This is a genomic window from Streptomyces sp. NPDC043896, assembly GCF_056435605.1.
In genome coordinates this window covers 124,577-355,262 of record NZ_JBWKEE010000008.1, presented here as the reverse complement: position 1 = coordinate 355,262, position 230,686 = coordinate 124,577, and the positions used below count along the sequence as shown (strand labels likewise).

The window sequence follows — 230,686 nt, the reverse complement described above, 5'->3', positions numbered from 1 at the left end:
GCTTCGCGCGGGAGGGCGCACTGGTCCCGCGGTCCTGGAACGCCACGTGGGACAGGACGCCGCTCCGCTGCACCGCGGGGGTGGGGGTCGTGCTGGCGGCGGCCGCGGCGGCCCTGTTCGCCTCCTGCTGGTGGACCCGCGAGCGCAACTGGCAACGCGCCTACTGGCTCGCCGATCCGTCGGGGGCCGCCCGGGAGTTCAAACGGGTCCAATTCCTCCAGGAGTTCGCCTACATCGGACTCACCTGGGCCTACGCCTACGCCTGGCTGCTGGCGGGCATCGCGCTCCTCGCGCTGCTGCACTCGCGCGTCATGGCACGGCGCCGCGCATCCGACGGCGCGGAGCAGCGGGTCTCGCTGGGGCCTGCCGGAGTCGACCTCTTCCTGACGGTCGCGGTCTTCGCCCTCGCCGTGGGACTGAGGCAGGTCGAATTCGCCGGTTCCAACGTGCTGTTCGGATTCTGGCTCCTGATGGTGATCGGATCCCTGTACGCCGTGGTCGCGGCCGGCCGGCGGTTCTCCGTGCTCGGCCGTACGGGAGAACAGTTCTGCATCCGGAGGCTGGGCACGAGGCGCCGCCGGAACGCGTTGCTGACGAAGGCCCACGAGTTCCGCACTCTGCACCACCAGCTCTACTCCCTCGACCGCGGCCGAGGAGAGGAGGGGCTGACGCGCGAGGAGCTGGAGGGCAGGCTGGACGGCCTCCACCAATGGCTGTTCGACGGGTGGGGGAGGGGGCACCCGCCGCCCCAGATCTCCGTGCTGGACACCGCTCTCAGCTGGGGCCCCGGCCAGGACTGGTGGGACAACGCCCGGCACGGCGCACGCCTCGCCTTCTGCTTCGGGTTCCCGGCCAGCCTCGCCCTCGTCTGGCAGAGCTACCTCTGGGACTCCCGCACCCAGACGGCCACGTTCCAGAGCCCCGTCGGGCTGCTGGAGATCGCGGCGAAGTTCGCCGCCTGGCAGGTCGCGTGGGCCGGTGCCGGCCTGGCCCTCGGGGCGCTGTGGCGCCTGCTGCCCGGACGCCGCAGCCCGGTGCGCGCGCTGGTCCTGACCGCCGCCCACGCCCTCCCCATCTCCGTCGGGGCCCTCATCACCCAGATCACCGACACCGACCTCGGCTACGTCTTCCTCCACGTCGCGCTCATGCTGCTGGTCCTCACGCTCACCAGCATCTGGATGGACATGGCGACCTTCAGCGAGGAGATGCGGTTCTGGCCGAGCCGCGTCGGGCTGCTCCTGTCCGTCTACCAGCTGCGCGGCCTGTCCACCCAGGTCGCCTACCTCGCCGCGCAGCTGGCCATCGTCGTCGGCGTCTGGCGCACGCTGGCCGGCAGCCCGTCCGCGCCGAAGTAGCTCCCCCGTCCCGTCCCTCAGTCCGCCGCGTCCCGCAGCCGCTCCTCCACCGTCTCCACGAGCCCCGCGATCACCCCGTCCGGCGACGGGCTGTAGTGCGGAACCGCCCAGCGCGTGATGCGCGCGTCGATCAGCGAGGGCCGGCCCGAGGACAGGGCCGCGCGGAACGCCTCCTCGAACTCCTCCAGCGTCTCGACCCGGTAGCCGTCCGCGCCGCACGCGCGCGCGTACGCGGCGAAGTCCGGGTTCCGGAACTCCACCAGCGCGGACTCGCCGTACGTGACGAGCTGGAAGAGCTTGATCAGCTTGAACTGGCCGTCGTTGAAGACGACCCAGATGACGGGGATCTCGTTCTCGACGGCGGTCATCAGCTCGAAGCCGGACAGCGAGTAGCACCCGTCGCCGCAGCCGACGACGACGGTCCGGTCCGGGTGGGCGACCTTCAGGCCGATGGCCCCGTTGACGTGCCCGGCCATCGGCCCGAAGGAGCCGGCCTTGCGGAAGTTCTGGCCCTCCTCCAGCTCCACGTAGTACCCCAGCCACGCCAGATGGGCGCCCGCGTCGGCGAGGAGCACCGCCCGGGGCGGCAGCATGCGGCCGATCGACTGCGCGAGCTGTCCGGGGTGGATCCCGTCCGTCAGGTGGACGATGTGCCGGGCCTCGTAGTCCCGTCCGCGGACCTCCGCCGGCGGCACCTCGCCGACCCTCCGCTCCAGCGCCTCGACGAGCGCTGCCACCGCCGGACGCGCGTCGGACAGCAGCGCGTGGTCGGGCGGGTAGGCCTTGTGGAACTCGCCCTCCGAGATGTTCACGTGGATGAGCACCTTGTTCTCGAAGAGGTCCGCACGGTAGTTGAACGTGGCGTGCTGGTTGAGGGAGTTGCCGACGCACAGCACCACGTCCGCCTCGCGGAAGGCCTTCCACGCGCTGGAGTGGCCGCTGTCCGCGAAGACCCCGACGGCGAGCGGATGGCTCTCGGAGACGATGCCCTTGCCGTCGAGGGTGGTGAGCAGCGGGATCCGGAAGCGTTCGATCAGCCGCTTGATCTCCGGGCCCGCCCCGCTGCGCACCGCGCCGAAGCCCACGAGGGCGACGATCCGCTTGCGCCGCGCGAGGGCGTCCGCCAGTACCTCCGCGATCTCCTCGACCCGCGCGGGGTCGGGCCGGACCGGTGCCACGTCGAGCTTCGGCGGCCGGAAGTCCCGGACCTCGACGCCCCGGTGGGTGAGGTTCTCGGGCACGTGGATGTGCACGGGTCCGGGCCGTCCTCCGAGGGCGGTGTTGACCGCCTCCTCCAGTACGTCGCAGGTGTCGGCGGCGTCCGTGAGCAGGAAGGACTTCTTCGTCGTGGCGGCGAACATGGCCCGGGAGTCCGGTGTGCCGTTCAGGCCGGAGGTCTCGTTGAGCGAGCCCCAGCCCTGCCATTCCATCGACGCGTACCCGGAGACGGCCAGGACCGGATAGGAGTCCGACATGGCCACGGCCAGTCCCGAGAACAGGTTGAACGCCCCCGGTCCGGCCGTCGCGAAGCAGAAGCCCAGCCGGTTCGTGTACATGGCGTAGCCGCAGGCCATGAACGAGGCGGCCTGCTCGTGGCGCGTGATGACGGGCCGGATCAGCCGCGAGTGCTTCAGCGCCACCATCAGGCCGGCGGCGTTCTCCCCGGCCCCGCCGAAGGCCGCGCGGACGCCGACGTCCTCCAGCCCCTTGACGATGGCCTCGTAGACCCTCATCGCCCATCCGCCTCTCCGACTCTCCCGGTCGGTACCGCTACGCGTCCCAGTGCGCGGCGTGCCGGCGGTGCGCGTCGGTCAGGCCGCCCCGGAAGAACCGGTCGTAGTACTCGGTTTCGACGTGGTGCGCCTGGAGCCAGACGCCGGGCACGTGGATGGCGTCGGTGTGCGCCGGGAACCGGCCGTGGGTCTCGTGGATGTACACGCAGACGTCGCGCGCGCAGTCGATCACCTGCCGGTCGTACTCGCTCGCCTCGGCGAGGTAGCGCCGTGCGTAGTCGTCCTTGTAGATGCGGGAGAAGAGTTCCTTGTCCGCGTAGATGCCGTCCCGGCCGAACTTCGACCGCACCACCGAGTCGACGGCGTCCGCCATCGAGGGGTGGTTGGGCGGGCAGGCGGCCTTGATGAGGTGTTCGCCGCCGGCCCGCAGCCCCACGGGGTGGGCGCGCAGGGCGGCGTACTTCGGCAGCGGCACCTGCCAGCGCAGGACGTCGGCCGGGCGGAACCTCGGGGTGACGAAGTCGAAGCCCAGCATGCGTCCGTAGGCGCGGGAGAACTTGGGGTCGCCCAGCATGATCTGCGGGCTGATCGTCGCGTGGATCCAGGCACCGAGGCCCATCGCGTCCGCGACCAGCATCATGTTCTGCAGCAGGAGATCGGCCTCGATCTGGGTGCGCATCGGGCCCAGGGCCCCGAGCGGCATCTTGACGGCGGGGTTGAGGAAGCCGCGCCGCACCCACGTGCGCACCCCGGCCGGGCGGTGGAAGTTGCGGTCGTCGACGAGGGTGGGCCGGGCCCCGTCGGGCTGGGTGAGCAGGTACATCAGCGCGTTGACGTACTGGTGGGAGAGGTCGACCACCGGCAGGAACAGGGTGGTGCCGGGCAGGTTGGACAGGAACCGGTTGGAGTCCAGGTACGCGGGGAAGTCGCGCATGCCCTCCGCGACGTCCAGCCGGTGGTCCAGCACCCGCACCTTCGCCAGGCGCGCCCGCTCGACCAGCGTCTCCGGGTCGAAGGCGGCCTCCGGCGCCGGGGGCAGCTTGCGCAGGAAGTACGTGCCACTGTCGTTGATCATGAAGAAGTGGGTGGCCTGCGCGTTGTCGGGGCTGCCGGCGGTACGCCCGGTCATGTTCAGGTTGGGCTTGGCCATGATCGGCTTGTGGTCGCGCGGATCCTCGAAGGGCCGGTCGGGCATGGTGAGCCCCGAGGAGCCGGTGAGCGCGATGAGCACCGCCTCCTCCAGCTCGCCCAGCGGCCGCGGCGGGTGCGGGGAGGTGTAGCTCATCGAGCCGGCGGGCACGGAGGCTCCCCTGCTGACCCGGTGGGTGCGCCGCTTGAAGACCGACTCCAGCAGCGGGCGGGCGAGCAGCTCCTCCAGGCCGTCGTGGCGGCGGCCGGGTCCGTCGGGTGCGGGCACGGGTTCCTCCGCTCAGCCGCGGCCGGAGCCGTCGTGGTTTCGGACGGGCTGGACCGTCCGCCAGGGCGCGAACGCGCTCGCCCCGCGCGGCAGGACGCTCGCCAGCTCGGGGCAGTGGCGCAGGACGACGCTCGTCATGCCGTTCCGGGCGATCCAGTCCATGCCGAGCGGGGTGTAGATCTCGGGCCGGAAGTCGACGGTGAGGAAGCGGTCGCTCTGCAGCCGCCGGCTCGCCATCAGGATGAAGACGCGGAACGCGGTGTCGCTGAACCCGAAGCCCGCGGGCGGGTTCTCGGCGAAGAGCCCCACCACGGTGTCGACGTCGTCCACCGAGCGGTAGACGTCCCGCAGCCGCGCCACCGTCTCCGGATCCTGCGAGAGGTCCTCGAACCGCTTGATCCGCGGTTTGTGCAGGCCGGCCCGGAAGTCGTTGTAGCGGGGGACGCCGCGCCGCCGGGTGCGCACCAGGTCGACCACGGACAGGTCGATCACCTCCCCGTCGCGGTGGAAGGCCTGGAGCGCGCGCGGGAAATTGTGCAGGGTGATGGCTCCCGGGTGCGCGATGCCCAGCGAGTACAGGGAGTTCACCAGACCGGTCTTGCGGATGAGCGGCTCCGCGGCGGCTCCCTGGAGGTCGGTGAAGCCGAGGGTGTCCAGCCGGCGGCCGAAGCGGTGGTCGACGAACTCGTAGTCGTCGGGGATCAGCGGGTGCATCCGGTAGACGGTGACGAACTCCTCCGTCAGCGCGTACGGGGCCCCGTGGTGGTCGGGCAGGGTCCGCGGGATGCCGTCCTTCCCGTTGGCCTCCAGCAGCCAGACCCCCAGCTGGTCCAGCCAGTTCTTCGGCGGTCCCTGCCAGTTCGTCCTCATGCCGATGTCGAGCGTCTTGGTGGCCAGGATCGCCGGTGTCCACTCCACCGTGTGGATCTTGGCGATCAGCGCCGAGACGATCAGCCGCGCCGTGTGGTAGATCCGCTCCTCACCCAGGTGCGGGTACTCGTGCCGCAGCGCCTCGCACACCGCGTTGTGCTCCCGGGCGAACAGGGTGTGCACGGCACTGAGACCGAGCCACCAGTTGTCGCTGAACCCCGTCACCGGCAGCCCGTCCGGGCTCGTCGGCAGGTGCCCCCGCTCCAGCCGCAGCCCCGCGCCGCCGTCGGGCTCGCGCAGCGACGTCGCGACGGCCTGGTCGCCGCCGTAGACCTCCGAACCGTCCCACCAGTGCGACACGCCGCCCGCGAACACGACCGGCGGCCGCCCGCTCCCGGCCTGGTCCAGCGGCTCGTCGTCACCGAAGCGCATCACCTTCTCGTACGGCCCGTCCGGAGTGTTCTGCCAGGTCGTCCCCGGCGGCAGGGGCACCTCCACGCTCTTGGTGCCCACCGGGAACCGCCGGTGGTTGACCCAGTCGTGCACCTGGAACTGGATCCACGCGGCCGCGATCAGGTTCAGCGACCTCGCCGGGATGAAGGCCTCGCGCCGCAGCAGCTCCCGGCTCACGGTCACCGGATTCGGCTCGTCGAAGGACTCCGGCCGGTACACGGGCGGCATCGAGCGGCCGAAAGTCGCGCCCACGGCACCCATCCGCGGCGCCGACAGGTCGTTGTGGCTCCCGTCGTAACTGCGCCTGACCAGCAGCTCCTCGTCCACCGGCGGCTCCACCGGCCCGGCCTGGGGCGGAGCCTCGTGCGCCTCCGTGTCGATGAGGTTGTGCCGCCTCAGCGTCTGCCGGAACGCCATCAGGTTCAGCAGGGCGACCGGGGTGGGCAGACGGTGCCAGGGCACGACGCGGTTCACCGAGCGGAAGACGGCCCGCAGCGGAGTCCCCAGCAGGGTGTTGCGGCGCGGCTCCACGGTCAGGAAACGGCGGCCCAGCCGGTGCGCGCTGCTCGCCTCGTACGCGGCCTTGCGGGCGCGGTTCAGGTTGCCGAGGGGGCGGAAGTCCGCCGAGGTGTGCCACGGGTTGAAGGCCAGCAGGTCGACCCGCGCCTCCGCGGCCCGCGCCTCGGCGGTGTGCACGTCCTGGCGCGGGACGGTCAGCGTGGCCACGGGCACCACGGGCGCGTCCCGCTCGTGCCACTCCGCCGCCCCGTCCTCGATCGGGGTGCGCCGCGGGTCCACGTACCGCTGGACGCACAGCTCGAAGACGACGTCCCCCTCCCGCAGCCGCCCCGCCAGCTCGTGCCGCAGGCCGTCGGGGCCCGTCGGCGCGGGCGTCGCGGCCGGGGCGGCGTCCGGCGCGGGCCGCAGCTGGTAGCGGACCGGTCCCGCGCCGCCCCACAGGATCGCGCCCCGGCTCCAGTACGTCTCCAGCGCCAGGCTGGACACGGTGCGCCCGGTCCCCGCCATGACGTTGCGCCGCATCCGGCCGGCCGTGGACCAGCCGACCGCCAGCGGCAGCCTCACGTACAGCGCGAACCCCTGGGCGGGCCGCGACGTCGCGCCCGCCATGGCCTTCGCGAAGGCCACGAACTCGCGCGCGTCGCGGGCGTGGGAGACCGGGAAGCTCGTCATCAGCAGGTCGTGGGCCTCCCCGGGCCCCGCCTCGACGCGCAGCGCCGCCCCCCGCAGATCGGGCGCCGAGTCGGGGCGGCGGATCCCGCCGGCGTTCGACAGCCGGACCGTGACGGGATACTCGGCGCCGGGCCGGGCGAAACCCGCCCGCAGGGACTCGGGGAGGTCCTCGCGGAACCGCAGCCGGGCGTTCTCCACACCCAGGACCGCCTTGGCGTGGAAGGTCCGCTCCAGGGAGCCGGCGCCGCTGCGCCTCTTCACCTTGAGCTGCACGCGCAGGAGCTCCTCCGCCAGCCGTTCGAAGAGCAGCCGCTCGGCTTCCGGGCTGCCGCCGGCGTATCGCTCGTACCGCTCGACCTCGTCCATGCGTGCCTCTTCACCAAGGGGACGGAAGGGGGAGGGGGCTACCCCGCACTCCCCTCGACGGTTCCGCACGGGCGCGGCCCTGTCGTGCCGAGCGGGGCAGACGGGTTCCCCGGTGGCCCCTTCGAGTGGCCGGGGCCCGGGGGGAACGGAGTGGCGGCCGCGCCCGCGGGAGGGGCAGGCTGTACTCATGAGGGCGCCCTTGCGCTCGCCCCCGGGACCGGGAGCCGGCGGTCACCACCAGGTTCTTTACGTCCTCGCGGAGTGCGTGCCCTTCGCGATCGCCCTGCTGGTGCTCCTGATCGAGCTCACGCCCGCGCACGTCGTCTACACCGGCCCCCTGCTGGTGGCGACGCCCGCCCTGGCGGCGGTGACGATGGGCCCCCGGGGCACGCTCGCGGCGGTGGGCGTGGCCGTCGTCGTCAGCGTGATCACCGCCACCCACAACCAGGCCTGGGGCGGCCAACAGGTCTACACCAACTTCCTCGCGCTGTCGCTGGTCTCGGCCGCGAGCCTCATCACCAGCCGCGCCGCCCGCGCCCGCCGCGAGAGCCGCCTCAACCAGCTCAGACGGATCGCCACCGCCGCCCAGGACGTGCTCCTGCGGCCCGTCCCGGACCGGCTGGGCCCCGTACGGGCCGCCAGCCTGTACCTCGCCGCCGAAGCCGGCGCACAGATCGGCGGCGACCTGTACGACGCCGTCCAGACCCGCTACGGCGTGCGGATGATCATCGGGGACGTCCGGGGCAAGGGACTGCCCGCCGTCCGCGCCGCCGCCGTCGTCCTCGGCGCGTTCCGCGAGTCCGTGCACTACGAAGAGGACCTCGCCGAGGTCGTCGACCACTGCGCGGCGGCCCTCAGACGCGACTCCGCCCTCCCCCGCTCCGGAGCCCGCACGGAGCTCGACGCCGGTGACGACGCCCTCCTGGAGGGATTCGTCACCGCCCTCGTGGCCCAGATCCCCGACGGCCCCCGCGTCGAGGTGATCAACCGGGGCCACCCGCCGCCACTGCTCCTGCACGACGGCACCGTCCGGCCCCTCCTGCCGGGCACCCCGCTGCCGCCCCTCGGCCTGGAGGACCTCCTCACCGGACCCACAGGCCACCCCGACACCCACCCCTTCACCCCGGGGGACCGGCTCCTGCTCCACACCGACGGCGTGAGCGAGGCCCGCGACCGCGACGGCACCTTCTTCGACCCGGCCGCCACCATGACCAGCCTGCGCCACCACACCCGCCAGGGCTTCCTGGAGGCCCTGCGCCACGCCCTGCTGCGCCACACGGACGGCCGCCTGGCCGACGACGTGGCCCTCATCCTCGTGGACCGGCACGAGGCCGGGGACCCGTAGGCCGTGGCCAGGGAGCGGTCCGCCCGTGTGCACACGCCCGGACCGGGGCGTACCGTCGATGACGTGCGAAGGGGAGAGCAGATGGCACGACACCCACGCGTACGAACCGCCCTGAAGCGGAAGCTGTCGCTCTGCACCGCCGGAGGCGCCGTGCTCGCCGCGGTCCTGGCCGGTGCCGCCGGCCCGCAGGCCCACGCGGCGGCCGGCGACGACCGCGCGGAGCGCAGCGCCGAGGTCCTGCGCGCACTGGTCCCCACCGCCGACGGCCCGGGCTGCGCGGCGGCGGTCGGCGAACGCGGGAACGTCGTCTGGGAGGCGGGACGGGGAAAGGCCGACCTGGCCACCGGACGCGCCATCACCCCGCAGACGGTCTTCGACATGGCGTCCAACTCCAAGCAGTTCACCGCCGACGCCGTCCTCCTGCTGGCCGGCCGCCACCGGCTGGCGCTGGACGACCCCCTGTCCGACTACCTCGACGACCCGCCCGCCTGGTCGCGCGACGTCACCCTGGGCGACCTGATGCGCCACACCAGCGGCATCGCCGACTACCAGGACCTCCTGGAGGACAAGGGCGTCACACTGACGGACCCGGCCGGGCAGAAGGAGGCCATCGACGCCATCCTCGCCTCACAGCCGCAAGAACCGCCGGGCAAACGCTTCTCCTACTCCAACTCCAACTACATCCTCCTGGCGGACGTCGTCGAGAAGGTCACCGGCCGGCCGTTCCCGGCCTTCCTCCAGCAGGAGTTCTTCACCCCGCTGCACCTGCGCATGGTCCTGTCCCCGGCCGCCGACGTCCCCGGCAAGGCGAAGTCGTACGACGAGAAGGACGGCCGCTTCACCGCCAACTCCTCCCCCTGGAAGCAGTACGGGGACGGCTCCGTCCAGACCACCCCCGGGGAGTTCGTCCGCTGGGCCGACAACTACCGCACCGGCCGCGTCGGCGGAACGGCACTGCTCACCGCGGTCACCGAGGACGCGGTGAGCGTGGGCGACGTCCTGCGCCAACGCGGCATCGAAGAAGGCCGCTACGGGGCCGGGATCCTCCTCCTCCCCGACAAGAGCCTGGTGCACCGCGGCGACTGGGAGGGCTTCCACAGCACCTTCAAGGTGAGCCCGGACCGCGACACCGCCGTCACCGTCGTGTGCAACACGGACGCCCCCGACCACTTCCGGGCGGCCGACGAGCTCCTGGACATCTGGTCCGGCTGACCGCCGCTCCGTCCCCGGCGGGCCCTCGACACACCGCCTCGGCGCGGGCGTTCACAGCCCGTGCCGGTCGAGGACGGCCATCAGTTTCCGCTTGCGCTTCTGGTCGGTGCGCAGGGCGGCGAGGTAGGTGGCGAACTCGGCTTCGGCACCCAGGGCGCGATGACAGGCGCGGGCGCTGAGCAGCAGCTCCGCGAGGCGTTCGTACGCCGCGTCACCGGTCTGCTTGCGCAGCGGCTCGATCCAGCGGAGGTAGACGGTCAGGGCGTCGGCCGGTTGCCGGTCGCGGATCCGGTCGGCCAGGGCGAGCCACTGCCGCTGGTCGGCGCAGCCGTCGGTGGCTGCCTGCCAGGCCGCCTGGAGGTCGTTGTCGTCGAGGAGGGCGTCGACCAGCACGGAGCCGCCGTACCAGCGGCCCTGCTCGGGGCGTGCGACGGCCTTGAGCACCTCCAGGGCTCCTGAGCGCTCGCTGCTCTCCCACGTGCCGGCGGCGCGAGCCGCCGTACGCAGCTGTTGGTAGGCCGAGAGCGAGGGACGAGCACGCAGCACGTCCCGGCGGACCGCGACCACGTCGGCCGGGCGACCGGCCCGCTGATGGCGCTCGCAGACGAAGGCGACCAGATCGCTGTCAGGGCCCCCCTCGGCTCCAGTCTCGCGCAGGCCGCGTTCCGCCCACTCCATGGCTTCGTGCGCACGGCCCGCCGCCTCCAGCTGTCTCGCGATCACCAGGTGGGTGTGGCCGTTCGGGGCGAGGTCCGCCGAGTGGACCTCGACCAGCGCGTCCACGGCGTCACCGTCGGCCTTCAGCAGGCTCTCCATGAGGTACTTCTCCGCCCACCCCTTGGGGTTGGCCCGCCAAGCGGCCACGACCAGCGTGCGCGCCCGGGCCAAGCCCGGGTCGCCGAGCACGTCCCGATAGGCGAAGAGATCGATGTCGGTGGCGTCGTTCGCCGGGTCCAGCAGATGTGCCACCAGCCACTCGGCGGTCTCCGCCGGGTCGGGCCGGGCAGTCCGGCAGGCTTCGAGGTGGGCTTCGGCCAACTCTGCGGTCAGGTCCCCGACCAGGCCGTCCGAGTCGTCGATCTCCCCGTACGCGCGCCCCAGAGCGCGGAGGGCCTCGCGGGCCACCTCGACCGCGTCCGCCGCCCGGCCGCTCGCCGTCAGTGCTCGCAATGCGGTGACGGCCTCTGCCGCCTGCCTGCCGTAGGCGTGGGCGTCGGCGTACTCCACGTAGCCGTAGCGGGTGAAGGGGCGCGTGTCGAGGAGGTGCAGGACGCGCTCCCGGACCACGCCGGTGTCCTCACCGGCGGCGGCCGCGCGCAGCTCCAGGCGGCGCCGCAGATCACGGTCGTCGGCAAGCTGCTCGCGGACCAAGGCGAGCAGTTCCTCCCGGGTGCGGGACTCCAGCCAGCCGTCCAGCAGCCGGGTGCGCGTGGCGGCGGCCGACCGCTGCCCCGGTACGGAACCGGCCTGCCCCAGGACCGTCAGGCCGACCGCCACGCAGTGCTTGCAGAAATTGCCCTCCCGGCCGTACGGGCAGTCGCACCAGCCGGTGAGCCCGCTGTCCTCGTCCTCGGTCAGCTCCACCTCGTAGGCGTCGCTGCCGTCGACGGTGGCGGTGATCGACTGGTCTCCGACCTCGAGCCGCGCGACCGCGGACAGATAGCCGAGCCCCCGCTCGAAGGAGCGTCCCCCCGCCAGCCGACGCAGATCCTTCTCGGTAAATCGCAGAGCATGTGTCACGGCATCCACTCAATCGCACGCGAAGCCGCCTCCGGCATGCCTTGCCGAAAAAACGGGCATCTGGCATCTGCCGCTCGCACACAGGGCTGAATGTCCTGCGCAGCGGGAACTCAGCCTGTGCTGGACGCGGGCCCTCAGGAAGCCGCCTGGCAGGCCTTGCCCCTCAGTGGGGCCAGGCAAACGGACGGAGCTCCGGGCGCCCACCTGATGGCGTGTCGGAGAGGTCGGCCATCGGTCGGCGTGAGTCCGGCAAGACCGGGCGACAGCTGACCGGACATGCGAATCGTTGTACGCTGCCGGGACCGCCCTTGACCTGCAATGAGCAGGCAGGGAGCAGACGAAACGGGAGTTACCTCGTGTTGCGTACCATGTTCAAGTCCAAGATCCACCGGGCCACCGTCACGCAGGCCGACCTGCACTACGTCGGCTCCGTGACCATCGACGCCGATCTGCTCGACGCCGCCGATCTGCTGCCCGGGGAGCTCGTCCACATCGTGGACATCACCAACGGCGCCCGGCTGGAGACCTACGTCATCGAGGGCGAGCGCGGTTCCGGGGTCATCGGGATCAACGGGGCCGCGGCCCACCTCGTGCACCCCGGGGACCTGGTCATCCTGATCAGCTACGCGCAGGTCGAGGACGCCGAGGCGCGGGCGCTCAAGCCGCGCGTGGTGCACGTCGACGGTGACAACCGCATCATCGAACTGGGCGCGGACCCGTCCGCCCCGGTACCCGGAACGGACCAGGAGCGCAGCCCCCACGCGGTGGCTGTCTGAGCTGAGGGGGAGCGGGTCATGGCGATCGAGCTGGTCGACGAGCGCAGGGCCGGGCGGCTGCTGGCGGTCGAGGACCGCCGGGTGGTCGGGTTCATCGCGTACTTCGAGCTCTCCGCCGAGCCCCGCGCCCTGGTGGCCGTGCACACCGTCGTCGAGCCCGGCCACGAGGGCCGGGGGATCGGCGGGGACCTCGTGAAGGGGTTCTACGGCATGGCCGCGGACGAGGGCGTGCCCGTGGTGCCGCTGTGCCCGTACGCCGCCGCCTGGGCCGCCCGCCATCCCGACAGGGCGCCCGCCGCTCCGGAGGCCGTGACCGAGGCCGCCAGGGCGCAGCTGGAGCGGGACGCCGACCTGTGGTGAAGCGGCTGACGCTGCTCCACACCGCGCAGGTCCACGTCCCGGTCTTCGACGCCCTCCGCGACCGGGACCACCCGCGGGCCGTACTGCGCCACCTGGTCGTCCCCGCCCTGCTGGACCGGGCCCGGGAGGCGGGTCCGGAGTCGGTGGTCCCGGAGCTGCGCGGCCTGCTCCGGGAGGCCGGCGGCCCCGTGCTGGTCACCTGCTCGACGATCGGGGCGGCCGCGGAGGCCCTGGCCCCCGGCCTGGGCTTCCCGGTGCTGCGGGTGGACCGGCCGATGGCGGCCGAGGCCGTCCGTACGGGCCCGCGGGCCGTCGTACTGGCCACCGTGGAGTCGACCTTCGCCCCGACCCTGGCCCTGCTGGCCGAGGAGGCCGGCGGGCGGCCCCTGGCCGTCCGTACGCGGCTCGTGCCCGGCGCGTGGGAGCGCTTCGAGGCCGGTGACACGGGCCGCTACCTGGCCGCGGTGGCCGAGGCGGTCGACGCCGTCACGGACGCTGACGTCATCGTCCTGGCCCAGGCCTCCATGGCCGGCGCCGCCGGCCTCGCCCGTACCCGCCTCCCCGTGCTGTCCAGCCCCGCCCCGGGCCTGGCCGCCGCCCTCGCCGAGGGGCGTACCGGCTGAGATCGGGGGAAGGTGGGGCCTATGGTGCGAAACCCAGAACAGACGCAGCCGCCGGTCCCCGACCCCGAACCGGCCCCCGACCCGTTCCCGCCCCTGCCCGACCCCGGTCCCGTACCGCGTCCGGTACCCCCGGTGCCGCCGCCCTTCCCCGAGCCCGACCCGGTGCCCCCGCCCCCGGGACCCGCGCCCATCCCGCAGCCGGGGCCGCTGAGCTGAGGGTCAACTGGGGCTGCGGGACGGCTGGTTGTCGCCCTTGTCACGTCATCGGGCCGCCGTTAGGTTGTGCGGTTACTGATGTCGTCAAGGGGGGCTCCCATGGGTGTACGGGGCCGGCATCGCCGGTACCAGCCGAGCAGCATCAACCGGGCCTCGCTCGCCGTCACCGCGGGTGGCGCCGGGTTGGCGCTCCCCCTCATCGGTGCCGGAGACGCGCAGGCCGCCTCCGTGGACACCTGGAACAAGGTCGCCGCCTGCGAATCGACGAACAACTGGCAGATCAACACCGGCAACGGCTACTACGGCGGGCTCCAGTTCAGCCAGAGCACCTGGCGCGAATTCGGCGGCACCGCCTACGCCCCGCGCGCCGACCTCGCCACCAAGGCCCAGCAGATCGCGGTGGCCGAGAAGGTCCTCAAGGGGCAGGGGCCGCAGGCCTGGCCCGCGTGCGGCCCCCAGTCCGGGCTCAGCCGCAGCGCGCCGGCGCCCGTCCTCGACACCAAGGCGTCGCCCAAGACGTCGCCCAAGCCGGCGGCGAAGCCGGCCGCGAAGCCGGCCGCGCAGGCCCCCATGGACCGGATCCAGCCGACCAAGGCCACCACCCCGGCGCCCGTCAGCATGCCCCGCCCCACCGGGACCTCCGTCCTGCCGAACCCGTACGTCGTCGCGCCCGGGGACTCCCTCTCGACGATCGCCTCCGAGCAGCGGGTGGAGGGCGGCTGGCAGGCCCTGTACGAGACCAACCGGTCCACCGTCGGCGGAAACCCCAACCTGATCTTCCCGGGCCAGCGGCTCACCCTCAGGATCACCACCGCCCCGCCCGCCCAGAACCCCGAGAAGCCGCCGAGCACCGCCGAGCCGGTCAAGCCCGTGGAACCGGCCGCTCCCAAGCCGGAGCAGGCCAAGCCCGAGCAGGCCAAGCCGGCCGAGAAGCCGAAGCCCGAGCAGGCCAAGCCCGCCGAGCAGCCCAAGCCCGAGCAGGCCAAGCCCGCCGAGAAGCCCAAGCCCGAGCAGGCCAAGCCCGCCGAGAAGCCCAAGCCCGAGCAGGCCGCCAAGCCCGCCGGCAAGCCCGCCTCAGCGCAGCAGAAGCCCGCCTCGGGCGGCGGCGCCTTCACCGCCCCCGTCGACTCCGGCATCGGCACCGCCTACCGCGTCTCCGGGTCCTCCTGGTCCAGCGGCTACCACACGGGCGTCGACTTCCCGGTGCCGACCGGCACCAGCGTCAAGGCGGTCGGACCCGGCACGGTCGAGTCGGCCGGCTGGGCCGGGGCGTACGGCTACCAGGTCGTCATCAAGCACGCCGACGGCCGCTACTCCCAGTACGCCCACCTGTCCGCGCTCGGCGTGAAGGCCGGCCAGCAGGTCTCCGGCGGCCAGCGGATCGGCCGCTCCGGCTCGACCGGCAACTCCAGCGGCCCGCACCTGCACTTCGAGATGCGCACCGCCCCCGGCTACGGCTCCGACATCGACCCGCTGAAGTACCTCAGGAACAAGGGCGTCGGAATCTGACCCCCGCACGTGCGGCGGCACGGCCGTGAGCAGGACCAGGCCGGCCGCCGCCAGTGCGCCGCTCGCCAGCGCCGCCACCGCCCCGGCGGTCCCGTACCGGAAGCCCTCGTCGAACAGCGAGATCCCGACCGCCGCCGCGACCACCGGGTTGACCACCGTCACCGTGGCCAGCGGCGCGGTCAGCCCCGCGCCCCGGTAGGCGGCCTGCGACAGCAGCAGCCCGGCGGCCGCCAGTACGGCGATCGCCGCCAGGTCCGGCCCCGGGGCACCCGGCGCACCCTGGGAGAAGGCCTCGGCGACCGACTTGGTGAACACCGAGCCCATCCCGAAGGCCGTACCGGCCGCCGCGGCCAGCAGCACGCTGCGCAGCACCGCCCGGCGCGCCCGCCGCGCCGCCAGGAACAGCGCCGCCGCCCCGGCCGCCGTCACGGCCAGCAGCAGGGTCCGCTCACCGCCCGCCAGGGCCTGGCCCCCGCGCCCGTCCCCGCCGGTCAGGGCGAGCAGCCCGGCCAGGCCCGCCGTCGCCGGCAGCGCCCCGCGCCACGCCGCCGCGCCCGCCCGGCGGTGTACGAACACGGCCGCCATCGGCAGCGCGAAGACGATGGTCAGCGCGCCCAGCGGCTGGACCAGGCTCAACGGCCCGTACGCCAGCGCCACCACGTGCAGCAGGGCGCCGAGGCCGTTCAGCGCGACCGCCGCCCACCAGCCGGCCCGGCGCAGCGGGGCGTAGGGGCGGTCCGGCGTGCTCGCCGCGACGCGTTCCTGGACGATCGCCCCGCCCGCGTAGGCGACGGCGGAGACCAGGCAGAGCAGAACCGACAGGGCCAGGGCACTCATGTGATCCACCATGCCCCACCCGGACGCGCTCCTCATCCGCCCGGAGACCTCTTGATCACGGGCCGAGTCATCCTCCTGGCATACACCAGCGGGAGTACGCGCAAGCCGCGCGGCGGGGACGAAGGGGCGTGATCCCCTCCATACCGTGACAGCGTCCTCGCGGTCCGTGAAGCGGGCGGGGACGGGTTTGGTCCCGGGCGTGTCGGATCCGTACAGTTTCCGTTTTGGGGACTTCCGCAGCAGGCGGACGCGGACGAGCGAGCAAGGAACGGCAGCGGCCATGACGGTGACCGAAGACAACCACGCATACGGGCCGGGCATCGACCCCGAGCGCCTCGCCGTCTGCCTCAGCGTGCTCGACGAACTCGACAAGATCGACGTCGACCACCCGGACGCCATCACCGTACGCCGCGCCACCGCCGGCATCTACCGGACGGTCAAGCAGCGCCGCCGCCAGGAGCGCCGCGCCGCCAAGACCGCCAACGACAAGGCCGTCACCGAGGCGACCGCGACCGGCTCCGCCGAGCGCATCGACGACGAGACCGAGGGCCTGCTGCCCTCCTCCGTCACCGAGGCGGGCCGGATCGCCGGGATACTCCAGCGCCCGCGCTCCTGCTACGTCTGCAAGACGCGGTACGTCGAGGTCGACTACTTCTACCACCAGCTCTGCCCGAGGTGCGCCGCCGAGAACCGGGCCAAGCGCGAGGCCCGCGCCGACCTCACCGGCAAGCGCGCGCTGCTCACCGGCGGCCGGGCCAAGATCGGCATGTACATCGCGCTGCGGCTGCTCCGCGACGGCGCCCACACCACGATCACCACCCGCTTCCCCAAGGACGCCATCCGCCGCTTCAAGGCGATGGAGGACTCGGCCGACTGGATGCACCGCCTGGAGGTCGTCGGCATCGACCTGCGCGACCCCGCGCAGGCCGTGGCCCTCGCCGACCAGGTCGCCGAGGCCGGCCCGCTCGACATCCTCGTCAACAACGCCACGCAGACCGTGCGCCGCCTGCCCACCGCGTACGCGGCCCTGGTCGAGGGCGAGAGCGCCCCGCTGCCGGCCGGCGAGCTCCCCGCCCACCACGTCATCGGCGCCTTCAACTCGGGCGCCGTCGACGGCCTGGCGGCGCTGCCCGTCGGCGTGAGCGGCCTGGAGGCACAGAAGGTCGCCGACCTCGCCCTGGTCGCCGGCAACGCCAGCCTCGAACGGCACATCGCCGGCACCGCCATCGACGCGGGCGGCCTGCTGCCGGACGTCGTCGAGTCCAACACCTGGGTCCAGACCATCGACCAGATCTCCCCGGTGGAGCTCCTGGAGACCCAGCTCTGCAACTACACGTCGCCGTTCATCCTGATCAGCGCGCTGCGGCCGGCGATGGCCGCGGCCGCCCGGCAGGCGGCAAGCGGCCGCGCGTACGTCGTCAACGTCTCGGCGATGGAGGGCGTCTTCAGCCGCGGCTACAAGGGCGCGGGACACCCGAACACCAACGCCGCCAAGGCCGCGATGAACATGGTGACGCGGACCAGCGGCCAGGAGATGTTCCAGAGCGACGGCATCCTGATGACCTCCGTCGACACCGGCTGGATCACCGACGAGCGCCCGCACTTCGACAAGCTGCGCCTCGCCGAGGAGGGCTTCCACGCGCCCCTCGACCTGGTGGACGGCGCCGCCCGCGTCTACGACCCGATCGTCCGGGGCGAGGCCGGCGAGGACCTCTACGGGGTCTTCCTGAAGGACTACGCCCCCGCGAACTGGTAGACCGGCCGACTGCTGAACCAGTCAACTGCCGAACCGTCCCGCACCGGACACCCCGAGGGGCCGGCCGTCTCCCCGAGACGGCCGGCCCCTCACTCGTACGGGCGAACCCCGCCCGGGATTCCGTAGGCCCCGGCGGCGACCAGTTCCAGCACCGGCCGCCAGTCCTCCACGACCCCGGCGTCCAGGCCCGACGCCGGGCCCGAACGCACCGCCTGCCGCAGCGCGTCGGCGGCCGCTCCGCCGTCCCCGCCGGGGCCGTGAGGCCGTACCAGACGGGCCACGCGGTCGCCCAGCAGCGGGCGGACCGCCTCCGCCGCGTCGCGCCCGCCGGCCGCCAGAAGCGGGCCCAGGCCGTGGACCAGACCGGCCACTTGGAGCTCCTTGTCGAAGGGGTGCGAGCGGCGCAGGAGGGCCGCCGTCTGGAGGCCGATGCCGCTCCGTTGCGCGTGCAGGAGCTCCATCAGTTCGTCGACACTGTCGATCGTGGGCAACCCCGACATAGCCACAGCGGCTCCCTCCGTCGTCCGCGCGCACGCGCCACCGCCGTCGAGCAGATCAGCCCCGGCGGACACGCCGACGTACGACTTCCTGAACTCGGGGCGAAAACAAGCGGTCCAGGGCGGATTTTACCGTTCCATCGAGCGGACCCCCGCTCATATGTGTACCCTAAGGCGCAAGGAGCCCCACCCGGGCCCCGCTCCAACAAGGCGCCACCGCGTCCGGACAAGCTACTCAAATCCCCTTTCCGGCGCGCGGTCCCGCCCGCCGGGTTACGCGACACAAGGGAGTGCGCGGTGACTGAGACGAAGAAGCAAGACCCGACCATGGAGCTCACGGGGCGGAAGGCGAGCACGCGGTCCGACGAACTCGGCAGCCTCGAGGTCTGGGCCCGCTCCGCACCCATCCGGCTGGCCGGCTACGAGGACGACCTCGCGGAGCCGCACATCCTGCCCGGCATCGACTGACCCCGGCACGGCCGCCGGCCCCCGGCCCCGGCCCACCGTCGGAACCGCGCCCCCGCGCCCCACGGCGACGGGGGCGCGGCACGAGCGCGACGAGCCGCCCGCCCGGTCCCCCGGAGCGACGGGACCGCCGGCCCGGTTCCCGCAGGGCGTACGCCGTGAGCGTCATCGCTGACGGCGATCACGCCTTCCGCCGCCGGGCCGCGCCCGGCAGGGTCGGGGCATGAGACTCCTGATGCTGGGTGGCACCGAATTCGTCGGGCGCGCGATCACCGAAGACGCCCTGGACCGCGGCTGGGACGTGACCGTCTTCCACCGGGGGCACCACGCGCCCCCGCCCGGAACCTCCGCGCTGCACGGGGACCGCACCGCCCCCGGCGGCCTCGCGGCCCTCGCCGAGGGGGAGTGGGACCTGGTCGTCGACACCTGGAGCGGCGCTCCCACCGCCGTCCGCGACAGCGCCCGGCTGCTCGCCGGCCGGGCCGGCGGGTACGCGTACGTCTCCAGCCGCTCCGTGTACACCTACCCCGCCTCCGCCGCGCGCGGCGAGGACGCCCCGGTGGTCGAGGGCTCACCCGACGCCGGCTCCACCGCCTACGCCGAGGACAAGCGCGGCGGCGAGCTCGCCGCCCTCGACGCCTTCGGCGACCGCGCCCTCCTCGTACGCGCCGGACTGATCCTCGGCCCGTACGAGAACGTCGGCCGGCTGCCCTGGTGGCTGGACCGCACCGCCCGGGGCGGCCCGATGCTCGCCCCCGGCCCCCGCGACCTCCCGCTCCAGTACATCGACGTCCGCGACCTCGCGCGATGGACCCTGGACGCGGCCCGGGCGGGCCTCGGCGGGCCCTACGACCTGGTCTCCCCGCCCGGCCACGCCACCATGGGCGCCCTCCTGGAGGCCTGTGCCGCCGCCACCGGCGGCCGGCCGGACCTGCGCTGGACCGACGCGTCGGTGATCCAGGAGGCCGGGATCGAACCCTGGACCGAACTGCCGATCTGGCTCCCCGAGGGCGAGCTGCACGCGTACATGTTCGGCGGCGACGTCACCAAGGCCCTGGGGGCGGGCCTCACCTGCCGGCCGGTCGAGGAGACCGTCGCCGACACCTGGGCCTGGCTCCGCTCGATCGGCGGCGTCGCCCCGCAGCGCCCCGACCGGCCGCGGAAGGGCATCACCGCGGAGCAGGAGGCGGCCCTACTCGGGCTCTGACGAGGCGGCCTCCGCGAGCCGGGTCGGCGGCAGGTACTCCCGCAGCAGCCGGCGGTGCCACCAGGCGCCCGTCTCGCGCAGCTCCCGCCAGGTGGTGAACCGGTAGCGGTACAGCCTGGCCCGCACGAAACGCGGCGGGGCGTCCGGGAACGGGTTGTGGCGGATCAGCCGCAGCGTGTCCCGGTCGCCCGCCAGCAGCCGCTCCACGAACGGCCCGAACCAGTCCCGGGCGTAACCGGGGGAGAGGGCCGCGAACCACATCAGCCAGTCCAGCCGCAGGTGGTAGGGGGCGAACTGGCGAGGGATCCGGCGGAGTTCGGTCGGCTTGCCCTTGAAGCCGTACTCGCGCCAGTCGCCGTCCTCGTGGGGGACGCGGTCGGCGGTCCCCTCGACCACCACCTCGTCGCGGATCCGGCCGACGGTGCCGAAGGCCCCGTACGTGTTGACCAGGTGCAGGGAGTCGAAGGAGCGGTTCATCACCTGGCGGCGCGAGACCAGGTTGGCCACGGGGTGCCGGCTGAGCACCAGCACCAGCACGGTCGCCGCGCACACCAGGACCACGTACCAGACCGGCGCGCCCCGGGAGGCGGCGGCGGGCGGCGGACCCGCGATCCGCGTGAAGTCCACGGCCGAGAGGGCGAGGGCGATCGTCAGCCAGTTCAGCCAGGCGAAGTTCCCGGACAGCACCAGCCACAGCTGGGTGGCCACCATGACCCAGGCCGCGTACGAGGCCACCGGCTGCGGGGTGAACAGCAGGACCGGAACCACCAGTTGCGTGAAGTGGTTCGCCGCGCACTCCGCCTTGTGCAGCGGCTTCGGCAGGTGGTGGAAGAACCAGCTCAGCGGGTTCGGCATCGGCTGCGTCTCGTGGTGGTAGTACAGGCACGTCAGCCGGCGCCAGCAGGCGTCGCCCCGCATCTTGATCAGCCCGGCGCCGAACTCCACCCGGAACAGCACCCACCGCAGCAGCCACAGCACCAGCACGGGCGGCCCGGCCCGGGCGTTGCCGAGGAAGACGGCGAGGAAGCCGACCTCCAGCAGCAGCGACTCCCAGCCGAACGAGTACCAGGTCTGGCCGACGTTGACGATCGACAGGTACAGCAGCCACAGCAGCGCCCACATCCCCATGGCGGCGCCCAGCGGCACCAGGTCCCCCACCCCGGCGGCGAGCGCCGCCGCCAGGGCCGCCCCGGTCCAGGCGCAGCAGGCGAAGAGCCGGTCGGAGTAGCGCAGTTGGAACAGGCTCGGGGCGTGCCGGAAGGGCACGTACCGCACGTAGCGCGGGACGGGCAGCATGCCGTTCGCCCCGATGAGTGCCCGGAACTGCAGGGCGGCTCCGACGAAGGCGAAGAGGTAGACACCGGCCAGGGCCCGCTGGAAGACCAGCCGGGCGAGCCAGGAGCCGGGCGCCGTAAACCAGTCCATCCCCTCCAGTATCAGCCGGAGGCGGCCGGGGCGCGCAGCCGGCGGCCTTTGAATGCGTTCAAGTCACGGTTCGCCGTCGGCGGGGCCCTTCGGGCGTCCGGGCGGCCGCCCCCGCAGCCCCCGCCGGCCGCTCCGGTTGCGGGCCCGGGGGACATGCGGCAGACAAGAGGGAGCAACCGGGGCGAAAAGGGAGAGCAGCGTGAACGACCTGAACGACGTGCCCGCACCGACATCCCGTCAGGCAGCGCGCCGTCAGGCACCGCGCCGTCACGCTCCGGCCCGTACGGCCGTCTTGGCCCTCCTCGGCCTGATCGCCGCCGGCTGCGGCGGCACCGGCCCCGAACAGACCAACGGCCCCGTCCCCGAAAGCCAGGCGCTCACCCTCCAGCCCGTCGGCGCCGCCGGCCCCGACCCCTTCACCCCCTCCTCCGCCACCGCCGAATCGGCCCCCGTACAGCCCCCGCTCCCCAACCCGACCGGCCGGGGGATCCGCACGGTCGGCGCGGCCACCCCCGGCCTGTACGGCGGGACCAGCCGGCTCGGCAGCTGCGACGTCGAACGCCAGGTCGCCCTCCTCGCCTCGGACGACGCCAAGGCCCGCTCCTTCGCCCAGGCCTCCGGGATCGAAGCGGAGAAGCTCCCCGACTTCCTGCGCGGCCTCACCCCGGTGGTCTTGCGCGCCGACACCCGCGTCACCAACCACGGCTTCCGCGACGGCCGGGCCGACGGCTACCAGGCCGTGCTCCAGGCCGGCAGCGCCGTCCTCGTCGACGACCACGGCATGCCCCGGGTCCGCTGCGCCTGCGGGAACCCCCTCGGACCGCCCCGCTCCGCCAAGGGCAGCCCGGTCCTCAAGGGCGACCAGTGGAACGGCTACCAGCCCCACCAGGTCATCGTCATCGAGCCGACCATCCAGGTGATCAAACGGCTCGTCATCGTCAACATCGCCGACAACACCTGGATCGAACGCAAGGCCGGTGACGACGGGGCCCAGGACAAGCCCCCGAGGGCGCTGCCCCCCTACGACCCCGCCGACGGCATCCCCAACGCCCCCGCCACCCCCGCCGAGGACCCGCCCTCCGACCCCTGCGCCCCCACCGGCCCCGACAGCCTGGCCCGGACCACCCCGCCGCAGCCCCCGCAGGCCGCGCCCTCCGGAGCCCCCTCAGCCGTGCCCGCCGACCCGCCCACGCCGGGCACCCCCTCGGCCGTGCCCTGCCCGCCCGGGGCAGGCACCGTGCCCCGCGCGCCCGCCTCCCCGCAGGACGCCCCCGGCGGCAACCCGCCCCCGTCCGACGGCCCCGGCGCCGCCCCGGCCGACCCGAACGGGGACCTGCCCGGCGACCTGCCCGGCACCGGCCCGTCCGACCCCGGCATCACCCTGACCCCGGACGACGGCCCGGGCACCGGCGGTGACCCGGCCCTGCCCCCGGACGCGGCCGATCCCGCCGCCCCGGACGGCTACCCGGACCAGCTGCCGGCCACGGACGAGCCCCCGTACCTGGAGAGCGCCTGACGCCCCGCTGTGTCATGGTGGACCGGTGCCGAGCACCGTATCGCTGCCGGAGGACTGGCCCGCACACGCCGACCGTTCCCTGTCGCTGAACCGGATGGGCAGTTTCGACTGGGACCTGGTCACCGGGCTCATGCACATGGACACGGCGGCCCTCGAGGTATTCGACACGACCCCGGACGAGTACGACGGACGGCCGGGATCGCTGTCCCCGCGCGTCCCGGCCGCCGAGTCGGCCCGGCTGGACGCCCTCGTCTCCAGCGCCCTCAAGAGCGGCGAGGACACCTACGGCGCGTACTTCCGGATCCGCTGCCGCGACGGGACCCTGCGCTGGACCCACACCCAGGGCCGCGTCATGCGGGGCCCGGACGGCCGCCCGTACCGGATCATCGGCATCGTCCGCGACGCGACCGAGGAGCTCAGCCACTCCGCGGAACGCCTCGGGCTCGACGAGGAGCGGCAGCGCCAGACCTCCGTCGTGGAGAGCACCACCGCCGCCCTCGCGCACGCCCGGACCGTACGCGACGTCATCGACGTCATCGGCGACGCCCACGGGCTGGAGCGCCTCGGCTCCATGGGCATGGTGATGGGCCTGGTCGAGGCCGGCCGGATCCACCTGGTGGCCGAGGGCCCCGCCGACAGCTTCGTCCCCGGCACCCGCTACACGCGCGTCGACGAGCAGTACCCGATGAGCGAGGTCGTCCGCTCGCTCCAGCCCCGCTTCCTCGACTCCGCGGAGGAGTTCGCCGAGGGGTACCCGGACCTCTGGTCGAAGATCTCCTCCATGCGGATATCGGCCGCCGCGTACCTGCCGCTCATCGCGCAGGCCCGGCCGATCGGCGCGATCGGGCTGCTCTACCAGGACAAGGACGGCTTCACCCAGGACGAACGGAACCTGCTGGTCGCCCTGGGCAGCAGCATCGCCCAGAGCCTCCAGCGGGCGATGCTGCTGGAACAGGAGCACGACCTCGCCGAAGGCCTCCAGCAGGCCATGCTGCCCCGCCGGATCCCGGCGGTCCCCGGGGCGCAGATCGCCGTGCGCTACCGGTCGGCCCGGATGGGCCAGGACATCGGCGGGGACTGGTACGACGTGATCCAGCTCCCCGGCGGCCGGGTCGGCGCCGTCATCGGCGACGTCCAGGGCCACGACACCCACGCGGCGGCCGTCATGGGCCAGCTCCGCATCGTGCTGCGCGCCTACGCCGCCGAAGGGCACTCCCCGGGCACCGTGATGGCCCGGGCCTCGGTGTTCCTGTACGAACTGGACACCGACCGCTTCGCGACCTGCACCTACGTGGAGGCGGACCTCTCCACCGGAGTCCTCCAGATCGTGCGCGCCGGACACATCGACCCGCTGCTGCGCACCCTCGACGGGGAGTGCCGCAGGCTGCCGGTGGAGGGCGGGATGCCGCTCGGCCTGTCGGCGGAGTTCGGCCGGCTCGAATATCCGGTGACCACCGTGGAGCTGGACCCGGGGGAGACGCTCGTCCTGTGCACCGACGGGCTGGTGGAACAGCCCGGCGCGGACCTCGACGACGGCGTCAGCCTGCTGACCTCCCTGGTCCGCGGCGGCCCCGACGACCTCCAGCGGCTCGCCGACCGGCTGTGCGAGGTGGTCGACGACCGGGGCGGCGACGACGACATGGCCCTGCTCCTGCTGCGCCGCCAGGGCGAGGACACCCGGCCCGGCGCGGGCCGGCTCCAGCAGCACGTGGCCCCCGGGGACCCCGAGGCGCTCGTCGCCGCCCGGCACATGATCGGCGCGGCGGTCCGTTCGTGGGGCGCGCGGGAGCGGGCCGACGAGATCGAACTGGTCGCGGACGAGCTGATCGTCAACGCCCTGATGCACACCGACGGCCCGGCGATCGTGACCCTGCGCGTCCTGGCGGGCGCGGAGCGCCGGCTGCGGGTGGAGGTGGAGGACCGCTCCAGCGCCCTCCCGCGCCGCCGCGAGGCGGGCGAGGCCGGGGTCTCGGGGCGGGGCCTGATGCTGGTGGACCGGCTGGCGGACGTCTGGGGCGTGGAGCCCAGGGGCAGCGGCAAGTGCGTGTGGTGCGAGTTCGTGATGGGCTGAGCACCCCCGGCCGCTCCGCCGCGTGCCGTTCTGTTCCGTGCCGCTCCGGTCGCGGGCGGCGGCGGGCGGCGGGAGGCTGGGAGGGTGCCCGAGCTGCCGGAGGTCGAGGCCCTGAGGGAGTTCCTCGACGAGCACCTCGCCGGGCGGGTGGTCGAACGCGTCCTCCCGCTCGCGGTCAGCGTGCTCAAGACGTACGACCCTCCCCCCACCGCCCTCGAAGGGCAGCCCGCCGGCCCCGTCGCCCGGTACGGCAAGTTCCTCGCCCTGCGCGCCGGCGGGCTCCACCTGGTCACCCACCTCGCCCGGGCCGGCTGGCTCCGCTGGCGCGAGGAATTCCCCGCCCGGCCGCCCCGCCCCGGCAAGGGGCCGCTCGCGCTGCGCCTCGTACTGGAGGGCGGCGGAGGCTTCGACCTCACCGAGGCGGGCACGCAGAAGCGGCTGGCCGTGTACGTGGTGCGCGACCCCCGGGAGGTGCCGGGCATCGCCCGCCTCGGCCCCGACCCGCTCGCCGAGGGCTTCGGGCGGGACGCCTTCGCGGCGCTGCTGGCGGGGGAGCGGCGGCAGATCAAGGGAGTGCTGCGCGACCAGGGCGTGATCGCCGGGATCGGGAACGCGTACAGCGACGAGATCCTGCACGTCGCACGCGTGTCGCCGTTCAAGCTGGCCTCCTCCTTCGACGAGGAGCAGGTCACCCACCTCTACGGGGCCGTGCGGGACACCCTGCGGGCTGCCGTCGAGCGGGCCCACGGGCTGGCGGCCCAGGATCTGAAGGCCGAGAAGAAGAGCGGGATGCGGGTCCACGGGCGGGACGGCGAGCCGTGCCCGGTGTGCGGGGACACCGTCCGCTCGGTGTCGTTCGCGGACTCCTCGCTCCAGTACTGCCCCACCTGCCAGACCGGCGGCAAGCCGCTCGCGGACCGCAGGCTCTCCCGCCTCCTCAAGTAGCCGGCGCGCTGCGTAGACTCCGGCTCCATGGCCGAGCAGCAGCCGCCGCCCCGGCGGGAGACCGTCACCGGCGTTCCGCGCGGCGCCCGCCGCCGCCCGCCCGCGCACACCCCCGCCCGCTCGGAGATCTCCGAGCAGACCAGCCTCGGCGCGACCTACGTACGGGCCCTGATGCGCAGCCAGCTGCGCGCCGGGCTGGGCGCGCTCACGGTGCTGGCCCTCGTGCTCGGGCTGCTGCCGCTGGGCTTCCTGCTGCCCCGGCCGGCCGCGGGCCCGCTCGTGTGGCTCGCCCTCGGGCTGGGGGCGTACCCGGTGATGTGGCTGATCGCCCGCTGGTACGTGCGCCGGGCGGAGCGCAACGAGGCCGACTTCACGGGCCTGGTGACGGACTCGGCGGACTCGGCGGAGTCGGCGCGGTAGCCGGCGCGGGGCCGCCCCGGCCGGCTCGGCGCGGGTCCGGGCCGGCGGGCCGTGCGGTGGGCGGGCCGTCGGGCGGTTCAGAAGAGGTGCATCGCCAGGTGTCCCAGCGGCAGGCCGAGCTGCCACGCGGGGGTCCACACGCGGACGTTCTCGTCCAGGGCGGGCGGGGTGTCGCCGCGGCCGGAGCGGCCCGGGTCGAGGTTGGTGGCGAAGAGCTCCGTGCGGTCCAGCCACCGCCACGCCGCCCGGGCCAGTTCGAGGTCGGGGTCCTCGCCGCGGCCGCGCTCGCGGGCCTCCTCGCCCAGCGCGAGGAACCGGGTGTGGACCCAGTCGCGCCAGGGGTGCCCGTACGCCGTCAGGGAGAGCCACTCGTCGAGCTGCGACACCACCCGGATCCCCGACAGTTCCCCGGCCGCGTCCGAGAGGTAGATCGTCAGCGCGAGCGTGTCGCGTCCGGCCCGGAACTCCAGCGTGCTCACCGGGATCAGCCGGCCCGTGCGCAGCAGTTCGTCGGCGATGTACTCCGCGTAGAGCCACGCCATGGGCACCGCCAGTCCGCCGTCACTGGTGCCGTTCATACCCTCGGGCTGCACCGTTCCACCTCTCCCGCGCGTCGAGCCTGCCGCCGTCATCCCCGAGCCTTCACCGGACGGCTCGCGGAACGGGGGATGTTTACTCAACTTGCACGGACTGGTGCCGATATCGGTGTGCTCCGTGTCCGGATCGTGTGCATCGAGGGCGTTCCTTGAGTGTTTCCCGAGGGACTCTGCGGCGCGTCTCCAGGGCCCGGAGGGGCGTTCAGGCGCCGAGTCCGTACCCCTGGAGACCCTTCCGCAGGGCGCGCAGGGCGTAGTACGTACGGGACTTGACCGTTCCGGCGGGGATCCCGAGCTCAGCCGCGGCCTCGGCCACCGAGCGGTCCTGGAAGTAGACCTGCATCAGCACGGCCCGGTGCTCCGGTCCCAGGCTGCCCACCGCCCGCCGGACGTCGATCGCCGTGACCGAGCCGGCCACCGCGTCCTCGGCGGCGGGCGCCTGCTCCAGACCGTCGGGGTCGACCTCCTGCGGCCGCGAGAGCCGCGCCCTCCGGGCGTCGATCGCGAGCCGCCGGGCCACCGTGAACAGCCAGGGCCGCATCGACTCGTGCCCGCTCGCCAGCACCTCCGGGTGCTGCCAGACGCGGACGAGGGTCTCCTGGACGAGGTCCTCGGCGCGCTGGGCGTCCCCGGCCGTGAGGCCGAGCAGGAAGCCGAACAGGGCCCGCCCGTGGTCTCGCTGGAGTTCGGCGAGCGCCTCGGGTTCCGTGCGCTGGAGGGTGGGGGAGGGCGACACGAGTGGCTCCTTCCGGGTCCGGGGTCCGCTGGGGCGCCGGGGCCGCGGGCCGGGCACGAGGGCCCGGGCCGGCGGCTCGGCCGAGGGGCCCGGCCGCGGGGCCGGCGGTGGGCGTCCCACTCACCCTCACCTGCACGGAGCCGCCCGGGAACCGTCCGGCGGGGGCGTTGCGCCCAAGGCCCCGGGTGGTCCGGTGGGCGGCCGCGCCGGGCGACGAACGGTCGAACGGCGCGGCGAACGGCCATGGGCCGTCGGGGTGGGAAGCGGCCGGAGGCCGGTGCCGCTCCTTGACTCGGAACCCCTTCTCCTATGGATTTCATCTCATCCGACAGTGCTACGAAGTGGGAGCTGGGAGAGATGACCAAGCGCACCCGGCACGTCCTCGTCCTGCTGTCGGCCCTGCTGCTTCCCGCGGCGGCCGGCTGCTCCGCTCCCGGTGACCGGACCCCGGCCCGCCTCGGCTCCAGCGCGGCCGGCGCCCCCGCCGCCACCGCCCCCGCCCCGAAGGGGTTCACCCTGGTGGCGAGCGGCGACGTACTGCCGCACACCTCGGTGATCAAAAGGGCGGCGGCCGACGCCGGCGGCGAGGGGTACGACTTCCGCCCCATGTTCTCGAAGGTCAAACCGGTGGTCTCGGCGGCCGACCTGGCCCTGTGCCACATGGAGACCATCTACGGCGAGGACGACGGCCCCTTCAGCGGCTATCCCGCCTTCGTCTCCCCGCCCACCATCGCCGACGCCCTCAAGGACGCCGGCTACGACGGCTGCTCCACCGCCTCCAACCACACCCTGGACGACGGGGCCGAGGGGCTGAAGCGCACCCTCGACCGCTTCGACGCGGTCGGCCTCGGGCACGCGGGCTCCGCCCGCACGGCGGCCGAGGCGGCGAAGACCACCCTCTACACGGCGGGCTCCGCGAAGGTCGCCCACCTCGCGTACACCTACGGCACCAACGGCTACCCCATGCCGGACGGGCAGCCCTGGGCGGTCAACCTGATGCGGCAGGACGAGATCGTCGCGGACGCGCGCGCCGCCCGGAAGGCCGGCGCCGACGTGGTGCTGGTCAGCATCCACTGGGGTACCGAGTGGCAGACCGAACCGGACGGGACGCAGCTGTCGCTGGGCAAGGCGCTCACCGCCTCCGCCAGCGGCGGACGCCCGGACATCGACATGATCCTGGGAACGCACGCCCACGTCCCGCAGGCCTACGAGAAGGTCAACGGCACCTGGATCGTCTACGGGATGGGCGACCAGGTCGCCGGGGAGATGTTCAACCACTCCGGCGCCCGCGACCTGCGCGGCAACTACGGCTCCATCGCCCGCTTCGCCTTCGCCCCGCCCGCCGCCCCCGGGCAGCGCTGGCAGGTGGTGAAGGCCGAGTTCGTCCCGCAGATGATGGACCTGTCCATCGGCCGGGTCGTCAACCTGCCCGCCGCCCTCGCCGAGGACCCCGGCGACGAAGCGTACGAGAGCGCCGACGAGGCCGTCACCGAGGCCGTGCTCGGCCGGGGCGCCGCCAAGGACGGCCTGAAACGGGCCGGGTGACGGCCGCCGGCGCCACGGAACGACCGTCACCGGCCGGACGTCCACCAGGGCCGGCAGCACGTTCCGGCGCCGCGCCGGCCCCGCCGCGTACGCCGCCGCCCGGAGCGAGGACTCCGGGCCGTCAACCCCGGCGAGGACCACCTCCGGCCCGTCGGTGCCGCACCCGCATCCCGTGTCCACGTGCTCCTTCACCCTCCCGGGGCCATCCGGTTCGGCGCGCGGACCGGCGCGGCCCTCCCTACAGTGCCAAGCATGAGTGCCACGCTGGAGGACACCCGCGGGACCCGCAACCGCTTCCTGCACCGGGTCCCGGACGCCTTCGGGGCGTTCTTCGGAACGCTGGGCCTGGTCTGCGCCCTGCTGGCGCTCTCCCCGACGCTGCGCAGGCTGCTGCGGCCCGTGGTGCGCTTCCTCGACGACTTCGTGGTGCCGGTCAGCGAGAACCTCGCGTACGCCGTCTTCCTCTTCCTCCTCGCCGCGGCCCTCGGCACCCGCAAGAAGATCGCCTGGTGGATCGTCGTCACCTATCTGGCCCTGCTGATCCTGGTCGACCTGCTGATCATCGCCGACGGGGACCTCTGGGTCGGCGGCGTCTCGATGGTCCTCGCGGTGGCCGCCCTCGGCGTGCTCGTCGCCGCCCGCAAGGAGTTCTACGCGGCCTCGCGCCCGGGCGCGATCTGGCGGGCCATGCTCGTGCTCGGCCTCGGGCTGCTCGGCGCCGTCTTCCTCGGCTGGGCCCTGGTCGCGCTGTTCCCCGGCACCCTGCCCAAGGGGCAGTGGCTGGACTGGTCCGCCAAGCAGGTCTTCGGCGGCCTCTTCTCCGCCCGGCAGTTCGACGGCCGCCCGCCCCGCCCGCTCTACTTCCTGCTGGGCCTCTTCGGCGCCCTCGCCCTGCTGAACGCGGCCGCGACCCTCTTCCGTTCCCAGCGGCTGACCGCCGCCCTGCACGGGGACGAGGAGCCCCGGATCCGCGCGCTGCTGGGCGCCTACGGGCGGGCCGACTCCCTCGGCTACTTCGCCACCCGGCGCGACAAGGCCGTCGTCTTCGCCCCGAACGGCAAGGCCGCCGTCACCTACCGGGTGGAGGCCGGGGTCTGCCTGGCCAGCGGTGACCCGGTGGGGGACCCCGGAGCCTGGACCCCCGCCATCGACGCCTGGCTGGGCGTCGCCCGCCGCCACGGCTGGCAGCCGGCCGTGATGGGCGCCTCCGAGGGCGGGGCGACCGCGTACGCCCGCTCCGGGCTGAGCGCCCTCCAGCTCGGCGACGAGGCCATCCTGCACGTCGCCCACTTCGACCTCGACGGCCGCGACATGCGGGTCACCCGGCAGGCCGTCAACCGGGTCAAGCGGGCCGGGGCCACCACGGTGATCCGCCGCCACTCGGCCCTCACCGAGGAGGAGATGCGGACCATCGTCGACCGGGCCGACCGCTGGCGGGACACCGAGACCGAACGCGGCTTCTCCATGGCCCTGGACCGGCTCGGCGACCCCGCCGACGGGGACTGCCTGCTCGTCGAGGCCTTCGACGCCGGCGGCGAGCTGATCGCGTTGCTGTCCTTCGTTCCCTGGGGCAAGGACGGGATCTCCCTCGACCTGATGCGCCGCGACCGCGCCGCCCCCAACGGGGTCATGGAGTTCATGGTGGCCCAGCTCTGCGCGGCCGCCCCCGGCCTGGGCGTACACCGGATCTCCCTCAACTTCGCCGTGTTCCGCTCGGCCTTCGAGGAGGGCGGGCGGATCGGCGCGGGCCCGGTGCTGAAGCTGTGGCGCAGGCTGCTGCTGTTCTTCTCCCGCTGGTGGCAGCTGGAGGCGCTGTACCGCTCCAACGTCAAGTACGGGCCCGAGTGGTACCCGAGGTTCCTCTGTTACCAGGACGCCGGCTCCCTCGCCCGGGTCAGCCTCGCCTCCGGCATCGCCGAGGGCTTCGTCTCCGTGCCGAGCATGCGCAAGCTCTGGGGCAACGGACACGCCAAGGGCCTCACCGCCCCCGCCAACACCGCCGACCTGCCCTCCATCGAATCCCTGGGCCTGGACCTCGTCGGGGAGGAGGACGGCGGCCGGGGCCCCGCCGAGCGGATGCCCGAGCAGGTCCGGGTGCGCCACGCCAAGCTGGAGCGGATCCGGGCCGCCGGTACCGACCCTTACCCGGTCGGGATCCCGCAGCGCACCCACACCGTCGCCGCCCTGAAGGCCGCCCACCCCGGCCGGGTCGCCGGCGGCCGCAGCGGCGAGCGGGTCACCCTCGCCGGACGGGTGATGGTCGTGCGCGACCTCGGCGGCGTGGTCTTCGCCGTACTGCGCGACTGGACCGGCGACACCCAGCTGATGTTCACCCGGGACGAGTCCGGGCCGGACGTACTGGACGCCTTCACCTCCCAGGTCGACTTCGGCGACCACGTCGTGGCCACCGGCGAGGCCGGAGCCAGCCGCAGCGGCGAGCCGTCCGTCGTGGTCGCCTCCTGGCAGCTCACCGGCAAGTGCCTGCGCCCCCTCCCCGACAAGCGCAAGGGCCTGGCCGACCCGGAGGCCCGGGTCCGGCGCCGCTACCTCGACCTGGTCGCCAGCCCCGAGGCGCGGGACGTCGTACGGGCCCGTTCCAGTGCGGTGCAGGCCCTGCGCCAGGGGCTGCTGGACCGCGGCTACCTGGAGGTCGAGACCCCGATGCTCCAGCAGATCCACGGCGGCGCCAACGCCCGGCCCTTCCGCACCCACATCAACGCCTACGACCTCGACCTGTACCTGCGCATCGCGCCCGAGCTGTACCTCAAGCGGCTGTGCGTCGGCGGCATGGAGAAGGTCTTCGAGATGGGCCGCACCTTCCGCAACGAGGGCGTCTCCTACAAGCACAACCCCGAGTTCACGATGCTGGAGGCCTACCAGGCCTTCGCGGACTACGACGTGATGCTCGACCTCACCCGGGAGCTGATCCAGGGCGCGGCGACGGCCGCCTTCGGCTCGCCGGTCGCGCACAAGGCGGGCCCGGACGGCAAGCTCGTCGTCCACGACATCTCGGGCCCCTGGCCGGTCAAGACGATGTACGGGGCCATCGGCGAAGCGCTCGGTGAGGAGGTCGACGCCGACACCGAGGAGCACGTCCTGCGCGTGCTGTGCGACCGCGCGGGCGTCCCGCACGCCCCCGACGACACCCGGGGCGACGTGGTGCTGGAGATGTACGAGAGGCTGGTCGAGGAGCGGACGAAACTCCCCACCTTCTACAAGGACTTCCCGACCGACGTCTCCCCGCTCACCCGGCAGCACCGCAAGGACCCCCGGCTGGCCGAGCGCTGGGACCTGGTGGCCTTCGGCACCGAACTGGGCACCGCCTACTCGGAGCTGACCGACCCGGTCGAGCAGCGCCGCAGGCTGACGGCCCAGTCGCTGCTGGCGGCGGGCGGGGACGCCGAGGCGATGGAGCTCGACAACGACTTCCTGGACGCCCTGGAGTACGCCATGCCGCCGACCGGCGGACTGGGCATCGGGGTCGACCGGCTGGTCATGTTCCTCACGGGCCTGACGATCCGCGAGACGCTGCCGTTCCCGCTGGTGCGCCAGGGCTGACCAACGGGGTGGCTGGTCCGAGGGGGTGACGGGGACGGGGCGCGTCCGCGCCTCTCGACATCTCCGGCGATCTCGTTGATACGTAGTAATAATGAAAAATGACGAGCCGACAGTAGGGCGACGCGTGCTCCTGCGTACCGCCGTCTTCCTCGGAATCGCCGCCGCCTCCGGACTCCTCAGCGCCGGCGAGGGCGGCCCCCAGGGCGGCGCCACCGCCGGCGCACCCGCGCCCGGCGGCCCCGCCCCCGCCCCCGGTGCCCCCGGGCTCCGCCCCGAAGGCCCCCCGGACAAGTCCTACCGGCTGCGGCCCATGACCGCCGAGGCGCCCGCCCGGCCGCCCGTCGCCAAGCCCGCCGTCCGCACCCGGCCCATCCTGGAACTGCCCTCCGGGGCGGACACCGGCAACGCCATGGTGCTCACCTTCGACGACGGCCCCGACCCCCGCTACACCCCGGCCATCCTCGACACCCTCGCCCGCTACGGCGTTCGCGCGATGTTCTTCGTCTGCGGGGAGATGGCCACCGAGAACCGCGACCTGCTGCGCCGGATGACCGCCGAGGGCCATGTCATCGGCAACCACACCTGGACGCACCCGCTCATCCCCAGCCTGTCGAGGTCCGCCCTGGAGGCCGAGATCGGGCGCACGAGCGAGGTCGTGCAGCAGGCCGTGGGGCAGGCCCCACTGTGGTTCCGGGCGCCCTACGGGGCGTGGAACCGGGCCGCCTTCGAGATCGGCGCCGACCTGAACATGGAGCCCTTCGCCTGGACCGTGGACACCCTCGACTGGAAGGAGCCGGGGAGCGCCACGATCATCTCCCGGGTGCTGTCGGGGGCCGGACCCGGGGTGATCGTGCTGAACCACGACGCCGGCGGCAACCGCTCGCAGACCGTCCGGGCGCTGGAGGCGTACCTCCCCCAGCTGCTCGGGCAGGGCTACCGGATGACCCTGCCGGCCCGCTGAGGCCGCCGGCCCGGCCCGCTCCCACCGGGGGGACGGGGGAGCGGGCCGCGTGGTGAATCGTTTCGTCAGCGGGTCGCCACCATCCGGGCGAAGGCGACCACGTTGCCGTCGTACCCCTTGGCCTTGGAGTAGCTGCCTCCGCAGGTGATCACCCGCAGCTCCGGGTGCCCGGTGTCCCCGTACACCCGCGAGCCGGGGAAGGCCTCCTTCGAGAACACCTCCACGCCGTACACCTCGAACACGGCGGTCCGTCCGTCGTAGCGCTCCACCTCGACGCGGCTGCCCGGCTTGAGCGAGCCCAGCCCGTAGAAGACCGCCGGGCCCTGCGCGTTGTCCACGTGCCCCACGATCACCGCGGAACCCTGCTGGCCCGGCGAGATGCCGTTGAGGTACCAGCCCGCCAGGTTGCGGTCCTGCGGGGGCGGGGCGTCGATCCAGCCCTGGGCGTCCAGCCCGACCGTCATCACGGGCGCGTCCACGTTGATCGCCGGGATCCGGATGCGCTGCACCGACGAGTGCTCCAGCACCTCCAGGTCCGCCGGCGGCGTGGGCGCCCGGGCCGGCAGCTCGTCCGCGCGCGCGACCGCAGCGGCCGCGGCGGGCTGCGGCGGGCCCGCCTCCGCGTTCGCCCCGTTCCTGATCATGGCGAGGCCGCTGAGCATGACCAGCGCGAGCGCTCCCCAGGGGGAGCGTCTCCTCGGCCGCTGCTCGTACTCGTCCTCGGTCATGGCTCTCCCTTCCCGACGCGGGGGTCCCGACCCGCGTTCCAGTCCCTCCCCGGTACGCCCTTCTTCACGCACGCTAAGGGTGCACGCCCGCGACGGCGATCCGGAGGAGGGCGAACGGGTGGTGCGTCCGGTTGGGGTGCGTCCATCCAGGTATTCGTCACATAAATGCCTGACGCCTCATGACCTGCGGATCCGTCAGATGATCAGTCCGCGCTTCGGCGTGTCGCTCAACCGGGCGGCCCAAAGGCGGAAATGCGCTGGTTGCGCGGCGCACCGAGGGTTCGTGATGGGAGGCGTTCTCGTCGATCTGCCCGGGCCACCGCTCCGGGGCGCTTCCCGCTGGAGGTTCCACCATGCGTGTTCTGCGCGCTCTCACCGTGACCGCGGCCGCCTGCGCCGCGATCGGTCTCAGTGCCCCGTTCGCCGACGCGAACTCGCCGCAGGGCGGCGGCAACGGGCCCAGCAACGTCACCGTCAACCCGTACTCCGTGCACCAGGGCGCCTCGATGCAGGTCAGCGCCTCGGGCTGCGGTCACGGCGGCACGGTCTGGTCGAACGGGAACTTTCCGCAGACGAACCTGTCGGCCGGCTCCATCGGCTTCGCGACCGTCCGGATCTTCAACCACGCCTCGCCCGGCAACCACACGCTGTCGGTCAAGTGCCACGACAACAGCCTCGTCGCCACGCACCGGTTCACGATCCTGCCGGGCAACGGTGCCCAGGGCGGCATCGGCGGCTCCTTCGGCCCGTCCACCGCCGAGACGGCCATCGGGGCGGGTCTGGTGGGCATCGCGGCGCTCGGCGCGGGCGCTCACGTGATCCGTCGCCGCCGTCCGGCCGGTTCCCGGGGCTGACACCCCCCGCAGACCGCCGCCGCGGCCGGCCCCGGGTCCCGGACCCGGGGCGACCGGCGGTGGCCGGGGCCGGCCGGGGGAGTTTGCGGGTGAGGGATCAGTGGCCGCGGGCCGGGCGGCGCCGGCGCAGGGCGTACACCGTTCCGCTCGCGGCCGTCACGAAGAGCGCGGCGCCCACCCCGAGTTCCACGGGGTCCAGCCCGGCCACGCTGCCGCCGAGGCCGCCCCGCACCCCGAGGGTGGCCGGCGCCGCGCTGCGGGAGGCTCCGGCGGAGCCGCGCGCGGTGGGCGTGATCCGGGCGGGCGGGGTGATCCGGGCGGGCGGGGTGGTGCGGGCGGCGGTGGGCGCGGTGGTCGGGGCGACGGGAGCGGGGGTGGTGGCGACGGGAGCGGCGGTGGTGGCGCGCGGGCGGGCACCCGTGGTGGCCTCCGCTGAGGGGGTGCGCCGGGCGCCTGTGGTGGAGCTGGTGGTGGGAGCCGTCGTGCCGCCGGCGATGGTGAGGTCGGCGGAGCCGTTCTCCCCGTTGCAGGTGAAGGTGACGGAGTACAGGGCCCCGCGGCGGGCGTCGCGGTCCACCGTGACCCGGACGGTCTGGCCGCGCGCGATGCTGACGGTGTCGAAGACGCCGGAGGAGGCGGTGGCGTACGCGGCGTCGCAGTCGCTGACCGAGAGGATCACCTGGCCGCCGGGGGCGACCGTGGAGGGGATGACGGCGAAGGCGAAGGAGGTCACGGGCGCGGCCTCGGGCGCCAGGGCGGCGGGAGCGGCCCCGGGTGTCATGGCCGTGGGCGCGCAGGACGCGCCGAGCGCGAGGAGGGCGCCGGCGCTCAGCAGGGCGGTGACGGAGCCGCGTATCGCACCCATGGTGGGTCCTCCGGATCCCCGAGGCGCAGTCGCGCGGAATGTCCGCACGTGGGGGGTCGTGCACCTCGATGTCCGCCACGCTAGGCGCGGGTGCGGTGACCCGCGATCAGGAGCGGGCGAATGGGGCACGGCCGTAGGCCGAACCGGCGAAGGGAGGCCCGCCCCCGGTTTCCCGGGGGCGGGCGGGTGCTCAGTCCTTCAGTCCCAGGTGCGGGAACTGGACGAGGAACGGTTCGGCGGTAGCGGCGATTCCGCGCCCGAAGGGTGAGTCGAAATCCCAGATGAGGAAGAGCAGGAAGGCGATCAGCGCGCTGAAGAGCCCGGCGAGCAGCATCTCGCGGAACGAGCGCCGGATCTGCAGGGTGAAGATCAGACCCACCGTCACCAGTGCTCCGGCGATCAGCCCGAACCACACGACGCCGGGCATGGTGGCCCCGGCGCTCTGGCCGCGTGAGTTGCGGGCGTCGTCCACGAGCGCGACCTGGTCGACCAGCGGCTGGTAGGCCTGCCCCTCGTGGTCGGTCCGCGGCTCGTAGTCGGTGACGTCGCGGCGGATCTTCTCCAGCAGCTCCCCGCCGCGTCCGGTGATCTCGCCGCTGTCGGCCATCTTCCGCCACTCCGTCTCGACGACGTAGGTCACGTACGCGTCGACGTCGGAGCGGATCCTGCTCCGCACCTCGGCCGGGTAGACCTCGGAGCGGACACTGATCTCGTGCAGGGCCTGGGCTTCCTGGCGCACGTACTCCTGGGCGGCGCCGCGGCCCTCCCATACGCCCGCGATCGCCAGGCCCAGCACGATCGCGTAGATCACCCCGATCATCATCGTCATGTACTCGATGACGTCCGGGGTCTCGTTCGGATCGTCGTCCTCGCCGATCCTGCGGTGGTTGAAGAAGGCGATGGACAGCACCACGGCACAGGCCGCGGCCATCGCGAGGGACAGGACGAGCCATTCCGACAAGATGACTCCCAATCGATGAGCTGTGGATGCGGCCGGGCGGCCGGGCGGGCCGTGCGGCCTAGCGCGGGCGCAGCGCGACGATCGCGAGCACGGCCGGGGCGGCGGTCATGAGGGTGAAGGTGACCGGTGAGATGTGGCGCTCCACCGGTTTGCGGGTCGGGGCGTGGTAGGCGGGACGGGCGACCGGCTTCGGCGCGGGGGCCGGAGTCGTCGCCGGGGTGGGCGGCGGCTCGGGTGCGGGCTTCGGCGGTGGCGGGGCGGGTGCCTCGTACACCCGGGGCGCCGGGGGCGGTGGCGGTGGCGGTGGCGGCTTGGGGGCCGGCTGGGGTGGCGGTGGCGGCGCGGGGGCCGGCGGGGGAGGCTCGGGCGCCGGCTTCGGCGGCGGCGGTGTGGGCTTGGGCGGTGGCGGTTTCGGCGGTGGCGTGGGTGGGGGCGGCGGCTTGGGCGTCGGCTTCGGCGGGCACGGCGGGGGCGGCGGCGGGCAGTGGTGCGCGTGTCCCTTGCCGCGGTTGCCGCAGGCGTGCCCGTGGCCGTGGCCGCCGTGATGTCCGCCACCCCGGCCGGCTCCGGCGCCGCCGTTTCCGGCGAACGCGTACACCTCGACGGAGGCACCGCCGTCCCCGGCGCCGATCGTCGCGTAGGCGCAGCTATCGGCCACGGCCGGAGTGGTGGCGAGTGCCGCCCACAACAGGACCGGGACCGCCAGCAGGCGTCTGGCACAGGCTCTGTTCACCCGGGGAGCATGGGCCCGCGCGCGCCCGCGCACGCGAGGCCGGGCGTCGGTTCGCCTGAACGGGTGGAGTGTGGAGCCTAGAAGTTTGAGCCAGTTCCGGATCGTTGTGGACTGCTTCTGATCGTTCGAAGTCGAAATCTCAAATGGTATTTGTCGGATTCCTTGCCGCAGGCAGCGGGGCCCGCACGTGCCTTTGGTGTGTGACCAAGAACGGACCGCCAATTTCCGCTTTTGCTCGCCCTGTTGGGAAATGATCAGTACATTCGGCTCGGACAGCAGTCCGACCACCGTCCCGCCCCCCGGACGGAACCCGCCCGACCACGGCACGACGAGGCTTGGAGACCCCGATGGAACGCCCCGCCTGGGCCCCGCCAGGCATCGACATATCGGTGCCCAGTGTGTCCCGCATCTACGATTACTACCTGGGCGGCTCCCACAATTTCGAGGTCGACCGCCAGGCCGCCCGCCGCGCCATGGAGTTCATGCCGGGCCTGCCCAAGATCATGCAGGCCAACCGGGCCTTCATGCGCCGCGCCGTCCGCCACGCCGTGACCGAGGGCGTCACCCAGTTCCTCGACATCGGCTCCGGCATCCCGACGTTCGGCAACGTCCACGAGATCGCCCGCGCCGCCACTCCCGAGGCCCGCGTCGTGTACGTGGACCACGACCCGGTCGCCGTCGCCCACAGCCGCGCCGTCCTGGCCGGGGACGACCGCACCGGGGTCGTCACCGCCGACCTGCGCAAGCCGAAGGACATCCTCGGTTCCCCCGAAGCCGGCCGGCTGCTGGACTTCGACCGGCCCGTCGCCCTGCTGCTCGTCGCCGTACTGCACTTCCTGGAGGACGCCGACCGGCCCTACGAGGCCGTCGCCGAACTGCGCGACGCGCTGGCGCCGGGCAGCGTGCTGATCCTCACCCACGCCTCCTACGAGGGCATCCCCCTCACCCAGGAGGTCGCGGGCGGGGTCGTCGACGTCTACCGGGACATCCGCAACCCGCTCGTCATGCGCAGCCACGAGGAGATCGCCGGCTTCTTCGACGGGTTCGAGCTGCTGGAGCCGGGCCTGGTGTCGATGCCCGACTGGCGCCCCGAACGTTCCGGGCCCCTCGCGGACGGCGAGGATCCGGAGGATCCGTACGCCTTCTCCGGCTACGGCGGCGTGGGGCGCAAGGCGTGAGACTCCCCGCTCCGGCTCCCCGGCCCGCCGGCCCCGCGGAGCCCGCGCCCGCCGGACGGCCGACGCCCCGGCCCGGCCCGGCGAACCCCCGCCCGGCGGACGCGCGCGTGCGGACGGGCCCGGCGGACCCCGTCGCACAGCCCGGCCCGCACCAGGGACCGTCGCCGGTGCGCGAGCTGCGCAGCGGGCTCGAAGACCGCATCGCCCGCTTCGCCACCATCTGGGGCCGGGCCATCTTTCCCGTCACGGCGACCTCCCTGACCCGCCCCGAGTTCGAACGGCACCTCGTCCCGCTCACCCGGACCCTGACCGAGGCCCTGCACGCCCGCCCCTTCGACGCGGGCGTCGCCCAGCGCGTCGGCGAGGAGCTCGTCGCCGTGCACTGCACCGACCCCGAGGCCCTCGCCGGCACCCTGGGGGTGGTCGAGTCCTACCTGGTCCTCTACTGCGGCCCCGACGGCGCCGGAACCGAGGGCACCGAGGAGTACCGGTCCCGCTGCGCCCGGCTCCAGCACGGCATCGCCGCAGGCTTCGCCCGCGCGCTCCGCGAGCGCACCCTGCGCGAGCAGGAGGCCATCGCCCGCTCCGCGCTGACGGCCCGCACCGACGCCCAGCAGGCCCTGCACGCCAGCGAGGAACGCTTCCGGGCGGTCTTCGAGGGGGCTGCCGTCGGCATCGGCATCGCCGACCTGGAGGGCAACGTCCTGGAGGTCAACGACACCCTGCTCAAGATGTTCGGCGGCCTGGAGGGCCACGTCCGCAGCCGCAACGTCAGCGAATGGGGCCACCCCGACGACACCCCGCACGTCTGGAAGATGTACGGGGAACTCGTCCGCGGGGAACGCGAGCACTACCGCGTCGAAAAGCCCTACTACCGCCACGACGGCACCGTGCTGTGGACCAACCTCACGGTGTCCCTGCTGCGCGACGCCGACGGCGTCCCCCAGTACCAGCTGGCCCTGATGGAGGACACCACCGAACGCCGGCTCCTCAACCTGCGGCTGCGCTACGAGGCCACCCATGACGCGCTGACCGGGCTGCCCAACCGCACCCTGTTCTTCGAACGGCTGGAGAAGGCCCTGGGCGGAGCCCCCGGCAGCCGCTTCGGCTTGTGCTACCTCGACCTCGACGGCTTCAAGGCGGTCAACGACAGCCTCGGCCACTCGGCGGGCGACCGGCTCCTCGTCGAGGTCGCCGACCGGCTGCAGAGCTGCGCCACCGGCCCCGGCGAGGTCGTCGCGCGGCTGGGCGGCGACGAGTTCGTCGCCCTCACCACCGGCCCCGCCGCCGGCACCGACGAGGAGCCCGGGGAGAAGGTCACCGACCTGGCGGTGCGGATCCTGTCGGCGCTGTCCACCCCCATCCGGCTGGAGGGCCGGGAGCTGTCGGTCCGCGGCAGCATCGGCATCGTCGAGGGCCGGGCGGGCGAGCGCACCCCGGCGGAGGTGCTCCGCAGCGCCGACATCACCATGTACCGGGCAAAGGCGGCCGGCGGCAACCGCTTCGAGTTCGCCGACGCGGAGGCGGACGCCCGCGCGATCACCCGGCACGGCCTGACCAACGCCCTGCCGGCGGCGCTGGAGCGGGGCGAGTTCTTCATCGAGTACCAGCCCCTGGTGCACATGCACGACGGCAGCGTGCACGGCGCGGAGGCGCTGGTGCGCTGGTCGCACCCGCAGTACGGGGTGCTCGGCCCGGACCGCTTCATCCCGCTCGCCGAGCGGACCGGGCTGATCGTGCCGCTCGGCCGCTGGGTCCTGGAGGAGTCCGTCCGCCAGGCCCGCACCTGGCAGCGCCAGCACGGCGGGGCCGCCCTGCGCGTCAACGTCAACCTCTCGCCGACCCAGCTCCACCACCCCGGCCTCGTCGCCGACACCGTCCGTGTGCTGGAGTCCTCCGGGCTGGCGCCGGGCGCCCTGTGCCTGGAGGTCACCGAATCGGCGCTGATCGGCGCCGACGACGAACTCCTCGAACCGCTGCGGCGGCTCGCCGCGCTCGGCGTGGACATCGCCCTCGACGACTTCGGCACCGGCTACTCGAACCTGGCCAACCTGCGCCGCCTCCCGGTCAGCGTCCTGAAGCTGGACCGCTCCTTCACCCAGGGGATGCAGCAGCAGCCGGCCGACCCCGTCGACGTCAAGATCGTGGAGGGCATCGTCTCCCTGGCCCACAGCCTCGAACTGGCGGTGACGGTGGAGGGGGTGGAGACCGGAGCCCAGGCGGCCCAGCTCCGCGCCCTCGGCTGTGACACCGCCCAGGGCTGGTACTACGCCCGCCCGGGTGCCCCGGACCGCATCCACGCCCTCTCCCTCTCGGACGCCGTCCCCACCCCCTGACCCGAGCCCCCCGGTGTCGGCGGGTGGCGGGCCACGGCCGGGGCCGTCCCGCCCGGCCCCGCGAGGGGCGGGCGGCGCCGGGAGCGGCAGGTGCCCGAGGGCCGGCCCGGATCAGCCCATGCCGGCCTCCGTCCCCCGGCCGGGCACGCGCACCGCGGCCATGACCCGCCGGTGCCGCTCGGAGGTGTCCGCCAGCACCCGCGCGGCCTCGGGCAGCCGCTCGGTCCCGTACACGTCGAGCGCCTGTGCCCCGGCTTCCCCGGTGAGGGCCGCGCCCAGCGTCCGGCCGAGGGCCACCGCGTCCTGGATACCGGTGTTCATCCCGAGCCCGCCGGCCACGGAGTGGACGTGCGCGGCGTCCCCTGCGAGGAAGGCCCGGCCCTCGCGCATCCGCGGTGCCATCCGGACGTTGACCCGCCAGGTGGAGAGCCAGGTCGCCCGGGCCAGCCGTATGCCCTCCATCCGGGCGTGCCGGTCGAAGAGCCGCTGGAAGCCCTCCAGTGACGGCGGCACCGGCGCGCCGTCCTCGTCGAGCTCCGGGGAGGCCTGGAGCTGGAACGACGGTGTCCCCGGTATCGGACAGAGCATCATGGCCCCGCCGTCCGAGGTGAACCACTGGTGCCAGCGGTCCCGGCTCAGGCCCGGCGCCTCGACGTCTCCGATCACCATCACCTGGGTCTCGTCCGTGGTCCCCTCGAAGGGGATGCCGAGGAGCTTGCGGGTCGTGCTGTGCCCGCCGTCGCACCCGGCGAGGTACCCGGCGCGGATCGAGCGGCCGTCCGCCAGCCGCGCGGTGACCCCCTCGGCGTCCTGGTCGATCCCGGTGACCCGGGCGTCGTACTCGACCCGGACGCCGAGGGCGGCGAGGTGCTCGCGGAGGATCTCCTCGATCTGCCACTGGCCGATGAAGAGGCCGCCCCCGGAGGGGGTGTCGTTGACGTACGCGCCGTCGAAGTACTTGCGCAGCACCAGCCCCCGGATGCCCGCGGCGGACAGCCGCTCGCCGAGGCCGAGGCCGGCGAAGACCTCGAGGCTTTCCGGGTTGAGGCCCTTGCCGCGGGATTCGCGGTGCGGGCCGGTCCGCTGGTCGAGCACGCGGGCCGGGATGCCCCGGCGGGCCAGGTCGCAGGCAAGGGTGAGTCCGGTGGGGCCGGAGCCCACGATCAGTACGTCGGTCATCGCAGTGTCCTCTCGTCCTTCAGTGCCCTCGGTGGGTCGATGACTCAAGGAAAGCGCGACCCGGGCAAAAATGCAACCCGGTCACGAAATTGACTTGGTTGTTTTTTCGTGTCACGCTGGAGGCATGGAGAACACGACGGGTCCGCGCACGGGACTGCGCGAGAGCAAGAAACTGCGGACGAAGAACCAGCTGGCGGCCACCGCGCTGGAGCTCTTCCTCGAGCGCGGCTTCGATGCCGTGTCGGTGGCCGACGTCGCCGCCGCGGCCGAGGTCTCCAAGCCCACCCTGTTCCGGTACTTCCCGAGCAAGGAGGACCTCGTGCTGGACCGGTTCGCCGACCACCAGGACGAGGCGGCGCGCATCGTGCGGGACCGCCCGGCGGGCCTGACCCCGGTGCGGGCGGTCCACGAACAGTTCCTGGCCGCCCTCGCCGAGCGGGACCCGATCACCGGGCTCTGCGACCACCCGGACGTCCTCGCGTTCCAGGGGCTGCTGTACTCGACCGCCGGCTTGGAGACCCGGCTCGCCCACTACACGGCGCGCGAGGTCGAACTGCTCGCGGCGGTCCTGGAAGCGGAGTCGGTGCCCTCGTTCACCGCCCGGCTGGCGGCCCGGCACCTGGTGACCGTCCGCCAGGAGCTGGGCCGGGAGAACTGGCGGAGGATCTCGGCGGGTCGGAGTGCCGATGAGGCCTACCCGGAGGCCGTCGCCGAAGCCGACCGCGCCTTCGCCATGCTGGCCGACGGACTCGACCGGACCCTGGGGCCGCTCATACCCTCCTGACGCCGGCGTACGGGATCTTCGCCGGCGCCCCGGATCGCGGAGGCGGGAGTGCGCATGGGTGCCAGGTATGTCACCGAGCTGATCGAGGCGTTGGAGCGGCACGGGGTACGGCCTGCCATCGGTGCCGGTGCCGGTGCCGGTGCCGGTGCTGGTTCTGGTGTGGGGGCCGGGGCCGGGGCCGGGGTCCTGTGCTTCTCCGAGGTGCTGGACGCCGTGTACCGGCTGGCCGGGGTGCTGGACGACGCCGGCGTCGGGCGGGGGACGGGGCTGGCCTGTGTGACGGGCGGCAACCGGCCGGAAACCCTGCTGGTCCGGCTCGCCGCGCACCTGCTGGGCGCACGGCTGACCCAGGTCGTGGGTGGCCCCGCCGTCCACGGCGTGGACTTCATCCTGCGGGACTGCCGTCCGGGCCTGGTGGTGCACGACGTCCCGGTCGCGGCGACCGGAGCGCCGGCGCTCGGCCTGGACGGCCTGCTCGCCGCGGCGGCCGCACGGGAGACCGTCGAGCTGCCGGTCCGGGCGCGGGAGGAGGACATCGCCCGTGTCACCTACACCGGGGGCACCACGGGGCGGCCCAAGGGCGTGGCCTCGACGTTCGGTGCGATGGCCGCGCGTGACGGCGGCCGCGGGGGCCGGTGGGCCGAGTCCGTGTACCTCTCGGTCACCACCCTCGCCCAGCGCTCCGGCGGGCGGTGCCTGGAGCAGCTCCGTGCCGGGGGCAGGGTGGAGATCCTCGACCCCTTCGAGCCGGAGGAGTTCGCGGCCGCCTGCCGGCGCCTGGGGCGGGTGTCCACGTACCTGACGCCGCCGATGCTGTACCGGCTGCTGGACGATCCGGCGACCGCGCGCGGGATCCCCGGGCTGGAAGCCGTCTCCTACGGAGCCTCGGCCGTCCTCCCGGCCCGCCTGGCCGAGGCGGTGAGCCGGTGGGGCGTGCGGTGGCGGCAGGGCTACGGCATGAACGAGGCGGGGGTGATCTGCCGGCTCACCCCCGCCGACCACGACGCGGCGGTGGCCGGACGGCCCGGGCTGCTGGCCTCCGTGGGCCGCCCCGTCACGGGCGTGGAGCTCCAGACGCGGGACGGGCGGGGCGCCGTACTCCCGGCCGGAAGCAAGGGGGAGGTGTGGGTCCGCTCGGAGACGGTGATGGCCGGCTACTGGAACCAGCCCGAGCTGACGGCCGGGGTACTGCGGGACGGATGGCTGCGCACCGGCGACGTCGGACACGTCGGCGAGGGCGGATATCTCTACCTGGACGACCGGGTGAAGGACATCGTGATCGTCAACGGCGCCAACATCTACTGCCTGCCCGTGGAGGCGTCGCTCGCGCGGCATCCCGCCGTGGCGCAGGCCGTGGTGGTCGGACGCCCGAGCCCGCGCACGGGGGAGGAGGTGTGTGCCTTCCTGGTCCCGGCCGCCGGGTGGGAGCCGAGCCGGGCGTTGGCCGACGAGGCCTGCGCCCTGGTGGAACGCGAGCTGGCCCCGGCGCACCGGCCGACGGCCGTGTTCTGGGAAAGGGAGATTCCGCTGACGGACCGGGGCAAGCCGGACAAGCGGCGACTGCGGGATGCGGCCGGGCGCCGCCACGGGTGAGCGACCGCGGGCGGCGTGCGGCCGCGCGGGGCCGGTCTCCCGCCCGCCCCTGCATCGCCCCTCCACCGCTCCGCTCCCAGGGGCTCCGCCGCCGGCCCCGCGCCCCACCACCGGCGAGGCTCGAACGGTCAGTTGAGCAGGACGCGTTTCAGTTCGCGGGCCGCGCGCGGGGGTGCCACGTCCGTGCGGTGGGCCAGGGCGATCGTGCGGCGCAGCGGGGAGCCGACGAGGGGGGTGGCGCGCAGGCCCGGGCCGGCGTGGTCCACGACCATGTTCGGGACCACCGCGATGCCCAGCCCGGCGCGTACGAAGCCCAGGACCGCGTCCATCTCCCCGCCCTCCACCGTGAACACCGGCTCGAAGCCCGCCGCCCGGCACGCCCCCACCGTCAGGTCCCGCAGGTCGTAGCCGTGCCGAAACATCACCATCGGCTCCTCGCGCAGGTCGGCGATGGTCAGCTCGCGGCCGCCCGCCGGCGGCGGGAGGTACGCCGACGAGACCACCACCAGGTCCTCCGTCAGCAGCTCCACCGTCGTCAGCGCGGGCGCCGACGGCGGCAGCGGCAGCGCGATCAGGGCCAGGTCCAGAACCCCGCGCGCGAGTTCCCGTACCAGGTCCAGCGAGCCGCTCTCCTCGATCAGCAGCTCGATGCCCGGGTGCGCCGTGTGGAAGGCGCGCAGCACCGCCGGCAGCAGCCCCGTGCACACGCTCGGGGTGGCCCCCAGGCGTACCCGGCCGCGCCGCAGCTGTGCCAGCTCCTGCACTTCCAGCCGCGCCGTGTCGGCGTCCGCGAGGATCCGTCGCGCCAGCGGCAGCAGCGCCTCGCCCGCGTCGGTGAGCGCGATGTTCCCCCGTGCCCGGCTGAACAGCTCGGCCCCCAGTTCCCGTTCGAGCGCCTTGATCTGCTGGGACAGCGACGGCTGGGCCACGTGCTCCCGCTCGGCGGCGCGAGTGAAGTGCCGGGTCTCGGCGACGGCCACGAAGTAGACCAGCTGCTGGAACTGCATGGCCCCAGGCTAGCGCCCTTCATAGGCATTGCCTATCGCGATCAGCTCCGCCATGTCTTGGACCTCTCAGGACCTTGGTCCTTACGGTCAATGGCATGGCTCTGGCAACGCGGACGGATCGACGGCCGTCCACCACGCGCACGCTCTGGGACTCCACCGTCGGCAAGAAGTCCGTGATGGCCGTCTCCGGCCTGGTCATGCTCGGCTACCTCGTCGTGCACATGCTCGGCAACCTGAAGATCTTCTTCGGGGCGGACGAGTTCAACGGCTACGCCCACTGGCTGCGCACCCTCGGATCCCCCTTCCTGCACCACGAGTGGGCCCTGTGGATCGTCCGCGTGGTCCTGGTCGCCGCCGTCGTCGCCCACGCCGTCTGCGCCTACCAGCTCAGCCGCCGCGACATCAAGGCGCGCCCGGTGAAGTACGCCCGCAAGCGCCGCCGCGCGAGCTACGCCACCCGCACCATGCGCTGGGGCGGTGTCATCCTCGGACTCTTCATCGTCTGGCACCTCCTCGACCTCACCACCCTCACCGTCAACGAGCGCGCCTGGGCCGGTCACCCGTACGAGAACGTCCTCGCGACCTTCTCCACCTGGTACGGCAACACCGTCTACCTCCTGGCGATGGCCGCCCTCGGACTGCACGTCCGCCACGGCTTCTGGAGCGCCGCCCAGACCCTCGGCGCCGGCAGCGCCCGGCGCGACCGGACGCTGAAGTCCCTGGCCAACGCCCTGGCCCTCGTCCTCTTCGCGGGCTTCGTGTCCGTGCCCGTCGCCGTCATGACCGGAGTGGTGAGCTGACCATGAGCACCGAGTACGCCGCCTACACCACCGGCGAGCCCCTCCGCGACACGAAGGCCCCCGACGGCCCGATCGCCGAACGCTGGGACCGCCGCCGCTTCGACGCCAAGCTGGTCAACCCGGCCAACCGCCGCAAGCACACCATCATCGTCGTCGGCACCGGCCTGGCGGGCGGTGCCGCCGGCGCGACCCTCGCCGAGCAGGGCTACCACGTGGTCCAGTTCTGCTTCAGCGACTCCCCGCGCCGCGCCCACTCCATCGCCGCACAGGGCGGCATCAACGCCGCCAAGAACTACCGCAACGACGGGGATTCCGTACACCGCCTCTTCTACGACACCGTCAAGGGCGGGGACTTCCGCGCCCGCGAGTCCAACGTCCACCGCCTCGCCCAGATCTCCGTCGAGATCATCGACCAGTGCGTCGCCCAGGGCGTCCCCTTCGCCCGCGAGTACGGCGGACTCCTCGACACCCGTTCCTTCGGCGGCGTCCAGGTCTCCCGCACCTTCTACGCCCGCGGCCAGACCGGCCAGCAGCTGCTGCTCGGCGCCTACCAGGCGCTGTCCCGGCAGATCGCCGCCGGGAACGTCGAGATGCACGCCCGCACCGAGATGCTCGACCTGATCACCGCCGACGGGGTGGCCCGCGGCATCGTCGCCCGCGACCTGATCACGGGCGAGATCTCCACCCACTACGCGGACGCGGTCGTCCTCGCCAGCGGCGGCTACGGCAACGTCTTCTACCTCTCCACCAACGCCATGAACTCCAACGCGACCGCCGTCTGGCGGGCGCACCGGCGCGGCGCGTACTTCGCCAACCCCTGCTTCACCCAGATCCACCCCACCTGCATCCCGCGCACCGGCGACCACCAGTCCAAGCTCACCCTGATGAGCGAGTCCCTGCGCAACGACGGCCGCATCTGGGTCCCCAAGGCCAAGGGCGACACCCGTCCCGCCGCCGAGATCCCCGAGGACGAGCGCGACTACTACCTGGAACGGATCTACCCCTCCTTCGGCAACCTCGTCCCCCGCGACATCGCCTCCCGCGCCGCGAAGAACGTCTGCGACGAGGGACGCGGCGTCGGCCCCGGCGGACAGGGCGTCTACCTCGACTTCGCCGACGCCATCCGCCGCATGGGCAGGGACAAGGTAGCCGAGAAGTACGGCAACCTCTTCGAGATGTACGAGCGGATCACCGCGGAGAACCCGTACGAGGTCCCGATGCGGATCTACCCGGCCGTCCACTACACGATGGGCGGACTGTGGGTCGACTACGACCTCCAGACCACCGTGCCCGGCCTGTTCGCGGTCGGCGAGGCCAACTTCTCCGACCACGGGGCCAACCGCCTCGGAGCCTCCGCCCTGATGCAGGGGCTCGGCGACGGCTACTTCGTCCTCCCCTCCACCATCAACGACTACCTCGCCCGCCACCCCCACCGGCAGTCGGTGGACGACACCCACCCCGAGGCGCGGGAAGCAGTGCGCGAGACCCGCGAGCGGCTGGAACGGCTGCTGGCCGTCGACGGCGACCGCACCCCCGACTCCTTCCACCGGGAGATCGGCGAACTCATGTGGGAGTACTGCGGGATGGCCCGCACAGAGGAGGGGCTGCGCAAGGCCCTCGCCCGCATCCCCGAGATCCGCGAGGAGTTCTGGCGGCGCGTCAAGGTCCCCGGCACCGGCCAGGAGTTCAACCAGTCGCTGGAGAAGGCCAACCGCATCGTCGACTACCTCGAACTCGCCGAGCTGATGTGCCTCGACGCCCTCCACCGCGCCGAGTCCTGCGGCGGCCACTTCCGCGAGGAGTCCCAGACCCCCGACGGCGAAGCCGCCCGCCGTGACGAGGAGTTCGGCTACGCCGCCGCCTGGGAGTACGCCGGCACCGGCGCCGCCCCCGTCCTGCACAAGGAAGACCTCGTCTTCGAGTACGTCCACCCCACCCAGCGGAGCTACGCATGAAGCTCACCCTGCGCGTCTGGCGCCAGCAGAACGCCGACGCCCCCGGCGCCATGGCCTCCTACGAGGTCGACGGCATATCGAAGGACATGTCCTTCCTGGAGATGCTCGACACCCTCAACGAGGACCTCATCCTGCGCGGAGAGGACCCGGTCGCCTTCGACCACGACTGCCGCGAGGGCATCTGCGGAGCGTGCAGCCTCGTCATCAACGGCGACGCCCACGGCCCCGAGCGGACCACCACCTGCCAGCTCCACATGCGGTCCTTCGACGACGGCGACACCATCGACGTCGAGCCGTGGCGGGCCTCGGCCTTCCCCGTGGTCAAGGACCTCGTGGTGGACCGCAGCGCCTTCGACCGCATCATCCAGGCCGGCGGCTACATCACCGCGCCCACCGGCTCGGCCCCCGAGGCGCACGCCACGGCCGTGCCCAAGCCGGCCGCGGACTCCGCCTTCGAGCACGCCGAGTGCATCGGGTGCGGCGCGTGCGTGGCTGCCTGCCCCAACGGCTCCGCGATGCTGTTCACCTCCGCCAAGATCAACCACCTGAACGTGCTCCCGCAGGGCTCGCCCGAGCGCGAGACCCGGGTGCTGGACATGGTCGCCCAGATGGACGGCGAGGGCTTCGGCGGCTGCACCCTGACCGGCGAATGCGCCACGGCCTGCCCCAAGGGGATCCCGCTGCCGTCCATCGCCGCCATGAACAGGGAATGGCTCCGCGCCCTGCGCAAGGCCTGACCCCCGCGGCCCCGCCCGGGAGCCGCCCCGACACCCCCGTACGGGCACCCCCGGCCCCCTGCCTGGGCCGATCGGCTGACCCGATCCGCCGACCGGGCGCTCGTACGGGCCGTACGCCGCGCCGTGACCCGGCCCCGTCCGGGGCGTGGGGTTCAGTGGACCCCATGCCCCAAGCCCCCGCCGCCGGGTCCGGACCGCGCCGCCGCACCGCGCTGGCCGCCGCCCTCGCCTGCCTGGCCGCGGCCGGCTGCACCGCCGAGGACACCGCGGCCCGCAAGAGGCCGCCCGGCCCGGCCCCCGGCGGGCCCGCCGCCAAGGACGCCCTCGTCATGCTCATCCGGCACGGGGAGAAACCCTTCGCCGGAGCCACCGGCGAGGACGACGAGGGCAACGAGGACCCCGGCTTCCTCGCCGGCCGGGGCCGCCGCCGCGCGGAGGAACTGCCCCGGCTGTTCGGCCCGGCCCACAGCGCCCGGCTGCCCCGGCCCGCCGCGCTGTTCGCCGCCGGCGGGCCGGAATCCGCCCCCGCCCGGTGCAAGCAGACCCTGGCACCCCTGGCCGCCGCCCTGCGGGTACCCGTACGCACGCAGTTCGCCAACGGGGCCGAAACGGACCTGGCCCGGGCGGTGCTTACGGCCCGGACACCCGTACTCGTGTGCTGGGAGCCCGCCGGGATCCCCCGCCTGGTCCGCGCCCTCGGAGCCCGCCACGTCCTCGGCGTCCCCGCCGCCTGGCCCGACCGGTACGACCTCGTCTGGACCCTCACCCGCACGCGCGGCGAGTGGGCCTTCCGTGAACTCCCGCAGGACCTGCTGCCCGGTGACGCCTGAGCCCGCTAGGGACTGTCGTGCAGCCCCAGCGCCCTCGCCAGGTACGGGGCCGTGCGGGAGCCCGGCGCGGCGGCCACCAGCGGCGGCGGACCCGCGACCGTGACCCGGCCGCCCTCCGTCCCGCCGCCCGGACCCAGGTCGATCACCCAGTCGGCCCCCGCCACCACCTCCATGTCGTGCTCCACGACCACCACCGAGTGCCCCGCGTCCACCAGCCCGTGCAACTGCCGCAGCAGCACCCGCACATCGGCCGGGTGCAGCCCCGTCGTCGGCTCGTCCAGCAGGTACAGGGTGTGGTCGCGGCGCAGCCTCTGGAGTTCCGTCGCCAGCTTGATGCGCTGCGCCTCCCCGCCCGACAGCTCGGTCGCGGGCTGCCCCAGCCGCAGGTAGCCCAGGCCGATGTCCTCCAGCGCCCGCAGGCTGCGCGCCGCCGCCGGAACCTCCGCGAAGAAGCCGGCCGCCGCCTCCACCGTCAGCCCCAGCACCTCCGCGATGTTCAGCCCCGCGTACCGCACCTCCAGCGTCTCGGCGTTGTACCGGGCACCCGCGCACTCCGGGCACGGGGCGTACGTACTGGGCAGGAACAGCAGCTCCACCGAGACGAAGCCCTCGCCCTGGCAGGTCTCGCAGCGCCCGCCCGGCACGTTGAAGGAGAACCGGCCCGCCTTCCAGCCGCGCGCCCGGGACTCCGGGGCCGCCGTGAACAGTTTCCGCACGACGTCGAACAGCCCCGTGTACGTGGCCAGGTTGGAGCGCGGCGTCCGCCCGATCGGCTTCTGGTCCACCTCCACCAGCCGCCGCACCGGGAAGTCCGCCTCGGCCAGCCGTCCGGCGACCTCGCCCGCCAGCACCTGCCCCACCAGCGTGGACTTTCCCGAACCGGACACCCCCGTCACCGCCGTGAACACCCCGAGGGGGAACTCCACGTCCACGTCGCGCAGGTTGTGGCGGTCGACGCCCGACAGCCGGATGGCGCCGGTGGCCGCGCGTTCCGGCCGCTCCCGGCCGGGTGCGGCCGCCGCGAACAGGTGCCGGGCCGTCGCCGACTCCGCGACGGCGGCCAGGCCGTCCGGCGGCCCGCTGTACAGCACCCGCCCGCCGTGCTCCCCGGCCAGCGGACCCACGTCCACGACCCAGTCCGCGCTGCGCACCACGTCCAGGTGGTGCTCCACCACGAACACCGAGTTCCCCGCCCGCTTCAGCCGCTCCAGTACGCCGAGCAGCGCCTCGGTGTCCGCCGGGTGCAGACCGGCCGACGGCTCGTCCAGGACGTACACCACCCCGAACAGCCCCGACCGCAGCTGCGTCGCCAGCCGCAGCCGCTGGAGCTCGCCCGCCGAAAGGCTCGGCGCGGTCCGGTCGAGGCTGAGGTAGCCGAGCCCGAGCTCCGTCACGGGTGCGATCCGCGCCCGCAGGTCCCCGGCCAGCACCCGCGCCGCCTCCTCCTCCAGGGGAGCGTCGGCCAGTACGCGGTCCAGGTCGCCCAGCGCCAGCGCCGCCAGCTCCGCGATGGTCCGGCCGGCGAAGGTCACGGCGAGCGCCTCCGGCCGCAGCCGGCGCCCCTCGCACACCGGGCACGGTGCGTCGGTGAGGAACTTCTCGGCGCGGGCCCGCAGGGTGGCGCTCTTGGTCTCGGAGAAGGTCCGCATCACATAGCGGTGGGCGCTCATGTACGTGCCCTGGTACGGCCGTTGGATCCGCTCGGCGTCCCGCACCGGGTGCACGGTGACCACCGGCTGCTCCTCGGTGAACAGGATCCACTCGCGGTCCTTCGCCGGCAGCTCCCGCCAGGGCCGGTCCACGTCGTGGCCCAGCACCTCCAGGATGTCCCGCAGGTTCTTGCCCTGCCAGGCCCCGGGCCAGGCGGCGATGGCGCCCTGACGGATCGACAGGCCGGGGTCGGGGACGAGGAGTTCCTCGCTGGTGCGGTGCACGCGGCCGAGCCCGTGGCAGGAAGGGCAGGCGCCGGAGGCCGTGTTGGGGGAGAAGGCGTCCGAGTCGAGCCGTTCGGCGCCGGGGGGGTAGGTACCGGCGCGGGAGTACAGCATCCGCAGGGAATTGGAGAGCAGGGTCACCGTCCCCACCGAGGAGCGCGAACCCGGCGCGGACCGGCGCTGCTCCAGGGAGACGGCGGGCGGCAGCCCGGTCACCGATTCCACCTTCGGGGCGCCGATCTGGTGGATCAGCCGCCGGGCGTAGGGGGCCACGGACTCGAAGTACCGCCGCTGGGCCTCGGCGTAGAGGGTGCCGAAGGCCAGGGAGCTCTTACCGGAGCCGGAGACGCCGGTGAAGACGGTCAGGGTGTCGCGGGGGATGTCCACGTCGACCCCCCGGAGGTTGTGCTCGCGGGCGCCGCGTACCCGTACGCAGGGATCGGGGGCGTCCGGCCGGTCGGCGGGGGTCTCGGGGGAGTGGTGCATTCGCCCCAGTTTAGAGCCCGGCCCCCGCCCCGGCCGCCCGGCCCGGCTGCCTAGCCCAGCCCGGCGATGCCTGCCAGCCGGGTGAAGGAGTCCAGCAGGGCGGTGCGGTCGTACGTGGACGTGGTGACCAGCAGCTCGTCCGCCCCGGTGGCCTCGGCGACCTCCGCCAGCGCCGCCGCGACCTGCTCCCCGGTCCCGGCGACGTGCCCCGCGAGGGCGCTCTCGTACAGCTCGCGCTCCTTCGGGCCCATCTCCAGCGCCTCGACCTCCTCCGCCGGGCGCAGGGGCGGAAAACTGCCCCGGGTGCGGGAGTGCGCGAGGGCCCAGGCCTCCGGCAGCAGGATCCGCCGGGCGGCCTCCTCGGTGGCGGCGACCGCGACCGTCCCCGAGACCACCACGTACGGCTCGGCGGCCCACGGGGAGGGCCGGAACTCCTCGCGGTACCGGCGGACCGCCTCCCTGACCTTGGCGCGCCCCCGCAGGTCGCCGACCACCACCGGGAGCCCCGCCCGCGCGGCGATGCCCGCGCCCTCGCCGGTGGCCAGCACGAAGGGCGGGATCCGCAGCCCCTCCGCCGGGCGGGCGTGCACCTGCGGGTGGGCGCGCTGGCTGCCGTCGATCCAGCCCAGCAGTTCGGCCAGCTGCTCCTCGAAGCGGTCGGCGTCCGCGGTGTCGCGGCCCAGGGCGCGGCGGATGCCGCCGGTGAAGCCGACCGAACGGCCGAGCCCCATGTCGATCCGGCCGGGGAAGAGGGCCTCCAGGACCCCGAACTGCTCGGCGACGACCAGCGGCTGGTGGTTGGGCAGCATCACCCCGCCGGTGCCGACCCGGATGTGCCGGGTCGCGGCGGCCACGGCGGCGGCCAGGACGGTGGGCGCGGAGCCGGCCACCCCGGGCACGCTGTGGTGCTCCGACACCCAGAAGCGGTGGTAGCCCAGTTCGTCCGCCGCGCGGGCCAGTTCCACGGTGTCGCGCAGGGCCTCCGGGGCGGGGTGCCCCTCGCGGGTGCGGGACCGGTCGAGTATCGAGACTTTTCGGATCACGTACGTCTCAACGCGCGGCGGCGGCGGGGATTCCCCGGCCGGTGCCGCCGCCGGACCGGGCGCGGCGCTGTCGGACCCGCGATCTAGGCTGCGTGGATGACCGATACCCCGTCCCGCCGGCCGCTGGCCGTCTTCGACATCGACAACACCCTCGCGGACACCAGTCACCGCCAGCACTTCCTGGAGCGCCGCCCCCGCGACTGGGCCGGCTTCTTCGGGGCGGCTCCGGCCGATCCGCCGCTCGCCCGGGGTGTCGCGCTGGCGGTGGAGAGCGCCGCCGACTGCGAGGTGGTGTACCTGACCGGCCGGCCGGAGCGCTGCCGTGCGGACACCGACGCATGGCTGGCCCGGCACGGGCTGCCCGAGGGCCGGGTGTGGATGCGCGGCGACCAGGACCGGCGCCCGGCCCGGATGACGAAGCTGGAGGTGCTGCGCCGCCTCGCCCGGGGGCGTGAGGTGCGCGTGCTCGTCGACGACGACGTGCTCGTCTGCGACGCCGCCCGTGCGGCGGGCTTCCGGGTGCTGGTGGCGGACTGGGCCGCGGAGGCGCCGGAGCTGAAGCAGGCCCAGGAGGGCGAGGGCCGGACCTGAGCCCGGGGCGCGCGTCCGTCCGCGGCCCCGGGCCCGGCCCCGGGCCCGCGCCGGCGGGGCGGGCCCGGGGCCGCGTACGGCAGCGGCAGCCGCAGCCGGGGTCGTCAGTCCTCGCCGTCGAGGCGGAAGCCCACCTTCAGCCCGACCTGGTAGTGCGCGATCTCCCCGTTCTCGATGTGCCCGCGCATCTGCGTGACCTCGAACCAGTCCAGATTGCGCAGGGTCTGCCCCGCGCGCGCGATCCCGTTCCGGATGGCTTGATCGATTCCCTCGTGGGAGGTGCCGACGATCTCGGTCACCCGGTAGGTGTGGTTGGACATGGGGTCTCCCGCCAGTCGTCGCTGTTGCCTTGTTCCACGGTGCCCCAGTAAGGCCGGGTCCGCGAACTATGCGTGAACAATCCCGGGTGAAAGGGGGTTGACCCGCCCATTGGTCTATGCCAATTTCAAGCCATCTGAGATCCATCCCCAGAAGGTGACCCCTCGTGAAGATGCGCTTCCTCGCCGTGTGCACGGCCCTCGCGGCCGCGACCGCCCTGACCGGCTGCGGCCAGTCGGCGGGCGCTGACGGAGGCTCCGACAAGGTGACCCTCTGGCTGATGAAGGGCAGCGCCTCCGACGAGTTCATCGCGCGGTTCACCGCCGACTTCGAGAAGCAGCACCCCGGCATCGACCTGGAGGTGAAGATCCAGGAGTGGAAGGGCATCGGTGACAAGGTCAACGCCGTCCTCAGCGGCAAGGCCAAGGAGGGCGCCGACGTCATCGAGGTCGGCAACACCCAGGTCGCCCAGTACGTCGAGACCGGCGGCGTCTCCGAGGTCACCTTGGAGGGCCTGCGCGCCTGGGGCAGCAAGGACTGGCTCAAGGGCCTGTCCGACCCGGGCAGCGTCAACGGGGCCCAGTACGGAGTCCCGTGGTACGCCGCCAACCGGGTGGTGATCTACAACAAGGACCTGTTCGCGGCGGCCGGGATCAAGACCCCGCCCAAGAACCGCCAGGACTGGATCGCCGCCACCCAGAAGCTCGACAAGGGCGACCAGCAGGGCATCTACCTGCCCGGCCAGAACTGGTACGTCCTCGCCGGGTTCGTCTGGGACGAGGGCGGCGACCTCGCCGTCGAGACCAGCGGCCAGTGGGTCGGCGCCCTCGACGACGAGAAGGCCCTCGCCGGGATGGAGTTCTACAAGCAGCTCCAGGCCCTCGGCGACGGCCCCAGGGGCGGCGACGAGGAGACGCCCCCGCAGTCCGGGGTCTTCGCCCGCGGGCAGGTCGCCCAGATCATCGCCCCGCCCGGCCAGGCCGCCCAGATCGAGGCCGCCAACCCGGCGCTCAAGGGCAAGCTCGGCTTCTTCCCCATCCCCGGCAAGACCTCCGACAAGCCCGGAGCCGTCTTCACCGGCGGCTCCGACCTCATCATCCCGGAGAAGACCCGCAACCGGGCCCGCGCCGTGGACGTGATCACCGCCCTGGTCAGCGAGAAGTGGCAGACCGAACTCGCCCGCGGCATGAGCTACGTCCCCAACAAGACCACCCTCGCCCGCGTGGTCGAGGGCAACGACGGCGCCGCCGCCATGGCACCCGGCGCCGCCCAGGGCCGTGCCACCCCGAAGTCCGCGCGCTGGGCCGAGGTCGAGGCCGACAACCCGATCAAGCCCTACATGACGGCCGTGCTCGGCGGCCAGGACCCCCGCCTGGCGGCCAAGACCGCCTCGGACGCCATGAGCAGGGTCCTCAACTCCGACCGCTGAGCCCCCGTCCGGGCGACCCGCCCGGACGGCACCCGCCGAGTTCAGCCCCCGCACATCCGGGGGCCGCCGGTCGGTCATGTCGAATCCAGCCGGTCACGGAAGAAGTAGAGGAGCCGGGCCCGCCACCTGCGGCCCGGCTCCCCGTGCCCGGATCAGGAGCAGCCATGACCATCGCCCCCCTGTCCCCGTCCCCCCTCGCACACCCATCCCCGGCCGCCGCCCCCACGGCCCCCGCCGCCCCCACGGCGCCCGCCGCCCCCACGGCGCCCCGCTACACCGTCCGCCTCGCCCGCGACGAGGACGAGGTCCGCGCCGCCCAGCGGCTGCGCCACCAGGTCTTCGCCGGAGAGCTCGGCGCCCGCCTCGAAGGACCCGAGCCCGGCCTGGACTCCGACGCCTTCGACGCCTACTGCGACCACCTGCTGGTCCTGGACGAGGAGACCGGCCAGGTCGTCGGAACCTACCGGCTGCTGCCCCCCGAGCGCGCCGCCGTCGCCGGCCGCCTCTACTCGGAGGGCGAGTTCGACCTCTCCGCCCTGGCCCCGATCCGCCCCGACCTGGTCGAGGTCGGCCGCTCCTGCGTCCACCCCGACCACCGCAACGGCGCCGTCATCGCCCTGATCTGGGCCGGCCTCGCCCGCTACATGGAGCGCACCGGCCACAACTGGCTCGCCGGGTGCTGCTCGATACCGCTCGCCGACGGCGGGGTGCTGGCCGCCGCCACCCGTGAGACCGTCCTCGCCCGCAACCTCGCCCCGCAGGAGTACCGCGTCACCCCGCACCTGCCCTGGAGCCCCGAGGGCATCACCGTCCCCGGCCGCATGGAGCTGCCGCCGCTGCTGCGCGGGTACATCCGCCTGGGTGCCTGGGTCTGCGGCGAGCCCGCCTTCGACGCCGAGTTCGGCTGCGCCGACCTGTACGTGCTGCTCTCCCTGCGCCGGACCAACCCGCGCTACCTGAACCACTTCCTCTCGCTCGCCCCGGGCGCATGAGCACCTGGCTGCCCGTCTCGCCCTGCACCCCCGAGTCCTGCGCCGGGCACCCGGGGAAGGCCGCGAGCCCGGCCCGCGCGGTGCTCCGGCTCGCCACCGCCCTCGCGCTGGTCCTGCTCGCCGTCGTGGCCGCCCCGCCGGTCAGGCTGCTCCCCGCCCGGCCCCGGCGCGCGCTGGTCCGGGCCTGGTCCGCCGCCCTCGTACGGTCGATGGGGATACGGATCACCGTGCACGGCACTCCCGGCCCGGACGGCGGCCGCCTCGTCGTCGCCAACCACATCTCCTGGCTGGACGTCCCGCTCGTCGCCGCCGTCCTGCCCAGCCGGATGCTGGCCAAGAGCGAGATCGGCGCCTGGCCCGTGCTCGGCCGGCTCGCCGCCGGGGCGGGCACCCTGTTCATCGAACGCGACCGGATCCGGGCCCTGCCCCGCACGGTCGAGACCCTCGCCGGAGTGCTGCGGGCCGGCGACCGCGTCACCGTCTTCCCCGAGGGCTCGACCTGGTGCGGGCGCGCCCAGGGGCCCTTCCGGCGGGCCGCGTTCCAGTCGGCGCTGGACGCGCGGGTACCCGTACAGCCCGTCCGGATCGCGTACCGGCTGGCGGACGGGGAGCTCGCCGGGGCGCCCGCCTTCGTCGGAGAGGACCCGTTGACCGCCTCCCTGTGGCGGCTCGCCCGGGCGCGCGGGGTACGGGCCGAGGTGCGGCTGCTGCCGCGCATCCCGGCCGGCCGCCACACCGGCCGCCGCGAACTGGCTGCGGCGGCGCGGCAGGCCGTACTCGGGGCCCCCGGGCAGGAACCGCCGCTGCTGACGGGCGTACCCGCGCAGCAGCGGCCCGGCGGAAGGCCGGATCAGCCCTCGGCCACCGACAGGGACAGCGCGAAGCGGCCCGCCGCGTCCGTCCACCAGTGCGTCAGCTCCAGCCCGGCTCCGGCCAGTTCCTTGCGCACCCCGTCCTGACGGAACTTCGCGGAGACCTCCGTCAGGATGTCCTCACCCGCCTCGAACGGCACCAGCAGGCCCAGGGCCCGGACCTTGACCGTCACCGCGGACCGGGCGCGCAGCCGCATCTCGATCCACTCGTGCTCCCTGTTCCACACCGCCACGTGCTCGAAGTCGGCGGTGTGGAAGTCGGCGCCCAGCTCCCGGTCGATCACCGCCAGCACGTTCTTGTTGAACTCCGCCGTCACCCCCTGGGCGTCGTCGTACGCCGCCACCAGCACCGCTTCGTCCTTCACCAGGTCGGTGCCCAGCAGCAGCGCGTCCCCGGGCGACAGCATCGCCCGTACGGACGCCAGGAACACCGCCCGCTCCGGAGGCAGCAGGTTGCCGATCGTGCCGCCCAGGAACACCACCAGCCGCGGCCCCTCGGAGTCCGGCAGGTGCAGCGGAGCCGTGAAGTCGGCCAGCAGCGCGTGCACCCGCAGGCCCGGATGCTGCGCCGGCAGCAGCTCGCCCGCACCCGCCAGGGCGCTCTCGCTCACGTCCACCGGTACGTACGTCCGCAGCGCGGGCATCGCCTCGATCAGGTGCCGGGTCTTCTCCGAGGAGCCCGAGCCCAGCTCCACCAGGGTGCGCGCCCCGCTCACCGCCGCGATCTCCCCGGCCCGCTCCAGCAGGATCTCCCGCTCGGCGCGGGTCGGGTAGTACTCGGGCAGCCGGGTGATCTCCTCGAAGAGTTCACTGCCCCGGGCGTCGTAGAACCACTTCGGCGGCAGCTCCTTCGGGAAGCGGGTCAGGCCCTTCAGGACGTCCTCGCGCAGCGCCTTGTCGGCGGCGTCCTCGTCCAGGGTCCGGGTCAACTGGAAATCGCTCACGGGGAGGTCTCCTTGAGGGGGGTCAGGGCGACCCGCGTGCGGGTGGCGGTCAGCAGGGTCCGGTCGGGCACTTCGCACCAGCGGGCGTCGTCGTCATGGGGCTCGGACGCCACGACCACGCGTCCCGCCACCGGGTCGGCCAGGTACCAGAGGGAGTCGCCCCAGGCGGTCGCCGCGATCGTGGCGCCGTCGGTCAGCAGCAGGTTCAGCCGGGAGCCCGGAGCCGCCGTGGACAGCTCGCGGACCGGCTCGGCCAGGGCGGTGCCCATGTCGTCGCCCGCCCGCAGCCGGTGCAGCACCAGCGCCCAGACCAGCGCCGAATCCGTGCGCGCCGCCAGCTGGAGCAGCTCCCTCGGCGGCAGGGCGGCGGCGAGCGGGCCCGCCGAATCCGGCCAGTCCCGCACGGCCCCGTTGTGGCTGAACAGCCACGGTCCCGAGGCGAAGGGGGCCGCGGCGGCCTCCCCGTCCGCCCCCGGGAGCGTGGCGTCGCGTACGGCGGCCAGGAACGCGGCGCTGCGCACCACGCGGGTGAGGTCGGCGAAGGTCAGGTCGCCCCAGACGGGCCCGGCACGCCGGTAGCGGGCCGGCACCGGATCGCCCTCGGCGTACCAGCCGACGCCGAAGCCGTCGGCGTTGACGGTGCCGAACCGCTGGCGGCGCGGCCGCCAGGACTGGTGGACCAGGGAGTGCCCGGGCTCGCTCAGCAGCCGCTCCAGGGCCACGGGCGGCCCCAGGTAGGCGAGGTGGCGGCACATCAGGCGTCCCTCGCGGTGCGGAAGCCGGAGAAGATCTGCCGGCGCACGGGAAGGTCCCAGTTGCGGAAGGTGCCCCGGCAGGCCACCGGGTCCACCGCGAACGAGCCGCCGCGCAGCACCTTGTGGGCCGGGCCGAAGAACACCTCCGAGTACTCCCGGTACGGGAAGGCGCGGAAGCCCGGGTAGGGCAGGAAGTCCGAGGCCGTCCACTCCCACACGTCGCCGATCAGCTGGCGGACCCCGAGCGGGGAGGCCCCGGCCGGGTAGCCGCCCGCCGGGGCCGGGCGCAGGTGGCGCTGGCCCAGGTTCGCGCGGTCGGGGGTCGGGTCGGCGTCGCCCCAGGGGTAGCGGCGGGAGCGGCCGGTCACCGGGTCGTGGCGGGCGGCCTTCTCCCACTCCGCCTCGGTGGGGAGCCGTCGGCCGGCCCAGCGGGCGTACGCGTCGGCCTCGTACCAGCTCACATGCAGAACCGGTTCTTCATCGGGGACGGGCTCGGTCACCCCGAACCGGCGGCGCAGCCACTGCCCGCCCTCGCGGTGCCAGAACAGCGGCGCCCCGATGCCGTGCGCCCGGATCTGCTCCCAGCCCTCGGCGGCCCACCAGCGGCGCTCGCCGTAGCCGCCGTCCGCGATGAAGGCCTGGTAGGCGGCGTTGGTCACCGGCACCGTGTCGATCCGGAAGGGGGCCACCTCCCGTACGTGCGCGGGCCGTTCGTTGTCCAGGGCCCACGGCTCGGTCGAGGTGCCCATGGTGAACGGGCCGCCGGGGACGAGGACTTCGGGGGCCTCGGGGGGAGGGCCCAGCGGCGGAGCGGGGTCCGGTGCGGCCAGCACCGGGGATCCCGCCCGCAGCTGATGGGTGATCAGCATCGTCTCGTCGTGCTGCTGCTCGTGCTGGGCGATCATCCCGAAGGCGAACCCCCGGTCGAGCAGGGCCGTTCCCTCCAGCGGAGTGCTCTCCAGCAGGTCGAAGACGCGTCCGCGCACCTCGGCCGCGTACCGGCGGGCCGCCTCCGGGCCCAGCAGGGGCAGCTTCGGCCGCTCGGAGCGGGGGTGCTCGAAGGCGTCGTACAGGGAGTTGATCTCAGGGTGCATGGACTCCCGGCCTGCGACCCGGCCCAGCAGCCACAGCTCCTCCTGGTTCCCGATGTGCGCCAGGTCCCACACCAGCGGGGACATCAGGGGGGAGTGCTGGGCCGTCAGGTCCTCGTCGCTCACCACGTCGGTCAGCGCCGCGGTGCGGGCGCGGGCGGCGGTCAGCGCGGCCGCGGCGCGCTCGCGCAGCCGCTCCGGACGGATCTCTGTGGTCATGAGCGCGGTCCCTTCGCGGCGGGCGGCCTTCGCCGCTCTTCCCCGGTACGGGCGTTGACGGAGGGTGCCCCGGCGTCGTCGGCCGGGCAGCGGCCGCGCCGTACGTAGCGCTCGGCGAAGGAGCCGACCGCGTCGAGGACGTACGTGTCCGCCCCGAGCCGGGGCAGTGCCCCGGCCGCCGCCCGGAAGCAGGCGGCCGCCGCGGTGCGCAGCTCCGGATCGGCCAGCCCGTCCCGGGCGGCGGCCCGCCACAGGGGGTTGCGGGGCGCGCGCTGGGCTCCGTACGCGTCGGCCAGCGCCTTGACCGCCCGGTAGGCGGTCTCGGCGGCCTCCGGATCGTCGAAGAGCGCGTGCACCAGCGCCACCGGGACCAGCCAGCCGTCCTCGCCGGGCTGCGCGTCGATCATCCGCAGTTCCAGGTGGCCGCGCGGCCGGACGGGCGGGAAGAGGGTGGTGAGGTGGTACTCCAGGTCCTCGGCGGTGGGCCGCCGCCCGCCGTCCGCGCGCAGCCAGTCGCGGAAGCTCAGCCCGTCCGGCACCGCCCAGGGGCCGCCGTCGGGCGAGCGTACGCACATCACCTCGGTGTCCAGCGCGTGCCGGACCCAGCCGGCGCGCGGCTCGGCTTCCATCGGCGGGGCGAGCGCGCGACGCGGGTCGATGTCGCTCCAGATCCCCTGCCGGGCACACCGCCAGCCCCGGTACGGGCCCTCGCGGCCGGGGGAGTTGGCGAAGGCGGCGACCAGTACGGCGCCCAGCAGGTGGGCGAGATGCCAGCGCCGGCCGTGCCCGAGCGGGCCCGGCTCCTCGTGGCCGGCGTCCACGCAGACCTGGACGGAGGCGGAGGTGCGCATCATGGCGCGCCCGGCGGGGCCGGTGCGGTCGAAGTAGGCCTCCATCGCGTCGTAGCGCGGGCTGGCCAGCAGCCGGTCCAGGGGGCCCCGGGGGTCCTGGCCGAGGCCGCGCAGGAGGAGGCCCTGGCCGCGCAGGGCGTCGCGGACGGCGGTGAGGTCGGCGCGCAGGCCGTCCAGGCAGGCGGCGAGGGAGTCGGCGGGGGCTGAGCTGAGCTCCAGCTGTCCGCCGGGCTCGACGGTGAGCCGGGAGTTCAGGGGCAGTGCGCGGGCGGCGTCGTGGGCCGCGGTGAGACGTTCGGGGGACAGGGGCAGCCAGGGCCGCTCGGCGTCCAGGACGAGCCATTCGAGCTCGGCGCCGAGGAGGCGGGGCGGGCCGGTCTTGAAGCAGATGCCGTGGACCAGGTCCTCGGCGGCCGCCTCGGTCAGGGGGTTGTGCTCGGCGTGCTGGGCGAATGGAGCGGGCGAGTTCTCGGGCATGACCGGAACCTCGTCTCCTGTCGTCGGCCGTGATGTCACCCGTGCCTACCCGTCATCGGAGCGCCAATTCCTCTGCCGCGCGCATCGGAAGCGCTAATTCCTTTGCCCTCCCGGATCCTTCGCCCGAGGATGGCGGCGTGAGCAGCAGATTGCGTGAGATCGCGCGGGAGAACGCGCTGATCGCGGCGTCCGGGGAGTACCGGACGCGGTCGGGGCGGCGTGTTTCCCTCGCCGCCGCTCTGGCGGAAGCCAGGGCCGGAACCAGGATATATGGGCCAAACCGGGTCATCCCAGACGGGGAGGCCGTTGGAGGGGGTCGGGTCACGGCGTTCGAGGTCACCGGCGAGAGCAGCACGGTCGCCGCGCGCCGCCTCGCCACGGAGGGCGGCGAGGGTGCGGTGGCGGTCCTGAACTTCGCCTCCGCCCGCAATCCCGGGGGCGGATACGTCCGCGGGGCCAAGGCGCAGGAGGAGGCCCTGTGCCGTGCCTCGGCCTTGTACGAGACCCTGCTGGAGGCCCCCGAGTACTACGAGGTCCACCGCGCGGGAAAGAGCACCTTCTACACCGACCGGGTGATCCACTCCCCGGGGGTGCCGGTCTTCCGCGACGACCGGGGCGTACTGCTGGACACCCCGTTCCGGGCCGGCTTCCTCACCTCCCCGGCCCCGAACGCGGGCACCATCCGCCGCCAGGAGCCGGACCGGGCGCACGAGATCCCGGCCGCCCTGCTGCGGCGGGCCGAGCGCGTCCTGGAGGTGGCCGCGCTGCACGGGTACCGGCGGCTCGTGCTCGGGGCCTGGGGGTGCGGGGTGTTCCGGAACGACCCGGCGGAGGTGGCGGAGGCCTTCCGGGCGCTGCTGACCGGCCGCTTCGCGGGGGTCTTCGAGCGGGTCGTGTTCGGCGTCCTGGACCGGGACCCGCGCACTCGCGAGGCCTTCGCGGCGGCCTTCGCCGGGTGCTGACCGGCCGATGGGGTGACGGGCCGGTGGGGTGACGGGCCGGCCGGGCCCGCCGCCCCGGGCGCGCGGGTCAGCGTACGACCTTGATCCCGAAAGGGGTCCCGAAACCGAGGGCGAAGCCGATCGCGCTGTGCAGGTGGGCGTACATCTCCATGCCGCGGGCGGACACGAGGGGGCCGAGGTCGAGGACGTCGCTCCAGCCGTAGGCCTTCAGCAGCTCGGTGACCCGCTTCTTGGCCTCGTCGTCCGCACCGGCGAGGAACATCGTGTGGTCCCCGCCGTTGACCCCGCCCGGGCTGACCACGGTCTCCTGTTCCTGGGTGACGAAGGACTTGACGACCTTGGTGCGGGGCAGGGCGCGCTGGATCTGCTCGCCGAGGCTCGGTGCGGGCCAGGGTGGCCTCGACGTCGCGGGTGCCCACGTAGACCTCGTGTCCGAGTCCGAGCAGCCTGGCCGTGTGGGCGCGGGCGCCGCCGCCGGTGCCGAGAACTGCGATCTTCATGGGGAATCTCCTGTTTCGCTCCGTTTGAGTCATTCCAAGGTAGGAGCACTTCAGGACAGCCCGTGTCCTTTGACACGGGCAGAGTGGAACGCATGACGAGTGACATGACCGTACGGATGCTCCGGCTGCTGTCCCTGCTCCAGACCCGGCGGGAATGGCCCGGCACCGACCTGGCCGACCGGCTGGAGGTGACCGTCCGCACCGTACGCCGCGACATCGACCGCCTCCGGCAGCTCGGCTACCCCGTCGACAGCACCCGTGGCCACGCCGGCGGCTACCGCCTGGCGGCCGGCACCGACCTGCCGCCGCTGCTGCTGGACGACGAGGAGGCCGTCGCCGTCACCGTCGCCCTGCGCACCGCCGCCGGGAGCCTCACCGGCATGGAGGAGACCGCCCTGAGGGCACTGGCCAAACTGGAACAGGTCCTCCCGCGCCGTCTGCGCGGCCGGGTCGGCGCCCTCCAGTCCTCCTTGGCCGGTATCAGCTGGGAGGCGGAGGACCGCGGCCCCCGGGTCGATCCGGCCCTGCTGGCCACCCTCGCCGTCGCCTGCCGCGACCACGAGGTGCTGACCTTCGACTACACCCCGCGCCAGGGCCCGGCCGCCGCGCCCCGCCGCGTGGAGCCCTGCCACCTGGTCGCCTCCGGCGGCCTCTGGTACCTCCTGGCCCACGACACCGCCAAGGACGACTGGCGCCTCTTCCGCCTCGACCGCATCACCGGCCCCACCGCCACGGGCCGGCGCGTGCCGCCGCGCGAGGTCCCCGGCGGCGACCCGGCCGCCTTCACCGCCCGGCGCCTGTCGGCGGCCCCCACCCGCCACCGGGCCGTCGCCACCGTCGGAACCCCGGCCGAGCGCCTGCGTCACCTGGGCGGCCGCGTCCGGCCCGTCACCGCCACCACCTGCCGCGTCGACGCCTCCGACGACTTCCTGCCCCGCGTCACCCGCACCCTCGCGGGCCTGGACGCCGACTACACCCTGGACGCCGACCCGGCCGTCCTCGCCCACCTGCGCACGGCGGCACACCGGATGCTGGCGGCGGCGGAGGGCGGGGGAGCGGAGTGCCAGGGAGCGGCGGCCGGGGGCGTGCGATCATCCCGGCATGCGCCTGACAGCTGACGGAACCACTCCGGTCGACCGGACGGTACTGGTGCGGGAACTGGAGACGGACGACGGTTACGCCTTCGAGTTGACCGGCCCGCTCTTCCTGCTCGCAGGCGACCGGGTCGGCTTCCAGGACGGCCGGTTCGTCGTCGAGCGGGCCGACGGCCGGCGGCTGACGCCAGCCGGAGGCTGGGCGACCCGGTGCCGCCGCCGGCCCGCCGCTCCCCGGCCGGCCGGCTACTGCCAGCCGTAGCGTTCGCGCAGGCGGTCCACCACCCGTCGGAACCGGGGGAAGTCCAGGGCGCAGGCCTCGCGGCGCATCCCCGACTCGTGGACGCGCAGCACCCGGTCCACGTCCACCCAGGACTCCCGGCCGGCGCCGTCCCAGGGACCCGAGCCGATCGGCACCCACTCCCGGTCGTGGTCGTGCCGCTTGCTCGACAACTGGACGGCGAGCAGCGTCGCCCCGCCCGCCTCGCGCGCCACCACCAGCACCGGGCGGTCCTTGCCGCGCCCGTCGTTCTCCTCGAAGGGGACCCAGGTCCACACGATCTCCCCCGGGTCCGGATCGCCGTCCGGGTCGGGGGCGTACTCGGTGCGGACCGGGCCGATGGCGCGCGGATCGGCCTCGGCGGTGGCGGTGGGACCGTCCCGGCCGGGTTGCTCAGAGTAGCCGTTGGTGTGCTGCGAAAGTGCCGTCATTTCGGGGAGATTACCGGGTTTCAGCCCCCCGGCGCAGAGATGCCAGTCACGCTCCGCACTGGCTGAGCGTTCCGCAGTGGACGTCAATGAGCACATCCATGGACCCAGGGACTGCCGAAGACCGCATCGGAAGTGCTGCCGCATCTATCCTGCCGAGGCGCCCCGTTGAACGGTGCGGGCTCATCTGGCCTTGGTTTTCCGGATCCTTCCCCAGAGTTCTGTCCCCCCGTTGTCCCCCGTGTCCCCCAGACGGGCAGAAGCAGCGGCCTACGGGGTTGGGATGGGGAACGAGCCCGGCCTGAGCTGCGCAAACGCATAGGGGTGACCGCCGCAATTGGTTCGCGACCCTTCAAGGACTTGTGGGCGATCCGACCTCATGCGAGAAGGATCATGCGCTGCTGTTCCGGGTGCCACACGCACTCGGCGTAGAGGCGGTTGTAGTCGTGCGCGGCCCCTTCGTCGGTGGCGTTGCAGGGTTCGGCCCGGCCGGCCGTGACTCGGTAGTAGAAGCCGTACTCCTCGCACTCGTCGGTGCCAGGCCAGCGGCCGGACCAGAGGGTGAGGCAGGTGACGCCGGGGTGGCAGTAGCCCCGCTGGCGGCCGGTGAATGCGCAGCGGGCGACATCGCACAGGTTCGAGTGCAGGGTGCCGGGGTGGGCGTGGCACACGGGGCATCTGTCGGTGCTGGGGCTGGCTGAGGTTTCCTGCGGGCCGGCGGCGAGTTCGCCGAGCCAGAGGGTTTGGAGGTGTTGGTTGAGTTCGTGGCCGTCGGCGATGGAGTGGAGGTTCAGGGCTCGGTGGAGGAGTTCGCGGAGGTGGAGGGTGGGGAGCTGGGCGAGGGCCCAATGAAGGGTGAGGTCGCCGGTGGGGCGGCGGTTGATCCAGCGGGTGTGGGTGCGGCTGCGGGTTGTGGCGGTGATCCTTATGTCAGAGTTCAAGGTGAGTCGGGTGATTCGAGCGCCGTTCTTTTCCAGCCATTTGTTGGCCGTGTCAGCGTGCAGGTTGATCAGTATTCGGCGTGCTATGCCCGCATTCTCTGCTGCTCCCTGACTCAGGTCGACGACGAAGCCGTCTCGGGAGTCGTAGTGGGTCCGGGCTGGCTTGGCCTGGGCTCGGTCGGCGGTGAGGCGGAGTGTGTGCGGCGTGCCGAGGATCGTGAAGGTCTCGCCGTCGCGGAGGGTCTTGGCGGGGTTGGTCGGGGCCTGGTCGCGGAGCCTGGTCAGTTCTCGGTAGACCCAGTGCTTGCGGCGCGTGACGAGGGCGCGGGCGTCGTCGTCGGTGAGGGTGTGCGGGCCGCGGACGGTGATGCCGGTGTCGTGGGTGACGGTGAGGTCGGTGGTGGTGCGGTCGCTCGCCTTGATGGTGACGGCGATGTCGCCGAGGTTGATGCTGCGGGTGGTCTTGCCGCTCATCGCTGATGGTCTCTCTGGTGGTGGGGTGACGGTGTCGACGTCACCACTAATCGATATTCTGCTACCCATGGGGGGTGGGTGCGGTGTGCAGACCCACCCCCGGGGAGGGCGTCTACTTCTTCTTGCGGGCCGGCCGGAACCGCTTCAGTCCGTCGGCATGGACCTCGGCTTCGACCTCGCTGAGGGTGTAGCCCTGCTTCTTGAGGAAGCTCAGCCAGGTCACGCAGCTTTCATCGACGTGCCGCCAGGCGCCGTCGTGCATGTTCTCGGATTCGTACATGGCCGCCACCTGGGCCAGTAGCAGCCGCCAGCGGCGGGACTTCGGCGTGGTCGCGATGAGGTTGCCGTAGGGGTTCTTCACCCGACTCCACTTGGTGTGGTCCTTGTTGGGGTCGGGGACGCCGAGGAAGGCGCTGGTGAGTTCGGTCTTCGGGTTGCTGGCGTGGCGCCCGTAGTCGTTGGACGTGCCGGTGATCACGGTGAGGATCAGCGTCCAGGTGGCGTCGTCGGCTTCGCCGTTGGCCGCGCACATCTTGGTGATGAACTCCTGGCGGACCGTCCTGGCCGTACGCCACGCCTTGTTGTACCGGATGATCCTGCGGCGGTCCTCCAGCTCCTCGGGGCTCGACTTGCTCTTCTTGGAAGCGGCGGCGGCCTGGTCGGTCAGCTCGTGCCCGAACCGCTTCCAGTCCGTGCAGACCCACTCGACCTCTGTCTCGCCGGGGGGCAGGGCTGCGGCGTGGCCTCCGCACTTCGTGTGCTGTTCGGCCGTCATCGGGTTGCCGATCTCGGTCACCAGGTCGGTGAGCCGGCGGGAGAGGTCGTTCTCCCGGTGCGCAAGCCAGGCGACGACCCGGACGCCCTGTTCGGCCAGCTCCTTGACGACGCGTTCCCTCTCCTGCCGTTCCTGCTGTTCCTGCCGCAGTTCGGCCAGGGCGTGGGCCCAGTTGCCCCGGTTGGCGTCGCCTGCCTTGGTGTCGCGGGTCTTGGCGTACCGGAGCTTGGACAGGGCGCCGGATACTTCCTCGACGGTCTGGTAGTCGGCCATCTCCACCAGGTCGAAGGCGGCTGTGGTCGCCTCGCTGAGCGCCTTGTCGCTGAGCTTGGCTGCCTGGGGGGCTGCCGTGATCTCCTCGGGTGTGATCCCCAGGGCTCGGGCTGCCCGTTCACGCTTGAGCTTGCCCACCGGCATGAGGGCCAGCTGTTCGGCAGCGTCGAGTACGTCGAGGGTGGTTGCCTCTCGCCGGTGGACGTTCTCGATCACGGACAGGGCGAGCGCCTCGTCGTCGGTGTCACGCAGGTCTTCGCGGACGATCGCGGGCAGCATCTTCACGGGCTCGCCGGCCGAGATTGCCTTCTCGGCCGCGATCAGGGCGGCCTTCATCCGACGCTGCCCGAAGACGACGCCGAGCAGCCCGTCCTGCGCGCCGGTCTGCGGGCGCAGGAGCAGCGGGGTGTGAACGCCGAACTCGATGACGGATTCGATGAGCGCGGGGTCGGGCTCGGTCCCGTTGTCGTCGTCGCCGCGCTTCTTGCGGTGGTTGTAGGGGTCGATGACGAGTTCGCGGGGGTCTACCCAGATGAACTGCCCGGTGAATGAGGTGGTGGTGTCCTGCGCGGTGTCGGCGAGGTTGGGCTCGATGGCGGTGGCGGTCACGTCTGGCTCCTTCGGAAGAGGGGGTGCGGGCGGTGGGTTGGCCCGCACCCCGTGGTCTGGATGGGTCAGGCGGTGGTGGCGGGCTTGGTCTTGCGGGTGGCGGACCGCCGCGCGGAGGCCTTCTTCGTGGCCGCCGGCGCGGCCGCTGTGGCCGTCTTCCTGGCGCGGGGCCGGGCCTTCGGCGCCGCAGTCTCGGCGGGTGCCTGGACCTCGCCCTCGCCGACGGCCGACGTGGTGTCGGGCTGGTCGGGCCCGGCGGGTGCGGGCTCCTGCACCTCGGGTTCGGTGTGCTGCTCCTCGCCGGCCGCCAAGGTCTCCTGCGGCTCGGTGTTCTTCGGCGGGTGAGGGGTTCCGTTTTGGCGGAGCTTGGGGCGGTGGCCGTTCATGGCGGGCAGGAGGCGCGTGGTGATGACTTCCATGAGGCTGTCGTCGACGGAGGTGTCCTCGCGGAAGGTGACACCGGCGTTGTACGCGGGCTCGCCCTCGGTCAGGAGGTAGGTCTGGGCGGCGGCTCCGTCCCAAAGGTGCCGGATGCCGAGTACCGCTCCGGTGGGGTGGTGGCCGTAGCGGATCGTCTTGGGGTCGGGGCTGGTCTCGATGCGAGTCCAGTCCGGCCCGAGCCGCTCGGCGAGGGGGTCGGCCAGGAGGAGCAGGTCGATCAGGGAGATCCGGGCGGCGGTCGTGGTCATGGGGATGCTCTCCAAGAGGTGTGCTGGGACGGGTGTTCGTCTACGGCTGGGGGCTGGCCTGGCGGATCAAGGCGGCCGCGCCGTTGGGCAGATCGGTGATCTCGCCGGTCGCGGCGGTGTAGCCGACGAAGAGAACGTCGCCTTCGACGAGGGCGGGCGTGGGCAGGCCGAGGATGTCCAAGGCGAGACCGGCACAGAAGTTCAGGTCCTCGCCGGCACGGTGGACTCGGGCGAGCATCAGGATGGAGGGAATGCCCTTCCACTCGATGCGTTCGACTACTTCGACGTTGTCGAGCAGAGCGCGGCCGATCACTCGGCGCTGGTGGTCGCGGTCGCTGCCGAGGTTGTATTCGCGGATCTGTCCGTCCATGTCGATGCGCAGGGCGGTGGTGGTGCCGGTCATGGTTCCTCCTGTGTTTGTCGGCCTTGGGTGCCCCCCTCAGCTTTTATCTAAATTCTACTACCCATTAGGGGGGCGTCAAGCTTGTCCGTGCAGGTCAGATGGGTGGGGGCTCCCTAGGTCGTGCACCATCCGGAGTCGCAGCCGGGATCGAATGGCAGCTCATCCTGGGCTGCGCTGATCGCGTCGGCCAGCGGCCGGCCGGTCCGCGTCAGGAACACGTCGTCCCGGCCGAGCGCCGCGCGGCGGGCGTTCAGCGTCTCCTCGAGGTCGCACGCCCGGCTGAACAGGCCTGGACGGTCCCGGGCCAGTTCCGACCAGCCCGCCAGCGACTTCAGGGGGCAAAACCAGCACGCCGACTTGGGAGGCGCCTCCAACCCCTCGTCCGCGATCAGCCCCAGGCAGTCCGTGCGCCGCATGCGCAGGTCCAGCAGCGGATAGGTCACCTGCTCGTGCGGCTCGCCCCGGCGCGAGGCCGCCCGGCCGATCTCGTCCAAGGAGATGCCGACCCCCACCTCGGCCGGTGCCCCGCGGCGTGCTCCGTTCGTTCGCAGCCAGCGCCCCGTCACGTCGATCTTGAAGGACTTCGTGCAGCTGCGAGTCCCTGGGGCGCCGTTGCTCATCCGGACAGGAATGGGCAGCGACCTGGACCCCGGGCGCATCAGCCGCTCCCACAGGGTCTCGTGCCGTCCGGCGGTCCGCCGGTGGAGGATGTGCAGGCGAAGGCCGTGTGCCTGGGCGTAGGGGGCGGCAACCCGCGCGATGTAGTCCAGGGTGCGCGGGTCCTCGCTGTCGTCGCCGACGTTGGCGAACAGGAAGTCGCGGTGCGGGATTTCTCCGCGAGCGGCCAGCACCATCAGGCTGGTGCTCTGGACTCCCCCTCCGTAGCTGATCGTTTTCACGCGGCCGCCGTCGATTCCAGCAGTGCCTGCGTCTGGCGGACGGCGGCGGTCATGCGGGCCGTTCCCATCACCCGGTCGCGGTGGGCGATGACGGCCCGCGCGTGGGCGCGGGCATCCTCGACCGCGCGGGGGTTGGACAGGGAGTTGTCGCAGGCCACCACCACGTTGGGGCCCAGCCCCCAGACGATCGCGTTCACGGCGCCGCAGGCCGCCGCGATGGCGTCCACGTCAACCATCGACCACTGGAAGGCGGCCGGGTCGAGGCCGCGCCAGCGCAGGGCCTGCGCGGCGGCGCGCAGCATGCCGCCGCTCCCGCCGGCCGGGTCGTGGATGTGCTGACCTGGTTGGGGGTCCTGGAGCTCGAATGCGGCGGTGGCCGAAAGGTTGGTCAGCAGGACTTCGCCCATCATGTCCGTCACGGAGGGCGGGGTGTGGAACTCGCCCAGGCCCTGCCGTGCACCACGGCTGCGCAGGAGCATGATCACGTGCGACAGGGCGTCAGCCCGGGAACGCTCCATAGGGTCGCTGTGTCCGGTCAGGTCGAGGATCCCCGCCTTCAGAGCGGCCTCGGTCACCACCTTCACGCAGTACGCGCGGTGGTCGTCGATCTCGTCCGGGGAGTTGAGCCACTCGTGCAGGACGCGGGCCCGGTCGATCAGGTCGGGACGGGCCTGCCAGTGTCCGGCCCATATCTGCTGGAACATCTCGACGAGCTCGCGCGGCTTCTGGGCAAGGATCTGCGCCTTGAGGTCCGGGCCATCAGCGTCGCGCTGCCGGATCAGCGACAGGGCGGCCACGAGTCCGATCGGTACGGCCATGTCCGGGCCGCCGTGCGCCCGGTGCCAGGCGTCCGCGACTGCTTCACCCAGGGCGGCCGCCGTTTGGCGGGCGGCCTCGTCGGACATCCTCCGGCCGCCGGCAGGCTTCGCGCGGGGTGCTGGAGCCGGAGGGGGTGTTGGGGCGGAGGCGCGGCGGGCGGGCCGGGTGGTGGACGTCGCGGGGGGCTTGGCGGGGGCAGGCTTCGCGGACTCGGCCTCCTCTGCGGCGAGTGAGGCGAACAGGTCGAGTTGCAGGTCCATGGTGACTCCCTACGAGGGGGTGCTTGAACGGGCCGACCCGCCCCGCAGGGGTGCGGGGCGGGTCGGGGTCGAGAGGCGGCGCCCCCCAACTGATATCGAATTTCTACTATCTAATGGGGTGGGGTCAACTCCTCCCACCTGCCGAAGCGGGGGCCCGGGGCTCAGCCGTTGTCGAGCCAGAGCAGGCCGTACGGGGTCCGGATCAGGGTCGACATCGCGGCCTTGTGGACGTCGGCGCCAAGCTCTTGCCAGTTCACCTCGTCGAAGCCGTCGCGGTAGGCCCCGATGTCCACACAGTGCGGCGTGTCGGCGGCCGTCATTACCTGGGCCAAGCTCGTGCCGAAGCCGATCACCTGCTCGCGCATTTCCTGGTGGGTCTCCTCCAGGCGATCTCGCCATCGGTCCCCGCGCCGTTCCCACCCCGCGGCGATACCTGGCCGCCACCCGCGATAGGGGGACACGAGGCCGACCTCGGCCAGTGCGGCCCACGCGATGGCGCGTTCCCGGTGCAGGAGCTGCGGCAGGTAGGTCAGCTCGTACAGGTCGGCGCCCGCCCAGAAGTCCGGGCCCAGGTGGGTAGCGTCGCGGGCGGCTGCCAGTGCTGTCTGGGCCTCGGCCCATCGTTCCGTGCGCAGGCGTCGGGAAGGGATCAGGGTCCGGTACTCGTGTGCCGTCGCCGGGTTCCGGACTCGGGCGAGCCAGGCCCCGCTGGTCGTGAAGTGCGGCCGGTCGGCGGCGCTCACAGCATGCCTCGCAGGTGCCTGGGCGTGACGGACTGCTGCCAGCGGTCGTACTCGCGGCGCCACGCGCGCAGTTCTCTTAGATGCAGTGCGGCCTGCGCTGCGTGCGCCGCGCGCTCGGCTTCGGTCAGGGGTGTTTCGACGCGGGCGCTGCGCCACCCGGCCGGCCAACTCGGGCGGGTGGACTGCGGGGCGGCCATCGCCAGGTGCCAGTCCAGGTTGGCGATCAGGGTGTTCGCAGACTGCTCGGAGATGGGGTCGGCGTCCATGTGGTTGATGAAATCGGGGTGTGCCGGGGTGGCGTGGACGCTGGCCCGCGACGAGTCGGCGGGCATCTCCACCCACACCTTCTGCCCGTACACGGGGTGATCGCTGGTGTGGACGACGTACCGGTTCACGGCCAGGCAGGTGCCTCGGGTCTTCGACAGGTGCAGGACGGAGACGCGGTCTCCGATCTTGAACGGCTTCATCGTGCCGCCTTTCGTGGGTGTGGTCAGGAGCGGGGGAAGGCGCGCCGCGCCGCGCGGCCGCGGCGGGCTGCGGCGGGGCAGGGTCCCAGGAGTCGTTCGGCAAGGAAGAGGGCCTGCTCGCGGGCACCGTCGGCGTGCGCCGAGCCGAGGAGTACGGCAGCCTCGTGGAACGCCTCGGCGCTCACGGCGTGCGGCTGAGTGCACGCGCAACTGCCCCTGGCCGTCGCTCCGAGCTGGTGGAGCCGTTCGGCGATCTCTCCGATCGGGATGCAACCTGCGTGGCGACCTTTCGGGCGGGCGCGGCGGAGGTGGCTGTAGAAGCGGAGGCCGTCCCAGCCGCACAGCAGGCACCTCACCGGCCACAGGACGTCCGAGCCCGGGTATCCGCCGCGAGGTGCCCAGCCGAGTTCGCCGACCCGGGCCAGCGCCATTGCCGCGGAGGTGATGTTGCGGGTGCTGGGTGGAAGTTCGTGCAGGTACTGGCCCAGGTAGCCGTCATCGGTCATGGTTCCCACTCCTTCGTGATCGTCGGGGCGGTGAGGGGATGGGGCCACCCCCTCACCGCATATCTAAATTCTACTATCTATCGGGGTGGGGGTCAACCTTCTGTCCTTCCCCGGGGTGGGGGGCTACCCGGCCAGGGGCAGGAGCGGGGCCGCCACCTTCTCGACGGCCGCCTTGGCGGGCTCCTCGGGAACAGCCTCCGGCTTCGGCTGGATGGTCCGCACGAACCCGTTTCGGTCGCGGGACAGCTTCCAGTCGCCCTCGCCGCACACGTAGCCGCGCTCGTCGAGGATCCTCGCGATCTCCTCCTGGAGCGGGCGGGACCAGACCGACCGGTGGAACTTCGCGCCCTCCTTGGCCGTGATCGTCACCGGCTCGAAGTCCTTGTGCGGGCGGCTGTTTCCGTTCCACCACGTCAGCGTCGCCTCGGCCCCGCCGAGCGGGCAGGTGACGTAAACCCGCTTCGCAAGGTTCGGGTCGCTGGTGGACTTCGTCGCCTTCGGCTTCGGCTTCGCCGCCTGTGCCTTGCGGACGGCGCCCGCCGGCTGCTCCTCGGACGCTGCCCGCGCGGCCTTCGTGCCGGGCACCTTCCCGTCCGCGCGGAAGGCGGCCATCGCTTCCTCCGGGCAGCGGGCCCGGACCTTGGTGTAGTCGACCGTGTGGGTCCAGACCCGACCGCGCTCGGTGGCGTCCTCCAGCGTCATCACCTGCAGAGGGGCGAGCCGCAAATTCCACGCGATGCTCAGCGTCTTCGGGTTCACCCGGGCCACCTGGTACCAGGACCCCAGGCACACGACGTAGTCGCCGGGGGCGAAGTCGTCCGGGCCCCAGACCTTGACGCCCTCGGCCTCCGCCTTCTCGACGACCTCCTCCCAGTGCTCGATCTCCTTGCGTATGTCCCGGATGAGGCGGGCGTGCCGGTCGACCGAGTCGTAACCCTTCTCGAGGGCTTCTACGTGGTGCCGCTCCTGCTGGCGGAGGTCGGCTCGCAGCTTCTCCAGTCGCCGCAGGGTGCGGTACGGGTCGTTCCGGTGCTCCTTGTACGACTCGGCGGCCTGAGCGCGGTCGGACCAGTACCCGGCCCGCTTGTTCTCCTCTATCGACTTCCGCATGTTGTCGTGCATGCGCTCCTGGTCGCGGCGGGCGCGGCGCTCGCTGTGGTGGCCGACGAGGATCGGCTGGCCGAACTCGAACCGCCGGCTGATGTCGTGGGCCGCGCCGCGCCGGGCGGTGGAGGCCGCGGCGGCGCGGCCCGCGCGGTCATTGAACCGCTCGGCCCGGTCCTCGGCGCGCTCCTCGCGTGCCTCTTCGATCTCGGCGAAGGAGCGGTCGTCGTCCTCGTTGATCTCGATCGTGACCGTGTGGCCGGCCGCGCGGAGGGCGTCAGCCGCCCGGTTGATCCACCAGTGCTGCGCCTCCTTGTCCCGTGAGCCGCGGATGTAGATGCCGACGTTCCGGGAGTAGCGGAAGCCGTGCTGCTGGACGATCTCGTAGACGCCGTCTCCCTTGCGGGAGCCGTGGAGGATCGTTCCGTCGGCGCGGGTGTGTTCGATTTCGAGGGTCATGAGTGCGTCAGTCCTTTCAGGTGCGGATGAGCCGGGCGAGGGGGTGCCACCCGGCGTACAGGGCGTTGATGAGCGGGTCGTGGGCGGCGAGCAGGTAGACGGGGCCTGTGGCGCCCACCGTGGTCTCGATCACCTCGAATGCGGCTGCCGCGTCCGTTCGATCGCGGACCGGTGCGTCGTCCGCCTGGCGCAGCCAGACGCGGGCGCCGCTCTTCACATCCACCGACCCGGGATGCGCTGGGCGAGCAGCAGCGTGGCGACGAGGGAGGTCGGGATGTCCTCACGGTCGAAGGCCAGTGACTGGGCGGTCACGAACGGAGGAGTGACCTGGTGCACGAAGTCGTCCCGCCGGGTCGCGCCGTACGATGCCGCGTCGGCGGCTGCCTCGGAGAAGTACCCGGCGTAGCGGGCCGCGTCGTCGTCGGCTTCGCCGGTGAACCGGCCCCGGGCCTCCCACGCGGCCTGGAGCAGCAGCATTCGGCGAAGCTCCGGGGTTGCCTGCTTCCACATCTCCAGCACGCCTGCCTGCGTGGCGAGTTCGAGCGGTGTGCGGTGCTCGGCCTGCACGCGGAGGAGGTTCGCAGTCACGATGAGGGCTGTGCGGGTGGCATAGAGGTCGAGCACATCGGGCTCCAGGTTTTGGTGTGGGTAGTGGCGGGACGGCCAGGTCATCGCGGCCGTCCGCTGTGCGTGGGCTGGTGCACCAAGCGGGAGGCTTCCGTCAGGAGCAGCGCATCGCGGTGGCGGCCCAGCGTGAGCAGGGCGCCGACCTCGAACATCGTGAGCCAGGCGCAGTCAGTGACGGTCGCGGCGAAATCCGCGTAGGTCTGGCCGCTCTTGTGCGGCGGCCGTCGCCGCCAGGCGCTCTGAGTCACCCGGTGCGCGAGGTTGGCCGCTGCCGCGGTCTGCTTAGGGCTGAGGTTCAGGGTCCCGATGATCTCGGCGGTGCCGAGAAGGGGAAGGTGCTTGAAGGACATGGATCGTTCCAAGAGGTGTAGCAGGGCGCCCCGCGAGGGCGCCCCAGTGCAGGTAACAGGTCAGTAAGAGGCCCAGCCGAAGAACAGCCAGCCATCCCGGCCGTCGTCGAGGACGACCGGCAGCGCGCCGGCCGGGCCCCACTTGTCGGCGATGCGCTGGTCGCTGTCCAGCAGCTGGGAGGCGCGTTCGTACGCCTGGTCCGTGCCGGTGCGGGGTTCGCCGAAGACCAGATAGGTGGCCTTCTCGGCGATGCTGCCGGTGTAGCGGCCGTGGCCGTGCTCGTGCAGGGCGGCTTCCCGGGCTGCGTGGAAGGCCTGCTCGACGTTCACGCCGGCTTCGATGTGGTCGAAGTCAACAGCTCCCATGGATGTCTCCGATTCGGTGTTGGGGTGGGGTTGGCGTGGCCCGGCCCGCCCCCGGTGGAGCGGGCCGGGTGGTTCTCAGCGGATGTGGACGCGGGTCCGGTTGGTCCGCAGGGGGCTCGCGGGGCGGCGGCGGCAGACCGGCGCGGTTCGCACGTCGCGCAGGAGCTGTCCCACCGGGTCGAGGACCGGGGCGGGTGCTGCGGCGACCTGCGCCACGGCACCGTCGAGGCAGGCGGTCCGCACATGCGGGAACTGCTGGTTCCAGCGGCCCATCGCGTCACCGTCGGCCGGGTCCAGGCCCGCTTCGAGGGCGAAGTCCTCCCACTCCAACGTCATCGCGACCGCGGCCCAGGTCAGGACAACCTCGGCCTGGACCTCGCTGATCGCGTAGTCGCGGGAGACGGCCAGCACGCTGATCGGGTCGGGCATCGGGGTGTGCATCGCGGATCCTTCCGATTGGAGCGGGTCGGGGCTTCCCCCTTCCTCTTAACTGAATTCTACTATCTACAGTGGGGGTGTCAATATAAACCCGCAGGTCAGAGGGGTGGTGCTAGCCCTTCGCGGCGAGGGGGCGGCGGGCGCTCCTCGCCCCCCGCTTGCGGATCGTCGCCGCGCCGGCCGCCCTCGACTCCGACCGCTGGGCTGTGACCCGGCACTGCCCGCACAGCGGCTCCCCGGCCCGCCGGTGACCGCGCACGCCGCTGGGCTCGCCGCAGACCCCTGCTCGGGAGACGAGGGACTTCGGCAGCGGCGGGGCGCCGAGAGCGCGCGCCGCCTCCTGTCCGTTGATCCACAGCCGCCCCGCGCAGACGCCGTCGAACTGTGACCCCTTCGGCCGGACCCGGTCGTAGCACTCGTTGAGCACGGGGCAGACGAGGCAGACGCGCACCAGTGGCTCAACCGCCTTCACCAGCCGCTCGGCAGGCTCTTCGGTTTGGCCTGCGGACAGGACGTAGCCCTCGGAGCCGGCGCAGGCGGCCTGCTCCAGCCAGGTGGTGGCAGCGGTCGAGTTGATCACGGCGGGTCCTTCGTGGGGCGTGCAGAAGCGGTCAGAAAAGGGGCGGCTGGGGCCGCGGCGCCGGGAGGATGGCGTCCTTCGCGGCCTGGGCGCGCAGTTCCAGCGAGGAGGCCGTGCGAGCCCACGGCCGGTAGAAGTGCTCCTGCCAGGCGTCCGCGTCGCGGAACGGCGCCGGTCCGGGGGAGTAGGAGCGGCGATGCGCGGCCTCGGCGGTGACCGCCTGGCGCAGCGCGCCGTACCGCACGGGGGTCGGGCGCTCATCGGCCAGCTGGGAGACCTGCCGCCAGCTGACGTCGCCGGAGCGGGCGCCGCCGACGGCATCCACGCTGTACCTGAAGCCGCCCGGCCTCCACGTCCAGCTGCACATGGCTCCGGCCTCCGGCTCGCCGGGCGTTCTGCGCAGGCGCATCCCCTGCATTCCCCGCTCCCGGAGTAGCTGACCGGCCCGCAGGGTCCGTGAGTCGGTGAATGGCAGGTCCGCGAACTCCAGCAGCTGGGCCGGATTGAAGAAGTCGCGGGCGGCCATGGCGATGTCGTTGTCGGTGAGCTTCATCAGGTCGTCCAGTGCCAGAGGGCGTCAAGCCCATGCGTCGTCGATAGTCGATGGCCTATTTATGGCCCCATCGGTCTACGCGTGTTCCGGCCTTCCTCGCGGGGGCGGCGTGGCCGGGGGTGCCGCATCGGTCTGCATAGACGGCGCCTTGCTTCGTTCATGTCCATCTCCAAGAGGTTGCCGGCCCCCGGGTGGGGTGGTTGCCGCCGCGCCAGGATACAGAAAGATGATGGCCTATTTTTCCTGCCGCGTCGTAATGCCCGTCCGGCCGCGCTTGGCTCGGATCTCGGAGATCGCCTGACGCGCCACGTCCGAGAGTGTGGAGAACGGCTGCGCGCCCTCAGCGATCACCTGGGCATCCCGAGCACGCTGCCGGACTTGCGCCTCCTGCCGCGCTGCCGACTGTTTGGCCTGACGAAGCTGCCGGGGGCTCGTACCGCAGCCACGGCACCCGCGGCCCGGCCCGTCGGGATGCACCGAGCACCCGTCGCCGGCCGGAGGGTGCGCCGGTGCCTCTTCGCGAACAGCGGCAGCAGGTCCCCCCGCTGCGCCAGCTGCGGGGGTTAGGGGGTTCTTCTCTGAGTACTGACTCTGGTTACTACCTATAAACCCGGGCGAACCATCGCTCGGAGAGCCGGACACCGGGGAACCGAAGCCCGGAAACCCGGTTTCGGTGGCCTCCAGCGATTCCCCCTCACCCGCGCCCGGAGCTGCCGTCTGCTTCTTCTGGTGGCGCCGGGCCAACCGCTTCTCCTCCAGCTTCCGAAACTCCTCGGCAGCCCAGTCCTGCGCCTGGTCGTACACCTCGGTGATCCGCCGCAGCGTGCCGTCCGCCATCCGCTCCGTCACGACCCGGTAGTAGCCCGCGTCCTTCAGCTCTCGCAGGGCCGTACGCACGGCCTCCACTCCCTCCTTGCCCGCCTTCGCGAGCCGGTCCGCAGCCACCCGCCAGGTGTCGGGCTTCGCCAGCAGGTAGGCGAGGATGCCGCGGGCGCGGAAGCTGAGGCGGGCATCCTCAAGGGTGGCCGTCGGCAGCGCCGTGTAGCCGCTGCTGAGGTGGCGGCGAAGGATGGTCATGGAAGATCTCCAGAAGGTGTTGTGCGGGTCGTGCGGAGGCCGGGCGGCCCCGACCTCAGGTCCGGGCCGCCCGGCGGTCTCAGGTGGTCTTGCGGGCCGCGGAGACCTTGATCGAGCGGGAAGTCTGCTGACCGGCCGCGCGGCGGACGGGGATGACGAAGCCGGCCCGGCGGAGGATCTCCACCATGGCCTTGGCGTCCGGCACCATCGGCACGACCAGGTCAGCGTCCTCGAACATGCCCACCATGGCTGGCACGTCCGTCTCCTCCTTGTCGCTACCGCCGCTCCAACCGAGATGGTTGGCGCCGTAGTTGCCCTCCGGCGAGGCGTCCAGCATCTTGCGCAGCAACTTCTTCTCGTCGTTGGCGGCCCGCCAACGTTCGTGCGCCTTGACGTAGTCGGCCAGCGCGCGGGCCCGGTCGGCGTCGTCGTGCACCAGGGATGTCTGCGCCGGGACCCCCGGGGCGACCTCGGGCCAGCACGACGTGATGAACGGGCAGTTGTCGCACACCTTCGACAGCCCCGGACCGTCATGGTCCCGGCGCAGCTCCTCGGGGGACTCGGCCTCAAGGACGCGCTCCACCCACCAGCGGGCTTCCTCGGCGAGCCACGGATCGAAGGGGAACTCCTGGACGTGCTCCTCGCCGGTGTCGCGGCATACGAACCGGAACCGGATCCGCTGCACGTCCAGCGGCCCGAGCCGGTGCAGGTACCGCTGTCCGGGGATGTCCGCGAACCCGACCTCCCGCAGCATCAGCGCGTACAGCAGGACCTGCCGCATCTCTGCGGCCGTCGGACCGAACCGCAGCACGCGGTCCCAGATCCGGGAGGACTTGGTCTTGATGTCCTCCACCGTCACGACCTCGGCCGGCACGAGCGGCCGATGCCGCTTCGGCACACGGGCGGCAGCCTCCGCGTCCAGGTGGACGGCATCGATGTGGCCACGGAGTACGTCGTTGGCGGCGACGCGTTCGACGAGCCACCCGTACTCGCGGCGGGCGTCCTCCAGCAGTCCCCGGTGGATGTACGTGCCGAGAATCGCCGCCCGCTTGTCGGCGAAGGGGTTCTTACGTTCGGCGCCGGCGAGGATGTACCCGGCACGGCGCTGGCAGATCGTGTCGGAGGCGCCCAGCTGCGTCTGGACTGAGCGGGGCCGTCGAGCATCAGCGTCGTGCGCGGCGCCCCAGATCGACCCGGGCAGGACAGCCGTCGTCATCGTGGTCATGAACTTCTCCCAGAGGTGGCGGGGCCCGGACGTGCGGGCCCCGCAGGCGAAGGGCTGGTCAGGCGGCGGCCGAGTCGAACTCGGCGTCTGCCTTGCTTTCGTCGCGGACCTGCTCAGCAGCGGCTCGCAGCCGTGCGGCATCGCTGGTGGGGTCGTCCAGCTTCTTGGGGTTCTCCAGCTCGGCGGCCTTCCGCTCGATCGCGTTGCGGATGATGGCAAGCTCCTCCCGGTCGAGGCCGGGCTCCTTCTCGGCGTCCCGCCACAGCTTCTTGAGGACTTCCACCCCGCCTGCCGCCGCCTCCTTGACCTTCGGCTCCCACACCTGCGCCAGATCGCCCGTGAGCTCCGGCGTAGCCTTCGGCTGGTTGTGGATGGCGCACCCCATGAGCCCGAACACCAGCTGCTCGACGGAGAACTTCGGCACGTGCATCGGTTTCTGCGTGCTGCGAGGGACGGTGAACTTCAGCGACCGGGCGCCCACAATCTGCGGGTCGGTATCCCGGCGCAGGCGCACCCACACGGTGGCGTCGTACGCCAGTGACTTGTGCCCCTCGATCCGCCAGTCCGTGGCCTGAGTGCGGGGGATCGGTTCTCCACGATCGTCCAGAGCCGCAACCTCCTTGCCGCGGGCAAGCAGGATCACGATGCCGGGCATGGTGCGCACCAGGTACATCACCCTCGCCCACCTCTCCCCGGCGTCGTTCCACAGGTTCATGGTGGGCTTGATCTCCGCGTCCGGGTCAGCCTGGAGCTTCCTGCGGCCGACGTTGGAGCGTTGTGCACGGACCTGGGTCCAGTTCACGAGCATCCGCCACAGGTTTGAGACCGAGTCGATGACCAGGACGACCGGCTTCTCCTTCGCCCGAGCCGCGCGGACAGCCTCCGCGTGCACGGCCTCGATCTGGCCGAGGATGTCGCGGAAGGACCCGTTGTGCTCGATCAGCTCGTAGTCCGCTCCAGGGACGTTGATGTACTCCTCAGCGGTCTCCTCGCCCAGCTCCAGCCAGTACGCCTGTCCGGTCTTCTCTGAGCCGGTGAACGCGGCGGCGGTGTGGGATTTGCCTGCCTTCTCCTCGCCCTCGATCAGGATCACGGGCCAGGGGATGACGCCGGTCGGCTTCCGAGTGCGGAGCTTCGGCGGGGACGGAAAATTGGACATCACGACTCCAAGAGATTTATAGAAGATGGCCTATTTTTAGGCGCTGCGAAGACCGCGCACCTCGAAGACGGAACTCCACTCGGGGTGTCGCTTCAGCAGCAACCGGACGTAGCGGGACCGGAAGTTGTTGTTCAGCCTCCAGGTGTCGCCCCGGGTTGCGCGGCCGTACTCGTACCGCAGCACTTCGAACAGCATGCCGATCCCGACGCGATCGAGGCCGCGCTCCACGCAGTCGGCCGTCATGGACTCCAGCGTCGCCAGAATCCACGGGTTGAGCTCGTGGAACGCCTCGAAGCGTTTCTGGATGCTCAGGTTCTTGCCGGCCGGGTCGAGCTGGCGCAGCGGGGCCATCGGCAGCTCAAGCTGCGTGGTATCCATGATCCCTCCGGAGATAGATGGTGGCCTATTTTTACGCCATGAGCGCGGCCCGATCCAAGCGGACCGGCTGACCGATAGCTAAATTCTACTACCTTTGGTGGGGGCGTCAACCACCCGTGAACGGAGCGAGAGGTCCGGCCGAACCCGGCCGGAGCCCTCAACTTCACGCCACCGTAGTGCCGTTACGCACCCTCTGGAGCTGAGTCCGTCTCCGCAGCCTTCTTGCCCCGCTCCTTGAACGACGAGCCAGGCCCTGCATACCGGCCCTGCCGCAGATCCTCGACGACCGCAGGCCGCAGCCGCCAGGCGCCCGGGTTTCTCCGCGCACCCTTCGACACCTGCTCGGTGTGCTCCGCACCCGCCAGGACCGCCTCCAGGAGCCACAGCGGCGACCCGGACAGCTCATAGTCCGCCGGCGGCAGCATCCCCTGCGCGCTCTTCGTAGCCTGGCTCGCCTTCACCTGGTCGACACCGAACATCTCCGCGACCTCCTGGAGCCCGACGATGCGCGGCAGCTCGCCCTTCGACTTCGGCCGAACGCGAGCACCCTGAGCGGCTTCCAAGGCCTCCAGTCGACCCACATCGAGCTGCCGGCCCCGCCCGCCCTCGGGCAGCGCAAGCTCAACCACCAGCCCGCCCGGCCAGAACGGCTTACCCGAGACGATCACTGCGTCCTCGTAGGAGAGTGTCCCCCTCGGGATCCACCGGTCGCTGACGGCTGTCGGCGCGATGTTGTACACGTGCGCGATTTCCTTGCGGCCCATCACCAGCGGCTTAGCCACGGCAACCCCTCCGATCCTCTCCGGTATGCGAGATAGCAGAATACGGGTATGAGCGGGGGTGCTGCCGACCGGGGCCCCGTAGCGTGAAGCCCGCGCCGCTAGACTGAGACCACACTTTCCAAGAGGTGTACGCGAACCCCCGACCATCCTCTGATGGTCGGGGGTTTCGCCGTCCTCGGAGCGAACGCCACCGGCCGCCATCCCGAGCCGCTACTGAACGTTTCCTCCTCTGCCCATTTCAGCGCCGCGGACCCGCCACCCCAGCCGATCAAGCACTCATGGCCCCTCGCTGTACTCCAGGTACCGCGTGCCCCCCGTCTGCCGAGCCTCCACCACGGCGCACAGCCGACGGAATGCCGGCCCGCTCAAGTCCGGCCTCCACCCTTCGACCGAACGGACCTGCAGCTCGGAGTGCTCACCCGGGTCGAGGACGATCGCCTCGACCTGCTCGTCACTCAGCCGTCCCCCGTCGAAGACGAACCCCACCTTGTTCACCGTCCAGGCCCCGACCGGCGGGAGGAAGTGCATGGCCAGGAGCCGAGGCAACCCGTCACCACCAAGCTCGAGGCCAGTCTCCTCCAAGGCCTCCCGCCGGGCGCACTCCCAGGGGCTCTCGCCAGCGTCCATGTTGCCGCCTGGCCACTGCCACGCATCCGGATACCGTGCCGCCCTCAGCTGGATCGGCCGGTCCTGCCCATCGGTGAAGAAGAAGCAGCCGTCGACGGTTGCCTTCGGCAGAGTCGCGATGTACTGCTCCGGCGGGAGCCAGACCCCCGTCACGGGGACTCCACCCCCTCGGCCTCATCCAGGGACGGCTGCGTCGGCGCAGGGAAGCGGCTCGACTTCTCGGCCAGCACGCTCGCGAAGAACTCAGCGGCGTCAGGCCGCATCCGGGCCAGCGTGACAAGCGCGGTGATCGCGGTGTCCGCCACCTCCGCCTGCACATCCAGCCACGAGTGCGAAGTGCCCTTCCACGGACTCGCGCCCTGCACGCCGATCACCGCCTGCGCGGCCTCCCCGAACTCCTCACCGATCTTGAGGACCTGGAGCAGCCACTGCTGCTCGATTGCCACCCCCCGCTCGTCATCCCGCGCCGAGAACTTCCGGGCGAGCGCGTCGATGGTCTTCCACACGACATCCATGGGACTCCTGCCTTGATCCGGATCGGGAACGTGCACGTGCGGCGGTGCCGGCCCCGCCCCTCACACAGCGGCGCCGGGCTGTAGCCGGGGACAGGGACGGCCTCGGCCTGGGCGATCGGGTCGATGAGACGACGGGCGGCGGCATAGTCGGGGGCGATCGTGAGAGGCTCCCAGGTGAAGCCGTCCCAGCGGACGATGACCCGTGGACGATTTGGCTGGACGTGGCTTCCCCGGGTCGAGCCTGCGGTGAGCGGGATTGCCCGGACCACGCCCACTTGAGGTCTGCGCCCTTCCCGGCGCGCCGCCCACGCCGCCAGAGGTTCGTCACTTGGCTCGTCCGCGTCGAAGTCCACGGTTGTACTCCTGCTCCGTCTCGGGTGCGAGGTGCGCCCGCCGTTCGCCAAAGTGCCGAAGCCGCCCCGGCAAGGGGGCGGCTTCATGGACAGTCCACTCGATCGGGGCGCCGCCCGGACGTACAGCCTCCGTCCGGCCGCTCTGCGCTACTCCGCAGCTTGCTCCAGGAAGCTGGCGCTGGCCTTGACGTCGTGGCTCAGGAGCACGTCATGCCGGGGGAGATCCGCGATACGCGACGCCAGGTCCTCCTGAGTGGCGCGGTCTTGGACCGTGCCCGGTGCGAGGCCGAAGACATCGGGGTAGCGGTCCTCCGTCGACGCGTTGAAGTAGTCCGCTGCCGTCAGGGCCCGGCCGTCGCCCAGGATCCTGGGCTCCGCGAACGGCTCGATCCGGGGGAAGACGATCCGAGCAGCCTTTCCGGACGTGGCGAGCGTGAGGCCCAGCCAGGACGCCAGCTGGTCCGGGAAGAACTGAGGCTTGCGCTCCTTGCCGCTGCTGTCCCGGAGGGGCAGGCGCCGGCCGTCGAGGAGCGCCTGAGTGACGGTCTGGTGCTGCGTCGGGTGCAGTTGCTGGCCGTCGATGACACGGCCGCGGACCTCATCGTAGAGCCCGAGGGAGTCCAGGAGCCCGAGCCCGATCGCGGCGGCCGACGGCCACGGCAGGACATCCACGCCGCCGTCGGCATCGGGCCGGACGAAGACCCGGTCATTGGCCAGCAGCTCCCACCCGGCGCGCGCCAGGAGGAGGGCGGTGGAGGTCTTGCCGGCGCCCTTGTCCCCGAGCGCGAGCACCGTCCTTCCCTCCTTCACCACGCCGGAGGCGTGCAGGACGCTCCAGCCAGCAGCGATCAGCTGAGACCGCAGAAGCTCGCGAGCCAGCCGGGCGGCAGCCAGCGCCACCGGCACCTCCTCGCAGCTCACGATCCGCAGCAGCCCCGGCTCGTAGCGGTAGGCGATCCGCTCGGACGGCTGCGCGGCGGCCACGATGCCGTCCGTGCCGCGGGCGAACTGCATCGGCGCGTTCGCGTACGTCGTTTCCTCGTGCGGCTCCTCCCCGATCTGCTGGGAGATGTCTACGACCTCCGTCGGCGCGATGTCTGCGGAAACGACCGGACCGAGGAACGGGCGCTCGGCCCTCGCGGCGTGCCACCAGGGCCCGAAGTACCGGAGCGCCCAGTCGGACACGGCGGCGGACTCGCTGGTGACGGTGACGGACAGGCCGTCGGTGGTGATACGGGTCGCATGGGTCACGGTGTGTGTTCTCCTTCGACGAGATACGAGATGGTCCTGCACGCGGTGTGGATCTTGTGTTCGGCTGCGGCGAGCTGCTGCCGCTCCGATGGGTCGAGGACGGGCAGGCGTACCCGGGGCCGACCCGAGACGAAGCTGATGGGCAAGCCGAGCTGCGCGCCCTCGTAGTCGACGGACAGCTCCACCACCCTGTTGGTCAGGCCCAGAGCGGCTTCCAGGGCGGTCACGACCGCACCAGCGACACCCGCACGACCGCGCCCGATGCCGGCGTTGATGCGCCGGGGCCGCTCTGCCAGTTCTTGGCGCACCGCCTGGGACGGGATGTCTACGCTCTCCCCCGCAACTCGGGTGGACGAGGCGCACAGCACCGCCGCGTCCCCGTGCTCGCCCAGAACGTGGCCTTGCACCTGGTCGGCGGGCACGGTCAGCAGCTGCGCAACGGCCAGTCGGTATCGGGCGGTGTCTGTGGCGGACCCGATGCCGAACACCCGGCTGGCTTGGGAAGCCCGTGCGAAGAGCCAGGTCATCGGGTCCACCGGGTTGGTGACCACGACGGCCACGCCCTGAAATCCCCTGAGTTGGCGCCCGATCGCCGCGATGAGCGGCGCGTTCGCCTCCAGTCCGGCCATCCGAACGTCACAGGTCTGGAGGTTCGTGAACGCCGCACGCGGGCAGACCACGATCGCATCGCAGTCCACCATGCCGCCGACCGAGCCCACCTCGGCGTGGGCCGCAGAGCCCGACAGCACCGCCATGTCGTTGATGTCGGTCACCAGGGCCTCAGCCGAGGCGCCGGAACCGGACGCAATGAGCAGGCGCCCCGCCCACCCAGCGGCCGTCAAGAGCATCGCCGCCGACTGCCCCACGGCCCCCGCCCCGATGATCCCTACCGAGCAATGCACCCTCATCGGCTGGCCGCCGTTGCTGCGCTGTCCAGGGCCAGGCGCCAGGCCGTGTCGCCGTCCACGGAAGCGGTGACGAGGACGGCGGACATCCGGTCGAGCAACGTGCACACCACATCCGCCTCCCTGACCATGGACCGTGCCACCTCCGGAAGCGGCAGACCGGGCGGGGCGGTGAGGTAGGTGGTGAAGATGTTGACCGTGTCCATCAGCCACAAGATCACCAACTGCCGAAGCCACGCAGCACGCTCAGCCCCCCTCAGGGAGTACGTGACCACGTCCACGTGCTCCGCCACCCCATCCAGGACAACCCGGGGCCCGGCGGACGGCGGGTTGCCGAGCAGCCCGAGCACGAGGCGCGACACCAGCTTGGCGAGATCAGCGGCAGGGTGAGCCAGGGCCAGGCCCGGGTCCAGGAACACCGGGCGCCCATCCGGGCCATCCGGAAACACCACGTGTTCCGGCTTCAAGTCGCCATACACGACGACGCCGGTGTAGGCCCCTGACAACCGCAACTTCGTCAGCCTGGCCACCACCGTTTTGAGGACTGCGGTGACGGGCCCGCATAAGTCCAGATACGTGGCGCCGCTGATTCCGTTGAACTTGCGGGCGAAGGTGCCCTGGATGGCTCTCTCCGCCATCGGCGTCTCAGCGACCGCCCTCCCGACTTCGGGCCGCTGCAAGGCATACAACTCATCCCTGACCCCCGCCAGAAGATCGGCCGTACGATCCGGCTCGCCGCAGATCACCTCACCCAGCGTCATACCGGGGACCGAGGAGGTGAACAGCACGCCACCCGCGTGGGTGATCACCGGTGCGACCTGAAGGCCGACCCTGAACATCAGGGCATACTGGGCGGCCTCGCGCTCAAGCAGCGCACCCGGAGCCACGGAATATGCCGCCTGACGGGCTCGAACGTCGTCCCACGTTCCTTGAGTGCCGCGCAGGACCGACGCCAGGGACACGCCAAGCAGCGACAGCTTCGCGAACATCTCCTGACCGTCCGCCTTGATCCTTCGGACGTAACCCGTCACCGACGGCACACGTGCGCCCAGCTCGACCCGGTCACCACGGCGGCCCCAGCTCGCCGCCTGCCAGATCTGCTCATCCGCCCAGCGGAACACCTCGCCTGGATCCACGACGGTCCCGCGCCCCGGCCCGCACGCCACTCCGAGGCCCTCATACCCGGTGCCCGACACCACGGCCAGCCCACTGTCCATGTTCGATTTGCCCATCCTGCTCTCCCTGACGGTCTGGCTTCCCGCCGGCGCCTCCACCGGCGTCCGATGCAGCGAGCTACAGCAGCCCGGCGGCGAAGGCCCTGGTGATCAGATGCGCGTCCGTCTGGGCGCCGAGGCGAGCGCGAAGCTCGCCCCGCCGCCTGCGCGCCGTGCGTGCGTCACAGCCCAGGTGTCCAGCGATCTCGCCATTCCGATGTCCGGCCGCGAGCAGCTTGATCACCACCAACAGCTCCTCGGGCAGCGGCTCATCCAGCGCCTCCGGCTGCGGCGCCTCCAGCAGCAACACGGTGTAGGCAGTGCAGACGAGCGCGGGCACCGTCCTCGCCCTGGCGTGGAGCCTCGCCTTCTCGATGTGGCGTTCCACCGTTCCCGGGAGGATCCGCAGGCGGGCCGCGATGTCGGCACGGGCAACACCTTCAGCCAGGAGACGAGTCACCTCCCGCTGTTGCCTGGTGAAGTCGAGGGCCTTGACACGCATTGTCTCGTTCATGCCGCCGCCGGCCCGGTTCGGTGCGGCATGATGATCTGGCCGTCGGGCAGCAGTTCGCCGGTGTCCTCGAAGAGCAGGATCCCGTTGCACAAGAGGCTCCAGCCCTGCTCCGGGCGCCGGTGGACGGCCACGGCAGCCTCGCCGTCGGCGTCCTGCGAGCTCGGGCAAGGCGGCTGGTGGTTGCACATGTTTCCTCGTTCCGAATCCGTAGCGGACGGTTACCGGCGAGCGACTTCGGCCGTGAGGTCGACCTCGGTCGTTCCCAGCAGCACCGCGCACTGCTGGGCTGCGACGATCCACCGGGCACGCCGGTCGCCGTTACCGATGAACGCGCTGCCGGCCCGCTGGGGCCTGCCGTGCGCATCCGGCTCGTAGAGCTGACCAAAGACCCCCGCGAACTCGACGTCCTTCACCCGCAAGGCAGTGAAGCCTTCACGGAGTGGGCGGCAGAACCGAACCGCCTTCGGCGCGCAGGTGAGGCATACCGGGGGATGCGGGGTGAACTCCTCGCCCGTGGAGCCAGGCTCGGGCGGAACCGCAGAGGCACCGGCCGGCAGGAGCCAAAGCGTCCCCACCTCGTTGCGGTCGGAGGGCCCGCCACACACCTGACACAACTGCCTGAGCATGGCCCTGCGCTGCCGCATCGGGTGGACCCCGCTGAAGTCCGGCCGTCCTCGCCGCTCAACCGAAAGGGTCAGGCGCCGGTCCCACAGCACCCCGAGGTTGTCCCGATCGAAGGCACACTCGTCCGCGTACGCGATGCCCAGCTTGCGCGAGTTCAGGACAACCTGCACCTCGTGATGCGTCTCCGCGACCCCCGGAGTGATGAACGGCACCGGGACCGCACCGGTCCCCGTCACACCGCATCCTCGGGATCGGGTTCCTGAGGCGCCGGGCCCTTCACTCGCGAGCGGAGCCCGCACGCCACAGCGGTCAACATGTCGCGCTCGACCGGCTGAAATGGCTTCGGCTTCCTCCGCTGCCAGCTGTCGCCCCTGACCCGCTGCGGCAACTTCGGCCGCGGGCCGTTCACCTGCTCGGTCATCGTCTCCTCGACTTCCTTCCGTTGCGAACCAGTAGGCGACCATCAGCCCGACGTAGAACCCGACGATCAACAGCTGAAGCAGCCACTGCCTCCAGCCCCAACGTCGAGGCGGTTTGTCCATCCACCGCTGCCGGTCGACCCACCGAACTAACTCCGCCATCACCAGCGGCTCCGAGAGGAAGCCCGTGCGTAGGCCCGCAGGCCGGAAGGCGTACGGGGTATCCCCTCGGGCGCCGAGTGCGCCACTTCGCGGAACGTGGTCATGACCCCATCGGACCGCTGAACCAGACGTGGTGACAGGGGAAACGGGAGGGGGAAAACCTGTCAAGGGGGAACTCGCGTGGGAAACAGCGGGCCATGATGGAGGCACGCCCACCAACAGAGGTCACACTCATGCCAGCAGACTTCGGCCGCCTACTTCTCCAGCTCCGCCTTGCCGCCGGGCGCACGCAGGAGCAGCAGGCGGCCGCGATCAACGCGGTCTCCGGCCGGGACACCACGACGCGCCGTGAGATCAACCGCTACGAGCACGGTGAGAACATCCCGACCAACCACACCCTCGCCCACATCGCGGTGGCCTGCGGCATACCCCCGAAGCAACTACAGCGGGAAGCGGCAGCTGCCCGTGCGCGACGGAGGAACCCGGGACAGAGTGAGGGGGAGGAACGAAGCGACGTGCTGAACCGCCGCACCCTGATCAACGGGGCCCTCGTCGGTGCCGCCGCGGCCGCCGAACCATGGGGTCGTCTGGCGTACGCACTTGGGAAGGGATCCAGGATCGACAGTGAGTCCGCCGACTCGCTGACCCAGAGAGCCAGCACCCTGCACATCAGCGAACATCACCTGACCGCCCAGCAGCTCCGCGGACAGGTTGAAGCGCACCTCGACGCGATCACCGCCGCGCTTCCCCAGGCTGGCCAACACGAGCGGGCCCTCACCGTCGCCGCTGGCGAGACAGCAGCCCTAGCCGGGTGGCTGGCGTGGGACCTAGGCGACCACCAAACCGCACACGCCTACTACAAGGTCACCACGGACTGCGCCACCGCCGCCGGCCACCCCCCACTCCGCGCCCTCGCCCTCGGCTACGCCAGCTACGGGTCCAACACACCCACCCGCGCGGTCGAGCTCCTCGCCAACGCTGCCCAAGATGTACGCGGGCCCGGGAACGGCGCCGCCGCCGCCTGGATCCACGCCCGTCACGCAGAAGAGACCGCGACTACCGGTGACACCACAGCCGCCCTCCGTGCGCTCGACCGCGCCCTCGTCGCCTACGACTTCGCCGACTACACCGCCGAACAGGCATGGGTCCAGTTCATGACCCCCGCCCGAATGGACTCGCTCGTCCTGTCCGTGTACGGCCAGCTGGGCCACCAGCAGCTCTCCGAGGCAGCAGCCGACACCATGCAGCGCCTCGGCCGCAACCTGTCCGACTCCGGCGTCGTCATCCTCGGAGACCTCGCGCACGCACTCCTACGCGGAGGCGACATCGGCCACGGCAGCCACGTGGCTTACCAGTTCGCGGCCGCGGCTCAGGTACGCCCCAACACCATGGGGCGGACCCGAGCCGCCGCCGTGGCCGCACGGCTGCCCATCTCGGAGCGCGAACTCGCACACCACCTGCAAGAGCTCGCCGCCTGAAGTCGGCTCGCCGCAGCGGCGAGCTGCGCCCGAAGTGGCCGTACTAGCGCGGGGTGGTCTCCTCGGCCACCCACTTCAGGTAGGCCTCCGAGCCGCCCGTGACCGGCACGGTGACCCACTCGGGGACCTCATAGGGGTGCTCCTGAGCCACCCACGCCTCCAGCTCGGGAAGCCGGTCCACCGTGGTCTTGTACGAGAGCCGCCACTCCTGCGCCGTCTCGATCTTCCCCTGCCACCAGTACGTGGCGCTGAACGGCCCGTCGATGTGGCAGCAGGCGGCCAACCTTGCTGCAACGGCTCCCTGCACCAAGGCCTGCGCCCGGGTCTCGTCGTCAATGGATGTCTGCGCGATCACGATCTCGGTCGCCATTCGGCCCCTCCTGGTCGGTCTACCCTGACCCTACCGAGCAGGCCTGGAGTGCTGCGGCCAGTACGGACCGGAGGGGGTCCGGCCGCCGCCGGACCCCCTCGGGAAACCTACTCCAGTGACCGCACTGGACCTGACGGGCCCAGCTCAGGTTCAGCCGGCTGGCGCTCGGGCTCGTACAGCCAGCGCGGCAGCAGCCGCTGAACCACCGGCAGCGCCATCACCCGGGTAACGGCACCGGCCACAGCGAGCGCCACCGCCACACCGGCCGCCGACTGCGGGAGGCCGGAGGCGTCCACGATGAGCGGCAGACCCGCAGCCAGACCCAGCAGGGTCTGGAACACCGTGCGAACCGTCCGGCGGTTCGCATCAGACAGATGACTCACTGCGGCACCTCCAACACCTGGCCAGGGGTGATCACGAACGGGGTTGGGATGTCGTTCAGCTTCGCCAGCTCGTACCAGGCCACGCCCAGCTCCCGGGCGATGCTCGTGAGCGTGTCGCCGGCGCGCACCGTGTACGTGGTGCTGCCTCCGCCCGGCTTCCCGTCGAGCCGGGCGCCGATGCGCTGACGCAGGTCCGACATGGTGAAGCCCTTCGGGTCGACCTTGCCGGGCTGCCACTCCAGGTGACCGATCACGCTGGCTGCGCCCCACTTGTGGGCCCGGCAGATCGCTGCGGACACCTTCTCGATCGCATCCAGCTGGGCGCGGGGCCACGGGTCCTCGCCGTCGCCCAGGTTCTCGCACTCGAACCCGTAGAAGTGGCGGTTGCCGTCCGTGTTCGCCTGGTCGTCCTGAGGGAGAGCCCTCTCCGCGATTACCGCGCTCAGCACGTCGCCGTCCCCGGCGCCGGCGTGGTTGGCGCGCCCGTTGCCGACCAGGTAGACCGTTCCGTCCTTGGCGATGACACCGTGGCACAGGGGGCCCGGGAGTTCGGCGTAGCCGTCCTCGCAAATACTCACCGTCTCGTCCGTGCCGGAGGTGACCGTGTGGTGGATCATCACACCGTGAACCGGGCCCCACGGGCCCTTGTGGTTACGGCTATGCGTGCGCCAGCCCGGGCGTTCGACGATGCGCACGTTCTCCGCGCGCAGCGCCGCCACGAGGGCGTCCGCATTCAGCGGTGTAGCCATAGCTCGATCTCAGATTCTCCCCGCGCCCAAGATCAAAGATGGTAGGCGGAGCTCGCGTCAGCGAGCCGTGCCCTGCGTGACCAGCCACAGCTGGAGCGCCATCAGCAGGAGCGGCGCCACGAACGAGGAGAGCACGAGGCGCCGAGTCGCCGCCGCCTGCGCTTGGTCCTCACGACGCTGCTGTTCCGTCCGCTCCGAGACCTGGTCGTGCTCACCGCGGAGCCCCGCAAGAGCCGCTTCGACGGCTCCGATGCGCTGCTCCGTCGCCCGCTGGTCAGCCCGGTACACGTCCTGGGTGACGACGTGGTCCAGCCGTGCCGCGAGGTCGGCGAGATCGCCCCGCAGATCCTCGCGCAGCTGGGACACCGCACGGTGCAGTTCCCACAGCGTCGGCTCGGCGCTCGGTGGCACGGACACGGTCATCACTCCTGGCGGCCCCGCGCCAAGTCTCAGCCTAGGTGCACGAAGCGGACGCCTCCGAGACGCCTTGCATCAAATTGTGCGCCAATGGGTCAAAGTTGACATCGATGGCGTGTTGGGTGATCAATCTGATTCGAAATCTGACCAACATCGTTCTCTTTGGAAAACTTTCGATCCCGATTAAAGGATGGCGGCCGCGCCGACGACAAGGGGGTGGCGAAGCACTCCCAAGAGCCTCGTCTGTTCGGCTGTCGGTCTCCGGCAAGAGTCGCCGGCAGCCGAACACCCTGCCGCGTACCACGGAGGCGTGGAACGCGTCTTCGTTATGCCTTGAATCCACCCGCGCGAGGGTCTGCGGCTTGCGAATGTCCCCACCATTGGAGACCGTTCCTAGCGACGCCAACCTCGCGGGCGACTTGCCGGAGACCTGGGTTGTTGGCTGCCAGACTGAAACAAGGTAATTGGGAGTGCAATGAGTACCCTTCAGGTCGGACGCCCGGTTCCGGATGGGCTTCTGATGGGCGCGCGGAAATGGCTTGCGGCCGCGTCGGCGGTCGGAACCGGCATCGGCGTTCATCTAGTGGAGCCGAACACGCTGGCAGGCGATGTTGCCTGGCGAGGACATGAGGCTTCCCTTGTAGTGCTTGGTGTCCAGCTGACCACTCTGGCGCTCGTGCGGATCGTGCAGCGTGTCAAGGTGAAGGGGTCAGTCACTGTGGAATGGGGAAACCGGCGCGACGATTCGAGCGATTCTTGAAGGAAATCTCACAAGAGATAGAGGGCGAGGTGAAGGGGGCGGGCCCCCTTCCCTCGCCATCAGGCTTTGAGGAGTTCTTCACCGGCAATTACGATCGCTTCCATAGGTTTGCGTCCATGCGCGGGCTTGATCATCATTCGGCGGAAGACGTAGTTCACCAGGTCTTTCTCGACGTGCTGCGTCGGTGGGATCAAGTTTGCAGCGCGGACCAGCCGATGGCCTACGCCTATGCGATCCTCAAGATGCGAATCGTCGACTCTCACCGAGAACGGTCCCGTCGGGCAGCGCGAGAGCTGGCGATGAGTGACATCCCGGAACCGTCGGTCGCCTCTATCGAATCGACGCAGGCCCTCGCGCATCGAGAGGCTCTCAATGAGGCACTAGTCAGTCTTCCTGAGCGGCAGCGTGACACGGTGCTTCTGTATTACGTCATGGGGTATAGCGGGCGAGAGGTGGCGGAAATGCTCGGCGTTTCCGAGGCCACAGTGTCAGGCCACTTGCTCCGGGCCCGGCGCAGCCTCGCCCGCATCCTGCGCCTGCCCGCCATTCGATAGCAGTCACTTCACGTACGTGACCTTCAACTGTGGCGGGTACTGCTGCCCGACACCGTGCGCACGCCCGTAGCAGTCGCTGTCGGTGGTGTTCGGGTCCAGAGCGAACCCCCGCGGCCGGACGTCGCGCACGAGAGCGGTGACGTCGATCCACTTTCCCTCGTTGCGGCGCCAGCCGACCGTGGTGGCCTGCCCGTCGGCGGCGAACACCCCGGGGCGGGCCGAATGCCCGTGGGTCCGGATCGCGGCCGTTCCGCCCGCTGACGAGTACCAGTGCTCGAAGTACAGGAACAGCTCCGCCTTCTCGATCGTCGCTCCCGTCAGGTCAGTCCCGAGCGAGGCGGGGAAGCCGAACAGGGAGCCGGTGATCCCGTTCGTGGAGGAGTAGAAGCCCTGGAGCAGCTGGTTGCCGTGATAGGAGCTGTACGTGCTGCGGTTGGCGTACGTCCCGGACCAGGACGCCGCGTAGGTCCGCTCCACCCGCGTGGCTGCCGGGGGAGTGGTGGACGTGCGCCCGTTGTTGAGCTGGCCCGTCGCGGTGACTGCCGGGCCGATGTCCTCGACGTACATGACCGCGGGGGACTCGGGGGCGCCGAACAACGTGACCGTGGCCGCGGCCGCCCCGTCCCACCGGAAGGCCGTGAGGAGACGGTGCGTGCCGGCTCCCAGTACGGATCCGGAGCACACGAGTTCGAGTCGGACCCGCTGCCAGCCGCTGCCCAGCGTGCACGCGGTGCTCTGGAGCTGCCGGGAGGCGACAGTGGGGGCGCCGGTGCTGCCGTCGCGCAGGAGCAGGGAGAGAGTTCCGCCGGCCTGCGACCGCTCGGCGTAGGCGTCGAGGACGATCCTGTACTGCCGGTCTGCCTCAATCCGTACCGGCAGCTCGATGAACCCTGACTCGGCCCCTCCTGGGCTGCTGACCCCCTGGGTGGCGGTGTGCACGGCGATGAGACCGCGGGGGGCCTGCGCGATTCGCCGGTCGAGGGGTTCCCCCTTGACCGTGAGCTGCCCGGCGACGGCGACGTCGTTGAAGGCGCCGTGACCGAACTGGTTGATCGTCGCAACGGGAACCCCCTCGTTGGAGATCGTCACGTACTGCGGCCGGCCCGTGACGAGCGAGATGGACTCCTCCCCGTCCTGGTCGTAGAGCCGCAGTCCCTCCGGGCTGATCTCGGCCCGCGCGCCGGAACTCGCGGAGGAGAGGACCTGCCGGATCACCACGTTGTCGAAGGTGACCGTGCCTGCCGTGGCCGCGTTGACGCCCAGCCGCATGCGGCCGGTCACGGTCTGAGGCGGTGCCGGCGCCGTGGAGGCACCCGACATGAACAGCCAGCCCTTGCCTGCCGCGCCGCTGGCGCTCGTCAGCGTGTTGTAGCCCAGCACGGTGCCGGAAGCGTCCTCCCAGCGGACGTACAGCGTGGCGTTCTTCCCCAGCCAGTCGCCGCTCACCTGGTAGTCGGTGCCCATCCACAGGCGCATGCCGGGAGTCGCGGGAAACACGCCGAGGGTGTGCGTCCGGTCTGTGGGCGTGGCCGCTGTGCAGTCGGCCCGCAAGGCCTTTGGGGTATCCCGGCCGGGGCTGACGACGCTCCAGCCGCCGTTCGCCGCGACCCGCTTCAGGGCGACGTCGCCCTCGAAGCTCGCGTCGGCCACCATGTTGCCGTCGACGCCAAGGGCGATCTTGTCGACGGAGATCGAGCCGGCCTTGATGTGGATCGCCTCGATCGCGCCTGCCGCGATGGCGGATGCGGTCACCGAGTTCACCGCCAGTTTCTCGGCCGTGATCGCGAGGGCGGCCACCTTGTCCGCCGTGACGGCGGCAGCGGCAATCTTCTCGGCCGTGACCGTGAGCGCGGAGAGCTTGTCCGTCGTGACCGCGCCCGCCGCCACCTTCGGTGCGGTGACCGCACCGTCGGCGATCTGCACGCCGGCCAGGATCGGCCGGATACAGGCGTTGTCCCACCACATGCTGCCTGCTGTGCCGGCGCCGGACTCGACCCGGGCGCGGGCGCGGACCGCCCCGTCCGGCGCGGTGAATGTCCCGGACACCCGCCCCCACTGCCCACGCACCGGGCTGGCCGCGCGCGCCTTCCCGTACCCGAGGACCTTGCCGTCTGCGTCCTCCCACCTGATGTGGAAGCTGATTTCGGCACCCGCCCAGTCGTCGGAGATGCAGTAGTCGGCTGCCAGGTACAGCTGGTCCCCGGGGGTCGCCGGCAGCACGGTGAGGTCGACAGCGCGGTAGGCGGGGGTTGCGGACGCGGCATCGATGCGCAAGGACGAGGAAGAGCCGCTTCCGCGTGTCTTGTCCTGCGACGCCCAGGGGACGGCAGCGGTCAACGCGACCGTCGCCGGGCCCTCGAAGGAGGGGTCGGCGAGGATGTTCGCGGTGCCCACCACGGTCAGCTTGTCCGTGGTGATCGCGCCCGCGGCCACGTGCCCCGCGGTCACCGATGCGGCCTGGAGTTCCCGACCGCTGACAGTGTCGGCGGCGATCTTGCCCGCGGTCACCGCGTTCGTCGCCAGGGCGGCGCTGGTCACTGCCGCCTGCGCGAGCTTGTCCGCGAGCACCGCGCCGTCCGCGAGCCCGGCCGTCGTCACCGCGCCGGCGGCGATCTTCGTGTCCGTGACGGCCTTCTCGGCGAGCTTGATCTCCGACACGATCCCGTCGAGGAGGTCCTGCCCCACCGCCTGACGGGCCGCAGCCGCAACCGAGACGGAGGGGTCGCTCGGCTTGCCCGAGGTAGTCACCGCGACCAGCTGGACGTGCCGGACCTCGTAGTCGGACACCGCGATGGTCACCGAGGCCCCGGAGGCCGCCTCGATCGTGGCCGCCGGGTTCCGCACGTTCACCGAGTCCCCGGCCGCCCGCAGCAGGTGCACTTGCACCCGGGCCAGATTCAACGGCGCGGCCACCGAATCGGCGAAGCCACCGTCCCAGGTGACGCGCAGGCCGCCCAGGACCGAAGTGACGTGGGGCTTGCTCGGGGCGGGCGGGGGAGGCCCGTTGAAGGTGGCCACCCCGGTCGTCCCGTCGAACTGCACACCCACGGAGCCGGTCAGGACACCATTCTCGTCGTACACCTCGATCGCCCCGGCCTCCACCGAGGAGAAGGCCAGCGCCGCCGTGCGGGACTTGCGGGCCAGCTGCCGTTCGACGTCGGTCAGCCGGCCCACGATCTCTGCCAGGTTGTTCGCCATCGTCAGCCCCCGTACACGAAGCGGTCGGAACGGGACAGCGACAGGGTGACCTTCTCCGGCTCGTCGCCGTCCTGCGGCCGGATGCTCCATCCGGTGATGCGGCACCACCCGGACCAAGGCGCCCACTCGTCGTGGATGCGCACCTGGACGTCGTCGCCGATCTGCCACGACCCGATCGGGGCGGCGGGGTGGTCGATCACGTGCAGCTCATCGATCCCGCCCATCACCTGCAGGGCCGTGCGCTCACGGCGGGCCCGGGCTGCGAGCCGGTCGTTGCCCTTCTCGTTGGGGACCTCAAGGACTCGCTCCAGGCGGAGCCGGCCGTTGCGGACCGCGTCGACCGCGCGCCGCCGCCCCCTGCCCTCGCCCGCGCCCAACGCGATCACGACCTGCGCGTACTCGTCGCCGTCGTAGGTGACGGGCGTCGTCTCCATAAGGTTCACGCCCGTGGTGAAGACGAGATCGTGGCGGCGGGTACCGAGCCGTGGCCAGCCGAGCTGGATCCGCCCCACCGGCCGGTCACCAGCCAGCACGGTCGTCTCCGTCCACTCCGGGCCGCCCTCGACCTCGGTCATGTCGTCGACGATGTCCCCCAGCACCGGGGCCTCCCACCACTCCGATTTGTACGGCTCGGCCGGAGTGCCGACCTTCGCCTTGCTGGTCACCGGGTCCACCTCCACGCCAAGGTCGCCGTCGGGCTGCTCCTGGGCGTACGCCCACACGTCACGGATCACCTGGCAGGGATCCGCGTTCACGTACGGGCCGCGACCATCGAGCTCACCGTGGATGTCGTGCCGGCGGTGCGGGTACGAGCCCCAGCCCGCAGCCTCCAGCGGGTATGCGCCGCCCTCGGGCTCCGCACGCCAGATCAGCCCACCCCACAGGAAGGTCTCGTCGCGCTCCACCGTGAGCACCGTGCTGCCGGGACCGATCTGCGACCCGAGGAGGTGGCTGAAGGGCACCGGTACCTTGCCGGCGAAGTCCCCGGACGCATTGCGGCGAAGCCCGAACTCCACCCCGGTCAGCGGCAGATCGCGCACGACGAGGGCGCCAGTGAGCGCGTCACGGACGGAGTACCGGTAGGCGGGCATCAGGTGCCCTCCTCGAACTCGATGTCCGCGATGACCGTGGTGACGACGTCCGCCTGAAGCGAGCCCACGTTGTCCTTGACCAGGAAGACGAGCCCTTGCAGCGGCTGAGTCGTGCCGCGCATCTCCGCCGGGATGTCGATGGTGTCCGCGGAGATGGCGTTGATGCGCACGGACCCGTCGCCCTTGGTGCTGCCGTCGTCGATCTGGATCGTCTGCCCCTGGACGCTGCCGAGCCGGAACGCCGTGGACCCCCAGATGCTGCCCAGGACCTGGAGCCCCGACAGCGTCATGACGACGCGCGCCCGCACGGCCCAGTGCGGCACACGTATCTCGAACCGTGCCGCCGGCGGCCAGTCCGCCCAGGCGCCGCCGTTGCCCTTCCAGTCCTGATCACCGCCCGGGGACGCGGTGTGCAGCTGCCGCTCCTTCCGCGGGTTCGCGATGGTGCGGACGTCACGGATCATCCCGTCCGTGATCACCTTCGTGTTCGCCGGGATGTCGATCCGCGCCAGGGGGATCGCCGTCATCCCCGCGGGCGGCTCCACCGTGTTGGCCGACACGTTCGGGATCACGTGAAAGAAGCCGATGTCGTCCCGCTCCGGGTTCCGCACTCCTTCGTACTCGGGGTCCTCCACACGCAGCACGAGCAGGTCCGACCGGCCCGACACCCCGGTGGGAGCGATCGGAACCGACTGGTAGCCAACGTTGTACTGGGTGTACGAGCCCTGACCCCAGGCGACCGCCCCCCGGACGACGGCCGACCCGTCCCCGACCCGAACGCCGGGGCCCGGCGTCGCCAGCTGGCTCACCTTCAGGTCATCGGACTCGGTGATGCCCTGAGCGCCATGGCTGAGGTCGCGCACCATCATCCGGAACGCACGGGCCGCGTGGGTCCCGCCGTGAACGAGCAGCGGAGGGTTGATCAAGGTCATGTGCTTCGGTTCCTTGCAGCAGTTACAGGGCGATGTAGGCGCCACGCCACGTCAGGGCGAGGCGGGACTCGGAGGAGTAGCCGCGGGCCGTCCACCAGACCTCGGTGGAGCCGGGAGGGATCTGGAAGGCGTCGAGACGCGAGGCCGCCGACAGGGCCACGGTGGTAACGCCGTTGCGCAGCACCCACCGAGTACTGGGCCGGGTCTCGATGTCGATCCGCTCGCCGGAGGACAGCGACACGGCGAGCTCCAGGACCGCGCCGGTCTTCGGCATGTAGATCCGCGGGTTGATGACCGGGCCCGTGATCCGGATCGACGGCCACGCCGGCATCCCTCCGTCGTTGCGGAGCATGCCTCGCCGCTCATCCGGCACGGACGTGCCGGTGTTCAGCGGCGCCACCAGCGGGGCCACCAAGCCGCCCAGCCCACGCGAGGACAGCGACAGCGTCAGCGACGAGGCCGCGTCCTCGTAGAACCGGGGATCCGTCGCCGCGAACTCGATGTCCAACGGTACCCATCCGAACGCGGCCTTTTCCCAAGACGGCTCCAGGCGGCGCAGCCGGCCGAACAGCACACGGGTCGGGCTGCCCGGCCACTTCAGGCGCAAGGGCATCGTCGCCCCCGGGGCAGTCCGTACGGACGGGGCGTCCGCTGCCTCTTGGAGATCAGCGAGGATCTGCCGGGCAGCCGCCGGGTCGCCTGGGGTCTTGATGGCGCAGTCGATGCGCACCTTCCGGGCGTCGTACCAGTCGGCGCCCGCCCACACCCCATCGCCGCCGGGCCGGGCCGGGAGGTCCCCGCGCACGGGGGCACGACCGAGTCCTTCGACCTCGGCGATCGGGATCTGAGTGCCGTGGCCAAGGACGATGCCGCCCAGCTCGATCTGGAAGTCCTTCAGGACGTTCACCGCAGACCACCCCGCCGAGCGCGGCGCAGCTGGTACGCCACCGACGCCGCGATGTCGGCGGCGGTCGCCGCGGACCGGGACACGTTGATGGTCTGCGTCCCGATCGCCGGGGCCTGCTGCACGACCACGAGCTGCGGCCGGCCAGCGCCCGCGTCCACGAGGCGGCGAGGAACCAGCCCGTACCCGAACCGGCCGGCGGTCTCCGCGAGAACAGCCGTCGCCCGGCCGCGCTTCGACGCCGCGTGCGGGATGAACGATTCCGCGACCGTCTGGGACTCGGCGAACTTGATCAAGCCCTTCCCGGACCCGCGGAAGATGCCCGGCTCCCAGATCCCGCCGTTCTCGTAGGTCAGACCACGATTCGCCTTCGCCAGGTCGTTGAGGAACCGCTCGCCGCGCGCGCCCGTCGCCCGCAGCTGCCCAGCAGCGAGGTTGGCCACCTCGATCAGCCGGTCCTCACCGATCCCCGTGCTGTCCGCGACATCGTGGATTCCACGACCCGCGCCGAGCGCCCCGATGAGCTTCACCAGGTCGCCCAGCTGCTCCCCGTCCAGGGACTTGCCCGCAGCCTCGGCGGCCGCGTTCGCCTTCTCCGCCTTGCCCCGGTCCCGCACCGCCTCCTTGGCGAGGGCCTCTGCGCTCGCGTCGTTCTGCTTCGCCAGACGCTCGGCGAGCGCACCGAAGCCGTTCGTCGCCAGCTGCGCCAGGGCGCTCTGGAACGCCGCGTTGTCCTTGACCGCGTTCTGGAGCTGCGCCGTGTAGTCGGCCAGGCTCGCGCGGGCCGTCGCCGACAGCTTCGTCAGCTGGTCCGCCATGTCCTGCACGTAGCGGGCGGACCCGGTGGCCATCTTCTTCGTCAGCTCGACGCCGTCATCGCCCATGTCCTCCAGGGCCTTGGCCACCTCGGTGCCAGCCCGCTGCGCCACGTTGGTCAGGTTGGAGCGCCAGGCCTGCGCCGTGGAGACGGACTTCCGCAGGTTCGACTCGAAGGCGCCGAGGTCGAAGACCTCCTTGTCGCCCTTCTTCTTCTGCGACTTTGACACGACGTCGCTGATGGAGAACACGGACCCGCCGAGCGGCTGGTACGACCAGTCGGACAGCCCACCGTTCGCGTTGTAGCTGACCTCGCCCCCGAAGCGCCGTGCCACCTGGTCGAGAATCGCCTTCGACCGGGCCCGCTTGCTGGAGGCGAACGGGATGTATGCCTCTCCCTGCGTCTCGTCTTCCGCCCACACCCGCCACTCGCCGCCCTTCGCGATCTGCGCGACGTGGTTCTCCCGAATGCCACCCGAGGCATAGGCGACGATCGCGCCGTCCGCGTGGAACACAGGACCGTCCGCCCACGGCCCCGGTCCGCGCTCGGTGGAGGTCCGCCAGATGTCGTTGTGGATGGTGGTGATCGTCACCGTGCGCCCGTAGATCGAGTTGATGGCGCCCTGGATCGTGGCGGTGCCGCTGAGCGCGGCGCCCGTGGGCACCGTCACCGACACGTTCTTGCTGCCGGGCACCGCCTCGATGGTGAAGCCGAGGTTCAGTAGCTCCTGCCGGGCCGCCTCGGTGGGCGCGCTCACCGTGACGGACTTGCCGCCCGGCACACCCGAGACCGCCGACCTGACCGACTCCAGGCTCGCTATGGTCGCGGCAACCTCCGCCGAGACCGCCACGTGCTTCGCCCCGGGGGTCTGACTGATCTTCGCGATCAACGCGTCCAGATCCATGCGCGCTACGTCCGTGGGCGCGCTGACCTGCACCGTCCGGTCCTTCAGATCAGTGATCTTGAATCCGAGCTTCTCCAGCTCAGCACGCGCCTCGTTCGACAGGGTGGAGATGGTGACGCTCTTCTTGTCCGGCGTGGCCTTCAGCGCCTGCTGGACCGCCAGCAGCTCGGCGACCGACGCATCCATGCCGGCCGTCTGAAGGAGGATGCTCACCTTCTCGGGGACCAAGCCCGCCTTGTCGGCCAGGTTCGCGGCCTGCTCGGCGGTCAGCCCGAACCCCTGCGCTGTGGAGATCGCCGACTCCCGCGCGGTCGCCATCTGCTTCTGCGCCGCCTGAAGGGCCTCCGGCACGGACTTCCCGTTGGCCTGCGCGAACTGGTAGGCGGCGAGAGCCGCATCAGCACTGTTCGTGGACAGACCCTGAAGGAGGTCGTACAGCTTCTGGCCGTTGCGGGTGACGGTGGACAGCGACCCATCCATGTTTAGCAGCACGTTGCCGTAGCCCTGCGCGTGATCCACGCCGTCCTTCAACGCCTCGGAGGCGTCCGAGACGCTGCGGTTCAGCCGGGCTTCGGCCGCAGACAGGTTCACCGAACCACCGGCGAGGATGTTCAGCGCGTCGTGCAGGGCCCGGGCACGCGAGTCTGCGTCCGCGGTGGTGTCCGACAGGCGCCGCATCGCGTCCGAGAACTTCCCGAACGGGCCCACCGAGTCGGCCGCCGACTTCGCCCCGGCCGCCTGCGCGTCCGCGAGGTTCTTGGCGTCCTTCACACCCTGCGACATCTCGCCCTTGACCGACCCCAGCGCCCGCGCCGCCTGGTCGTACGTCTGGCCAAGCTCGGTGAACTGCCACTTCCCGACACGCCCCTGCGTGACGAACTCACGGTTCGCCGCAGCCGTCTCGCGCAGACGGTTCTGAAGGGCGTCCAGACCGCCGTCCTGCCCGAGGTAGGCGTCCGTGAGCTGCCGGGCCGAGACACCGGCCTTCTCCATGACATCGACGAGCCGCGCCTTGCCGTCCAAGGCCTTGGCCTCCATCACCGCCTGCGCGGCGACGGAGCGCACGTTGCTGTCGATGGCTCCGTTGGACTCGCGCAGCGCCTGAGCCAGGCTGCTGATCCTCGACCTGTGCTCGGCTGCCGCCTGCGCGGCCCTTTGCTGATGGGAGGCAAGCATCGACAGACCGACGCCGGCCGCCGCGATGGCCACACCCCACGGCCCGCCCAGCGCGCCCATGAGCCCGCGGGCCGCGCCGCCGAGCCCGACGCCGATCGACCGCGCGAGGCCCTGAGCCGGGCCTTCGGCCGCACGGAACGCCGCGCTCATCTGCCCGAGGACCGGCACACGGGTCTGCAGGACGGCCAGGTGCTGCCCGATGCGGCTGACGGACTGGCCCTGCCGCTCGGCGAGCGCCGCCTGCACACGCATCTGGTCGCCCCACGACCGGTAGGCGCCGACGACCGGCCCGGACACCGTGCCGGCCAGGCGGCTCATGACCGGGGCGACCCGGTTGGCCATCAGCATGGCGATGATCGCGGTCTGCACCGGCCCAGGGAGGGAAGCGAAGGCCTGCACCAGCCAGGCCACGCCCTGCCCGATCGGGCCCAGCAACTCGGACAGCCCGGACGCCCCGGCGCTGGCCAGGTTCAACGCGGTGGTGACGATGTCCAGAGCGGTCGCCCCGGCCCCGGCTTCGCCGGTGACCTTCGCCAGCGCCTCTGCGACGGGCGACAGGCCTTCGCCCAGGTTCTCGAGGATGTCCAGCCCGGCACGGCCGGCATTGATGACCACGTTGATCGCGGACGCGAGCCCATCGAAGGCGAGGTCCTTCAGCGGACCTCCCAGACCACCGGCCGCATCCCGGATCGCGTCGAAGCCCCCGGCGATGGCCGCCGACGCCGACGGCTTCGCCAGCGTGTACAGGTCGTGCAGGTAGTCCAGCCCGCCGGCCAGCCTGGGCGTGGCCGCACCGAGCCCGGCCGTGAGCAGCCGGGTGACCTTCTCCAAACCCGGCGCGGCGGAGGTGTACAGGACCTGGCCCGTGGTCTTCCACTGGCTCTTCAGCTGCGTGACCGCACCGGCAAGCCCCTTGGTCTGCGAGGCGGCGATCTCACCCGCGGCACCGGTACGGCCGATCGCGGTCCGCATCTGGTCGAACGCCTCGGTGCCCTGGTGCGCCAGCGCCAGCGCGCCCTGAAGGGCCGGCTTGCCGACGACCTTCGACATCGCCGCCGCGAAGTCCTTCTTACTGAGCCGGTGCCCCGCCTTCTCGAACCCCTCGACGACCTCGCGAAGACCCTTGAAATTGCCCTGAGCGTCCCAGGCCTCGATGCCCAGCTCGGCCAGGCCCTCCCTCATCCGCTTCGTCGGGGCCGCGAGGTTGGTGAAGATGCCCCGCAGAGACGTTCCTGCCTTGGAGCCGAGGATGCCCGAGCGGGCAAGCATCGCGACGGCCGTCGCAGTGTCCTCGATGGACACACCGAGCTGAGCCGCGACCGGCCCCGTGTAGGACATCGCGTAGTAGATGTCCTTCAGACCACCCGACGCCGCGTTCGCACCGGATGCCAGGACGTCGGCCGCGCGCCCCGCGAAGTTCGAGCTCAGCCCGAACTGGTCCATTATGTCGCCGAGATACTTCGCGGCATCCGCAGCGGACAGGTTGTCGGCGGCCGCCAGCTGCATCGCGGCGCGCCCGTTCGCGATCGAAGAGGTGGCCGTTTGGCCGGCCTTGGCCAGCTCCAGCATCGCGTCCGCCGCCTTCGCGGCCGACGTGCCGGGGATCGTGAGGTCGGAGCCGAGCTCGCGGGCCTTGGCCGCGGCCATCACCATCTCCTGGCCGGACGCCCCGGTGACCGCACCCCACTTCTGGATGGCCCGCTGGTACTCGTTGCCCTCCTTGGCTATCTCCGCGAGCCCGGAGACGATGCCGCCACCGACGACGAGACTCCGAAGGTGATGGGCTTCCTGCCTGGCGCCGAGCAGCCCCCTCCGCAGCTGACGCATCGACGCGTCACCGTCCGCACCGACCTGCCGCAGGCCCCGGCGCGCAGCGTCGGAGTCGGCTGCAAGACCGCGCAGCCCGGAAGCACCGGAGCCGACGCGGCCGAGGGTGCGGTGGACCGCGTCGACATCACGGCCGAGAGAGCGGAGGGCGCCGGAGGCCCCTCGGATGCTGGAGAGCAGGTTCGCGGCGTCAGCGCGCATCTGCACGCTGAGCGTGTAGCTCGACACCCGTCCGGTGCCCTTACTCCCCGCGCTCCTTCAGTTGCGCCCCTACCGCCCACACAGCACGCGTCGGCCAGAGCCCGCATGCTGTTGATGCTCAGCGTACGGGCGTCAGCATGCGGCCTGCTGCTCCTCCCAGACCTCACCGGGACCAGACTGATCAGGTCGCCTTGGCCGTCGAAGCCCTCGGTTGTGTCTATTGCTCAGTGGCGACAAACCAGCACGTCACAGTGTAAATGTGGCCTCACTCTGCGATCGCGGCCAAGGACTTCGCGTCGGCCAGCATCGCGCACGCGGCAAGTGCGAGGACGGAGGCAAGAGGGTGGCGGCGGCCCTTCGCGCGTCGCGGATCGGGCACCGTCGCGAGCTGGTCCGGCAGGTGCGGGTGGTCTCCGGGATTGGGAGGCCGGGCGGCAGCAAGCTGGCCGAGGCCGGTGGGGATGGGCCAGGATGATTAGACAGGCACCGTCTTCCGGCGTGGTGATCCGGGGCTCGACATTCATGATCACCCGGAGGCGCTGCCTGCCTCCGATGCCGCCCGATCCGTGAACGTCGCAGCGACAGCTGCCTGAATCGGCCTCAAGACGGACACTTCGCCGGAAACAACGTTGCCCTGGGCCCAGACGAGTTGAAGGGCTCCGTTTGCGGCCGCGTTCTTACTGGTTATCGGTGTGTCTTCTTGATCTGGAGTTACGCCGAAAGATCCAGAGCCCTTTAGCAACCGCTGGCAGGGCAGCTCGCTCGGCAGTCTTCCGGGCGCCACGGGCCTGCGCAGGGTCCAGGGTCGACCGGATGGTCTTCAGGGATAGAACGATGGCACCAGTCGCACACAACTTTGGTGCGCGCGCCGACTGCCTGGAGAGTCTTGGCTGCCTCTTGTGCAACTTCAAGCCAATTCGGTTGTGTGACCGCAACCGGTGTGCTGTCAGTCAAGAGTTTACTTCTCCACAGGCTCAGGCCGGTGATCTTCTGGACTGTTCGAACCACGTCCACCTTCCGATCACCGACGTCTTCTAGGACGGCGTGGAATCCCGGTTCCTCCATGGAATCCTCCTTAGAGTGGCTGACTGTTTGAAACTCATCTGAATGTTAGCAGAGGGGGCCCCATCTTGGTGGGGCCCCCTCTTGTTAGCCGCGTTTGATCGCTAGCGCGGTCCTCCCGTTTGGTTGTACGAGCCACCGAATCGAATTGTGGATCCGTCTCTCAATACAATCCTGGATGACCTCTGCGGAGACCCCATCGTCTGAAGCTTATCCATAAGTTGCATATCTGGTCGGCTTGCGTAAGGGAATGTGGGGTGAGTGTGGTAAATTAGCATTCGATCTGGGCTTAGAGGTCCTACGGGTACGGCATGATCTCCGCCGGAGTAAAGGAAATATTGGCCTCCCCCGCCATTTTGCTTCTGGCCATATTGGTAAACGAGCGCCCATTCTTTATTGGTGGCGTTCGTGAGTGCCGCCATCTCGGCCGGAGAGACGCGTCCCGATACGGCCATGCCGTTACCGCCAGGGTGGCCAAGCAGTCCGCGTGTCAGGTATGGGACTTGCTTTACTTCAGCGGCAACTCCGATGCTGCCCCTCATGGCTTGCGAGGCGCCGAATGCTTCCGGGGCTATCGGACCCAAGGGTAGTGCGGCAACAGCCCCGCCCCCGGCATATCCCATATCGAATGCCGCAGATCCCGCATCGACGCCGTACTCGGCAACTGCCTCCTTACGGACGGCGTCGCCTGCACATTCTACTTCGCCAAACAACTTAAGCCCTTGGCAGGCGAAGGTTAGGCCATCTGCAATTCCTGCCAGGAATCCGGCGGCGAGGTCTCTGTCGTTGCCCATGGGCTGGTTTACCCATGTGCTTGTGCATGAGGCGCGGTTGCAAACGGTCTTCGTGTGGCCCTGGGGTTTGCCGCTCTTCGACCCCTTCGTGTTCCTGGTTCCGCTGTTGGTGCCTTTTCCTGATCCGCCGTTGGCGCCTGTGGCCGTTAGCCAGACTCTATTCGAGTACGACCTGTCCCCGCGGTTGCTGTTGACGTGTTGGGTCCTAGCGAGGTGAGCGCCGCCGTCAGTTCGGTATGTGATTTCGTGGGTATTGTTGGAAGTGATGGTGCCCTTCGAGCCGCAGTTGTAGAGGGTGCCGCATTCTTCACTGCGCAGGCCGCTCGGGTCTGTGTTCATCACGGGATTGCCTGCGGAGTAGGCGTACCCGTTCATCTGGAGTGGGTCTGTGATGTCGATGATGGGGTCGACGGAGATGAAACGGCCGGTGGTCGCCTCGTACTCTCGGGCACCAATGTGGGTGAGCGCGGTACTGGTGTCGTCGATCCCGGTGCCGAGGAAGCCGCGGCTGCCGGCCCAGTTGCCGGGCTGGGTGCCGCGGGGATTTCCGTAGGGGTCCGACTTGCGGCGGGATACCGCCTGACCGGCGCTCTGGTCCACGGAGGTGGTGGCGGTGCCGTGGTGGTCGGCGAGCTGGACGGTGAGCTGGTGGTTGTCGGCCTTGCCGCTGGTGCGGCGGACGGTGGTGGCGCCGGGGCCGCTGTAGTAGCGGACGGCGTCGATGGCCTGGCCAGCCTTGTTGACGGTGATCTCGGCTTCGCCGAGGTAGAGGGTGCGGGAGTTGCCGGTCTCCTCGATGAGGCGGTTGCCGCCGGCGTCGTAGACGTACGTGGTGGTGTTGTCGAAGGTGAACTGCTGGGGTCCGGTGGAGTTGCAGGACCACAGTTGGAGGTCGCCGCCGTCGGCGGCGTTGTTGGGGACATCGACGCACTGGTTGGTCGCCGGGTTGTTCAGCGACTTGTCGCCGGCGCGGTAGACGAACTTCTGCTTGTCGCTGCCGTCACAGGTGGCCAGGACCAGCTTGCTGCCGCTGGTGGTGAGGCACTTGTCCAGGGCCCGGACCGTGTTGCCGGTCAGGCGCCACTGCTGCGCCTTGGTCTCGTTGCAGGGGTAGATCTGTGCCGGGGTGCCGTCAGCGGTTCCGCCGCTTTCGACGTCGATGCACTTGCCGGAGGCGCCGATGACGGACACGGCTCCGATGCCGGGGCTGGTGGCGGAGGTGAGCTTGTTGCGGCGGTCCCAGTTGAGGGTTTGGGTGTCGCCGTCGATGCGCCGGCTCTTGGTGTTGCCGGGGGCGTCGTACTCGTAGGTGGACAGCGAGGTGACCGTCGAGCCGGGGTTGCGGGTGGTCTTCTCGGCCTTGGACAGGGCGTGTGGCTGGGTTTTGACCGGCGGCTGGGCGCCGCCGGCCAGCGTTACGCCGTAGGTGTAGGTGGTCTCGTCGTCCAGCGCCCCGTTGGTCAGGTCGCGGTTGATCAGCTTAGTCCGGTTACCGATGGCGTCGAACTGGTATTCCTGCCAGAAGCCGTCACCGTCGGGACCAGGTGTGACGTCCGCCAGGCTGGGGCCGGTGCAGGCCGCCGTCTTGCCGGTCCAGGCCTTGGTGAGCTGGCCCATCGGGTCGTACGCGTAGCACTGGCGGTCCTCCCGGCCGCCGGGCTGGGAGTCGGTGATTGAGGTGATGTTCCCGGCCGGGTCGTACGCGTAGGAGATGTCGCTGACGCGGTTTGGGCCGCCGGTCTCCCGGTCGGTGATCTGGTTGGTGACCTGCCCGGTGTTCTGGTTGTAGAGGGTCGTCGTCCACACCCGGTTCGGCGCGTTACCGGTCGCGGTGCGTAGGACTTCGCCGAAGGGGCTGTATTTGATGTCGGCGGTATACCAGTTGAGGCCGGACATACTCTGGGGCATGCCGTCGGCGTTGTAGCGGGTGACCAGCTTTTCCGCGGCCAGGCCACCTGGTGTGGCCGGGAGGGTGGTCGACTGGACCTTGCCTGTCGGCGTGTGAGTGGTGTTGTAGGCGTAGGTGCCAGCCAGGCCCTTGGTCGCGGGGACGTTCGGGATCGTGATCTTCGAGCCGGTGGGGCGGTACTCGGCGTCGTAGCCGGTGACCTCGCTGGTGTACGCCACACCGCCCTCGTAGCGCGTGGACGCGACGGGCCGGCCCTTACCACCTGGAAGGGTGTCGAAGGTGAAGGACGCGACGAGCGGCCCGTTGGGGCCGTCGTCACGCAGCTCGGTCGTGCGGCCGAGGACGTCGTACGTCGTGTACTGGGTACGGCCGCTAGAGTCCTTCGCCCAGATTTGCTGGTCGAGGTTGTTGAACCCGAACGTGGAAGTTCCCATGTCGGGGTCGCTGGCGCTGGTCTTGTGGCCCCGGGCGTCGTAGCTATAGGTCCACTGGTTCCCGGCGGGGTCGATGACCTTGGTCAGGTTGCCGGGGGCGTCGTAGGAGTAGGTGGTCTTGTTGAAGGTCGTGAGGTCGGTGGCGGTGTAGTGCCGCACCTCGGTTGTGCGGTTGAGAGCGTCGGTCCAGGTCTCTCCGGCACGGCTGCCCTTGAGGGCAGTGGTGCCGTCGGGAGAGAGCCCGGTCCGGCTGCGGGTCCAGTCGCCTCCGTACTCGGTCGTGGCCGAGTATTGGGGTACGTCCGAGTGGAGAGTTGTGGTGCGGATGGTGCGGCCGAGACCGTCGTAGGCCGTCTCGGTGGAGCTCGGGACTTGGAAGACACTTTCCGGGACGAAGATCTTCTTCGCGGGTGTGCCCTCGGCGTAGTAGGCGCTGTTGGTGCGGCGTGCTGTGCCGTTGGCGCTGTACAGCGTGTCTGTGATCAGTCGGCCTCCGCCCAGGGCCTTGGCCTGGGTCTGGCGAGGCCGCAGCAGGCCGTCGTAGAGGGTGACGGTCTGCGTGTAGGTGCCGTCGTCCTGCAGCATGCTGCTGGTGACCGCTGGAGCCTCGTGTTCGGAGATCTGGTAGCCGAAGGTGACGGCTGCCTTGTCCGTGCCAGGCTTCTGGGAGGGTGTCCAGACTGCTGTGGAGCGTCCGAGGCTGTCGTAGCTGGTTGTGACCTTGCGCCCGTTGGCGTCGGTGGCTTCCAGCAGGCTGCCGCGGGCTGGGTCGACGGTGGTCGTCGAGGTGTGTCCGATGGCGTTGGTCTTCGTCACGGTGAACGCGGGACCGGCTGCCGGCGCAAAGGCGGTGGAGGACGCGTTGCCAGCGGCGTCGTAGGTCTTCACAGCGCGGCCGAGGGCGTCGTACTCGCTGCGGGTGCTGGTGATCCAGCCGGTCCCTGCCCCGTCGAGGGTGTCGGCCTGGAAGACCAACCCCTTGGTCGGCGTGGTTCCGAAGGAGTTCAGAGCGTCGTATGAGGTGCGGGAGTCTGCGAGGACGGTGCCGGTCGCGCTCTGTCCGCAGTCCCCTTGGGTTGTACGGACCCTGTGCGGCAGACCGATCAGGTACTGGCCGGGGTTGTGGACGTAGCTGGTGGTTGTGCACTTCTGCTCAACACTGGCCCATCCGGCTCCGCTGTTCGCCAGGGCTTCGGTCTGCGTGGTGAGAAGCAAGCCGTAGGTGGTGTCGTAGGTGTTGCGGGTCCGGACCATGCGGGACTTGCCGGCGCTGACGTTGGTGATCTCGTCCGTGCGCGTGACATCGCCTCGGAACGCCTCCAGCGGGGCGGTCCCATCCCGTGGGCGGCTTGCCGTCTTCTGACTCGAGGGCCAGGTCAGTACGCGGGAGACGACACTGCCGCCTGCCTTGGTATAGGTGATGCTCTCGGCAGCGTTGCCCTGGTACTGACGCAGGTCTTCGCCGAGGTCTTCGGTGTTGGTGGAGTCCCTGAGCGTGATCTTGGGGCGGCCGGCGTCACCGGACATGCCGCGGAAGTAGCGGGTGCGGGTCTGGGACTGCTCGGTCGCGTCGCTCTTGCCCGCGTTGGCGGTGACGCCCTTGCTCACGACGACGCTGGCGTAGCCGCGCCATTCGTTGTAGGTGCGCAGTTCGGGCTTGGTGAACTCGTCGGTGTCCTTGGCCCAGGCAGCGTCCCCCTCGTAGGTGTAGTTGGTGGTGACGTCGGGCTGGCGGGCGACACGGTCCTTCTCGGTGACCTTGTCGACGACGTATTTGTTGAACCACTCCAGCTGGGGCTTCTCCAGTTCACTGTCCGGAGACCAGTGGACGGGGAAGCAGCGGGTGGTGTTCTCCTCAGGCTTCGGATGTGCTCCGCCGACGGGGCAGGGCGAGGAGTAGTCGACGGAGATCTCGCCGCCCGTCTCGGTGCGGATGGTCTCCACGCGCAGGCGGTCGAAGTCGGGCGTCGCGTCGGTGGCGCTGGTCGCGACGCGGTTGGGCATGTCCTGGACATTGGGCAGGAAGGAGACGGGCGGAAGCGCGATGCTCTCCTGGTTACCCGCTGCGTCCTTGGTGGTGCCGAAACCGGTGCGGGTGATCGACTCCAGCCACAGCGGCGGGTGGGTGTCCGTGCGCTGTCTCGGGAACGACTGCGCGAGCGTCCACCGGTCCACCAGGGACAGTGCGGTGGAGCCCGCAGTGCGCTGGGCGTAGGTGGTGACAGCGGTCAGCCGCTTGCGCGTCCAGAAGGACGGCGCGCCGCTGTAGCAGTCCTTGGCGTCTGCCTTGCAGTGGAGGGTGGCTGGGGTGTCCCACCAGGGCTGCTTGGCACCGTAGTTGTTGCCCTCGAACTCAGCGTCCGAGCACTGGGTGATGCCTTCCTTGATGCAGCGTTCGGCGGCGGTGAACTCGACCTTGCCGGCCGGGGCGCCAGAGAGGTTGTCACTGCGTAGCCCGTAGGTGATCTGAGTCGGGTACCCGGCGCGGGTGTAGGAAACCGGTTCCTTGTACTTGCCGTTCTTGGCGTAGCGGTTGGTCTCCTTGGCCCAGTCGATGATCATGGCGTTGCCGTGGACGTCCTCAACGTAGTCGAGGTTCCACCGCCACCCTTGATTGCACGACGAGGCCGCGAAGGAGGTCTGGTGGCAGGGTTCTCCGGGGTGGTTGCCAAAGACCGGTGCCGTGAGGACCGAGTTGGTGACAGGTCGGCTGCCTGCGCCGTCGAGGTCGTGGCGGCCGAAGAAGTAGCGGGTGCCGTCCCGGGTGGTGACGACCCAGTACTCACCGTCCTTCGCCCCGTTGGCGATACCGGCGTCCGTCTTGCGTTCGACGCGGGAGCCGTCGTCCGATGCCGGGACCCAGGCACCGGTGGTGGCGTCGTGGACCAGTTCGGTGGTGGAGCCGCCCAGGGACATGACGACGTTGTCGCCGACCCAGCACAGGTCGCTCTTCTTCTTGTCCGTGCTGTTGTCGTTGTTTGGCTTGGCCGGGCTGGCCTTGAGGTCGTCCGAGCAGGAGCGGTAGCGGCGCTCAATGAAGCCGGGCTCATAGCCCCAGCCGTCGCCGATCCAGGAGGCCTGACCGTTGGCCACGGAGGTCTTGCCGTCGACCGCCTGCGACGAGTACCCGAAGGCGACCGTCGGCGTGGGCCCGGCGGGCGCGGCAGGAACAGTGAGGGGGTACGACCAGGAGAAGCCGCCACTGCTGCCGCCCGCCGACCAGGAACCCGAAGGGGACAGTGACGTTGCCTTGTAGGTTCCGCCCGCACCAGCGGCGCCGTCGGATGCAGCCAGGACGGTGGGCCCGCCGCTGCCGCCCGCCATGGTGCGCATGCCTTGACTGGGAGCGGTGGCCGGGTCGATGGTTGCGCGCACCGTGCCTGTGGCGGGGTCGTTGACGCTGGGAACGTCCTGGGCGATGGAGCATTCAGGCAGGTCCGGGGTGGACAGGAAACACTCGGGGAGCTGCTTCAGCTCCAGGCGGGTGGCCCACTCGGTGCCGTAGAGGTCCTTGAACTTCTTGTAGTCCAGCTGGACGTCTACTGGCGTGGAGCCCTCTGCCGGCGGCGTTACCTTGATGAGCGCGCCGTCGACCCTGGCGGCTTCCGTGGCAGCACGCGTTTCGACTGATACCGCCCAGGTGCCCGACGGCGCCGGCGGGGTCGGGTTCTCGGCGGTCGGTGAAGCCTTGCCGATACTCACCGGCAGGGCGCCGGCCTGGACCAGCTGGTCGCCGGACAGCGCCACGCTCGCCGTTCCGCCAGCTGGAGGTGTGACCTTGGACGGCTCGTACTCGGCAGGCGGCTGGATCGGCGCGCCGGCCCAGCCTTCGAGCTTGCCGGCCTCGACCTTGTCCAGCTTGGCTTTGATGTCCTGCTGGAGACCGGGCAGCTGGACACCACTGCGGTCGCCCGGTGATGCCGCCCAGGCCTGCAAGGGCAGGAGAGATGCAACCAGCGCCACCGAGACGGTGACGCCGGCCTGCCCGGCGAGACGCGCGCGTCTGCGACGCGCTCTCTTGTTTCCGGGCAGGCGGAAATGATGCGCCGAGAACGGCGACATGTAGACCCCCCACGATCTGCCCACGGTGAAGACACACGTGTGGCAGGAAACTGACAAATTGCCAGCTGATTCTGTGGTCTGCCGATCCCGAAATCCATAGTCCGATATCCGGTGTGGCCTTTATCACTTTAACCCGTGAATACTTCATGGAAAACGGCCCAAATCGCCTACAAGGGACGCTGAAGTGCCAGGTCAGGGGGTGACCTCGCTTACGTGATGGTTCATGCTCAGCTCGCGCGACCCGCGCCTGGAAGGTGCTTCAGAGTACGGACCGCTGGTCCTCCAGGAGGCGGGTGAAGCTGTTATCTGAGTACCGAGGGCTGTGATGCGTGGGCCCGAGGGGGGAGTGGGAAAGAGAATGTCGGTCGGTGAAGCAGTGGATGAGAATCCACCAATACCCGTGCCCGCCAACGAAGTTGAAAACCCGCCGAGCCGCCGCTGGTACCGCCGGCGGCGCGCCACCGGCGGGCTGGCCGCGCTGCTTGCCTTGGCCGTCGCCGTCCCTGTGGGGATGCAGCTCGACGGACCTGAGCGGAGACCCGAAAGGGAGCCCGCCCCCAAGGCGCACGGCCCGGTAGCCGCCCCCGAAGCCCGCCGCCTGGCGCAGGACAGCGGCAAGGAGGTCGAGGTCACCGCTGAGGCAACCGCGCACACCACGACGTGGGCGCAGCCGAGCGGCAGGTTCAAGCTGAGGGTCTCGAGCCTGGCGACGCGGGCGAAGGTCGGCAACGAGTGGAAGCCGATCGACACGACGCTGGAGCGGGTGGCGGAGGGTTTCGCGCCGAAGGCCGTGAATGGGCGCGTGGTGTTCAGCGCCGGCTCGAAGGCTCAGGCCACGGGTGGCGGGGGTGGTGAGCGGGCCTCGCGTGGCGTCTCCCGTTTGGCCCTGGCCCGTCCCGCCGCATTGAAGGCGGATGGACCCGTTCCCGCGTGGAGCGAGCTGGTGCGGCTCACGACCGATGGGCACGACCTGGTCGTGTCCTGGCCGGGACCGCTGCCCGAGCCGGTCGTCTCTGGCCCGCGGGCGCTGTACGAGAACGTCCGCCCGGGCATCGACCTGGTGATGACGGCGCAGGACGGCGGTTACACGCACGTTCTGGTCGTCAAGGACAAGCAGGCCGCGGCCGACCCGCTGCTCGGGCAGCTGAACTACCGCCTCTCCTCCCCAGATCTGACCTTCCACCTGGACGAGGGGTCCCGGTCTGTCAGCGCCCAGGACGCGCAGGGCCGGGAGATCGCCGGTTCCCCCACGCCGTTCATGTGGGACTCGGCCGGCAAGGTGGCCGTTACCGAAGGTGAACCGCAGGCGCAGCCGGCGCCGGAGTCCAAGGACCACCCGACCCTCGCCCTGCCCGGCCTCAACGGCGCGGAGGGTAACCACGCGACGGCGGCCGGCGCCGCGCTGTCGGCGGAGAACGTCCTGACGGTGACGCCGAACGCGCAGCTGCTCAACGACGCGGAAACCGTCTACCCGGTCTTCATCGACCCCTCGTTCAAGGGGCACAAGCAGAACTGGACGACGTTCTACAAGACCGAGGGCGGCTCCAGCTTCTGGAACGGCCAGAACTACAACAGCGGCAGCGGCACACCCGAGGCGCGTGTCGGCTACGAGTCGACGACCGGCGGCACCTCACGGGCGGCGTTCATCTTCGACTTCGGCACCCAGATCCACGGCTCGCAGATCCGCTCGGCGAACCTGCGGATGCTGCAGACCTACTCATGGGGCTGTACCCCGAGGGCATTCGACGTCTACCACACGCCGCTGATCACCAGTGCCAGCACCTGGAACAACACTAACAACGGCACCTTCTGGGGCAATCGCATCGCCGGGGCGAGCACCGGCCATGGCTACAACAGCTCCTGCCCTGACGCGTGGGTGGGCATCGACATCAAGTCGAAGGTCGAGGAGGGTGCCCGGGGCGCGTGGCAGAACCTGACCCTGGGGCTGCGCTCGCCGAACGAGAGCGACGCCAGCTACTGGAAGAAGTTCCTCGCCAACGGCGAGAGCGCCCCGTACATCGAGGTCGAGTACAACAAGGCTCCCGACGAGCCGACCCAGGCCGGCATGGACACCGTCCCTGGCGGGCTGTGCGTGACCGACGCGCCGTTCAACAAGGTCGGCAAGTCCGACGTCATGTTCGAAGTGCAGGGCCGCGACGGCGACGGCAACCTCAAGCAGATCCAGTTCAAGGTCTGGCGCGCCTCGGACAACCAGGTGGTCTTCGACCAGTGGATCTGGCCCGATAGCTACGGCGTCGCCCGGACCACCATCCCGTGGGAATCGTTCGCTGCGAACACCACCTACTCCTGGACGGCCACCGCCAGCGACTGGGACGGATCCACCTCTGCGGCAGGCCCCGCCGGGACGGACAAGCCGTGCACGTTCACGGTGGACCACACCCAGCCCACCGCCCCCACCATCCGCTCCGAGGACTTCCCCGCGCCGGGTCCCGATGGCGCCGAGTGGAGCAAGAACACCCTCGGGCCCGGCAAGATCACCGTCATCGCGGGCGGCACCAACCCGGCCGACATCCGAGAGTTCCAGTGGTCGCTGAACCACCCCGTCTACGACCAGAAGGCTGTCCCTGCCGCAGGCCAGGACAACGTCACCGTCGACGTGAACCCGGACAACGCCGGACCCAACCTCTTCTACGTCCGCATCGTGAACAAGGCCGGGAACCTCTCCGCCCCCTTCACCTACACCTTCTACGTTCGCCCCCGGCCCGGCCTCGACGGCCCCGGCGACACGACGGGCGACGGCAAGGCCGATCTCCTGGTCGTCGACGGAGCCGGTGACCTGCGGGTCTACCCCGCCGACCAGATCGGCGACGTCGACGCGTGGATGCCGGCAGCCACCGACAACGGCAAGCCCGTACCGGCCGGCTACTGGAAGGACGCCAGCGGCAAGAACGCACTCATCGCCCACTCCCACGACTGGTGCCCCGGCGACGGCATCACCGACCTGATCGCCCGCATGCCCGACGGCAAGCTGTACGTCTACCAGGGCGACGGCAACGGCCGCTTCGACATTGGCAAGCGCACCGAGGTGCTGCTTCCGGCGGGGGCGCCCGACCCGGCCACGTTCTCCCAGATCGTCGTCGTCCCGGACATGAACGGGGACAAGATGGAGGACATCTTCGCCACCGCCGGGGACACGTTCTGGATCCTCACCGGATACAGCGGCGCCACCATCACCGAGGCCCGCCAGCTCTCCGCCACCAGCTGGACCAAGCGCGACATCATCGACGTCCGCGACATCACCGGCGACGGAGTACCCGACCTCCTCTTCCGCGACGACACCACCCCCGACCGAGGCCTGGCCCTGCGCCGAGGCAAGCCCGGCCCGGGCGGCGGAGCCGACATCAACTCCCTCGCCCTCGCGATCAACTCCGCCGACGGCAAGGACCTCACCTACGCCACCACCGGCTGGGACAGCACCACCTGGCCCCTCCTGCGCGGCACCCCCGACGTCAACAACGACGGCATTCCCGACTTCTACGCCACCCGCAACGACGGCACCCTCCACCTCGTCCTCGGAGGCCGGACGGCAGCCGCCACCAGCTGGCGTGTGGAAGAAGACGACTGGGCCACCGCCCGCGCCATCGGCTGAGCCAGAACCCCCGCTCCACCAACGAGTGCCCGGCCGGTCAACCACCGGCCGGGCACTCGCCCTCGGGCCCTTCCGTAGAGGTCCGCGCCACGCACTGCCATCTGTCTGCCAGAGGGAACCTCCATGCGCCTTCGTCCCGTCCGCCATGCCGTCGCAGCCGCCTCCGTGGCCCTCCTCGTCACCTCGTGCAGCGCCGGAAACGACACCTCATCCCACAGCGACGCCCCGCCGTCACCTGCGGCCGCAGCGCCGGCCCCCAAGCCCCTGAACGAAGAGCAGCTCACCGCCCTGGCCTTGACCCCGCAGGACCTTCCCGGCCACAAGGTCGAGGAAGGGTTCCAGGGCCCGGTCATCTCCACTGATCGGCCCGAGTGCCGGGCCCTGGCCACCGCCCTCCTCGGCGGCGCCATGACCGGCACAGGTGGCCAGGTGCACACCCAGGCCACCAAGGGCACGACCACGACAAAGGTGTCCCTGCACTCCTGGTACGGCACGAAGGCAGCAACCCTGCTCGCCGAGATCAAGGCCGCGGGCCAGGCATGCGGCGGCTCCGTCAACGTCGTCAACGGCGCCGAGAAGGTGACGCTCAGCAACATCGTTCCCAGCACGGCACCCACTGCCGGTGACGAAAGCGTCTCCTTCGCCGCAGAACAGGACCTGAACGGCAACAAGACGCCGATCGAGGTGACCCTGGTACGCAAGAGCACGACCCTGGCGACCTTCACCGCACACAGCACCTCCGCAACGGCAGAGAAACCGGCCGAAGTCGTGGCGGCACAGCTGAAGAAGCTCAGCTGAGGACAGCCGACTCCACCTCCGTAGCGGGTGCGTCCGCAGGGTGAAGCTGCCTGTCTCAGGCAAGATCGAAAGCGCCTATCCGGGCGACTTGACCTTGATCGTCGTGGGACTTCCATCATCGGTGTGCACGTGCAGTTCATTCTCGCCTGCGCAGCCGAAGCCCCCGAGCCCGGCCGAGGAAGACCCTCAGATGGGGGGATCAACCGAGCGGTGCATACCCGCGCCCATTTTCCATCCGATCACCACATCACCCAAGGGGTGCAGCATGAGCCTGGCCTTCTTCCTTCTGACCCTCGGCACCATCAGTCTTGTCGCGGGCAGCGCCCTCGCTTTCAACATCCGCGATGCCGCAGGCGCGGCGACACGCTACGCGGCAGCCAACGCCGAGCTGGCCATGCACGCCCGCGGAGACCTCGGCACCCCGAAGCGAATCATGTCGAAGCAGGTCTACCGCTACCTGGGAGCCGTGATGGCCCTTGCAGGGCTGGTTCTCACCCTGGGAGGCCTCCTGGAACTCGCCTTCTAACGCCCGCCCGAGCCCGTCGCGCCACGCCGGCGAGGCCTCTCGCCCGCAGCGGTGCAGCACCGGCGCCAGCAACACCCCTTGGCGGGCTCTTCCGCGCGCGGATGAACACGAACAACCACTCGCGGTCTATGCGTCGGGCGGTGTCCATCGCTTGATGACGTTGGGCAAGGAGTGCGGTGCAGGCCATGCCTGGATCCGGATCTCCTCCCTGTCTTCGGGCTCGTCCTCGCAGTCAGGGTCGGGGAAGGCCGCGGCTTCGAGATTCCGTCGAGACGCTCGGACGCGGGTCCAGCCGGCGGGCATGTCGAAGCGTGCTGCGTCGGGGCCGTAATCGGTGCAGCCCAGCACGACCATTCGTCCGGAGGCCAGGTTGAGGCTTGCCTCTGCGACGTGGTCGAAGTCGGCGCTGTCATCGGCTGGCGGGCCCGTGAGGAGGTCGATGGTGACGTCGACGGTGACGTTGACTGCCGTGCCGATGGCCAGGGCGTGTTCGGCGATGCCGAGCCCGTCTAGGACGGCCTGTTCGGTCCACACGTCACCGATGCCGGTTTCGGTTGCCTCGGAGTCGTCGTCCAGGACGTGGATCTGGAAGTAGTCCGCGAAGAGCTCAAGGTTGGTCGCCACGGAGGCATCATCCCTGCTGCCCAGGCAGGGCAGCACCGTGGGGTGAGGTTGTCTTCGACGGGGCCGCTGGCAGGGTGATCTGAACATGAGTGCTGGCCCGTCACGAGACGCACGCGACAGAGTCACCACGAAGCCGACACCGTGTTGACGACGACCCGGCGGTCACCGGGTTCGTTTCATCCCGTCCCATCGGCAATCAGCACGTCGCCTTCATGCGCGCTCACACTGGATACCGTAGGCGAAGCGTGAGCTCCCTGAAGCCGTGTTGGCCAGGTCGGCTTGCGGCACAGAAGCCATGCTCAGCAGGCTCTCCGTCCTTGGCCGCCGCGACGAGCAGGGCCGGCTGCTTACGGCCGGCCGCACAGTTGCGTTGCGCCCACAGCAGGTGCGCCAGGTCGGTGAGCACCTTCCCGTGGCCCTTCCCAGGCACCCCGAACTGGGGTGCGGTCGCGCCCGCCTGGGGACCGCGCGTCCTGATCGTCGTCGGTCGGGCTCTACGACGACTGCTCTCGGTCAGCCGCACGGCCTTCCCACGCCGTGCGCGGGACCAGACCGATCCGCACGCCGTACCCGTCCGGGCCCTCGGGCACGGTCTGCTGCTCGGTGGCGATCAGCTCGCAGCCCACGCATCGGACCGTCGTGGTGATGTACGCGAACCGATCCCCGCCGTGCTGCTCGTCCCACTCGGCGGCTCGTGTGCCGCAGTGCTCGCACACGCTGCGCCGGTACGCCTCGAAGGCCAAGGCCTTGGCCCGGTCGGACTCCGACCACCGGCCGTCCCCCGCGCTGAGGAAGAAGGAGTGCGGGATCCGGTAGCGGTCGCACAGCTCCAGCTCGGCGCGCAGGTGCCCGTCAGCGATCAGCCTTTTCCCAGCTCGCTCGCGGTCGCACGGTTGATCTGCTGCGCCTGCCACGCCGCCGCGAACAGGCTGTTGGACTCCGCGACCGGCCAGCCGTCCAGGAGATCCTGCGCTTCCTGGAGCGTCATGCCGTCGACCTCGCGGCCTTCGTCGTCGCGCTCGATGTGCGCCGCGGAGACCAGCGCGGCCGGGAAGCTCGTCGGGTTCCACGCGTCGCCGTCCTCGGCCTGGTCCTCCGTCGGAGGGTGCTGCCGTATCAGCCCGTCCAGCGTCGGCCGGGGCAGCGCCCGGAAGGAGAGCGTGACCGACACCTCGTCGAAGGCGTCCTGCGCGGCGGCGAGTTCGGCCCCCGCGGCCTTCAGCTCCTCCTGCTCGCCGCCGGTCTCGGCGTCAGCCAGCCGAAGCCGGGCAACGTCCAGTTTCGCCCGGTCCAGGCGCTGCTTGGCCGCCATGTCGTCGCACAGCTGAAGGACCTGCTCGGGAAGCTGGCGGGCGCGGAGCCGGGCGAGCTTCCGCGCCCAGTGGTCGTCGCGGCCGGTAGCCGGCGGGGTCGTCGGCTCGGTGGGGGTGATGCTGGTCATCGGGAGCTCCGTGGTGGGGGAGGTCCCGGCCGGGCGAAGCACGCCGCCCGGCCGGGAAAGGAGGGCGGTTACGGCTTCGGTGCGGCGGCAGGTACGGGCGCGTCCTGGAGCGGCTTCTCCGTGATCGAAAAGCTGACGACGAACTTGGCGGCTTCGTTGTCCACGCTGTACTGCGGGGACCGGGAGCCGATACGGACCGGGAAGACGTCCATGGACCGGGAGCCGGGAACGTCGCCCTTGCGGAGGAAGACCACCCAGCCGGTGGAGTCCTTCGTGAGCAGCTGCTCGATCTCGTCCGCGACCTGGTCCTCGTAGAAACCGAGGGAGGAGTCGTCTGCCTGGTCCACGCCGGGGATCTTCGACTCGAACGTGGACCCCAGGTCAGGGGTCTCGATCGCCTGGTTCGACAGCGACCAGCCGTCGATCGCGGCGACCGCGTTCGTCAGGTCCGTGCCGGCGGTCAGCTCCGCCCGCGTAGGAAGGTGGCCAAGGTCTTTGACCGCCTTCAGCCACAGGATGCGCGTGACTCCGCGCCGAGAGTACTTCTGGATCTGCAAGGTCTGCTGTCCGATTCCGGGACGGCAGCCGTACGTCAGGGAGGCCCCGTCCCTCGACGATGTCGGGGAACCGGCCCATCCATTGATCGGGTTGGGCGTCCGCGTGGGGCCTCCGCGGTGAGGGGGCGGTCAGCTGAATGCCCAGCTCGCCGAACGTGATCAGCGTACCGGTGCTGGGAAGACGGTCGGATCAGCTCCACCGCTTGAGTTCTAGGGTTACGCTTCCTCTCGTGACTAAGAACGGTCCCAGCCGCACTCAGGAGTTGCCGTTCGGCATCCCTGCGTGGTGGGCTGATCAGGAACCGTCAGATATAGACCGTGTTTTCGCCGAGAACGCGATGGTCGTCACGTATGAGGCCCGCTATCGGCCAGGCCAGATGCGGGATATCGGCCGGTTCGGCCTCGGTCTCAAGGCTGTTGCGCAGGCTCATCGGGCAAGAAGCGCCGTTGGGCATGAGCTCGAAGACCGCCGATTGCGAGACCTGCTGGGTAACGCCTGGGTCATCGTTACCACTGGCTCAGCCGCGATTCCGGCGGATAGTGCGACACCCGCCGAGCGGGAACCGCTGCCACGAAGCGAGGCGCTACGTGAGCGCCGGGAGAATGAAGCGGGACCGGTATTCCAGGAACGCGCGTTCACCGATCTCCACCGGATGTCGACCGCGCAGCTCGTTCGGCTTGACCGCCGACTGGCCCGGCTCAGCCGACAGCTGCAACGCGCTCTAGACCGACTCCTAGGCCTGGGCGACTACGAGTTCAGCACCTACGTACCACCCCACGACACATCGCCATGCGGTCTGCTCAGGATGGCTTCACCTGAAATCCCACGCGGGCCGCAGCCCGGTCTCCACCTCGATGCCCCAGTACGCCCCTGGGCGCTCGCTGCCTGATCTCCGGAACAGGTGGCTGCTGCGCCTGTTCATCGACATGGAGTTCCAGTGCAGCTGATCAACATCATCATCTCCGCAATCACGGAGAACGGGACGGAATCGACCCTCATCGCGCTCGGTGCGGCGATCCTCGGGCCGCCCGTGACGAAGCGGCTCATCGGCCTCACCCGCGAGTTCTGGGGGCCCAAGGTGACACGGCTCCGCCGGGTGATCGCGGACCGTGTGGCGCCCGCTGAGCCCGTTGAAGACCGGCCCGAGGAGGTTGCCCACCTCTCCGAGCGCGTCTGACACCGTTCGTGGGGGCGGGGACCGCGACGGTCCCCGCCCCCACGCGCCTCACTCCGAAGCGGTGGCGCTGACCTGGTACCGCTGGACGTACGTTGTGAAGTCCCCTGCCGCAGCGGGGTCGGCTCCTTCATCCACGAGGAGCTCGCGAGCCCAAACTCTGCTGCTGTGCACCTTGAGGGGCTGCTGCCACTCACCGGCTGCTGTCCGTCCGAGGAACGCGCGGCGTACGCCGTCGGCCAGCCATTCCGCCTGATCGACGCGGGCGCCCACGATGGTCACCTGGTAGGTGAGATGGGCGTCCTCCGCGGCGTCGGAGAATGGCGCTCCGTCCACGGGTCCCCCCAGCGGGTAGAGGACGGTGTAGGGCAGCGGCGCCGGCCGCCCGTCCACCAGGGGCAGCGAGCCGAGCCCGCACGGCCTCCCGGTTGCCGTGACCAGCATGGCCCGGACCGCAGCGGTGATCGGGGCACGGGCGATCACTCCGGACCTCCGGCGAAATGCGCGGCGGCCGGTCCCTCGATGGAGAGGACGCCGTACCGGCACAGGCCCAGCGCGTCCCATTCGGTGACGCCGGGGGTGGTGATGATCGACAGGGCCCGTTCGCCGTCGCCGTCCAGCATCTCCGCGACGATCAGGGCACGGGACAGGATGCCCCGCTCGTGGCCGCCCAGGACTTCGGTCAGCGCCATCTCAACATCCGCGGACAGGTCGCTCACAGGGCACGCTCCACGGCCGCATTCAGGAGGCGTACGGCGGTCGGCCCCGCCGCCTCCAGTGCGGGCCCGGCGTGCGGGAAGGGCGGCTGCGCGTACCGCCGGCCGAGCGAGTCCGTGCCGACGAAGCCGTACTCCAGCCGCCTGGCCTGCGGGGCGCTAGTGCCGACCTCCGCGACCCACACCGCCCCACCGCCCTGGACCTCCGACCGCCACGACGCCCGGTACTGGCCAGTGATCACCCGCGGGCCCGGGCGCCCGGATGCGCGAGCCCGGACTGCAGCAACGATCGCCGCCGCGCTGAACCGCACCGCCGCCTCCGACTCCCCACGCAGCACCAGCGCGCCCTGATCGAGCGCGGCAGCAAGAGCGGCGGGGTGATTGAAGGAGCCCTTCTTCCTGCTCACGATCCACTCCGGTCGTGCTGCTCCAGCCACACCGTCCGCAGCACCGGGAACGACGACACCTCGCCCAGCGTCGTCACCTCGTACGTACGGCCCACGGCCTGGGCGTCACGAGCCTCTTCCACGAGCACCTCGTCGTGGTCCTCCAGCTCTGCGACCTGCAGCGGGAGCAGCAGCCGGTACCCGGCACGGATCTCCTCTGCCCACGCCCCGTTCCGGCCCCGGGAGCGGGTCTTCTCCTGCTGCGGGTACAGCCCGGCCTTGCCCTCGTACACGACGAGCGGAGCCGCCGGGACGAGTTCGCCCGTGGCCGGGTCCAGGACGTCTTCCTCGCCGGCCCGGGTCACACGGACCTTGTCCGGCATCATGTGCCGATCAGCGAACCGGGCGATCCCGCGAGCGTTAAGCACTGGCCGCCCACTCCCGCAGCTGCGCCAGGACCCCGCGGGTCAGCTCCCCCGGCTGGCCGTCCAGGTCATTACGGCCCAGCACGGCCTGGTCGAGCTTCTGCCACGGCACCGCATCAAGGAACTCGATCACCACGTGCCTCAGATCCGCCGGCTCCGCCATCACCTCCGCGAGCCCGTCGAAGCCGAACCCCTGCCACTCGGTGTTCACGTAAAGGGTGACCTCCGGCGGCTCGCCGGGGGCCTGCGTGACCCTGTAGACCTCCACGGCTGCGGAAACGTCCTGGCCGTCGAGCTCGATCACCGGCGGCTCATCGTGGGGCGCGGCGATCCGAATACGGCGAGGCTGATCAAACTTGCTCATGACCAGGACACTAGGTGCGCGAAGCGCACGTCGGCCGCCCTTGGGCGTCGCCGTTGTGGCCCGGTGAATGGCCGCTGGGAATGACGAGCTCAATGCCTCCCACCGCAAGGTCTGTGCTCGGGTCGAGCGCGTCCTTCCGCCCCGATGAAGACCCAGAAGATCCTGCGTGACTTCAGCCTCAAGGGTGGTGGCCGCTTCTCACGCGATGAACGGGGCCACCCGGCTGTACAACCTCTCCCACGCTGGGTGACGGTGCGGCCCGAACAGCGAACGACCCGTTCAGGCCGACATGAAAGATCCTTTCTGGGAACCGCTAAGCAGGCGGCAGGCTCTGCGGGCATGGCCTCGTAGGCGCCGCCCTGCACAGCGCAGCTGCTGGCTGGCCGAAACCCTGTTTTGTGTTCGCAAGATCTCTTAGGTAGACAGGGGCTCATGACGGCGCGACATGTTGGGCGCGTGACGGTACGACAGGTGGGCGGATGAAGTTCGACATGGGCAGCACCACGCTGTCGGAACTGGGAAAGGCCACGACCGGTTCCAGCGAGGACCTCGGCACGCTGATCAAGCTGCTGATCGCCGCCGCGGACCCGCTGGAGGGCAAGTTCAACGGCGTCGGCCGGCAGGCGTTCGACTCCTTCAAGCGGCGCTCCGACGCGATCACCGCCGAGCTGAACGCCTCGCTGCGCGCCATCCTCGGCGGTCAGGCCGGAATGGACACCTCGTTCACCACCGGTGACCAGGAGCAGGGCGACAACGCCCACCAGAACATGGGCTCCGCGAACTTCGACGCCGCTCGCTTCGGCGCGCGCTGACACCCGGGGGACTGACAGACATGGCGAACCAGGACCGCACCTCGTACGACATCGCCGCCTCCGTGGAGGTACAGGGCGGACTCGGCGGGATCATCGGCCAGCTGGAGCGGGTGCTCGGCGACCGTGACGCCGCGGTGAAGGCCGCGATGGCCGAGTTCCAGGCCGACGGCGTCTCGGACGACTACCACGGCAAGGAAGTCCGCTGGAACAAGGCGGCGAACGAGGTCCGCGACATCATCCGCCTCGTCCGCACCACGCTGGAGCAGAACGACGCGACCGCGCAGGCCACGCTGCAGAAGGCCAAGGCGGCGGTCGACAACATCGGCTGACGCCGAGCTTACGGGGAGAAGGGGGTAGGACATGGACTGGGACATCAAGCCGTCTGGCGTGCGGGGGGTCCTGCTTAAGACCGGGACCGCTGCGGAGGGCTTCCAGAAGGCGAGCAAGGCGTTGGAGGCGACGCTGCCAAACGCGGCGAAGCACGCGGGCACCCTCTCCTTCGGCGGCGGTGAGGGTTCTGGGATGGGGCCCATCGCTGCCGCACTGGCGGAGCTGGTGGCTGCCCACAACGTGCGGCTGACGTTCATCGGTGCCCGGACGAACGCTTCGATCAAGGGCGCGATGGACGCGACGACGGCGTACGTGAACGGCAACCTCGAGCAGGCGGCGAACGCCCAGCGCGAGGCTTTGAAGGCGCCGCAGGTCGTCTTCTTGGAGGCGGTCAAGCAGTGAGCGGCGAGCAGCCAGTCAACCCCTGCACGGTCCCGACTTTCACGGGCGACCTGGAGGCACTGGAGCAGGACTATGCCGCCATCACGGCCGCCGCGGGCACCTTCCGCGACGCGGGAGCCAACGTGGACTCAGAGTTCCAGGGCCTGTCCGCGTTCTACTCGGCGCCGGAAGCGGCCCAGCTGTTCGCGACGACGCACCCGGTGCGCACGGACAGCGACTTCTTCGCCGACCAGATGGATGCGGCGGCGAAGGCACTGGGTGAGTACGTCAGCGAGGCACGGCCGATCGCGAACCGGCTGAAGGAACTCCAGGCGAGGGCCGCAGCCTTCAGCGACAAGATCAGCGGGGATGAGCACTGGAAGGACGACAAGAAGAAGACCGACGAGAACAGCCAGCTGATCAGTGAGATCAGTGCAGCCGTCGCCGCCTTCTGGGCTGCCGAGAAGACCTGCGCCGACAAGCTCCGTGCGCTGCACGGCGAACCTCCGCTCCGCTATGACGACGGATCGCACGCCAAAGACATGTACGGCTACCGGCTGGAGGACCTCAACAACTCCAAGTCGTTGCCGTGGGGTACCCGGTTCGATCAGACTCACCGGTGGTACGAGATCGACCACTGGGCAAAGTCCTTCGTTTGGGACGGCATCGTCGTCGACGGCATCGTGGGCACCGTCCGCGGGCTCGGCACCCTTGTCGGCTACGACGGCTGGGACAAGGCCGGCCAGGCCTGGACGGGCCTTGCGAAGCTGGGCACCGGCCTGGCCCTCACCCTCCAGCCGGGAATGGGCGTGGCCTACTGGACGGCCGACGACAAGGAACTCCCCGCCTGGCTGCGCGACTCGCGCACGGCGATGAAGGAGACCGGCAAAGCCCTGGTCGCGTGGGACGAGTGGGGCAAGAACCCCGCCCGCGCGGCAGGTGCGGTCACCTTCAACGTCATCACCACCATCTTCACCGGCGGGGCCGGAACCGCGGCCAAGACGGGCACGGTCGCTAAGGCCATCGCAACGGCCGGTAAGGTCGGCAGGCTGATCGACCCCGTGACTTACGTTTTCAAGGCCGGCTCATACACCTTCAACAAACTCAAGGTCGGCGAGCTCTTCGCGAAGCTGACCACGAGTGGTGACGCTGCCTTCCCGAAGCCCGACGACGTGGTCTGGAAGGAATTCCCCAAGGTACAACCCCCGCCCGGTGTGCGTCTGCCGCACCCCGAGGACACAATGCGCCTCCCTGACGATGCCTTGGGCCGACCCCAGTACTACGACAAGATCACCAACCAGCTCCTGGATCACACGGGCTTGCCGAAGCAGGACCTCACCAAGGTCCCCAAGGGTCTCGACCACGCCCCGGCCGAGACCCCCAGACGCCAGGAAGTCACCGTTGGCGCCCCCCACACCCGCACAACAGTGGGCATAGCCCATCCCACCGGCGGGATGGGCCGCCAGTTCGCCGGTGAAGACGGGCACCTCGGCCGGGCCGACGGCAGGGGCAGTCGTGCCTTGGAGGGCGTTGGCAGAGACATGTCGGGGCCGGGCCACGGCGTCGAATCCGCTCCCATGGGCCGGGCTGACACCTCGCTGGGCGGCCACTCCCCAGACGACATGCCCCGGAACAGCGCGGATACCCATGTCCCGTCCACGGGCGGTTCACATCAGGACACCCCGTCCAGTGGAGGCCATGCTGAGGCCCGGGGCGGCACGGACCACACCGGCGGCCTCAGCGGCCCCGACAGCGGTGGCCGTCACGATCCCTCGCCGGCAGGAGGAGCTCACCCGGAAACGCAGGTCGTGGACAACGCCCCCCACGCAGATTCGGCCGCAGCCCACCGAGCGGAGTACGAGGCTGCCCGCGAGAAGCCGGCCAAGGAGCGGACAGCCGCAGAAGCGGCAGCCATTACTCGTGAACATGTTCGACTTGCGAACGAAGATCCTGCATGGTTTGAGAAGTACTACAGGGACACGGATGGCCACCGCCACTCCAAGTCCGCGAAGGTGGACGGTGCCGAACTCCCTATTCTCAAAAAGGCTGCCGATGGCAGGTGGATCGCCAAGTACGACATGCCTCATGGGCCCTCGGAGACCGTATACGCGGCCAAGGAACTTGGACCGGAGACCGTTCCGTCCATGCACCAGGCGGCCCTCGACTCGGCGGCTGCGAACCGGCGAGCGTCAGTGGACCTCACCAACGCCGAGAAGGCATTCAAGGATGAGCCGTCCACCAAGACCAGGACAGCCCTCAAGAAGGCGCTTCAATATTACGAGAAACTGCTGCGAGGCGTTCCCAACAACAGCAAGATTTCCGAGGCGCTCGGGGAGCAGGCTGCGGCACTGCACGTAATTCCGAACGAGTTCACCGTAAATGAGCGGATCAGCCTTCCGGAAACACCCAACGGCGCCAACATGTTCGATTTGGCATACCGGATCGGTTCTGACGGCGAGCGTCTCATCGTGGAAGCAAAAGCTCCTTCCGGGGACCTGGACTGGCGCCAGGGGCGCGCCGACCCAGAGGACCCTGAGAACCCGCATATAGGCGATGACGGCGGGGCGCAGGGCATGCGAGTCAAACAAGGGACCCGACCCTACGTTCGTACAATTTTTGCCGAAATGACAAGCCGCGGTGGAGATGACGCGAAGATTGCGGCAGAGCTGCGCAACGCGCTGAAACTCAAAAAACTGAAGTTTGTGCTGGTGAAAGCACTCGACCACACCGACTCCACATATGCGGGTGCTCGGATAGAATACCTGGACATCGACTGAAGGAGGGCGTGTGCTCACGCACATTCCACGCCACGCGTTCAGCACGGACAATGTGGCCGAGGCCATGGCGCCGATCATCAAGAGTGCCGAGGAGGCACTCGCGGGGCTCGGGACATCCGAGGACGACCGCCATGACGCCCTGATGCTCACACTTATCACAGCCAAGTGGCACTGCCTCGCGGACCCCATTGCGGACCGGTTCACGACATGGGAGGCCTGGATCCTCGCCATGCAGACCGGATCCGCGCTGTTCACGGCTGGCCAGGCCACCGAGGGGCCCGTCAGGTGCCGCATCGGCGTCAATCACGAGGAAAGGGAGCTGCCGGCGACGGGACCTCAGGAGTACCTGCACGCCGCCAACTGGCTTACCTCCTTCTACCTGGCGGCGATCTGTCGGGAGGCCGAGCGCATGAACCGGCTCGCGCAGGTTCCCCTGCCCTTCCTCCGTGCGTCCGGTGCGGAGTTTGACGAGTACATCTACCCGTGGGTGGAGACCCTTCAGAACCACCGTTTCGGGCGGCAGGAGACGTGGGACAGCCTGGTCCGTGCAGTAGAGGGCACCGACCCCGCTCACGTTCAGATCGCCAGCCCGGAGTTGATGCTGAAGATCCTCTACCCGCCGATCGACCTTTTCCACAGGTATGCGACCCGGGACGAGGAGCGTTTCAACGAGGTCTTGGCCGAGGCGCTCACGTGGCACAAGGAGTACTGGACCGCGAACGAGGCCCGTTCCAGAAGCGGCGAAGGCCTGGTCGCGCTCGGCCCGCTCGCGATCGCCTGCATGGCTCGTGATGCAGGTATGGCGATCAAGGTCGAGTCCGAGTATCTCCCCAAGGAACTCCTGGAGTTCGGCTGGGTCGGTGAAGTGGACGCCTGACAGTCGGCTCCGGCGCCCGCGCCGGAGTCACCGGCTCTCTAAAAAGCGCCCTCGCGCCGCCATGCCCCTTGCCCGGCAGGCGGAGCCGGCCGCCGAGTCAACCGCCGCCGAGCAGCCCTCAACCAGAGACTCCGCACCTTCCGCGAATCCGTACGGGAGGCAGCGGCAAGCCTCGTGCCCACCTGGCGACGCGCTGCCCGGCGGGCCGCGGCACACCGCCGGCCTCAGCGTCCTGGGCCGTTCGCGCCTGCCTCCGCCGTACTCCACCATGGCCGTGAACGCGGGACACCAGACCGTCCCGTTCGGTGCCGTAGCGTGAAGTGCGTCCACTAATCAGAGCTGGCTGCTGTGCTTATCGGACCCGCGTGCCTCGCCCTCCCCGGAGGGCGGGGCACGACCTTTGCCTTCCCGACGCTCCGAAGCAGCGGAGGCCGCCTTCCGGGAGCGGCACTTGGCGGTCGGCGCCACTCTCCGGGAATCGGCATCGCGGGGTGTCCACGTCCCACACCGGATCCGATGCACCGGGGGCCACGAGTCTCTTCGTCGGCCATCAGCGGTCCGACGATCAGGCTGGGTATGCAGAGCCTGTCCGCGCCCGCGACGGCCTTGGCAATACGGTGCTGTCTGGACCGTTTCCTCTTCTGCCCGTTACCGCGCCGTCAGCCGGTCCCGGAGGTAGGACGAAGCGACCGACCACCCGGGAGCGCGGGAAGAAGCGGGCTGCGGCCGGTGAGCACTGAATACCCGGAACGACACCGGGGCCTCGCCCTCGCGGTCCAGGACCCCTTCTGTGACTGGTCAGCGGAGCCGTTGGCGACCGCAGTGCGGGGACGTTCGATGTGGGGTCGAGGTGCGGAGCGGACCCCTCACGGAGCAGCCGGGGCCGACCCCCAGGGAGGGCCGGTTCCCGTCTGCCTGGTACTGGCGACGCTTGGTCTGTCGGCGTGTGCATCTGCTGGCCCGGGAGGGCCCGCCAGGCAGTTGCTCCCCTTTTGCCATGTCTCGGGGGGAGGGCTATCGTCAAGATCAACTTCTGCTGCAGCAGAAGCTGCAAGCATGTTTCTCTAAGTGATGAGTGTTGTCTTGAACCGATCCTTGAAGGTTGCGGCTACCGCCGCCGCTGCTGCTTCCGTCGTCGTCCTGTTCCCGGCCACAAGCCAGGCTGCGCCGGCCTTCCATCTCCGAAACCTCAACAGCGGCCGGTGCTTGGAGATCGAGAATTCCAGCAAGAGCAACGGTGCCCGCGCTCAGCAGTGGCTCTGCGGCAATCAGCCGGGTGCCTACTGGTATCAGAAGACCCACAGCGACGGTACCTTCGAAATCGTCAACCAGGGTAGCGGCAAGTGCCTGGAGATCGCCGACTCGCGTACGGACGACGGAGCTCCGGCCCAGCAGTGGGACTGCACCGGTATCGATACCCAGCGTTGGTACTGGTACGACGGCATGTCGATCGTGAACGTCAACAGCAAAAGGGTACTGGAGATCGCGGACTCCAGCGGCAGCAACGGCGCTCGGGCCCAGCAGTGGGGCTACGCCGGCATACGCACCCAGGCCTGGAACCAGATCGGCTGACAGGAGTCTGCGACCTGCTGCTCGCCCCTAGGCACCAGCACTCACTGAGCACCGCCGCACACCTCGAAGACACGAGCGACCCACTGATTCATCCGGGCTTCGAAGTCCGTTTGCGAGGCGATGCCCGAGGCCCAGTGGACCAGAGCCGCTTCTGACCTACGCAGCCATGCGGATCGTTCACCGTCGTTGGCGCGGAACCAGCGGTATGCCGGTGAAGACCTCGAGCGCGCACTCGGCCACGTCATCAGGTGCGGACTGCCCGGCGAGCTGGCTAAGACGCCGTTCGAGGGCGGCCACGTTGCCGGACTGGTCGATCGTGGCAATCCCGTTGAGGGTGACGCGCAGAGGCTCGGCCAGCAGGGCGCTGATCCGCTCGGTCAGAACCTCCTGAGCAGTAGCGCGAGCCGAGCGTAGGCGCTCGTATCGCTGCGCGAGGTCGCTCGGGTCGCTGTCGGGCCCGAGCTGGGCCAGGAGCCAACGCAATACCTCGGTGTCCATGCAGTCCCTTCACGTACGTGGCCGGGGAGAAGCGCCTGCTCCTCCCCGGCCCGGTGCTACGTCGTCTTGCGGGTGCTCTTCGCTCTGGCCGCTGGCTCGGTCTCCCAGCAGGCAGGGTTGCTGATCTGCTCGGCGATCGCCGGGTCCGCCACCTCCGTGCCAGCCAGCAGCACGATGGGAACGCGCTCCTCAGGGTCGAGAACATGCACAGTGGCCGAGAGGACCCCCACAGCCTTCACGGCGGCGCTCACAGGACCGTCGCCGTGATGTGGCAGTCCGGCGAGGCGAGGACCGGCATGGCGACGGCAGCCCCCTTGGTCCAGATCTGCACCGGGTCATCCTGCGCGTCCCGTGTGATCACGATGCCGGGAGCCTCCTGCCGCTCGATCTGCGGATCCGTGCCCCTGGACAGGGCCAGGGACTCGGCGGTCGTGCCGTACTGAGTCTGCCCCCACCGCTGCCGGTCCGGCGGAAGGAGGATCCACTTGTCCTCGGGCAGAACCCGCTTGGACACGTCGTCCTGCCAGACCTGCGCCTTGTACTGCGTGATCGGCGGCAGACCGTACGTGCCGCGCACCGAGTTCACCTGCTCAGGGGTGAGCGCGGACGTCGGGGTCTGGCCGTCGGCCGGGGTGCCGTAGTACGCGGCCCGGTAGGCCTGGTTACCCGCGAGGTGAGAAGCAGCCTTGCGGGAGGTGAGGACCATCTCGGGCGCCGGGGCCCCGATGGAATCGAGGTAGTCGATCCAGCGCAGCTCGTCCGCGAGCGGGTCGGCATCCGGTGCGCTCCACGGCTTCGGTGCGGTCGGCATGTTCGCCGCGGGTACGCCGTAGTCCACCTCGACGGTCAGACCGTTCTCCCCGGCCAGCGTGAAGCGGCCGTCCACCAGGACATCGCCAGCGGCGAGTTCGAGGCGAGAGCGGATGGCTTCCACGTGCCGCTCGACGTCGTCGTAGAGCAGTTCGATCAGCCGGTCCTCGTCCGCGCCGCGCGTCGCGTCGAGGAGCAGCTGCTCCATCTCGCCCACCAGCAGCTTCTGCCCCAGGGCGGGCAGGGTGCCCTCTGTGGTCGTCTGCTCGGCCTGACGCCGGGCGATCGGCACGGACGCGTCGTACGCGCGGTAGGACGCCGTGTTCACGCGCCGCTTGGTGTTGCGGATGCGCCACTTCACGTCCTGGACCTGGGTCTCCGCGAAGACGGTCTGCGTGAGCAGGAAGTCCTGCGGGTTCGGGATGGAGCGGGCGTATACGGTGAGGTCCGCGACGGACACGTTCTTCAGCAGGTCGGCGATGCTCATCAGCTCACCGCCAGGAAGCGGATCTGCCCACCAGCCGGGTTCGCGGCGATCTTCGTGACGTCGATGCCGCCCGGGATCTTCGTAGCCTTGACGGTGCCGTGCCAGAACAGCGCGGCCGGGATCTTGGTCTGGCCGGACGTGAACGCGGCCTCAGCGAACACCAGGCCGGCGAGGACCTGGCGGCCGTCGGTCGCGGTCGGGTCGTACGCCCCGTACAGGCCGGACGCGGTGATGCGGCCTACGGGCACGCCGGAACGGACGAAGCCGTGAGGGCCGGCGGCCGTGGGCTCGACGTAGTGGGTGCTCTTGGTCAGCTTGGTCAGGTCGAGGGTGATCGTCTCGGTGGAGTCGGTGCCGTGCCGGGAGGCGAGCCAGTCCCGGTCAGCGGTGAGGGTGACGGTGGTGGTGGACGGCTGGATCAAGCCGCTTCTCCTGTGTGCCGGAGCGGCCTGCTCTCACCGGATGGTGGAGCGGTCCACGAAGCGAGCGGGGCGTGGTCCCCGAGGGCGCGCAGCGGAAGCTGCGCGCGGGTCAGGGGCTCGGAGGCAGCAGTCCGCGGCGGCGGGCCATCGCCAGTCCGCCTTCACCCGGCTTGGGGGCCTGGCAGCCGGGGCGCGGGGGAGGTACGGAGGCCGGGGCACCACCAGGGGCGGGCGACACCCGGCCGTCTCCGGGAGCAACCGGCCGGAACAGCTCCGGGCGCCGGGTCTGAAGATCGGTTACCGCCTGGTCGAGCGCCGTCTCGTCGGCGTCGTCCGCAATGCGGAGCAGCGCCACGGCGTCCTCGAGGTTGTCTCCCGTCGCGCCCTTCCCGGCGAGAGCAGCCCGGCGGGCGGCGCCCCGCTCCAGTGCGACAGCCGCGGCCTCTCGCTGGGCGGCGGCCGTCTCTCGTGCTGCGAGCTCCTGCTCCCGGCGCTGCGTCTCGGTGAGCTGCTGCTGTTCGGCGTCGCGCTGCTGCGTCACCCACTGCTCCAACTCGGAGGCGGAGGCGAATCCCAGCTTCTCCACGAGGTCCCTTCGGCCGGCCCGGGAACCCTGGTCCTTCTCACGCGCCATCATCTGCTGAAGCTGCTGCTGCCCCAGGGTCACCCGCGGGTCGCCACCGCTCGAGGGGTCATCGGATGATGCGCCGAGCATGGGGTGGATCGGACGGCCGTCGCGCCGGTAGCCGAGCACGGCGGACGGAGAGGGAAGAAGGCGGGACATCAGGGTGTGACTCTCCTCGGCGTCCCCGCGCCGTGATCGAGTCTACGGAGTGCAGCGCGACGCCTCCGGGCAGCCGGAAGCATCGCCCTGGCATGATCAATGGCAACGACCAGGTGGGGGGCACCGTGGAAGATAAGCAGGTCTCGCTGGACAAGGCGCCGCAGAGGCAGCCCAGGGGACGCAGGAACGCGATCGTGGCCGGCACGGTCACCGTCGCGGTCGCTATCGGTATCGCCTTGTGGCAGCCGTGGGTGGACCGCAGCCCGTTCACCGCGTACGAGGTGTCGGTGAAGGAGGGGAAGTACACCGTTCCCGGGTCGAAGCCCGGAACGTGTGTAGGGACCGGCGGGTCCCAGGAGGAACGGGTGGTCTTCGATGAGGACGGCACGCGCCTCGCCTCCGCTCGTGATCCGAGGGAAGGCGAGGTGTTGGGCGACGAGTTTGGCGACTTCGCCGGGGACTGCATGTTCATCAGCCGCATTGAGAACGTGCCCGGCGGATACGGCACCTACCTCTTGCAGTGGGCCGGAGGCACCAAGTACGAGATGTCGGAAGAGGACCTGCGAGAGCCCGCCGAGCCGCAACGCGAGCGGTTCAAGACCAGGAAGAAGTCCGACTTCAAGCAGGAGAGTGAGGATTGATCCCCTCCTTTGCGGCACCGGCCGACGCCTTCCCGGCGGCGATCCGGTCGATCTCCGCGCGAGCGTCGTTGATCGGGTACCCGGCGGCCTGGAGCATCCGTACACCGGTCTCCAGGGACAGCACGCCGGCGCCCACCGCGCGCACGACCTCGTCCAGTACCGCGCTGCGATCGGTTGGGGTGTGCGGACCGAAGACCAGCCGAACCGGAACGCTGGGGCCCGGCTCCCAGCCCTCCGCCTGACCGGCCTGGTGCAGACGCTGCACGAACTTGAGCAGCAGGGCGTACTTGTGGGCCCTCGCCAGCCGCATCGAGTCCACCAAGGAGTCCAGCGGTCCGAGGGACAGCTGAAGGGCGTAGCCGCTGGGCACGTCGGAGGGGTCAACGGTCCCGAGGCTGACCGCGGGCAGCCGGGCGTTGACGGCGGCGCGCTCGCGGATTTCCTCGACCCGGGCTCGCAGCTCCGCAAGCTGGCCGGAGGTGTCGAGGACATCCATGCGCCCGGAGTCACCAAGCTGGAAGACCGTGCCCGGCTCCACGGCAAGCGGGCGCGGCCGACCGGTCACCCGGTCCACCTCGGTACGCACGCCCGCCAGACCGATGATCGGGGCCCCGGTGGTGGCCGACGCTCGCGCCGAGTCCGTGTCCGATTCCGCAAGCTCGTCCAGCGCCTGCATCACCGGCGCCAGAGCGGACTGGCCGAAGTGCTCGCCGTCCGCGACCGTGTTCGTGACGTGCACGATCGGGAGGAAGTCGATCCGCAGATCCAGCCGATCCAGCACCTCCCCATCCGCTCGGGTCCGGAACCTGGCCTTATCCAAGGGCAGGTCATCGAGGACCTGGCCCAGGCGGAGATCATTGACGTCCCACTCGGCGTCCGTGAGGTAGCAGGTGACGCCGGACGGCAGATCCGCCCACGGGTACGTCCGCTCGATCCGACCGGCGTCCGGGTGGAAGACGTCCCCCGCCTCAAGAAGCCAGCCACCGGATCCATCGGCTACCAGGTCGCGGCGGCCGGGTTCTGAGCTGCGGGTCGCGGCAGCGATCGGCCCCAGCTCGTACGTGATCCGCCGCACCCGCGCCTTCACACCACGAGCAGGGTCCTCGGGGACTTCCCATGCCAGGTGGACCTTTGCCGGATAGTCCCCGGGGTCGGCGTCGTCGTCGAGGACTGGGAAGTAGAAGCCTGGGTCGAGCGTACGGAGCCGGACTCGCTGTTTGTCCGGATCCCACGCCAGCAGGTATACGGAGTCCCCGAGGAGCACCGCCTTGCGCTCGGCGGACTGCATCCGCAGGGGAAGCAGCTCCTTCTCCGCCCAATTCCGTAGGCGCTGCTGTACCTCCGCTGCAGCCGCAGCCTCCGGGGATGGTTCCGCCTCGGCTGTGGGCTCGGCGCCGGGCACCACGATCTGCTGCGCCCTGCCCAGCAGGTGGGCAAGCGTGGTGTTCACGAAGGCGGCGGCGTCACCGAACTCCCGCCTCTCACCCCCCGTCTCGTTGCCGGTGAGGAGCGAGAGTTCACCGGCCTGGTTGGAGTCGTAGGCCGCGAGGATCTTGTATGCCGCCAGGCGGCGGGCGGCGTCGGGTGGCAGCCAGCCCGGCCGGACCGCTGGAGCGAGGGCCCGGTGGGGGAGTCCAGTGCTGGCGGTGGTCATCATCGGCTTGTAGTTCAGCCATGACCAGGCATCGGAAACAAACTCGCGTAGGCCCAAGGGTGCTTCTCCCCGTTCGGCCCCGCGCCATTGCCAAGGCTACGTGTAGGTCTTGGCCGGTTACGCCTCGGAAATCCCCGGCGTCGGCAGCGGGCTGCGCTCTACCGTGAAGCTTCTCAGCCATCAGGGGGTTTCCACATGCGGTCCGGAATCAAGCCGGAGAAGATCGTCCTCGCCGTCGCGAGGGCGATCGAGGCACGCTTCAACAGCGGAGACTGGCTGAAGTTCGCGTACGAGACCGGCCATGCAGACCGCGTACGAAACCACCCGCGCTTGCTTCGGAGCCTTGACTGGAACGACCCCGACTACTCGGAGCACGTCCTGGAGATGGTGGAGTCCATCCTCCGACCCACGAGGGACCGGCAACTCGGCGGCGGATACGCCATTGCAGAGTCCAAGATCGATCCGAAGGCAGTTCTCGTGGCGGAACGGGTACTGGACTTGAGGACCTGGCTGGCCAAGAACGATCCAGACCTGCACCAAGAGCTGTACGGTGCCCATCACGCTGAAGCGACCGTGGACGATCTACGGACTCCTGCGGAGACCTTGGGGATCGAAGACGTGCACATGCACGCGATGCGCATCCGCCAAGGCCTCCGTGATGATCCTGCGCTGGCCATCGGGGCGGCGAAGGAGCTTCTGGAGTCGGTTCTTAAAGCGGTGCTGGGCCTGCACGGCAACGGTGATGAGACCAAGCAGGACCTTCCGAAGCTGGTGAAGCGCGCCGCTGTGTCACTCGGCCTCGACCCGGGAGGGGTGCACGGCGACGAACCGGGTGCCGGCCCCAGGCGCAAGGTGCTCCAGTCCTTGACGACGTTGGTAATCGGAGCGGCCGAGTTGCGAAACGCTGGGCTGGGAACCGGGCACGGGCTCAGCCAGGGCCCAGCACCCGACGTGGCCACTGCCCGGCTGGTCGTCTCAGCAGCAGCGGCAGCGGCCACGTTCTACATGGAGGCGTACGAGGCTCAGCAGTCGAACTGAGGCTAACGACGCCCGTCCAGCCGTCCGTCGCGGTACCCCGACGATCCCGCGCCTCCGTGCTGCGGACTAGCCAGCTCCGTGAGGGCGTGCACCGCCGCGTCCATCCGGTCCGGTGAGTCCATGCCGGCCACCCATGTCACCATCTGCTGCTCCAGGGTCGGCCACTGCCCGACGTGGTGGACACGGCCCTGCTCGTAGAGCTGGGCGATCGGTTCGGCGCGCAAGCGTTTGCCGTGCTTGGCGGTGACCGGGATGACCGCGGGCATGAGCATCTGCTCGGTCTTGTTCTCGCGGTGCAGGTCCTCCCACGCCTGCGCGATCACCTGGCGGCTCATGTCGCCGCCGTAGTTCGACTCGACCACGATCGCGTCCGCCCGAAGCTCGATCGCCAGAAGGCACGTTTCCCGACCCCAAGAGTCCGCGCCGCGGTTTCCGCTGCGGTCATCGAGCAGGTACAGGCGCCCATCGGTGTCGCGCCCCGCAGCGATGACGCCGGTCTCGTCGCCGACGGCGGACTCGCCGCCCGCCGGGTCGACTGCGACGACGATCCGGCTGAGGTCGATGCCCCGGAGCTGAGCAGCGGAGATCCGGTTGTCGGTGATCCACGCCCAGTCCCACACGCCGCCGTCCTGCGGGCGGGGCTGCTGCATGTACAGCGACCACCACACCCGCTCACCGACGGACGCGCGGATCTCCCCAAGGGCTGCCTCGTCGTACCGGTCAGGCCAGAGTGCGCCGCCGACGGAGCGGCCGAGGGCGTCGTCCTCAGCAAGCGCGAGGGCGGGCAGGTCGATGACGGTCCACCGGTGCCGTTCCTCGGCCAGCACGCGACCGGCGAGGTCGTCTTCGTCCCATCGGGTTTGGATGAGGATGACCGACCCACCGGGCTCGATACGGGTCAGGAGGACGGCCTGCCACCACTCCCAGAGGCGGCGCCGCATGGTGGGCGAAGAGGCTTCGGCGGCGTCCTTGATCGGGTCGTCCACCACGGCCAGGTGGGCGCCCTTACCGGTGAGGCCGCCGCCGACACCGGCCATGACGGCTCCGCCCTCGGTCCCCGCTAGGTCGAAGCGGTTCGCGGCGGAGGACCCGGGGCGCAGTCCGATGCCGATGTGCGGCCCGTAGGTGAGGATCGCGTCGCGAATCCAACGACCGTGATCGTCGGCCAGGTCGGAGGAGTACGAGGCGATCATCACCCGGTGCTCCGGGCGCCGCCGCAGGTACCACAGCGGCGCCCACCGGGCAGCACGCCGAGACTTGCCGTGCCGGGGCGGCATCGTCAGCAGCAGCCGTGTCGGCACCCCGGCCGCAACCCGCTCGAAGGCAGCGTCGATCAACCCCAGGTGCGGGGCCTGCATCTCCTTCCCGTCGGTGAGGACCGCCGCCATTGCGCCCGGTGATCGGTCCATGGCCATCTCCCGCTCGATCTGAGCGAGCCGGGCGCGGAGCGGTGGTGTGGAGGCTGCGGCGATCTCACGGCGGCGCGACGCGGGCAGCGTGCGGTATAGCTGGAGAACCGCAGCCTCGTCAGCCCTCCCCACCCTCGGCGCCCGCGTCGCCGGCCAGCGCGATCAGCCGCTCCAGCTCGTCCAGGCCCGCGGTCTCCACCTGCACCGCGCCACCATCCGCGCCGGTGATCTCCGTACGGACAGGGCGGTTGAGGCCGAGGAGGTGACTGCTGCGCTCGATGATCCGGACCGCCCGGTCGACCGCAGCCAGGTCGCCGGTGCGGATCGCGGACCGGTATACCCCGAAGAACAGTCGCTCCAGTCGCTCCGCCATGAGCTTGCGCAGTTCATCGGTGCTCTCATCCAGCACCGTGCTCCGCTCCGCCAATGCTTTGGAGACGTCCTTGCAGGCGAGTTCGATCAGGCGGCTGCCGCTCGGCGGCTCAGTGCCACGCCGGTACGCCTCGATGCCGTACCCCTGCGGGTAGGCGATCCCGTCTGAGTTGATCGCCGGATCCGCGGCGAGCTTCCGGCCGATGGTCAGCCAGTCGACGCCGGCCAACTTGAGGTCGATGGCGTCGGTGCGCCGCTGCGTGATCGCGGCTCGCACGGCCCGGGTCGGGCGGCCCATGAACGTCTCCCTGGGCCCCGCGCCACACCTCCATGATCCCGCAGCGAAGGGGAGGGGTACGACTTGTTACCAGGAGGCGCATCCAGGGCGCTGCGCAGAACGTCGTCAGGGGATCGTTTCCCCTGTCCATCGCCCACACGTGGGAATCGGAATCGTGTGGCTTGGCACTCGAACGCGAATACCCGACGTGTGCGCCCTCCTTTGACGTTTGGCGCCCCTCATGCCGCGGGGTCGATTCGGCAATGACGGGAAGTCCTTCACGAAAGCCGCTTCGAGTTGGAGGACACGTCATGAGGAACTGGGTAGCCCGGACTCTCGCTGTGCTTGCTGCCGCCGTGGTCTTGACCTTCACTGGCGCCGCGCAGGCTGTTGCAGACGACTGCTACATCTGTGTCTGCAACGAAACCCGCTGCGAGTGCATTCCGATCGTCTGCGCTCCCTGGTAGCTGCGCCCGCGGACCGCGAGGCCGGGGCTAGCCATGATTCGTGCTCCGGCCTCGGCGGGCTTCACTGTCGTACACCGTAATGTCCTCCCATGTATCACGGGAGGACGGCAGCTACGGGGTATGGAAGGCCAGTTGCTCAGGTCCACCCCTGCTGATGCGAGCCGGGGCTGGTGAGAGTTGCGTAATGGGCACATGCTTGTTTTGTCGCAGCCACCATCCGAACTGCCAGTTCCGACAGGTTCTGTATCGATTCACCTGTCGGAGCGGCGTACTATCCGGGATGGAGTGCTCACCCCAGCCCGTGATCGGTCTCGCGTTGTGCAGCCTCACGCCGAGGCCAGGAACGAGGGCGTCGCCCTCCCAGGTCTTACCCGGGGCAGCCTCGAAGGCGAGGTGCGCGTTCCTCCTCCAGTCCCAAGGAATCGGCAGCGCACACAAGTACCAGGCGGCAGGCGCTCCTTCCGCCGGCAGTAGCAGCGTCTGCCGCCTCCGCCGACGGTCGACGGCTGGCCTGTCGCACTCGGCGAAGGTCTTCAGGCAGTGCTGGCTGAGGTCAAGCTGCCGTATGCCGGCGAGCCACATGATGTTGAAGCTGTCGCGTGCCTCTATGTCTATGCGAACCGTTTCCCGGTCCGCCCCCGAATTCATTTCTTACCCCTCCGATTGAGCGTTCCTTTCCTTGATCAATTCTATCAAGATTTCGAGAATTCCGGCATGCTTGCCATGTCGGTAATCGTTGGGGTAGGGCATATTGAATTCGTTGCGAAAAGCCTCCTTGTATTCCGCGATGGAGAAACGTCGCGGCTTCCGGCATACGGCCTTCATGGTGGCCCTGCTGGCGTCGCTGAGCTCGACCTCTTCGAAGTAGCGCGAGAGGAGCCCGCGCAGGGACTCCGGGGTGTGGTAGCGGATGCGCTGCCACTTCCCGCGGACGAATCTCATGTCGACGTTGTAGTCGTCTAGGAACTTCAGTCGCTCGGCGTCCCGGCTGATGGAGTGCTCGGACGACTCGTATGCCTTCTCGCGCTCCAGGTTCCGGGTTCCAATGGCGACCACTCCCTCCGAAGCGCACAGGGCGTTGACCGTGAGGAGCACCCAATGCTGGTACTCCAGGCTGGTCGTGGCGTTGATGACCGAGTCCAGGACGACGACCTCGTACAGGCCCCGCTCGCGGAGCTCCCGCTCGATGGTGCGGATCATGCCGACGATGCCGCGGATGTCGAGGGAGTACTTCCCCTTGAGCGTGCGGTATGGCTCGTAGTCGTGCACCTGGTAGCCCTGCGCCCTCAGGTGACGGGCGTAGTCTCCGTGGCCGGCGCCGAAGTCGACGACGCGGTGCCCGGTCGTCAGCCAGGGCAGGACCAGCTGCTCCCACGTCTCCGACTTGTACCGGACCTGGCCCGCCTTGGCCTTCGAGGAGTGCTCGCGGAGACGGTTCGGCTGCACAATGTGCTGGTTCCACACAGGGGCCTGCTCCTCCAGGCCGGTCCAGTCGTACACGCCGTACTCGCCGGTCAGGTCCTCCACGAGCTGGCCAGCGTCGAAGGAAGCGACGGTCCAGGCGAGGACGTCGAACCGCTGGGACTTCGCGACCGCCGCGTACTCGGCGTTCAAGACGATCCGGCCCTGGTCGTCGATGACGACGGACCCCCAGGGGCCGTGGGCGGCGGTCATCAAGCCGATGGCCTGCTGGAAGGGGATGTTCTTGGAGGCGACGACCTCGATGGTCTGCCAGGGGATCCAGCACCACTGACCGATCGGACCGGCCTCCGCGTACACCACGGACGACTCGGTCTCGACCCGGTTGTGCAGGAGGTTGAACCGGATCTCGTCCTGGAGACGGACCTTCTGCGGGAGGATCATCGCGGGCACCGTCTCCTGCCCGATGGCCTTCAGGCCCTTGGTTCGCTGGTGACCGGCGACCAGCGTCCCGTCCGCGTTGAGGATGACGGGCTTGACCACGCCGTGACGGCGCAGGGAGCCCTGGAGCCGCACGAACGACGCCTCCGACAGACGGCGCGGGTTGTACTCGGCCGGGCGGAGGCCGGACAGCGGATACGCCGGATCGAACCGGACGTCGAGCGGGTTCACGCGCTGACCTCGTCATCGATGGCGTGATGCTCTTCGTTCAGGACGTGCCAGCCGAAGCCGAGGTCGGAGTCGTTCGCGTCGACGAACCTCCGGTAGAGGCCGTTCAGGAACTCGACCTCGTCCTGTGTGATCCGTACGCGGGTCGAGGACCACTGGAGGTATCCCCACTGGAGGTAGTCCACGGTGGCGGCAGAGCCGGTCCCCGCGCCGTCGCTCGGCAATTCGATGGGCGCGGGTAGGGACGTGTCATCGAGAAGGTCGTCCAGCTGCGCCTGGTCGTAGCCGGTGCCATCGAGGTCCGGCAGGTCGGTGAGGATGTCCGCGAGCAGGGCCGTGTCGTATCCGGCGAGGTCGCTGGTGCGGTTGTCGACGATGACGATCTTTGCCGCGGTGTCCTCGTCCACGTCGAGCCAGGTCACGGCGATCTCGTCCCAGCCAAGGGCCCGAGCGGCCTTTGCGGTGTGGTTGCCGGCGAGGATCTCGTTCGGACGGCCGGTGAGCGACCCCTTGTTGACGACGATCGGCTTGTACTGGCCGTGGGTGGCCAGGGACTCGGTGATCGAGGCGAGGTCGCCGGTTCGCGGGTTGCGGTAGTAGTGCGAGAGGTGCGCGAGCGGTACGGCCAGCGCCGCGAGGGATTCGGGGATGCGGGGTGCAGCAGTGGACACGAGGGCTCCAGCCCCGCGCCCACCATCGACCCTAGGTGATCAAGCGTGTTGGTCCCCGGGCACGACACCTCGCTGGCGCCGTGCCCGGGACGTGCTGACGTCACACGGCCAGGCTGCCGTAGGTGGCCGCTTGCTTGCGCCACATCGCGGCGTACGCCCCGTCGGCGGCGAGCAGCTGTTCGTGGTCGCCTTCTTCGAGGACGCGGCCGCCGCCGAGGACGAGGATGCGGTCGGCGGTGCGGGTCGACCCGAGGCGGTGGGTGATGAGGATGACCGTTCGCCCCGCGGAGAGCGAGCGGATCCGCTCGTACATAGCTTCCTCGGCGTGCGGGTCGAGTGCGGAGGTGGGTTCGTCGCACAGGAGGACCGGCCGGTCCCGGTGGAAGGCGCGAGCTGCTGCGAGGCGCTGCCACTGACCGCCGGACAGGTCCCGTCCTCCCCACTGGGAGGGCGAGAGGTCGGTGTCGAGGCCGTCGGGCAGTTCGGAAAGCACCTCGTCGGCACCGGCGGCCCGGGCTGCGGCGTACACGGCGTCGTCGTCCGTTTGGCCCTGGCCGAGGGTGATGTTGTTGCGGGCGGTGGTCTGCCAGCGGGCGATGTCCTGGGGGAGCATCGCGAGCCGTGCGTGGACGTGCTCGGGATCGGCCTGGGCGAGGTCGGTGTCGTCCCAGGTGACGGTGCCTGAGGACGGGGTGTAGAGGCCGGCGAGGAGCTTGGCCAGGGTGGACTTCCCGGCCCCGTTGGCGCCGACGATCGCCAGGACCTCACCGCGGCGGACGGTCACGGACACGTCGGTCAGCACGGGCCGGCTGCTCCCCGGGTAGGAGAAGGAGACCCTGTTGGCGCTGACCGTCTGCGGGTGCTCCGGCACGGGCGCGGTGGACGCGTCGGGTCGGGTGCGGGCGGCGGCGTCCGCGAGGAAGCTGCTCCAGTCGCTCAAGTAGAGGCCGATCCGGTAGCTCGTGTTGATGCCGTTGACGAGTCCGGTGAGCAGGATGCGGCTGGTCTGGGTGGCGATGAGGGCGGCCCCGGCGGAGGCGAGGGGGATGTGTCCGGAGGCCACGAGCCACAGCAGGGCGCCGTACACAGTGATCATGGATGCGCCGGCGATGGTGTCGCCGGTGAGCTGGTAGCGGGCGGTGTTGCGGCCGACGCGGGTGGCGTGCCGCTCAAGGCGGCCGGTGACGTCGGAGAACTGCTCCAGGAGCCAGGAACGCATGGTGTTGACCCGGACGTCGAGCGCGGTGGCCCGGCCGGCGGTGTGGTACATGAGCGTGTGCCTCAGGCGCCGGTCGGCCAGGGTGTGGCGTTCGGCCTGGTGGGCTGCGCGGGCGGCATAGATGGCGGCAACGCCGCGGGGGATGACGGCGAGGACGAGCAGGGGCAGCAGCGCCGGGTGGAGCGCGGCGAGGATGCCGGCCGCGGCCGCGATTCCGATCACGGAGGAGGTGACCAGGGCCAGTGCCTCGGTCATCAGGTGCAGGTCCTTCGAGGCTCGGTTCGCGGCCTCGGAGTGGTCGCACCAGGCGGGATCGTCGTAGCAGGCCAGCGGGACGCGGGTGGCGGCCTCCAGGTAGGCCAGCTCGGCGCGGCCGTCGACACGGGGTCCGATCCGGGCGTTGACCGCGATGGCGGCAGCCGAGGTCACCGACCGTGCCGCAGCGGCGATGGTGATCAGGATGAGCGAGGGCATCGCCAGCTGGAGCCGCTCGGCTACGGGGCCGGAGGCGAGCAGTGGGGCGAGGGCGCCGCGGGTTCCGTAGAGGGCAAGGGCGGTCAGGGCTCCGCCCGCGAGCTGGAGGACGCCCAGCCCCATCACCGCGTGCCGGTCGGCGGCCCACGCCAGCCGCACGGCGGTGGCTGCGAGCTGGGGGAGCTGCCTGACGATGACGGGGAAGGAAGCGTCGAGTGCGGCGTCGTGCCGCTCGGCGCTCACCTTGTACTGGGGCAGGACATCGCCCGCCCCCGGCTGCCGGGGGCGGGCGGAGGTGCGGGGGCCGGTCGTGCCGGCCGTGGTTGCATCGGTCACGAACGGCTCAACCGGTCACCCTTACGGGTGGTTCTGGTGGCGAGGGGTGGCGAATTTCAGTTCGGGTGTTCCACCTGGAGGGCGGCCGAGTAAGGCCAGACCCGGTCGGCCGGGTCCTGGCCGATGACGGAGTTCTCCGCCTCGACCCAGGCATGCGCGCTCCGCGGGAGGACCGAGGTGCCGAGCACCCAGCGCACTCGTCGGCCGGTGAGAGCAGCGGCGAGGTGGACCGCCAGCGACTCCTCCAGGCACGCCGCCCGTCCCGGCCATCCCCGGGTGGCTCGCTGTACGGCGGCGTGGAGTTGCTCGGCTTCGGCGACGGTAGCCGGTCGTCCCGGGAGCCGGGTGGCGGCCTGCGCGGCCCGGATGGTGAAGCGGATCGGCAGGCACCGCAGGAGTGTCAGTGCGAGCGCGAGTCCGGCTTGCGCCGCGATCTGCTCCCGCAGGGTCGCGCGAGCCACGCCGGCGAACCGGACGACGGGGGGAACGGCCCGGGGCGGCGGGCGGCGGGCGGCGACGAGAAGCCCGGCGCCTTCCAACTCGGAGGCCACCTTCGTCAGGTCACGGCGGACCCGTTCAGGATCCGCGCCCCGGAGTCCCCAGTTGTGGACGAGGTCGTCGATCGCGTCCTCGACGGACCGGCCGCTGGTCACCTTGGACCACAGCTCGGCGCTGATCTGGTCGAGGAAGAGCCAGCGGCCCCGACCACGTCGGACATCCATCAGCGCCACACCGTGAGCGGTGACCGCCGCGTGCACGAGCGCGGTCATGCCGCCTCCTTCACCGCAGCCGGCTCCCACCACTGCTCAGGGCCGAGGCGGAGCGTGCTGAGCCACAACTCGATCACCACCAGGAAGTGCACGCCGTACAGGAAGGCGGGCTCAGACCGCGCGGCGCTCGTCAGTTCGGCCACGGCCTGCCTGGCGTCGATCAGCCCGGCTGCGGCAAGCTGCGAGCCCGTGATGATCTTCTGGAGCCGCGGCAGGTTGTGCCGCAAGCCGTCGTGGACGCCTCCCGCGTGGTGGGTTTTGGTGCGCCGCTCCAGCAGGAGGGCGGGCACCAGCCCGGTCAGGGCCGCACGGGCGAGGGGTTTGTAGTCACCCGGGATGCTGCGTTCCCAGCCGGGGACCGCGTGGCAGACGTCCACCACCACGTTGTCCAGGAACGGGGCGTGGATGGGCAGGGCCCACAGCTGGCGGCTGATCTGGTCGTAGGTGGCGTGTTCCTCGCCCATCCGCTCCAGGGAAAGGCGTTCGTGAAGCTGCCCCGGCCGCTCACCGGATCCGGCGCCGGCCGCCTGCTCGGCGACGATGGCGGCGGTCGCCTTCCGGCCTGCCCGAGTGAGCCACGCGGCAGAGGCGAGGGGAAGGCACCACGTCAGCAGGTCGGAGGCGTCCCTCCGACGTGGAAGCACCAGAGGGGGCGTTGTGTCCAGGAGTGCGGCGAGCCGGGCCAAGGCCCGCGGGTACGGCTCGGCGTAGGTGCGGGCGGCACGCGCCAGGACCCGGTGAGGGGAGGTACGACGTGATCGCGCGAAGGCCCCCGCCCGCCTCACGGCCGCGCCCCGGTGCCCCGCGGAGAACTGATCGATGAGCATCGGCGCCATCGCGTCGAGGACGTCGTCGCCGCCCCGGCCGGTCAGGTGCAGCCCGGATCCGGCCGCGACGGCAGGAGCCAGCTGCGCGTCCTTCAGACCCAGCAACCCCAATGACAGCGAAGGGCTGTCCGTCACTGGGAGGGCCTCCAGGTCTTCGAGCCGGTCGAAGTGGCGCACCTGGTGCGTCGCACCATTCACGAGGCCATGGGTCAGGTGCGGCAGGCCGGCCGCGACCTGGGCGGCATAGAGCGGGTCGTCGGACGCGGACATGTGCGGGTCGGTGTAGGTGATGCCCAGCACGGGACCGTGAGCTGCGGCGAGCGCCGCGAGGCTGCTGCTGTCAACGCCCCCCGACAGGTCGCACGACAGGCTTGCCGTGCTCGCTGCCCGGCGGGCGACCGCTGCTGTCAGCTTCTGCCGCAGCAGGGGTGCGGCATCCGCGAACGCCAGGCCTTCGGGCCTTCCCGGTACGGGGACCGTATGGGCGGGCCCGCCGGGGGACAGCAGTAGCGCCGAGCCGGGCGGAACGCGACGGATCCCCAGGAACAGGCTGTTGTCTCCCAGGTGATCGACACCGCGCACCGTGAGGGCTGCCAGCAGCCGCCCGTAGTCCGGCGTCCTGCCGTGCAGGGCGGCCAGCGCGGTGGCCGAGGTCGACCACCAGACCTGCTCGCCGTCCGCCACCCAGTACACCGGATGAATGCCGGCCCGATCACCGAACACCCACGCCGTGCTTCCGTGGCGCACCAGCGCGACGAAGGTTCCGGGCAGGCGCGCTGTGTGCTCCCACCGGCCGCGTTCGGCCGCGTCCCTGGCCTCCGAAAGCTCCTTCGACGTGGCCAGGCATGATCCGGCGCAGACCACTTCGGCGGTTCCGCCGAGCGCGGGGCAAGCACGGATGTCGAGACCCCCGTGCCCGACCGTCCACATGCGCAACGGGCCTTCCAGGCTGACCTGCTGCCCGCCGTGCGGCCGCCACAGGCCCGCTTCATACAGTCCGTGCGGTCCGTGGCCGAACACGCCTGCGGTGTACCTCATGCCCTCCTCCTCTTCGTACGCCGACCCAGACAGGGGCAGGCCCGGGACACAGGGCAGGAACCTCTGCGTCCCGGGCGCTGGTGTTCACCTGTACGCGCCCTCGCGGCGCACGGGACTACTCGTAGTACTGGGTGTCGTCCGGGTTGTCGTTGCCGGCGGAGCCGAGGGTCGCCTCGGTCACGGTGCCGAGGGTCTGCAGGGCGGGGGTGACGTACACCGGGGTTTCGTCGGTGGCGAGGATCTCGGGCATTTGATGCCTCCATGGCTCAGATCGGATAGGGAAGCCGAGCGGTGTGCCGCTGGTTCGAGGTGGCACGTCCGTTCGGACTCCTCTATGACATCGCCTTTCAACTGCCGCTGACAGAGACGGAGTTGGGTAGTTCCTTGGAGGCTGCTGGGAGGGATCTGGGACGGATCTGGGATGCGCCGAGGTCAGGCGAGGCCCAGCAGATCGTGCACCGCCCGCTGGTAGACGGCATACACGCGCGGAAGCTCTGACAGGTCCGCCCGTTCATCCAGCCCGTGAAGCCCCTCGTAGGGGACCCCGAAGCCTGCCGTGGCCGGGATGCCGTACATCGCGAGGAGGTTCCCGATGTTGGACGGTCCGGCCACCTTCGGCGCCGCGCTGATCCCGGCCTGGTGCGCGGCCGCCATGAGCGCGGCGGCCGGCTGCTCGCCGTCGCGGAGCCGGAACGGCGGCCAGGCCGCTACGGGTTCGATGTGTGTGGGCAGGGGAGCGGGGAGTGCGGCGTCGAGCTCCGCGGCTGCCTTGCGGACCAGCGTCTCGGCGGCCTCGGCGTCGAACGCCGGGGTGAGCCTGACGTCGACATTCAGGGAGCAGAGGTCTGGCAGCACCGAGAAGCCCTCGCCGCCGTGGAACGCCGTGACGGTGAGCTTCGGCGGCAGCGGGAACCCTGTGCGGTCGGCGGCTGCCGTCGGCAGCTCGGCGGCATCCAGGAGGCCCACCAGGTGAGCTGCCCGGCTGATCGCGCCGACGACGGTGCGGCTTGATCCCGAGTGCCCCGACGGGGCGTGAACGGAGATCGTGGCCCGCCACAGGCCGCGCCCTCCGAGGACCACTTCGTCCATGCCGGGGTAGCCGATCATGACGCCCTCGGGCCGGACGGCCCGGTCGTCGGCAAGGTAGGCGACGGCACCGCCGAACCCGCCGGTGTGCTCGTCCACATCGAGCAGCACCGCCAGGCCGCCGGCGAAGGTACCCGCCGAGTCACGAAGGTCTGCGGCTATGTGGCAGAACATGGAGGCAGCCAGCTTCGAGTCCGCCGCCCCACGGCCCCGCAGCCAGCCCTCCGCCACGTTGCCCTCGGTCGGCGGGAACGTCCACGCGTTCTGGTCTCCGTACGGCGCGGTGTCCACGCAGGCGTCCAACGCCCACCAGGGCCCGGGCCGGCCGCCGTCGATCTCCACGAGCAGGCCGACCAGCTGTCCGTCCTCGTCATGGAGCCGCCGGTGCGGCAGCGTCTGCCCGGTCAGCCAGTCCTCCAGGATGGTGAGCACCGGCTCGTAGCCGTCGATGCCGCCTCGGCTCGGCTCGCGGATCAGGTTCTGGGCCAGCTCGATCACGGATGCGGACCGCAGTGCGGCGGCCTGTACTTCGTTGCTCACGCTTCTCCTTGCCACAGAGCTCCCCCGTGCCGCACCGGCAGGGAACGAACGGCCTCTATCGTCTCCACTGGGCGGGCGGAAGCACACGCTTCTCGGCCATGTTGAACCAGCCCCAGGGCTGCTTCCCCGCGCAGCAGCACGCCGCAGTCGAAGCCGTCAGCCCCGTGCAAGCTGGGCAGCGGTACCACCGCTGCCCGCTCGGAGGCGACGAAGAAGCGTTCCAGGGCGGTGGCCGGTTCCACGAGCCCGATGCTCAGGCTCTTGACGCCGTTGTGGCGGTCGGTGGGGTCGCGTAACTCGAGCAGCCGCACCAAGTGCTCCGTCATCGCGGGGTGTCGCGGCGGACCGTAGAGAACCCGGCAGTGGATCAGATCCGGCTTCTGCGCGACGGCCGTCTCGATCGCGTCCAGGTACACCTTCTCCCGGCTGCGCGAGCCGGTGACGACCAGGTGTTCCCTGGCGTCGCCGGCCACCTCGACCATCGCGTCCAAGAGATCGGCGTAGCGGGTCAACAGGCGCACGACGACGTCGGTGCCGCTCGCCTCCAGCAGACTTGCTGGACTCTTTCCGTCCTGGTGGGCGAAGAGGACCTCCGACTGCACCTCGTACAGCTGGCACAGGCCCCTCCGGTTCTTCGTGCCGGTCCTACGCCGGCCGGATTCCCATGCGCTGAGTAGGGAGGCGTCCGTGGCTCCACCAGTGATGGCGTTGAGGAGTTCGGCGGCTTCCTCCAAGGTGAAGTTCTTCCTCGTGCGGGCGCGCTTGAGTGCAGACTCGGAGACGATGACCATCAGGCCCCCCAGCGGGTCACGGTGTCACACGGAGATGGGCGCCGCTTCGCGGATTCGGCGATGGGCGTTCCGCCAGTGTTCCGCCTGTCCGGCGACAGGCCCAGGGGAGTGCCGAGAACTGGCCGAGTCGATGGCTTGGGCGGCTTACACGTACCCCTGACCCAACTGGAGCATCGGCACCAGGACAGCTGCCGCTTCGCAGGTGGTGCACGCCTCGGCGCCAGGGCGGAGCATGGCGTCGAGGGCTTCCTCGATGCCCAGCTCGGGCCCACCCCCTTCAGCGCACTTTCTGTCATGATCATGGATGACCAGCCCACGGCCGCCCTGCTTGGGCCGAGCTACCCAGCCCCACCGGTACGGTGGCGGATCACGTGGAGGCCGGTGCGTTGCCACGACCGACAGGTCCACACCCTTGATCGGCGCCAGGACATCGGCTGTCACCCAGGTCCGGATCTCGACCGGCTCGATCTCGCCGTCGCCGGCGTACTGCCATAGCGGTGCGCCGACTCGGTACATCCACGGACTTTGATCATCCTCCCGCCGTCGCTCGTACAGCCTGACCTCCAGCTGCTGGCGCCGGTCGGGGAGGCGCATCATGATCGGAGCCCAGGGCTCAGGATCCTCTCGGCCCTGCGCCCGCCGCTGGTCGGGGACGCGTGCGCTGGACACTCACGCCGCCTCCACCCACGCTCGGGCCTTGGCTGTACGCCGCAGCTCTACGAGGTCGGCATAGGAGTGCGTATCCCAGTAGGGGTGGGAGTACAGGAGGGGAAGCTCACGGATCAGCGCGCGCCGCAGCCGAGTGCGGCCTACGCCACGATGCTGGGCGAGGGCCGCGTAGGTGTGGATGACCCGCACCTGGGTGAGCACGAGATCGTTGGGAAAGCGGAGCGCCATACTTCGATTAGGCCAGGTGTTCGATTTCTGGCGCAAGCTGGATCGGCTCCGTGAAGTGGTGGCACATCTGTGCGGGTATCCGCGTCCGGGAAGACCTGGCCCCTGAGGAGACGCCACGTGCGGAAGAGCGACCGGGAGGGACCCGGGATCGCAGCCCTGCCGCATGACCGCTACGCCAACCAGGTCCGCGCGTTGTTCACCACGTGATCGAAGAGGTGGAGCCGCCGGGTCTCGTTCGGATTGAGATCACGGCACAGGACATGAAGACGGCAGCGGTGGCCGCCGAACGGATCGCCGGCCTGTGGCTGTCGAGCACGGAGGGGCCGCACGCCGTGCCGGGCGAAGGGGCATGCGCCACCGTTCACGCGGATATCGACCGCAGCGCGGGTGAAGGCGGTCTCGCCGACTCGTGGCCGGCGTCCGTCGACGAGTGGAGTCCCACCTGAGCGGTTCTGGTCGGGCGCCGAGGGAGCGGCCGGTCCGCCCTGGGAAGATGCCGGCGCGGGGCTGTGCCGGGGCCTTACGGGCGTTTCGCCGCGGGGGCGCCGACGTAGCGCGCCCAGACCGCTCCGCTCGACTCCCCGGTCTTGCGGGAGGTGGCTTCGAAAGCCCCTGCGGGCCGGAAGGCCCTGATCTTGCCCTGCCGGATGCGGTAGGCCAGGTTCGCGGCTTGGGCCTTGAGGTCGTGGTCGGAGATGTGCGCCCAGTCGCCTGGGCGCTCGCGCAGGGCGCGGGCAGTGCGGCCGGCCTCGGTGTCGTCGTCCGGCAGCGTGTCGAAGCGGGCGTGCATCAGTGTTCTCCGTTCGTGGCCGTGACGGACTCGGCGAGAGCCCGGATGCGGGCTGCCGTCGCGAACTGCTCGTCGGCGAGGTCGTCGCAGAGGCGGCTTGCGAGTGCCGCGATCTCTGCCAGGGCGGCGGAGGTCGCGGCTGTCGCTTCGGTGGTGGTCATCAGCGGTGGTTGCAGCGGCAGGTGTTCGTGATCGGGTTGAACCACGATTCGCAGGAGTCACACCAGATGGCGCCGGGGACCGGAGGGTTGGACGGGTTGGGGCTCATGGGCTCTTTCTGGGTCGGGGCGTGTCGGGCAGGGTGGCGCGAGGGCCATTGGGGGCGAGGGTGGCGATGATCTGGGCCAGGTCGCGGGGCCGCCACAGGGCGACCTCGAATCCGCAGGCGGCCAGATGGTGCAGCCATTCCTGTTGTGCGGGCCGAAGGCGGCCGGTGTCTGTCTTCAGCTCGACGAAGAGGGTCCGGCCGGCGGCCGGGTGCCCGTACACCTCGTCAGGCCATCCGGCGTCGCTGCGGCGTGAGTTGTGCGTGTGGTAGGCCAGGGTCCATCCCCGCATGGCGGCCAGCTGGCGGACCCGGCGGCGGAACTGCTCCTCGGTCATCACGTGCGCGGCCGGTAGGTCCAGTCCGATATGGCTGAGGCGAGGACTCGGCGGTGGTGCGTGGCCATCGGGTCCGGGTGTCGCTGGCGGGCCGGGGGTGGAGTGACTGTGCGGCCGGTTCGACGGGTGCGTTCCTTGAGGACGTCCTGAACGCGGTATCGCTCGCTGAGCAGTTCAGTGAGCGGGTGCCCGTACTGCTCGATGAGGTGTTGCTCGTCGAGGGGCGTGGTTGTAGGCATCTGGGTCTCCATGGGTGGGCCGGGACCCGCGGTGGGGGCGGGTCCCGGCCGGAGGGGGTGGCTCGCATCGGGCGAGCCGGTCCGGGCGGGCTGGGCGCGGGGTGTCGCTGCCCGTCCGGAAGCTGGGTGGGTGTCGTGCCGTGCCTGCGGCTTGACGATCAGACCGTAACACGGAAATAGGTGATGGCCTATATCTAGTTCACGATGATCACCTCGCCTGGGTGTGTGTGGTGGGCCGTGCGCGCCCTGGCTACTGGACTCGGATGAGTCGTGTGCCGGTGAACGGGTCGGTCGCGTGGCCCACGACCTCGCCAAACGGGGATAGTTGGCCGGGGGGTGGAGGGGCTGCCGGTGTGACGGCGGCGCCCTTGGCGGGCTCCCCAGTCACTCAGGCCTCCTGCGGTGTGGCGAGGAGTTCAAGGCCGCGGCCCCAGGGTGTGGTGACGGGCTCGTTGAACATGCAGCCGCTCCCGGCGGCTTCGAAGTCGACGGCCTTCCAGTCGGTGTCCCCGCCGGCGGCGGGCCGCTCGAAGTGCTGGTTGGCACCACCCTCCAGCTGGATGGTCAGGCGGAGGTCGCCGGTGTCGGTAGAGCTGACGCTGAAGGCGGTGCCGATGGTGAGCGCCTCTTGGGTGAGTGCGTCTCCCAGGGTCATGATGCTCCCTTTCGTGATGGCCTATTTATGGTCAGAAATAGGCGCCGAAGCCGTCGCAGATTGGGCAGGTTTCGCCGTCCGGGGCGACTCCGTCCTCGCAGGCGGGGCAGTCGAGTCGCCGTCCGATCCCTCGGCAGTCCTCGCACTGCCTGACCTGTTCGTGCGGTCCGTGGAGGTAGATCTCCTTTCCGGCGCCTTCGCAGTTGCTGCACTCGGGTGCGTCGGTGCCGAGTATGTCGGCGCAGTCGACGGGATTGAAGACGGGCATGTGAACCTCTCGATCGTGAGGGGCTCACCCCCTCCTCTTATCTCTATTCTACTACCTTATTGGGGGGTGTCCACCCTTCGGGTGTCCAGTTCTCGGCGGCATCAAGTGCTGCGTCTACGTACAGCCCGGCAGCGACGCGGTTCAGGCGCCTCGCCCGAGCCCATCGCCAGGCCATGGCGGTACGGCCGGCGGCGGAGACCCGCACGCCGCTGCCTCCCGGCACCTTGCCGACCCAGCCGCGCCGCATGAGGAGCGCGGTAGCGGCGGGCGGGATGCGAGTGAGTCCGGCCTCGATGTGGCTTTCCCCGGCGGGCCCGGTTACGAGGTGGGCCTGACCAGCCCCGAGGAGCAGCAGCTTCAAGTCCTTGTACTGCCGCACGGTGAGGGTCCTCGGCGCAACGACCGGGTCAAGGACCACTCGTCGCCCGCGCTTCTCGAGGACCAGCGCCCCGTGCGCCCTGGCCCGGATGGAGCCCCAGGGACTGCCCGCAACCCGCGCGATCGGCAGATCCGCCTCCCACGCGGTGAGGTAGCCGTACTCCCCAGTGCCTGGAAAGGGGGTCTCCTTGTGCGAGGCGTACCCGAAGCCGCCTTCCAGGTGCGGCCGAGGCGTCAGCACCCAGTCGTTCCCGTACCGTGTCAGGGTGCGGCATCGAACAGCTCCGCCTGCCCGGCGCCCGGAGTTCGTCGGGCCTTCGCCGTGCGACCCGCAGCCGGGGCCGCGGGCTCCTCGCCGAACAGGGCGTCCGTACCGAATCGGTGCTGCGTCGCCGTGATGCGCGTCGGCCCCGGAGGTACGGCCAGCGTCAAGGGAGCCTTGGTGTCGAAGTTCGCGGTGGTCATGCTCGTCCAGTCGCGCGGCGCGCTGCTGCTGTCGTTCATTGTTCCCTCCTCGTGCTGGTCAGGGTGAAGCCAGGGGCGGGGCTTCGATGCCCCGCCCTTGTCGGCATCAGGCCGCGACCGGCTCCGTGTGCTCCTCGGCCTCGGCCTCCGGGTTCACCAGGACCTCCCGGGCCTCCGCATGAGCCTTGGCCTGCTTGAGCTGGAACCGCGCCTTAGCCAGCGATTCGGCCACCCGGTCCAGCTGCTCCAGTCGCTTGCCGACCTCGCCCTCCAGGTCCTCGGCCAGCTTGAGTTCGCTGGTGCCCCCGATCTCGTCCAGCAGCACGCGGATCTGCTCGATCTTGTCGAGGGTGCTCTTCGTCTTGCGCTTCGCTGCGGCTCGCTTCTCCTTCTGCTCCGGCGTCAGCTCCTCGGTGATCATCAGCACGGCCTGGTTCTGCTGCTGCTTCATCGCGTAGGCGAAGTGCACGATTGCGTTGTCACTTTCGAACTCGCCCCTGGCGAACTTGGCCAACATGGCGCCCTGGTTGGCGAGGCTGAGTTGCGCGATCTGTACGGCTGCCTGCGTGCCGATCTTCCCCTCGGAGACGATCTTCTGGAACTCCAGGCGGAGGTTCAGGAGCTGAAGGCGGAGCTTCACGTAGGCGACGGTCTTCCCGAAGTCCTTGGCCACAGTCTTCTCGGTGGCGCCGTCCTCCTCGTCCAGGATGCGCTGGTAGGCGTTGGCCTCCTCGAAGGGCGTCATGTCCTCGCGGTTCACGTTTTCGCTCACGGACCGCTTGAAGGCGCGCAGGTCGTCCTTCTCGGAGATGACCGAGACCTTGATCGTGGCCTTCTCCAGGAGCTGGTGCGCCCGCCAGCGGCGCTCACCGGAGACGATCTCGTACCCCTTGTCGACGGGCCGGACCTCGATGGCGGTGATCAGGCCGTAGTTCTCGATCGAGGTGGCCAACTCCTTGAGGGCCTCCTCGCTGAAGTACTCACGGGGCTGGTTGGGGTTGCGGCGGACCTGGGACATCTTGACGGTGCGGATCGTGGACATCTTGCGTTCTCCAAGAGGTAGTTGGTGTGGCTTCCCGCCCTCACCTTATATCTTAATTCTACTATCCATGGGGGAGGTGTCCAGCTTGAGGTATCCACTGGGGTGTGACCCTTGACACAGCTTCATGCCCGATCTGGGCGGCGGAATGACGAAGGGGCGCCGGGGTCACCCGGCGCCCCTTCGGGATCGCTCACCTATGCCGCGAGCAGCTGCCCGGCACGGGCGCGCTCGCGCCAATCACGCGCCTCTGCCGGGGCGCCGGCCGGTAGGGCGGAGGCGCAGGCGCCCCGAATCGGACAGGACCTGCACAGGCCCGCGGGGGAGCCTGTCGCCTCGGTTCGAGCGGCGGCTTCCAGGCATGCCGCACTGCTCCACGCGATCGGCCGCGCGAGCGGCTCGGTCGTATGCCCCAGATCGCTCAGCACCGCCAGGGTGGACGAAACTTCGGCCGGCCTGCCGGCCGCAGTTCCCTGCCGTGGCTGCTGAGACAGCGCGATGATGCGCTGCGCGTCGATCACGTGCCCCCCAAGGGTCGGTCGAGGAGGCCTTGCGCGGGTCCCGGCCTCGGTTAGCGTCGGCACCCGACCTGGGCGGGCGCCGCGTTACTGCCTTACCCGGCGGCATGCGCGATGTGCCTGCGCTCCGGGCGGTAGCCGCTGGGAGTGCCTGCCGGGCGGTCGCCGCTGTCGGCGATCCAGCCGGCACGGCAGTGCCAAGCGGCGTTGTGCTGAGCCTCGGTGTGATCGAGGAGGGGAGAGCCGCCTCGCGGGCGGGCGGGGTGGCTTAACTGCGCCACGGGTGACAACTCCGTTTTCGGGCCCGGAGCTGCGACGCCTGGGCATGGCTGCTCGGTCCCGCTGAAAGGGTGCCCACGGCGTGTAGCGCCGCGATCACCTGGGGGTCGGTACAAGCAGAACATTCGTCCCGTGATCGACAGGTGTCAAGTCAACGTTACAGCGATGCGCGGGTCCGGGTGTCAGGGCGTAAAGCAGATTGGCTATCCTTCGGTGGACCAGTACGAGGCGTCCCCCGCGGGGGCGAGAGCAGATAGGACGATCATGGGTGAGGAGGCTCACATCGACCGTGGCGTGATCGCGGACAGGCTCGACCACCTGATCAAGGAGCTGCACCCAGCAGACCAGGAACCCTTCAGCCCTCGCGAGATCGCGCGGCGGATCCAGGAGGCTGCGCAGGAAGGGGACCCGACTCTCACGCATACGAGCATCAGCAACATCCGCAACGGGACCACCCGCAACCCCGGGGTCGACAGCCTGAGGGCCCTCGCGAAGTTCTTCGGCGTCCCTGTCGCCTACTTCCTTGACGACCATGTGGCCGAAGTCACGGACCGTCGGATGAGGGAGATCAAGGAAGGCGCCGAGCGGGCCCAGGCGACCGATGACCTGGCCAAGGTCATGGAAGACGGTGACGTCCGAGCCATCGCGTTTCGCCTCAACGGCCTTTCAGTAAAGGCATTGCAGGGCATCCGAGGCATCGTCGAAGGAGTCCGTGACTCTGAAGGCCTGCCGGAGGTGAAGGAGAAGAAGAGCCGCCGGCGGACGTGAACTGGCGGACTAGCGGCTGAACTCTCCGCCCGAAATGGGCCCGGCGGGCGGTTAGCCTTGCCGCAGCGCACAGTCAGATCGCGCGCCAAGGTACAGAAGCAAGAGGGTCCGGCCAAGGGCCGGAATTGAGGAACAGCCATGTGGTGGAAGCGCCGCCATCACAGCAAATCGCTCGCGGCGATCGTCGCGAAGCTGCAAATGCCCAGGCCCTTCGAACTGCACGACTTCCTTGAGGTCGTCGCCCAAGATCGCGGCCGGCCGCTGATCATCGCCGAGCTTCAGGAGATCAACCCAGACATCCCGTGCGGCATGTGGATGAGCACGAGCGAAGCTGATCACATCTTCTACAAGCCTGCGGCCAGCCCCATCCTGCGCACACAGATAGTCCTTCACGAACTGGCCCACATGTTCCTTGAGCACAAGGGCCCGCAGTTCGAGTTTCAGACTCGGGCCAGCGACGAAGACATACGGCTTACTGCGCAGGCCATGTCCTCGATCCTGCACGACGGGCAGGCGTTCGGCGCACCCGAGCCAGTGCTTCCCGCAGCGGCAATCATGCGAGCCGAAGCCGCCCGCATCAGAGCCGCCGCCAGCGCCACCACCGATCTTGACGAGGACATGGGAATCAGCCCAGGCGCCATGTTCGCCCTCCTGGGGCGAACGAAATACACCGGCCCTGAAGAAGCCGACGCCGAGAATTTGGCCACCCTCATTCACGAGAAGGCCAGTCGGACTGAAGCGCGTTCGCGGACGCACGATGGATCAGACGTCTTGGAACGACTCTCCGACGCATTCGGCCACCCCACTCAGTAAGAAAGTTCAACCCATCAAACTCGCAATTGTCATAGCCCTCTGGGTCGTGGCCTTCTGGCGTCTTCCGGCGGCCATCCGTATACCCCGGCAGCGGCCCTTGTGGGCGGCATTCACCTGTATCGCGGTGGCCGATACGATCGGACGTCCCGAGGTCAAGGCGGTTCTCTTTGAACCGACGGGCATCAACAACCTGGCCACTTTGTTCAAGCACACGCTGGGCATTGGCGGCAGCACAGCCATCCTGTTCTTCGTAATCGCGATGGCCAAGCCCAGCGCGCTGCGATGGGGCCGGCCTCTGCTCTATGGCTGCGCTGCCGTGGGTACCGCCCTGCTGGCGACCTTCTTCGCGCACATGCCGCGCCCGACCGAAGTCGAGAACATCTTCGAGGCCAGCCTGGGGCAGGCGGCAGGCACCGGCTACTGCCTGGTGTTCCTGGGCTACCTCACCGCCGCGATGACGGTCGCTTCCACCCTGTTCTGGTCCTACGGCCAACGGGCAGCCGGTACTGCGCTTCGTGTCGGGCTGCGACTCCTCGGCGCCGGCACGTTGTTCGGGGCCCTCTACACCACCTGGCGCATCGCACACATGACCACGCGTCTGTTCGGCGTTGAGTTCATCGCGTCCGATCAGGCCGCGCAGACCATCGCCGACCTCGTCGAGTACACAGCCATCGCCTTGATCGTCCTCGGCAACTCCGTCCCGGCACTGGGAGTCCTGACGCGATCGGTCACCTACCGACGCGCCCTGCGGGAGGTGCGCCCGCTCTGGGCCACCCTCACCGAAGTCGCCCCAGGCGTAGTCCTGGAGCGGCCCGTCGGCCGCAGCCCCCGCCTCCAGCTCCACCGATGCCTCATCGAAGTCTGGGACGTCGCGCTCATCCTGCGGGCCTATGTCTCCACCGACCTGGTCGCACGAGCTCGAAGCGAAGCCGAGGCACTCGGGCTGAGCTCCGAGGACACCAGCCGACTCACCGAGGCCATGTGGCTCCAGACCGCCCGCCTGGCCGTCCTCCGAGGCGCCGAGCCTCTCTCGGACGCGAACGTCGAGGCAGACGCGGACCAGCACTCCGACTTCGACATCGAGGTCCACAAGGCGCTCGGCCTGGCGCGGGCCATCCGCGATCCGCGCGCTGAAGCCTTCGCCCGCAGACACCAGGAGCAGCCAACGTGACCGCCGCAACGTCAGCCGACGTGACAGTGACGACACGAACCAGAGGCCCACTCGCCGTCCTGGGGACCGACGTCCTCGAACCCCGCACCTGGATCATCGCCGTGACCCTGCTGATGGGCTGGCACGCCGGCCGACTGCCGGGAGTGGCATGGGGCCTGATTGCCGCATTTCTGTGCGCGGTCGTTCCCATGCTGTGGATCAAATGGGGCCAGCGACGCGGCTACTGGGGCGACCGCCACGTCCGCCGCCGCCAAGACCGTCTGATCGTCCTGCCCGGCGTCATCGTGTCGGTGGCGACCTGCATCACGCTCATGATCACCCTCGACGCGCCGCGCGAGATGACCGCGGTCGTACTGGCGATGCTCGCCACGCTCATAGCGATCCTGGCGATCACCACCGTCTGGAAGGTCAGCGTGCACACGGCCGTCGCCTCCGGAGCCGTCGTGCTGACTGCTCTCGCCTACGGCCCGTGGGTACTCGCGGCCTACCCCCTGGTGTGGCTCGTCGGCTGGTCCCGGGTCGCCGTCCGGGATCACACCCTCGCTCAGGTCCTGGTCGGCACTGCTCTCGGCGCCAGCGTCGCAGGCGCCGTCTACACCTGGCTGAGCTGATCCGAAGAACCATGACGGGCCCGACCATGCACCGGTCGGGCCCGTCATGCCGTATCCGCCTCAGACGGCCGAGGTGCGCCAGTCGATCCGGATGCGACCGTGCGGGTCGTGCCCACGACCCCCACCCGAGGCAAGGACGTGGACCTTCGTCACGGACAACATGATCAGTGCCCGCTGGGAGGCACGCGGGGCAGAGTTCCACCACGAAACGACATCGTGCGCATCCGCCAGCGGGACGCCGGCGATCTGGTCCAGGAACCGCAACCGGGTCCGAGCGGCCGCAAGGTCGTCCTTGGTTGCCTTCTCCGCTGCCTTATAGGCGCTTAGGAGCATCTGCTGCCGCATGGCCTTCAGGGCGGCGAATCGCTCGTCACTGCTCTCGATGTGAGCCCGGAGCCGATCGGCTTCATCCCGGGCATCCTGCTGGAGCCGGAGCAGCGCCTCATGCTGCCCCGGGCGCAGCATGTCCGCGAGGACTTCCTCGGCCACCGCGCCTTCAAGTCTGGCGGCATCCATGCGGATCTTGCCGCAGGAAGCCCTGTGCTCGGTCGGAGGCAGGCAGCGGTAGCCCGGCGCAGCCTCAGAGTGCACCCGCCCGCCGGAGAGGTCGTAGCCACACTCGTCGCAGTCGGACAGGCCCTTGGTGAGGAGGTAGTCGTAGGCGTCGCGCCGCTCGGCGGGCTCCCCACGGATCTCGGAGCGCGCCGCCAGCAGGGCGCGGTACTCCTCAGGGGTCAGGACAGTCTCCCCGAAGCCCTCGATCGGACGGCCGTCACTGTCCAGGCCGGCCATCCGAGGGTTGGAGAGCGTCTTCATCAGAGTCTCGCCGCGCCAGAGTCCGCCGCGAACCGTACGGCCACCCTCCCGGTTGACCCACTCGGCCACGGCGTTCTGTGCCTCGGGCGGATTGACCACCGAGAGCCGTGACGCTGCGCGCCGCAGGAACTGCGCCTCGGCGGGGACGAGTCCACCCCCGCCGTTGGCGTATCCGCACAGCCTCGCCATGTCCCGCTGCTCTCCGATCGATCCCGCCCTGATCGCCTATCGATGAGGTGCCGATCTCTATCTAATAGGCCAACGCCTGTCATTCCCAACTCTCGACTCACCGTCAGTCTTCTGACTGAGGCATACCGGCAGGTGAGCGCCCCCGAGGAAGGCGGCTGTGTGACTGGGATCTCATCGGATCGGAGGGCGGTCACGCTGCCGAAAGCGTCCGGACGCGGGGCGGTCGGGTTCCGCTTCTGGTGGGCAGCCTCTCTGAATAGGTCACCGTGAATCTGATGGGCGCACGCCAAGCGCATCCCAAAGTGACGCTGTCGCAACCCTGCGTGTCGCACCTAGTGGGATCACCTGTGCGGGGAAGCGGTCCGCCTTGATCAGCTCGTACGCCTTGTCCTTGCCGATGCCCAAGGCGCGCGCCGCAGTGCTCACGCTCACGGCCGGCGGAAGCGCCAGCAGCTCGGTCATGGTCATCGGAGCCGACCGTGCGCCGTGGGCCTGTCGCCCCTTGTCGGCAAGAGCAGATGAGGACATAGATGGACACATCCTTCTTCCCCGCGCCACCTGACCAGAAGCCTACGGTGCCCAAGGAGGCGTCCCGCTCGCTACAGAAAGATGAGGACACGTAAGGACAACCAACACCATCCGGGGGAACGTCATGTTCAGCGGCAGCATCTACAAGCGGTGCAAGTGCACCGAACCGAAACTCGACGACGCCGGGCAGCCGGTCTTGGACTCCAACGGCAACCCCAAGACTCGCGAGCTCGGAACCCGCTGCCCTGAACTGAAGAAGAGAGACCACGGCAGTTGGTACTACTACGTCAACCTTCCCGACGGCCCCCGCGGTGAACGCCGACGGCCCCGCAAAGGCGGCTTCCTCACCCGCGCGGCAGCACAGCATGCGGCACAGAAGCTCTGGAGTGAGGCAAACCACGGGATCAGGGTCGAGTCCCGCGAGACCGTCGAGCAGTTTCTGCGACGTTGGCTGAGTAACCGAGTCGACCTCAAGAGGAAAACTCGATGCGACTACGCCGACTTCATCGAGCGCCTCTACATCCCAGCCCTCGGCCAGCTCACCATGCGTGAACTCAGGACCCGCCACATCCAGGCGATGTTCGAAGACATCTGGGCCTACAACAAGGTCAAAGAGGCGAATCGCCTCCACGCGGAACAGGCCCAGGCAGCTTGCGAGGCTGCTCGCCAGGCGTGGCGGCAGGCTCCAAGGCCCAGGCCCCCGGAACTGCGCCAGCGGTGGGACGAAGCCAAAGAGGACCTCAAGGAGGCCCGCACCCAGCCTCGCCAGGACACAGGGCCTGGGACGCAGAAGAGGATCCTCGACGCGCTCTCTGCCGCCCTCAAGGCCGCTGTGATGGAGAAGCTCATCACAGAGAACTGGGCTGACGAAGTCGTGATCCCCAAGTACGAAAAGCCTCGGGCACTCGTGTGGACAGACGAGCGCGTGGCGCGCTGGCGCGAGACAGGCGAGAGGCCGAGCTCCGTCATGGTCTGGACCCCTGAACTCACCGGCCAGTTCCTGGACGCCGCCGCTGGCCACCGCATGTACGTGATGTGGCACCTACTGGTGTTCCGCGGCCCGCGCCGCGGCGAAGCAGCAGGGCTCACCTGGGCCGAGGTCGACATGGCGAAGGGGACAGCCAACATCGTGCAACAACTCGTCTCCGACACCTCGCACAAGCTCTTTGAGGAGACCCCCAAGAGTCGCAGCGGCCGTCGCACCATTGCCCTGGACTCCGCCACCCACGAATTGCTCAAGGTGTGGCGCGAAGTGCAGAAGGCCAAGCGGGTCAAGTGGGAAGCCAAGCACCAACAGAACCCAGAGAAGTACGGCCCGTACGTCGACAGCGGCTACGTCTTCACCCAGGACAACGGAGCCCCCTGGCACCCGGACAACGTGTCCAAGGTCTTCGACAGGCTGCTGAAACGCCTAAACATGCCGCCCGTTCGACTCCACGACCTTCGGCACTGCGCGGCATCGCTCAGCCTGGCAGCCGGCCTGTCCATGAAGGCCATCCAGGCGCTCCTCGGGCACGCGACGTTCGCGCTGACCGCCGACACCTACTCCACCCTTATGCCGCAATTCGAGAAGGAGGCAGCCGACGCTCCCGTTGCCCTTGTGCCGCGAGCGCAGTCGCAGCACACGACAAGCGGCGCCTCATCCCAGTCCGCAGCCAGACATGAGCTCAGGCTCATCGAAGGAAGCGCGGAAGTAAACGAGGGCTGGACGGCCGCTTAGCCTGATGTCCCCCGTTTGTCCCCCGGACACAACGAAATGGCCTCCCGGAGAGTCTTCCGGGAGGCCATTTCGGTTCGTATTTGCAGGTCAGGGGACAAGCGAGTGATCGGCGGCGTATTGGGTGGCAGTCGTTCTCCTCGAAGGGGACCCAGGTCCACACGATCTCGCCGGGGTCCGGATCCCCGTCCGGATCGGGCGCGTACTCGGTGCGGACCCGACCGATGGCGCGCGGATCGGCCTCGGTGGTGGCGGTGAGGCCGTCCCGGCCGGGCTGCTCGACGTGGCTGCTGCCGTGGTGCGAAAGTGCCGTCATGGCGGCGAGGTTAGTGGTTCGCGCCCCCTCCGCGTGCCGGGCGTGGCCGCGCGCCGCCCCCTCCGCACCGCCCTGTTGACGCGGTCCCGCCGCGCCCGCGCGAGCACCGGCGCGGCGGGGAACTTCTCCCGGCCCCGGGGCGTCTCACCTGCTGAGAAGCGGATCACGGACGCGGGGGCAACGACATGGCGATCACACTGGCCGAGGAGGTCGTCCTGCTGTCGCTGGACGACGAGTCGGGCTCGGCACAGCAGTGGCAGGCGACGGGATGGGCCGTGGCGGGCGGGCTCCTGCTCGAACTGGTCCTGGCCGAAAGGGTTTCGGTCAGCGGCAAGCGCCTCGAACTGACGGACCGGGCTCCGACCGGCGAGCCGCTGCTCGACGGCCGGATGGACCTGATGGCCACCTGGCTGGGCGGGCGCGGCAGGCACCAGGTGACCGACTGGCTGTCGAAGGACCAGCCCAAGGGCGTCGCGGCGGCCGTGGCGCGCCTCTGCGAGCGCGGGGTGGTCGTGGAGCAGAAGCGCAAGGTGCTCGGCATGTTCCCGGTGCGCCGCTACCCGGAAGCCGACGGCACGCCCGAGCGCGAACTGCGCGCCCGGCTCCGGGCCGTCGTGCTGGACGGCGAGGAGCCGGACATCCGCACGGCCGGCCTCATCGCCCTCATCCACTCCGCCGGACTGCACGGCCTGGCCTTCCCCGACGGCCCGAGCGAGCCGGTGGCCGCGCGGATGGCGGAGATAGCCGACGGCCAGTGGGCGGCCGACGGCGTCCGCTCCGCCATCCGGGACACCCAGGCGGCGATGGCGGCGCTCGCCCTGATGACGACGGTCATCGTCCTCACCTGAGGCCCGCCCGCGGGCCGCGTCGGCTCCACCCCGCCCCAGCCGGGCCCGCCCGAAGGCTCCACACCCCCTGGTGTGCGGCGCATGGACGCCGCCGTACTCGACCGCCGTACCCGCACGCACCGGGAGTGCGTGCCGTCCGACCTCGTCGAGCGGCTCCTCGCACTCGGCCATGCCGGGATCGTGCGCGCGCAGGCCCTGGCCGGGGACGGCGACTGGTTCTGCGCCCGCGCCTGGGCACGGCGCCTCGCCGGCCAGGACCGGACGGAGGAGGCCCTCGCCGTGCTGGCCCCGTACGTCGCGACGGGCTGGTACACGGCGGCGGAGGAAGCCGCCGCGCTGCTCGACGCGGCGGGCAGCGGCGAGGAGGCCATCGGCCTCCTGCACCCCTTCGCGCGGGACGGGGAACGGCACGCCCTGCGGGCGCTGGCACCGCTGCTGGTTCGCCACGGCAGGGGGGAGGAGGCGTACGCCCTGCTCCTGCCGCACACCGCGGACTGGTACCTGGCCGAGCCGCTGGCCGACACCGCCGTCGCACTGGGCCGGGGCGACGAGGTCGTGCGGCTGCTGGCGGACCGGCTCGAACCGGGCCGCCCGTGCGGGCGGTGCGGCAGCCCGGAGTGCGGTGCGCGCGACGTGCAGCCGTTCAACGCGGCGACCCTGCTGGCGTCCGTCCGCGAGCGGCAGGGCCGCACGGACGAGGCGTTCGAGATGCTGTACGCGTACGGCCCGGCCCCCGTGAACGGCCGGGACCGCTCGCCGAACTCCTCGTACGGCACGGCCGGATCGACGAACTCCGCACCCTCGCGGCCGACGGCGAGCACCCGGCGGCGGTCCGGCGGCCGGCGGAACTCCTGGAAGAACGGGGGGACGTGGCGGGCGCCGTCGAGGTCTACCGGCCGCACGTGGAACGGAACCGGGGGCACGCGCGGCCCCGGCTCGCGGAACTGCTCGCCCGGCACGGCCGGGGCGGCGAGGCCGTCGAGGTGATGCGGGCGGGGGACAGCGCCGACGACGGCGCGCTGGACCAGCTGTGCGGACTGTTCATCGCCGAGGGCCGGGCAGGCCGAGGAGGGCCTCGCCCACCTGGACGCCCTCAAGTCCCCTCGCGGCAAGGAGGAATGGGAGCTGTTCCGGCTGCGCGGCCCGCTGCCGGCGGCCTGCGGACGGCTGGACGAGGCGGCCGGGCAGGCCCGCGCGCACCCCGAGGGCGAGCGCCCGTACCCGGTGGAGGAGCTGGCCCGGCTGCTGGCCGGCGCCGGCCGCCCGGAGGAAGCCGTCGCCCTCCTGGAGGCGGACCCCGCGGAACACCGGGAGACCCTCGGGCCCCTCCTGGTGGAACTGGGCCGCGCCGACGAGGCCGTCACCCTGCTGAGCACCCCGTTCCCCCCGCCCCGCGGCTCCGGGCCACGGAGTACGGCGACCGCCCGCCCTTCCAGCGCTCTGACCGGAAGGGTGCACCGGGCCGCGGCGCCCGGCACGGCACCTCGCGGCGTTGCCGGACCACGGGAGTACGCCCCGTACGAGCCGTGCCCCTCCGCCTCGCGACGTACCGCACCGGACCTCCCTCTGGCTCAGCGGACGCCGCGGATCGGCCGTACCGCCAGCGCGCCCGCCACGGCGAGCACGGCGGCGACGACGAACAGGGCCGTGTAGCCGCCGCTCAGCGAGACGACGACGGAGGCGACGAAGGGGGCGACGATCTGCGGCCCGGCGTTCGCGATGTTGAGCACGCCCATGTCCCGCGCCGCGTCCTCCGCCGCCGGCAGGACCATCGTCACCAGCGCGGTGTCCACGGCCATGTAGCAGCCGAACGCCAGCCCGTTGACCACGGAGAAGGCGAGCATCGCGGGCCAGCTCGCCGACAACGCGGGGATGACCAGCGCCACCGCCGACAGCAGGGCCGAGGCCCCGACGAACAGCTTGCGCCGGTCCAGCCGGTCCGAGAGCCAGCCGCCCGCCACCGTGGAGACGACCATCGCCACGCTCGTCAGCGGCATCAGCAGGGCGATCGCCGCCTCCGGTGCCATCCCTTCGGGCAGCACGGTGTGGTCCTGGAGGATGTACAGCTGGTAGCCGCTCACCGCGAAGTAGCCGAGCACGAGCAGCGCCCGCCCGATGAAGGCCCAGCGGAAGTCGTGGTCGCGCAGGGCTCCGGCGAAGGCGGCCAGCTGGGCCCGCACGGGCAGCGGCGCGCGCGCCGGGAGCGGACGCTCGCGGGTGCACGCCGTGAACAGGACGGCCGCGCCCGCCACGATCGCGCCGAACACCAGGTAACCGGTGCGGAAGTCCTCGGAGAAGGCCGCCCCGGCCAGGGCGCCCAGGACCGAGCCGAAGGGGAGGCCGAGCCCGACCGCCGCCGAGGCCTTGCCCCGGGCGCCCACCGGCACCCGGTCGGGCACCACGGAGGTGATGGCGGCCTGGTAGACGTTCATCACGGCCTGGCCGAGACACCAGGCGATGGTGATCAGCAGGATCGTGTCCGCCAGCCCGAGCAGCAGCATCGCCGGCACCGCGGCCAGCCCGCCGCCGAGGATCCACGGGTTGCGCCGCCCGCTGCGGTCGGACAGGGCGCCGGCGACCGGGTTGAACACGGTGGCGAAGACCGCGGAAACGCCCGCGATCAGGCCGAAGTTGGCGACCTTGTCGGCCGGGTCCACGCGCTCCACCTGGAGCGCCAGCAGGATGCCGGCGACGCCGACGTAGAGGGCGTACATCGCGGTGTTGCCGACGAGCAGCAGCGGCAGCAGGCCGCGTTCGTCGGAGGGTCCGTCGGGGGTGGCGGCGGCGGTGCCGGTGCCGTGGGAGGAAAGAGCCATGGTGCCCTCCTGGGCAGGGGTGGAGGGTGCGCGCCGCCCCGCCGCGGTGGCGGGGTGCGAAGAGGTGCGAGGGGGCGGCGGCACGTCGGGGGAGGGGGCCGGCGAGGAGCTGGTTACACGTGTCACTGAAACGAGTAAGCACTGTGTAGCATCCGTTTCCGGCCAACCGCCAGCCCCCGTGCGCAATCGGTCTGGAAAGATGCCACGGCCATGTCTGACTCACCGAACCCCCCGGGCCGGCCCGCGCCGGCCACCCCACCCGCCCCCGCACCCGTGCCGACCAGCGCCGACGTCGCCCGGCTCGCGGGCGTCTCCCGCGCCACGGTCTCGTACGTCCTGAACAACGCCGAAGCCGTGCGCATCAGCGAGCCGACACGGCGCAGGGTCCGCGAAGCCGCCGAGGAACTGGGCTACGTACCCCACGCCGCCGCCCGCAGCCTGCGTGCCGGACACACCCGCATCGTGCTGCTCCCCACCTCCCACGTGCCGGTCGGGCCGCTCTACAGCCGCTTCCTCGACGAACTCCAGCGCGCCCTGCGCCGCCTGGACTACACGGTGGTCCAGTACGGCAGCCTCGGTCTCGGCGGCGACGAGGCCGCCCGCGCCTGGGCGGAACTGCGGCCCGTGGCGGTGATCTCCCTGGGGGAGATCGCGCTGTCCGCGCAGAACGTGGCCACCCTCAAACGCGCCGGAGCGCGCGCGGTGATCACCCTGGGCCCGGACACGGTGCCGGGGGCGCACGCGCTGGTCATGGACCAGGCGGAGGTCGGCGCCCGCGCCGCCGCCCACCTCGTGGAACGCGGCCGCCGCCGGATCGGGGTGGTCGTACCCGAGGAGGACGGCCTGGACCTGTTCTCCGCGCCCCGCCTCGCCGGCGCCGCCTCGGTGCCGGGCACGGAGGCGGTACGGGCCCTGCCGCTGGCCTACACGGAGGAGTCGGCGGCGGCGCTGGCCGCGCGGTGGGGGGCGCTCGGGCTGGACGGGGTGTTCGCGTACAACGACGAGTACGCGATGCTGCTGATGCGGGCCCTGGAGGACGCGGGACTGCGGATCCCCGGGGACGTGGCGGTGATCGGCGCGGACGACCTGCTGCTCGGGCGGCTGCTGCGGCCGAGGCTGAGCACGGTGCGGATCGAGATGCCGACGGGGGAGCGGCTGGCGGGGTTGGTGGACGCGGCGGTACGGGATCCTTCGCGGATCACGGAGCGGCACGACCTGATGTCGGCGGTGGCGGTGCCGCGCGATTCGACGCCCTGACAGGTGGGCCCGTCCGCGGGTGGGTGTGCCGCTGCGCGGGCTGGTTCCCCCACCCGCCCCCGCCCGGCAGCCACCCCACCCGCACCCAGCCGCCTGGCAGGGGCACCGCCCGGCGGGGCAGGCACGGCACCCTCACCCCGCCAACCGGCCGGGGCGACGGCAACCGCAGGGGCCCGTTGACAGGCGGTGATGCCGCGGCGGAGACTGCGGGCGCGCCCCACCGGGCGCGCCCGGGGGTGTGTCCCGGTGCCCACACCGGCACCGGCCCGCCGCCGACCGTACGGAGCCGCCCAGGAGAGCCCCCATGAGCATCCGCACCGTCCGCGACGTCTACGTCGTCGACGCCGTCCGCACCCCGATCGGCAAGTTCGGCGGAGCCCTGGCCGGGGTCCGCCCCGACGACCTCGCCGCGCACGTCGTGCGCGCGCTGGTGGACCGTACGCCCGACCTCGACCCCGCCCGCATCGACGACGTCGTCTTCGGCGACGCGAACGGCGCCGGCGAGGACAACCGCGACGTCGCGCGGATGGCGGTGCTGCTCGCCGGGCTGCCGGTCGGCGTCCCCGGTGTGACCGTCAACCGCCTCTGCGGATCCGGCCTCGAAGCCGTCATCCAGGCGGCCCGCGCCATCGCGCTGGGTGACGCCTCCGTCGCCATCGCCGGCGGCGTGGAGTCGATGAGCCGCGCCCCCTGGGTGGTGCAGAAGCCCGAGCGCGCCTTCCCGGCCGGGCACCAGCAGATGTGGTCCACGACCCTCGGCTGGCGGATGACCAACCCCCTCATGCCCGCCGAGTGGACCGTCTCCCTCGGCGAGGGTGCCGAGCTCGTCGCCGAGAAGCACGGCATCACCCGCGAGGCACAGGACGCCTTCGCCCTGGAGAGCCACCGCAAGGCCGCGGCCGCCTGGGCCGGCGGCCTGTACGACGACGAGGTCGTCCCCTTCCCCGGAGTGGAACTCCCGCGCGACGAGTGCATCCGCGAGAACTCCACCCCCGAGGCGCTCGCCCGCCTCAAGCCGGCCTTCCGGACGGACGGTTCGGGTACCGTCACGGCCGCCAACGCCTCCCCCCTCAACGACGGCGCGGCGGCCCTGCTGCTCACCGACGAGGAGGGCCTGGCGGCCACGGGCCGCGAACCGCTCGCCCGGATCAGCGCCTCCGCCGTCACCGGCATCGAGCCGCAGCTCTTCGGGCTCGGTCCGGTCGACGCCGTGGAGCGGGCCCTCGGCAAGGCGGGCCGCTCCCTCGCGGACCTGGCCGCCTTCGAGCTGAACGAGGCCTTCGCCGCACAGGCGTTGGGCTGTCTGGCGGCCTGGCCGGAGCTGGACCCCGCCGTGGTCAACCCGCGCGGCGGTGCCATCGCCCTCGGCCACCCCCTCGGCGCGTCGGGCGCCCGGCTGGCCGGTTCGGTGGCGCACCAGCTGGCGGCGGCCGGTTCGGGCACCGGCATGGCGGCGCTGTGCATCGGCGTGGGCCAGGGCATCGCCCTCGTCCTGGAGCGCTGACTCTCTCGGCACACCGCCCTGGCAGACCCCCGTCGATCGTTTCCGGTCACGGGGGTTCGTCAACTGCCCAATAACAGAACAGAGATGACGTCCCCGGTCTGGCACGATGGCGCCTGCTGCCGCCCCCCCCGCCCCGCCCGCCCATCCCCACCCGGAGGCCACGCGCCATGCCGCTGCTCGATCCGACCCTCTGGCAGGACGGACCCACACTCACCGGCGGTACCGCCCCCGTCGTCGAACCGGCGACCGGCCGTACCCTCGCCACCGTCGACCTCGCCGCCCCCGCCGACGTCGCGGAGGCGGCCGTACGGGCCGGGGCCGCGCAGCTCGACTGGGCGCGGGCCACGCACCTGGAGCGGGCGGCCGTACTGCGGCGCGCCGGCGACCTGTTCTCGGTCCACGCGGACGAGCTGCGGGAGTGGCTGGTCCGGGAGTCCGGCTCCATCCCCGGCAAGGCGGACTTCGAACTGCACGTCGCCGCCCAGGAGTGCTACGAGGCCGCCGCTCTGGCCTCGCGCCCGGCCGGGCAAGTGCTGCAGAGCGAGGCCCCGAGGCTCTCCTTCACCCGCCGGGTCCCGGCCGGGGTGGTCGGGGTGGTCGCGCCGTTCAACGCGCCGCTGATCCTGTCCATACGGTCGGTCGCCCCCGCGCTCGCGCTCGGCAACGCCGTCCTGCTCAAGCCGGACCGCCGCACCGCCGTCAGCGGCGGCCTCGCCCTGGCCGCCGTCTTCGCGGCGGCCGGACTCCCGGCCGGGCTGCTGCACGTGCTGCCCGGCGGGGCCGGGACGGGGGCCGCGGTGGTCGCGGACCCGCGCGTACGGGTGGTCTCCTTCACCGGGTCCACCGCGGCAGGCCGGGCCGTCGGCGAGCTCGCGGGCCGCCACCTCAAGCGGGCGCACCTGGAGCTGGGCGGCAACTCGGCCCTCGTCGTCCTCGCCGACGCCGACGTCGAGGCGGCCGTCGCGCAGGCCTCCTGGGGCTCCTTCTTCCACCAGGGCCAGATCTGCATGACCGCCGGCCGGCACCTCGTCCACACCTCCCTGTACGACGAGTACGTGGAACGGCTCGCCGCCCGCGCCGAGGCCCTCGCCGTCGGGGACCCCTTCCGCGAGCGCGTGCACCTGGGGCCGCTGCTCGACCGGACCCAGCTGGAACGGGTCCACGGCCTGGTCGGGGCGAGCGTCGAGCAGGGCGCGAAGCTCGTCGCGGGCGGCACCCACCGGGACCTTTTCTACCGGCCGACCGTGCTGGCGGGCGTGGCCGACGACACCCCGGCCTACGCCGAGGAGGTCTTCGGCCCGGTGGCGCCCGTACGCTCCTTCGCGACCGAGGACGAGGCGGTGGAGCTGGCCTCGGCCGGGCCGTACGGGCTCTCCCTGGGCATCGTCACCGGCGACGCGGCGCACGGCCTGGAGCTGGCGCGGCGGATACCGACCGGCATCGCGCACGTCAACGACCAGACCGTCAACGACGAGGCGGTGGCCCCCTTCGGCGGGGTCGGCGCCTCCGGCACGGGGGCCCGGTTCGGGGGCGAGGCCAACCTGGACGCCTTCACCGAGCTGCGCTGGACCACGGCCCGCACCACCCCGCCCGGTCACCCGTTCTAGTGCTTGACGCCCGGAGCCGGAATGCCGCGGTGCAGCCGTTCGTTCCAGCAGGACACCCGTAAACAGGAGGTCTGGACACCGTGGCTACTGTCGAGCTCACCAAGGAGAACTTCGACGAGACGGTCAGCGAGAACCCGTTCGTGCTGATCGACTTCTGGGCGGGCTGGTGCCGCCCCTGCCTCCAGTTCGCCCCGGTCTACGAGAAGGCCTCCGAGGCCAACCCCGACCTGCTCTTCGCCAAGGTCGACACCGAGGCCCAGCAGGAGCTGGCCGCGGCCTTCTCGATCACCTCGATCCCGACGCTGATGATCGTCCGGGACCAGGTGGCGATCTTCGCGCAGCCCGGAGCACTGCCGGAGGCCGCGCTCACCGACATCATCGGCCAGGCCCGCGCCCTCGACATGGACGAGGTACGGGCGAAGATCGCCGAGGCGGCGAAGGGGGCCGCGGAGCCCGGCGCGCCGGAAGCCTGACATTGCCGGACACGGCCCCGGCCGTGCGGTGACACTGGACCGCATGACCGAAGCCGTGGAGTACGACGTCGTGGTGCTCGGCGGGGGACCGGCCGGCGAGAACATCGTCGACCGGACCCGCGCCGCGGGGCTGAGCACGGCCCTGGTGGAGAGCGAGCTCGTCGGCGGCGAGTGCTCGTACTGGGCCTGCGTCCCCAGCAAGGCCCTGCTGCGCCCGGCGCTCGCCCGCGCCGACGCCCGCCGGGTGCCGGGGCTCGCGGAGGCCGTGCGGGGGCCGCTCGACTCCGCGGCGGTCTTCGCGCACCGCGACTACTGGACGGGCCACTGGAAGGACGACGGCCAGCTGGACTGGCTCGAATCCATCGGAGCCCACCTCTACCGGGGCCACGGCCGCCTCTACGGCATCCGCAAGGTCGCCGTGACCAGCCCCGAGGGCGTGCACCACGTCCTCTCCGCCCGGTACGCCGTGGTCGTCGCCACCGGCAGCCGGGCCGTGGTCCCGGACCTGCCCGGGCTCGCCGGAGCCGGGGCGTGGACCAGTCGTGAGGCCACCTCCGCCCGGGAAGTACCGGCCCGGCTGCTGATCGTCGGCGGTTCGGTGGTGGCCGCCGAGATGGCCACCGCCTGGCAGGCCCTCGGCTCGCAGGTCACCGTGCTGGTGCGGGGCTCCGGGCTGCTGCCCCGGATGGAGCCCTTCGCCGGGGAGCTGGTCGCCGAAGCCCTGACCGAGGCCGGCGCGGTGGTCCGTACCGGGGTGGCGGTGGAGGCGGTCGTGCGGGACGGCCCGGCCGGCCCGGTCACCTTGGTCCTTGAGGGCGGCGAGCTGCTGGAGGGCGACGAGCTGCTGATGGCGACCGGCCGCGCGCCCCGGACCGAGGACATCGGCCTGGACACCGTCGGGCTGACCCCCGGCGACTGGATCCCGGTCGACGAGACCTGCCGGGTCACCGGCCACGACTGGCTCTACGCCGTGGGGGACGTCAACCACCGCGCGCTCCTCACCCACCAGGGCAAGTACCAGGCCCGTATCGCGGGCGCCGCCATCGCCGCCCGGGCGGCCGACCCGGGCGCCCCGGCCCTCGACACCGGCCGCTGGGGCGCGCACGCGGCCACCGCCGACACCGCCGCCCTCCCGCAGGCCGTCTTCACCGACCCGGAGGCCGCGGCGGTCGGCCTCACGCTCGCCGAGGCGGAACGGGCGGGCCACCGGGTCCGTGCCGTCGACCACGACCTCGGCAAGGTCTCCGGCGCGGGCCTGTACGCCGACGGCTACCGGGGCCGGGCCCGGATGGTCGTCGACCTCGACCGGCGGGTGCTGCTGGGCGCCACCTTCGTCGGTCCTGGCGCCGCCGAGCTGCTGCACGCGGCGACCGTCGCCGTCGCGGGGGAGGTGCCGGTCGACCGGCTGTGGCACGCGGTCCCGGCCTTCCCGACCATCAGCGAGGTCTGGCTGCGGCTCCTGGAGGCCTTCCGGGGCTGACCCCGAGGCCCCGGAGTGACCCGGCGCCGCTTCGTACTCACTCCGGCTCCGGCGGGGCCGCCGCCCGCGCGAGTACGGCGACCACCTCCTCGTCCGGGGTCTGGGAGAAGTCCCGGTACCACTCCCCGACCGCGCGGAACGCGGGCGGGGACGACAGGCACACCACCTCGTCCGCCGGCCCGCGCAGCCACGCGACCGCGTCCGGCGGGGCCACCGGAACGGCCAGGACGACCCGTGCCGCGCCCGAGGCGCGCGCGATCTCGCAGGCGGCCGCGGCCGTGGCGCCGGTGGCGATCCCGTCGTCGACCACGATCACCGTGCGGCCGTCGAGCGGCACCCGGGCCCGCCCCTCGCGGAACCGGTGCGCCCGCCGCTCCAGCTCCGCCTCCTCGGCGTGCTCGACCTCGGCCAGCTCCGCCGCCGAGGCGCGGCTGCGGCCCAGGACGTCCTCGTTGATGACGCGCACCCCGCCCTCGCCGATGGCGCCGAAGCCCAGCTCACGGTGGTGCGGGACGCCGAGTTTGCGGACGACGATCACGTCCAGGGGAGCGCCCAGTGCCCGTGCCACCTCGAAGGCCACGGGCACGCCGCCGCGCGGCAGCCCGAGTACGACGGGGTCTTCTTTTCGAAGGTCCCGCAGCGCGTCCGCGAGACGCCGTCCCGCGTCCGCGCGGTCGGTGAAGATCACAGCGGCTCACCCCGTTCCGGGCGTCCCCTTCGAACGAACCCCATCGGCGGGCCGCGCGCAACCGGAGCCCGCCGGAGAGCGGACGGGAGCGAGCCGGCGCCCCTACCGGGTGGTGACCGCCCGGCGGTAGCTGCTGCCGTCGCGGGTCCGGGTGAGCCGGCCGGAGGTGATCAGATGGCGGCGCAGCGCGGAGCAGTCCTCGTGCACGGTCCGCAGCGCCTCGTTGACCTCGGGCTCGGAGTACTCCCGGCCGGCCGCGAACAGGGTCTCGCTGAGGTGCTCCAGCAGCTGCTCGCGCCGGGCGGCCTTGCGGGGGATGGCGATGAGACGTCCGCCGGAGAAGAGGTCGGCGACCCCGCGTCGCGGTGCCTGGTCCGCGGATTCCCTCTGGTCGGTGCCGTGTTGACCGGTGCTGTGCCGATCGGTGTTCTGTGACATGCCCCGAGCTTCGCCCGGGGCCGCCGGGCCGTGCAACGCGTTTTCCCCCGCTCTCCGGGACGGCCCGGGGAGCGGGGGACGCGGGGCGGGAGCCGTCAGGGCGTGACGGTGATCTGCTGGGAGGGGTCGGTGACGTCGGTGACCTTGTAGACCGCGTTGAAGGTGGACGTGGTCGCGCTGGTCGGGCAGCCGAAGCCGCCGGTGACGGTGACCGGGACGGTCGCGTTGGTGAAGGTGAGGCTCGACGGCGCGCCGTTCGCCCAGTTCCCCGGGACGGTCGCCGCCCCGGCGGGCGCCGCGGTGACGGTGCAGTTGGCCAGACCGGTGGTCTGGAGGACGAGCCCGCCGGCCGGAACGGTCATGGTCGCGGTGACCGGGGAACCGTTCTGCATGGACACCGCCCAGGCGCCGCTCGTCGTCACCGTCGGGGTCACGCCCGGCATGCTGGACGTACAGGAGCTGTAGGTCGGCGGGGAGATGGGCGAGGAGACGGGGCCCGCCGGGTTCTGGTTGCCGGGGGCGGCCGGCACCGAGCCGGTGGACACGGAGACCGTGCAGGTCACCGTGACCGAACCGGCCTTGAGGGTGGCCTTCCCGCTGAGGGTGGCCTTGAAGGCGTGCCCGGCCGGGGTGACGGTGGTCGACCCGGCCGCCGGTAACGGCGCGGCGGTGGCGGAGGCCGAGGCCACCGTCAGAGCTGCCGCGGCGGCCATCCCGAGGGCGAACGCGGTACGCGTACGGCTCATGGCTGTGCTCCTTGGGGATCGGGGTGCGGAGTGGGGGAGTTCCCGGCGGGGGAGGGCCGGGCGGGGGCGGCGGAGCCCCCGGCGCGCGGGTCGGCGTACGGCTGCCAGGCGAAGACCATGCCGCCGCCGACGATGCCGAGCAGGGTGCCGATCAGGAACCCGCCGAGGTTCGACAGGACCAGAGCGGCGGTGGCGACGAGGGTGGTGAGGATCCCGGCGAGGGTGCGCTGGGCGGGGGAGAACCAGGCGGTGAGACCGAGGATGATCATGACGAGGCCCATCAGGACGGACGGGATCCCCGCCACACCCTGCTGGAGCATGATCTTCAGGGGGGCCAGCGGCAGCACGCTGATCCACACCCCCGCCAGAACGGCGAAGAGGCCGCCCCAGAAGGGCCTGCCGCGCCGCCACCGCCGCCAGCGGCTCAGAAGCATTCCTTCTTGCCCTTGCTGATGTTCATGCTCAGCCCGGAAAGCTTGAAGGTGCCGGCGTTGGTCGCCCACGCCGTCTGCTGGAGACTGCTGATGCTGACCTTGTCCGCCTGCTGGGCGAACAGGTCCTGCATGCCCTGCGCCTCGGCCGGGCCCTTGTCGAGGGTGGAGGCGTCGCGCCCGATCTCGATGTTCGTGAACTCCGCGTCACCGGCGAGCTGGGTGGCGTCCACGAACAGGTTGGCGGCCTCGACGGGGGCCTTCTTGCCGGCGGTCAGGTTGAGGGAGATGTCCCCGATGACCGGCAGGCTGGTGACCACCGACTGGCAGAGGTCGTGGAGCTTCGCCTCCTTGATGGCGGTGACCGCCACCGGGATCAGCTCCTGGCGGGCGTTGACGTCGACACTGCCGTACTGGGCGAAGCCCTCGCCCTCCAGGCTCTGTGCCGACACCTTGAACTGCTGCCCCGACACCGCGAAGGAGGCGGCGAGCGCTCCCTCCGCGAGGGCGATGCCGAGGCCGGCGGTGACCGCGACGGCGGGCGCGGTCAGCAGCGCGAACCTGCGCCAGCGGACCCGGCCGCCGTCTCTGACGAGCTCGTCACCGGGCGGCTCCGGGGAGGAGCCGGGCCCGGGTTCCGATAAGTTCGGTGAATCTGCCATGAGATGGTCCTTATCTCGGCTGTGCACCTTTGTCACCGACGAGTTGAATGTAAGAGTGCCAATGGTGGTTGGCAAGGTTGTGCGAGTGCACCCTTTAGGCCGACTCCTACTGCTCCGTACGCAGCAGTTCGGCTACCTCCGCCTCCACCCGGCGCCCCATCGCCCGCGCGAACTCCGTGGCCACCACCTCGCCCGCCACCGGCCGCAGGGCCGAAACCGCCTCCCGCACGTGATCCAGCTGGCTGGCCGAAAGCCGCCCCAGCCCCTCCGCGCCGATCACGTGCCGCCGGAACAGCGCAACGAACCGGTCCGCCAGCGCCGCCGCCTGCACCTGCACGAAGTCCCCCGCGTCCAGGATGTCCCCCAGCGGCACCCCCTGCCGCACCAGTGCCACCGTCGCCTCCAGCAGCCGCCGGCTCGGATACGTGACCAGCTCGCCGTCCAGGCGTACGTAGCCCAGCTCGGCCGCCCGCCGGGTGTGCTCGGCGGTAGCCCCCGGGCCGAACAGCTCGCGCAGCTCGGCCCGGGTCATGGTCACCGGCTCCTCCTGCACCCAGTCCCGGGTCATCTCCCGCTCCAGGCCCAGGAGTTGGGAGAGCCCGCCGCCGTGCTCCCAGGCGGCCAGCAGCTCGCCGATGCCGTTGACGGTGTACCCGCGCCCCAGCAGGTCGCTGATCAGCCGCAGCCGGGTCAGGTGGTCGTCGGAGTACCAGGCGATCCGGCCCTCCCGGCGCGGCGGCGGCAGCAGCCCGCGCTCCTGGTAGTAGCGCAGGTTGCGGACCTTGACCCCCGCCGCCCGGGCCACGTCCTCCCGGCGGTAGCGCCGCCCCCCGCCCGTGCCGTCCGCCGTGCCGTCCGTCCCGTCGCCGGCCCTGCCGTCCGTCTGCGCCTCGGTGCTCACGCGGCCGAGTGTAGGACCTACCGGCGGGTGTACCGGCAGGTCACATGGGGCGGGGCCGCGCCTCGCGCTTGACGGCCCGCAGCACGACGAACCTCGGTTCGCTCGCGGCGACTTCACAGTTGCCGAAGAGGCGCTTCAGGTGCGTGTGGTAGCCCATGTGCCGGTTGGCGACCACCCACAGCTCCCCGCCCGGGCGCAGCGCCTTGCGGGACTGCGCGAACATGCGCAGCGCCGTCGCGTCCGTCGTCGCCTGGTGCGAGTGGAAGGGCGGGTTGTTGAGGATCAGGTCCACCGAGGAGGGCGCCAGCATGGCCACGCCGTCGCCGACGAGGAACTCCGCCGTCCGCCGGCCCGGGCGGACGTTGGCCTCGTACGTGGCCCGCGCCGAGGCGACCGCCTGGTAGGACTCGTCGGTGAAGACCACCTCGGCGTCCGGGTCGGCGACCTGCACGGCCGTCCCGACGACACCGTTGCCGCAGCCCAGGTCCACGACGCGGGCCCCGTCGGTGTTGGTCGGGATGCTCTGGAGGAAGAAGCGCGTACCGACGTCCAGCCGGTCCGCGCAGAAGATCCCGGCGTGGTTGACCGTCTTCAGCCCGGCCCCCGAGCCGCCGTCCTCGTCCACCGTGTAGGTCACCGGCCACGGCGAGGCGCCCGCGGCGGCCAGGACCGCCGGATCGGGGGTGCAGAAGATCAGCCGGGCCTTCTTCTCCGCGAGGGAGGTCCGCGTCGGCCCGAGGATCTTCTCGAAGAGGTTCAGGGTGGAGGTGTGGATCTCCTTGACCATGCCGGTGCCCACGACGACGGTGCCCTCGTGCACGTGCGGGGCCAGCCGGTGCAGCTGGTCCTCCAGCAGCGCCAGGCTCTTGGGGACCCGGACGAGGAGTACGTCGATCCGCGCGGGCGGCGCGTCCCGCGTGGTCAGCAGGGTCACCGTGGACTTCGCGGTGCCGATCCCGGCCCGGTCGAGGTTCCCCTCGGTGGCCGCCCGGGCCAGCGCGGAGTCGGCGATCTGCGTCGGGTGGTAGGCGGCCAGGGCCGTCGTCAGCGCGCCCCAGCGGTCGCCGACGACCGTGATCTGCCCGGCGCCGGCCAGGTCCACCGGGCCGCGCTCGCCGGTACCGGCGTCGAGGTGGCGCAGCAGGTACTCGTCGGCGGCGTCCCAGGCTCGGAGCCGGTCGCGGGGGTCGGCGGGGAAGCGGGTGAGTTCGTAGGAGCCGAAAGGCGTGGTCAGGCGGTTCATATCGGGACCCAGGCTAGCCGAGACGGCCCGCTGTCCGTGTCGGGCCGCACTCGGCGCCCTGACATTCCGCGCGAAGGAGCAGCGCCGCCCCACCCGCACGCCGCTAAGTTGGCGGCATGAGCAATCTCGATCGCCAGCCCGCTCTCTCCGCCTGCGGCGGCCGCGGCTTCGTCGTGGCCGAGCCCGTACGCGAGCTCCTCAGCCCGCGCACGGTCAAGCTCGGGGAGTCCACCGAGGTCCGCCGACTCCTGCCGAACCTGGGCCGCCGCATGGTGGGCGCCTGGTGCTTCGTCGACCACTACGGCCCGGACGACATCGCGGAAGAACCCGGCATGCAGGTGGCCCCCCACCCGCACGCCGGCCTGCAGACCGTGAGCTGGCTGCACGAGGGCGAGGTCCTGCACCGCGACAGCGTCGGCAGCCTCGCCACGATCCGCCCGCGCGAGCTGGGCCTGATGACCTCCGGCCGGGGCATCAGCCACTCCGAGGAGAGCCCGCGCCCCCACGCCCGCTTCCTGCACGGCGCCCAGCTGTGGGTGGCCCTCCCCGACGCCCACCGCGACGTCGCCCCGCACTTCCAGCACCACGCGGACCTCCCGCGGGTCACGGCCCCCGGCCTGGACGCGACGGTCATCCTGGGCACCCTGGACACGGCGGCCTCCCCCGGCACCGCGTACACCCCCATCGTCGGCGCGGACCTCGCCCTGACGGCCGGCGCCGAGACCCGCCTCCCGCTGGACCCGGACTTCGAGTACGCGGTCCTGTCGATGTCCGGCGAAGCCCACGTCGACGGCGTCCCGGTCCTCCCGGGCTCGATGCTCTACCTGGGCTGCGGCCGCACCGAACTCCCCCTGCGCGCGGCCTCGGACGCGGGCCTGATGCTGCTGGGAGGGGAGCCGTTCGAGGAGGAGATCGTGATGTTCTGGAACTGGATCGGGCGGTCACACGATGATATCGCGCAGGCCCGCGAAGACTGGATGAACGGGTCGAGATTCGGTGAAGTGAAGGGATACGACGGGCCTCCGCTTCCTGCCCCGGAGCTCCCGCCGACGCACCTGAAGCCCAGAGGGAGAGTGCGTTGACCTGCTTGTTCATGTGGGGCGAGGGTCGGGTGTGGTGGTTGGCCCCGACCCTCCACTTATGACTTAGCCGGGGAGGTCGCTGGACGCGGTGCGAGAACCTCTCGTGCCGACGGTCGAGTCTCACGTGTCGCAGGCTGTCACCAAGTTTGGTCGGACGGATGCTGACCTTTTGCTGACTTTACTGACGAGTAGTTAGATTCCCCTGCGCGTTAGGTAAGTCCTCTTGCCCGCGAAGGGCAGTGCCGGCTGCCGCTGCGCCGCCGGTTCCTGCGGTCGCGACTTTGGATCCGGCCCGCTGTGCGATTCGTCGATGAAGTGTGCGTGGCAGATCTTGTGCACAAGTGACAACGCCTTGCCTGTCCGGTCCCTCCCCCAGGCCGTGCCGGAACACCGTGTGCATGCCGGAGGTCTACGGGTCCGAGGCGACTGGATGCTCGCGCGGGGCGGCCTCTCTGAGATCGTGTGACCGCGTCCACGGGCCCTACATCCCACCGGTGTGTGGGCCGCCAGGAGAGGGCGCCGCCCATGGACTGCCGCTGCGGGGTGCCGAGCGTTCTCGCCCTGGCAGCCGCAGTCAGGATCGGACTACGACGTCCAGGTATCGCTGGACCGGCTTGAAGAGTCCTTACGGGTGTACCGCGGGATCCCCGGCAGGGTCACCCACGCGACCTCGGCGATTTCATCGGCGTCCGCCACATTGCGCGGTCCCACCGGCCCCTCGCAGGCCGTGTATGACACTTGCCGGCCGGTAAGGGGATGGCCCCGATCGCCCAGTGGCGCAACAGCGACCACGTCCACGCCGGCCTCCTCCTTCGCCTCGCGGGCGGCGCCTTCCTCGCAGGTCTCGCCCGGTTCGAGATGCTCACCAGGCTGATGGCGCCGGTTCCGCTTGAACACGGCACCCTGAAGCGTCGCGCGGCGACGTCGCCTGATGCCCTGCGCCAGGGGGCGCCCATAGCGGGGCGAGTTACGGCTTTCGTCGCCGGCTTTGTCGCGCCCGTGCCTGGGCCTCAACCTGGCGGTCCCGTTCGCTGCGCGCTTCCGCCAGACGAGGCCGGAGGTCGGGTTCATGCAGGACGAGAAGTTCGAGACCTGCCATTTTGCACTGTTCCCGGGCTTCCTTCAGGAGCGGCTCGGGGATGATGTCAATTGCCGCCATGACGTGCACGTCGGCCTTGAGGCGGTGGCTGAGTTCGACGTCACGGCTAATCTGGCCTTCCTTGGCGAACTCGGAGGCGCTGACCTTCGCCTCGCCTGCGAGGACCTTTCCCTCGTAGACACCGAAGATGTCGACTTCGTTCGTGTCGCCATCTTCGAAGACAACGTCGACGCCGGGGAGGAAGTGTGAATCGGGGGCACGTTCCTTCAGGGCGGCGACGACGAGCAGGTGGGTGAGCACACCGTTGTCAACGGCTCGGTCGATGAACCCGTTGAGGCGATACATGATCTCGACGGACTTACCGTTGTCCCGCCCGTACCGATCCGGTGCCGAGCAGGCAGGGCAGACGGCCTGGCCGGTGCTCGCTTGTAGAGGGATGAAGCTGTGTAGTCTGCACTGCTCGCAGTCCAGTCCAAGCCCGCGCTCGGCCCACCCCTGCTCACACGCCCTCTCGAGAGCGGGAGTCACCTGTTGGGGCCGCCAGTTGTTCAGGGCGTTCGTAGCGGAACGGAACTTCCGGTCCATGCGTCCACCGAATTCGCGGGCGAGCTCTTTGGCGTCCTCGAGCAGGATGCGCCCCGGAATGCGATGGTCCAGAGCCTTGATGAAGTGCTCGGTTCGCTCGGTCTTGAGGGCGGTGAGGGACTCCACAACGAGTAGGTCGAGAAGTGCACTGACGTCGGACTGCTGGGCGATGGTGACGCCGATCTTCCCCGGCGTCGACAGCTCGAATCGGTTGGCGGCTTCGCTCAGGAGCCGAGGTACGACCTCCACCAGCTTCGGGATGGTGAGGGTCAGCCGAGGCCAGTCCAGCCACGGCAGGGAAACGGGCATCTGTAGTTGGTCACCGTGCCAGGACGCCGGAAGTCGAATCTGACCCCGGCCTTGTTCCGTGATCATACGAGCGACCACGGGATGCTTTGGAAGACCGTTGAACGGCTCTCCGGCAAGACGGAGAAGACCGGCTGCCGGGGGCCGCAGGGTGACGGGTAGCTTGACGTCGAACCGGCTCGGCCCGGCGAACTGGTGGAAACCACTGCGCTTCATGGCACCCCACCGGCGATCGAAGAGCCATCCTGAAGAGACGTCCAGATTGATCGCGTAGGTCAGAGGCTCAGGAGCCTCAGCAAGACGGCTGTGGCGGAGTTCATGGTCGATCGATGCGACAAGACCGGCCTGATGCGCCGCTTCGTGCAGTTCATCCTCCGCAACGCTCTGACTGATGAAGACGACGTCCGGTTGAACTCGGAGCACCGAGTGGGCCTGTGCCAGCCGGATGTCGCGCGCGAAGTTGATCCAGTTCTTCGGCGCATCGTCGGGGAACAGCAAGAGGGGCATCTCGGTGTGTACGTGCAAGCGCAGAGCACGAGCATTCCAAAACCACAGGACGTCGGGCAGAGAGTCCGGCCGGGCAATGACCACAACGATCGGCAGCTCGTCATGCACGCTCTGACTTGAGCTTTGGTGTTCCTGAAAGCTGGCCATGCCTTGCTGTAGGGCCGTGGCGCCGGTGCTCTGTGCGGCGCCTAGGAGAGTGTCCTGCGCGGGGATCACGGGACTTTGGAATGCGGCTTCGTCTGGAGCGTCGTAGATGCCCGCCACTGCCACGGCCCACAGCGGTCCCTCCGGATCTGCCCGGAAGCAGGTGTCCGCTGCCGGACCGATCAGACTCTGGCAGGCAGCCTCAGGCCGGCTCGTGAACTGCCAGATTCCTGTCGAGCCCATGGCGTCGAGGGCCACGAGCGGAAGATTCCAGGAGTCGGCAAGTTCCTGAGCACGTCCAGGGTCGACGTTCACATTGACGAGCGCTTGGACATCCGCGACTCGGACCAGCTCCGCTGTCGCGACGGTGCCAGCATCCGTAGAGGCTTCGATGATCGGCTCGGTCATGCCGCCCCAGCGTTGGGTGGCCGCCCGCACCGCCGCCCGGAAACCGCTCGTGCTGCCTTCAGCGATGAGGTAGACCACCCTCGCGGGAAGAATGGCTACTTCGATGAGGCGGTGGCCAAGATACTCCTGGTGCTCCATTGAGCCACCCAACCAGAGTGCAGTTCGCGGCGTGGCCGGTTCGGCAGGCTTCGTTGGGCCCGAGGCTGTGGCCGCCTCACCGCCAAGGTGCCTGTTCGCGTTGTGCCTGTTGCCGCGCGGAGGCGGCGTCTGTGCGCGCCATGGACAGGAAGTGGGGGAGCCGCCCGGCTGCTTGGGTGTTCCACCAACAGTGGGCGTCGGGCGAGAACGCGGCCTTGGGGACGTTGTCGATGGCTTCTTGGTACACGGGGGGCGAGTCGTGCCACTCGGTGTCGCTGATCAACCGCAGGGATCGGCGCGAGAGACCATCAAGGAGGGTGAAGAGCCGGGGGACTGCCGTCAGACGGTGTTGGCTGGAGCCGGCCGGGCGGACACCGCCTGGATACTGGGTCCAGAGGAGGTACTGGGCCGGCCACGGAAGATCGATCCCCTCGCGTCCGTCGTAGGCCACGACCACCGGTTCGGCCATGGAAGCGGCGATGCCGGTGACCATTCCGCGCCCCGCGTGGTGCAGTTGATCGGTCAGCCTGACCACCCACGGTTCGTCCTGTAGGTCGCGCTTGATCGAACGCTCCAGGGCGGCGTACGCGCGCGCCCAACGTGCCGCGACTGGGGAGGCGTGGTCGTTCTGCTCGGCAGGAGTGAGACGCATCAGGGCGTTGAGCCAGCTCTCGCACCATCGGTCGAAGCCGGACTGGTAGCCATAGCGTGCCGTGCCCGATGACGAGGCCTTCACCTCCTGCGCGTCAAGGGCCCGCTCGCAGATCTCCTCCCAGGTCTCCTGCCAGGGCAGCCGGAACTTCCCGGGCCGGCGGCGTCGGAAGTCGGAGTCGAGGAGCGCGGCCGTCCCGATCAGGAGCAGCTCTTCCTGAGCCTTCCCGTTGCGGTAGGCGTCGGCATGGAGTTCTGCCAACCGATCACGCGCAGCGCCCAGTGCTGAGAGCGGCTTCCGTAGGAGGCGGTGGGCGTCTTTCGGGTTGCTCCAGTCCGGACCGTGGATCCCGAACGTGAGGACGTCGCAGTACGCCTCCAGGTCATGCCTGGAGGAGAGCCGGCCCGCGAGTGTCGCCAGTTCCTCCATGCGTGAGATCAGACGGCGGGCCTGCGTGTAGTAGTCGGGGAACGGGTTGGGGCAACGCCGGCACCCCCCGGGCTCCGGAACGTCGGCCATGCTGCCACGATCCGGCACCCGCAGGCTGACGTCAGCCCGCTGGGGAGAAGTACGGAACGCCCCGCACTCCGCCGACAGATGGAGCACCGAGCCGCTCGCCGTGTGCCACAGCGGTACGTCCATTCCCGCCAGCGGGCCCAATGGCACGTCGTGTGCCGTGGGAAGGGGTGCCTGGTCATGTGCTGCAACGCTCGCGGACACGCTCGTGAGCTCCTGCCTCGGGATGCCGAATGCGTACCGCACCAGCCTGTCGTACGTCTCAGCGCTATGGCGCGGCTTTCGCCGATCGAGTGACGGCGCCGAGGTCCGGTCCCGCTGGTGTGGCTCTACTGACCGGCTTTCGGCCTTGTGGTCCGGTGCGGTGGGAGGCCACGGCAAGAGGCGGGGATGGACGTTGGTGGAATCCAGTTCAAGGTCTCCGACGTGCGGGCGTGATCAAACAGCAGCGAATCGCGTCCTGGTAGCCGCGGTCAAGGTTGAAGGGCAGCGTCCAGGTATCGCTGGACCGGCTCGAAGAGTCCGTACGGGACGTATCGTGGGATCTCGGAGAGGGTCGCCCACGCGACCTCAGCGATTTCATCAGCGTCCGCCACATGCGCGGTCCCGCCGACTACTTCGCAGGCGGTGTACGACACATGCCTACCGGTGATCGGATGGATCCGCTCGCCCAGCTGGCCAACGACGGCCACGTCCAGGCCGGCCTCCTCCTTTGTCGCGCGGACGGCGGTCTCATCGAAGGACTCACCCGGTTCGACTTTGCCCGCCGGGAACTGCCATGAGAGTTGGCCCTCTACAACCCGTCGCCGTACGAGCAGTACTCGGCCTTCATGAACCACAACGGCCCCGGCAACGCGACGCTCAGGACCAGCATTGCCAGTCGGCGACGCCTCTCCGTCACTCACGGCATCATCCCTCGAAGAGCATTTCTTCCACCGCGGCCGGCGCCGCTGCCTCCTGCCGTGCGCGCTCGAACTCGAGCTGCCAGGCTCGCGCCTCGGCATAAGCAACGTGAACCATGCTGCCCGGACACAGCACCAATGACCGGGGCTCGATCTTGTGGTCCTTGACCGATCCGTACCCGATCCGTTTGGTAGGCAGCAAGGCGTGCGGAACGGAGCAAGAAGGGCATGGAGCCTTCGGGAGGGTCGCCATGTCACCAGGATGGCCTAACGAGCCCCGGCGTGGCAGGGAGCGCGCACTGCGGCACGTCGGCGGGCAGCTGGCATCCCTGGCGCATCCGGACGCGCTCACGTGGAGCACGCTGCACAGTGAGCCACGAGTGAGCGATCCGACCCCCTGTTCACCTTCGCACGGCTCGCTCGAGGTGCGACCGCGGGCAACCCGGACCGCCGGAACCAGTGGCAACGGCATGAACGTCCTTGCTATACCTGCGGAATGGCTGGCCAGGGGGAAGGCGGGACGGTGTGACACAGCCGTGGAAGATCATGCTGATCGTGGTCGGGGTGGCCTGCATCACGGCTACGCCGATGGTGTGGTTGCTGACCGGCCCAGGGACTGGGGAGTTGGTCGGGGCGTCGTTGCAGGTCGGCACCGGAGTCGCAGCGCTCGTGTGGGCGTGGTTGCAGCCGCGGCAGGGGAACTCGGCCACGGATTCCGGCCAGGCGAAGGCGTCCGGTGGTGGGTCGGCGCACACCGGGATCCGCAGGCCCGGTGGGGCGGGCACGGGATCGGCGCGGGTGGATCGGACTGGTGACGCGACGGCTGACGGGTCTGGCAGCAGTGCCGGTACCGGGATTGACTACAGCTAGTCTCGGGGGAGCGGGTTGATGGCGGACGAGAACAGATCGGGCGACGCACGGCCGGGCGCGGAGGTGCGGGACAGCGGCGACGCCCGCGCGCTGGACGGCGGCACTGCGATCACCGGACTCAGTGAGGCGACGGCGGCCAGCGCACCCGGCTCCGTCTCGGTCAGGGCGACGGGGGCGGCGTACGCCTCGTACGGTGGGGTGGCAATCACGGGGTACGTGGCGGGCGACGTCCGTGTGACACTGCCGTCCTTACAATCCCGCTCAGTACAGGACTCCGTCCTGCCCGGCGAACGGCGCCCGCGCCTGTTCGGGCGCGAGGCGGAGATCGCCGCAGGCCTAGACATGCTGCGGCGCGGGGAGGGCGGCGATCGGGCGGCGGTTGTGGTGACCGGCGCTCCTGGCATCGGGAAGAGCGACGTCGCCCTGCGCATATCTCGGCTGGCTGCGGAGCGGTACCCGGACGGCCAGTTCCACATCAATCTCGCGCTGTCGACCGGCTCCACGGACCTCGTGTCATCGATACTTCACGTGCTCATTCCTCCCGAGCCTCCTCTGCCGGACCGCCGTGACCAGCAGCTGGCGCTGCTACGGACGACGCTCGCCGACAAGCGCGTCCTCCTGCTCGTCGACGACATCGTCTCAGAGGAGGCGCTCCTTGAGATCCTCTCCGTCGACGGCCCGTTCGCGCTGGTGGGGACCAGCCGCATCAAGCTCAGCGGGCTCAGCGGCCTGGTCCGCCTCATCGACCTCGGTCCACTACCGGCCGCGCCCAGCGAGGAGCTCGTACGGTCGGTTGCCGGCCCCGGCAGGCTGACAGGCGAGCAGACGGCCGCGCTGTCTGCGGCGTGTGCCGGTCACCCGCTCGCCCTGCACATCGCCGCGGCGCATCTGGCCCGCCGGCCCCGCGTGAACGCCGACCGCTACCTGTCCGAGATCACCAACCCCGACCGCAGCGTCAAGGCTCTCGTCGCCGGCCAGACCGCGCTGCAGCCTGTGTTCCAGCAGAGCTTCGACGCGCTCGAACGCGACCAGGCGCAGGTCTTCTCCGCTCTCGGCGTCCTGCCGCACATGTCGTTCACTATCGATGTCGTAGCAGCGGCCATCGCACAGCCTCCGCTGGACGAGGTCGACGACGACAACCTCACGGATACGGCCGCGCTCCTCGACTCGCTGGTCGAGCTCAGCCTCATCGAGCAGATCGACGACGACCGATTCGTGATGCACGAAATTCAGCACCGCTTCGCCCGGCTGACGTCCGCGCCGTGGTCGGGAACGCAACGGGCGGATGTCGTTCGTCACGCCTGTCTCGTCACAGCCGTCCGCGTGAGGTCGTCAACCGATGCGATCGGTTTCCTGGACGAGGAGGCAACCGTCCCTGCCGAAAGTAGTACCGAAGCGCTGCGGTCGCTGGACGCGGACCGTCCGGGCGCGGTCGCTCTCGTCGAAATGGCCCGGCAGTACGAGGCCTGGGACCACCTATTGCTTCTCGCCTTCGTGCTTACCGAGCATCTGCGGGTGGCCAGCCACTGGAAGGAGCTGGACCGCGTCTACCAGTGTGTACAAGAGGCCGGGGAGCTGGCCGGACACGCTAACTGGACGGCCACCGCGCTGCACAACCGGGCTGTGGTTGCCGGGCACCTCGGCGAGAGCCAGGATGCGGTGGATCTGTACAACCATTGCGCCGAAACGGCGCGCGCGGCCAACGATGCCGAGCATCTGTTCATGGCGCAGCTCGGCCTGGGGACGCTGCTGATCAACCTGGGCCGCCCCCGCGACGCCATTGAGTACCTGCGAAGCGGACTGTGCTACTGGCGGACCGTCGGGCATCATCAGGCACTCGTGCTCGCCCTAGGGAACCTGGGCAAGGCGTACCTGGCGGTCGGACAGACCCGCCGGGCCGAGAATTACCTGCGCAACAGCCGGGACCTGAGCCGGAGCAGCGGCTTTGGCGAGATGCTTGCCACCCGGTCGATCGCCAGACTGCTGAGCAGCACGGGACGAGTGGTGGAGGCGGCGGAGGAGTCCGTCCGGGACATCGAACGGGCACGGGCCATCGGCAGCCGGGAGTGGGAGGCGTGGGCGCTGATGGACCTCGCGGAGATCCCGGCCAGCGCCCGGCCGGGGTCGGCTCCGGCCGAGCCGCTCGAGGCTGCCCTGTCCATCCATCAGGAGACGGGTGACGTGCAGGGCCAGGTTCGGGCGTTGTTTCGGCTCGGTGAGGTTGCCGCGCACCGAGCTGACCTCGACCGGGCCGCGACGTACCTGGCGCAGTGCGCCGAGCTCGCTATCGGAATCGGCGACCATCAGCATGCGGCGCGCTCCCTGACCTATCTCGCCTCGTACAGTGGCGGCATCGGGCACTACGACACGGCGGAGTCGCAGTTCAAGGTCGCGTCGGACATGGCCCAGGAGTCCGGCAGCCCAGTTCTCCAGGCAGATGTCCTGCAGAAGCGAGCCCAGTTGCTGTGGCACCGCGGGAGGATCGGAGACACCGTCCGCCTACTGACCGAAGCGGAGCAGGCTCTCGCCGCCACGGACGAGAGTCGGGTACTTGCCCAGGTGCGGGCGGCTCTGGGCGAAGCCCTGGTCGTCGCGGGTCAGTGGCAGAATGGCGGCCGCATGCTGCGGTCCGTGGTCTCCGGCCTCAGCGATGTCGCCTCCCCCAGTACCCGGGCCCGGGCGACATGCGCCTTGGCCGTCCTCCACTCGCGACGGGGCCTGCATACCGAAGCCCTGTCCGCGATCACCAGGGCACTCAACGACTGCGAGCGGCACGACGACGTCAACGGCGTCCTGCACTGCCGGATGGCACTGGGTAATATCCACGCACGGGCCGGGCGGTGGGCCGAAGCTGCCGATCAGTACGAACAGACCGCGCGGGCCGCTGCCGAGCACAGAGATCTCCATGTTCTCCTCTCCGCCCGCGCGCAGGCTGCAGGCTGCATGCTGCATACTGGCAATCGGGACGAAGCGGTCGCCCTTCTGACCAAGAACATCCCGCTCGCCGAAAAGCTCGGCATGGACACTGTGCTGGCATCCCTGCACAGCAACCTCGGTGCCTGCCATGCCAAGACCGGCGACCACCCTGCTGCAGCCGCGTCCTTCCGCACGGCCCTGGAGATCAGCGAACGTCTCGATGACGGCCCCCTGCGCGCCACCTGCCTGTTCAACCTGGCCCGTGCCGAGAAGGCCGTCCATGCATCAAAGGCCGCGCGTTCCCGCGCCCGGCAGGCCTTCGTGCTTCACCAAGCACTCGGCAACTGGGCGGAGGCGGGGGAGACCCTGGTCTTCCTGAGTGCACTCCACCACGAGACGGACCCGGATGGCACCGTGCCCAGCCCCGTGGAGCTCGTGGGCGGCGGCCCGGTCGACCTGTGTGTCCTCGAATCACTCCGCGCTCGCGTCCTCCGGGGCGGTCGCGACGACGCCGTGGTGCCGTCCCCTGCCCTGCCCCGGCTGCGCAGCGTGCGGATCTCCGACACCGTGCGGCAGGCGCTGGCCGCATTCGATCTGGAGTCGCTCACGCTTCGGTTTGCCACCTCCAGGCAGTACTGCACTGTGTGCAATCTGATCATTGACGAGTCCGGCGAGGCCGAACTCCTCTACCTCCGCCACCCGGACATCCACCAACTGATGGTCCGGCTCGCGCACTCCCACTGCCACCTGTCCGACGTGATCGAACTCACCGGCCCGGCCCCCGATCGCTCCCCGGATCGCTTCGACGCCGAGTGCATCCTCTTCGGCGGTGACCGCGCCGGAATCGTCCTCGACTGCCACGGCGGCTGGGGAGCGATCAACGGCAGCCGCCGCATCGAGGACGTCATCCTCCGGCTCTTCCTGGAGTCGGGCTTCACCAACCTGCGCACCCTGTACACCAATAACGGCGGCAAGCCCCTTGATTTCCGCGACCTGCCACCCGTCCCCGGCCGGGACCTCCAGGCCCGCCTGGTCGACAACAAAATGACCCTCAGCAGCCCTCACGGCGACCTCCTGCCGGGGCTGCCGCTCAACTTCTTACCTCACTGGTACGAGCAGGCCCACCACGGCTCGCTGATCGTCATCGCTGGCCGCAACCTTCCGGGTATGGTGGCGGACGACCCCACATACCTTGAGCGCGCCATCCTCCTCGGGCAGGCTGTTGGCGCAGCCGTGCCGTTCGCGGTGGTGCGGCCACGCAGGAATGCGCCGTGTCCATGCATGATGCGGCGGGGGCGGAAGTTCAAGCACTGCTGCAGCCGGCGGGAGGGGAGGGCTGTGTCGGCGAGCGGGGGGGTGATGGGTGAGCCCAGCCATGATTTACCTCGTTGTCCGTTGCGATCGGCGACTGCGTCGAGTCTGATGCGGACGCCGCTATGACCGGAACTCCTTGTCCCGCACCCGCTAGCTGTCCCGCAGCGCCCGCTCCAACAGCTGTACCGATCGCGCCGGATCGCGCACCGACAGATAGGCGTAGTAAGGGTGTTGCGAGGACAGCTTATAGCGATAGTCCTCGCCCATGACGTTCTCGAACACTCCCAAGGCTCGACGGATATATGCCATAGTCGAGAAGGGTAGTCCTTGGTGAGTAAGGAGGAGGACGGCAGTAAGAGGAATTTCGGTTACACCGGCTTTGGTGCCGCCCTCACTGTGGTCGGCCAACGCGCCTATGTCGGCCAGAAGATCTCGCTGCTAGGCCACGTTGCAGAGGTAGACGAGGCAGCAGGTTTCTCAAAAGCTGATTGCCGCTTAACGGGGGCTCGGTGATGAGTTCCGGGGAGCGATGCCAGTGCGTATAGAATGCGCGAAATGCTCTGCATGAGGCGCCTGGCTGTCCTGGGGACGGCCTATTCGTTGATGATTCCGGTGACGGCGCAGGAAGGTCCGGTGGCCTCGGCGTCTCCGGTGCGCGCGACCCTCGACGGGCCGGGACGGCTACCGCCGGCGTTTCGAATTCCGGTGATGGCGCTGCCGCCATCGCGGGCCGTCGCGTTGCCGGTGTCGATGGCCATGTCGGCGACGCAGGCGGTGAGGGACGCAAGGAGCGCGCGCAACTCTGCTGCTGCACCAGACTGTTCGGTCCCCTCGAGGTGGCCCAGCAGAGCCTCGAACCGTCCAGCCCATAGCCCTTCCTGCCGCGCCCGTTCCGCGCCAGCATCGCCTGACGGCGGGAGTGTCAGGGCTTGGGCGGTGCGATCGAGCCGCACGATCTCCGCCCTCACGCGCTCGGCATCACCGCGGCCGACCAACTCCGCGGTGCGACGCTGCGTCACGGGCCAGAACGCGGTGCCCACGGACCGGACCACTGCCTGTCCGCCTTCTGTTGCCAGTGCCGTCAGCTCTTCGAACAGCATGTTCGCCCCCATTCGCGGCCGCATACCGCAGGATAACCTCTCACGACTCACCCGTGTACACGTTCGGAATCGTCGAGAAGTTGCTGCGGCGACAGCGGCGAGGAGCGGGTGCTGCATCTCCGAACCGTCCCGCGGGTCCACGGCCTGACTCGCCCGCTGACCGTCCTTAGCGCCGGATCCAGAGCCTTCGGAGGGCAATCGGAGGGGTCAGGGGAATCGCAGCGAGCTGCGGAGTACATGAGGACTGGTTGCACTTCGGTGTCTCGGGAGGCGACAGGCGCGCCCAAGTTGGAGTAGGGCGGCACGAGAAGCAGGTCCGGCCGCCAATGTGCACGTTGCCTGCGACGGGATTGTCGATTTTGAGGACCGGAGGACATCAGCGCAAGCCGTCGGACAGGTCGCGCAGGAAGTCTGTCGATGCCGTCGTCGGTCACGGAGGAGACGGTCAGGCTTCGTGCCGGGCCGGGGCGCATAGGGCGTCGGAGGAGCTATCGCGCGCGCCCAGGCTGCTGGTGACACCAACGCTGAGCTCAAGCGTTGAAGGACCACGAGAGGCAGACGGGTGCCCGTGGATGCTTGCTTCCACGGGTAAGCGGCAGGGAATGCGTAGTCGCGTTTCGCAGAAGCGTTCCGTTAGGAGAGGCGCTGATGCTGACTTTTACTGACTTCCAGGGGCTCGCAGCGCTCTGACCTGGGGAAATACTCAGAGATCCAATGGTTCTGGAACTGGATCGGCCGCTCCAACGAGGAGATCGTGCAGGCCCGCCAGGACTGGATGGAGGGCGATCGTTTCGGCGAAGTGAAGGGCTACGACGGTCCTCCGATCCCCGCTCCGGAGCTCCCGCCCACGCGCCTGAAGCCGCGCGGACGGGTGCGCTGACCTGCGGTTTTGCGAGGCAGGTGGATCGGCCGAGACCCGCCGAGGGACGAGGCCGGTCCGGTGGTGATCGTCAGCCGGAGGGGCTGGCAGAGGCTCAGGAAGGACCATCTTCGGGGTAACCGATCCTTCCCGTGCACGACCGGCTGGAGTCAGCGCCGATTCGTCGGCGGTTACGCGGTATCCGGCGGCCAGGTGGCGCGGTCGCGGAGGTGGTGGAACTCCGTCAGCTCGGAGGCGAGGACGTCGAAGTGCGGGAGCGGGGCCCACAGGCTGCGCTCGCCCACGACGTAGAGGCGGCGTTTGGCGCGGCTCGCGGCCACGTTGAGCAGGTGGGGGGTGCGGGCCGCCCAGTCGCGGGCGCCGGGCCGACCGCCGCCGAGCACGAGGACGACGACGTCGGCTTCCTTGCCCTGCGCCCGGTGGACGGTGGCGCAGCGCTCCTGGATCAGCTCGGACGTCCAGCCCTCACGGCCGCGGCAGACCTTCTGGCATTCGGCGACGAGGGCCCGGAAGGGGGCGATGACGCGCACGCGCTCGACACCGACGCCTTGCCGGTGCAAGTGGTCGAGGACGAACTCGAAGGCGCGGCGGTCGCGTTCGCCCCACGCTGCGTCGGACGGGCGGTTCGGATCGTCCGTGTTGAGCCACCGGCTGGGCAGCAGGCCGTCCCGTTCCGTATCGGGGAACGCCTCGTGTCTGGTGCCGTGGACCATGAGGCCGCCGTACGCGACCTCGTTGCTGACCGTGAACATCGGCTCTTCGCAGCGGCGGTGCACCCGCAGCGGCGAGCCCACCCAGACGTGCTCGTCGTCGGTGCCCGGGGCCGGCAGGTAGGTGCCGTAGCGGTTGGTCCGGTCGGCTACGGCCTGGGCGGAGGTGGCCGAGGGCAGCCAGTGCTCGTCGACGCCGTAGGCGCGCAGCAGCCGGCGCTGGAGGGCCGTGGGCATGGTGACGACGGGTTCGAGCTGGAGCGGATCGCCGACCAGCACGGCACGGCGGGCCCGCCACAACGCGCCGACGGCGGCCTGCGGAGTGGCCTGCCCGGCCTCGTCGACGAGGACCCAGCCGATCGACTCCCGGCCGAGGCGGGCGAACATGCTGCCGACGGAGGAGAACGTGGTGGAGACGACGGGCACCAGCAGGAAGAGGGTCTGCCAGGCGCACTCGACCTCCTCGTCGGGGACGTGTCCGTTGGTGCCGGCCATCAGCTCCATCAGGACCTGGAGGTTGCCGCGGACCCTTTTCGCGGCCCCGGCGACGAAGGCGCGGTGCAGGTCGAGGGCGCGCAGGAACAGGTCGCTGCGCGCGGTGGACCATGCCTCGTCGGACCAGGGCGAGCCCAACTCCTGCTCGGCTTCGCCGAGGTGCTGCCAGCCGAGCGGCAGGGACCGCAGCGTCCGGGCCGCCTCCCGCAGTTCGCGGTGGCGGCCGTCGAGTTCGCTCACGGCGACCCGCAGGTCGCGGCGGAACGAGTCGGCGGCCTGCCGGGAGTGCCGGAGGGCGGTGGCTGCCGCGGCCTCCCGCGCGCTCGCGGCGCGCTCATGGTCGAGGGCCGCGGTGAGACCGGCAGCGGCAGCGTCGACGGCGGTCCCGGACCGCGAGTGCCGGTCGGCGGCCAGGGACTCGGCGCGCACCGCCGCGGCGACCCGCTCCAGGGAGTCCTCGAGCGCGGCGCGCTGCTGGACGAGCAGGTGGGCGATCTCGGCCTGGGTGTGCTCCCGCTGCCGTTCGGCGGCCTGCCGTGCGGCCGTGCTCTGCAGCAGGCGGCGCAGCCCGCCGCGCAGGCCCCGCTCGACGGCCGGGGGCGCGTCGTGGCGGGCGGTGAGCGCGGTCACGTACTCGCGGTGGTGCGCGGCCCGTTCACGGGCGGCCGCCAGGTCCGCGCGGGCGGTGGCCAGCTCCCCGCGGGCGCGCGGCACGTGCTCGGAGGCCGTCCGGTGTCCGGCCTCGGCCGCCGCGACGGCGGCCCGGGCGGCGGCGGTGGCGGCGCCGGCCCGGTCCAGGACCGTGGTGGCGGCGGCGACCTGCCGATCGGCCCGGGACACGGAGGCCTCCAGGTCCGCGATCCGCTGCCCGGCCGACGGGGACTCGACGGCGGCCAGGGCCCAGGCCAGCCGGGTGCGCCCGGCGCGCAGCCGCTCGACCTCGGCCCGGGCCGCACGGAACGCGGCGACGGCATCGGTCCACGACGGCACGGGCCGGGCGGGCCCGGCGGCCGCGGCCCCGTCCGCCGGGGTGACGGGACCACGGCCACGGGGCTGCGGCTTGGGCGGGATCCAGTCGCTCAGGACATCCCGCATGCCGCGCAGCGGCGGCAGCCCTGCGGCGGAACGGGCGTCGGTCTCCTTCTTGGGGAGCCGGCCCCACCAGAACCGGTCGCCGAACTCCTTGCGGTTGGTCTTGTTGCCCAGCACCGCAGCGACCAGACCCCAGGCCGGCCCGCCGAGGAGTGCGGAGGCGAGGTCGGAGAAGTGGTCGGCGCCGGCCCGCCAGTGCGGGCCGAGCGCGTCGATGCCGGGCAGTTCGGCGGTGATGTTCTCCACGGCACCGTTGTTGGAGGAGGACACGACGATCTCGAACCCGGTCAGCCGCGGGTCGAGCCGCGACACGAACCGGGCGTGCCTGCCCTGGCGGTCCCTGCCCCGCCACGCCGGACCGGTGAACGCCTGCCCGGGCCGGTCGAAGGTGGCCAGCACCGCCGCCCGCTCGACGACCAGTGCGGCCACCAGGTCGCGCAGCATCGTGGTCTTGCCCGTGCCCGGCGGGCCGTTCACGGAGAACATCCCGCCCTCGGTACCCGCCCGGTCGGCCAGCATGCGGTCGACCGCGAACTGCTGGCTCAGCGCGAGCGGGCGATCCGCCGGCGCGGGCCAGCGGCCAGCCGGAACCAGGTCCGGAGCCACCCCTTCCAGGACGACCCCGCGCTCCAGGCGCACGTCCGTCCGCACTTCCACGGCGACGGCGTCGAACTCGGTCAGGTAGGCCCCCAGCGCCGGGCCGACGCCCTTGCCGAGGGCCGCGGACACCCGGGCCAGATCGGGCGGGAGCAGACTGTTCAGGAACGGCGCTGCGGCGGCGGCCTTCGCCTGCGGGTCCCGCGGGCGGTGGACCAGCCTGCTGCGCACCCGGATCACCCGCGGCCGCAGGTGGTCCTGCACCCCGCACAGGTCGGAGATCTGCGCGGTCAGGGCGACCAGATCCGCGAACCCCAGGGCCCGGGGACCGGCGCCGGCCCCGTGATCCGCGGAGGTGTCAGCAGCGTCGGCCGACGCTCCCTCGGGAACGCCCCCGGCGGCGTCCGGCCGCCCGGACTCCACCTGCTCCTCCGCGGTCCGGCGGGCCGCGACCCAGTCCGCGGCACGGCGGACCAGGGGTTCCGCCGCGCCCTGCAGCGCGGTGCCGGCAACCTCCCCGAACAGGGCCCCGACCGCGCCGACGGCAGCGCCGCCCAGGATCTCGGCGAGCAGCCGTTGCCAGCCCCCGCCGGCCGCGCCATGTGCTCCCGCCGCACCCTCGGTGCCGGGCCACCGCTCGTACGCCGTCCCGGCGGCGGGGGCGGTGGGGCCGTAAGGGATGGCAGCGGCCGTGAGCTCGTCGATCGCTCCGCCGAACGCGTCGTCGAGCTCCTCGAACCCGTCGAGCCATCCAGGTGTGGACGGCCCCGGATCGAAGAGGCGGCCGGTCGCCCAGGCGCACGCGGAGATCACGGACGTGTCTTCGAGCGGTCGGCCCTCATCGTCCAGGACCAGCGCGAACATCGCGCTCTGGCCCGACAGCACCAGCTCGGTCTGTGGCACGCCGGGGTCGGGATCGGTCCCGGCGGGCAGTACCGCGATCATCGCCTGGCGGAGCAGCTCCAGGTCGAAGACCCCGCAGTAGACCTCGTGGCGCCACATCTGGCCGTGTGGTGCACGCCGTGCCCCCGTCTCCGGATGGTCCGGAGCCCACGGCAGTAGCGGTGGTACCCGGCCTGGCTCCGGCGTCAGGTCGATGACGTGCTCGTCCCTCGGCCCGGAGCGCGCAGCGGGCCGCCGGCGGGGCAGCGCCGGAATGGTCGGCGGACTGAACAGCTCGATCGCGCGCCAGCACTCCAGCAGGGACTCCCGCCGACGGTCCTGCGCGTGTCCGCTCCGCACCCACTGCCCCCGTGTCGCACGCGCGGCATTCTGCCGCTCCCCTGAAGATCAGTCGTGTCGCCGAATCTACCGGACCGTCAGCAGCCCGGCTCCCGGTCAACGGATCCTCGGTGCCGGAACGCCCGGGCGCACAGGGCCGGTTCGGTCGACTCGGGTGCGGGGCGGAAGGTGCCCGTCTCCGACCCGCCCGAAGCCCAGGGGGCGGGTGCGTGGGGCCGCTGGTTCGGGGGTGGGGCGGTGTTCGTGCCGGCCCTCCCGCTCCGCTCGATCAGCGGATGATAGATGAATATGATTTTCGTGAGCTAGTCTGTGCCCGCTCGCGCCGGTCACCTCCGGGCGGGCCGGGCGCGTTCCGCCGTGCCCCGGAGGACGGAGAACGAGGGGCGCAGCGTGGTCGAGGGTTCGGCGAGTGCGGTGACGGCACCACCGCCGCCTCGCGTCTCGCAGGGCGGTGAGGGCGGCCCGGGGCGAGGGCGCCGGGCGACGGCCGGGTCGCTCCTGGTCGAGGCCGTCGTGGTCGCGGTGCTCGCCGGGCCGTGGCTGGAGCGGCGTTTCGGGCTTGAGGCGTTCGGGGCGTGGCGCACCGTGCTGGTGGCGATCGTCATGCAGGGCGTGCCGTTCCTGATCCTCGGCACCGTCGTCTCCGCGGCCATCGGCGCGTTCGTCCCCGCCCGGGTCTTCTCCCGGATCCTGCCCCGCAACCTCGTCCTCGCCGTTCCGGTGGCCGGTGCCGCCGGCGTGGTGCTGCCCGGGTGCGAGTGCGCCTCGGTGCCGGTCGCGGGCAGCCTGATGCGGCGGGGCGTGGCTCCCGCGGCGGCCCTGACCTTCCTGCTCGCCGCGCCCGCCGTCAACCCGGTGGTGCTCGTCTCGACGGCGGTCGCGTTCCCCGGCCGGCCCGAGATGGTGGCCGCGCGGTTCGCTGCCTCGCTCGTCACCGCGTTCGTCATGGGCTGGCTGTGGATCCGGTGGGGGCGCGACGAGTGGCTGCGGATGCCGGCGCGGCCCGCGGGGCACACGTCCGGCGCGGGCCGGCTGGAGACCTTCCGGCGCGGGCTGCAGCACGACTTCCTGCAGGCGGGCGGCTTCCTCGTCGTCGGCGCCATGGCCGCGGCGACCTTCAACGTCCTCGTACCGCCGTCCGTCCTGGAGGCCTTCTCCGGTGCTCCGTGGCTGGGCGTCCTCGTGGCGGCGGTGCTCGCGGTGCTCCTCTCGGTGTGCTCGGAGGCGGACGCGTTCGTCGCGTCCTCGTTCACCGGCTTCTCGCCCACCGCCCGCCTCGCCTTCATGGTGGTCGGCCCGATGGTCGACATGAAGCTGATCGCCCTGCAGTCGGGGGCGTTCGGACGGGCGTTCGCGGTGCGGTTCTGCGCCGCCACGTTCGTCGTGGCGATCCTGTGCTGCGTACTCGTCGGAGGCGTTCTCCTGTGACCGGACGGCCTTCCGCCCGCGCGGCGCGGCCGGGCCTGCTCAGCGGGCTCGGTTCACCCTTCCTGCTGGTGCTGACGGGCTCGGGCCTGCTGAACACCACCCTGCGCAGCGACGTGTACCTCCGGTATGTCAAGGAAGGGCTGCGGCCGTACCTCGTCGCGTCCGGATTCCTGCTGGCCGCCCTGGGCTTCGCGGGGCTCGGAGTCGAGCTGGTGCGCCGCCTGCGGGAGCTTCCGGGGGAGGACGACACGGAAGGGCCTGACGGCCACGGCCACGGGCATGGTCACGGGCACGGCCACGGCGGTGCGACGCGCGTCGCCTGGCTCCTGGCCGTACCCGCCCTCACCCTGATGTTCGTCGCCCCGCCCGCGCTCGGCTCGTTCACGGCCTCGCGGGACGGGGCCGCGTCCGCCGTCGAGCGGAGCGCCTACGGGGAACTGGCCGACGCGCGGGTGACCCCCATGGCGCTGGGGGAGTTCATCGGACGCTCCGTGCACGCGCCGGAGACCCTGGGCGGCCGCGAGGTCCGGCTGCTGGGGTTCGTCTCCGCCGGCAAGAGCCCGGGCACCTGGTACCTCAACCGCCTGAAGCTCAGCTGCTGCGCGGCCGACGCGCGGACCCTGCACGTGGAGATGCACGGCGCGGAAGCACCCGGCAACGACACCTGGGTCGAGGTCACCGGCGTCTGGCGGGCCGGGCACGTCTCCGTCGAGGACCCCGTGCCGGCCATGGAGGTCGGTGCCCTGAAGCCCGTCGGGCAACCGCGCAACCCCTACCACGACGCGCCGCCGACGGACGGCTGAGTCCGCGGCCGGGCGGTGCGGGCTTGGAGCGGGCGGGGCCCATGGCCTCCCGAGGCTCCCGTTGCTCCAGGTCAGATGCGCTTCTCGGGTATTTGATCAAGAACGGTAAAGGTGCCGTGTAAACGGAAGGCGGCCTGCGGGTTCCATTGGTTCAATCTGCAAGAATTCAATTTTGCATACCCGTGGATCCTTTATGGAATTATTGCCTCCGGTTTGAATCGTAAGTGTGATGTACGCCACATTCTCAGCGGGATATTGCCAGCAATACCGGGCAAGTCGGACGCAAATTAAGAGGGGTGGATAATCCAGTTGACAGGGAATTGAGATTCCGTCATTACCCGCACATTGCCGATGCTTGACCGGCATCTCCGGGTGTTCATAGCCTTCAGTCCACGCTTATGCCGCTGATCTCGGCGTTTCAGCACCTCAAACCATCTGAGGGGACTCGTATGTACGACGTCATTGTGGTGGGCGGCCGTTGTGCCGGATCACCGGTTGCCATGCACCTGGCCCGACAGGGGCACCGGGTCCTCGTGGTGGACCGGGCCTCCTTCCCCAGCGACACGGTGTCGACCCACTACATTCACCAGGCGGGTCTGCTGCGGCTCCAGGAGTGGGGCCTGCTCGACGAGATCATCGCCGCCAAGACCCCGGCGCTCCGCACGATGAACTACTCCTACCGGGGCATCGAGCTCAACGGGTTCGCCGACCCGGTGGACGGCATCGACGCCGTCTACTGCCCGCGCCGTACCGTGCTCGACGAGATCCTCGTCAACGCCGCCCGCCGGGCCGGCGCCGAGGTGCTCGAAAACTTCACCGTGTCCGACCTCGTCTTCACCGACGGCCGCGTGACGGGCCTGCGGGGACGCGAAGGGGACGGCCCGGAGCAGGAGTTCCGCGCCACCGTCGTCATCGGTGCCGACGGTTTCCACTCCACGGTCGCCAAGAAGGTCGGCGCCGAGCTGTACAACGTGCGCCCCGCGTCGGGCTTCATCTACTACTCGTACTACAGCGGGCTCGAGGACTGGGGCCTGCACCACAGGACCGGCTTCAACGAGAAGTGGTTCGGCACCTGGCCCACGAACGACGGCCTGAACATGCTGGCCGTCATCCTCACGCGTCGCCAGCTCAAGGAGTTCCGCCAGGACGTCGAGGCCGGCTTCCAGGGCGTGTTCGACGACGTCGCCCCGGAGATGGGCATACAGCTGCGCGACCAGGGCAAGCGCGAAGAGGCCTTCAGGCCCATGCGCTACCCGGACAACTACTACCGCCGCGCGTACGGCCCGGGCTGGGCGCTCGTCGGCGACGCCGGCTACCACAAGGACCCCTACACCGGATGGGGCATCACCGACAGCTTCCTGCACGGTGAGCTCCTCGCCGAGCGCGTCCACCAGGGCCTGGCCGGTGAACGGCCGATGGACGAGGCGCTGGCCGAGTACAACAAGCTCCGCGACGAGGAGAGCGCCGGCGTCTACGACTTCACGACGACCCTCGGCGAACTCACCGAACTCCCGCCGTTCTTCCGGGCGACGATGGAGGCGATGAGCAAGACGCAGGAGTGGACCGACAAGATGCTCGGCCTGATCGGCGGCATCGTTCCCGACTACGAGGTCTACGCGCCCGACGCGCTCGAGGCGCTCTACGACGCCGCCGGCACGCCGCAGGACGAGCGGATCTACGACCCGGCCGGATGACGGTCCCGTAGCCCCGGTCCCGACCGGGGAGCGACGGCCGGGCGCGGTTCGGTGAGTACGCCGTCACCAGCGCCCGGCGCCCGGCACCCGCCGCCCCCGCCCCGCGGCACCCGGGCACCGGCAGAAGCCGCGCGTGCCCGGGTGGACCCCGGATCCTGCCGATCCGTCCGCTCCGGTCTCCCCGGTCTTCCCGGTCTCCTCGCATTCCCCGCATTGACCGGCGGACCTCCGGTTCGCCCTCCGCCGCACCGCGCGACCAACCCGGTCGCCCCCGGTGGCCCGCCGGCCGCCGCCTCCGTGCCGTGTCCGGCCGGAGGGTCCGGTACCACGCCACCCGCTCACCGTTCAGCCCCCTTGCCGTCCCGCGCCGCGCGGGCTCCGGTGCGGCCTCCGCACAGGCCCCGGTCCCCCCGGCGTCCGGCATCGCCTCCAAGCGCTTCACCCTCCGAGGGAGCCCCGCAGATGACGCGTGCGTCCAGCATGTTCGACCTCATCAGTGACCAGGACGAGGAAAGGCCCTACTTCGAAACAGGCGGCATCGGCCGGTCGCACGAGTTCTACACCGGCGAGGAGCAGCACCGGCGGGAGATGTCCCGCATCTACGGCCGGCGCTGGCTTCCGGTGGACCACGTCTCCCGCCTCAAGGAGAAGGGCGCCTACAGCACCCTGAACATCGGCACCGGATCCGTCCTCCTCATCCACGGGGACGACGGGATCCAGGCGTACCACAACTACTGCCGGCACCGCGGCTACAAGCTCGTGGAGGAGGCCACCGGCAAGCGCCAGAGCCTGGTCTGCCTCTACCACTGCTGGGTCTACGACCGGAACGGCAAGCTCAAGAGCCTCAACGGCACCTACCTGGACCACTTCTTCGAGAAGGAGAAGAACGGCCTCCTGCCGGTGCGCACCGAGGTCCGCTACGGGGTCGTGTTCATCACCTTCTCCGACGACGCCCCCGACCTCGACGCCTCGCTCGGCGAGTTCGGCGAGTTCGCGAAGGTCTACGAGCTCGCCGACCTGGAGTGCGTCGAGGCGAAGGACTACCCGGTCGCCTCGAACTGGAAGCTCGTCGCGCACAACGTGAACGAGAGCCTGCACTTCCCGACCGCCCACAAGGACCTGCACCGCATCACCGACTTCGACGACGCGGGCACCTACGACCTCAAGGGCGACATCGTCGGGGCGTGGCAGTCGCTCCGCGGCGGCTACAACTCCGTGTCCATGACCGGAGTCAGCGGCCGGACGCCCATGGAGCTGGTTCCCGAGAACGACCGCCTGAAGATCAACTGGATCACCATCCTGCCGAACCTCCTCTTCGGGTTCACGGCCGACTACGTGATGATGCAGTGGGTCTGGCCCGAGACCGCCGGCACCTGCTTCGTCCGGCACTTCTGGCTCTTCCACCCCTCCGAGACCGCCAAGAGCGACTTCTCCCACGAGGCCGTGTTCGCGCTGTGGGACAAGGCGAACTACGAGGACTGGGAGATGTGCGAGCGGACGCACCGCGGCCTGTCGAACCCGCTGTGGACGCCCGGGCAGCTCTCGCTCGACGAGGAGGTCGTCTCCCAGATCGACTCCTGGGTCGCCCGTGAGTGCGCCGGGGACCCGGACAGCGACGCCCGCGGCGAGGACGCCGCCGAGCCCGGGAAGGCCGCGGAGTGAGTACGACAGCCACCTGCTACCTCATCGGCGGCACCCGGGTCCTCACCCAGTGCGGCGCACAGCTCCTCGACGCGGGCGTCCGCATCGAAGGAGTCCTCAGCGACGACCCCGCCGTGGCGGCGTGGGCCGGCGCCCACGAGATCCCGGTGCTCGATCCGCGCGGCGACCTGACCGAGACCCTCTCGGCGAAGCCGTTCGACTACCTCTTCAGCATGGTCAACTTCCGGATCCTGACCGGCCCGGTACTCGACCTGCCGAAGATCGCCGCGATCAACTTCCACGACGGCCCGCTGCCCCGCTACTCCGGCAGCCACGTCCCCGCCTGGGCCCTGTACGAGGGCGCGTCCCGGCACGCGGCCACCTGGCACCGGATGACGGAGGCCGTCGACGCCGGCAGCGTGCTGCTGGAGCGCTGGTTCCCGGTCCGCGACCACTCCACCGCCCTCTCCCTCACGTACGAGACGGCCGAGGCGGGCATCGAGCTCTTCGCCGGTCTCGTCCCGCACGTGGTCGCGCGCACGCTCCCCGAGCCGGTCGACACGGCCGACCGCGAGCGGAGGTTCTACCGCAGGTCCGACCGCATGGCGGGCGGCGGCGTCATCCACGCCGGTACGTCCGCCGCCGAGGCCGTCAGGATCTCCAAGGCCCTCGACTACGGCTCCTTCCCCAACCCGCTCGGCGTACCGACCCTCGTCACCGAACAGGGCGCGGTGTTCGCCCGGCAGGTCAGGCTGATCCCGCGCGAGGACGCCCGTACCGAGACCACCGTGCTGGCGGTGTCCAACTCCGCCATCACCCTGGCCGCCCCCGACGCGGACCTCGTGCTGAGCGACTGCACCGCCGTCGACGGGAGCGCGCTCAGCGGCCAGGCGGCCGCGCAGCGCCTCGGCATCGCCCCGGGAGCCGCGCTGCCCGCCGCCTCGGCGGAGCGTCTGGCGGACATCGCCGCGGCCCAGAAACTGCTGCGGCCCCATGAGCCGTGGTGGCGCGCACGACTGGCGAAGCTGCGCCCGGCCCCGCTGACCGCCGACGACTTCTCCGCGGCCGGCGCCCACTACGGCCGCTACGAGCTGGCCTTCACGCCGGCCTCGCGGGAGGAGGCCGTCGCGGCGGTCCGCGCCTTCCTCACCGTGATCGCGGAGCGCACCGGTGAGCCCGTCTTCGACTTCGCCTGGTCGCCCTCGGCCGCCCGCGTCCTCGCCGACCGGACCCACGGCATCACCGCCGCGCGCCTGCCCGTACGGTTCGACGGCGACACCACCCGGTCCCTGCGGGACAAGCTCGACGAGGCGGCGGCCCACCAGGGCTACGCGGCCGACCTCGAACTCCGGCTCGGCCTTGCCGGACGGCCGCTCGGCGACGACGAGCCGAGCTTCACCCGCGTCATGGTCCTGGACCGCGACGCGGGGGAGGAGGCGTCCGCCGAACCGCACACCGAGATCGCCCTGCTCTGCCTGCAGGACGGCCCCGCGACCGTCTTCGTCCGGGAGACGGCGATGGGTGAGGACGAGGCGCTCGACTTCGCCCTGCGGGTCGAGGACCTGCTCCTGACCTCCCTCCTGCACGGCGAGGAGCCCCCCGCCGGGACCGGTACCGAACCCCACGACGCGGTACGGCCCGCCGAGGCGGGCCCCGCCGACCGGCCCGACGCCGCCACCGCCCCGCCGGAATCCGGAACGGTACTGGACCTGTTCGCCGCCGCGGCGGCCGCCCGGCCCGGAGCCACCGCCGTCCGCAGCGGCGCCCGTACGCTCAGCTACGCCGGCCTGGACGCCTGGGCCGACGCCGTCGCCGCCCGCCTGCACGACGAGGGCATCGAATCCGGCTCGGTGGTCGGCGTCCTCATGGAGCGGGACATCGCCCTGCTCCCGGCCCTGCTCGGAATCCTGCGCGCCGGCGCGGCCTTCCTGCCCCTGGACCCCGGCTATCCCGTGGAGCGGCTCCAGCGGTACGTGGACGTCGCGCGGTGCGACCTCATCCTCACCGACGACCACACCCACGCCCTCGGCGCCTCCCTCGGCCCCGCGCGGGGCATCCCCGGCGCGGACGGCTCGGCGCAGGCCGTGCCGCCGCGGGTCGCGGCCTCCGACCTGGCCTACGTCCTCTTCACCAGCGGCTCGACCGGCAAGCCCAAGGGCGTGGAGGTCGAGCACGGCGCGCTGGCCAACTTCCTCACCGGCATCGGCGCACGCCTCGGCGTGCTGCCCGAGGACACCGTGCTCGCGCACACCACGGTGGCCTTCGACATCTCGCTGCTGGAGCTGCTCCTCCCGCTCACGACCGGGGCGACCGTCGTCCTGGCCTCCCGGGAGACCGCGGCGGACCCGTACCGGCTGGCCGAGCTCACCGCCGACGTCACGGTGGCCCAGGCGACGCCCAGCCTGTGGCGCCTGCTGCTGGGCACCGGCTGGACCCCGCACCCGGGCCTGACCGTCCTCTCCGGCGGCGAGGCGCTGCCGCCGGCCACCGCCGAGCGGCTCCATGCCCCGGCCCGGGCCCTGTGGAACCTGTACGGCCCGACCGAGGCGACGATCTGGACCTCGTGCCACGAGGTCACCTCGGTGGGCTCCTTCCTGCCGCTGGGCGAGCCCCTGCCCCACATGCAACTCCACGTCCTGGACGCCGGGCTGGAGCCGTGCGGGGCCGGATCGACCGGCGAGCTGTACCTCTCCGGCGCCGGACTCGCCCGCGGCTACACCGGGCGGCCCGACCTGACCGGCGACGTCTTCACCGTCCACCCCGTGACCGGTGTCCGGCTCTACCGGACCGGCGACGAGGTGCGCCTGCACGCGGACGGCGCGATCGAGTGGCTCGGCCGGACCGACGCCCAGGTGAAGGTGCGCGGGAACCGCATCGAGCCCGCCGAGATCGAGCGGGTGCTGGAGAGCTTCGAGGGCATCACCGCCGCCGTGGTCGTCGCGGCCCGGTTCGAGGGACGCGGTGAACCGAGGCTCACCGCCTACCTGGTGGGCGACGGAGTCCCGGCCAGGTCCCGGCTCGACGCCTTCGTCGGCGCTTCCCTGCCCGGCTACATGGTGCCCGACGCCTACGTCAGCCTCGACGCCATGCCGCTGACCGACAACGGCAAGGTGGCGCGCGCCAAGCTGCCGCTGCCGACGCGCGACACGATCATCCCCTCCGCCGAAGAGTCTGCCGAAGGGGCTGCCGAGACAGCGGTGGACGCCGTGGAGGCCGCGGACGGCGAGGCCGTGGAGGCCGTGGAAACCGAGGCCGCGGAAGCCGTGGAGTCCCCGGAGCCGCTCGCGGGCGGGGTCACGGCGGAAGCGCTCGCGGAGTCGATCGCGGCCGTGTTCGCGGCCACGCTGGAGCAGCCCGCCTTCGACGTGCACGCCAACTTCTTCGACCTGGGCGGCGACTCGGTCAACGTCACCGCCGCCGCCGTCCGCCTCAGCCGCGAGCTGGGTGCCGACATCACCGCTCCCTCGGTCTTCGCCTCCGGCACCCCGGTCAAACTGGCCCGGCTGCTGGGCGCGGAGGGCGTGGTGCGGCTGCTCGACGGCCCGGAGGCCGAAGGCGCCGCCGCCCCCGTCACCGGGTCCGCGCCGGCCGAGCCCGCCACGACCGTGCCGGCGGTGACCGCCCCGGCGGCCTCCGTCCCGGTTCCGGCCCCGGCGGTGTCCCCTGCCGTAGAGCCCGCCGGGACGGTCGCCGACGACGGCGCCCTGGCCGTCATCGGCATGGCGTGCCGCTTCCCCGGAGCCGCCACACCGGACGAGTTCTGGCAGAACCTCGTCGAGGGGGTCTCCAGCGTCGGGAACGCCCCGGACGGCAAGCGCGGCTGGGCCCACCTGTGGTCCGAGGCCGGTGCCGACGACGTCCGGATGGGCTGGGTGGAGGGTGTCGAGCGCTTCGACGCCGCCCGCTTCGGGATCAGCGACCGCGAGGCCCGCCGCATGGACCCGCTCCAGCGGATCCTGCTCAGCGTGACCGCGGAGGCCCTGGAGAGCTGCGGCCACGACCACACCTCCCTCGGTGCCGACACCGGCGTCTTCGTCGGGGCCATCGCGAGCGACTTCCCGGAGATCGTGGCGCGGAGCATCGGCCACGGCGACCCGCACGTGGCGACGGGCACGGCCCCCTCCATGGTCGCCAACCGGCTGTCGCACGTCTTCGACTGGTCGGGCCCGAGCTTCACCGTCGACACGGCCTGCTCGTCCTCCCTCGTAGCCCTGCACCAGGCGGCCATGCACCTGCGGGCCGGCGAGGTGGACGCCGCCGTCGTCGGGGCCGCGAACCTCGTCCTCACCCCGGCCAAGACGCGCTCGTTCGCCCGCAACGGGATGCTGTCCCCGCAGGGGACCTGCCGCGCCTTCGACGACGGAGCCGACGGCTACGTACGCGGAGAAGGCGCCGGAGCCGTCATCCTCAAGCGGCTCGCCGACGCCGAACGCGACGGCGACCCCGTCCTCGCCGTGATCCGCGGCACCGCCGTCAACCACACCGGCGGCAGCGCCGGCTTCCTCACGGCACCCAGCCGGCCGGCCCAGGAGGCCGTCCTGCGCAAGGCCCTGGCCGGCTCCGGGCGCACCGCGGCCGACATCGGCTACATCGAGGCGCACGGCACCGGCACCCAGCTCGGCGACCTCATCGAACTCGAAGCCCTGCACGCCGTCCTGGGCGGGCCCGCCGACCGCCGGCCGGTCGCCGTGGGCTCGGTGAAGACCAACATCGGGCACCTGGAGCCCGCCGCCGGCATCGCCGGACTGATCAAGACCGTCCTGGCGCTCCAGGCGGGGCACATCCCGCCGTCGCTGAACTTCACCACCCCGAACACCTCCTTCGACTTCGAGGCCTCGCCCCTGTTCGTGGCCGACCGGCTCCAGCCGTGGGGCGGAGGTCCGCGCGTCGCGGGCATCAGCAGCTTCGGCTTCGGCGGAGCGAACGCCCACGCCGTGGTCGAGGCCGGCCCCGCCACGGCAGCGGACGGCGACGAGCCCGGACCGCACCTGCTGGTCCTCTCCGCGGGATCGGACGAGGCGCTGCGCACACTGGCCCACCGGCTCGTGCTGATGCTGCGCTCCGCCTACTGCCCGTCCCTCGCGGCGCTGAGCGGGGCGAGCCGGCAGCGTCCGGCCCAGTCCCACCGGCTGGCGTGCGTGGCGGACAGCGTGGAGCAGCTGGAGGACAAGCTGCAGCTGTTCCTCGCCGGGGTCGGGGACGTCCGTTCCCTCCACGTGGGGGTGGCCGCCCGGGCGGCACGGCTCCACGAAGGGCCCCTCGGCGCCGGAGCGGACCGCCGGGCGCTCGACGCGGCGGCCCGCGCGTTCGTCGACGGCGCCTCGCTGCCCGCCGGGGAGCGACGCCGGTCGGGCGTGCGCTTCCCGACCAGGCCCCAGGCCGAGAAGTACCTGTGGCTGGAGCCGGCCGAGCAGCAGCCGCAGGCCGCCGCCGTGCGGGAGACCGCGCCCGGCCGTACGGGGAACACCTGGACGGAGCACCCGGAGGCGGCCGAGCACGTGGTCCTCGGCAGGCCGACGCTGCCCGGAGCCGGGTACCCCGGCAAGGTCGCCGAGCTCCTCGGCCGCGGCCGGTTCGGCCTGCGCGACCTCACCTTCCGGGCGGCCGTCGAGGCTCCCGCGACCCTCACCGCCGCGCTCGACGGGGACGCGGTCGCCTTCCGCGACGGCACCGGAGCACTGGTCGTCACCGCCGGGGTGACCGCACCGGAGCAGCCCTCGCTCACCGTGCCGGCCGTCGTCGACGGCCTCACCCCCGTCGCGCTCGACGTGATGTACGACGCCTTCGAGCGCGCCGGCCTCAACTACGGTGCGGGCTTCCGGACGGTGACCGAGCTGTCCGTCGCGGCCGGGCAGGCCACCGGTGTGCTGCGCGGCGCCGGACCGGCCGACGGCGCCGTGGACGCCCGGCTGCTGGACGGGGCCTTCCAGATCGCGCTCGCCGCGTGCGGTGCGCAGGGGCTGTACGTACCGTTCGCCGTCCAGCGGCTCACCGTCCTCGGCCGGATCCCCGACACCGCACGCGTGTACGCGCGGCGCGACCGGGACGGCGGGCCGGACGCCGGTCTGCTGACGGCGAGCCTGGTGGTCCTCGACGGGGACGTGCCCGTCCTTGAGGCACGCGGGATCACCTGGAAGCGGCTCTCCCCGGCACCGGCGCCGGGAGGCACGGGAGACGACGCGCGGGACGGCCACCGTGCCGCACCGGCGCCCGCACCGGCACCGGTACCCGCACCCGTACCGGTCCGGGTCCCGGCTCCGGTGGCCAACGGCCACCGTCCCGCGCCGGCCCCCGGCCGCCCGGCGGCCGCGGCCCTCGACGCCGCGCTCGCCCGGTGGGTGGCGGAAGCCCTGGAACTGGACGCCGACGAACTGGAAACGGACCGACCGCTCCAGGAGCAGGGGCTCGACTCGATGCTCGCGGTCTCGCTGGCCCAGGACATCCGGGCCAGGCTGGACGTGGACATCCCCGTGACGCTGGTCCTCGAGGTCGGCACGGTCGAGCGCCTGGCCGCCGAGCTGAGGGACGAGTACGGGGTCACCGCGGCACCCGCCGAAGCGGGTCCTCCGGCCGCGGACGGTGGTCCGCGGACGACCGTTCCCGAGGAGCGCGCGGAGCCGCTCGCGGCCCCCGCCCCGGCCCCCGCCCCGGTTCCCGTACAGGTTCCCGTCCAGGCCCCGGCCCCCCTGCCGGTTCCGGCTCCCGCGCCGGCGGCCGGGGAGACCGGCGCCCCGGCCGGCGGTGACGACGAGCTGCACGACATCGCCGTCATCGGCTTCGACGGGGTGTTCCCCAACGCCGGGAGCCCCGAGGAGCTGTGGCGGGTACTCGTGGAGGGCGAGGACTGCCTGACCGAGGTGCCCGCGTCCCGCTGGGACATCGACTCCTACTACGGGACCGAGGGAACGCCCGGCACCGTCTACCTCAGGCGCGCCGGCTTCGTCGGGGGACTGACCGACTTCGACCCCGGGTTCTTCCGCCTGTCACCCGCCGAGGCGGAGTGGATCGACCCCCAGCAGCGCCATCTCGTCCAGTCGGCCTGGCGGGCCCTGGAGGACGCGGGCCTGGCGGGACGGCCCCAGCGCTCGACCGGCGTGTTCGTGGGCGCCAGCTACCAGCACTACCGCGACACGGTCGTCGGGGACGTCGTCCAGACGGCGGCCGGCCTGGGCAACCACAACGCGATCCTGGCCAACCGGGTGAGCTACTTCCTGGACCTGCACGGGCCGAGCATGACGATCGACACGTTGTGCTCCTCGTCGCTGGTGGCCCTGCACACGGCGGTGCGCAGCATCCGCGACGGCGAGTGCGACCAGGCCATCGTCGCCGGCGTGCACCTGGCCATGTCACCGCAGTACTTCCAGCTCGGCTCGCGCCTGCGCTCGTTCTCCCCGTCCAACGCGCTCCGGCCGTTCGATGCGGGGGCGGATGGTTTCGTGCCGGGTGAGGGTGTGGTGACGGTGGTGGTGAAGCCGTTGCGGGACGCGTTGCGTGACGGTGACCGGATCCGGGGTGTGATCAAGGGCAGTGCGGTCAACCACGGTGGCCGGACGTCCGGGTTGACGGTGCCGAGCAGTGCCGCGCAGCAGGAGGTCATCTCCGCCGCGTTGCGGGATGCGGGGGTGCCGGTCGAGTCGATCGGTCTGGTGGAGGCGCACGGTACCGGTACGGGTCTGGGTGATCCGATCGAGGTGGAGGGTCTGACGCGTGCGTGGCGTGGTGTGACGGGTCGTTCGCAGTTCTGTGCGATCGGTTCGCTCAAGGGGAATGTGGGGCATCTGGAGCCGGCCGCTGGTCTGGCGGGGCTGGTGAAGGTGCTGCTGGCGATGGAGCACGGTGTGGTTCCGCCGTCGTTGCACGTGGTGCGGCCCAATGATCACATCCGGTTCGAGGAGTCGCCGTTCTATCTGGCCGATCGTGCGGTGGAGTGGCCCCGGGGTGGGGGTCCGCGCCGTGCCGCGGTGAGCGCGTTCGGCATGGGCGGGGTGAACGCTCACGTGATCGTGGAGGAGCCGCCGGTGGTGGCGCCTCGGGAGGTGGTGGCGCAGGACTCGTACGTGGTGCGGGTGAGCGCGGCCGACGAGACGGCCCTGCGCAACCTCGCCGACGCCTACGCGGATGAACTGCTCGGCGCATCGGGCGAGATGCTGGGGGACTTCGCGCACACCGCGAACACCGGGCGGGCGGGCCACCGCTTCCGCGCGGTGGTCCAGGGCGCCGACGCCCCCGCACTGACGGCCGCCTTGAAGGAAGTCGCCGCCGGCCGGGTCCCGGCCTCCCGGAAGGGAAGTGCGGCCGGCCCCAACGTGTTCATGTTCACGGGTCAGGGGTCGCAGTACGCGGGCATGGGCCGTGGTCTGTACGCGGCGGAGCCGGTGTTCCGGGAGGCTCTGGACGAGTGCGCCGGCCTGCTGGTGCCGCATCTGGACGTTGCGTTGCCGGAGTTGCTGTTCGGTGGCGCGGCGGGCTTGCTGGACCGGACGCGGTACGCGCAGGTGGGGATCGTGGCGGTGCAGGTGGCGCTGGTGCGCTGGCTGGAGTCGGTCGGTGTCCGCGCGGATGCGGTGGCCGGGCACAGTCTGGGCGAGCTGACGGCCGCGTGGGCGGCGGGAGTGCTGGGGCTGGAGGATCTGCTGCGGCTGACCGCGCTGCGCGGCCGGTTGATGGAGGAGCAGCCGGGGCAGGGTGCGATGGCGGCGGTCCACGCCGACGCCGGCGCGGTGGTGTCGGCGCTGGCCGCGTATCCGGGTGTGGAGGTCGCGGCGTTCAACTCGCCGCGTGTGGTGACGGTTTCGGGGCCGGCGCAGGCGGTGGAGGCCTTCCGTCAGGGTTCGGGGCTGCGGACCACGCCGCTGGTGGTCAGCCACGCTTTCCACTCCGCGCTGATGGACGGCGCGGTGACTCCGTTCACCCAGGCGGTGGCGGGCACGCCGCTGGCGGCTCCGGTGCTGCCGTTCGCCTCCGGTGTCTCCGGCGGGTGGCACACGCCGGAGTCGGCGGCGGATCCCGCGTACTGGGGTCGTGCGATGCGGGAGCCGGTGCGGTTCAGCGAGGCGGTGGCCACGCTGGGCGGGCTGGGCGCGGGTGTGGTCTGGGAGATCGGTTCCCACCCCCAGCTGACCTCGCTCGCGCGGGCTTCGTGGGACGGGGCGCAGCCGGTGTGGCTGACCACCCTGCGGCGTGAGCGCACCGATCAGGCCGAGTTGCACGCGGCCTTGGCGGCGTACGTGAACGGGACCCCGGCCGATCTGGACTGGTCGGGTCTGCACGCCGGCAAGGGGCAGCGCACGATCACCATTCCCACCTACCCCTTCAACCGTCAGGAGCTGGTGGCGCCCGCCGCCCGCCCCTCGGCCCGCCCCGCAGACACCCCGACGAGTCCCGTCAGTCATCCGCTGTTCGACCGTCACTACGAGTACCGGAGCGAGGGACAGTGACGTACCCGGCCGAGACCTACGAGAAGACGTTCACGGGCCAGGAGCCCTTCATAGCCCAGCACCGTTCCGCCGGCACCGGGCTCCTGCCCGCCGCCGTGCAACTGGAAATGGCCATGGTGGGGGTCGCCCGGCGCAGACCGTTCGCACCGCTCGAGCTCACCGACGTGACCTTTCTGCGGCCCCTCACCATCAGCGAGGACGCGGCGGCCCCCGTCCGGCTCGACGTGACCTTCGGGCCGCGGACCCGCTTCGAGCTGAGCACCGTCGTGGCGGGCGAGCGCAAGCCGCTGTCCACCGGTACCGGCCGGCTGCTCCCGGCCGACGTCCAGGCCCCGCCCGCCGGCACCGGCCCGCAGCCGGCCGGCGCGCGGAGCCTCGCCCCGGCCCGGCTGTACGACAGCTGGGCCGGCGAGGGCCTCCAGTACGGGCCGGACTTCCGCACCGTCCAGGAGCTCACCGTCGGGGACGGCGGCGTGGTCCGGGCCACCCTGCGCTCCGACGCCGAGCCCGTGCCCTGGTACGCCCACCCGCTCCTGGTGGACGGGGTGTTCCAGGTCGTCAGCTGCGCGCTCCAGGACCTCACGGGGGCCGACGGCCCCTACCCCATGCTGCCGATCGGCCTCGCCCGCCTCCGGGTCCACACGGACCTCTCGGCGCTGTCGTCCGGTGTGACCGTCCTGGTGCGCCGGACCGGCGTCGACGGAGCGTACGCCACCGCCGACGCGACCGTGCTGGGGCCCTCGAACGAGGTCGCCGCGGAGTTCGAAGGGCTCCGGATGCGGCGGACGACCACCGTCACGCGGCCGACCGCCGCCGCGGCCCCCGCACGATCCGTCGCGCTGCCCATCAGCCGGATCGTCTGGCGACCCGCACCGGAAGACGCCGCTCCCCGGCCCGAGCCGGTGACCGGCACCTGGGTGGTGCTGCACGACGGCGGCACCGACGGGCTGGGCGCGCGCGCCGCCGGGCGGCTGCGCGCCGAGGGCGCCCGCGTGGTGGAGGTCGGCACCGGCCTTTCCGCGCCGCAGCGGCAGGACCGTGACCGGCTGACGCTCGCGCAGCCGGACGAGGAGGCGTTCCGCCGGCTGTGGGAGGAGGTCGGGGACCCGGTCGCGGGTGTCGTGCACCTGTGGAACGCCGACGACGCGGCCGACGGCGTCCGGAGCGAGGAGACGGAGCTCCGCGTCGGCCTCTACGGATGCCTGGCCGCCCTGCGGACCCTCGGCGAGCGGCAGCGCAAGTCCCGCTTCCTCGTGGTGACCCGGGACGGGCAGCCGGTCGCGGACGGGGACCGTCCGGTGCCCGCGCGCGCCGCCCTGTGGGGGTTCCTGCGCACCGCCGCCATCGAGTACCCGGGCCTGCGCCCGCGCCTCGTCGACATCGAGCGGTCCTCCGACGGCGGGCTCACCGCACTCCTGGCGGAACTCGGCGACGGCGCCGCTCCGACCGAGGTCGGCTACCGGGACGGTGTCCGCCGGGTACCCGTCCGGGTCCGCGACCGGTCGGCACACGCCGCGCCGCGTCCCGGGCCGGGACCGGTCAGGCCGGGCGGCCGCTACCTCGTCCTCGGCGGGCACGGCGGCCTGGGCCTGGCCCTCGCCGAACGGTTCGCACGCGAGGGCGCGGGCGTCGTCGCGCTGGTCAGCCGCTCCGGAGCGGCAGCCGCCGGCGAGGACCCGGCCGCCGCGATGCGCGCGTACGGATGCGAGGTCGTCTCCTACCGGGCCGACGTCACCACCCCCGGCTCCCTGGCGGCCGTGGTGGACGGGATGCGGTCGGAGTTCGGCGAGCTGCACGGCGTGATCCACGCGGCCGGCACGCTCAAGGACGGGCTCATCCGCAGCGCCACCGGCGAGGACATCGCCGCGGTGATGCGGCCCAAGGCCGACGGGGTCCGCGAGCTGGCCGCCGCGGTGGCCGGGCAGGACCTGGACTTCGCCGTGCTGTTCGCGTCGGTCTCCGGCACGTTCGGCAACCTCGGCCAGGGCGGGTACGCCGCGGCCAACGCCTACCTCGACGCCTTCGCCCACGCGTACGGCTCGCCGTGGCTGAGCGTCGACTGGGGGCTGTGGGGCGAGGTCGGCATGGGCACCGCCGTCGCCGAGCAGCTGAGGCGGCGCGGTGTCCGGCCCCTCGGCACCGAGGAGGGACTGGACGCCCTGATCGCGGTACTGGGATCCCCGGAGGATCCCCGTCAGGTGGTCGTCGCCCACCCGGAAGCCGGCGACGTGGTCCTCGCGCCCGACGACGAGGAGGCGGTGCAGGGCGCGGTTCAGGAGCCCGCGGACGCTCCCGGAACGCCTTCCGCCGTACGGGAACCGGTCGTCGGGTCCCCGGACGTCGTGGCGGCCGGCGCCGGCTCCGCGGCCGGTGTCGCCGAGGCGCTGGAGCGGTTCCTCGCCGAGCGGCTGGGCCTCGCCTCCTTCGACCGAGACACCCCGCTGTCGGACTACGGCCTGAGCTCCAGCTCGATCATGAGCGTCGAGCTGTCGGAGGAACTGTCGCGCAGGTGGGGCATCCACCTCCCGGCGACCCTCTTCCTGGAGTACGGGGAGTTCACGGAGCTGGTCCAGGCCCTGACCGACCGCTACGGCGCGGCCGTCGCGGTCGCGGCGCCGGAACCCGCCGACCCCGCCGGGCCCGTCCCCGCCCCCGGCGGCCCCGTCCACGCACCCGAGCCGCTCCCGGCAGCCTCCCCGGAGCACCTTCGTCCGGCGCCGCCGCGGCGGCCGGCGTCCGCCGGCCGTGACGCGGACGTCGCGATCGTCGCCGTCTCCGGCGACCTGCCGGGCGCGGTCGGCGGTGCGGCCGGGCTGTGGCCGCTGCTCCGCTCCGGCGGGCACGCGTTCACCGAGGTCCCCGCAGAGCGCTGGGACATCGACGCCCACTTCGAGCCCCGCGGCCCCAGGATGACGGGCACCTACTGCCGGGCCGGCGCCTTCGTCGCGGGCATCGACCGCTTCGATCCGTCCTTCTTCGGCATCTCGGTACGCGAGGCCGAGGACATGGACGTGCAGCAGAAACTGCTGCTGGAACACGCCTGGACGGTCCGGGACGACAGCGGTCTCGCGGACCGCCGTGACATCGGCGTCTTCGTCGGCGCCACCTACACCCACCACCGCGACGCGCAGGGACTGGAGACGGTCGGCCCGCACACCGCGCTCGGCTCCATGAACGCGGTACTGGCCAACCGGATCTCCTACGCCCTGGACCTGACCGGTCCCTCGCAGACCGTCGACACCCTGTGCTCGTCCTCCCTGGTGGCCATCCAGCAGGCGGTCGCCGCGCTGCGCGCGGGCCACTGCGGCGCCGCCATCGTGGCGGCCTGCCAGGTCGGGCTGACCCCGTGGTACTACCGCAGCCTGAGCCAGCTCGGCGCACTGTCGGAAAGCCTGCCCCGGCCGTTCGACGAGCGGGCGGACGGGTTCCTCCCCGGCGAGGGCGCGCTGGCCGTGATGCTGAAGCCCCTGGCGGACGCGGAGCGGGACGGCGACCGGATCTGGGGCGTCATCCGCGGCACCGCCGTCAACCACGGCGGCCGGGGCAGCGCCCTGCCGGTTCCCCGCAGCGAATCGCAGGCCGCGGTGGTCCGGGCGGCTCTGGACGACGCCGGTCTGGCACCGGCGGACATCTCCCTGATCGAGACGCACGGCACCGCGACCCGGCTCGGCGATCCGATCGAGATCGCCGCGCTGACCGAGGTGTTCGGCGGCGATCCGGACCGTGACGGGCCCTGCCACATCGGCACGGTCAAGGGCAACATCGGGCACCTGGAACCCGCGGCCGGGCTCGCCGGACTGCTGAAGGTGCTGCTGTGCCTGCGGCACCGCGAGATCCCGCCCGTCGCCGGCTTCGAGGAGCCCAGCAGCCACCTGAACCTGTCGGCCGGGCCGTTCGTGATCCCGGACGCGCCCCGGCCGTGGACCTCGGAGGGGCCGCGCCGGGCGGGCGTCAGCTCCTTCGGCATGGGCGGCACCAACGCGCACATCGTCGTCGAGGAGTACCTCGGCGAGTCCGCGTACGGGGAGGCCGGCGAGCAGGACCCCCGCGCGACCGCCGCCCGGCCGGACGAGTACCTGCTGGTCCTCTCCGGTCACACCCCGGACGCCCTGCTCCGGCGGATGGAGGACGTACGGCCGCTGCTGCGGGGCACGGAGGACGACCTGGTCGCGCTGTGCCGCTCCAGTGCCGTCGGACGGGACCACCGGGCGCACCGCGTCGCGCTCCTGGGGGCCACGGCCGACGAGCTCGGCACCGCACTGGCACGGGCGCTCGACCTGGCGGACCGGGCAGCCGGCAGCGTCGTCCGCGGCACAGCGGTGCTCGACAGCGCCTCGACGGGGCTCAGCGCTGCGGCCTTCCGCTACGTCGGCGGCGGTTCCGTCGACTGGGCGGCGGTGTACCCGGGCCCGCCGGCGCGCCGCCGGGTCCTGCCGCCCCACCCGTTCGGGGCACGCCCCGTCCCGACGCCCGCGCAGGCCCCGCAGGCCGTGACTCCGCAGGCCGCGGAGGACGTGGCCGCGGCCGTACGGCGGCTCACGGCCGCCCACCGGGTGCTGGGCGAGGACACCGTGCCGGGGGCACTGCCCCTCGCCCTCGGCCTGCGGTCGAGCGGTGTCCTGACCGGGATCGCCTTCACCGGCCGGGGGACCGGAACCCATCCCCTCACCAGCGACCTGGGCGACCCCGCCCGCACCGGCCCGGCCGCCTTCCGGCACGCCGGCCGGGTCATCGCCCGGCTCACCACGGCCGGCGCCCCGACCGGGCCGCTACCCGGCGCCACGGACCTGGACGCCGTGGGGGCCGGACTCGGCCGCACGCTGGAACCGGACGGCCTCTACGCCTGGTTCGCGGCGAAGGGCATGGAACTCGCCGCCCCGCTGCGCTCCATCACCGAGGTGCGGTACGGGCCGGGCCGGGTGCTCGCGCGGATCGGCCTCCCCGCCGACGGCGCGCTGGAGGCGGAGGCGGTGGCGATGGACGCCGCCCTCCAGACCATGGCCGTCCTCACCCTGGCGGATCCCGCCTCCCCCTCGGCCACGTACCTGCCGGTCTCCATCGGCCGGGCGACCCGATGGGCGGACCCGGCGCGCACGGCGTTCGTCCTCCTGGAAGGCGCGGAGCCCGCGAGCGACGGGACCCGGCGCGGCGACGCGACCCTGTTCGACGCCGACGGGCGGGTGCTGGTCCGGCTCGACGGGATCGAGTACCGCACGGTGACGGCGTCCCGGAACGCCCCGTCCCCCTCCGCTCCGGCCACCGGTCCCGCCCACCGCACCCCGCACACCGCGGCGTCGGAGGCGGCGATCACCGCCGTGATGCGCACCGTCCTGCACGACCCGGGTGTCACCGCGACCACCTCGCTGTCGGCCGCGGGTCTCGACTCCATGCTGGCGACGGCCGTCGCGGACGAGATCGAGGAGAAGTACGGGGTGCGGATCGGCCCGATGGACGTCCTGGACGCCGCGGACTGCCGGACGCTCGCCGCACACGTCGCCGGGCTCGCGGCCGACGGGGTGTTCGAACCGGACACGGCCTCCGAGACGGCCCGCGACACGGCCCGCGAGACGGCCCCCGCACGGGGTGCGGCTCCCGCGCCCGCCGAGGTCGCCGCCGCGGTCGCCGAGACCGCGGACCCCCAGGACATGGCGGTCATCGGCCTGGCCCTGGCGCTTCCCGGCGCCCCGGACCCGGAACGGTTCTGGTCGCTCCTCGCCGCCTCCGGCGAGGAGATCCACCCGGCTCCGCCCCACCGCTGGGGCCGCTACGCCGGCGGCGCCGAGCCCGACGTGGGCGGATTCCTCGACAACGTGGAGGAGTTCGACGCCCGGTTCTTCGACTTCTTCCCCAAGCAGGCGGAGGTCCTCGACCCGCAGGCCCGGTGGCTGCTGCGCACCACCTGGGAGGCGCTGGAGTCGGCGGGCCTGCCGCCGAGGCAACTGAGCCCCTCCACCGGCGTGTTCGTGGGCGCCAGCTACCAGCACTACAAGGACTTCAACATCGCGCCCGAGCTCGACGCACCCAGCGGCCTGGGCAACCACAACGCCTTCCTGGCCAACCGGGTGAGCTACTTCCTGGACCTGCACGGGCCGAGCATGACGATCGACACGTTGTGCTCCTCGTCGCTGGTGGCCCTGCACACCGCGGTGCGCAGCATCCGCGACGGCGAATGCGACCAGGCCATCGTCGCCGGCGTCCGGGTCGCCATGTCCCCCCTGCACTACGTCGCGATGCGCAACCTGCGGGCCCTGTCCCCGTCGGGTGCCTCCCGGCCGTTCGATGCGGGGGCGGATGGTTTCGTGCCGGGTGAGGGTGTGGTGACGGTGGTGGTGAAGCCGTTGCGGGACGCGTTGCGTGACGGTGACCGGATCCGGGGTGTGATCAAGGGCAGTGCGGTCAACCACGGTGGCCGGACGTCCGGGTTGACGGTGCCGAGCAGTGCCGCGCAGCAGGAGGTCATCTCCGCCGCGCTGCGCGACGCCGGAGTGCCGGTCGAGTCGATCGGTCTGGTGGAGGCGCACGGCACCGGGACGGGTCTGGGTGATCCGATCGAGGTGGAGGGTCTGACGCGTGCGTGGCGTGGTGTGACGGGTCGTTCGCAGTTCTGTGCGATCGGTTCGCTGAAGGGGAATGTGGGGCATCTGGAGCCGGCCGCTGGTCTGGCGGGGCTGGTGAAGGTGTTGCTGGCGATGGAGCACGGTGTGGTTCCGCCGTCGTTGCACGTGGTGCGGCCCAATGATCACATCCGGTTCGAGGAGTCGCCGTTCTATCTGGCGGATCGTGCGGTGGAGTGGCCGCGGGGTGGGGGTCCGCGCCGTGCCGCGGTGAGCGCCTTCGGGATGGGCGGTGTCAATGCCCACGTGATCGTGGAGGAGCCGCCGGTGGTGGCGCCTCGGGAGGTCGTGGCGCAGGACTCGTACGTGGTGCGGGTGACCGCGGCCGACGAGACGGCCCTGCGCAACCTCGCCGACGCCTACGCCGACCGGTTCGACGCCGTACGCGACGACCGGGAGACCGCCGACCTCTGCCACACCGCCAACACCGGGCGCTCTCCGCTGGAGTTCCAGACCGCCGTCCACGGACGTACGGCCGCCGAACTCGCCACCGCGCTGCGCTCGGTCGCCGCCGGCGCCATCACGCCCGCCCGCGTCGACATCGACCTGACCGCCGAAGCCGCGGCGGCCCGCACCGGGACGGCCGCGGCGCCGCACCGGCCCGCCGGCGCCGCCGAGCTGGCCCGGGCCGGCTACGCGCACATCGACTGGCGTGCGCTCTCCGCCGCCGACGCCCGTGTCACGGACCTCCCCACCTATCCGTTCGCGCGGGGGTCCTACTGGCACACCACCGAGCACGCGGCCGCCGAGCCCGGCCCGGCACCCGCCGCCGAGGCGGTACGCCTCCAGTGGCGCGTCCGGGACCTGACCCCGGCGCCCGCCACCGCGCCGGCCACGGTCCGCCTGGTCACCGCCGACCCGGAGATCGGGCACGCCCTGACCCGGGCCCTCCGTGACCGGGGCACGACCGTCGTCGAGCCCGGCCACCCGGCGGACGCGGCCATCGTCGTCGACGCCCGCGACGCCCGCGACGCCCGCGACGCCCGCGACGCCCGCGACGGCCGCGACGCCCGCGACGGCCGGCCCCTCGACCTGAGCGGCTTCTGGGCCGAACTCGGCGACCTGGTGGCCTCGCTGCCGGCGCACGGCACGCTGCTCCGGGCCGGATTCCACGACGCCGCCGTGCACCCCGGTGAACTCGGCGGCCTGCGCCCCGAGCGGGCCGCCATGGCCATGGCCGTACGGGCCGCCGGAGCCGAGGGCCGCAAGCCCACCGTGACCGTCCACCTGGACCCGGCCGACCCGGCCGAGGTCCTGGCCGGCCACATCGCCGCCGAGTACGCCGCCCTGGCGGCCGGTGCGGCCACCGCAGGCCACGCCGACGGCGGAACGGCCGCCGTCGCCTACCGCGGGGGCCTCCGCTACACGCCCCACTCCGTCCCCGCCGCGGCCGGCGCCCCGTACGCCCTGCCCGCCGACGGGTACTGCCTGGTCACCGGCGGACTGGGCGCCGTGGGACTGCGCCTGACCGAGCGGCTGATCGACCGGGGGGCCAGGCGCATCGGCATCATCGGCCGGTCGGCCGTCGACCCCGCCCACTCCGCCCCCCTGCGGGACCTGGCGGCGCGGGCCGAGGTCGAGTACCTCTCCTGCGACGTGTCCGACCCCGCGGCGCTCGCCGCCGTCGCCGGGCGGCTGGGGCGGCGCTGGGGCCGGCTGATCGGCGTCGTGCACTCCTCCGGCGGGGTCAACCCGTTCGGGGCCGTGCACCGCCGGCCGTGGAGCGACGCCGAAAGGGTGCTCGCCCCCAAGGTCGCCGGCTCGCTGAACGTCGTACGGCTGGCCAAGGAGGAGGGCGCCGACTTCGCCGTCCTCGTCTCCTCGATCGCGGGTGCGCAGGCCCTGGCCGGCCGCGGCCTGGTCGACTACAGCCTCGCCAACGCCTACCAACTGGCGCTCGCCGAGCGGGAGACCGACCCGGTCACCACGGTCACCGCGCACGCGTGGCCCAACTGGACGGGCATCGGCATGAAGGCGGACGAGTCCTTCTCCGCCGCCCACTCGATCGGGGCCGCGGAAGCTCTGGACGCCTTCGCCGGCCACCTCCGGTCGGGCGGCGCCGTGATCTTCCCGGGCAGCACGGCCGCCACCCCGCCCCGGCCCCAGGAGCCCGCCGGGTCCGCCCCGGTCGAGGTGCGGGCCGAGGCTCCCGCCGTCCCCGCACCGGCCCGCGCCGGGCACGACGGCGAGGCGATGCGCGCCCGGGTCAGGGAGGCCTTCGTCCACGTGCTGGGGGAGGACCCCGGCGAGCGCCCGCTGCCCGGTCTGGGACTCGACTCCCTGGCGATCGCCGAACTGACCACGGCGCTCGAACAGCGCAGCGGCCTGACCGTCGACCCCTCCCTGCTGATGCGGGCACGCACGGCCGACGACATCGCGGCCGGACTCGCCGCCCACGCGGCACCGCCCGCCGGCGGTCCGCCCGCCCCCGCCGACGACGACGCGCCGGCCTCCGCCCTGAGCGCCCTGCTGCGCCCCCTGCTCCAGCGGGACGGGCAGCGATGACCGGGCCGCGCACGAGCGGAGAGCCGAACGAAAGGACAACTGTGAGCGAGCTCGACACCCGCATCGCCGTGATCGGCCTCGCGGTACGGCTCCCGGGCGCCGAGGACGTCGTCGACCTGACGGCCCTGCTCGGCCGCGACGGCGTCGAGGTCGGCGAGGTCCCGCCCAGCCGGTGGGCCCCCGAACTGTACCGGGGCGAAGGCCCCCACCAGGGCAGGCACCACCGGGGCGCGTTCCTGGTGGACCCGTTCTCCTTCGACCACGAGGCCTTCGGCATGACCGCCGAGGACGCCGTGTTCCTCGACCCCCAGCAGCGGGTGATGCTGGAGGTCGGCGCCCGTGCCCTGGAGGACGCGGGGTACCGGGGAGTGCGCCGCAGGCTCGACGCGGGCGTGTTCGTCGGCGCCCGCATGAACGGCTACGGATTCGACCGGGGCCGGGGACAGGTCCCGCCCGGCACGCCCGGGTCCCCGGCCGAGACCGGGCCCGCCGCACTGTGGGGGCGGTCGCAGAACTTCACGGCGGCCTGGCTGTCCGACCGCCTGGACCTGGCGGGCCCGAGCCTGGTGGTCGACACCGCCTGCTCCTCCTCGCTGTCGGCGGTCTGGCTGGCCTGCCAGAGCCTGGCGGCCGGGACCTGCGAACTCGCCCTGGTCGGCGCGGTGGACCTGCTGATCGACCCGCTGACCTTCGTCCTCCTCTCCCGCACCGGGGCGCTCTCCCCGGACGGGCTGTGCCACACCTTCGACAGCAGGGCCAACGGCTACGTGCCCGGGGAGGGCGCCGCCGCCCTGGTCCTGAAGCCGATGCCGGCGGCGCTGGCCGACGGCGACGTCATCCTCGGAGCCGTCAGCGGGGTCGCCGTCAACAACGACGGCCGCACCATGGGCGTCACCACACCGAACCTCGAAGCCCAGATCGACCTGCTGGACAAGGCCTACCGGACGATCGACCCGGCGACCGTCCAGTACGTGGAGGCACACGGCACCGGCACCGCGATCGGCGACCCGATCGAAGTACGGGCACTGACCGAGGTGTTCGCCCGGCACGGCGTCCCGCGCAACTCGGTGGCGCTCGGCTCGGTCAAGCGCCGCATCGGCCACCTGCACTCGGCATCGGGCCTGGCCGGACTCGCCAAGGTCATCATCGCGCTGCGCGAGGGCACCATCCCGGCCGTGGCGGTGGAGTCGCCCAACCCGCGCCTGGGTCTCGCCGACAGCCCCTTCCACCTGCCCGGCACCAGCCTGCCCTGGCCCGATGCGCCGGTGCGCCGGGCCGCGGTGAGCGGATTCGGGTTCGGCGGCACCAACGCCCACGTCGTGGCCGAGGCCGCCCCCGTACCGGCCCCGGCCCCGGCCGGCCCGGCGGACGGCGGGCGGCCCGGGCCCGTCCACGTGCTGCCGCTGTCCGCCGACAGCCCGTACGCGCTGCGCGAACTGGCGGCGCAGTGGCTGGAGTTCCTGCCCTCCCTCGCGGACGGCCCCGGCGGACTCGGTGACGCGTGCGCCACCGCCCGCCTGGCCCGGCCGCACCGCACCGAGCGGATCGCCGTCGTGGGGGCGGACGCCGGCCGGCTCGCCGACGCCCTGCGCGCATGGCTCCTGGCGCCCGCCGCCCCGGACTCCCGAACCGCCGGCACCTCCCGCGCCACCGTGTCGGTACGCCCCGGATCCGCCGCGGCCCCGCCGGCGTGGCTGGTCGCCCTCGACGCCTCCTCCCCGGCCGTGCACGAGGTCGTCGGCCTCTTCGAATCGGCCACCGGCACCCCGCTCGACGCGTTCACCGGCGAACTGCTGCGGATCCTTTCCGCCGTCGCCCTCACGATCGCCCTGCGCGACCTGGGGCTGCCCGAGGACGCGGTCGACCTGCCCCCGGGCTGGGGGGCGATCGGGGACTTCGTACGGGGCCGTGTTCCGCTGGAGCGGGCACTGGCCGACGTCCTGCGCGACGACACGGACCCCTCCCGCCGGACGGAGGACACCGGGGAGCAGGCCGGCACCGACGCCGCCGCCCTCCTGGCCGGGGCCCGCGACGGCCGGGAGGTCACCGGGGTACTCGCCGGCATCGCCGCCCGGCTCTTCCAGGCGGGCCGGGACATCGACTGGGCCGCGTTCCAGCAGACCACCGGCGCGGCGTGGAACAAGCGCCTGCTGCCCCACGCCCAGCAGCGCGGCCGGGCCCTGAACCTCGCGGAGCCGCTGCGCTCGGCCGAACCCGGTTCGCCCGCCGAGCTGGTGTCCGACGAAGGAGCGGCCGGGTACACCTACGCCCGGGTCTTCGGCCCGGCCGAGGCCCCGATCGCCCAGCACGCCGTGTACCGGACGCTCATGCTGCCGGGGGTGGCGTGGTTCGACTTCCTGCGCGAAGGCGCGGCGCTGCGCGGCGAAGCCTTCCACGGTGCGCGGGACGTCCTCTTCCACCGCCCGCTCATCGCGTCCCGGGCCCGCCGGGTCGTCTGCCGGGTCCTCGCGGACGGCGCCTTCAGGGTGGAGGACGGCGAGAGCGGGGAGCCCTACGTCACCGGCAGGCTCGTCACGGAGGAGCCCTCCGGGCCGCGGCCGGCCGTCCCCCTGGACACCCTGCTGGCCGACTGCGCGCGCTCCACGGTGCACGCGGGCTCGGGCCTCTACCGTTGGCTGCGCCGGATCGGCTACCACCACGGCCGCTACTACCGGAACATCTCCTGGGTGGCGAGCCTCCCCGACGGCGGCACGCTGGCCCGCGTCGAGGGCGTCCGCCAGCGGGAGATGAACCCGGCCGGCGTCCAGCTGTTCCCCGGGCTCCTGGACAGCGTGACGGTCGCGGCGATCGACCCGGCGAACCCCGTGTTCGGCGCGACGGACGCCTCCGCGTTCATCCCGCTCTCGGTGGGCCGGCTGGACGTCCTCGGACCGCTGGAGGCCGCCGCGTACGTACGGACGGAGATCGCCTTCTGGAACGACGAGGCCTGCCGGGTCACCCAGACCGTCACCGACGAGGCGGGCACGCCCCTGCTGGTCTTCGGGGACATGTCGTCCAAGCGGGTGCCCGTCCGGGCGTTCAGCGCGGGGGAGACCCCCGAGTCGGCGGTGCCGTCGGTGCCGTCGGTGCCGTCGGTCCCGTCCGTGCCTTCCGTGCCCGAGGCGCAGCCGGCGCCGCAGCCGCCCGCGCCCGTCCCGGCGCCGCCCCGCCCTGCGGCCCCCGCAGTTCCGGCGGCCCCCGAGGCTCCGACCGTTCCTGCGGCTCCTGTCGCCCCTGCTGCCCCTGCCGCCCCTGCCGCTTCACGGTCCGGGCGGGCGCTCGCCTGGTTCCTGGCCTTGACGAACACCCCCACGGAGGACGCCGATACGGAGTTCCTCTCCGCCGGCTTCGACTCCGTCGCGCTGGTCAAGCTGAGCGAGCGCATCTCCGAGGAACACGGCGTGTCCCTGTACCCGACCGTCTTCTTCGAGTACCCGACCCCCCGGCAGTTCGCCGAGTTCCTCGTGGAGGAGGAGCCGGGACTCGTCGACGCGCTGGCGGCCCCGGCCGCCCAGCCGCGGGAGGCCGCTCCGCACACCGAGCCGTTTTTTCCGGAGCCCGCCGCCCCGGCCCCGCCGGCGGAGCCCGGGCCCGCGGAGCCGGCACCGACGGCGCGGGCGGCCGCCACGGCCACTGCGCGCGTGACGGAGCCCGCACGCGTGACCGAGCCGCCCGCGGCCGCCCCGGAATCCAGGCCGCGCGACGTCGCCGTCGTGGGCGCCGCGGTCCGACTCCCCACCGCGGGCGATCTGACGGCCTTCGCCGAGCTCCTCGTGGAGGGCCGGGACACGGTCCGGGCGCTGCCCGAGGGCCGTTGGCGGGACGCGGACGGGCCGGTCCCGTACGCCTCGTTCCTGGACCGGGTGGACGAGTTCGACCCGGCCCCCTTCCGGATCTCGGCCCGCGAAGCCCCTCTGATCGATCCGCAGGCGCGCATCGTCTACGAGACGATCTGGGAGGCCCTGGAGGACGGCGGCCGGATCGGCACGCGCGCCCACGGCCGCACCGGTCTGTGGATCGCCTACAGCCACGACCACTATCACGAGGAGCGGGTGCGCCACGGCGTCCCCGACGGCCGGGGCCTCGGCCTGGAGGCGATGATCGCCAACCGGCTGTCCTACCTGATGGACTGGCACGGCCCGAGCGGACTCGTCAACACCCTCTGCTCCTCCTCGCTGGTCGCCCTGCACTCGGCACTCCAGCACCTGCGGACCGGCGACATCGACACCGCGGTGATCGGGGCCGTGCACGCCGGCATCAGCCCGGAGTACTTCCGCTCCATGGGCGACCTCAAGGCCCTCTCGCCCCGGCACCGCAGCCGCGCCTTCGACAGCACCGCCGACGGTTTCGTCCCGGGCGAAGGAGCCGTGGCCGTGGTCCTGCGCCGGTACGACGACGCCCTGCGCGACGGCGACCGCATCCGGGGCGTGGTCAAGGGGGCCGCCGTCAACCACGGCGGCCGCACCACCCGCTACTCCGCACCCAGTCCGCGCGCACAAGCGGACGTGATCTCCGCCGCGTTGCGGGATGCGGGGGTGCCGGTGGAGTCGATCGGTCTGGTGGAGGCGCACGGTACCGGTACGGGTCTGGGTGATCCGATCGAGGTGGAGGGTCTGACGCGTGCGTGGCGTGGTGTGACGGGTCGTTCGCAGTTCTGTGCGATCGGTTCGCTGAAGGGGAATGTGGGGCATCTGGAGCCGGCCGCCGGTCTGGCGGGGCTGGTGAAGGTGCTGCTGGCGATGGAGCACGGTGTGGTTCCGCCGTCGTTGCACGTGGTGCGGCCCAATGATCACATCCGGTTCGAGGAGTCGCCGTTCTATCTGGCCGATCGTGCGGTGGAGTGGCCCCGGGGTGAGGGTCCGCGCCGTGCCGCGGTGAGCGCGTTCGGCATGGGCGGGGTGAACGCTCATGTGATCGTGGAGGAGGCGCCGGCTGTGCCGGTGCGGGAGGTGGTGGCGCAGGACTCGTACGTGGTGCGGGTGACCGCGGCCGACGAGACGGCGCTGAAGACCCTCGCCGGCGCCTATGCCGAGGGACTGGAAGCCGGGTCCGTGGAGGAGCCGGGGGACTTCGCCTTCACCGCGAATGCCGGGCGTGCCGGGCATCGCTTCCGGGCGGTGGTGCAGGGTGCCGATGCCGGTGAACTGGCCGCCGGCCTGAGGAGTGTGGCGGAGGGCTGGGTTCCCGCTTCCCGCACAGGTGGTGTCTCCGCCCCGAACGTGTTCATGTTCACGGGTCAGGGGTCGCAGTACGCGGGCATGGGCCGTGGTCTGTACGCGGCGGAGCCGGTGTTCCGGGCGGCGTTGGACGAGTGCGCCGGCCTGCTGGTGCCGCATCTGGACGTTGTGTTGCCGGAGTTGCTGTTCGGTGGCGCGGCGGGCTTGCTGGACCGGACGCGGTACGCGCAGGTGGGGATCGTGGCGGTGCAGGTGGCGCTGGTGCGCTGGCTGGAGTCGGTCGGTGTCCGCGCGGATGCCGTGGCCGGGCACAGTCTGGGCGAGCTGACGGCCGCGTGGGCGGCGGGTGTGCTGGGGCTGGAGGATCTGCTGCGGCTGACCGCGCTGCGCGGCCGGTTGATGGAGGAACAGCCGGGTCACGGGGCGATGGCGGCGGTCCACGCCGACGCCGGCGCGGTGGTGTCGGCGCTGGCCGCGTATCCGGGTGTGGAGGTCGCGGCGTTCAACTCGCCGCGTGTGGTGACGGTTTCGGGGCCGGCGCAGGCGGTGGAGGCCTTCCGTCAGGGTTCGGGGCTGCGGACCACGCCGCTGGTGGTCAGCCACGCCTTCCACTCCGCGCTGATGGACGGCGCGGTGACTCCGTTCACCCAGGCGGTGGCGGGCACGCCGCTGGCGGCTCCGGTGCTGCCGTTCGCCTCCGGTGTCTCCGGCGGGTGGCACACGCCGGAGTCGGCGGCGGATCCCGCGTACTGGGGTCGTGCGATGCGGGAGCCGGTGCGGTTCAGCGAGGCGGTGGCCACGCTGGGCGGGCTGGGCGCGGGTGTGGTGTGGGAGATCGGCTCGCATCCGCAGCTCACGCCGCTCGCGCGTGCCTCGTGGGGTGAGGGGCAGCCGTTGTGGCTGAGTACCCTGCGCCGTGATCGTGTGGATCAGGCCGAGTTGCACGCGGCGCTGGCCGCGTACGTGAACGGGACCCCGGCCGATCTGGACTGGTCGGGTCTGCACGCCGGCAAGGGGCAGCGGACGGTCACCGTCCCCACTTACCCCTTCACCCGGCAGCGGTTCTGGATATCCGCCGACCCGCACGGCACGAGCATCACGACGAACAACGAGAACGAGACGAAGAGGCACCAGAACCATGGCTAGCGAATACGGACTCAAGCGACACTTCAACGGTGAGGCGGCACGCCTGATCGGCGACAGGATCCGCGCCGTCCACCCCGGCTTCGACGTGGAGGGATACGCGGCCGAGGTCGAGGCGCGCATTCCCGGCAAGGAACTGAAGGACCGCGTCCTCGTCCTGGCCGAAGGACTGCGCACCCGCCTGCCCGCGGACTACCCCGCGGCCCTGCCGATCCTCCTGTCCGTACTCGGCGACGAACTCGCCGAAGGCGAGGGCATGTTCAACGCCAGCTGGTACCTCATGCCGGTCGCCCGCTTCGTCGAGGAGTACGGGCTCGACCACCCCGAGGAGTCGCTGGACGCCATCGAGGAGATCACCAAGCGGCACACCGGCGAGTACGCCATCCGCCCCTACCTCGAACAGCACCACGTGCTGACGATGCAGCGCGTCGCGCAATGGGCCCTGAGCCCGAGCCACAACGTGCGCCGCCTGGCGACCGAGGGCGTCCGCTCCCGGCTGCCCTGGGCCCGGACCCTGACCGTGTTCGTCAAGGACCCGCTGCCGGTCCTGGAGATCCTCGAACCGCTGCGCAGCGACTCCTCCGAGTACGTGCGCAAGTCCGTCGCCAACAACCTCAACGACATCTCCAAGGACCACCCCGACGTCGCGCTCGCGACCGCGCTGCGGTGGCTGGAGGAGAGCCCGACCCCCGAGACCAACTGGATCGTCAAGCACGGGCTGCGCACCCTCGTGAAGAAGGGCGACCAGCAGGCCCTGGCCATCCTCGGGGCGACGGGCGGCGAGCACGTCCGGGTGCCCCGGCTGCGGATCACCCCCGGGTCCGTGACGCTCGGCGACACCCTCCTGATCAGCTTCGACATCGAGAACACCGACGAGCGGCCGCACAGCATCGCCGTCGACTACGTGGTGCACCACGTGCGCAAGAACGGACGCAGCATCCCGAAGGTCTTCAAGCTGACCACACTCGAACTCGGCGCCGGCGAGCAGCGGTCCCTGGAGAAGGCGCACGCCATCAGGGAAGTGCAGACCCGCCGTTACTACCCCGGGGAGCACAGCATCGACATCCAGGTGAACGGCCTCGTCCAGGCCACCGGACGATTCGACCTCCGCACATGAGCGGCCTCGGAACACTCCTGAACGCGGCCGATCCGCTCGTCCACGACCACCGGATCGGCGGCATTCCGGTCGTCCCCGCCGCCGCGCAGATCGACGCCATGCTGTCGGCCTGCGATGCCGGACGCCCCGACTGCCAGTGGACGCTGACGCAGGTCGCCTTCCGGGCGCCCCTGCTCGTCGCGGGCGCCGGTGCCGAGATCGAGGTCCGTACGGGCGAGGACGGCCGGTGCGTGCTCCGATCCGTGCGCCCGGAGGACGACGGCGGGCCGGTCGAGCACAGCAGCGCCCGGGCGGCGGGCAGCCCGCTCCGCGCGCCCCGCTACATCGACGTGGCGGCGCTGCGGGCAGGCTGCACGGAGCAGGTGCCGCTGGCGGCCGTGGACGCGTGGCGCGAGGCGAGCGGGATCGCGTACGGGCCGGCCTACCGGGTGATCCGGTCGGCGCACCGCGGCGCGGACCGCATGCTGCTGATGCTCAGGGCCTCCGACGGCCCGGACACGGCGTCGGTGTCGCCCTTCGTGCCGCCGCCGTTGCTCGACAGCGTCTTCCAGGCGCTCGGCATGCTCGACGGCGGTGCGGCCGGGGCGTGCCTGCCCTGGTACGTCGGCAGGCTGGTGGCCCGCCGGCGGATCTCCGGCACGGTGATCGCCCTGGTCGAGCGGGACGAGCCGGCCGACGCCGGGAGCCGGGGCGGTGCCGTACGGGGACGGGCCACGGTCTGCAACCAGCAGGGGGAGGTGCTGCTGGAACTGGACCGCATCACCCTCAAAGCCGCCGGACCCGCGCTGTCGGCGAGCGCCGGGGCGGCGGAGCCGGAGCGGGAGCCGGAGCCGTCCGCGGAGGCGCCGGTGGTGCCGGTCGCGCCGGTCGCGCCGGTGGGGCCGTCCGTGGTGCCGTCGATCGAGACCGTCGTCTGGCGGGAGACCGGCCCGGCTTCCGCGCCGCAGCAGGCGGCCGAGGGGTCCGTACTGGTCGTCTCCGCGGGGGCCCTCCGCGGCCCGGAGGGCCGGCGCGTCCTGCACCTGACCCCGGCGCAGCTCTCGGCCGAGGGCGAGGACGCCCTGCCGGCCGGCACCGACGTCCGGGAGGTGGTCTACGTGGCACCGCGCGGGCTCACCGGCGGGGCCGAGGTGACACGGGCCCTTCAGGAGGTGTTCGCGCTGGTGCGCCGGCTCGCGGCCCGCCCGCCGATGCCCGCCCTCCTGATCGTCACCGCCGGCGCCCACCAGGTGACGGCGCGGGACCTCGTCGACCCCTTCATGACCGCCCTGTGGGGCCTCGGCCGCACACTGCGGGTCGAGCACCCCCGCAGCAGGGTCCGCCTCCTCGACCTCGGCCCCGGCGAAGGGGCCGGCCCGGAGGGCGAGGACGCCGCGGCCGTGTGGACGGCGCTCGGCCAGGACCGGCCGGAACTCGCCCGGCGCGGCGACACCTGGTACGAACCCTCCGTACGGCCCCACGCGCTCACGGGCGCGACCGGCCCGGAGCGCTACCGGGGCGGCCGCTTCCTGATCACCGGAGGCATGGGCGGCATCGGGCTGAGCGTCGCGGAGTTCCTCGCGGAGCAGGGCTGCGCCCACCTGACCCTGGCCGGGCGGACCGTGCCCGACCGGGGCGGGGCCCGGGAACGCCTGGACCGGCTCGCGGAACGCTGCGACCTGGCCGTCGTGGCGTCGGACGTCCGGACCCTGCGCGAGGCACTGCCCGCCGACGCGCGCTACGACGGGGTGTTCCACGGCGCCGGAGTGCTGCGCGACGGACTGGCGCGCGGCCTGACCCCGGAGCAGGTGGACGCCGTACTCGGGCCCAAGATCGGCGGCGCGCACGCGCTCGCCGACCTGGTCTCCGGCGACGAGAGGCCCCCGTTCGTCGCCCTGTTCTCCTCGGTCGCGGCGGTACGGGCGAACCTCGGCCAGAGCGCCTACGCCGCGGCCAACGCCTACCTGGACGGCTACGCCGCCCGCCAACGCGCCCAGGGCCGGCCCTGGTACAGCCTCGGCTGGGGCCTGTGGACCGTCGGCATGGGCGAGTCCATCGCCCCGAAGGCCGCCGCGCACGGCGTCCCGGCCCTCACCGAGGACGACGGCATCGACCTGCTCCGTACGGTCCTGGGCCAGCCACCCGCCCACTACGTTCTGTCCGCCGCCGCGAAAGCGAGGGAAGTACCCATGACTGCTCCCACGTCCGAAACCGGACTGTGGCCGTCGCTCACCCGGGCGATCGGCAAGGTCCTGCTCGTCGACGGCGTGGCCGCCGAGGACGATCTGCTGGAACTGGGCCTGGACTCGATGATGGCCGTCGAGCTGGCCGCTGAACTGACCCCGGACGGGCTCGACATCGACCCGATGGTGTTCTTCGAGCACACCAACGTCGGCGCGCTGCTGACCCACCTCGAATCGCTCCCGCGGACCGCTCCCGCCCCGGCGTCCCGGCCCGCCCCGGCCGCATCCCCCGCCCCGGCCGCCGCCCCCGCACCGGCCGCCGCTCCGGTGCCCCGGCCCGCCCCCGCACCGGTCCGTGAGGTGCCTCCGGCGGCTCCGGCGGGCGCGGCACGCCCCACCGTGCCGCAGCAGCGCCCGGCGGCCGCCGCGGGCCCGGCCCCCGCCGACTCCTTCGTCCCCGACTGGGACCGCTTCAGGGACGTGCCGCAGGCCCCGCCCGCCCCCGCCCCGGCGCCCACCCCCGCCCCGGCGCCCGCCCCCGCCCCGGCACCGGCCGCAGCACCCGCCCCCGCGCCCGCCCCCGCACCCGCGGCGGACCGGATACCGAGGCGGACCCTCCCCGGCCGGCTGGCCGACGCTCCCGACGGCCGGTTCCTCGACCGCCGCATCGACGCCCTGTCGGCGGAGGACCGCCTGCTCGTCGCCAAGGACGAGTACTTCTACGAGCCCGTCATCGAGGAGGCGACGGGCCCCCGGATCAAGTTCGACGGCCGGTGGTTCCTGAACTTCGCCTCCTACAGCTACCTCGGACTCGTCGGTCACGACTACATCGACGACCAGGTCCTGCGCGCCGTCGAGCGGCACGGCACCGGCGCGCACGGCGTGCGGCTGCTGGCGGGCACCCTGCACCTGCACCGAGAGCTGGAACTGGCCCTCGCCCGCTTCCTGGGCACCGAGGACGCCATCGTCTTCTCCAGCGGCTACATGGCGAACGTGGCGACCGTCGGCGCTCTCGTGGGCCCCGGCGACTTCGTCATCGGCGACGTCTACAACCACGCCAGCATCCTGGACGGGTACCGGCTGTCCGGCGCCTCGGTCATCACCTACGCCCACAACGACCTCGCCGACCTGGAACGCGCCCTGCGCAAGGCGGGCGACGCGGGCCGGCTGGTCGTCACCGACGCCGTGTTCAGCATGGACGGCGACGTGGCCGACCTGCCCGGCATCGTGGAACTCTGCGAGCGCTACGACGCCCCGCTGATGGTCGACGAGGCGCACAGCCTGGGCGTGCTCGGCGACACCGGCCGCGGCATCACCGAGCACTTCGGCATCGACCCGGCACGGGTCGACGTCAAGATGGGCACCCTCTCCAAGACGGTGCCGAGCGCCGGCGGCTACGTCGCCGGGTCCCGGGACCTCGTCTTCGCGCTGAAGAACAACGCCCGGGGCTGGATGTTCTCGGCCGCGGCGACCCCCGCCCAGGTGGCGGCGGCGAAGGCGGCGGTCGAGGTGATGGCGGCCGCTCCGTCCCTCACCCGGGACCTGCGCGCCAAGACCACCCGCTACCGCGACCAGCTGCGCGCCCTCGGCTTCGACACCCTGGCCAGCGAGACACCGGTGGTGCCGATCATCTGCACGACCGCCGACCAGGCGAAGGCGATGGCCCGGCTGTGCCAGCTCGACGGCCTCTTCGTCCAGCCGATCGTCTACCCGGCCGTGCCGCGCACGCTGCCGCGGCTGCGGACCATCGTCAACCTCAGCCACTCGGACGCCGACCTCGACGCGGCCGTCGTGACGCTGGAGAAGGCCGGCCGCGCCTGCGGCCTCATCCACTGAGCGCCGACCGGCGCGAACGCTCCACAGGAATGGCCGGACACCACCGTGCGCCGAGCGCCGCACGGCAACCAAGGGGGTAACGAGCATGACCGACATAGACACCACGGCGTTCTTCGGAGCGGTTCTGAAGACCATCGCCTCGACCCGCAACCACGGCACCGACCAGGGCGAGTTCGCGTCCGGCGTGGTGGAGCCCACCGCGCGGATCCGCACCTTCGAGAAGGAGGTCGGAGCCCGGCGGCTCACCACCACCGAGGCCGGGGAGGTGCTCGGTCTGCTGG

General features: G+C 71.3%; 192 protein-coding genes and 6 pseudogenes (2 of these 198 cut by a window edge). 74 read left to right on the top strand and 124 right to left on the bottom strand.

Annotated features, from left to right (window positions below; all coding sequences use genetic code 11):
• Positions 1-1,355, top strand: the 3' portion of a protein-coding gene (locus AC069X_RS15075) for a DUF6185 family protein (protein ID WP_478728755.1). Its footprint begins 1,240 nt before the window's first position; only the last 1,355 of its 2,595 coding nucleotides appear in the window; its start codon lies off the left edge, out of view; it ends in the stop codon at positions 1,353-1,355.
• Between the two features lie 17 nt (positions 1,356-1,372).
• Here the strand turns inward: AC069X_RS15075 and AC069X_RS15070 are convergent, their stop codons facing one another.
• Genes AC069X_RS15070 through AC069X_RS15060 form a run of 3 tightly spaced genes read right to left on the bottom strand, consistent with a single transcriptional unit; the run spans position 1,373 to position 7,385 of the window.
• Positions 1,373-3,088: a thiamine pyrophosphate-binding protein gene (locus AC069X_RS15070; protein WP_478728753.1), complete on the bottom strand. Its 1,716-nt coding sequence runs from the start codon at positions 3,086-3,088 to the stop codon at positions 1,373-1,375.
• Between the two features lie 37 nt (positions 3,089-3,125).
• On the bottom strand, positions 3,126-4,505 hold the full coding sequence (locus AC069X_RS15065) for a hypothetical protein (RefSeq protein ID WP_478728751.1): 1,380 nt from the start codon (positions 4,503-4,505) through the stop codon (positions 3,126-3,128).
• Positions 4,506-4,517: 12 nt separating this feature from the next.
• Entirely contained in the window at positions 4,518-7,385 is a 2,868-nt protein-coding gene (locus AC069X_RS15060) for a peroxidase family protein (protein ID WP_478728749.1), read from the bottom strand.
• Between the two features lie 187 nt (positions 7,386-7,572).
• Here AC069X_RS15060 and AC069X_RS15055 point away from each other — a divergent pair, with 187 nt between their 5' ends.
• Together AC069X_RS15055 and AC069X_RS15050 are read left to right on the top strand one after the other, a co-directional pair.
• Positions 7,573-8,730, top strand: coding sequence for a PP2C family protein-serine/threonine phosphatase (locus AC069X_RS15055; RefSeq protein ID WP_478728747.1), 1,158 nt, complete (start codon positions 7,573-7,575; stop codon positions 8,728-8,730).
• Between the two features lie 81 nt (positions 8,731-8,811).
• Positions 8,812-9,942 (top strand): serine hydrolase domain-containing protein, encoded by a 1,131-nt coding sequence (locus tag AC069X_RS15050; RefSeq protein ID WP_478728745.1) that lies wholly within the window; start codon positions 8,812-8,814, stop codon positions 9,940-9,942.
• A gap of 51 nt (positions 9,943-9,993) precedes the next feature.
• On the opposite strand, the gene AC069X_RS15045 is transcribed toward AC069X_RS15050, so the two are convergent.
• Positions 9,994-11,682 (bottom strand): SWIM zinc finger family protein, encoded by a 1,689-nt coding sequence (locus AC069X_RS15045; protein WP_478728743.1) that lies wholly within the window; start codon positions 11,680-11,682, stop codon positions 9,994-9,996.
• Between the two features lie 356 nt (positions 11,683-12,038).
• Between AC069X_RS15045 and panD the strand changes: the two genes are divergently transcribed.
• The 4 genes from panD to AC069X_RS15025 all read left to right on the top strand — a co-directional run bounded on the left by panD (position 12,039) and on the right by AC069X_RS15025 (position 15,166).
• Positions 12,039-12,458 carry an aspartate 1-decarboxylase gene (panD, locus tag AC069X_RS15040; protein ID WP_358892600.1) on the top strand — a complete coding sequence of 140 codons (420 nt, stop codon included), beginning with the start codon at positions 12,039-12,041 and terminating at the stop codon, positions 12,456-12,458.
• Between the two features lie 18 nt (positions 12,459-12,476).
• Positions 12,477-12,818 carry a GNAT family N-acetyltransferase gene (locus tag AC069X_RS15035; protein WP_478728741.1) on the top strand — a complete coding sequence of 114 codons (342 nt, stop codon included), beginning with the start codon at positions 12,477-12,479 and terminating at the stop codon, positions 12,816-12,818.
• Positions 12,812-13,441: an aspartate/glutamate racemase family protein gene (locus tag AC069X_RS15030; RefSeq protein WP_478728739.1), complete on the top strand. Its 630-nt coding sequence runs from the start codon at positions 12,812-12,814 to the stop codon at positions 13,439-13,441. Before AC069X_RS15035 ends, AC069X_RS15030 begins: the two co-directional genes overlap by 7 nt.
• A 315-nt stretch (positions 13,442-13,756) precedes the next feature.
• On the top strand, positions 13,757-15,166 hold the full coding sequence (locus AC069X_RS15025) for a transglycosylase family protein (protein ID WP_478728737.1): 1,410 nt from the start codon (positions 13,757-13,759) through the stop codon (positions 15,164-15,166).
• A 24-nt stretch (positions 15,167-15,190) separates the two neighbouring features.
• On the opposite strand, the pseudogene AC069X_RS15020 reads toward AC069X_RS15025, so the two are convergent.
• Positions 15,191-16,003, bottom strand: a pseudogene (locus AC069X_RS15020) (DMT family transporter); the annotation flags it as partial.
• Positions 16,004-16,283: 280 nt separating this feature from the next.
• On the opposite strand from AC069X_RS15020, the gene AC069X_RS15015 reads away from it, so the two are divergent.
• A complete protein-coding gene (locus AC069X_RS15015; RefSeq protein WP_478728735.1) occupies positions 16,284-17,759 on the top strand; it encodes an SDR family NAD(P)-dependent oxidoreductase in 1,476 nt (491 codons plus the stop codon).
• An 89-nt stretch (positions 17,760-17,848) separates the two neighbouring features.
• Here AC069X_RS15015 and AC069X_RS15010 read toward each other — a convergent pair whose 3' ends face one another.
• Positions 17,849-18,259, bottom strand: a complete 411-nt coding sequence (locus AC069X_RS15010) for a hypothetical protein (RefSeq protein WP_478728733.1) — start codon at positions 18,257-18,259, stop codon at positions 17,849-17,851.
• A gap of 294 nt (positions 18,260-18,553) precedes the next feature.
• Between AC069X_RS15010 and AC069X_RS15005 the strand changes: the two genes are divergently transcribed.
• Together AC069X_RS15005 and AC069X_RS15000 are read left to right on the top strand one after the other, a co-directional pair.
• Positions 18,554-18,724 carry a hypothetical protein gene (locus AC069X_RS15005; protein ID WP_478728781.1) on the top strand — a complete coding sequence of 57 codons (171 nt, stop codon included), beginning with the start codon at positions 18,554-18,556 and terminating at the stop codon, positions 18,722-18,724.
• 220 nt (positions 18,725-18,944) lie between these two features.
• Positions 18,945-19,928, top strand: a complete 984-nt coding sequence (locus AC069X_RS15000) for an NAD-dependent epimerase/dehydratase family protein (protein WP_478728731.1) — start codon at positions 18,945-18,947, stop codon at positions 19,926-19,928.
• Here AC069X_RS15000 and AC069X_RS14995 read toward each other — a convergent pair.
• Positions 19,914-21,353, bottom strand: a complete 1,440-nt coding sequence (locus AC069X_RS14995) for a lipase maturation factor family protein (protein ID WP_478728729.1) — start codon at positions 21,351-21,353, stop codon at positions 19,914-19,916. The two genes, AC069X_RS15000 and AC069X_RS14995, sit on opposite strands and share 15 nt — an antisense overlap.
• 199 nt (positions 21,354-21,552) lie before the next feature.
• Here AC069X_RS14995 and AC069X_RS14990 point away from each other — a divergent pair, with 199 nt between their 5' ends.
• The 4 genes from AC069X_RS14990 (at position 21,553) to AC069X_RS14975 (ending at position 26,305) form a co-directional block, all read left to right on the top strand.
• Positions 21,553-22,869 (top strand): DUF6777 domain-containing protein, encoded by a 1,317-nt coding sequence (locus AC069X_RS14990; protein ID WP_478728727.1) that lies wholly within the window; start codon positions 21,553-21,555, stop codon positions 22,867-22,869.
• A 7-nt stretch (positions 22,870-22,876) separates the two neighbouring features.
• Entirely contained in the window at positions 22,877-24,940 is a 2,064-nt protein-coding gene (locus AC069X_RS14985) for a SpoIIE family protein phosphatase (RefSeq protein WP_478728779.1), read from the top strand.
• An 84-nt stretch (positions 24,941-25,024) separates the two neighbouring features.
• The gene (locus AC069X_RS14980) at positions 25,025-25,885 is read left to right on the top strand and encodes an Fpg/Nei family DNA glycosylase (RefSeq protein WP_478728725.1); all 861 of its coding nucleotides are present in this window, start codon (positions 25,025-25,027) and stop codon (positions 25,883-25,885) included.
• Between the two features lie 27 nt (positions 25,886-25,912).
• On the top strand, positions 25,913-26,305 hold the full coding sequence (locus AC069X_RS14975) for a hypothetical protein (RefSeq protein ID WP_478728723.1): 393 nt from the start codon (positions 25,913-25,915) through the stop codon (positions 26,303-26,305).
• A gap of 77 nt (positions 26,306-26,382) precedes the next feature.
• Here the strand turns inward: AC069X_RS14975 and AC069X_RS14970 are convergent, their stop codons facing one another.
• A complete protein-coding gene (locus tag AC069X_RS14970; protein WP_478728722.1) occupies positions 26,383-26,937 on the bottom strand; it encodes a hypothetical protein in 555 nt (184 codons plus the stop codon).
• Between the two features lie 166 nt (positions 26,938-27,103).
• Positions 27,104-27,637: a sigma-70 family RNA polymerase sigma factor gene (locus tag AC069X_RS14965; RefSeq protein ID WP_478728720.1), complete on the bottom strand. Its 534-nt coding sequence runs from the start codon at positions 27,635-27,637 to the stop codon at positions 27,104-27,106.
• Between the two features lie 357 nt (positions 27,638-27,994).
• On the opposite strand from AC069X_RS14965, the gene AC069X_RS14960 reads away from it, so the two are divergent.
• From AC069X_RS14960 to AC069X_RS14950, 3 genes are all read left to right on the top strand, one after another.
• Positions 27,995-29,182 carry a CapA family protein gene (locus tag AC069X_RS14960; RefSeq protein ID WP_478728718.1) on the top strand — a complete coding sequence of 396 codons (1,188 nt, stop codon included), beginning with the start codon at positions 27,995-27,997 and terminating at the stop codon, positions 29,180-29,182.
• A 252-nt stretch (positions 29,183-29,434) separates the two neighbouring features.
• Positions 29,435-32,740, top strand: coding sequence for a bifunctional lysylphosphatidylglycerol synthetase/lysine--tRNA ligase LysX (gene lysX / locus AC069X_RS14955; protein ID WP_478728716.1), 3,306 nt, complete (start codon positions 29,435-29,437; stop codon positions 32,738-32,740).
• Positions 32,741-32,831: 91 nt separating this feature from the next.
• Positions 32,832-33,701, top strand: a complete 870-nt coding sequence (locus AC069X_RS14950) for a polysaccharide deacetylase family protein (RefSeq protein WP_478728714.1) — start codon at positions 32,832-32,834, stop codon at positions 33,699-33,701.
• Positions 33,702-33,766: 65 nt separating this feature from the next.
• Here the strand turns inward: AC069X_RS14950 and AC069X_RS14945 are convergent, their stop codons facing one another.
• Entirely contained in the window at positions 33,767-34,429 is a 663-nt protein-coding gene (locus tag AC069X_RS14945) for a class F sortase (RefSeq protein ID WP_478728712.1), read from the bottom strand.
• 353 nt (positions 34,430-34,782) lie between these two features.
• Between AC069X_RS14945 and AC069X_RS14940 the strand changes: the two genes are divergently transcribed.
• Positions 34,783-35,283, top strand: coding sequence for a hypothetical protein (locus tag AC069X_RS14940; protein ID WP_478728710.1), 501 nt, complete (start codon positions 34,783-34,785; stop codon positions 35,281-35,283).
• A 97-nt stretch (positions 35,284-35,380) separates the two neighbouring features.
• Here AC069X_RS14940 and AC069X_RS14935 read toward each other — a convergent pair whose 3' ends face one another.
• The 3 genes from AC069X_RS14935 to AC069X_RS14925 form a co-directional block, all read right to left on the bottom strand.
• A complete protein-coding gene (locus AC069X_RS14935) occupies positions 35,381-36,148 on the bottom strand; it encodes a hypothetical protein (protein ID WP_478728708.1) in 768 nt (255 codons plus the stop codon).
• A 190-nt stretch (positions 36,149-36,338) separates the two neighbouring features.
• Positions 36,339-37,109 carry a bestrophin-like domain gene (locus tag AC069X_RS14930; RefSeq protein WP_478728706.1) on the bottom strand — a complete coding sequence of 257 codons (771 nt, stop codon included), beginning with the start codon at positions 37,107-37,109 and terminating at the stop codon, positions 36,339-36,341.
• 58 nt (positions 37,110-37,167) lie between these two features.
• Positions 37,168-37,383 carry a hypothetical protein gene (locus AC069X_RS14925; protein WP_478728704.1) on the bottom strand — a complete coding sequence of 72 codons (216 nt, stop codon included), beginning with the start codon at positions 37,381-37,383 and terminating at the stop codon, positions 37,168-37,170.
• 806 nt (positions 37,384-38,189) lie between these two features.
• On the opposite strand from AC069X_RS14925, the gene AC069X_RS14920 reads away from it, so the two are divergent.
• Positions 38,190-39,020, top strand: a complete 831-nt coding sequence (locus AC069X_RS14920) for an SAM-dependent methyltransferase (RefSeq protein ID WP_478728703.1) — start codon at positions 38,190-38,192, stop codon at positions 39,018-39,020.
• Between the two features lie 167 nt (positions 39,021-39,187).
• Entirely contained in the window at positions 39,188-41,356 is a 2,169-nt protein-coding gene (locus AC069X_RS14915; RefSeq protein WP_478728701.1) for a putative bifunctional diguanylate cyclase/phosphodiesterase, read from the top strand.
• A gap of 111 nt (positions 41,357-41,467) precedes the next feature.
• Here the strand turns inward: AC069X_RS14915 and AC069X_RS14910 are convergent, their stop codons facing one another.
• On the bottom strand, positions 41,468-42,535 hold the full coding sequence (locus tag AC069X_RS14910; protein ID WP_478728699.1) for an FAD-dependent monooxygenase: 1,068 nt from the start codon (positions 42,533-42,535) through the stop codon (positions 41,468-41,470).
• 124 nt (positions 42,536-42,659) lie between these two features.
• On the opposite strand from AC069X_RS14910, the gene AC069X_RS14905 reads away from it, so the two are divergent.
• Complete coding sequence (locus AC069X_RS14905; protein WP_478728697.1) at positions 42,660-43,319, top strand: TetR/AcrR family transcriptional regulator; 660 nt, start codon at positions 42,660-42,662, stop codon at positions 43,317-43,319.
• A 54-nt stretch (positions 43,320-43,373) separates the two neighbouring features.
• Entirely contained in the window at positions 43,374-44,912 is a 1,539-nt protein-coding gene (locus AC069X_RS14900) for a class I adenylate-forming enzyme family protein (protein WP_478728695.1), read from the top strand.
• 128 nt (positions 44,913-45,040) lie between these two features.
• Here the strand turns inward: AC069X_RS14900 and AC069X_RS14895 are convergent, their stop codons facing one another.
• Positions 45,041-45,919 (bottom strand): LysR family transcriptional regulator, encoded by an 879-nt coding sequence (locus AC069X_RS14895; protein ID WP_478728693.1) that lies wholly within the window; start codon positions 45,917-45,919, stop codon positions 45,041-45,043.
• A 95-nt stretch (positions 45,920-46,014) separates the two neighbouring features.
• Between AC069X_RS14895 and AC069X_RS14890 the strand changes: the two genes are divergently transcribed.
• From AC069X_RS14890 to AC069X_RS14875, 4 genes are all read left to right on the top strand, one after another.
• Positions 46,015-46,719: a succinate dehydrogenase gene (locus AC069X_RS14890; RefSeq protein ID WP_478728691.1), complete on the top strand. Its 705-nt coding sequence runs from the start codon at positions 46,015-46,017 to the stop codon at positions 46,717-46,719.
• A gap of 2 nt (positions 46,720-46,721) precedes the next feature.
• Entirely contained in the window at positions 46,722-48,674 is a 1,953-nt protein-coding gene (locus AC069X_RS14885; RefSeq protein WP_478728689.1) for a fumarate reductase/succinate dehydrogenase flavoprotein subunit, read from the top strand.
• Positions 48,671-49,411, top strand: a complete 741-nt coding sequence (locus AC069X_RS14880) for a succinate dehydrogenase/fumarate reductase iron-sulfur subunit (protein WP_478728687.1) — start codon at positions 48,671-48,673, stop codon at positions 49,409-49,411. Before AC069X_RS14885 ends, AC069X_RS14880 begins: the two co-directional genes overlap by 4 nt.
• 164 nt (positions 49,412-49,575) lie before the next feature.
• Positions 49,576-50,241, top strand: coding sequence for a hypothetical protein (locus tag AC069X_RS14875; RefSeq protein ID WP_478728685.1), 666 nt, complete (start codon positions 49,576-49,578; stop codon positions 50,239-50,241).
• A 5-nt stretch (positions 50,242-50,246) separates the two neighbouring features.
• Here AC069X_RS14875 and AC069X_RS14870 read toward each other — a convergent pair whose 3' ends face one another.
• A complete protein-coding gene (locus AC069X_RS14870) occupies positions 50,247-52,661 on the bottom strand; it encodes an excinuclease ABC subunit UvrA (protein ID WP_478728683.1) in 2,415 nt (804 codons plus the stop codon).
• A 50-nt stretch (positions 52,662-52,711) separates the two neighbouring features.
• Positions 52,712-53,704 (bottom strand): MsnO8 family LLM class oxidoreductase, encoded by a 993-nt coding sequence (locus AC069X_RS14865; protein WP_478728681.1) that lies wholly within the window; start codon positions 53,702-53,704, stop codon positions 52,712-52,714.
• Positions 53,705-53,800: 96 nt separating this feature from the next.
• On the opposite strand from AC069X_RS14865, the gene AC069X_RS14860 reads away from it, so the two are divergent.
• Positions 53,801-54,295, top strand: coding sequence for a phosphatase domain-containing protein (locus tag AC069X_RS14860; RefSeq protein WP_478728679.1), 495 nt, complete (start codon positions 53,801-53,803; stop codon positions 54,293-54,295).
• 104 nt (positions 54,296-54,399) lie between these two features.
• Here AC069X_RS14860 and AC069X_RS14855 read toward each other — a convergent pair whose 3' ends face one another.
• Positions 54,400-54,615, bottom strand: coding sequence for a dodecin (locus AC069X_RS14855; RefSeq protein WP_478728677.1), 216 nt, complete (start codon positions 54,613-54,615; stop codon positions 54,400-54,402).
• A gap of 164 nt (positions 54,616-54,779) precedes the next feature.
• Between AC069X_RS14855 and AC069X_RS14850 the strand changes: the two genes are divergently transcribed.
• The 3 genes from AC069X_RS14850 to AC069X_RS14840 all read left to right on the top strand — a co-directional run bounded on the left by AC069X_RS14850 (position 54,780) and on the right by AC069X_RS14840 (position 57,993).
• A complete protein-coding gene (locus tag AC069X_RS14850; protein WP_478728675.1) occupies positions 54,780-56,042 on the top strand; it encodes an extracellular solute-binding protein in 1,263 nt (420 codons plus the stop codon).
• A 164-nt stretch (positions 56,043-56,206) separates the two neighbouring features.
• Entirely contained in the window at positions 56,207-57,034 is an 828-nt protein-coding gene (locus tag AC069X_RS14845) for a GNAT family N-acetyltransferase (RefSeq protein WP_478728674.1), read from the top strand.
• The gene (locus AC069X_RS14840) at positions 57,031-57,993 is read left to right on the top strand and encodes a lysophospholipid acyltransferase family protein (protein WP_478728672.1); all 963 of its coding nucleotides are present in this window, start codon (positions 57,031-57,033) and stop codon (positions 57,991-57,993) included. The genes AC069X_RS14845 and AC069X_RS14840 overlap by 4 nt, the downstream gene beginning before the upstream one ends.
• Here AC069X_RS14840 and egtD read toward each other — a convergent pair.
• The 4 genes from egtD to egtA are packed head-to-tail and all read right to left on the bottom strand — an operon-like array spanning position 57,885 to position 62,243.
• The gene (gene egtD, locus AC069X_RS14835; protein ID WP_478728670.1) at positions 57,885-58,850 is read right to left on the bottom strand and encodes an L-histidine N(alpha)-methyltransferase; all 966 of its coding nucleotides are present in this window, start codon (positions 58,848-58,850) and stop codon (positions 57,885-57,887) included. The genes AC069X_RS14840 and egtD overlap by 109 nt on opposite strands.
• Positions 58,847-59,605: an ergothioneine biosynthesis protein EgtC gene (egtC, locus tag AC069X_RS14830; RefSeq protein ID WP_478728668.1), complete on the bottom strand. Its 759-nt coding sequence runs from the start codon at positions 59,603-59,605 to the stop codon at positions 58,847-58,849. The genes egtD and egtC overlap by 4 nt, the downstream gene beginning before the upstream one ends.
• Positions 59,605-60,915 (bottom strand): ergothioneine biosynthesis protein EgtB, encoded by a 1,311-nt coding sequence (egtB, locus tag AC069X_RS14825; protein WP_478728667.1) that lies wholly within the window; start codon positions 60,913-60,915, stop codon positions 59,605-59,607. The genes egtC and egtB overlap by 1 nt, the downstream gene beginning before the upstream one ends.
• Positions 60,912-62,243 carry an ergothioneine biosynthesis glutamate--cysteine ligase EgtA gene (egtA, locus tag AC069X_RS14820; protein WP_478728665.1) on the bottom strand — a complete coding sequence of 444 codons (1,332 nt, stop codon included), beginning with the start codon at positions 62,241-62,243 and terminating at the stop codon, positions 60,912-60,914. The genes egtB and egtA overlap by 4 nt, the downstream gene beginning before the upstream one ends.
• A gap of 137 nt (positions 62,244-62,380) precedes the next feature.
• Between egtA and AC069X_RS14815 the strand changes: the two genes are divergently transcribed.
• Entirely contained in the window at positions 62,381-63,205 is an 825-nt protein-coding gene (locus AC069X_RS14815) for a TIGR02452 family protein (RefSeq protein ID WP_478728664.1), read from the top strand.
• 67 nt (positions 63,206-63,272) lie between these two features.
• Here the strand turns inward: AC069X_RS14815 and AC069X_RS14810 are convergent.
• Positions 63,273-63,705: pseudogene (locus AC069X_RS14810) on the bottom strand (NAD(P)-binding domain-containing protein).
• 92 nt (positions 63,706-63,797) lie between these two features.
• Here AC069X_RS14810 and AC069X_RS14805 point away from each other — a divergent pair.
• Both AC069X_RS14805 and AC069X_RS14800 read left to right on the top strand, forming a co-directional pair.
• Complete coding sequence (locus tag AC069X_RS14805; protein WP_478728662.1) at positions 63,798-64,823, top strand: helix-turn-helix transcriptional regulator; 1,026 nt, start codon at positions 63,798-63,800, stop codon at positions 64,821-64,823.
• A complete protein-coding gene (locus AC069X_RS14800; RefSeq protein ID WP_478728660.1) occupies positions 64,807-65,061 on the top strand; it encodes a hypothetical protein in 255 nt (84 codons plus the stop codon). Before AC069X_RS14805 ends, AC069X_RS14800 begins: the two co-directional genes overlap by 17 nt.
• Here AC069X_RS14800 and AC069X_RS14795 read toward each other — a convergent pair.
• From AC069X_RS14795 to AC069X_RS14635, 33 genes and pseudogenes are all read right to left on the bottom strand, one after another.
• Positions 65,046-65,510 (bottom strand): type II toxin-antitoxin system PemK/MazF family toxin, encoded by a 465-nt coding sequence (locus AC069X_RS14795; RefSeq protein WP_478728658.1) that lies wholly within the window; start codon positions 65,508-65,510, stop codon positions 65,046-65,048. The two genes, AC069X_RS14800 and AC069X_RS14795, sit on opposite strands and share 16 nt — an antisense overlap.
• A gap of 374 nt (positions 65,511-65,884) precedes the next feature.
• Positions 65,885-66,922 (bottom strand): YgjP-like metallopeptidase domain-containing protein, encoded by a 1,038-nt coding sequence (locus AC069X_RS14790; RefSeq protein ID WP_478728656.1) that lies wholly within the window; start codon positions 66,920-66,922, stop codon positions 65,885-65,887.
• Between the two features lie 112 nt (positions 66,923-67,034).
• Positions 67,035-68,579 (bottom strand): ParB/RepB/Spo0J family partition protein, encoded by a 1,545-nt coding sequence (locus AC069X_RS14785; protein ID WP_478728654.1) that lies wholly within the window; start codon positions 68,577-68,579, stop codon positions 67,035-67,037.
• A gap of 65 nt (positions 68,580-68,644) precedes the next feature.
• The gene (locus AC069X_RS14780) at positions 68,645-69,268 is read right to left on the bottom strand and encodes a hypothetical protein (protein WP_478728653.1); all 624 of its coding nucleotides are present in this window, start codon (positions 69,266-69,268) and stop codon (positions 68,645-68,647) included.
• A 40-nt stretch (positions 69,269-69,308) separates the two neighbouring features.
• Positions 69,309-69,671: a hypothetical protein gene (locus AC069X_RS14775; RefSeq protein ID WP_478728651.1), complete on the bottom strand. Its 363-nt coding sequence runs from the start codon at positions 69,669-69,671 to the stop codon at positions 69,309-69,311.
• Between the two features lie 113 nt (positions 69,672-69,784).
• On the bottom strand, positions 69,785-70,570 hold the full coding sequence (locus AC069X_RS14770; RefSeq protein WP_478728649.1) for a phosphoadenosine phosphosulfate reductase: 786 nt from the start codon (positions 70,568-70,570) through the stop codon (positions 69,785-69,787).
• Positions 70,567-71,649, bottom strand: a complete 1,083-nt coding sequence (locus AC069X_RS14765; RefSeq protein ID WP_478728647.1) for an N-6 DNA methylase — start codon at positions 71,647-71,649, stop codon at positions 70,567-70,569. The genes AC069X_RS14770 and AC069X_RS14765 overlap by 4 nt, the downstream gene beginning before the upstream one ends.
• 161 nt (positions 71,650-71,810) lie before the next feature.
• A complete protein-coding gene (locus AC069X_RS14760; RefSeq protein WP_478728645.1) occupies positions 71,811-72,392 on the bottom strand; it encodes a hypothetical protein in 582 nt (193 codons plus the stop codon).
• The gene (locus tag AC069X_RS14755) at positions 72,389-72,859 is read right to left on the bottom strand and encodes a hypothetical protein (RefSeq protein WP_478728643.1); all 471 of its coding nucleotides are present in this window, start codon (positions 72,857-72,859) and stop codon (positions 72,389-72,391) included. The genes AC069X_RS14760 and AC069X_RS14755 overlap by 4 nt, the downstream gene beginning before the upstream one ends.
• Positions 72,860-72,882: 23 nt before the next feature.
• Positions 72,883-73,365 carry a hypothetical protein gene (locus tag AC069X_RS14750; RefSeq protein ID WP_478728641.1) on the bottom strand — a complete coding sequence of 161 codons (483 nt, stop codon included), beginning with the start codon at positions 73,363-73,365 and terminating at the stop codon, positions 72,883-72,885.
• 123 nt (positions 73,366-73,488) lie between these two features.
• Positions 73,489-74,928: a DUF3560 domain-containing protein gene (locus AC069X_RS14745; RefSeq protein WP_478728640.1), complete on the bottom strand. Its 1,440-nt coding sequence runs from the start codon at positions 74,926-74,928 to the stop codon at positions 73,489-73,491.
• Positions 74,929-74,944: 16 nt separating this feature from the next.
• Positions 74,945-75,151 carry a hypothetical protein gene (locus AC069X_RS14740; RefSeq protein WP_478728638.1) on the bottom strand — a complete coding sequence of 69 codons (207 nt, stop codon included), beginning with the start codon at positions 75,149-75,151 and terminating at the stop codon, positions 74,945-74,947.
• Positions 75,142-75,516 (bottom strand): hypothetical protein, encoded by a 375-nt coding sequence (locus AC069X_RS14735; RefSeq protein WP_478728636.1) that lies wholly within the window; start codon positions 75,514-75,516, stop codon positions 75,142-75,144. Before AC069X_RS14735 ends, AC069X_RS14740 begins: the two co-directional genes overlap by 10 nt.
• 80 nt (positions 75,517-75,596) lie before the next feature.
• Entirely contained in the window at positions 75,597-75,905 is a 309-nt protein-coding gene (locus AC069X_RS14730; protein WP_478728634.1) for a hypothetical protein, read from the bottom strand.
• Between the two features lie 60 nt (positions 75,906-75,965).
• Positions 75,966-76,271 carry a hypothetical protein gene (locus AC069X_RS14725; protein ID WP_478728632.1) on the bottom strand — a complete coding sequence of 102 codons (306 nt, stop codon included), beginning with the start codon at positions 76,269-76,271 and terminating at the stop codon, positions 75,966-75,968.
• Between the two features lie 75 nt (positions 76,272-76,346).
• Positions 76,347-76,712: a hypothetical protein gene (locus tag AC069X_RS14720; protein WP_478728630.1), complete on the bottom strand. Its 366-nt coding sequence runs from the start codon at positions 76,710-76,712 to the stop codon at positions 76,347-76,349.
• A 109-nt stretch (positions 76,713-76,821) separates the two neighbouring features.
• On the bottom strand, positions 76,822-77,289 hold the full coding sequence (locus tag AC069X_RS14715) for a hypothetical protein (RefSeq protein WP_478728628.1): 468 nt from the start codon (positions 77,287-77,289) through the stop codon (positions 76,822-76,824).
• 31 nt (positions 77,290-77,320) lie between these two features.
• Positions 77,321-77,842: a hypothetical protein gene (locus AC069X_RS14710; protein WP_478728626.1), complete on the bottom strand. Its 522-nt coding sequence runs from the start codon at positions 77,840-77,842 to the stop codon at positions 77,321-77,323.
• Between the two features lie 234 nt (positions 77,843-78,076).
• Positions 78,077-78,919: a hypothetical protein gene (locus AC069X_RS14705; protein ID WP_478728624.1), complete on the bottom strand. Its 843-nt coding sequence runs from the start codon at positions 78,917-78,919 to the stop codon at positions 78,077-78,079.
• Positions 78,920-78,998: 79 nt separating this feature from the next.
• Positions 78,999-80,144, bottom strand: a complete 1,146-nt coding sequence (locus AC069X_RS14700) for a PD-(D/E)XK nuclease family protein (protein WP_478728622.1) — start codon at positions 80,142-80,144, stop codon at positions 78,999-79,001.
• A 58-nt stretch (positions 80,145-80,202) separates the two neighbouring features.
• Entirely contained in the window at positions 80,203-81,303 is a 1,101-nt protein-coding gene (locus tag AC069X_RS14695; RefSeq protein ID WP_478728620.1) for an AAA family ATPase, read from the bottom strand.
• Positions 81,304-81,339: 36 nt separating this feature from the next.
• Positions 81,340-81,681: a hypothetical protein gene (locus AC069X_RS14690; protein WP_478728619.1), complete on the bottom strand. Its 342-nt coding sequence runs from the start codon at positions 81,679-81,681 to the stop codon at positions 81,340-81,342.
• 182 nt (positions 81,682-81,863) lie between these two features.
• Positions 81,864-82,463: a hypothetical protein gene (locus AC069X_RS14685; RefSeq protein ID WP_478728617.1), complete on the bottom strand. Its 600-nt coding sequence runs from the start codon at positions 82,461-82,463 to the stop codon at positions 81,864-81,866.
• Between the two features lie 276 nt (positions 82,464-82,739).
• Complete coding sequence (locus AC069X_RS14680; protein WP_478728616.1) at positions 82,740-83,243, bottom strand: NUDIX domain-containing protein; 504 nt, start codon at positions 83,241-83,243, stop codon at positions 82,740-82,742.
• Positions 83,240-83,605, bottom strand: coding sequence for a MazG-like family protein (locus tag AC069X_RS14675; protein ID WP_478728614.1), 366 nt, complete (start codon positions 83,603-83,605; stop codon positions 83,240-83,242). Before AC069X_RS14675 ends, AC069X_RS14680 begins: the two co-directional genes overlap by 4 nt.
• 47 nt (positions 83,606-83,652) lie before the next feature.
• Positions 83,653-84,045: pseudogene (locus tag AC069X_RS14670) on the bottom strand (DUF6087 family protein); the annotation flags it as partial.
• Positions 84,046-84,105: 60 nt separating this feature from the next.
• Positions 84,106-85,209, bottom strand: coding sequence for a hypothetical protein (locus AC069X_RS14665; RefSeq protein WP_478728613.1), 1,104 nt, complete (start codon positions 85,207-85,209; stop codon positions 84,106-84,108).
• Positions 85,206-86,117: a lactate/malate family dehydrogenase gene (locus tag AC069X_RS14660; RefSeq protein ID WP_478728611.1), complete on the bottom strand. Its 912-nt coding sequence runs from the start codon at positions 86,115-86,117 to the stop codon at positions 85,206-85,208. Before AC069X_RS14660 ends, AC069X_RS14665 begins: the two co-directional genes overlap by 4 nt.
• On the bottom strand, positions 86,114-87,346 hold the full coding sequence (locus AC069X_RS14655) for a phosphotransferase (RefSeq protein WP_478728609.1): 1,233 nt from the start codon (positions 87,344-87,346) through the stop codon (positions 86,114-86,116). The genes AC069X_RS14660 and AC069X_RS14655 overlap by 4 nt, the downstream gene beginning before the upstream one ends.
• A 61-nt stretch (positions 87,347-87,407) precedes the next feature.
• Complete coding sequence (locus tag AC069X_RS14650; RefSeq protein WP_478728607.1) at positions 87,408-87,842, bottom strand: LuxR C-terminal-related transcriptional regulator; 435 nt, start codon at positions 87,840-87,842, stop codon at positions 87,408-87,410.
• Positions 87,839-88,030 (bottom strand): DUF5999 family protein, encoded by a 192-nt coding sequence (locus AC069X_RS14645; protein ID WP_478728605.1) that lies wholly within the window; start codon positions 88,028-88,030, stop codon positions 87,839-87,841. The genes AC069X_RS14650 and AC069X_RS14645 overlap by 4 nt, the downstream gene beginning before the upstream one ends.
• Positions 88,031-88,060: 30 nt before the next feature.
• Positions 88,061-88,702 carry a hypothetical protein gene (locus AC069X_RS14640; protein WP_478728604.1) on the bottom strand — a complete coding sequence of 214 codons (642 nt, stop codon included), beginning with the start codon at positions 88,700-88,702 and terminating at the stop codon, positions 88,061-88,063.
• The gene (locus AC069X_RS14635) at positions 88,699-88,887 is read right to left on the bottom strand and encodes a hypothetical protein (RefSeq protein ID WP_478728602.1); all 189 of its coding nucleotides are present in this window, start codon (positions 88,885-88,887) and stop codon (positions 88,699-88,701) included. The genes AC069X_RS14640 and AC069X_RS14635 overlap by 4 nt, the downstream gene beginning before the upstream one ends.
• 393 nt (positions 88,888-89,280) lie before the next feature.
• Between AC069X_RS14635 and AC069X_RS14630 the strand changes: the two genes are divergently transcribed.
• A complete protein-coding gene (locus AC069X_RS14630) occupies positions 89,281-90,525 on the top strand; it encodes a helix-turn-helix domain-containing protein (RefSeq protein ID WP_478728600.1) in 1,245 nt (414 codons plus the stop codon).
• 43 nt (positions 90,526-90,568) lie between these two features.
• Here the strand turns inward: AC069X_RS14630 and cutA are convergent, their stop codons facing one another.
• The 4 genes from cutA to AC069X_RS14610 form a co-directional block, all read right to left on the bottom strand.
• A complete protein-coding gene (gene cutA / locus AC069X_RS14625; protein WP_478728598.1) occupies positions 90,569-90,895 on the bottom strand; it encodes a divalent-cation tolerance protein CutA in 327 nt (108 codons plus the stop codon).
• A 107-nt stretch (positions 90,896-91,002) separates the two neighbouring features.
• Entirely contained in the window at positions 91,003-91,269 is a 267-nt protein-coding gene (locus AC069X_RS14620) for a hypothetical protein (RefSeq protein WP_478728778.1), read from the bottom strand.
• Positions 91,270-91,274: 5 nt separating this feature from the next.
• Entirely contained in the window at positions 91,275-92,027 is a 753-nt protein-coding gene (locus AC069X_RS14615; protein WP_478728596.1) for an N-acetylmuramoyl-L-alanine amidase, read from the bottom strand.
• A gap of 57 nt (positions 92,028-92,084) precedes the next feature.
• Positions 92,085-92,444 carry a hypothetical protein gene (locus AC069X_RS14610; RefSeq protein ID WP_478728594.1) on the bottom strand — a complete coding sequence of 120 codons (360 nt, stop codon included), beginning with the start codon at positions 92,442-92,444 and terminating at the stop codon, positions 92,085-92,087.
• 475 nt (positions 92,445-92,919) lie between these two features.
• Here AC069X_RS14610 and AC069X_RS14605 point away from each other — a divergent pair, with 475 nt between their 5' ends.
• Complete coding sequence (locus AC069X_RS14605; RefSeq protein ID WP_478728592.1) at positions 92,920-93,204, top strand: hypothetical protein; 285 nt, start codon at positions 92,920-92,922, stop codon at positions 93,202-93,204.
• Entirely contained in the window at positions 93,201-93,758 is a 558-nt protein-coding gene (locus AC069X_RS14600) for an RNA polymerase sigma factor (RefSeq protein ID WP_478728590.1), read from the top strand. Before AC069X_RS14605 ends, AC069X_RS14600 begins: the two co-directional genes overlap by 4 nt.
• 3 nt (positions 93,759-93,761) lie before the next feature.
• On the opposite strand, the gene AC069X_RS14595 is transcribed toward AC069X_RS14600, so the two are convergent.
• The 8 genes from AC069X_RS14595 to AC069X_RS14560 form a co-directional block, all read right to left on the bottom strand.
• Positions 93,762-96,956 (bottom strand): hypothetical protein, encoded by a 3,195-nt coding sequence (locus tag AC069X_RS14595; protein WP_478728588.1) that lies wholly within the window; start codon positions 96,954-96,956, stop codon positions 93,762-93,764.
• A 2-nt stretch (positions 96,957-96,958) separates the two neighbouring features.
• Complete coding sequence (locus AC069X_RS14590; RefSeq protein ID WP_478728586.1) at positions 96,959-98,047, bottom strand: hypothetical protein; 1,089 nt, start codon at positions 98,045-98,047, stop codon at positions 96,959-96,961.
• Positions 98,047-98,979: a hypothetical protein gene (locus AC069X_RS14585; RefSeq protein WP_478728584.1), complete on the bottom strand. Its 933-nt coding sequence runs from the start codon at positions 98,977-98,979 to the stop codon at positions 98,047-98,049. Before AC069X_RS14585 ends, AC069X_RS14590 begins: the two co-directional genes overlap by 1 nt.
• Positions 98,980-99,001: 22 nt before the next feature.
• Positions 99,002-99,886, bottom strand: a complete 885-nt coding sequence (locus tag AC069X_RS14580; RefSeq protein WP_478728583.1) for a phage tail family protein — start codon at positions 99,884-99,886, stop codon at positions 99,002-99,004.
• On the bottom strand, positions 99,883-104,835 hold the full coding sequence (locus AC069X_RS14575) for a phage tail tape measure protein (protein ID WP_478728581.1): 4,953 nt from the start codon (positions 104,833-104,835) through the stop codon (positions 99,883-99,885). The genes AC069X_RS14580 and AC069X_RS14575 overlap by 4 nt, the downstream gene beginning before the upstream one ends.
• Positions 104,836-105,073: 238 nt before the next feature.
• A complete protein-coding gene (locus AC069X_RS14570) occupies positions 105,074-105,187 on the bottom strand; it encodes a transposase family protein (RefSeq protein ID WP_478728579.1) in 114 nt (37 codons plus the stop codon).
• A gap of 356 nt (positions 105,188-105,543) precedes the next feature.
• Positions 105,544-105,873, bottom strand: a complete 330-nt coding sequence (locus tag AC069X_RS14565) for a ribosomal protein L7/L12 (protein ID WP_478728577.1) — start codon at positions 105,871-105,873, stop codon at positions 105,544-105,546.
• A 101-nt stretch (positions 105,874-105,974) separates the two neighbouring features.
• Positions 105,975-113,069 carry a ricin-type beta-trefoil lectin domain protein gene (locus AC069X_RS14560; RefSeq protein ID WP_478728575.1) on the bottom strand — a complete coding sequence of 2,365 codons (7,095 nt, stop codon included), beginning with the start codon at positions 113,067-113,069 and terminating at the stop codon, positions 105,975-105,977.
• 400 nt (positions 113,070-113,469) lie between these two features.
• Here AC069X_RS14560 and AC069X_RS14555 point away from each other — a divergent pair, with 400 nt between their 5' ends.
• The 3 genes from AC069X_RS14555 to AC069X_RS14545 all read left to right on the top strand — a co-directional run bounded on the left by AC069X_RS14555 (position 113,470) and on the right by AC069X_RS14545 (position 118,003).
• Positions 113,470-116,679 carry a DNRLRE domain-containing protein gene (locus AC069X_RS14555; RefSeq protein ID WP_478728573.1) on the top strand — a complete coding sequence of 1,070 codons (3,210 nt, stop codon included), beginning with the start codon at positions 113,470-113,472 and terminating at the stop codon, positions 116,677-116,679.
• Between the two features lie 123 nt (positions 116,680-116,802).
• Positions 116,803-117,477 carry a hypothetical protein gene (locus AC069X_RS14550; protein WP_478728572.1) on the top strand — a complete coding sequence of 225 codons (675 nt, stop codon included), beginning with the start codon at positions 116,803-116,805 and terminating at the stop codon, positions 117,475-117,477.
• A gap of 265 nt (positions 117,478-117,742) precedes the next feature.
• Complete coding sequence (locus tag AC069X_RS14545) at positions 117,743-118,003, top strand: hypothetical protein (protein WP_478728570.1); 261 nt, start codon at positions 117,743-117,745, stop codon at positions 118,001-118,003.
• Positions 118,004-118,129: 126 nt separating this feature from the next.
• On the opposite strand, the gene AC069X_RS14540 is transcribed toward AC069X_RS14545, so the two are convergent.
• The 5 genes from AC069X_RS14540 to AC069X_RS14520 form a co-directional block, all read right to left on the bottom strand.
• Positions 118,130-118,627, bottom strand: a complete 498-nt coding sequence (locus AC069X_RS14540; protein ID WP_478728568.1) for a hypothetical protein — start codon at positions 118,625-118,627, stop codon at positions 118,130-118,132.
• Between the two features lie 494 nt (positions 118,628-119,121).
• Positions 119,122-119,541, bottom strand: coding sequence for a hypothetical protein (locus AC069X_RS14535; protein WP_478728566.1), 420 nt, complete (start codon positions 119,539-119,541; stop codon positions 119,122-119,124).
• Positions 119,487-120,068, bottom strand: a complete 582-nt coding sequence (locus AC069X_RS14530; RefSeq protein WP_478728564.1) for a hypothetical protein — start codon at positions 120,066-120,068, stop codon at positions 119,487-119,489. The genes AC069X_RS14535 and AC069X_RS14530 overlap by 55 nt, the downstream gene beginning before the upstream one ends.
• Positions 120,069-120,136: 68 nt before the next feature.
• On the bottom strand, positions 120,137-120,625 hold the full coding sequence (locus AC069X_RS14525) for a phage tail tube protein (protein WP_478728562.1): 489 nt from the start codon (positions 120,623-120,625) through the stop codon (positions 120,137-120,139).
• A gap of 305 nt (positions 120,626-120,930) precedes the next feature.
• Complete coding sequence (locus tag AC069X_RS14520; protein WP_478728560.1) at positions 120,931-121,056, bottom strand: hypothetical protein; 126 nt, start codon at positions 121,054-121,056, stop codon at positions 120,931-120,933.
• Between the two features lie 507 nt (positions 121,057-121,563).
• On the opposite strand from AC069X_RS14520, the gene AC069X_RS14515 reads away from it, so the two are divergent.
• Positions 121,564-121,803, top strand: a complete 240-nt coding sequence (locus tag AC069X_RS14515) for a hypothetical protein (protein WP_478728558.1) — start codon at positions 121,564-121,566, stop codon at positions 121,801-121,803.
• 48 nt (positions 121,804-121,851) lie between these two features.
• Here AC069X_RS14515 and AC069X_RS14510 read toward each other — a convergent pair whose 3' ends face one another.
• The 5 genes from AC069X_RS14510 to AC069X_RS14490 are packed head-to-tail and all read right to left on the bottom strand — an operon-like array spanning position 121,852 to position 123,691.
• The gene (locus tag AC069X_RS14510; RefSeq protein ID WP_478728556.1) at positions 121,852-122,244 is read right to left on the bottom strand and encodes a hypothetical protein; all 393 of its coding nucleotides are present in this window, start codon (positions 122,242-122,244) and stop codon (positions 121,852-121,854) included.
• A 35-nt stretch (positions 122,245-122,279) separates the two neighbouring features.
• On the bottom strand, positions 122,280-122,519 hold the full coding sequence (locus AC069X_RS14505; protein ID WP_478728554.1) for a hypothetical protein: 240 nt from the start codon (positions 122,517-122,519) through the stop codon (positions 122,280-122,282).
• On the bottom strand, positions 122,516-122,923 hold the full coding sequence (locus AC069X_RS14500) for a hypothetical protein (protein ID WP_478728552.1): 408 nt from the start codon (positions 122,921-122,923) through the stop codon (positions 122,516-122,518). Before AC069X_RS14500 ends, AC069X_RS14505 begins: the two co-directional genes overlap by 4 nt.
• Complete coding sequence (locus AC069X_RS14495) at positions 122,920-123,330, bottom strand: DUF6093 family protein (RefSeq protein WP_478728550.1); 411 nt, start codon at positions 123,328-123,330, stop codon at positions 122,920-122,922. Before AC069X_RS14495 ends, AC069X_RS14500 begins: the two co-directional genes overlap by 4 nt.
• Complete coding sequence (locus AC069X_RS14490; protein ID WP_478728548.1) at positions 123,323-123,691, bottom strand: hypothetical protein; 369 nt, start codon at positions 123,689-123,691, stop codon at positions 123,323-123,325. The genes AC069X_RS14495 and AC069X_RS14490 overlap by 8 nt, the downstream gene beginning before the upstream one ends.
• 479 nt (positions 123,692-124,170) lie before the next feature.
• On the opposite strand from AC069X_RS14490, the gene AC069X_RS14485 reads away from it, so the two are divergent.
• From AC069X_RS14485 to AC069X_RS14460, 6 genes are all read left to right on the top strand, one after another.
• Positions 124,171-124,503 (top strand): hypothetical protein, encoded by a 333-nt coding sequence (locus AC069X_RS14485; protein WP_478728546.1) that lies wholly within the window; start codon positions 124,171-124,173, stop codon positions 124,501-124,503.
• Positions 124,504-124,523: 20 nt separating this feature from the next.
• Positions 124,524-124,832, top strand: coding sequence for a pore-forming ESAT-6 family protein (locus AC069X_RS14480; RefSeq protein WP_478728544.1), 309 nt, complete (start codon positions 124,524-124,526; stop codon positions 124,830-124,832).
• A gap of 31 nt (positions 124,833-124,863) precedes the next feature.
• Entirely contained in the window at positions 124,864-125,235 is a 372-nt protein-coding gene (locus tag AC069X_RS14475; RefSeq protein WP_478728542.1) for a DUF6507 family protein, read from the top strand.
• Positions 125,232-127,991, top strand: a complete 2,760-nt coding sequence (locus tag AC069X_RS14470; RefSeq protein WP_478728540.1) for a hypothetical protein — start codon at positions 125,232-125,234, stop codon at positions 127,989-127,991. Before AC069X_RS14475 ends, AC069X_RS14470 begins: the two co-directional genes overlap by 4 nt.
• A 10-nt stretch (positions 127,992-128,001) precedes the next feature.
• A complete protein-coding gene (locus AC069X_RS14465) occupies positions 128,002-128,868 on the top strand; it encodes an immunity 49 family protein (protein WP_478728538.1) in 867 nt (288 codons plus the stop codon).
• A gap of 1,083 nt (positions 128,869-129,951) precedes the next feature.
• A complete protein-coding gene (locus AC069X_RS14460; RefSeq protein WP_478728536.1) occupies positions 129,952-130,440 on the top strand; it encodes an RICIN domain-containing protein in 489 nt (162 codons plus the stop codon).
• A 177-nt stretch (positions 130,441-130,617) separates the two neighbouring features.
• Here the strand turns inward: AC069X_RS14460 and AC069X_RS14455 are convergent, their stop codons facing one another.
• The 5 genes from AC069X_RS14455 to AC069X_RS14435 all read right to left on the bottom strand — a co-directional run bounded on the left by AC069X_RS14455 (position 130,618) and on the right by AC069X_RS14435 (position 133,441).
• A complete protein-coding gene (locus AC069X_RS14455) occupies positions 130,618-130,938 on the bottom strand; it encodes a hypothetical protein (RefSeq protein WP_478728534.1) in 321 nt (106 codons plus the stop codon).
• A 56-nt stretch (positions 130,939-130,994) separates the two neighbouring features.
• A complete protein-coding gene (locus AC069X_RS14450; RefSeq protein WP_478728532.1) occupies positions 130,995-131,189 on the bottom strand; it encodes a hypothetical protein in 195 nt (64 codons plus the stop codon).
• Positions 131,186-132,235 (bottom strand): major capsid protein, encoded by a 1,050-nt coding sequence (locus AC069X_RS14445; RefSeq protein ID WP_478728531.1) that lies wholly within the window; start codon positions 132,233-132,235, stop codon positions 131,186-131,188. The genes AC069X_RS14450 and AC069X_RS14445 overlap by 4 nt, the downstream gene beginning before the upstream one ends.
• Positions 132,235-132,657: a head decoration protein gene (locus tag AC069X_RS14440; RefSeq protein ID WP_478728529.1), complete on the bottom strand. Its 423-nt coding sequence runs from the start codon at positions 132,655-132,657 to the stop codon at positions 132,235-132,237. Before AC069X_RS14440 ends, AC069X_RS14445 begins: the two co-directional genes overlap by 1 nt.
• A 109-nt stretch (positions 132,658-132,766) precedes the next feature.
• A complete protein-coding gene (locus tag AC069X_RS14435; RefSeq protein WP_478728527.1) occupies positions 132,767-133,441 on the bottom strand; it encodes a hypothetical protein in 675 nt (224 codons plus the stop codon).
• A 92-nt stretch (positions 133,442-133,533) separates the two neighbouring features.
• Between AC069X_RS14435 and AC069X_RS14430 the strand changes: the two genes are divergently transcribed.
• Positions 133,534-134,082, top strand: coding sequence for a hypothetical protein (locus AC069X_RS14430; protein ID WP_478728526.1), 549 nt, complete (start codon positions 133,534-133,536; stop codon positions 134,080-134,082).
• On the opposite strand, the gene AC069X_RS14425 is transcribed toward AC069X_RS14430, so the two are convergent.
• Positions 134,060-135,736: a hypothetical protein gene (locus tag AC069X_RS14425; protein WP_478728524.1), complete on the bottom strand. Its 1,677-nt coding sequence runs from the start codon at positions 135,734-135,736 to the stop codon at positions 134,060-134,062. The genes AC069X_RS14430 and AC069X_RS14425 overlap by 23 nt on opposite strands.
• Before the next feature lie 195 nt (positions 135,737-135,931).
• Between AC069X_RS14425 and AC069X_RS14420 the strand changes: the two genes are divergently transcribed.
• Positions 135,932-136,774, top strand: a complete 843-nt coding sequence (locus AC069X_RS14420; RefSeq protein ID WP_478728522.1) for an abortive infection family protein — start codon at positions 135,932-135,934, stop codon at positions 136,772-136,774.
• A gap of 2 nt (positions 136,775-136,776) precedes the next feature.
• On the opposite strand, the gene AC069X_RS14415 is transcribed toward AC069X_RS14420, so the two are convergent.
• The 12 genes from AC069X_RS14415 to AC069X_RS14360 form a co-directional block, all read right to left on the bottom strand.
• A complete protein-coding gene (locus AC069X_RS14415) occupies positions 136,777-138,183 on the bottom strand; it encodes a terminase large subunit domain-containing protein (protein ID WP_478728521.1) in 1,407 nt (468 codons plus the stop codon).
• 118 nt (positions 138,184-138,301) lie between these two features.
• Positions 138,302-138,853, bottom strand: a complete 552-nt coding sequence (locus tag AC069X_RS14410) for a hypothetical protein (RefSeq protein ID WP_478728519.1) — start codon at positions 138,851-138,853, stop codon at positions 138,302-138,304.
• 1,097 nt (positions 138,854-139,950) lie between these two features.
• Positions 139,951-141,390 (bottom strand): methyltransferase domain-containing protein, encoded by a 1,440-nt coding sequence (locus tag AC069X_RS14405; protein WP_478728517.1) that lies wholly within the window; start codon positions 141,388-141,390, stop codon positions 139,951-139,953.
• Entirely contained in the window at positions 141,387-142,058 is a 672-nt protein-coding gene (locus AC069X_RS14400) for a ParB/RepB/Spo0J family partition protein (protein WP_478728515.1), read from the bottom strand. The genes AC069X_RS14405 and AC069X_RS14400 overlap by 4 nt, the downstream gene beginning before the upstream one ends.
• A 100-nt stretch (positions 142,059-142,158) precedes the next feature.
• Complete coding sequence (locus AC069X_RS14395) at positions 142,159-144,087, bottom strand: ABC transporter ATP-binding protein (RefSeq protein ID WP_478728513.1); 1,929 nt, start codon at positions 144,085-144,087, stop codon at positions 142,159-142,161.
• A 56-nt stretch (positions 144,088-144,143) separates the two neighbouring features.
• Positions 144,144-144,857: a lasso peptide biosynthesis B2 protein gene (locus AC069X_RS14390; RefSeq protein ID WP_478728511.1), complete on the bottom strand. Its 714-nt coding sequence runs from the start codon at positions 144,855-144,857 to the stop codon at positions 144,144-144,146.
• The gene (locus AC069X_RS14385) at positions 144,854-146,722 is read right to left on the bottom strand and encodes an asparagine synthase-related protein (RefSeq protein WP_478728509.1); all 1,869 of its coding nucleotides are present in this window, start codon (positions 146,720-146,722) and stop codon (positions 144,854-144,856) included. Before AC069X_RS14385 ends, AC069X_RS14390 begins: the two co-directional genes overlap by 4 nt.
• 115 nt (positions 146,723-146,837) lie before the next feature.
• The gene (locus AC069X_RS14380) at positions 146,838-146,972 is read right to left on the bottom strand and encodes a hypothetical protein (protein ID WP_478728507.1); all 135 of its coding nucleotides are present in this window, start codon (positions 146,970-146,972) and stop codon (positions 146,838-146,840) included.
• Between the two features lie 182 nt (positions 146,973-147,154).
• Positions 147,155-148,348: a M20 family metallopeptidase gene (locus tag AC069X_RS14375; protein WP_478728506.1), complete on the bottom strand. Its 1,194-nt coding sequence runs from the start codon at positions 148,346-148,348 to the stop codon at positions 147,155-147,157.
• Positions 148,345-149,139 (bottom strand): helix-turn-helix domain-containing protein, encoded by a 795-nt coding sequence (locus AC069X_RS14370; protein ID WP_478728504.1) that lies wholly within the window; start codon positions 149,137-149,139, stop codon positions 148,345-148,347. Before AC069X_RS14370 ends, AC069X_RS14375 begins: the two co-directional genes overlap by 4 nt.
• Before the next feature lie 144 nt (positions 149,140-149,283).
• Entirely contained in the window at positions 149,284-149,808 is a 525-nt protein-coding gene (locus tag AC069X_RS14365) for a DUF6233 domain-containing protein (RefSeq protein WP_478728502.1), read from the bottom strand.
• Positions 149,809-150,036: a hypothetical protein gene (locus AC069X_RS14360; RefSeq protein ID WP_478728500.1), complete on the bottom strand. Its 228-nt coding sequence runs from the start codon at positions 150,034-150,036 to the stop codon at positions 149,809-149,811.
• A gap of 203 nt (positions 150,037-150,239) precedes the next feature.
• Between AC069X_RS14360 and AC069X_RS14355 the strand changes: the two genes are divergently transcribed.
• Positions 150,240-150,482 carry a DUF6207 family protein gene (locus AC069X_RS14355; RefSeq protein ID WP_478728498.1) on the top strand — a complete coding sequence of 81 codons (243 nt, stop codon included), beginning with the start codon at positions 150,240-150,242 and terminating at the stop codon, positions 150,480-150,482.
• 74 nt (positions 150,483-150,556) lie between these two features.
• On the opposite strand, the gene AC069X_RS14350 is transcribed toward AC069X_RS14355, so the two are convergent.
• The 8 genes from AC069X_RS14350 to AC069X_RS14315 form a co-directional block, all read right to left on the bottom strand.
• Positions 150,557-150,826, bottom strand: coding sequence for a hypothetical protein (locus AC069X_RS14350; RefSeq protein WP_478728496.1), 270 nt, complete (start codon positions 150,824-150,826; stop codon positions 150,557-150,559).
• Positions 150,826-150,987, bottom strand: coding sequence for a hypothetical protein (locus tag AC069X_RS14345; RefSeq protein WP_478728494.1), 162 nt, complete (start codon positions 150,985-150,987; stop codon positions 150,826-150,828). The genes AC069X_RS14350 and AC069X_RS14345 overlap by 1 nt, the downstream gene beginning before the upstream one ends.
• A gap of 103 nt (positions 150,988-151,090) precedes the next feature.
• Positions 151,091-151,429, bottom strand: coding sequence for a VRR-NUC domain-containing protein (locus AC069X_RS14340; protein WP_478728493.1), 339 nt, complete (start codon positions 151,427-151,429; stop codon positions 151,091-151,093).
• Positions 151,429-151,668, bottom strand: coding sequence for a hypothetical protein (locus AC069X_RS14335; RefSeq protein WP_478728491.1), 240 nt, complete (start codon positions 151,666-151,668; stop codon positions 151,429-151,431). The genes AC069X_RS14340 and AC069X_RS14335 overlap by 1 nt, the downstream gene beginning before the upstream one ends.
• 388 nt (positions 151,669-152,056) lie before the next feature.
• The gene (locus AC069X_RS14330; protein ID WP_478728489.1) at positions 152,057-152,323 is read right to left on the bottom strand and encodes a hypothetical protein; all 267 of its coding nucleotides are present in this window, start codon (positions 152,321-152,323) and stop codon (positions 152,057-152,059) included.
• A gap of 31 nt (positions 152,324-152,354) precedes the next feature.
• The gene (locus AC069X_RS14325; protein WP_478728487.1) at positions 152,355-152,591 is read right to left on the bottom strand and encodes a hypothetical protein; all 237 of its coding nucleotides are present in this window, start codon (positions 152,589-152,591) and stop codon (positions 152,355-152,357) included.
• A gap of 639 nt (positions 152,592-153,230) precedes the next feature.
• Positions 153,231-153,473: a hypothetical protein gene (locus tag AC069X_RS14320; RefSeq protein ID WP_478728485.1), complete on the bottom strand. Its 243-nt coding sequence runs from the start codon at positions 153,471-153,473 to the stop codon at positions 153,231-153,233.
• A 67-nt stretch (positions 153,474-153,540) separates the two neighbouring features.
• Entirely contained in the window at positions 153,541-154,476 is a 936-nt protein-coding gene (locus AC069X_RS14315) for a ParB/RepB/Spo0J family partition protein (protein ID WP_478728483.1), read from the bottom strand.
• Positions 154,477-155,534: 1,058 nt separating this feature from the next.
• On the opposite strand from AC069X_RS14315, the gene AC069X_RS14310 reads away from it, so the two are divergent.
• From AC069X_RS14310 to AC069X_RS14295, 4 genes are all read left to right on the top strand, one after another.
• A complete protein-coding gene (locus tag AC069X_RS14310) occupies positions 155,535-156,038 on the top strand; it encodes a helix-turn-helix domain-containing protein (RefSeq protein WP_478728482.1) in 504 nt (167 codons plus the stop codon).
• A gap of 138 nt (positions 156,039-156,176) precedes the next feature.
• Positions 156,177-156,851, top strand: a complete 675-nt coding sequence (locus AC069X_RS14305) for a hypothetical protein (protein ID WP_478728480.1) — start codon at positions 156,177-156,179, stop codon at positions 156,849-156,851.
• A gap of 13 nt (positions 156,852-156,864) precedes the next feature.
• Complete coding sequence (locus AC069X_RS14300) at positions 156,865-158,022, top strand: MAB_1171c family putative transporter (RefSeq protein ID WP_478728776.1); 1,158 nt, start codon at positions 156,865-156,867, stop codon at positions 158,020-158,022.
• A 20-nt stretch (positions 158,023-158,042) separates the two neighbouring features.
• Entirely contained in the window at positions 158,043-158,633 is a 591-nt protein-coding gene (locus AC069X_RS14295; RefSeq protein ID WP_478728479.1) for a phosphatase PAP2 family protein, read from the top strand.
• A gap of 60 nt (positions 158,634-158,693) precedes the next feature.
• Here AC069X_RS14295 and AC069X_RS14290 read toward each other — a convergent pair whose 3' ends face one another.
• Both AC069X_RS14290 and AC069X_RS14285 read right to left on the bottom strand, forming a co-directional pair.
• Positions 158,694-159,638: a hypothetical protein gene (locus AC069X_RS14290; RefSeq protein WP_478728477.1), complete on the bottom strand. Its 945-nt coding sequence runs from the start codon at positions 159,636-159,638 to the stop codon at positions 158,694-158,696.
• Positions 159,639-159,899: 261 nt separating this feature from the next.
• Positions 159,900-160,106, bottom strand: coding sequence for a DNA-binding protein (locus tag AC069X_RS14285; RefSeq protein ID WP_478728475.1), 207 nt, complete (start codon positions 160,104-160,106; stop codon positions 159,900-159,902).
• Between the two features lie 184 nt (positions 160,107-160,290).
• Between AC069X_RS14285 and AC069X_RS14280 the strand changes: the two genes are divergently transcribed.
• The gene (locus AC069X_RS14280; RefSeq protein ID WP_478728474.1) at positions 160,291-161,886 is read left to right on the top strand and encodes a tyrosine-type recombinase/integrase; all 1,596 of its coding nucleotides are present in this window, start codon (positions 160,291-160,293) and stop codon (positions 161,884-161,886) included.
• A gap of 127 nt (positions 161,887-162,013) precedes the next feature.
• On the opposite strand, the pseudogene AC069X_RS14275 reads toward AC069X_RS14280, so the two are convergent.
• Positions 162,014-162,199: pseudogene (locus tag AC069X_RS14275) on the bottom strand (type II toxin-antitoxin system PemK/MazF family toxin); the annotation flags it as partial.
• Positions 162,200-162,384: 185 nt separating this feature from the next.
• Between AC069X_RS14275 and AC069X_RS14270 the strand changes: the two are divergent.
• Together AC069X_RS14270 and AC069X_RS14265 are read left to right on the top strand one after the other, a co-directional pair.
• Positions 162,385-163,047, top strand: coding sequence for a GOLPH3/VPS74 family protein (locus tag AC069X_RS14270; protein WP_478728472.1), 663 nt, complete (start codon positions 162,385-162,387; stop codon positions 163,045-163,047).
• Between the two features lie 81 nt (positions 163,048-163,128).
• Positions 163,129-164,034 carry a hypothetical protein gene (locus tag AC069X_RS14265; protein ID WP_478728470.1) on the top strand — a complete coding sequence of 302 codons (906 nt, stop codon included), beginning with the start codon at positions 163,129-163,131 and terminating at the stop codon, positions 164,032-164,034.
• Positions 164,035-164,088: 54 nt separating this feature from the next.
• Here AC069X_RS14265 and AC069X_RS14260 read toward each other — a convergent pair whose 3' ends face one another.
• Both AC069X_RS14260 and AC069X_RS14255 read right to left on the bottom strand, forming a co-directional pair.
• On the bottom strand, positions 164,089-164,355 hold the full coding sequence (locus AC069X_RS14260; RefSeq protein ID WP_478728469.1) for a hypothetical protein: 267 nt from the start codon (positions 164,353-164,355) through the stop codon (positions 164,089-164,091).
• Positions 164,356-164,618: 263 nt separating this feature from the next.
• Positions 164,619-165,863, bottom strand: a complete 1,245-nt coding sequence (locus AC069X_RS14255) for an MFS transporter (RefSeq protein WP_478728467.1) — start codon at positions 165,861-165,863, stop codon at positions 164,619-164,621.
• Positions 165,864-166,073: 210 nt separating this feature from the next.
• On the opposite strand from AC069X_RS14255, the gene AC069X_RS14250 reads away from it, so the two are divergent.
• The 5 genes from AC069X_RS14250 to AC069X_RS14230 all read left to right on the top strand — a co-directional run bounded on the left by AC069X_RS14250 (position 166,074) and on the right by AC069X_RS14230 (position 172,184).
• A complete protein-coding gene (locus tag AC069X_RS14250) occupies positions 166,074-167,120 on the top strand; it encodes a LacI family DNA-binding transcriptional regulator (RefSeq protein ID WP_478728466.1) in 1,047 nt (348 codons plus the stop codon).
• A gap of 304 nt (positions 167,121-167,424) precedes the next feature.
• Positions 167,425-168,624, top strand: a complete 1,200-nt coding sequence (locus AC069X_RS14245; protein ID WP_478728464.1) for a thiolase family protein — start codon at positions 167,425-167,427, stop codon at positions 168,622-168,624.
• Between the two features lie 167 nt (positions 168,625-168,791).
• Positions 168,792-170,231 (top strand): aldehyde dehydrogenase family protein, encoded by a 1,440-nt coding sequence (locus AC069X_RS14240; RefSeq protein WP_478728463.1) that lies wholly within the window; start codon positions 168,792-168,794, stop codon positions 170,229-170,231.
• An 80-nt stretch (positions 170,232-170,311) separates the two neighbouring features.
• Positions 170,312-170,704, top strand: a complete 393-nt coding sequence (locus AC069X_RS14235; protein WP_478728461.1) for a thioredoxin family protein — start codon at positions 170,312-170,314, stop codon at positions 170,702-170,704.
• Between the two features lie 43 nt (positions 170,705-170,747).
• Positions 170,748-172,184, top strand: coding sequence for a dihydrolipoyl dehydrogenase family protein (locus AC069X_RS14230; RefSeq protein ID WP_478728459.1), 1,437 nt, complete (start codon positions 170,748-170,750; stop codon positions 172,182-172,184).
• Between the two features lie 46 nt (positions 172,185-172,230).
• Here the strand turns inward: AC069X_RS14230 and AC069X_RS14225 are convergent.
• From AC069X_RS14225 to AC069X_RS14195, 7 genes and pseudogenes are all read right to left on the bottom strand, one after another.
• A pseudogene (locus tag AC069X_RS14225) lies at positions 172,231-172,872 on the bottom strand (phosphoribosyltransferase); the annotation flags it as partial.
• 102 nt (positions 172,873-172,974) lie between these two features.
• Entirely contained in the window at positions 172,975-173,310 is a 336-nt protein-coding gene (locus AC069X_RS14220) for a DUF2087 domain-containing protein (RefSeq protein ID WP_478728457.1), read from the bottom strand.
• Positions 173,311-173,405: 95 nt separating this feature from the next.
• Complete coding sequence (locus AC069X_RS14215) at positions 173,406-174,056, bottom strand: hypothetical protein (RefSeq protein WP_478728455.1); 651 nt, start codon at positions 174,054-174,056, stop codon at positions 173,406-173,408.
• Positions 174,053-174,490 (bottom strand): DUF6114 domain-containing protein, encoded by a 438-nt coding sequence (locus tag AC069X_RS14210; RefSeq protein WP_478728454.1) that lies wholly within the window; start codon positions 174,488-174,490, stop codon positions 174,053-174,055. The genes AC069X_RS14215 and AC069X_RS14210 overlap by 4 nt, the downstream gene beginning before the upstream one ends.
• Positions 174,481-175,038, bottom strand: coding sequence for a DUF6230 family protein (locus tag AC069X_RS14205; RefSeq protein WP_478728774.1), 558 nt, complete (start codon positions 175,036-175,038; stop codon positions 174,481-174,483). Before AC069X_RS14205 ends, AC069X_RS14210 begins: the two co-directional genes overlap by 10 nt.
• A gap of 217 nt (positions 175,039-175,255) precedes the next feature.
• Positions 175,256-176,050, bottom strand: coding sequence for a MerR family transcriptional regulator (locus AC069X_RS14200; RefSeq protein WP_478728452.1), 795 nt, complete (start codon positions 176,048-176,050; stop codon positions 175,256-175,258).
• Positions 176,051-176,090: 40 nt separating this feature from the next.
• Positions 176,091-177,284, bottom strand: coding sequence for a methyltransferase (locus AC069X_RS14195; protein ID WP_478728772.1), 1,194 nt, complete (start codon positions 177,282-177,284; stop codon positions 176,091-176,093).
• A 125-nt stretch (positions 177,285-177,409) separates the two neighbouring features.
• Between AC069X_RS14195 and AC069X_RS14190 the strand changes: the two genes are divergently transcribed.
• Positions 177,410-178,375 carry a pirin family protein gene (locus AC069X_RS14190; protein ID WP_478728450.1) on the top strand — a complete coding sequence of 322 codons (966 nt, stop codon included), beginning with the start codon at positions 177,410-177,412 and terminating at the stop codon, positions 178,373-178,375.
• A 585-nt stretch (positions 178,376-178,960) separates the two neighbouring features.
• On the opposite strand, the gene AC069X_RS14185 is transcribed toward AC069X_RS14190, so the two are convergent.
• The 5 genes from AC069X_RS14185 to AC069X_RS14165 form a co-directional block, all read right to left on the bottom strand.
• On the bottom strand, positions 178,961-179,272 hold the full coding sequence (locus tag AC069X_RS14185) for an NUDIX hydrolase (protein WP_478728448.1): 312 nt from the start codon (positions 179,270-179,272) through the stop codon (positions 178,961-178,963).
• A gap of 70 nt (positions 179,273-179,342) precedes the next feature.
• A complete protein-coding gene (locus AC069X_RS14180) occupies positions 179,343-181,562 on the bottom strand; it encodes a hypothetical protein (protein WP_478728446.1) in 2,220 nt (739 codons plus the stop codon).
• A gap of 76 nt (positions 181,563-181,638) precedes the next feature.
• Complete coding sequence (locus AC069X_RS14175) at positions 181,639-182,856, bottom strand: hypothetical protein (RefSeq protein WP_478728444.1); 1,218 nt, start codon at positions 182,854-182,856, stop codon at positions 181,639-181,641.
• Between the two features lie 347 nt (positions 182,857-183,203).
• Positions 183,204-183,635: an NUDIX hydrolase gene (locus AC069X_RS14170; protein ID WP_478728443.1), complete on the bottom strand. Its 432-nt coding sequence runs from the start codon at positions 183,633-183,635 to the stop codon at positions 183,204-183,206.
• A 4-nt stretch (positions 183,636-183,639) separates the two neighbouring features.
• Positions 183,640-183,885 carry a hypothetical protein gene (locus AC069X_RS14165; RefSeq protein WP_478728441.1) on the bottom strand — a complete coding sequence of 82 codons (246 nt, stop codon included), beginning with the start codon at positions 183,883-183,885 and terminating at the stop codon, positions 183,640-183,642.
• Positions 183,886-184,520: 635 nt separating this feature from the next.
• On the opposite strand from AC069X_RS14165, the gene AC069X_RS14160 reads away from it, so the two are divergent.
• On the top strand, positions 184,521-188,858 hold the full coding sequence (locus AC069X_RS14160) for a tetratricopeptide repeat protein (RefSeq protein WP_478728439.1): 4,338 nt from the start codon (positions 184,521-184,523) through the stop codon (positions 188,856-188,858).
• 24 nt (positions 188,859-188,882) lie between these two features.
• Here AC069X_RS14160 and AC069X_RS14155 read toward each other — a convergent pair whose 3' ends face one another.
• Entirely contained in the window at positions 188,883-189,014 is a 132-nt protein-coding gene (locus AC069X_RS14155) for a hypothetical protein (RefSeq protein ID WP_478728437.1), read from the bottom strand.
• Positions 189,015-189,325: 311 nt separating this feature from the next.
• Complete coding sequence (locus AC069X_RS14150) at positions 189,326-189,832, bottom strand: hypothetical protein (RefSeq protein ID WP_478728435.1); 507 nt, start codon at positions 189,830-189,832, stop codon at positions 189,326-189,328.
• Between the two features lie 706 nt (positions 189,833-190,538).
• Here AC069X_RS14150 and AC069X_RS14145 point away from each other — a divergent pair.
• Positions 190,539-190,712 (top strand): annotated as a pseudogene (locus AC069X_RS14145) (pirin family protein); the annotation flags it as partial.
• 170 nt (positions 190,713-190,882) lie between these two features.
• Here the strand turns inward: AC069X_RS14145 and AC069X_RS14140 are convergent.
• Complete coding sequence (locus tag AC069X_RS14140; protein WP_478728433.1) at positions 190,883-194,608, bottom strand: DEAD/DEAH box helicase; 3,726 nt, start codon at positions 194,606-194,608, stop codon at positions 190,883-190,885.
• Between the two features lie 597 nt (positions 194,609-195,205).
• Between AC069X_RS14140 and AC069X_RS14135 the strand changes: the two genes are divergently transcribed.
• The 10 genes from AC069X_RS14135 to AC069X_RS14090 all read left to right on the top strand — a co-directional run.
• Complete coding sequence (locus AC069X_RS14135) at positions 195,206-196,276, top strand: permease (RefSeq protein ID WP_478728431.1); 1,071 nt, start codon at positions 195,206-195,208, stop codon at positions 196,274-196,276.
• Entirely contained in the window at positions 196,273-197,079 is an 807-nt protein-coding gene (locus tag AC069X_RS14130) for a TIGR03943 family putative permease subunit (RefSeq protein ID WP_478728429.1), read from the top strand. Before AC069X_RS14135 ends, AC069X_RS14130 begins: the two co-directional genes overlap by 4 nt.
• 500 nt (positions 197,080-197,579) lie before the next feature.
• Positions 197,580-198,773, top strand: a complete 1,194-nt coding sequence (locus AC069X_RS14125) for an NAD(P)/FAD-dependent oxidoreductase (RefSeq protein ID WP_478728427.1) — start codon at positions 197,580-197,582, stop codon at positions 198,771-198,773.
• A 462-nt stretch (positions 198,774-199,235) separates the two neighbouring features.
• Positions 199,236-200,435 (top strand): aromatic ring-hydroxylating oxygenase subunit alpha, encoded by a 1,200-nt coding sequence (locus tag AC069X_RS14120; RefSeq protein WP_478728425.1) that lies wholly within the window; start codon positions 199,236-199,238, stop codon positions 200,433-200,435.
• Positions 200,432-209,851: an amino acid adenylation domain-containing protein gene (locus tag AC069X_RS14115; protein ID WP_478728423.1), complete on the top strand. Its 9,420-nt coding sequence runs from the start codon at positions 200,432-200,434 to the stop codon at positions 209,849-209,851. Before AC069X_RS14120 ends, AC069X_RS14115 begins: the two co-directional genes overlap by 4 nt.
• The gene (locus AC069X_RS14110) at positions 209,848-218,970 is read left to right on the top strand and encodes an SDR family NAD(P)-dependent oxidoreductase (RefSeq protein ID WP_478728421.1); all 9,123 of its coding nucleotides are present in this window, start codon (positions 209,848-209,850) and stop codon (positions 218,968-218,970) included. Before AC069X_RS14115 ends, AC069X_RS14110 begins: the two co-directional genes overlap by 4 nt.
• A 41-nt stretch (positions 218,971-219,011) precedes the next feature.
• A complete protein-coding gene (locus AC069X_RS14105; protein ID WP_478728419.1) occupies positions 219,012-225,293 on the top strand; it encodes a beta-ketoacyl synthase N-terminal-like domain-containing protein in 6,282 nt (2,093 codons plus the stop codon).
• Entirely contained in the window at positions 225,286-226,407 is a 1,122-nt protein-coding gene (locus tag AC069X_RS14100) for a DNA alkylation repair protein (RefSeq protein WP_478728417.1), read from the top strand. Before AC069X_RS14105 ends, AC069X_RS14100 begins: the two co-directional genes overlap by 8 nt.
• Positions 226,404-230,405, top strand: a complete 4,002-nt coding sequence (locus AC069X_RS14095) for a bifunctional SDR family oxidoreductase/pyridoxal phosphate-dependent aminotransferase family protein (RefSeq protein WP_478728415.1) — start codon at positions 226,404-226,406, stop codon at positions 230,403-230,405. The genes AC069X_RS14100 and AC069X_RS14095 overlap by 4 nt, the downstream gene beginning before the upstream one ends.
• An 85-nt stretch (positions 230,406-230,490) precedes the next feature.
• Positions 230,491-230,686: the 5' portion of a hypothetical protein gene (locus AC069X_RS14090; RefSeq protein WP_478728413.1), read on the top strand. Its footprint extends 110 nt past the window's final position; only the first 196 of its 306 coding nucleotides appear in the window; its start codon is at positions 230,491-230,493; its stop codon lies beyond the right edge, outside the window.

What these genes read in the sequence shown, in the direction of transcription:
- AC069X_RS14800 (WP_478728660.1), top strand. Translation starts at nt 64,807, where the DNA reads ATGCGCCTGACAGCTGACGGAACCACTCCGGTCGACCGGACGGTACTG.
- AC069X_RS15050 (WP_478728745.1), top strand. Translation starts at nt 8,812, where the DNA reads ATGGCACGACACCCACGCGTACGAACCGCCCTGAAGCGGAAGCTGTCG.
- AC069X_RS14380 (WP_478728507.1), bottom strand. Translation starts at nt 146,972, where the DNA reads ATGCCCGAGATCCTCGCCACCGACGAAACCCCGGTGTACGTCACCCCC.
- AC069X_RS14565 (WP_478728577.1), bottom strand. Translation starts at nt 105,873, where the DNA reads ATGGAGGAACCGGGATTCCACGCCGTCCTAGAAGACGTCGGTGATCGG.
- AC069X_RS14095 (WP_478728415.1), top strand. Translation starts at nt 226,404, where the DNA reads ATGAGCGGCCTCGGAACACTCCTGAACGCGGCCGATCCGCTCGTCCAC.
- AC069X_RS14845 (WP_478728674.1), top strand. Translation starts at nt 56,207, where the DNA reads ATGACCATCGCCCCCCTGTCCCCGTCCCCCCTCGCACACCCATCCCCG.
- AC069X_RS14265 (WP_478728470.1), top strand. Translation starts at nt 163,129, where the DNA reads ATGGACGCCGCCGTACTCGACCGCCGTACCCGCACGCACCGGGAGTGC.
- AC069X_RS14940 (WP_478728710.1), top strand. Translation starts at nt 34,783, where the DNA reads ATGCGTGTTCTGCGCGCTCTCACCGTGACCGCGGCCGCCTGCGCCGCG.
- AC069X_RS14545 (WP_478728570.1), top strand. Translation starts at nt 117,743, where the DNA reads ATGAGCCTGGCCTTCTTCCTTCTGACCCTCGGCACCATCAGTCTTGTC.
- AC069X_RS14970 (WP_478728722.1), bottom strand. Translation starts at nt 26,937, where the DNA reads ATGACGGCGGCAGGCTCGACGCGCGGGAGAGGTGGAACGGTGCAGCCC.
- AC069X_RS14720 (WP_478728630.1), bottom strand. Translation starts at nt 76,712, where the DNA reads ATGCACACCCCGATGCCCGACCCGATCAGCGTGCTGGCCGTCTCCCGC.
- AC069X_RS14250 (WP_478728466.1), top strand. Translation starts at nt 166,074, where the DNA reads ATGTCTGACTCACCGAACCCCCCGGGCCGGCCCGCGCCGGCCACCCCA.
- AC069X_RS14860 (WP_478728679.1), top strand. Translation starts at nt 53,801, where the DNA reads ATGACCGATACCCCGTCCCGCCGGCCGCTGGCCGTCTTCGACATCGAC.
- AC069X_RS14645 (WP_478728605.1), bottom strand. Translation starts at nt 88,030, where the DNA reads ATGTGCAACCACCAGCCGCCTTGCCCGAGCTCGCAGGACGCCGACGGC.
- AC069X_RS14100 (WP_478728417.1), top strand. Translation starts at nt 225,286, where the DNA reads ATGGCTAGCGAATACGGACTCAAGCGACACTTCAACGGTGAGGCGGCA.
- AC069X_RS14530 (WP_478728564.1), bottom strand. Translation starts at nt 120,068, where the DNA reads ATGACCAGCATCACCCCCACCGAGCCGACGACCCCGCCGGCTACCGGC.
- AC069X_RS15035 (WP_478728741.1), top strand. Translation starts at nt 12,477, where the DNA reads ATGGCGATCGAGCTGGTCGACGAGCGCAGGGCCGGGCGGCTGCTGGCG.
- AC069X_RS14420 (WP_478728522.1), top strand. Translation starts at nt 135,932, where the DNA reads ATGCGGTCCGGAATCAAGCCGGAGAAGATCGTCCTCGCCGTCGCGAGG.
- AC069X_RS14910 (WP_478728699.1), bottom strand. Translation starts at nt 42,535, where the DNA reads ATGACCGACGTACTGATCGTGGGCTCCGGCCCCACCGGACTCACCCTT.
- AC069X_RS14745 (WP_478728640.1), bottom strand. Translation starts at nt 74,928, where the DNA reads ATGACCCTCGAAATCGAACACACCCGCGCCGACGGAACGATCCTCCAC.
- AC069X_RS14550 (WP_478728572.1), top strand. Translation starts at nt 116,803, where the DNA reads ATGCGCCTTCGTCCCGTCCGCCATGCCGTCGCAGCCGCCTCCGTGGCC.
- AC069X_RS14675 (WP_478728614.1), bottom strand. Translation starts at nt 83,605, where the DNA reads ATGGATGTCGTGTGGAAGACCATCGACGCGCTCGCCCGGAAGTTCTCG.
- AC069X_RS14905 (WP_478728697.1), top strand. Translation starts at nt 42,660, where the DNA reads ATGGAGAACACGACGGGTCCGCGCACGGGACTGCGCGAGAGCAAGAAA.
- AC069X_RS14775 (WP_478728651.1), bottom strand. Translation starts at nt 69,671, where the DNA reads ATGACCGGCACCACCACCGCCCTGCGCATCGACATGGACGGACAGATC.
- AC069X_RS14730 (WP_478728634.1), bottom strand. Translation starts at nt 75,905, where the DNA reads ATGTCCTTCAAGCACCTTCCCCTTCTCGGCACCGCCGAGATCATCGGG.
- AC069X_RS14950 (WP_478728714.1), top strand. Translation starts at nt 32,832, where the DNA reads ATGAAAAATGACGAGCCGACAGTAGGGCGACGCGTGCTCCTGCGTACC.
- AC069X_RS14120 (WP_478728425.1), top strand. Translation starts at nt 199,236, where the DNA reads ATGACGCGTGCGTCCAGCATGTTCGACCTCATCAGTGACCAGGACGAG.
- AC069X_RS14180 (WP_478728446.1), bottom strand. Translation starts at nt 181,562, where the DNA reads ATGGAGCACCAGGAGTATCTTGGCCACCGCCTCATCGAAGTAGCCATT.
- AC069X_RS14125 (WP_478728427.1), top strand. Translation starts at nt 197,580, where the DNA reads ATGCACCTGGCCCGACAGGGGCACCGGGTCCTCGTGGTGGACCGGGCC.
- AC069X_RS14305 (WP_478728480.1), top strand. Translation starts at nt 156,177, where the DNA reads ATGTGGTGGAAGCGCCGCCATCACAGCAAATCGCTCGCGGCGATCGTC.
- AC069X_RS14370 (WP_478728504.1), bottom strand. Translation starts at nt 149,139, where the DNA reads ATGGTCATCGTCTCCGAGTCTGCACTCAAGCGCGCCCGCACGAGGAAG.
- AC069X_RS14510 (WP_478728556.1), bottom strand. Translation starts at nt 122,244, where the DNA reads ATGCTGGTCACGGCAACCGGGAGGCCGTGCGGGCTCGGCTCGCTGCCC.
- AC069X_RS14960 (WP_478728718.1), top strand. Translation starts at nt 27,995, where the DNA reads ATGACCAAGCGCACCCGGCACGTCCTCGTCCTGCTGTCGGCCCTGCTG.
- AC069X_RS14190 (WP_478728450.1), top strand. Translation starts at nt 177,410, where the DNA reads ATGAGCAATCTCGATCGCCAGCCCGCTCTCTCCGCCTGCGGCGGCCGC.
- AC069X_RS14630 (WP_478728600.1), top strand. Translation starts at nt 89,281, where the DNA reads ATGCCAGCAGACTTCGGCCGCCTACTTCTCCAGCTCCGCCTTGCCGCC.
- AC069X_RS14415 (WP_478728521.1), bottom strand. Translation starts at nt 138,183, where the DNA reads ATGGACCGATCACCGGGCGCAATGGCGGCGGTCCTCACCGACGGGAAG.
- AC069X_RS14160 (WP_478728439.1), top strand. Translation starts at nt 184,521, where the DNA reads ATGGCGGACGAGAACAGATCGGGCGACGCACGGCCGGGCGCGGAGGTG.
- AC069X_RS14890 (WP_478728691.1), top strand. Translation starts at nt 46,015, where the DNA reads ATGGCTCTGGCAACGCGGACGGATCGACGGCCGTCCACCACGCGCACG.
- egtB (WP_478728667.1), bottom strand. Translation starts at nt 60,915, where the DNA reads ATGACCACAGAGATCCGTCCGGAGCGGCTGCGCGAGCGCGCCGCGGCC.
- AC069X_RS14150 (WP_478728435.1), bottom strand. Translation starts at nt 189,832, where the DNA reads ATGCTGTTCGAAGAGCTGACGGCACTGGCAACAGAAGGCGGACAGGCA.
- AC069X_RS14480 (WP_478728544.1), top strand. Translation starts at nt 124,524, where the DNA reads ATGGCGAACCAGGACCGCACCTCGTACGACATCGCCGCCTCCGTGGAG.
- egtA (WP_478728665.1), bottom strand. Translation starts at nt 62,243, where the DNA reads ATGCCCGAGAACTCGCCCGCTCCATTCGCCCAGCACGCCGAGCACAAC.
- AC069X_RS14455 (WP_478728534.1), bottom strand. Translation starts at nt 130,938, where the DNA reads ATGGACACCGAGGTATTGCGTTGGCTCCTGGCCCAGCTCGGGCCCGAC.
- AC069X_RS14215 (WP_478728455.1), bottom strand. Translation starts at nt 174,056, where the DNA reads ATGAGCCGTACGCGTACCGCGTTCGCCCTCGGGATGGCCGCCGCGGCA.
- AC069X_RS14690 (WP_478728619.1), bottom strand. Translation starts at nt 81,681, where the DNA reads ATGGATACCACGCAGCTTGAGCTGCCGATGGCCCCGCTGCGCCAGCTC.
- AC069X_RS14410 (WP_478728519.1), bottom strand. Translation starts at nt 138,853, where the DNA reads ATGGGCCGCCCGACCCGGGCCGTGCGAGCCGCGATCACGCAGCGGCGC.
- AC069X_RS14920 (WP_478728703.1), top strand. Translation starts at nt 38,190, where the DNA reads ATGGAACGCCCCGCCTGGGCCCCGCCAGGCATCGACATATCGGTGCCC.
- AC069X_RS14900 (WP_478728695.1), top strand. Translation starts at nt 43,374, where the DNA reads ATGGGTGCCAGGTATGTCACCGAGCTGATCGAGGCGTTGGAGCGGCAC.
- AC069X_RS15015 (WP_478728735.1), top strand. Translation starts at nt 16,284, where the DNA reads ATGACGGTGACCGAAGACAACCACGCATACGGGCCGGGCATCGACCCC.
- AC069X_RS14750 (WP_478728641.1), bottom strand. Translation starts at nt 73,365, where the DNA reads ATGACCGATGACGGCTACCTGGGCCAGTACCTGCACGAACTTCCACCC.
- AC069X_RS14710 (WP_478728626.1), bottom strand. Translation starts at nt 77,842, where the DNA reads ATGAAGCTCACCGACAACGACATCGCCATGGCCGCCCGCGACTTCTTC.
- AC069X_RS14345 (WP_478728494.1), bottom strand. Translation starts at nt 150,987, where the DNA reads ATGACCACCACCGAAGCGACAGCCGCGACCTCCGCCGCCCTGGCAGAG.
- AC069X_RS14330 (WP_478728489.1), bottom strand. Translation starts at nt 152,323, where the DNA reads ATGACCCTGGGAGACGCACTCACCCAAGAGGCGCTCACCATCGGCACC.
- AC069X_RS14220 (WP_478728457.1), bottom strand. Translation starts at nt 173,310, where the DNA reads ATGTCACAGAACACCGATCGGCACAGCACCGGTCAACACGGCACCGAC.
- AC069X_RS14880 (WP_478728687.1), top strand. Translation starts at nt 48,671, where the DNA reads ATGAAGCTCACCCTGCGCGTCTGGCGCCAGCAGAACGCCGACGCCCCC.
- AC069X_RS14780 (WP_478728653.1), bottom strand. Translation starts at nt 69,268, where the DNA reads ATGACCACGACCGCCGCCCGGATCTCCCTGATCGACCTGCTCCTCCTG.
- AC069X_RS15070 (WP_478728753.1), bottom strand. Translation starts at nt 3,088, where the DNA reads ATGAGGGTCTACGAGGCCATCGTCAAGGGGCTGGAGGACGTCGGCGTC.
- AC069X_RS14240 (WP_478728463.1), top strand. Translation starts at nt 168,792, where the DNA reads ATGCCGCTGCTCGATCCGACCCTCTGGCAGGACGGACCCACACTCACC.
- AC069X_RS14590 (WP_478728586.1), bottom strand. Translation starts at nt 98,047, where the DNA reads ATGCCCGCCTACCGGTACTCCGTCCGTGACGCGCTCACTGGCGCCCTC.
- AC069X_RS14310 (WP_478728482.1), top strand. Translation starts at nt 155,535, where the DNA reads ATGGGTGAGGAGGCTCACATCGACCGTGGCGTGATCGCGGACAGGCTC.
- AC069X_RS14895 (WP_478728693.1), bottom strand. Translation starts at nt 45,919, where the DNA reads ATGCAGTTCCAGCAGCTGGTCTACTTCGTGGCCGTCGCCGAGACCCGG.
- AC069X_RS14870 (WP_478728683.1), bottom strand. Translation starts at nt 52,661, where the DNA reads ATGCACCACTCCCCCGAGACCCCCGCCGACCGGCCGGACGCCCCCGAT.
- AC069X_RS14165 (WP_478728441.1), bottom strand. Translation starts at nt 183,885, where the DNA reads ATGGCGACCCTCCCGAAGGCTCCATGCCCTTCTTGCTCCGTTCCGCAC.
- AC069X_RS14795 (WP_478728658.1), bottom strand. Translation starts at nt 65,510, where the DNA reads ATGACGGCACTTTCGCAGCACACCAACGGCTACTCTGAGCAACCCGGC.
- AC069X_RS14425 (WP_478728524.1), bottom strand. Translation starts at nt 135,736, where the DNA reads ATGACCACCGCCAGCACTGGACTCCCCCACCGGGCCCTCGCTCCAGCG.
- AC069X_RS14885 (WP_478728689.1), top strand. Translation starts at nt 46,722, where the DNA reads ATGAGCACCGAGTACGCCGCCTACACCACCGGCGAGCCCCTCCGCGAC.
- AC069X_RS14490 (WP_478728548.1), bottom strand. Translation starts at nt 123,691, where the DNA reads ATGAGCAAGTTTGATCAGCCTCGCCGTATTCGGATCGCCGCGCCCCAC.
- AC069X_RS15025 (WP_478728737.1), top strand. Translation starts at nt 13,757, where the DNA reads ATGGGTGTACGGGGCCGGCATCGCCGGTACCAGCCGAGCAGCATCAAC.
- AC069X_RS14725 (WP_478728632.1), bottom strand. Translation starts at nt 76,271, where the DNA reads ATGGGAGCTGTTGACTTCGACCACATCGAAGCCGGCGTGAACGTCGAG.
- AC069X_RS14695 (WP_478728620.1), bottom strand. Translation starts at nt 81,303, where the DNA reads ATGTCCAATTTTCCGTCCCCGCCGAAGCTCCGCACTCGGAAGCCGACC.
- AC069X_RS14655 (WP_478728609.1), bottom strand. Translation starts at nt 87,346, where the DNA reads ATGGGCAAATCGAACATGGACAGTGGGCTGGCCGTGGTGTCGGGCACC.
- AC069X_RS14285 (WP_478728475.1), bottom strand. Translation starts at nt 160,106, where the DNA reads ATGACCATGACCGAGCTGCTGGCGCTTCCGCCGGCCGTGAGCGTGAGC.
- lysX (WP_478728716.1), top strand. Translation starts at nt 29,435, where the DNA reads ATGAGTGCCACGCTGGAGGACACCCGCGGGACCCGCAACCGCTTCCTG.
- AC069X_RS14935 (WP_478728708.1), bottom strand. Translation starts at nt 36,148, where the DNA reads ATGGGTGCGATACGCGGCTCCGTCACCGCCCTGCTGAGCGCCGGCGCC.
- AC069X_RS14290 (WP_478728477.1), bottom strand. Translation starts at nt 159,638, where the DNA reads ATGGCGAGGCTGTGCGGATACGCCAACGGCGGGGGTGGACTCGTCCCC.
- AC069X_RS14840 (WP_478728672.1), top strand. Translation starts at nt 57,031, where the DNA reads ATGAGCACCTGGCTGCCCGTCTCGCCCTGCACCCCCGAGTCCTGCGCC.
- AC069X_RS14605 (WP_478728592.1), top strand. Translation starts at nt 92,920, where the DNA reads ATGAGTACCCTTCAGGTCGGACGCCCGGTTCCGGATGGGCTTCTGATG.
- AC069X_RS14755 (WP_478728643.1), bottom strand. Translation starts at nt 72,859, where the DNA reads ATGAAGCCGTTCAAGATCGGAGACCGCGTCTCCGTCCTGCACCTGTCG.
- AC069X_RS14255 (WP_478728467.1), bottom strand. Translation starts at nt 165,863, where the DNA reads ATGGCTCTTTCCTCCCACGGCACCGGCACCGCCGCCGCCACCCCCGAC.
- AC069X_RS14320 (WP_478728485.1), bottom strand. Translation starts at nt 153,473, where the DNA reads ATGAACGACAGCAGCAGCGCGCCGCGCGACTGGACGAGCATGACCACC.
- AC069X_RS14350 (WP_478728496.1), bottom strand. Translation starts at nt 150,826, where the DNA reads ATGCACGCCCGCTTCGACACGCTGCCGGACGACGACACCGAGGCCGGC.
- AC069X_RS14485 (WP_478728546.1), top strand. Translation starts at nt 124,171, where the DNA reads ATGAAGTTCGACATGGGCAGCACCACGCTGTCGGAACTGGGAAAGGCC.
- AC069X_RS14700 (WP_478728622.1), bottom strand. Translation starts at nt 80,144, where the DNA reads ATGACCACGATGACGACGGCTGTCCTGCCCGGGTCGATCTGGGGCGCC.
- cutA (WP_478728598.1), bottom strand. Translation starts at nt 90,895, where the DNA reads ATGGCGACCGAGATCGTGATCGCGCAGACATCCATTGACGACGAGACC.
- AC069X_RS14210 (WP_478728454.1), bottom strand. Translation starts at nt 174,490, where the DNA reads ATGCTTCTGAGCCGCTGGCGGCGGTGGCGGCGCGGCAGGCCCTTCTGG.
- AC069X_RS15055 (WP_478728747.1), top strand. Translation starts at nt 7,573, where the DNA reads ATGAGGGCGCCCTTGCGCTCGCCCCCGGGACCGGGAGCCGGCGGTCAC.
- AC069X_RS14585 (WP_478728584.1), bottom strand. Translation starts at nt 98,979, where the DNA reads ATGACCTTGATCAACCCTCCGCTGCTCGTTCACGGCGGGACCCACGCG.
- AC069X_RS14175 (WP_478728444.1), bottom strand. Translation starts at nt 182,856, where the DNA reads ATGGACGTACCGCTGTGGCACACGGCGAGCGGCTCGGTGCTCCATCTG.
- AC069X_RS14560 (WP_478728575.1), bottom strand. Translation starts at nt 113,069, where the DNA reads ATGTCGCCGTTCTCGGCGCATCATTTCCGCCTGCCCGGAAACAAGAGA.
- AC069X_RS14945 (WP_478728712.1), bottom strand. Translation starts at nt 34,429, where the DNA reads ATGACCGAGGACGAGTACGAGCAGCGGCCGAGGAGACGCTCCCCCTGG.
- AC069X_RS14335 (WP_478728491.1), bottom strand. Translation starts at nt 151,668, where the DNA reads ATGCCTACAACCACGCCCCTCGACGAGCAACACCTCATCGAGCAGTAC.
- AC069X_RS14705 (WP_478728624.1), bottom strand. Translation starts at nt 78,919, where the DNA reads ATGACCATCCTTCGCCGCCACCTCAGCAGCGGCTACACGGCGCTGCCG.
- AC069X_RS14245 (WP_478728464.1), top strand. Translation starts at nt 167,425, where the DNA reads ATGAGCATCCGCACCGTCCGCGACGTCTACGTCGTCGACGCCGTCCGC.
- AC069X_RS14475 (WP_478728542.1), top strand. Translation starts at nt 124,864, where the DNA reads ATGGACTGGGACATCAAGCCGTCTGGCGTGCGGGGGGTCCTGCTTAAG.
- AC069X_RS14595 (WP_478728588.1), bottom strand. Translation starts at nt 96,956, where the DNA reads ATGGCGAACAACCTGGCAGAGATCGTGGGCCGGCTGACCGACGTCGAA.
- AC069X_RS14140 (WP_478728433.1), bottom strand. Translation starts at nt 194,608, where the DNA reads ATGTGGCGCCACGAGGTCTACTGCGGGGTCTTCGACCTGGAGCTGCTC.
- egtC (WP_478728668.1), bottom strand. Translation starts at nt 59,605, where the DNA reads ATGTGCCGCCACCTCGCCTACCTGGGGCCGCCCGTGGCCCTGGAGCGG.
- AC069X_RS14660 (WP_478728611.1), bottom strand. Translation starts at nt 86,117, where the DNA reads ATGAGGGTGCATTGCTCGGTAGGGATCATCGGGGCGGGGGCCGTGGGG.
- AC069X_RS14230 (WP_478728459.1), top strand. Translation starts at nt 170,748, where the DNA reads ATGACCGAAGCCGTGGAGTACGACGTCGTGGTGCTCGGCGGGGGACCG.
- AC069X_RS14280 (WP_478728474.1), top strand. Translation starts at nt 160,291, where the DNA reads ATGTTCAGCGGCAGCATCTACAAGCGGTGCAAGTGCACCGAACCGAAA.
- AC069X_RS15060 (WP_478728749.1), bottom strand. Translation starts at nt 7,385, where the DNA reads ATGGACGAGGTCGAGCGGTACGAGCGATACGCCGGCGGCAGCCCGGAA.
- AC069X_RS14635 (WP_478728602.1), bottom strand. Translation starts at nt 88,887, where the DNA reads ATGACCGAGCAGGTGAACGGCCCGCGGCCGAAGTTGCCGCAGCGGGTC.
- AC069X_RS14805 (WP_478728662.1), top strand. Translation starts at nt 63,798, where the DNA reads ATGACGAGTGACATGACCGTACGGATGCTCCGGCTGCTGTCCCTGCTC.
- AC069X_RS14430 (WP_478728526.1), top strand. Translation starts at nt 133,534, where the DNA reads ATGATCAATGGCAACGACCAGGTGGGGGGCACCGTGGAAGATAAGCAG.
- AC069X_RS14360 (WP_478728500.1), bottom strand. Translation starts at nt 150,036, where the DNA reads ATGGCGCTCCGCTTTCCCAACGATCTCGTGCTCACCCAGGTGCGGGTC.
- AC069X_RS14875 (WP_478728685.1), top strand. Translation starts at nt 49,576, where the DNA reads ATGCCCCAAGCCCCCGCCGCCGGGTCCGGACCGCGCCGCCGCACCGCG.
- AC069X_RS14995 (WP_478728729.1), bottom strand. Translation starts at nt 21,353, where the DNA reads ATGGACTGGTTTACGGCGCCCGGCTCCTGGCTCGCCCGGCTGGTCTTC.
- AC069X_RS14325 (WP_478728487.1), bottom strand. Translation starts at nt 152,591, where the DNA reads ATGCCCGTCTTCAATCCCGTCGACTGCGCCGACATACTCGGCACCGAC.
- AC069X_RS14790 (WP_478728656.1), bottom strand. Translation starts at nt 66,922, where the DNA reads ATGAGCGGCAAGACCACCCGCAGCATCAACCTCGGCGACATCGCCGTC.
- AC069X_RS14315 (WP_478728483.1), bottom strand. Translation starts at nt 154,476, where the DNA reads ATGTCCACGATCCGCACCGTCAAGATGTCCCAGGTCCGCCGCAACCCC.
- AC069X_RS14385 (WP_478728509.1), bottom strand. Translation starts at nt 146,722, where the DNA reads ATGAGGTACACCGCAGGCGTGTTCGGCCACGGACCGCACGGACTGTAT.
- AC069X_RS14435 (WP_478728527.1), bottom strand. Translation starts at nt 133,441, where the DNA reads ATGTCCCGCCTTCTTCCCTCTCCGTCCGCCGTGCTCGGCTACCGGCGC.
- AC069X_RS14390 (WP_478728511.1), bottom strand. Translation starts at nt 144,857, where the DNA reads ATGACCGCGCTCGTGCACGCGGCGGTCACCGCTCACGGTGTGGCGCTG.
- AC069X_RS15000 (WP_478728731.1), top strand. Translation starts at nt 18,945, where the DNA reads ATGAGACTCCTGATGCTGGGTGGCACCGAATTCGTCGGGCGCGCGATC.
- AC069X_RS14765 (WP_478728647.1), bottom strand. Translation starts at nt 71,649, where the DNA reads ATGGACCTGCAACTCGACCTGTTCGCCTCACTCGCCGCAGAGGAGGCC.
- AC069X_RS15010 (WP_478728733.1), bottom strand. Translation starts at nt 18,259, where the DNA reads ATGTCGGGGTTGCCCACGATCGACAGTGTCGACGAACTGATGGAGCTC.
- AC069X_RS14270 (WP_478728472.1), top strand. Translation starts at nt 162,385, where the DNA reads ATGGCGATCACACTGGCCGAGGAGGTCGTCCTGCTGTCGCTGGACGAC.
- AC069X_RS14340 (WP_478728493.1), bottom strand. Translation starts at nt 151,429, where the DNA reads ATGACCGAGGAGCAGTTCCGCCGCCGGGTCCGCCAGCTGGCCGCCATG.
- AC069X_RS14520 (WP_478728560.1), bottom strand. Translation starts at nt 121,056, where the DNA reads ATGAGCCTGCGCAACAGCCTTGAGACCGAGGCCGAACCGGCCGATATC.
- AC069X_RS14445 (WP_478728531.1), bottom strand. Translation starts at nt 132,235, where the DNA reads ATGAGCATCGCCGACCTGCTGAAGAACGTGTCCGTCGCGGACCTCACC.
- AC069X_RS14975 (WP_478728723.1), top strand. Translation starts at nt 25,913, where the DNA reads ATGGCCGAGCAGCAGCCGCCGCCCCGGCGGGAGACCGTCACCGGCGTT.
- AC069X_RS14650 (WP_478728607.1), bottom strand. Translation starts at nt 87,842, where the DNA reads ATGAACGAGACAATGCGTGTCAAGGCCCTCGACTTCACCAGGCAACAG.
- AC069X_RS14855 (WP_478728677.1), bottom strand. Translation starts at nt 54,615, where the DNA reads ATGTCCAACCACACCTACCGGGTGACCGAGATCGTCGGCACCTCCCAC.
- AC069X_RS14615 (WP_478728596.1), bottom strand. Translation starts at nt 92,027, where the DNA reads ATGGCTACACCGCTGAATGCGGACGCCCTCGTGGCGGCGCTGCGCGCG.